Below are 225894 nucleotides of genomic sequence, written 5' to 3' on the forward strand. Positions count from 1 at the left end.
GCGGGCAGAAAAGATCCAAGAGGTGAGGGCTTCGAGCTGCGCACGGACGCCCATGGCGTGCTCAGGGCGCAGGACGGCATGCTCATCACCACCGAAGCAAGGGGCAACGCTGCGAACCACGCCAAGGACATGGGGGAGACAACCCAGCGGTTGAAGGCGGCTCAGGACCAGCACGACGCGCTGGCCGAAGCCTCGCAGGTGCACAAGGCGCAAGAGCAAGGCACCGATCAAGACATCGTGCAGAAGGCCTTGAAAGCGCAGAACGATGCCATCCAGGGCAAGGAGGGACAGGACGAGGATGGTCGCTTCCCTGAACTGAACGAACCACACCTCGTGCTCGCCAGCCCCGCGGGCATCGAGGCCAGCACGCCCGGCAGCATCCACCTGCACACCGGAGAGCACGCGGCCTTCACAAGCCAGGGGCACACCTCCATCAGCACAGCCAAGCGCTGGCTGGCCAGTGCAGCCGAGGGCATCCGCGCGTTCACGCACAAGAAGGGCATCAAGCTCATCGCGAGCGAAGACCCGATCGAGATCCAGGCGCATCGCGACGAGCTGATTCTTGTTGTCCACAAGGATGTCGTCATCAAGAGCGTGGAGGGTGAGCTGCACATCACCGCCAAGAAGAAGGTCGTGATCATCGGCGGGGGCAGCTACTCGGAGTGGAGCGAGAGCGGCATCAAGCACGGCACGGCCGGTACCTGGCAGGAGCATGCGGCGCTGCATGCGCAGGTCGGCCCCATGAGCCGGCCCGTTGAGATTCCCACATTCGATCAACCGCTGTGGCAATCGCAGGACACCAAGGAGCGCGAACTCCTCTTCGCCTATCACGACGAAGAGCCGGTGCAAGGGGCCAATTTCAAGATCGAATACGCGAACGGCAAGGCCTTCGAAGGCACCTTCGACGACCAAGGCAAGGCCGACCTCATGCAGGCACCAATCGGCAAAGGCCGAATTCATTTAGGCGAAGACACTCGCCCCTATGAATTCAAGGCGCGCGAAAACAACCCGGCCTACAAGGAAGGTTGGACCGATGCCGACATGCAGGCGTCCATGACCAAAGTACGCGGAGACAACCAATGACTGCTGCAGAAGCCAAGCAAGCGGCACTGGAGGTCGGCGATCTTGTTTGGCAGCACGCCAAATCTTCCCTCAGGGCGACTGCCGATCTCAACTGGCACGCCATGAAGTGGAATGCCGAAATGCTGGGCGGAGAGTTCACCCAGAAGCGAACGATAGGGCAGATCGTGGCCGACGCCGTCATCAGCATGTTCCCCGTCGCAGGGGAAATCACTGCAGCACGCGATTCCATTGCAATCACGCCGCGCCTGTGCCATGACCCCAAGGCACGCGACAACAAGTGGGAGTGGGTTTCACTGCTGCTGTGCCTTCTGGCGGTGGTGCCTGTTCTTGGCGGTCTTCTCAAGGGCGTGGGAAAGCTGCTCATTCGGGCCGTCGACCGATCGGAAGATCTGGCCAAGCTTGCACGGGGAATTCTGGCTTTCGTGCGAAAGATGGGTTACGGCGATCCGATGGCGTGGCTCAAGGCGCTCGACTTCTCCAAGTACCTGGGCGTAGTGAACCAAGCCTTCCACGAGTTGCTCACGCGCATCGGCAATGCCGTCCAGTTCATCGTCAAACACATGAGCGCCGTGCTCCCTGCACCGCTGCTTGCGCACTTGAATGCACTTCCCTCCAAGCTCGAAATCCTCCGACCGCTGGGCGTGCACAAGTTCTTGCAAGCCACCAAGGAGCTGAACGATTTGCTCAATCGGTTGCGCCAGCACCTGATCGAGGGAACATGGACCGACATCACGGTCAGCGCTAGCAGCGGCCGGTTGATGACCGAGGAAGCGCGGTTGACAGAACTGGCTCGGGATATGGGAACTAGCCTGGACCACAAGGCGGCGGCGCCAAGTCACTTCATCGCAAAACCTGGCTGGACAAATCTGGCAACGGATCCGCAGCTCCAAAGCAGCATCGCGACGTTCAGTGTCAAGGCGCCCATCGAGGCAGTCACTCGCAAGCCTGGTGCTGCCATGGTCCGCATCGTGGACACCGCCGAACTAGGAAATCCGTGGGCCATTCCGGGACGCTTTTGGACCACGCATCTCCCTCCCAATGGCACGGTGTGGCGCACTGAATTCGCGGTAAACACAAGTGGAACAAGAACGGGAGCTACGTCGAAATGAAAGTTCCTACTGCAGAGGCGATGCGTCACATCGGAATCTCGGTACCTGCAGACTGGGAAGGTATGCGCCTGTGGCAAGGGCGAATCGCCGAACAATTGGACAACGAGGGAGGCGCCACGGAGGCCACCATGCGTCTATTGATCGGTGGTGAAACGCAGTTTCTTGTGGACTTCAGCCACCCCTACAACGCACCCGTTCTTGAGTGGATTAGAAGAGAGGTCTCTGCATTGCGAACTCACTGGCCGGACGCGCGACTCCCCGGCCAAAAAGAAGCAGGAACCTTGATGCTCTCAGCTCGCGAGCTCTCAGCCAAGATCAGAAAAGAAGGCTATGTCCTGCGCGGCGGCGCTGTGATCGACAAGCAAGCGACAGAGAAGGCGCAATGACCATACTCAAGCCAATGACCATGACGCCCGAACGGGAAGAAATCTCACGCGCCAGAGTTTTTCATCTCTTGGAAAAATATACCAGCCTGACATTTCTCAACTACGCCGTTGATTTGTATAGAAGTTTCTTAAACGCCTACGAGCGACAGCTCAATATCCCGAGTCCCAACCAGAAGTGGCTGGAGGACACCTACCGGGATTGCTTCTTGCAAAGACTGATTGAATTCGAGCAAGGACTCGACTCCCTCCAAAGAGAAGTCAACAAGAAACCCGCGTATAGCAAACTCATCAAGGGAGGTGGCTTTTCCGACTATCTATGGGGGATGGCAAGTGATCATTGGGGCATCGTTGGAGATCCTTTTTTTCAGAAGCTGGGCCTCCATCACGTGGGATGGGGACAAACGCAAGGCGATGCCTACCGCGGTTTCGTCAAATCGATTCTGCTGACGCGCGACAGCTTGGAGGCACTCAAATGCACCGTCGGCTTTGCGTTCTACTGTCCTCTCAGTCTTGGCAAACGCGCAGATGGCGGTGATCGCTTTTTTTCCCACTGGACTTACGAGTCTCTTTTTCAAGAACGTCCGTCTCCGCTATGGCCCCACTGGCCACCCTTCCGTGTCTACCCCGCAGGTTTGTCCTCTTGTCCGGAGAAAAATGAATCCAGCGAAGGACAAGTTATCAGCGGCGAGGCCATCGTTCTCGACGGTATCTACGAGCCTTGGTTTTTCACCGGCGGCGTCGGTTGCCCCAACTACCTCCTCAAAGGCCAAACAGCCCATCAATACCAGCCCGAGGGCTCCGACGACCTCGTGCCGGTGCGCTGGCGATTGCTATGGGAAGACCGCCGTTACGTCGACGGAACGGTACCAGCAGAAGAAGCGCACTACATTGACGTCGCTGCCGAGATTTCGCCTTCTGGACACGGCGTCCTTTCCGGTGACCTCTGCCCACAGACTGGCAACTGGCGGGCTCCTCGCCTGAACAATCGCCAAGAGCACGTCGAACGCAGTCAGCCTATGCCAGGGCCCGCTTCCACTCCGACGGGTTCAGTCGTCTGGTATTTGCAGAACGACTGATACGAGAACAGGCTGGCGAGTCCGGGCCTGCAATCACGCCGGCACGCTGTCGATGTTGAGCCGGTCCCAATGCCGATGCTTCGCAATCGCTGCAATGAAGTCGTGCGCGATCTGCGTCGCCGCCGTGGCGTCGCCCAGGTTCGTGACGGGCGTTTCGGCCACCACCACGCCGGCCGGTGCCTCGCCCTCGACCGTGACGCCCAGCGTCGCCAGCAACTGCACGCCCTCGCCCACCGCGCAGATCGCCTTGCAATGCTTGTAGGCCTCGAGCACGAAGTGCACGGCATCGCCCTGCGCCGCGAGCGCGGCGGCGCCCTCGGCACCGGCGGGCACGAGCACGGCGTCGAACAGCACCGAGGCGGTGTTGGTGAAGGTCATGTCGATGTCGATCTGGCGCTTCGATGCGCTGGCCACGGTGCCGAGCTTCGGGCCCACCACCTTGCACAGCACGCCCACCTGCTCGAGCGCGTCGCGGATCGGCTTCAGCGAGGCCGAGTCGACGCCGTCGGCCACGAGAATCGCGACCTTGCGCGTGCGCACCACGCCGTCGGCGCTGCCGTCGCTCATGCGCAGTGCAGGCGATTCGTCGATGGGCATTTCGATGCGGTATTCGCGAAAGCCCGCGTACCCTGCGGCCGCTTTCGCGTCCGGCTCGCCGATGCCCAGCGGCTCGGCCACGCGGCGTGCGAGTTTTTCATCGACGTGCGCGAGGTTGTCGACCATGCGCTGGCGGATGGCGGGCACTTCGAGCTTCGAGAGTTCGAAGCGGAAGGCCGCGACGATGTGTTCTTTCTCGGCCGTGCTCTGGCTGTTGAAGAACAGGCGCGCCTGCGTGAAGTGGTCGTCGAACGACGGGCTGCGGCGCCGCACCTTGGGCGACTCGATCTCGTCGGGGAAGGACTGGAAGCCGTGGCTGCCGCCGTCGACACGGAACTCGGTGCCGCTGCCCAGCGTGTTGGGCTCGTAGGCGACCTGGCCGCGCGCGATGGTCTGGCGGTGCATGCCGTCGCGCTGCATGTTGTGGAACGGGCACACGGCCTTGTTGATCGGCAGCTCGTGAAAGTTGGCGCCGCCCAGCCGCGAGATCTGCGTGTCGGTGTAGCTGAACAGGCGCCCCTGCAGCAGCGGGTCGTTGCTGAAGTCGATGCCGGGCACGACGTGGCCCGGGTGAAAGGCCACCTGCTCGGTCTCGGCAAAGAAGTTGTCGGGGTTGCGGTTGAGCACCAGCTTGCCGATGCGCTGCACGGGCACCATCTCTTCGGGGATCAGCTTGGTGGGGTCGAGCAGGTCGAAGCCCAGCGACTCGGCCTTGTCGGGCGCGATGAGCTGCACGCCGAGTTCCCACTCGGGGAAGTGGCCCTGCTCGATAGCCTCCCAGAGGTCGCGGCGGTGGAAGTCGGGGTCCTTGCCGGCGATCTTCTGTGCCTCGTCCCACACGAGGCCATGCACGCCGAGCTTGGGCTTCCAGTGGAACTTCACGAAGTGGCTCTCGCCGCGCGCGTTGACGAAGCGGAAGGTATGAACGCCGAAGCCTTCCATCATGCGCAGGCTGCGCGGAATGGCGCGGTCGCTCATGGCCCACATGAGCATGTGGGTACTCTCTGGCATGAGCGAGGCGAAGTCCCAGAAGGTGTCGTGCGCGCTCGCGGCCTGCGGCATCTCGTGGTGCGGCTCGGGCTTCACGGCGTGGATGAGGTCGGGGAACTTCATCGCGTCCTGGATGAAGAACACGGGGATGTTGTTGCCCACGAGGTCGTAGTTACCCTCGCGCGTGTAGAACTTGACGGCGAAGCCGCGCACGTCGCGCACGGTGTCGGCCGAGCCGCGCGAGCCGGCCACGGTCGAAAAGCGCACGAACACGGGCGTCTTGGCATCGGGGTCCTGCAGGAAGTCGGCGCAGGTGTACTGCGACATCGACTGGTAGACTTGGAAGTAGCCATGCGCCGCCGAGCCGCGCGCATGCACGGCGCGCTCGGGAATGCGCTCGTGGTCGAAGTGCGTGATCTTCTCGCGCAGGATGAAGTCTTCGAGCAGCGTCGGCCCGCGCACGCCCGCCTTGAGCGAGTTGTGGTTGTCGGGAACCTGCAGGCCCTGGTTGGTCGTCAGGTGCGTGGGGTGCTCGGTGGTGAAACCCTCGAGCTGCAGCTGCTTGGCGTTGGCGCCGTCACCGGTCTTGGCGGTGCTGGCACGGCGGCCTGCGGCGGCCTTGTTCTGGGGGGACATGGGGGTTCGGGGCATCGAGGCGGGGCGGACTCAGCCGGCCTCGTTGCTGCTGCCACTGCCGCTGATGAAGATGTCGAGCACGTTCACCACGGCGATCAGGCCGATGCAGCCGGCGACGGCGGCCACCGCCCAGATCAGGATGTCGTCGCCCCAGGTGCCCATGAGCGAGTCGAACAGTGCTGAGATTTCCATGGTGTTGTTTCCCTCCGAGAAAAGCGGGGCCGCATGCCGGCAAATCCGCAAAGGGAAAGCTTAGGCGGGGCCTCTCTCGCAAGCCGTAGTGGCCGCCCCTCCCCGCCTGTGGGAGAAGGCGTGCGTCACCGGTAGGAGGGCGCCGACAGGCGCGAACCTCAGACGGTCGGGTCGAGCACGCGCTCGCTGGGCCGCGCGAAGTAGAACCACTCGGCGCCCGGCAGCGCCATGGCGTTGGGAAACACGATGAAGCCGTCATCGGGCGCGCTGACCAGCGTGCCGTCGTGCCGCATGCCCACGGGTTCGCCGCGCTGCACGGGGTCGAAGGTGGCCCAGTCGCGCACGAAGCTGTCGTCTTCGTGCAGGCGGTCGGTCACGCTCGCCAGGCGCAGCAGCTGGGGCGGCTGGGGGGGCGCGGCCGACAGGCCCGGCGGCAGCGCCGCCATGCCCAGCAGCGCGAGCGTGCGCCGGATGGCCGCCCACGCCACCTCGGGCGCCTGCGGGTCCTGGTGCTGGCCGCATTCGAGGGTGACGCCGTAGCCACCGCAGCTGCGGATGTATTCGTTGGTGCCGCGGCCGAAGTCGATGGCGGCCTCGTCGACCGCCGCGCCGCGCTGCGCAAGGCCGGCGGCGTAGATGTCGAGCCAGCCCTCGACGACGATGGGCGTGCCGATGTGCAGCGCGAGCCGGCCTTCTTCCTGCGCGCGCGCAAAGGGTTCGAGACTGCCGCTGTTGTCGCGCGGACCGATCATGGCGAAGGCCTCGCCCTCGCTCTGGAAGGAATGCAGGTCGAGCAGCACGTCGTGGCGCGCGATGACGGGCGCCAGCCGGTTGGTGATGCGGGCCTCGTAGTCGGCCGGTGTCTCGCTCGGCCGGAACAGGCGGTTGAGGTTGCGCTGGCCCTCGCGCTGCAGGCGGCGCCGCGCGAGCGGGTTGGCCACGGGCACGAGCGTGAGTTCGCCGCGCAGCAGGCGCAAGTCGCCGGCATCGAACTCGGCCAGCACGCGCGCGATGCCCTCGGTGCCGCAGGTCTCGTCGCCGTGCACCCCGCCGATCACGAGCAGGCGCGGGCCGGGGTTCAGCGACGCGAAGGCATGCAGGCGCAGGCTGTCGGTGGCGGTCGCGGCGTCGTCGAAAAGCGGGGTGGACATGCGGGCGATTATGCGGAGGCGACTGTGGCCACGCAAAAGGCAAGACCCTGTGGCTTGGCGGGCGCGCAGCGCGAACCTACAGCCGCGCCCTGGCCTGTCCTACCGCCCCGTGGCGAGGCGCCGCGCAAGCTGGCGCCAGACCCGGACTTTGAAGGAGCACACGATGGCCCAGCAACCGCGCAAGGACAAGAAGGACACCACCCGCGTCGAAAAGGACGGCGAATCGGCGCCGCGCCTGCCGCACGAGCGCGACCAGTCGTCGGACAGCCAGGTGATGCAGGACGGCCAGCCGCCCGAGAAGGGCCGGCGCGGCTACGAGGACGTGGAACGCGGCGTGGTCGACACCGACCGCGGGCTCACGCCCGAGCGCACCGCCGACGGCAAGGTCAGGCCTTGACGGTGGCCAGCTGCTGGCGCATGTCGCCGATCACCGCGCCGTAGTCCTTGGCGTTGAAGATCGCGCTGCCCGCCACGAAGGTGTCGGCGCCGGCCGAGGCCACGCGGGCGATGTTGTCGGCCTTGATGCCGCCGTCCACCTCGAGGCGGATGTCGCGCCCGCTCTGCTCGATGCGCTTGCGCGCCTGCTCGATCTTGCGCAGCGCCGAGTCGATGAAGCTCTGGCCGCCGAAGCCGGGGTTGACGCTCATGATGAGGATGAGGTCGATGTCGTCGATGGCCCAGTCCAGCGCCTCGAGGCCGGCGCCCGGGTTGAACACCAGGCCGGGCTTGCAGCCGGCGGCCTTGATGGCCTGGATGCTGCGGTGCACATGGGTCGAGGCGTCGGGGTGGAAGCTGATGTAGTCAGCGCCCGCTTGCGCAAAAGATGCGGCCAGCGCGTCGACCGGCTGGATCATCAGGTGCACGTCGATGGGCACGGGCGTGCCGTCGGCGGTCTTGGCGTAGGGCTTGAGGGCCTGGCAGATCATGGGGCCGAAGGTCAGGTTCGGCACGTAATGGTTGTCCATCACGTCGAAGTGGATCCAGTCGGCGCCGGCCGCGATCACGTCGGTCAGTTCCTGGCCGAGGTGCGCGAAGTCGGCGGAAAGAATGGAGGGCGCAATGCGGAACGGGGTGCTGCTCATAACCCCGGATTCTCGCAGCCGACGGAAGTCCGAGGAAAGGCCTCCGTTACCATGCGCCCCATGTCACACAGCCCCTTCAGCGTACAGGTCGAACCGCGTTACCTGGCCGACCAGTCCTCGCCCAAGGACAACGTCTACACCTTCTCCTACACGATCACCGTCACCAATGTGGGCACGGTGGGCGCGCAATTGATCGCGCGCCACTGGCTCATCAACGACGCCTCGGGCCATCCGCAGGAGGTCAAGGGCCTCGGCGTGATCGGCCAGCAGCCGCTGCTGGCGCCCGGCGAGTCGTTCCGCTACACCAGCGGCTGCCGCCTGCAGGCGCCCAGCGGCACGATGCACGGCAGCTTCTTCGTGGTGACCGAAGAAGGCGAGCGCTTCGACGTGCCGGTTCCCATGTTCGTGCTCGAAGCCGACTTCGGCGGCGCCCCCGTCTCGCGCGTGCTTCACTAGGTACTCCCCAGGCTTCGCGCACGTCGTGTCGCTTCTCCGTCCCCCTCGCCGGGGGCAACACCAGCGGCCCGGCTGAGCCGGTTCCGCAGTGTTCCCCGCACTGATCCGTTACGAATTCATCATGGCTGCTGCATCTCGCGACTTGCAGGGGCTGCTTGCCGGCCTCGACCCCACGGCCGATGTGGCGCAGCGCCACATCTGGCTCATCAACCTCTTCGACTGGCTGCGCGGCGACCGCGCCTCGCCGCAGGCCGCCATCGGCCGCGTGCAACTGCTGCTCGACGCCGTCGAGGCGCGCCCCGAGCTGTGCGAGCGGCTGCGCGCCTGGTGGCGCGCCTTCACGCAGTCGGTCGACCTCACGGCGCTGCTGGCCGACTACGGCTTTGCGCCGCGCACCGCCTTCCTGAGCGAATTCGGCGAGCGCATGCGCCGCAAGATCCTGCCCGGCACGCCCGAGACCACTGACGCCTCGGACCTGTTCCGGCTGGTGCTGCCGGGCGTGTTCGACGCCGGCTGGATCGCGCTGCTCGACGACACCCAGCTCGCGCGCATCGGCGCGCTGCTGGCCGACGCCGCGCCCATGCCCGACGGCTCGGCGCGCTGGCGCCACACGGTGATGGACGCCGTCACCTACTGCTGCAGCCAGGTGGTGGCGACGGGCTTTTCGCCCGAGCTGCGGCTGCGCATCAGCCCCGAAGCGGGCGAGGCGCGCCCTTTCCACGCCCTCATGGCCGACCTGGACGCGCTGCGCGAGCAGATGTTCGCCCTGCCGCGCGACGAGGAGTCCCTGCAGGCCGCCTTCGTGGCCTTCCGCGACCGGCTCGACGCCTGCCGTTCCAGCGCCTCGTCGGTCTACACGCACCTGGAAGACAACGGCATCTCGGTCGGCCTGGTGTTCCGGCTGCGCCAGCTGCGCGAGCGCGTGCTGCGCATCCGCGAGCTGCTCGACTGCCTGATGTCGCCCGTGCCGGGGCCGAGCATGGCGCGGCTGGTCGGCAAGCTGGTGCTGGCGGGCGGCGAACGCAACAGCATCCGCGCGCTGATCGCCTCCAACTCGTCGATGCTCGCGGCCAAGGTGACCGAGCGCAGCGCCGAGACGGGCGAGCACTACATCACCCGCGACCGCCGCAGCTACCTGCAGATGGTGAAGAAGGCCGCCGGTGGCGGCGCCTTCACGGCGCTGACGGTGCTGGCCAAGTTCGGCATCTACGCGCTGGCCCTGTCGGCCTTCTGGAGCGGGCTGGCCGCGGGCCTCATGTACGCGGCCAGTTTCGTGGCGATCCAGCTGCTGCACCTCACGCTGGCCACCAAGCAGCCGGCCATGACCGCGCCCGCCATGGCGGCGCGGCTGCGCGACATCAAGTCGGACGAGGCCGTGGACCAGTTCGTCGACGAGGTGGCCAACCTCGTGCGTTCGCAGGTGGCGGCCGTGCTGGGCAACGTGCTGCTGGTGGTGCCGGCGGTGGGACTGCTGGTGCTGGGCTGGCAGGCCGCGCTGGGCCGGCCGCTGCTGGACGCGGCGCATGCGGCCTCGACGCTGCATTCGCTGTCGCTGCTCGGCCCTACCGCGCTTTTTGCGGCATTCACCGGCATCCTGCTGTTTTCGTCCAGCATCATCGCCGGATGGACAGAAAACGCCTTTGTCCTGCATCGCCTGGACTCCGCCATGCGTTACAACCCTCGCATCGGCGCCTTTCTCGGTGCCGCCCGGGCCCGTCGTTGGGCCGCCTTCATGCGCACACACATCTCAGGCTTCGCCTCCAACATCTCGCTGGGACTCATGCTCGGACTGCTGCCTGCGTTCGCGGGCTTCTTCGGGCTCGGGCTGGATGTGCGCCATGTCACGCTGTCGGCCGGCCAGATCGCGGCCGCGGCGGCATCCATCGGCCTGCCGGCACTGCACCAGCCGGCCCTGTGGTGGGCGGTTGCGGCGATCCCGGTGATCGGCGCGCTCAATGTGAGCGTGAGTTTCTACTTCGCTTTCCGGCTGGCGCTGCGCGCGCACAGCGTGAGCCTCGGTGACCGCGCCCGCATCCGCAGCGCGATCTGGGCCCGCTGGCGCAGCCGGCCGGTGAGCTTCTTCCTGCCTACATGAACCTGACCACCTTCCTCGCCGAACTCCAGGGCTTCTGGGCCGAATGGGCGCGCCCCTCGGCCGGCCTGCCCACCGTGCTCTGGGCCCTTCTGGTGGCCGTCGCCGCGGCCTCCGGCCACCTGGTGCAGCGCTACCTGGGGATGCCGAAGGTCATCGGCTATTCGGTGGTGGGCGCGGTGGTGGGTTTTGCGGGCTTCGAGGGCGCGATCTGGCCGCTGCGCGGCATCAGCCTGTTCCTGCTGGAGCTGGGCGCGGCCGTGGTGCTGTTCGAGGCGGGCGGGCGACTGCCGCTGCGCTGGTTCCGCCACAACCCGATGGTGCTGGTGCAAAGCCTGCTCGAAGCGACGCTGACCTACTTCGGCGTGTACTGGGTCTTGATTCTTCTGGGCCTGCCCGACCCGGTGGCCAACCCCATCGCGCTGATGGCGATCGTCGCCTCGCCGGCCGTGCTCAGCCGCGTGATCATGGACACCCGCGCCGCCGGCCCGGTGACCGAGCGCGCCATGACGCTGGCCACGCTCAACACCTTCTACGCGCTCACGCTGGGCTACGCGCAGGCCGGCCTGATCGAGCGCGCGCCGCAGTCGCTGATGCTCAAGCTCTACCCGGTGGCCGTGGTGCTGGGCATGTCGTTCGTGGTCGGCGCGATCATGGCGCTGGCGCTGCGCTCGGCGCTGCGCGTGATGAGCCCGAACAGCGAGAACACCTCAATCCTGCTGCTGGCGATCATCGCGGCGGGCGCGGCGCTCACGGCCCACATCGGCGGCTCGGCACCGCTGGCGGCGCTCATCGGCGGCGTGCTGCTCAAGACGCTCAACCCCAAGCCCTGGGCCTGGCAGCGTCAGCTCGGCACCGCCTCGTCACTGCTGACCATGCTGATGTTCGTGCTGGTGTCGATGGTGGCGGCGCAGGCCGACTGGACCCTGCCCGTGGCCAGCGTGGTGCTGGCCGTGATCGGCGTGCGCCTGGTCACCAAGATCTCGGGCGTGGCCATTGCCAACCCGGGCAGCGGCGCCAGCTGGAAGCAGGCCTTCTGGGTCGGCTGCGCGATGACGCCGCTGTCGTCCATCGCCCTGCTGATCGCCTCCAATTTCGCCTCGGCCTCGCCGCTTCTGGGCACCATGATCACGCAGGTCGCCCTGCCCTCGATTTTGCTGATGGAAGTGATGGGCGCCGTGCTCGCCACCGTGGCGATCCACGCCGTGGGCGAGAGTTCGGTCCCCTGGACGCCACAGGCCTTCAGCACCACGGAAGATACGCAGCGATGAGCAGCAGCAACAGCAACCCCACCTCCGTCCTCCCGATCGACCCGGACAGCGACGACGTGCGCTCCGCGCCGCTGCCCGCCGATCCGGCCAGCCGCGCCGTCAAGCTCGAGCCCTTCAACAAGTCGGAGGCGCTGTCGCTCGGCGTGGAGCTCGAGCTGCAGCTCGTGAACACGCACGACTACGACCTCGCGCCGTACGCCGAGGACATGCTGCGCCTGATGGCCCAGACGCCGCTGCCCGGCAGCGTGGTGCCCGAGATGACCTCGAGCATGATCGAGATTTCGACCGACATCTGCCATTCGGCGCAGGACGTGATCACGCAGCTGTCGCCGATCCGCGAGGCGCTGATCAAGAACGCCGACAAGCTCAACATCGCCGTGGTCGGCGGCGGCACGCATGCGTTCCAGCAGTGGCACGAGCGACGCATCTACGACAAGCCACGCTTTCGCGAGCTGTCGGAGCTGTACGGCTACCTGAGCAAGCAGTTCACCATCTTCGGCCAGCACGTGCACATCGGCTGCCCCGACGCCGACTCGGCGCTGCTCATGCTGCACCGCATGTCGCGCTACATCCCGCACTTCATCGCGCTGTCGGCCTCGTCGCCGTTCGTGCAGGGGCAGGACACGCAGTTCGACTCGGCACGGCTGAACTCGGTGTTCGCGTTCCCGCTCTCGGGCCGCGCGCCCTTCACCACGAGCTGGAAGGAATTCGAGGCCTACTTCGAGCGCATGACCCGCACCGGTGTCGTGCGCAGCATGAAAGACTTTTATTGGGACATCCGTCCCAAGCCCGAGTTCGGCACCATCGAGATCCGCGTGTTCGACACGCCGCTCACCATCGAGCGCGCCGCCGCGCTCGCGGGCTACGTGCAGTCGCTGGCCGCATGGTTCCTGCAGGAGCAGCCCTTCGAGCCGTGCGAGGACGACTACCTCGTCTACACCTACAACCGCTTCCAGGCCTGCCGCTTCGGCCTGGACGCCGTGTACGTTGACCCGGCCACCGGCCAGCACATGCCGCTGCGCGACCACATCCTGATGACCATGACCCAGCTCGAATGGCACAGCGAGGCGCTCAACGCCACGCAGGCACTGGGCGAGCTGCGCACCAGCGTCGAGGCCAACCGCAACGACGCACGCTGGCTGCGCGAGAAGCAGGGCAAGGAGCGGCTGCTGGCGGAAGTCGTGCGGCAGGCCTCGCTGCGTTTTCGCGGCGCGGCCTGAGTTCGGCGGCGCCGGCGGGCGCCTCTCCCGAAAAAGAATCGTCGGCCTAGGACTTTGGTCCCATGCGCCGCGGGCGGGTGCTGCCTAGGATCGCGGCTTTTCCCCTGCTGCTGCCCGACCATGAACCCGAAGCTTCGCCGCGACCTGAACGGCCGCCTGTGCACTGCGCTGTTGATCCTGCTGTCCGCCGCCGGATGCGGAGGGGGTGGCGGCGGAGGCGGGTCGGCGCCGGCGTTCGTGCCTGCCGGAAACACAGCGCCCACCGCGCCGGTCGCCCCTGAACCGCCGGTGCCCGAGACGCCCACGCCCGAGGTACCCGAAACGCCCGGCCTCACGCCGACCCCGGGCGCCGCGCTGGCGCCCGACTGCGTGGGCCCGAACTGCGGCGCCGCCAACGGCGACACCTTCAGCGGCCACGGCGTCGGCCTCTGGCACTACGCCAACACCGGGACCGAGGTGGTGAACCTGCCGGTGTCGATCCAGGGTGTCGATGGCCGCCAAATTTCGCTGATCTACACGAATGCCCACGACGCACCGGTCGCCATGCCGGACCTGCCTTTGCTCCAGCCCGTGCAACCCGCGGTCGCAGCCCGCCTCAAGCCGGCGACCCGGCAGGCGGCGGCGAACCGCCCGGACCGGACGAACACGCTGCCCCGCATGATCCGCGACTTCGCCCCCCGAACGCACCTGTCGTCGCCGCCCTCGACCGCCCGCCGCGCGCAACGCGCAGTCGCGCCGCCGCGCAAGTTCGCACAGGGCGCCACCCGCGACTGGTTCATCTCCGAGCCCGACAACAGCACCACCGTGCGCAGCGCCACGCTGCGGCGCAAGGCGGGTGCGCCCGACGGACGCACGATCAACTTCTGGGTGGAAGACAGCGAGTACGGCGACGGCAAGTTCAGTGCCGCGCACGCCAAGCAGTTCGCACAGCGCTTCGCGAGCGGCGACGCCTCGGTCTACGCGATGGTGACCGGCATCGCGGGCGCGCCGTGGGGAGCGCATCCCTACGGCGACGCCCTGATCGCGCCCGACCAGGAGATGGACATCGTGTTCGTCAACTTCGACCACGACCGACGCCCCTTCGGGACGGTCGGCTACTTCTGGTCGCTCAACAATTTCCCGCGCAACCCGAACGACGACGACCTGAAGCACAGCAACGAGTCGCTCGCGTTCTTCGTCGACACCGAGTCCCTGTATCTGCCCGAGGGCGGAGAAGGCATGCAGGTGCTGCTCAACACGCTGGCCCACGAGCTGACGCACATGATCAACTTCTACCAGCGGGGCGTGCGGATGACCGGCCTGGAACCTGGCGTGTACTACGACTTCGAGGTCTTCCTCGAGGAAATGAGCGCGCTGATGATGGAAGACATCATCGGCCTGAGCCTCGACCCCCTCTTTCACACGCTGCGCGACAACGGCTTCCCCGGCTGGTTGCACCAGGGCATGGACAACTGCTCACTGATCGACTGGAACAATGCGCCCGGCACCTCGTGCTTCAGCTACTACGTCGCGCCCAGCTTCGGCGGCTATCTGCTGCGCCAGTACGGCCTCGACTTCTACAAGGGGCTGCTGCGCAATGGCGCCTCCACCGCGTCGCTGCCGGTGCTGGACGACGCGATCCGTCAGGCCGGCGGCCCGGGTTATGCCGAGGCGCTGCGTCGTTGGAGCACGATGGCCGCACTGCTGCCTTCCGCCGGCTCGCCACAAGGCTTCGGGATGCCGCTGCGCCGCGAAGGCGGGTTCACGCTGCCCGCCATCGAAGGGCCCGACTACGCGTATGCGATGACCTGGCCTGCCGCCGTGCCCGCCACGCTGTCGGGCCATGCGTTCTTTCCGGTGCTGCGCCTGCCGGCCAGCAAGGTCTACCGCGAGGTGGTGCCGGTGCCGCCGGGCACCACGCTGTCGGTCGTGGTGCAGTAGCGGGCGGCGCCGGCTCAGGCGGCCACGGCCTCCTGCGAGAACTGCCGGCGGTACACCGTCGGCGACACCTTGAACGCCGTGGCGAAGTGCTTGCGCAGCAGCACCGCCGAGCCGAAGCCCGCATCGGCCGCCACGCGCTCCACGGAGCGGTCGGTCGTTTCGAGCAGCCGCTGCGCCAGCGCCAGCCGCTGGTTCTGCAGCCACTGGCCGACCGTCGTGCCCGTCGATTCGCGAAAGCGCCGCGTGAAGGTGCGCCGGCTCATGAGCGCGCGCTTGGCAAGGTCGTCGAGTTCGTGCGGCACCTGCAGATGCCGCCCCAGCCATTCGAGCAGCGGCGTGAGCCGGTCGCGTTCCGCCGCCGCCGGCACGGGCTGCTGGATGTACTGCGCCTGACCGCCCTGCCGGTGCGGCGCGACGACCATGCGCCGCGCGGCGCGGTTGGCGGTGTCGGCGCCGTAGCGCACGCGCAGCAGGTGCAAGCAGCAGTCGATGCCCGCGGCCGTGCCCGCCGAGGTGAGCACATTGCCGTCGTCCACGTACAGCACCTCGGGCTGCAGCACGACCTGCGGGTACTGCTTGGCAAAAGCTGCGGCGAGGTGCCAGTGCGTGGTGGCGGGCCGCCCGTCGAGCAGGCCGGCCTCGGCCAGCACGAAGGCGCCCAGGCACAGCCCGACCACGGTCGCGCCGCGCCGGTGCGCCGCCTGCAGCGCACGGATCAACGCGGGCGGCGCGGGCCGGCCGTCGTCGCGCCATGACGGCACCACCACGATCTGCGCGCGGCGGATCGCCTCCAGGCCGTGCGGCACCACGAGCGTGAAACCCGCGTTGGTGGCGAGCGGCCCGGGCTCGGGCGCGCAGACCTGCACGCGAAAACGCGGCGCGCCGGTGTCGGTGCGGTCTTCGCCGAACACCATGCAGGGCACGGAGAGGTGGAAGGGGCTGATGCCGTCGAAGGCCACGACGGCGATGGTTTCAACGGCAGGTGAGCGCATGGCCCGATCTTATCGATGAATGGCTTTCGGGCCACTGTCGCAAAACCCGCGGTGCGCGAAGAATCGAGCCATTCCAGACACAACCACCGAAGGAGATACCCATGAGCCAGTCCGCACCGCGCCGCGCCCTCGTCGTCATCGACGTGCAGAACGAATACTTCGAAGGCGGCGGCCTGCCCATCGAATACCCGCCGGTCGAGAGCTCGCTGCCGAAGATCGCGCAGGCCATGGACGCCGCCCGCGCAGCCGGCGTGCCGGTGGTGGTGGTGCAGCACCACGCGCCGAAGGGCGCACCGGTCTTCCAGGCCGACAACTTCCACGGCCAGCTGCACCCCGAGATCGCCCAGCGCCCGCGCGACCACCTCATCACCAAGGCGTTCCCGAGCGTCTTCACCGGCACCGACTTCGCCGACTGGCTCGCGCGCCACGAGATCGACACGCTGAGCGTGACCGGCTACATGACGCAGAACTGCGACGCCTCCACCGTGTTCGAAGCCATGCACCGCGGGCTGAACGTGGAGTTCCTGTCGGACGCCACCGGCGCGCTGCCTTACGAGAATGCGGCCGGCCGCGTGAGCGCCGAAGAAATCCACCGCGTCTTCAGCGTCGTGTTCCACAGCAACTTCGCCGCCGTGGCGACGACCGATGCGTGGATTGCTGCGCTGAAGAGCGGCGCGGCGATCGAGAAGGACAACGTGGTCATGTCCAACCGCCGCGCGCGCGGCGTCTGACCTTCTCGCTCAGGCCAGGTTCAGCGGCTGCAGCAACGGCTTCCAGCGCTGCACCGCGATCTTCTCGAAGCCGCGGCCATTGGGGTGCAGCTCGTTGGCCCAGTCGGTCGGGCCCAGCGTGCCGCGGCTGTCCACCACGTGCAGGTGCTGCGGGTCGCCCGCGGCGATGTTCTGCAGCATGCCGTGGAAGCCGTCGATGAGGTGGTCGACGCAGGGCTTGAACAGCTCCGGTGCCACGCCCGCGTCGACCAGCGCCGGGCGCAGCCAGCCTTCCCGCCCGAACAGCGCCTTGCCCGTGGGCGGCGCGTAGTCGTAGCTGTGCATGACGATGTGGCAATCGACGCTGGTGCGGGTGTAGATGAGGCCGATGAGCGCGCGGTACTGCTCGTCCATGTCGACGAGGAACTGGTCGAAGCCGCCCTTGCCGTTGCGAAAGCACTGCGCGGCCTGGGTCTCGCCCGTGCAATCGGACTTGAGCAGCGGGCGCAGGTCGTTGAAGCCCGCGAAGTCGTTGCCGCCTCCGCTGATGAACACCGCCGACAGCGTCGGCCCGTACAGGCGCAGCGACTCGCGCACGGCGTTGCGGTACTTGCCGTCGACGTAGTCGTGCGTTTCGGCGCCGTTCATGCCCTTGGCCAGGATCACATGGCCGCGCGCGCCGACCACATCGCCCAGGTAGTTCAGCAGGCAGCCGCCCGGCAGCGGGTACCAGAACCACGAATCGCCGAACGCGAGGATGGTCGCGGTGCCGTGCGGGCCCATCTGCATCTTGGTCTCGTCCCAGTAGACAGCCATGGCGAACTCCTCGTTGTCGTTGTATCGGGCGCCATGGTTCTCGCAAGCGCCGCGCGGCGCCATCCCCCGTTCGCGGTAGAACCTTTCTCAGTCCCGCAGCGACTGCACCAGCAGCACCAGCTCGGCCTGCCGGTGGCAGTCGGTCTTGCGCATCACGTTGCGCAGGTGGCTGCGCGCCGTGTGTTCGGAGCAGGGCTGCGCGGCGGCGAAGTCCTTGACGGTCTTGCCGCTGGCGATGAGCAGCGCGAGCCGCGCCTCGGTCGGGCTCAGGCCGAGCAGGCTTTCCAGCTGCCGCGGCTCCACGGGCGCCGCCTCGGCCGGATTGGCGAAGACCACGAGCGCGCGATGGCGCTGGCGCAGCACGGCCAGCGGGTGCGAGGGTTTGAGCGGCAGCACCGTGATGCGGACCACGCCGCCGGCCACCGGCAGGTGCAGCACGCCGGCACGCGCGCCGCCAGCCGGGGCGCAGGCCTCGCGCACCCGCTGCTCGAAGGCCGATTGCAGCGCGGACGACGCGAGCCGCAACCGCCCCTGCGCGCCGTCGAACAGGCCGCCGCGGCCCGCGCAGGCCGCCGCGCGCGCGTTCAGGTGGTCGATGCGGCAGGCCTCATCGACCACGGCGATGCCCTGCGGCAACGCGTCGAGCGCTGACAGCCCGGTGGCCGCGTGCTCGCCCAGCTGCGCCATGCGGGCGCGCAGTTCGCTGGCGCGCACCAGGTGCGGCGACAGGCGCCGGCAGAAGGCCTCGCTTTCGGGGCCGTAAGGCGCCTCGGCCCGGGGGCGGATGAAGCCGAGCACTTCACGCGTGTCGTCGTCGGTGCGCAGCCCCATCGCCAGCGTGTGGCGCAGGCCGAGCGGCGCGAGCCAGTCGACGTAGATCGGGCTGCGCGACAGCGTGCGCGCGCCGAAGTAGGCATGGTCGGTCACCGGCGTGCCCAGCGGGGTGTTCACCGGCATCTGCATGCGGATGTCGTCGCGCGCCAGGTGCTGCTCGTACTCGCGCACCTTGTCGGGCGGGCTCTCCAGGTTGGCGAGCCCCGCGCCCACCACCGAGCAGTCGGTGCGGCGCACCGTGAGCGTGTGGAAGCAGGCGGCGCCGAGCACCTCGCGCATGGCATCGAGCGCGTCATACCAGTCGCCGGGACAGGTGATCCCGTCGTACAGCAAGGCAACGATCCGGTCGGTGTCGGCCTCGGCGGACACGCCTCCCTGCACGATGGCTGTCATGGCGGCCTCCTCCTGTTTGGACTTTCGGTGTATCCGCTTGCATGACGGTATTACAAAATGCTTCCAGTGTCAGCCCCCATTTCCCGCGGGCGCCGCGGCAAGCGGCCCCGCGCCAGGTCGTTATGCTCTCGCACCCATGGGTGAATTCGACCTGATCACACGCTATTTCAAACGTCCCGCCACGCGCTCGCCGCTGGGCGTGGGCGACGACTGCGCATTGCTCGCGCCGGCCGCGGGCATGCAGCTCGCCGTGTCCTCCGACATGCTGGTGGAGGGGCGGCACTTTCTCTCGACCGTGGAGCCGGCCCGGCTCGGCCACAAGGCGCTGGCCGTGAACCTCAGCGACCTGGCCGCCTGCGGCGCGAAGCCGCTGGCCTTCACGCTGGCGCTGGCGCTGCCGGGCGTGGACGAGCCCTGGCTCGAAGGTTTTTCGCGCGGCCTGTTCGCGCTGGCCGACGCCCACGGCTGCGAGCTGGTGGGCGGCGACACCACGCGCGGCCCGCTCAACATCTGCATCACCGTGTTCGGCGAAGTGCCGGCCGGCGCCGCGCTGCTGCGCTCGGGCGCGCGCGCGGGCGACGACCTGTGGGTGAGCGGCTCGCTGGGCGATGCGCGGCTGGCGCTCGAGGTGTTCCGTGGCACGCTGAGCCTGCCCGCCGAGGCCTTCGCACAGGCCCGCGCACGCATGGAACAACCCACGCCGCGCGTGGCGCTGGGCCAGGCGCTGCGCGGCATCGCCACCTCGGCGGTGGACGTGAGCGACGGCCTGATCGGTGACCTGGGCCACATCCTCGCGGCCAGCCGCGTGGGCGCCACGCTCGATGCCGATGTGGCCACCGCACTCATCGCGGTCGACACGGCCGGCCTGGCCACCGAGGCGCTGCGCACCTGCGCGCTCTCGGGCGGCGACGACTACGAACTGGTGTTCACCGCGCCGGCCTCGGCGCGTGCGGCAGTGGAGCAGGCGGGGCAGGCGAGCGCCACGCGCGTGACGCGCATCGGCCGCATCGAGGCCGACGCGGGGCTGCGCATCGTGGACGCGAGCGGCGCGCCGGTGCCGCAGCGCTTCGGCTCGTTCGACCACTTCGTCTGATCAAGACGCCGCGCAGCATCGCGCGCAAGAACGACTGGCCCGCCCTCGCGGCTGCTACTGCTGCAGGCTCTGCTTCAGCGCCTCGATGAACGCCCGCGCCGCCGCCGACAGCGAATGGCCGCGCTTGGTGACGATGGAGATGTCGCGCGCCACGCGCGGCGCGCTGAGCACCTTCACCACCAGCACCGGGTTCTTCTCGGCACGCGCAAAGGCCGACGGCATGATCGACGCGCCCATGCCGGCCGCCGTCATCCACAGCGCGGTGGACAGGAAGGACACCTCGTTCACCACGTCGAGCGTCACGCCGGCCTCCGCCGCCGTGCCGTCGATCAGCGGACGCACGCCGTAGCCGGGGCGCACGGTGATGACGGGGTGACGACCCAGGTCCGACCAGCGCACCACGCGCGCCCGGGCCAAGGGATGGTCGGTGCGGCACACCACGGCGAGGTGGTCGCGCAGGAGGCGCTGCACCTCGACCTCGGGGCCGGGCCGCTCGGGCGTGCCGATGCCGAAGTCGACGTGCTCGCCGAGGATGCGCGACAGGAACTGGTCGGGCGCACAGTCGTTCACCAGCACGCGAACTTTCGGGTGCTGCTCGCCGAAGGCGCGCAGCGCATCGGGCAATAAAAACCCGGCCAGCGTGGGCGTGATGGCCAGCGTCACGCGACCGCGTTCCAGCGTGGCGAGTTCGCGGAAATCGGCCGAGAGCGAATCGACGTCGCGCAGCACGCGCTCGACAGTGGAAATCATCTGCTCAGCTGCGGCCGTGGGCTTGAGCGCGCGCGTGGTGCGGTCGAACAGGCGCGTGCCCAGTCCTTCCTCGAGCTGGCGGATCAGCATGCTCACGGCCGACTGTGTGACGAACAGCCGCGTGGCCGCCGCGCCGAGCTTGCGCAGCTGGTAGACCGCGAGGAACGCACGCAGCTGGCGCATCGTAGGACTGAAGTTCGTATTCATCAGAAAATTTGAAAAATCATTCGGAATTTCTTGATTTACGAATGAATCCTGCCATCGTTCAATCTCCGATCAAAGCACCGAATTCAAGGAGAGGCCCGAATGACAGCACCCATCGCCCGCGGCATGCGCGCATTTCGTGAGCGACGCAGGCGACTGCTGTGGGCCGCGGCCGGTGCGCTTGTGGCGGGCAATGCCCTGGCCCAAGCCCCCGCGGGCGACTTCCCCACCAAGCCGATCCGCATGGTCGTGACCTTCCCGCCCGGCGGCAGCGCCGACGGCGTGGTGCGCATGCTGGTGCCGCGCCTGAACGAGAAGCTGGGCCAGCAGGTGGTGGTCGACAACCGCCCCGGCGCGGGCGGCAACGTGGGGCTGACGCTGGTGGCCAAGGCGCCGGGCGACGGCTACACGCTGGGCGTGGGCGCGGCGGGCGCGCTGGCGGCCAACGTGAGCCTGTACCCGCAGATGCCCTTCGATCCGCAGAAAGACCTCAAGCCCGTGGGCATGCTGGCGGCCATTCCCTTCGTGCTGGTCGGCCATCCCTCGGTGGCCGCGAAGACGCAGCGCGAACTCATCGCGCTGGCCAAGGCGAAGCCGGCCACGCTGTCGATCGGCCATGGCGGCAACGGCACGGCCATGCACCTGTCGGCGGCGCTGTTCAACCAGATGGCGGGCACGCGGCTGGTCGAGGTGCCCTACCGCGGCTCGGGCCCGGCGGCGCTCGACGTGCTGGGCGGACAGATTCCGCTGGCGGTGGTCGACCTGCCCTCGTCGCTGCAGCAGATCCGCGCCGGCAAGCTGATCGCCTTCGCCGTGACCAGCCCGCAGCGCCTGCCGATGCTGCCCGAAGTGCCGACGGTGGCCGAGGCCGGCCTGCCGGGCTACGACTCGACCGGCTGGTTCGGCGTGGTCGCGCCGGCCGGCACGCCCGCGCCCGTGGTGGCGCGGCTCAATGCCGAGCTCAACGCCGCGCTCGGCGACGAGCAGGTGAAGACCGCGATGCGCGCGCTCGGCGTGGAGCCGGCGCCGGGCTCGGTCGAATCCTTCGACAGCTACATCCGCGCCGAGACGAAGAAGTGGGCCCAGGTGATCCAGGACGCCCACATCAAGCTCGACTGAACGACAAGCCCACAGAGAGATATGACGAAGACCGCCGACACCTCGATGCAAGCCGACGTGCTGATCGTCGGCGCCGGCCCCGTGGGCCTCACGCTGGCGATGGACCTGGCCTCGCGCGGCGTCTCGGTGATCCTGTGCGAGACGCGCCGCTTCGCCGAGCCGCCGAACGTGAAGTGCAACCACGTGGCCTCGCGCACCATGGAGCAGTTCCGCCGCCTGGGCGTGGCGCAGCAGCTGCGCGATGCCGGGCTGCCGGCCGACCACCCGAACGACGTGGTGTTTCGCACCACGGTGACGGGCACCGAGCTCACGCGCATTCCCATTCCGTGCCGGCGCGACCGCTACACCGAGACCGAGGGCCCCGACGCATGGTGGCCCACGCCGGAGCCGCCGCACCGCATCAACCAGATCTACCTCGAGCCGATTCTGCTGAAGCACACGGCCGCGCTGCAGGGCGTGACGCTGCTCAACCGCACGCGCTTCGAGCGCTTCACGCAGGACGCCGAGGGCGTGAGCGCCGTCGCCACCGACATGGACAGCGGCGCCACGCGCAGCATCCGCTGCCGCTACATGGTCGGCTGCGACGGCGGCAGCTCGCCGGTGCGCAAGCAGATCGGCGCCAAGCTCGAAGGCACGGCCGTCATCCAGCGCGTGCAGTCGACCTTCATCCGCGCGCCGCAGCTGCGCGCGCTGATTCCGGGCAAGCCCGCGTGGTCGTACTACGCGATGAACCCGCGCCGCTGCGGCACGATGTTCGCCATCGACGGCCACGAGACCTGGCTGGTGCACAACCACCTGAACGCCGAAGAGCCCGAGTTCGATTCGGTCGACCGCGACACCTCGATCCGCGAGATCCTGGGCGTGGGGCCCGACTTCCACTACGACATCATCAGCAAGGAAGACTGGATCGGCCGGCGCCTCGTGGCCACGCGCTTCCGTGAAGGCCGCGTGTTCCTCGCGGGCGACGCCGCGCACCTGTGGGTGCCCTATGCGGGCTACGGCATGAACGCCGGCATCGCCGACGCACTCAACCTCTCGTGGCTGCTGGGCGCCTGCGTGCAGGGCTGGGGCGACGAGGCCATCCTCGACGCCTACGAGGCCGAGCGGTTGCCGATCACCGAGCAGGTGTCGCAGTTCGCGATGGACCATGCGCAGAAGATGATCCGCGCGCGCCGCGCCGTGCCGCCCGACATCGAGGCGCCCGGCCCGGCGGGCGACGCGCAGCGTGCCGAGATCGGCCGCGAGGCCTATGCGCTCAACGTGCAGCAGTTCTGCTGCGGCGGGCTCAACTTCGGCTACTTCTACACCGGCTCGCCGATCATCGTGCCCGACGGCGAGCACCGCGCGCCGCCGTACTCGATGGGTGAGTTCACGCCCTCCACCGTGCCCGGCTGCCGCGCACCGCACTTCTGGCTGGCCGACGGGCGCTCGCTGTACGACGCCTTCGGCCCGGGCTACACGCTGCTGCGCTTCGACCGCAGCGTGGACGTGCGCCCGCTGGAGCGCGCGGCCGCCGCGTACCGCATGCCGCTCACGGTGCTCGACATCGAGACCGCGAGCCTGCCCAAGGCCTATGCGCACCGGCTCGTGATGTGCCGCACCGACCAGCACATCGCGTGGCGCGGCGCGCACCTGCCGGCCGACGTGTACGGCCTGGTGGCGACGCTGCGCGGCGAATCGCTGCGCGAGCGTGGACGTCGCCGCGCCCTGGCCTGGGAAGGCGTGCTCGCTTAACGGGGGCGCCGCGCCACCGCGCGCCACGCCAGCCATGCGGCGACGGCAGGCGCCAGCGCGAAGACCGTGAACAGCCAGATCGCGGCCGAACGCGCACCGTCCACACCGCCGGGCACCGTGAGCCCCGCCGCATTCGCCACCAGCCCGGCCACGGCCGCGCCGACGGCCATGCCGTAGAGCTGCACGGTGGTGATCGACGCGGAAGCCAATCCTTCTTCACCACGAGGCGCCAGCGCCATCACGCGCGTCAGCAGGTGCGGCCAGCCGATGCCCACGCCGAAGCCAACGGCGGCAAGCGCCACGGCCACGAACGCGGTCTCGACGCTGGCCCCGAGCGCGCCCGGCGACGGCAGCAGCCACGCAAGCGCCAGCAGGCCTGCGGTGCAGACCACCGGCCCGGCGCGCAGCATGCGGTCGGCGCCCGCGCCATTGCGGCCCGACGAGGTCAGCGAGCCGATGCTCCAGCCGCCCGCCATCGCCGCCGTGAGGTAGCCCGCCATGAGCGGCGTGTGGCCGTGCAGCAACTGCAAGAAGTAGGGCACGAAGATTTCGGTGGTGGTGCCGATCAGCAGCAGCGCCACGCTCGCGTAGATCGCGCCCAGCGGCGTGCCAAGCGCATAGGCGCCGGTCGGCAGCAGGCGCACGGCGCCGGCGCGGCGGTCGATGCGGGTGGCGGCGAAGCCGATGGCCAGTCCCAGCGCCACGCCCACGGCCTGCCCTGCGAGGCCGGGCCAGAAGCCGCTGGCGGCGATCACCAGCACCGACAGCGCCAGCAACGCGATCTGCGGCGCCGGCACGCGCGGCATCTGCGCCGGCCGGTCATGCCGGATGCCGGCCGCGGGCCGCAGCTGCACCGCCACCAGCAGGGCCTGCGCCGCCGCCACCGGCAGCAGCGCCCAGAAGGCCCAGCGCCAGTGGCCGGCCTGCGCGAACAGCCCGCCCACGGCCGGCCCGCACAGCGTGGCCACGCCCCACATGCCCGACACCAGCGCCACCGCGCGCGGCCAGAGCCGGGGTTCGAACACGCGCTGGATCAGCCCGTAGCTCAGCGCCGCCAGCAACCCGCCGCCCAGGCCCTGCACCGTGCGCCCCGTGAGCAGCCACGGCATGGCCGGCGCCAGCGCGCAGCCGACCGAGCCGGCGGTGAACACGGCCAGCGCCGTGAGGCAGGCGCCGCGCGGCCCGCGCGCGGCCAGCAGCCGCACCGAGAGCGTGGCGCCGAGGATCGAGCCGACCACGAACAGGGTCGTGCTCCAGGCGTACCAGTCGAGCCCGCCGATCTCGCGCACCACCGAGGGCAGCACGGTGGTCACGATGTGGACGTTGACCGCGTGCAGCGCGACGCCGCCGGTCAGCGCCAGCGCACGCCAGCCGTTGCGTCCGCTGAACAGCTCGCGCCAGGCGGCGGTGGGCGGCGGCGCGCCAACGGCGGCAGCGTCGAGAGAAGAAGTGGAGGAGGACATGGGACAGAGGAGAACGCCAAAGGAGCCTGGATACTAGGCGCCGCCCCTCAATTAAACAAGCTATTGCTTTGATAAATAGAAACTTCGGCGCGCAGTCGCCAGGCGGGATGCGCGACACTTCACGACCGATGCAAGCCGCTTCTTCTTCCTCTTCTTCGATGGATTCCTCTTCCGCCACCACCGGCGCCCTGCCCCGTCCCCCGATGCGTCGCCCCACCCTGCGTTTCCTGCTTTCGCACCCCGCGCACTTCATCGCGCTGGGCTTCGGCTCGGGGCTGTCGCCCTTCGCGCCCGGCACCGTGGGCACGCTGTGGGCCTGGGCCGCCTTCGTGGTGATGCAGCTGTGGTTCACGCCCGCGACCATCGGCTGGATCATCCTGGCCGGCCTGCCGATCGGCTGGTGGGCCTGTACGGTGGCCGCACGGAACATGAACGTGTCCGACCCCGGCGCCGTCGTGTGGGACGAAATCGTCGCCTTCTGGCTCGTGCTCTGGTTGGTGACGCCGGCCGGCCTGTGGGCGCAGGTCGTGGCCTTTGCGCTGTTCCGATATTTCGACGCCGCCAAGCCCGGCCCGGTGGGCTGGGCCGACGCCGTCTTCAAGCCGGGCGATCCCGCGCGCGTGCAGTGGTGGCGCGCCGGCTTCGGCATTCTTCTGGACGATCTGGTGGCGGCCTTCTGCACGCTGCTGGTCATTGCGCTGTGGCGCGCATGGTGAACCCGATGCAACCTTCTGCTTCCCCCGCCTTGGCCGAACAGGACGTCCCCGCGCTCGTCGCGACGCTGGCCGAACGGCTGCAGGCCCGGGGCTGGATGATGGCCACCGCCGAAAGCTGCACCGGCGGCCTGATCGCCGGCGCCTGCACCGACCTCGCGGGTTCCAGCGTGTGGTTCGAGCGCGGCTTCGTCACTTACTCGAACGCCGCCAAGACCGAGATGCTGGGCGTGGACGCCGCGCTCATCGAGGCCCACGGCGCCGTCAGCGAGCCGGTAGCGCGCGCGATGGCCGAGGGCGCCATTGCCCGTGGCGCACCGGCGCGTGCATCCGTCGCTGTGACCGGCGTGGCCGGCCCCTCGGGCGGCTCGCCCGACAAGCCGGTGGGCACCGTGTGGTTCGGCTGGTCGGTCGACGGGCAGGTGCGCACCGAGCGCCGTCGCTTCGACGGCGACCGCGCCACGGTGCGCGCGGCCACGGTGCACTACGCGCTGCAGACGCTGATCCAGCTGCTGCCACGCTGATCGCGCATCACCCGCCGCGCGGGCGCTTCAGGCCTGCATGAAATCGCCGACCGGCCGGCGCGGCGCGGGCGGCACCGGCGCTGTCGGAAAGCCCAGGCGGCACATCATCTGCACGGTCGGGCTGCGCGCATGGCGCGAGGGCGCGGCGCCGATCAGCATGTCGTGCGCCGCCGCGTGGTGCGGCGCCATCTCCGCAAACTCCTCGAGCGGCTGGCTCATCGGCTGCATGCCCAGGCCCAGGTCGGTCGCGCGCAGCTGCTGGCGCACGTAGGCGCGGCCCGCGGCGATCTGCTCGCTGCGGCTGTTGCCGCCGGTGCTGATCCAGACGAAGCCCATCGCCGTGTGGGCCTGGTCCTCGAACATCCGCAGCGTCTGGCGGAACGACAGGCTGTCTTCGGCGGCCGGCACCTCGCGGTCGAAGCGACCCAGCGCGACCGCCATGCGCAGCGCCGGGTCGTTGAGCGAGAAGCCGTCGCGGTGCGCCAGGATTTCCTGCGGCCCGATGCGCAGCAGGCGCAGGTTCTCGCGCGCGGTGTGGGGCGTGACCAGTTCCACGCGCGCCGCCGCCGCGCACAGCTTGCGCAGCGGCAGCACGCGGGCCATGTCGACCGTGCCGGCCGATTGCACGCCCCCGCCCGCCCCCGAAGCCACGGCTGCGGTGAGCCCCTGCAGCATGTCGGCCGACACCGCGCGGCCGGTGTCGAAGCGCTGCTTGGGCGTGCGCCGGCGCAGCACCTGTGCGAACAGCGGATCGGGCGTGCCGCCGCGCGACAGCGTGAGGCGCGCCACCGGCAGGTCGGGCCACTGTTGCGGCGCATCGCCCACCAGCTCGCCCTGTGGCCACAGCCGCACGCGCGCCTGCACGCCCTGCTGGGCCAGCGCCATCACCAGCAGCTCGATGAACGCGCCGTGGCCGATCATCAGCTGGCGGCCGAAGGGGTCGGTGGCGGGCTGCCCGCGGGCGCGGTCGGTGTGCAGCACGATGGCGTCGGGCTCGCGCAGGTCGACCCGCCACGGCTGGCCGTTGTAGGCCGTGGGCGCGGTGACGGCATAGGCGACGGCGCGCTTGCGCACGTCGGGCTCGTCGCCCGGGCCGTTCCAGATCTCGAAGGCGGCGGCCGGCACGTCGGCGTGCAGCCACCAGGTGGCCAGAGCCGTGGCGCCCGCCGCCACCGCGAGGCCGCCGCCCAGCAGGCGCACGAAATTTCTGCGTTCTCTCATGGGCTCGATCGGTTGAAGCATCGGGCGCGTGACACACGGCCTGCCCGTGGCCGATTGCAGCACCGCGCCGCGCGGCGCCACGCGGCCCCCCTGTCGTTTCCGACAGGGGTGGGTCGGCTCAGGGCGTGAGCAGGCCCAGCGCCAGGGCCCGCGCGCAGGTGGCGGTGCGGCCCTGCGTGTCGAGCTTGCGGGCAGCGCCCACGAGGTGGAAGTACACGGTGCGCTCGCTGATGTGCAGGATCTCGGAGATTTCCCAGGTCGACTTGCCGACGGCCACCCAGTGCAGCACCTCGCGCTGGCGCGCGCTCAGCACCGGCACCTTCGCGTCGCCCTGCAGCCGGCGCACGGTCGAATGCAGGCAGGAGGCGAAGTAGTTCATCGGCGCCAAGGTTGCACGCAGTTCGCGCAGGTCGGCGGTGGCGTCGGTGGTCAGGGTCATGAAAGCCCAGTCGATGCCGGGCGTCCACAGCGGCACGGTCAGCCCCGCCTTCAGCCCGTGCTCACCCGCGCTGCGCAGCAGGCCGCGGGCGCGCTGCCCGATGTCGGCGCGCGTGTGGCTCACCTGCCCGAGCCAGCTCCAGGCGGTGGCCGGCATGCCGGCGCGCACATGCTGCACGCGGGCGTCGGCCTGTTCGCCGGCGCTGCTGCGCAGCGACTCGTAGCGGCTGCGGGCCCACTCGGGGGGCAGCTCGTGGAAGAACAGCAGCGCGTCCTGCGCGGGCGCATCGGCACGGGGCGCGGGCACCGGGCGCTTGAGCACGTAGGCCCCGTGGTTGAAACCCATCGCCCGCATCGCGCGGCGGTTGACCTGCGCGACCTCCTCGAGCGTGCGGGCGGCCATGACGGCCTCGACGAACTGCCAGTCGTTGATCACCTCGGCCATGGATGCGTCCCCTTGGGTTGCGTGCGACGGGCGGAGCGACTGTGGTTCTATTTTTTGACCCCGCCAGGGCGCCGGCCCTCCGAGGACCGGCATCGGGGCGCATGTTAATGCGGGACGCCCCGAATCACCCATGCGCTTCCTTGCGCGCCGCATCCCGGCGATGATCTGACACCACCACCGCGAGGCCCCATGACCGCAGCCACCCACGCCCCGACCATCGAGCGCTTCTACAGCGCGTTCTCCAAGCTCGACGCCGCCACCATGGCCGCCTGCTACGCGCCCGACGCGGTGTTCGACGACGAGGCCTTTTCGCTGCGCGGCCGGCGCGAGATCGGCGGCATGTGGCGCATGCTCTGCGAGGCCACCAAGGCCAAGGGCGCCGACGCGTGGCGCCTGAGCTGGCGCGACGTGCAGGCCGATGGCCGCACGGGCAGCGCGCACTGGGACGCGCACTACCGCTTCAGTGCCACCGGCCGGCTGGTCGACAACAGCATCGACGCACGCTTCACCTTCACGCCCGACGGCCTGATCGCCACGCACCGCGACAGCTTTCCGTTCTGGACCTGGTCGCGGCAGGCGCTGGGCACGCCGGGCCTGCTGCTGGGCTGGACGCCGATGCTGCGCAACAAGGTGCGCGCCACCGCCGCCGCCAACCTCGCCACTTTTCTTGCACGCCAACCCTCATGACCACTTCTTCTTCGACCGCCCTCACCTTCACGAACAACGAAGCTCAGCACCGCTACGAAGCCGCGCTCGACGGCAAGCTCGCGGCCTATGCCGAGTACAACCTGCTGACCGACGCGATCATGTTCACGCACACCGAGGTGCTGCCCGAGCATGAAGGCAAGGGCGTGGGCTCGGGCATCGCGAGGCACGTGCTCGACGAGGCGCGCGCCGCCGGGCGGCATGTGATTCCGGTATGCCAGTTCATCGCGGGCTACATCCGCAAGCATCGCGAGTACGCCGACCTGGTGCGCCCGGACATCCAGCGCGCCTTCAAGATCTAGAACCAGGCTCGCCCCCAGGCTGCGCGCACTTCGTGTCGCTTCGCCAACCCCCTACCGGGGGCAACACCAGAGGCCCGGCAAAGCCGGTTCCTCGGTGTTCCACGATCAGGCAGCGGTAGATTTGGGAGCGGGCAGCCACGCGAAGGCGGCGATGCCGATCACCAGCAGCGCGGCAATGACCGCCAGCACGGCGGTCAGCGGATCTCCGCCGTGCGCCGCGGCCACCGAGGCCGCCACGCCCGTGCCCCACTGCATGAACGCGACGCCCAGGAACATCGCCATGGTGAAGACGGCCATCGCGCGGCCCGTGAGCGCGGCCGGGTAGGCCACGCGCACGTCGGCGTACTGCCAGACGATGAAGCCCGAGAGCACGCCGATGAGCACCATGCCCGCGATGTCCAGCCAGGCGGAATGCGCCACGGCGATGAGCGCGAACAGGCCGGCGTAGAGAAGGCCGCAGGCCACGATCCAGCGGCGGCGCGCGGCGCCGTCGCGGTCGAAGCGGCCGAACAGCGGCGAGCCGAACAGCGCGATCACCGACACCACGAGCGCGACGTTGCCGCTTTGCACCAGCGAGTAGCCGTGGCGCTCCATCATCAGCGGGCCCAGCCACAGTCCGCGCAGCGAGATGAAGGCCGCATAGGTCACCGCGCCCAGCACCATGATGCCCAGCGTGTGCGGCATGGCGAACAGCGCGCCGAACTGGCGCACGGCTTCGGGAATCGACTCTTTCTTCTGCGGCACGGCCGATGCGGGCTCGTGCACCCAGCGCCAGATCGCGAGCCAAGCCAGTGCCGATGCCAAGGCGAGCACCAGGAAGCCCGCGCGCCACGAATACGCCTGCACCAGCCACGCGAGCGGCGTGCCGGTGGCCAGCATGCCCAAGCCGCCGATGGCCAGCACCAGGCCCGACACGGTGGCGAAACGCGCCGCCGGGAAGTGCCGCGCGATGAACACGGTGCACACCAGGAAGGCCGGTGCGCAGCCGACGCCGATCAGCGCCTGCCCGGCCACCAGCACGAGGTAGTTCGGCGACACGGCCGACAGCAGCGCGCCCGCGATCGCGACCGGAAAGGCCACCAGCACGGTGCGGCGCACGCCGTGCAGGTCGATGCCGATGCCCATGAAGAGCTGCATCGCGCCGAACGCAAAGTGAAAAGCCCCCGAGAAGATCCCGAGGGCCTGGGCGGAGAGATGAAAGTCCGCTTGCAGCGGGCTGGCCATGATGGCGCCGACGGTGCGGAACGCCTGGCTGAGCGCAACCCCGGCGCAGAGCGCGAGGACCATGACCCATGCCGCCTGCGGCGTCAGGGGTTGCGCGGCAGGGCACTGCGCCGGCGCGAGGGCACTCATGCCGGGACTACCGCGGACAAACGTGTGCTCATGCCCCGTGGCACTTCTTGTACTTCTTTCCACTGCCGCAAGGGCACGGATCGTTGCGGCCGGGTTCGGCTTCCTTGCGGATCGTCTCGACCTTCGGGCCCAGGCTCTTCCAGAGCTGGCGCAGGTCGTACACCGCCCAGATCGCGGCGCCGAAGTCGTCCAGGCGCTGCTGGCTCACGCTGGGCGGGCCGTTCTCGTCGTACATCGACAGCGTGGGCTTGGCGGTGTCGTCCTCGGTCAGCGCGACGAGGTTGTCGAGCGCGTCGTCGAGCATCTGCGCGGCTTCCTTGTCGCGCGGGGCGGCCCAGTCTTCGGGCCAGTTCTCGACCGCGTACATGAAGCCCAGCGCCCAGACCTGGGCGAAGGAGGGAATCTCTTCGGCGGCCATCTCGGCGCGCTCTTCCTCGGGCAGCGAGGCGATGGCGCCGCGGGTGTCGAGCACCTCGGGTTGCCAGCTGCGCTCGTCCTCGAGCGATTCGACGGGGGCGTCGAGGCCCTCCTCGATCTCGCGCCAGCGGCGCTTCCAGTTCCAGACGAACTCCATGTGCTGGGCCGGCACGAAGTGGTCGCCCAGCAGCACGGGCCAGTATTCGGTGGGGTCGATGGGGCGGCGCGTGCAGATCAGCGCGGCCATGAAGCCTTCGCAGAACTCCCACTGGGGAATTTCTTCGTCGTGCTCGCGCATGGCGTCGAGCGCGGTGTCGAGGGCGTCGAAATCGTCGGGGCCCAGGGCTTGCGAGGAGGCGGCCAGGGCGGTGTCAGGGGTATCGGGGGTGTCGGGTGTGGTCGTCATGGCAGCAGTCATGGCAGGTTGGGGGCAGCCCTCTATGATGCAGCAGGCTCCAGCCGACATCTGATGACTATGCCCACGATTATTCCGTTTCCCGCACGCTACAGCGCGTTCGCCCTGTGTGTGCTGGGTCTGGTCGCCTGCCTGGCGCTGGTTCTGGCCTCGCCGCACCTGTGGCTCGCGTGGATCGGCGTGGCCGCTTTCGCGGTGCTCACGGGCACCGGCGTGCACGACCTGCGCCAGGCGCGCCACGCCATCCTGCGCAACTACCCGGTCATCGGGCACCTGCGCTTTCTGCTCGAATTCATCCGCCCCGAGATCCGCCAGTACTTCATCGAGAGCGACGCCGAGGCCGCGCCGTTCTCGCGCGCCCAGCGCTCGCTGGTGTACCAGCGCGCCAAGGGCGAGCCCGACAATCGGCCCTTCGGCACGCAGCTGAACGTGTCGGCCGCGGGCTACGAGTGGATCAACCACTCGATGCAGCCCACCAAGCTGGCGAACCACGATTTCCGCATCGTGATCGGCGGCACGCCGCAGCCGGCCGATGCGAATCCGGCGCAGGTCTGCACGCAGCCGTACAGCGCGAGCGTGTTCAACATCTCGGCGATGAGCTTCGGCGCGCTGTCGGCCAACGCCATCCTCGCGCTCAACCAGGGCGCCCAGATGGGCGGCTTTGCGCACGACACCGGCGAGGGCTCGATCTCGCAGCACCACCGCGTGCACGGCGGCGACCTGATCTGGGAAATCGGTTCGGGCTACTTCGGCTGCCGCAACGACGACGGCACCTTCAACGCCGAACGCTTCACCGCCAACGCGCGCGACCCGCAGGTGAAGATGATCGAGATCAAGCTGAGCCAAGGCGCCAAGCCGGGGCACGGCGGCGTGCTGCCAGCGGCCAAGGTCACGCCCGAGATCGCGGCGGCGCGCGGCGTGCCGGTGGGCGTGGACTGCGTCTCGCCCTCGTCGCACAGCGCGTTCTCCACGCCGACCGAGATGATGCATTTCGTCGCGAAGCTGCGCGAGCTGTCGGGCGGCAAGCCGACCGGCTTCAAGTTCTGCCTGGGCCACCCGTGGGAATGGTTCGGCATCGTCAAGGCGATGCAGGCCACCGGCATCACGCCCGACTTCATCGTGGTCGACGGCGCCGAGGGCGGCACGGGCGCGGCGCCGGTCGAGTTCAGCGACCACGTGGGCGCACCGCTGCAGGAAGGCCTGCTGCTGGTGCACAACACGCTGATCGGCGTGAACCTGCGCCACCGCATCAAGATCGGCTGCGCCGCCAAGGTGATCACCGCCTTCGACGTGGCCCGCATGATGGCGCTGGGCGCCGACTGGTGCAACGCGGCGCGCGGTTTCATGATGGCGCTGGGCTGCATCCAGGCGCAGAGCTGCCACACCGGCCACTGCCCCACCGGCGTGACCACGCAGGACCCGGTGCGCCAGCAGGCGCTGGTGGTGCCGACCAAGGCCGACCGCGTGCGCAACTTCCACCGCAGCACGCTGCATGCGCTGCAGGAGCTGGTGCAGGCCGCGGGCCTGGACCACCCGCAGCAGATCACCGCGCACCACATCGTGCGCCGCATCTCCGACACCGAGGTGCGCCTGCTGAGCAACCTGGTGATGCAGGTGCAGCCCGGCGCGCTGCTCGGGCCGCTGGACAACCAGCACACCGTTTTCCGCACCTACTGGCCGCTGGCCAGTGCACAGAGTTTCCAGCCCGTGACGCAGGGCCCGCACGGGCTGCTGGCGCCGGGCTTCGCCATGGCCGCATGAATCCACTGAGACGAGGAGGCGCCGCGACGCGCCTGCACAGCCAACGGGGCGCCGCATCGGCGCCCGCGCCGCTCGACGACGCCCCGGGCTCGGCGCCCGGCGACTACGCCGAGTTCCTGCGTGTCACCCTGCCCAGGCAGGCCAAGAACGTGGCCAGCCACCGCTTCGGCAGCGAACGCGTCTGGCTCAAGAAGGCCGGCCCGCGCCACGGCAAATGGGGCTATCGCGTGATGGCACTGGCCGCGCGGCTGGCCGGCCTCGACGTGATCAAGCCCGTGCCCAATCCGGGCGGCGAAGCCGCCATCGCCACCGAGGCACGGCGCCTGAAGCAACTGGCCGCCGCAGGTCTGCGCGTGCCGATCGTGCTGGCGCAGCAGGCCGACGGGCTGCTGATTTCCGACCTCGGCGAAAGCGGCCGTGCCACCGTGGTGCTGCAGGAGCGCATCGACCAGGCCGCCGCCGCCGGCCCCGCCGCCCTGCTCGCCGTGTGGCGCGAGGGCCTGGCCGCCATTGCCGCCGTGCACCTGTGCGGCCAGCACCTGAGCCAGGCCTTCGACCGCAACCTCGTGCAGTGCCCCGACGGCGTGATCGGCTACATCGATTTCGAGGACGACCCCTCCGAGGTCATGACCCTGGCCGAATGCCAGGCCCGCGACTGGCTGAGCTACCTGCACTCCACGGCCATGATGCTCGAGGCCGCCGCGCCGCAGGCGGCGGGCCAGCACTGGCACGCGGCGCTGGCGGAGGTGGACGAGGAAGTGCGCGAGCGCATCGCGAACGCGGCGCGGCGCATGAAGTGGGCGCAGAAGCTGCCGGGCAGCCGGCGCTGGGGGCGGGATACGCAGCGCGTGCGGGCCGTCGCGCGCCTGCTGGGGCAGTGGTACGAGCTGAACAAGGCCTGAGACGGACCGGCGTGGCCTAGGCCAGCGCCGAGCGCACCGCCACCCCGCGCAGCGCCAGCCGCTTCTTCATCGACAGCACCGCCTTGTCCTTGCTGAACAGCTGCGCCCCGTGCGCCACGGACAGGTCGATGAACACCTGGTCGTCCGGGTCGCTGCACACGCAGGGCGCGCGCGCCGGCACCTCGGTCACCAGCTGCACGCGCGCATCGAAATCCGCGAGCACCACCGGAATCGTCAGCTCGCGCTGCGCCATGCGCCGAGCGATCAGCGGATAGCCGAGCACACGTTCCAGTTCGCTGCGCATCGCGGGCGTGGCCAGCCAGCGCAGCGCGCCGCGTGCGAGGTCGTCGACCAGCGGCGCCCAGGCCGGGTCTTCGAAGACCAGCAGATCGAGGGCGATGTTGGTGTCGATGACGACGAGGTCGGAGGCAGGCAAGGTCATGGGTGGCGTGAAAACGGTCGAGCGCCGATGTTGCACCATGCGGCGCCCGGGCTTCTAGCGGGCCGCCGGCCGCCCCGAAGGCATCGCCAGCACCTTCGCGTCCGCGACGAGCCGCGCGTAGGCGAAGTCGGTGAAGGCCTTGATCCGCGCCACCTCTTTCAGGTCGGGATGCGTCAGCACCCAGACCTGCGTGTCGAGCGCCTCCCTCGGCGGCTCGACCTGCACCAGCTCGTCTTCCGCGTCGGCCAGCATGCACAGGAGCATGCCCAGGCCCAGGCCGCGCTTCACGAGCTGCGTCATGCCGACGAGGCTGTCGACGCGCGCCGCGATCCGCGCCGGCGGCACCTGTTCACGCAGCCACTTGGCCTGCAGCAGGTGCGACAGGCCTTCGTCGGGCGCGACCCAGTCGTGCGCAGCCAGCGGTGTCGTCGCCGGGTGCTTCGCGAGGTAGGCCTTCGATGCGTACACCGCCGTCTGCAGGCGCCCCGCGCGGCGCCCGACCAGGTGGTCCGGCGGGGCGTTGGTCGGGCGGATCGCCACGTCGGCCTCGCGCTTGGTCAGGCTCAGGAAGAGGTTGTTCATCACCACCTGCAGCTCGATGCCCGGGTGCAGTGCCCGGAAGTCCGCCAGGATCGGCCCGAGCAGCCCGGCCATGAAGGTGTCGGTGCTGGTGATGCGGATGACGCCGGTCAGCCGCAGGTCGAGCCCCATGAGGTGGCGCTGCGCGGCGTCGATCTGCTCGCCCACGCCCTGCAGGCGCTCGCGCAGCGCCTCGCCGGCCAGCGTCATCGCATAGCCGGCGGGCAGGCGGTCGAACAGGCGCACCGCCATGCGCGCCTCGAGCGCGCCCAGGCGCCGCAGCACGGTGGAGTGGTTCACGCCCAGTTGCCGCGCCGCGCCGGAGAGCGAGCCGGCCTGACCGACGGCCAGGAACACGCGAAAGTCGTCCCAGTCTGTGTCCTGCATTTATGCATACCCCGGATGCGATTTTTTCGAATGGCTTTGCAAATGTGCCGATCCTACAGTCGTCCGCAAGGGGCCGCGATTCGCCCGCCCCGCATCCACACCACACGGAGGTCGCCCCCCCATGGACGCGTTTTTCATTCCCGCCTCGCTCGTCGCCGGAGGCCTGCTCGCGGTGCAGGCCGGCGCCAACGCCCAGCTCTCCAAGGCCACGGGCAGCCCTTTCACCGCCACGACCTTGCAGCTGTCGGTCGGCACGCTGGCCCTGCTGGCGGTGGCGCTCGCCACGGGCACGCTGACGGCGCTGGCCGGCCTGCCGGGCGTGCCGTGGTGGCATGTGATCGGTGGCACGGCCAGCGCCTTCTACGTGGTCTCGACCATCCTGCTGTTCCCGCGCCTGGGCGCGGTGGTGGCGGTCGGCCTGTTCATCGCGGGGCAGATGCTGGCCTCGTTCGCGCTCGACACCTTCGGCCTGCTCGGCGTGGCCCCGAAGGCGCTGACGCCGGCCATGGCCGGCGGCACGCTGGCGGTGCTGCTCGGGGCCGGGGCCATCGTCGCCGGGCAGGCCGACAGCCTGCGCCAGGCGCTCGCGGGCAAGGCGGGCTGGATCGTGCTGGCGCTGCTGGCGGGCGCAGTGCTGCCGGTGCAGGGCGTGGTCAACGGCCTGTTGCGGCAGGACCTGGGCGCACCCTTCGCGGTGGGCGCGGTGAGCTTCTTCGTGGCGACGCTGGCGATGGCCCTGGCGCTGCTGCTGGTCACGCTGTTCCGGCGGGCGCCCGCGGCCACTGCACCACAAGGCACCGCGCTGCGCAGCATGCCGTGGTGGGGCTGGCTCGGCGGTTTTGCGGGCGCGGCCTATGTGACGACGGTGTTCACGGCGATCCCGGCCATCGGCGCCGCGGCCGCGGTCGGGCTGACGGTGGCGGGGCAGCAGGTGGCGTCGGTGTTCGTCGACCTCTACGGCTGGTTCCGGCTGCCGCAGCGCCCGGTGTCGGGCCTGCGCATGGCGGGCGTGGCCGTGCTGCTGCTCGGCGTGGCCATCATCAAGCTGCTGTGAAGGGAGCGAACGCCATGGCCTGGTTTCTTCTGCTTGCCGCCGGACTGGTGGAGATCGTGATGGCCCTCGCGCTGAAGGCCGCGGCGGGCTGGGAGCGCCCCGGCGCCGGCGCGCTGGGCCTGGGCGCCGCGCTGGCGAGCATCGTGCTGCTCACCGCCGCGATGAAGACGCTGCCGGTCGGGACGGCCTACGCGATCTGGACCGGCATCGGCGCCATCGGCGTCACGCTGATCGGCATCTTCTTTTTCCAGGAAAGCGCCGCGCCGCTGCGGCTGGTGTGCATCGCGCTGATCTTCCTGGGCATTGCAGGCCTGAAGCTGCAGTCCTAGGCGTCTGGCGGCGCCGCCCGGTTCGAGCCCCGCACCATGTCGAAGCGGAACAGCCGGCATTCGATGGGGCCGTTCCACATCGGCACGCGGCGCGACTCCTTCAGGCGCATCTGCTTGGGCAGCTTCAGGTCGGGCGTGAGCACCCAGGCGGTCCAGCCCGCGTAGTTTTTCTTCCAGTGGGTGGCGAGCTGCGGAAAGAAGTCGCCGCCGTCGCCGCCTTCGCCATCGCCCGGGGTCTGGGCGGCTTCGCGGGCGCCGAAGCGGGCCACGCCGCCGACCTCGATGCGCTCGCCGTACGGCGGGTTGAGCATGATCACGCCGCCCTCGGCCGGCGGCATGCGCTGCAGGGCGTCGCCGCCGCGGAACTCGATGGCGCCGGCCACGCCCGCGCGTTCGGCGTTGCGCTCGGCAAAGTCGACCATGCGGTGCGACACGTCGGAGCCGAAGACGGCGACGTCGCTCGCATGCTGCGCGTTGGCCGCTTCATTCTTGATGGCCGCCCAGACGTGCGCCTGGAACGGCAGCAGCTTCTCGAAGCCGAAGCGCCGCAGCGAGCCCGCCGCGATGCCGCTGGCGATCTGCGCGGCCTCGATGGCGATGGTGCCGCTGCCGCAGCAGGGGTCGTACAGCGGGGCCTTGGCGACCTCACCGGTCTCGGGGTTCCACCAGCCGCTGGCGGCCAGCATGGCGGCGGCCAGGGTTTCCTTCAGCGGGGCGTCGCCCTTGTCCTGGCGCCAGCCGCGCTTGAACAGCGGCTCGCCCGAGGTGTCGATGTACAGCGTGCAGCTGTCGGTGGTCAGGTGCGCAAAGATGCGGCAGTCGGGCCACTGGGTCTCGATGCTCGGGCGCACGCCGTTCGCCTTGGCGCGGAAGCGGTCGGCCACGGCGTCCTTGATGCGCAGGGTGGCGAAGTTCAGGCTCTGCAGCGGGCTGTGCTGGGCCGTGGTCTCGATCTTGAAGGTCTGCTTGGGCGTGAACCAGATCTCCCAGGCCACGCCGTTGGCGATGGCGTACAGGTCGTTCTCGTTGCGGTAGGGCCCGTGGGCCAGTTCGACCAGCACGCGCTGCGCGAGCCGGCTGTGCAGGTTGAGCTTGAGGCCGTCACGCCAGTCGGCGCGCACGCGCACGCCGCCGCGCAGGGTGAGCAGGTCCTGCCCGGCACGGCCGGTCAGGGCATGCACCTCCTGGGCAAGGAATTCCTCGACGCCGGCGGCGCAAGGCAGGAAAAATGAGAGATCGTTCACGGAAAGTCGGCCATCGGGAAGCCCGCTAAGGGCCCCCATTGTCGCCGGGGCTGGGGCCTTCTCTATATAGTCGATTTGCCCATGACGCCCACCCCCGCCCCCGCGGCCCCCCCGGCAGACGCCCGCGACGGCGACCACCGCTTCGCGATCCAGTGCGAAGTGCTGCGGTTGTCGATCCGCCCGCTCGGGCCGGTGCTGCTGGTGCAGTACCTGCTCAACTGCGGCGTGGCAGCGCTCTTCGCCTGGCAGTTCTCGCCGCTGCGCGCGCTGGTCTGGCTGGCGCTGGTCACCGGCGTCACGGTGATGCGCGGCTTCTTTCCCCAGCGCCTGCCCGAGCCCTTCACCCCCGCCACCCTGCGCGCCGCGCAGCGCCAGCACACGCTGCGCACGGCCATCTGGGAGCTGGCGCACGGCCTGGCGGGCGTGCTGCTGTTCAACCCCGAGCGGCCCGACCTGCAACTGCTGCTGGGCCTCATCCTCATGGGCATGACGCTGTCGTCGGCGTTCTCGGTGTCGTTCTACACGCCGGCCACGCAGCTGGCCATCACGCTGCTGCTGGCGCCGGTGATCGTCACGGGCCTGTGGCTCGGGGCGCCGGTGATGATGGCGGTCGCGGTGATCGGCATCGGCCTGACCGCGATGATGTGGAAGCTGGTGGCCGACCATTCGCGCCAGCTCGAGGAGAACATCGGCCTGCGCCTGAACGAGCGCACGCTGCGCGAGCAGGCGCTGGCCGGCCTGCGCGCCTCCGAGCAGGCCCAGGCCGAGCGGCTGCGCTTCTTCTCGGCGGCCAACCACGACCTGCGCCAGCCGGTGATGGCCATCGGGCTGCAGGCCGAGGTGCTGCGCCAGCAGCTGCAGCACGGCACCGACAGCGCGGCGGTGCAGCACACGGTGGCCTCGCTCTCGCGCGCGCAGCAGGCGCTCGAGGGCCTGACCAACCAGCTGCTCGAGATCGGCCGCATCGAGGCCGCGGTCGATCCGCTGCGCCCGGCGGCGGTGGCGCTCGCGCCGCTGCTGAACGAGCTGGCGCGCCAGGCCGGCGAAGGCCGCGTCGCGGTGCGCTGCCCGACCGATGCGGTGGCCTGGACCGATGCCGTGGCGCTGCGCCGCGTGCTCTCCAACCTGCTGGACAACGCCCTCAAGTTCACGCCGCGCGGGCGCGTGCTGCTGGCCGTGCGGGCACGCCGCCGGCCCGGCACGGACACCGGGCGCGCCTGGCGCGTCGAGGTGCGCGACAGCGGCATCGGCATCGCGGCCGAATCGCAGACGCGCGTGTTCGACGACTTCGAGCAGGTCGGCAACGTGGAGCGCAACCTGCAGCACGGCCACGGCCTGGGGCTGGCGATCGTGCGGCGGCTGGCGGGGCAGCTGGGCATCGAGGTCGCGCTGCGCTCGGCGCCGGGCAAGGGCTCGGTCTTCAGCTTCGAGCTGCCGGCGGCCCGCCCCGGTGCGGCGGCCGTGCCGGCGCCTGCGCCCGCGGTGGCGCTGGACGAGCCCGACGCTGTGCTGCGCCCCGGCCTGGCCGTGCTGGTGGTCGAGGACAACATCGTGGTGGCCGACAGCCTCTCGGCGCTGCTGCGGCACTGGCACGTGGCGCCGCGCATCTACGCCAGCGCCGCCGAGGCGCTCGCGCTGGCCGACCTGGACGCACTCGACGCGGCGCTGTGCGACATCCGCCTGCCCGGCGCGTTCAACGGCATCGCGCTGGCCGAGCGGCTGGCGCAGCGCAAGCCCGCGCTGACGATCGCGCTGATCTCGGCCGACATCACCGAAGCCACGCAGCAGCTGGCCGCCGCGCGCGGCTGGCACGCGCTGCGCAAGCCGGTGCAGCCGGACGCGCTGCGGCGCGTGCTGCTGCGAGCCCAGCAGCAGCAGCAGCAGCAACAACCGCCGTCGCCGTCGTAGCGCTCGGCGCGGGCCGGCCCCGCTGCGGTGTCATCGCTTCCGAGCTATGCTCCGCGCACAGGCCGCCGCCGCCCCTGCCCCGATGCCCGTCGAACCCCTTCCCGCTCCTGCCGTTGGCGCCGCCGCCCTGCGCGAGCCCCGCTACGGGCGGGTCGCGATGGCCCTGCATTGGCTGCTCGCGGCGATGATCGTCGGCTCGCTCGGCGTCGGGCTCTACATGACGGGCCTGCCCTTCTCGCCGCAGCGCCTGAAGCTCTACAGCTGGCACAAGTGGGCCGGCATCACCATCCTCCTGCTGTCGGCGCTGCGGTTGCTGTGGCGCCTCACGCACCGCCCGCCGCCGCTGTCGGCGCGGGTGCTGGCGGCCATGCCGGCCTGGCAGCGGGCCGCGCACCGCATCAGCCATGCGCTGATGTACCTGCTGTTCTTCGCGGTCCCGCTGTTCGGCTGGGCCTACAGCTCGGGCATGGGCGTGCCGGTCGTGTGGTTCGGCCTGCTGCCGCTGCCCGACCTGGTGACGGTCGACAAGGACTTCGCCGAAGCCGTGCTCAAGCCGCTGCACCAGCGCAGCGCCTTCCTGCTGGCCGGCGTCACGCTGCTGCACGTGGCGGCGGCGCTCAAGCACCACTGGATCGACCACGACGGTCTGTTGCAACGCATGTGGCCCGCGCCACGCAAGGAATCCGCCGGATGACGACCCGTCTTTTGTGGGGCACCGCCGCCCTCTTCGGCCTCGCGCTGCACGCCGCGGCCGAGCCCATGCCGGCCACCACCGCGAAGCTGGTGCCCGAGAAGAGCCAGATCGCCTTCGTCAGCAAGCAGATGGGCGTGCCGGTGGAAGGCAGCTTCAAGCGCTTCGACGCGCAGGTCGCCTTCGACCCGAAGAAGCCCGAGGGCGGCTCGGTCGTGCTGCAGATCGACACCGCCAGCGCCGGCTTCGGCGTGCCCATGAGCGATGCCGAACTGCCCAAGCCGACCTGGTTCGACACCGCGCATTTCCCGCAGGCCAGCTTCCGCTCCAGCGCCATCAAGGCGCTGGGCGAGGGCCGCTTCGAGATGGCCGGCAAGCTCACCATCAAGGGCGTCAGCAAGTACGTGACGGTGCCCGTGAGCATCGTGTCGTCGGGCGGCGCCTATTCGGTCGCCACGGGCACGCTCACGATCCAGCGGCTCGACTACAAGGTGGGCGACGGCGAATGGACCGACACCTCGGTGGTCGGCAACGAGGTGCAAGTGCGCTTCAAGCTGACGCTCGCGGGCCTCGGGCCGCTGTGACGACGATTTCATTTCCCATGCATCTCTCTTCCCTTGCCATGAACAAGCTCTTCTTCGCCGCGGCCCTGTGCGCGGGCGCGGCCCTGCCCCTGGCCGCCACGGCCCAGGAATACACGGCGCCGCCGCTGGCAGCCAAGCCCGCGGGCGGGCCGGCCAAGAACGCCAGCTACGTGATCGACCCGACCCACACCTTCGTCATGTACGAGATGGGCCACTACGGCACCACCACCAACCGCGGCCGCTTCAGCACCAAGGACGGCTCGGTGCAGATCGACGGCACCGGCGCCAGCGGCAAGGTCGACATCACGATGGACATCAGCTCCATCAACACCGGCGTCGACCTGCTCAACCGCCACGTGCAGAGCAAGGACTTCTTCAACGTGGCCGAATTCCCCACCGGCCGCTTCGTGGCCGAGCGCATCGACTTCAGCGGCGACAAGGTGACCGACGTGCCCGGCACGCTCACGCTCATGGGCCAGACCAAGCCGGTGACGCTGAAGGCCGTGCGCTTCAACTGCTACCTGAACCCGCTCATCAACCGCCAGGTCTGCGGCGGCGACTTCGAGGCCACCGTGCAGCGCAGCGACTGGGGCATCACCTGGGGCCTGAACTTCGGCTTCGAGAACAAGGTGAAGCTGCTGGTGCAGGTCGAAGCCGTGAACGTGCAGCAATGACGACGACGCAAGGAGCCACGCGATGATGGACACCACCCTTTCCCTGCTCGGCATCGCCGGCGCCATGGCCGTCGGCGCGATGAGCCCCGGCCCAAGCTTCGTGATGGTGGCGCGCACCGCCGTGGCCTCGCGCAGCGACGGGCTGGCGGCGGCCCTGGGCATGGGCGCCGGCGGGCTGGCGTTCTCCATCGCGGCGCTGGCCGGGCTGCAGGCTGCGTTCCTCGCGGTGCCGGGCCTGTACCTCGCGATCAAGGCCTTCGGCGGCGCGTACCTGATCTACCTGGGCTTTCGCATCTGGCGCGGCGCGCGCCAGCCGCTCGCGATCACGCCCGACACGGACGCCTCGCCCCGCAGCCAAGGCCGCAGCGGACGCACCTTCCTGCTCGGCCTGGCCACGCAGGTCAGCAACCCCAAGACGGCGGTGGTGTACGCGAGCATCTTCGCGGCCTTCCTGCCGCGCGAGGTGCCACTGGTGCTGGCGCTCGCGGTGCCGGCCGTGATCTTCTGCATCGAGACGGGCTGGTACGCGATCGTCGCGCTGGCGCTGTCCTCGGCCGCGCCGCGCGCGGCCTACCTGCGCTACAAGACCTGGATCGACCGCGCCGCCGGCGGCGTGATGGGCCTGCTGGGCCTGCGGCTGGTGTGGTCGGCGGTGCGCGGCACCTGAGCCGCTACAGCAGGCTCTCGGGCGTGAGCGGCGCCAGCAGCTCGAGCATCGTGCGGTCCCAGAAGCCCGAGTCGGGTTCTTCGTGCAGCACGGTGGTCTTGCCACCTTCCTCGCTGACCCACTCGATGCGCCGCGAGCCGCTGGCTCCCGCATCGGCGCCTTCGGCAAAGCGCAGCCGGTAGGCGCCCTGCTGCTTGAGCACGTCGAGCAGCTTCAGGGTCTGCTGCGCCATCTCGGGGCTGCGGATGAACAGGCCGATCTCGGTGTTGTGGATCTCGGAGCGCGGATCGAAATTCATCGAGCCGACGAACAGGATGCGCTGGTCGATCACCGCCGACTTGGCGTGCAGCCGCCCCACCGACGTGCCGAACAAACCGAGCCGCACGCTGCGCCGCGTGCGCGCGGAACTCAGCTCGTGCAGCTCGGCGCCCAGCGCCAGCATGTCGGCGCGGTAGCGGCGGTAGGCGGTGTGGACCAGCGGCTCGTCGGTGGCGGCGAGCGAGTTGGTGACCACGCTGATCTTCACGTTGCGCCCGCGGATCTCGCGCATCACCTCCAGCCCCGACGCGCCCGGGATCAGGTAGGGCGAGACCAGCGTCACCTCGCTGCGCGCGCGGCGCATCTGCTCGACCACGTTGTAGCGCACGCTGTCGACGTCGAGCAGCGGCACGCCGCCGTACGACGCGGTCTTGCCGATCACGCGGTCGGGCGAATCGGCATACGCCTCGGCGGTGGTCCAGATCAGGCCGAGCTTGCCGGCGTCGAGGTCGTCGGCCACCGGGCTGTAGCCGAGCAGGTCGTTGGGCGCAGGTTTGGGCGGCGGCGGCGTGGTGTCGGGGCCGGTGGCGGCGTCGAAGCGGCGCTGCAGTTCTTCGCGCGGCAGGTCGGTGTGCACGACCGCGCCGATCGGGCGCACGTGCGGGCTGTTCCAGTACTGGTCGAACAGCACGCCCAGGCGCGGGATCAGCGCGCCCGTGACGAAGGTGTCGAGGTCGATGAAGTTCGGGCCGGTGGTGCGGCGGAAGTACTGGTTGCCGATGTTGCGCCCGCCCGCCACCGCCATCGCGCCGTCGGCGATGAAGAGCTTGTTGTGCATGCGGCGGTTGACGCGGCTGAAGTCGAACAGCGACGCGGTGAAGCGCTTGAGCAGGCTGCCGCGCCCGGCCGGGAACGGGTTGAACAGGCGCAGCTCGACGTTCGGCGTGGCGGCCAGGCCGAGCAGCAGCTCGTCTTCGCCCGAGGTGTACAGGTCGTCCATCAACAGGCGCACGCGCACGCCGCGCTGGGCGGCATCGCGCAGGGTGCGCAGCAGGTAGCGGCCGGTCTCGTCGTTCTCGATCTGGTAGTACTGCACGTCGAGCGTGCGCTGCGCGCGGCGCGCCAGCTGCAGCCGCGTGTCGAAGGCGAAGTCGCCGCCGGGCATCAGGCGAAAGCCGCTGAGGTCGGGGTCGGGCTGCGAGGCCAGCGCGATCTTGCCGAGCGCGGTGTCGGCCGAGACGGCGATGGCCTTGGTGGGCGGGCGCGGGGCCTCGTCGGGCAGCGTGGCGCAGCCGGCAAACAGCAGCGCCGCCGCGATGACGACCACCCCATGCCCACAGCGCGACAGCAGGCGGCTCGTCATCGTCGGTCTTCTACAGGGCCTTGCGCAGGTTGGCCGGCGCGATGCGCAGCGCTTCGCGGTACTTGGCGACGGTGCGGCGCGCGCACTCGATGCCCTGCTCTTTCAGCATCTCGGAGATCTGGCTGTCGGACAGCGGCTTCTTGATGCTCTCGGAACTCACGAACTGCTTGATGAGCGCGCGCACCGCAGTGCTCGACGCGTTGCCGCCGGTCTCGGTGCCCAGCGCCGAACCGAAGAAGTACTTGAGCTCGACCGTGCCGAAGGGCGTCGACATGTACTTGGCGGTGGTCACGCGCGAGATGGTCGATTCGTGCAGGCCGAGTTCGTCGGCGATCTCGCGCAGCACCAGCGGGCGCATGGCCAGCTCGCCGTGCACGAAGTAGCTCTTCTGCCGCTCGACGATGGCGTTGCTCACGCGCAGGATGGTGTCGAAGCGCTGCTGGATGTTCTTGATGAACCAGCGCGCCTCCTGCAGCCGCTGCGACAGCGCCTGGCTGCCCTCGCCCTTGTGCGACTTGAGCGCACCGGCGTAGATGTCGTGCACGCGCAGGCGCGGCATGACCTCGGGGTTCAGCATGACGCGGAACTTGATGTTGGTGCCGCGGCCGGTCTTCGTGACGATCACGTCGGGAATGACGATGTTGCGCTCGACGTCCACGAAGCGGCGGCCCGGCTTGGGCTCCAGGCGCGCAATGATCTGCAGCGCCGAACGCACCAGCTCTTCGTTCGTGCGCGTGAGCGTGGCCAGGCGCTTGAAGTCGCGCCGCGCGAGCAGCTCCATCGGCTGCTTGCAGATCGCGATGGCGGTCTTGCGGATGAGCGCTTCGGCCTCGGTCTCGTCTTCGCTGGCGAGCGCCTTCAGCTGGATGCTCAGGCATTCGCCGAGGTCGCGCGCGCCGACACCGGCGGGCTCCAGGCTCTGCAGCAGGCCCAGCGCCACCTGGAAGTGGTGCACGAGGTCGTCGAACTGGTCGTTGTCGTCGCCCGCCAGGCCCGAGGCCAGCGCGGGCAGCGAGTCTTCGAGGTAGCCGTCGTCGTTGAGCGATTCGATCAAAAAGCGCAGCGCGGCGCAATCGTTCTCGTTCAGCCGCAGGCTCAACGCCTGGCGGTGCAGGAAGGACTGCAGCGACTCCTGGCTGCGCGCGAGTTCGGTGGCGTCGGCACGTTCGTCGTCGCCCAGGTTGTTCTGGCGTGCGGGTGCATCGCTGCCCCACTCGCTGTCGTCGGGTGCCATCTCGACGGTGCCGTCGCCTTCCCAGTCGGGCTCGCGCTCGGTGATCTCGGCGGCGGGGCCGTCGGAGTCGGGCGTGGACGTGGTTTCGCTGGCGGTGGTCGTCGCGCTGCTGGTCGGCGCCGGGGCGAAATCGCCTTCGCCGGTTTCACCCCCATCGTCGCGCGGCACGGGCGTGTCGACAGCATCGAGCCCGAACTCCTCGCGCGCCGCTTCTTCCGCGGTGCGTTCGAGGAACGGGTTCTCATCCAGCATCTGCTCCACCTCCTGGCTCAGTTCGAGCGTGGAGAGCTGAAGCAGGCGAATGGACTGCTGCAGCTGTGGCGTCAGCGCCAGATGCTGCGAGACGCGAAGGGACAGCCCTTGCTTCATGGAGACCCGCCCCTCCCTTACATGCGGAAGTGCTCGCCCAGGTACACCCTGCGTACCTCGGCGTTGTCGACGATCTCCGAGGGTGTGCCTTGTGCCAGCACGTGCCCGTCGCTGATGATGAACGCGTGATCGCAGATGCCCAGCGTTTCACGCACGTTGTGGTCGGTGATGAGCACGCCGATGCCGCGCTCTTTCAGGAAGCTGATGATCCGCTGGATCTCGATCACCGCGATCGGGTCGATGCCGGCGAAGGGCTCGTCCAGCAGGATGAAGCGCGGCTGGGTGGCCAGCGCGCGCGCGATTTCGACGCGACGGCGCTCGCCGCCCGACAGTGCGAGCGCAGGCGAATCGCGCAGGTGGTCGACGCGCAGGTCGGCCAGCAGGTCGGTCAGGCGCTCGTCGATGTGCTGCTTCGACAGCGCCACCAGACGACCATTGGCGTCGGGCTCGCGCTGCAGCTCGAGCACGGCACGCACGTTTTCCTCGACCGTGAGCTTGCGGAAGATCGACGCTTCCTGCGGCAGGTAGCTCAGGCCCATGCGCGCGCGGCGGTGGATCGGCATGTGGGCGATGGGCTCGCCGTCGATGGTGATCTCGCCGGCGTCGGCGCGTACCAGCCCGACGATCATGTAGAACGAGGTGGTCTTGCCCGCGCCGTTGGGGCCGAGCAGTCCGACGACTTCGCCCTTCTGCACATCGAGCGAGACGTCTTTGACGACCGTGCGGCTGCCGTAGCTCTTCTTGAGGCCGCGCGCCACGAGGCGGCTGCCCGGGACGCCGTCGGCGGGCGGGGTTCCTGCGGTTTCGATCACTTGCGCCCTTCCCCTTCGGTGCCGCCCAGCGTGGTGCTGGGGCGCAGCCCGGCGCCGGGCGCGGGGGTAGGCGCCGGGGCCGCGGGCTTCTTGCCGCCCGCTGCCGGTGCGGCGCCCCCTGCCGCCGGGGCCGGCGTGGCCTTCGGCGTGAGGATGGCCTTCACGCGGCCACCGCCGCCCGCCGAGACGCCGGCGTTCGGCGGCACGAGGGAGCCGTTGACGGTGTAGGTGTCGTTGCTCTGGTCGTAGACGATCAGCGCGCCGCTGCTCTCGTCGTTGGCCGTGGCACCGATCAGCCGGCGCATGACGGCGCGGCGGATGAACTTGACGTTGTCGGCGCGGCTGTCGTACTCGATGACTTCCGACTCGCCCTCGATCCACTCGTCGCCGGCGTTGCGCTTCTGCTTGTAATAGGCCAGCTTGCCGGGCGCCGCCGTGACCACGCCGTACTGGTAGCCCTCGGCGTCCTGGCGCACGTCCAGCCGCGCACCGCGGATGATGATCGTGCCCTTCGTGACCAGCACGTTGCCGGTGAACACGCTGGTCTGTTTCAGGTCGTCGTAGCGCATCGAGTCGGACTCGATGTTCATCGGCTTGGTGCGGTCGGCGGTTTCAGCCAGGGCGCCGGAGGCGGCTCCGGCCAGCAACAGCGCGCCGAAGGCCAGGCGGCCGAGGCGACGAAGGGTGGGGAATGTGGGGATGGAGGGCAATGTCATAAAGGCACGAAACTTGCTCTGAAACATTGTATGCGTGGGACGGTGATTGACCACCGCCGCCAATGAAAAAGCCCGCCGAAGCGGGCCTTGCATTCGACCCAAAAACCAGGTCGACAGGTCGCCGGGTCGGTCAGCCCTTCTTGGCTTCGCCGATCAGGAAAGTCGCAACCTGCAGCACCTTGGCCATGCTGCCGGCGGTTTCGCCGTCGACATACCAGCGGCCTGCCACGGCCAGGGCCGGCACGCCGGCGACCTTGTAGGCCTCGGTCTGCTGCGACGCGCGACGGGCCTTGCTGGCCACGCCGAAGGACGCAAATGTTTCCTTGAACTTGGCGCCGTCGAGGCCGGCACGCTCGGCCCAGGCCTGGATGTTGGCTTCGCCGTTCAGGTTCTGACGCTGCGCGTGGATCGCGGCGAACACCTTCGGGTGGTATTCCTCCAGCTTGCCCATGGCTTCGAGCGTGAAGTACAGGCGCTGCTTGGCTTCGACGTCGTTGCCCACGAAAGGCACCGGGATGCGGCGGAACGCCACTTCCTTCGGGGCTGCCTTGACCCAGGCTTCGAGCGAGGGTTCGAAGTCGTTGCAATGCGGGCAGTTGTACGAGAAGAACTCGACCACCTCGACCTTGCCGGCGGATGCATCGACGGGCACGCGCTTGTCGAGCACGAGGAAATCGGTGCCGGCCTTGGGGGCGCGCTGGGCGTGTGCCGGAACGGCAGCCAGCGAAAGCAGCCCGATCGAAGTGGCGGCCAGCGAAAAGTCACGACGTTTCATGGAAAAGGTTCTCCTGTGGGTACCGCAGTACAGAGCCGGCGCGCCGCCGGGAGTTCCCCGTGGGCGGCGCGACCGAGGCGCTGGAATTGACAAACGAGTGCGGCAGATGCCGCGCGGGCGAGAGCTTAAAGGCTGTTCAAGAAAAGCGTCGGTCAGCGCTGCACGCGCACCAACGCCGATTCGAGACCGCCGCCGTCGAGCCGTTCCTTGAGCCGGTCGGCGTCGTCCTTCTTGTTGAACGGGCCGGCGCGCACGCGGTAGACCGTGCGACCGGCCTGCTCGCGCTCGGTGACCTTGGCCTCGACGCCCATCAGCGACAGCTTGGCGCGTTGCGCCTCGGCGTCGTCGGTGGTGCGGAAGGCGCCGGCCTGCACGAAGTACATGAAGGGATCGGCACCCGACGGCGACGGTGCGGCGGCCGTGTGGCTTGGCGCAGCGGACGCGGTGGTCGTGCTGCCGCCTGCGCGGGCCCGGGCGAGGTCGCCCAGCGGATCGTTCGACGGCGGCAGCGCGTTGGCTTCGGCCGGCACCGGTGCGGGACGCGCCGGCTTGGGCGCCACCACCACGGGGGCGGGGGCAGTGACCGGCGGGGTGACGGTGGTGGGCGCCGTGCCCGGTGCCGCGGTGACGGGGGCGCCGGTGATCGGGTTCACCGGACCGGTGGCCGTGGCGGCCGGTGGCGTGGCCGCCGGCTTGGGCGCGCCGGCCTTGCCGGCCAGCGGTGCGTTCGGGTCCCAGTCGCGGTTCTTGCGGGCTTCGGCTTCGTCCTGCTCGGCACCGCCGCGTTGCGTCTTGTTGACGAACGGGATCGGCACCTTGGTGACGTAGACCGCGATGCCCAGGGCGACGCCCAGACCGAGCACCAGGCCGATGATCAGCCCGATGACGATGTTGCCGCGTTGTCTGCTTGTCTTCTTCATGTTCAGAGGGTGATTCACATCTTGTTCGGCGCACTGACGCCGAGGATCGCGAGGCCATTGTGCAGCACCTGCGCGGCCGCTGCGACGAGTGCGAGACGCGCCAGCTTGACCGGCTCTTCGTCCACCAGGATGCGCTCGGCATCGTAGTAGCTGTGGTAGCTGGCCGCGAGTTCCCGCAGGTAGAAAGTCACGTCGTGCGGGGCGAAATCCTTCGCCGCCGCCGTCAGCATGGCCGGGTACTTGGCCAGCAGCAGCATCAGCGCCTGGGCCGCCGGGCTGTCCAGCGGCGACAGGTCGACCGCCTTGAGCGCCGCCACGTCGCCGCCCCAGGCCGCGAGCACCGAGCAGATGCGCGCGTGGGCGTACTGCACGTAGTACACGGGGTTGTCGTTGTTCTTGGTGACCGCCAGGTCGACGTCGAAGGTGTATTCGGTGTCGGGCTTGCGGCTGAGCAGGAAGAAGCGCACGGCATCGGTGCTGGTCCACTCGATCAGGTCGCGCAGCGTGACGTAGCTGCCGGCGCGCTTGCTGATCTTGACCTCTTCGCCGCCCTTCATGACGCGCACCATGGTGTGCAGCACGTAGTCGGGGTAGCCCTCGGGAATGCCTTCGCCCGCGGCCTGCAGGCCGGCGCGCACGCGCGCGATGGTGCCGTGGTGGTCGGTGCCCTGGATGTTCACGACCTTGTGGAAACCGCGCTCCCATTTGGCGATGTGGTACGCGACGTCGGGCACGAAGTACGTGTACGTGCCGTCCTGCTTCTTCATCACGCGGTCTTTGTCGTCGCCGTAGTCGGTCGACTTCAGCCACAGCGCGCCGTCTTGTTCGTAGGTCTTGCCGGCGGCCACGAGCTTGGCCACGGCCGCCTCGACGCGGCCGCTGGTGTAGAGGCTGGACTCGAGGTAGTAGTTGTCGAAGCGCACGCGGAAGGCCTGCAGATCGAGGTCCTGCTCGCGGCGCAGGTAGGCCACGGCGAATTCGCGGATGCTGTCCAGGTCGTCGATGTCGCCGCTGGCGGTGTACTCGCGGTCGTCCGACTTGACGGTCTTCTTCGCCTTGAAGTCCTCGGCGATGTCGGCGATGTAGTCGCCGTTGTAGGCCGGGGCCTTTTCGCCGCTGGGCCACTCGGGGTCGCCGGGCTTGAAGCCCTTGGCGCGCAGCTGCGTGCTGTGGGCCAGCGTCTGGATCTGCACGCCGGCGTCGTTGTAATAGAACTCGCGCCACACGCTCTGGCCCTGCGAGGCCTGCAGGTTGCAGATGGCGTCGCCCAGCGCGGCCTGGCGGCCGTGGCCGACGTGCAGCGGACCGGTCGGGTTGGCCGACACGAACTCGACCAGCACCTTTTCGCCGGTGGCGGGCTGGCGGCCGAAGGTTTCGCCCGCGGCCAGCACCTCGCGCACGATCTGCTGCTTGGCGGCGGCCTTCAGGCGGATGTTGAGGAAGCCGGGGCCGGCGATCTCGATCGCCTCGACCCATTGGCCGAAAGCGGGGGTGGCGAGCAGCGCAGCGCTCAGTTCCTCGGCCAGTTCGCGGGGCTTGCGCCCCAGCGGCTTGGCGAGCTGCATGGCAGCGGTGCTGGCGAAATCGCCGTGCGCCGCCACCTTGGGCGACTCGAACGCGGCTTTGGCGCCGGCGCCGGGAGAGAGGGTTTCGAGCGTGTTCGCGAGCGCCGCGAGCAGCTCCTGTTTGACCAATAGCATCTGTGAATTTTACCGGGGGCAAACCCGGACCCAGTTAACGATCGTCATCCGATGGGCGATGTCGCCCGTTAGGATGGTCGGCCCCGAGGCGGGGCGTCTGTCACAACCCAACCTTGCAAGGACATATCCACCATGAAGAAGCTCCTTTCCCTGGTCGCCTCCACCGTCGCGCTCGGCGCCTGCCTGTCGTTCAGCGCCTACGCGCAGGACAAGGCACCCGCACCGGTCGTGGCTCCTGCCGCCGCCGCCGCACCTGCGGCAGCCCCTGCCGCCGCGGCCGCACCCGCCGGTGGCGCCAGCTGCGATGCCAAGGCCATCGACAAGAACGGCAAGCCCCTGGCCGGCGCCGCCAAGAACAGCTTCATGAAGAAGTGCAACAAGGCCGCCGCCGGACCCGCCTGCGCCGCCAAGGCCCTCGACAAGAACGGCAAGGCCCTGGCCGGTGCCGCCAAGAACAGCTTCATGAAGAAGTGCGAAGCCGACGCGGCCAAGGCCTGATCCGGCGCGGCGCCGCCCTGCGGCGCTGACATTTGTTACTCCCGAAGGGGCCCGCTCATGCGGGCCTTTTCTTTTTGTCTTTGTATTGATTACTTGCCGAAGCCGCGCGCCAGGAACACCGCCACCAGCGGGATCAGCGCGATCAGGTGCGCCTGGATCATCACCAGCTTGCGCGTCTTCAGGATGTCGGCCTCCGCCGGCAGCTTGCCCGTGGCGCGCAGCGTCTTGCGCCAGCGGAAGTAGGTCAGCGTCGGGAAGATCGACAGCACGCCCACGATGATGAACAGCGTGAGCTTCACGTGCAGCAGCGGGTTGGTCCAGTACCAGGCCGTGCCCTTCACGCCCCACCAGGTGCGCGCGATGCCGGTGGCCAGCACCGCGATGGCGGCGATGCCATAGACCATGTCGACCTTGGCCAGCCGCTCGACCACGGCGGCATTGAGCCATTGCACGCGGCACAGCGCGGCTTCACTGGAGATGAACACGACCATCGTGAGGATGGCCAACAGATGCAGGTAGGCGAGGATGGCTTCGAGGGTCATCGGAAACTTTCTTCATCGGGGTTGCAAGCAAATGCAAAAAGCATTGTGCCGCCCGGTCACGCTTTCAGGACCGCCCGCCCCAGAATTCCGGCTGCCCGTACTGCGCTTTGAGGAAATCAAGCCACAGTCGCACGCGCAGCGGCAGGTGCTTGGTGCCTGTGAACACCGCATAGATGCCGTTGGGCGGCGCGGCGAAGTCGTCAAGCAGGGGAACGAGCAGGCCGGCGTCGATCTCGGCCTCGACCTCCCAGGTGCTGCGCCAGGCGATGCCGTGGCCGGCCAGGCACCAGTCGTGCAGCACCTGGCCGTCGGAACAATCGAGCGGACCGCTGGGGCGCAGGTGGATGAGCTCCTGCACGCCCTCCTCGCTGGTAATGCGAAAGGCCCAGCCGCGCGTCTGCGAGGCGTCGCTCGACAGCGTGAGGCAGGCAAAGCGCGACAGCTCGCCGGGGTGCCTGGGCGCGCCGTGGCGGCGCAGGAACTCGGGCGTGGCGACGCAGCGGCGGCGGTTGTCGGCCAGGCGCACGCTCACCAGCGACGAGTCGGGCAGGTCGCCCACGCGCACGGCGCAGTCGAAGCTCTCGCCCGTGACGTCGACCACGCGGTCGCTGAGGTTCAGCGAAATCGTCACCTCAGGATGCAGCGCATGAAAGCGCGGCACCAGCGGCGCGACGTGGCGGCGGCCGAAGCCGGCCGGCGCGGTCACGCGCAGGTGGCCGCTGGCCTTCACGCCGCCGGCGCTCACGCTGGCCTCGGCGTTCGCGAACTCGGTCAGGAGGCGCTGGCAGTCTTCGAGAAACGCGCTGCCTTCGTGCGTGAGCGCGATGCGGCGCGTGGTGCGCACCAGCAGCTTGACACCCAGGCGCTCTTCGAGCGCGTCGATGCGACGGCCCATGATCGCGGGCGCCACGCCTTCCGCCTTGGCCGCCGCGGTGAGGCTGCCGCGGGTCGCGACCGAGACAAAGGATTCGAGCTGCTTGAGGCGGTCCATGGCGCGGGAACTATATCGCCCGCCACCGAAGATCAGTCGCCGGCCGTGACGCCCTGCGCCCGCAGCGCGGCGATGTCGCCGTCGCTGTAGCCCACTTCCTTCAGCAGCGCCGCGCTGTGCTCGCCGATGTGCGGCGGCTGCAGGCGGATGCCGGGGCGTTCGCCGCCCAGCGTGAACGGCGCGAGCGGCACCTTGGCCATGTGGCCGTCGTTCATGCGCACGGGCGCGAGGCCGCCGGTGGCGTTCAGGTGCGGATCGTCGAACAGCTCCTGCGGCTTGGTGATGGGAGCGAAGGGCAGCTCGTTCTGCTCGAACACCGCGCTGAGTTCGGCCGCGCTGTGGTTGGCGAGGTGCGAGCGCAGGATCGGCATCATCCACTCGCGTGCGCGCACGCGGTCGTTGTTGGTCTTCAGGCGCGGGTCGGCCAGCATCTCCTCGAGGCCGAAGGCCTTGCAGAAGATGGCCCACTGCTTGTCGCTCACGGCCGCCAGGAAGATCTGCTCGCCGTCCTTCACCGTGAACACGTCGTACACGGCCCAGGCCGAGATGCGGCTGGGCATCGGGTCGGCGGCCTTGCCGGTGGCGGCGAACTGCATCATGTGCTGCGCGACGAGGAACACGTTGTTCTCGAACAGCGCCGACTGCACCTCGCAGCCCTTGCCGGTGAGCTCGCGCTGACGCAGCGCGGCCATCGCGCCGATGGCGCCGAACATGCCGCCCATGATGTCGTTCACGCTGGTGCCCGCGCGCAGCGGATCGCCTGCGCGCCCGGTCATGTAGGCCAGGCCGCCCATCATCTGCACCACCTCGTCGAGCGCGGTGCGGTGGTCGTACGGGCCGGGCAGGAAGCCCTTGTGGCTCACGTAGATGAGGCGCGGGTTGAGCTTGCTGAGCGTGTCGTGGTCGAGCCCCAGCTTCTTCATCGTGCCGGGCTTGAAGTTCTCGCTCACGATGTCGGCGGTGGCGATGAGGCGCAGCGCGGCCTCCACGCCTTCGGGCTTCTTCAGGTCGAGCGCGATGCTCTTCTTGTTGCGGTTGAAGGTCGGGAAGAAGCCCGCGCCCGAGCCCAGCAGGCGGCGCGTGTTGTCGCCTTCGATGGGCTCGACCTTGATGACCTCGGCACCCAGGTCGGCCAGCAGCAGGCCGCAGGTCGGGCCCATGACCATGTGGGTGAACTCGACGACGCGCACGCCCGCGTAGGGCAAGGGATTGGCTTCAGACATGAGAGGTGTTTTCCTGGACAAAGCCCTTGGGCAGGCCGGCTTCGGGCGTCATGCCGTAGACCGGTTCGCCGGGCAGGCCGGCCTTGAGCGGCGCGCGCGCCGCGATGAGTGTGTCGATGTCGATGCCGGTGCGCACGCCCATGGCCTCGAACATGAAGACGAGGTCTTCGGTGACCGCATTGCCCGACGCACCCGGCGCATACGGGCAGCCGCCGAGGCCGCCGAGCGAGGCGTCGAAGGTGCGCACGCCCTCGTCCCACGCGGCCAGGCAATTGGCAATGCCCAGGCCGCGCGTGTTGTGCATGTGGGCCGCGCCCGCGTGCACGCCGAGTTCGGCACGCAGCCGCTTGAAGAGGCGGCGCACCTGCGCGGGGTTGGCATAGCCCACGGTGTCCGACAGGCCGACCTCCTGCGCGCCGGCCTCGACGCACTGCACGGCCAGGCGGATCACGTCGTCTTCCGGCACCAGCCCCTGCAGCGTGCAGCCGAAGGCGGTGGAGATGCCGGCTTCGAGCTTCACCTGCGGCGCGAGGGCACCGCGCAGTTCGGCGATGGCGCGCACCTCCTCGACCATCTCGGTCGGCGTCTTGCGCACGTTGGCCAGCGAATGCGCGACGCTGGCCGACACCGGCATCGTGAGCTTGTGCACGCCCGCCTCGAGCGCGGCCTGCGCGCCCTTGCGGTTGGGCACCAGCGCCATCACCACGAGGCCGGGCAGCGTGACGGCATGACGCACCACCTCGGCGGCGTCGGCCATCTGCGGCAACAGCTTCGCGGGCACGAACGAGGCGACCTCGATCTCGCGCAGGCCGGCGGCATGCAGCGCATCGATCCAGCGCAGCTTGTCGGCCGTGGGCATGGTGGCCTTCACGGACTGCAGGCCGTCGCGCGGACCGACCTCGCTGATGAGAACGTCGGGGGAGGTCATCGGGTGCTTTCTTGACTGTTCTATCTTGCAGAACTATATTCTGTTAAACAGAATTAAATCGGCAAGCCCGCCGACTGTCAAGCCACGCCATGCCCCGCAAAGCCCAGACCGAATCGGTGTCCGACCTCAACGCCGCCCCCGGCGGCGCCGCCGCGGTCGACCGCGCGCTGAGCCTGCTGTCGGCCTTCCGGCCCGGCGACGAGGCGCTGTCGCTGGCGCAGTTCGCCGAGCGCACGCAGCTCTACAAGAGCACGGTGCTGCGGCTGCTGGCTTCGCTCGAACATGCGCGGCTGATCCGCCGGCAGGACGACGGGCGCTATGCGCTGGGGCTGGAGATCGCGCGGCTGCACGGGCTGTACGCCGCGTCGCAGTCGCTCGACCGCCTCGTGCTGCCGGTGTTGCGCACGCTCGCCGCCGCCACCGGCGAGAGCGCGGCGTACCACGTGCGGCAGGACCAGGGCGACAGCTGGGTGCGGCTGTGCCAGTTCCGCGTCGACTCCTCGCACGTCGTGCGCGACCACGTGCGCGCGGGCGACCTGCTGCCCAACGACCGGGGCGCGGGCGCGCGCGTGCTGATCGCCTTCGGACCCGAGGCCGAGCGGCCGCGCGGCGCCAAGGAGCGCAAGCTGTACGACGCGATCCGTGCACAAGGCTATTGCGCGCTGGTGGGCGACCGCACGGCCGAGCTGGCGGGCATCTCGGCGCCGGTGTTCCATGCGGATGGCGGCCTGGCCGCGGCGGTCACGCTGACGATGCCGACGCACCGCTACGACGCGGGCTACATCGAGCCCGTGCGCGCGGCGGCGAAGGCGCTCAGCGGGCAGGTCTGAGGATCAGGATTCCGCCTTGAAGCCGGAATTTTTGATCGGCAGTTCCCACCGCTTCAGGTGCGTCGCCTGGATGGTCGCCAGCTCCGCCGGCCCCGCATGCGCCGGCACGAGGCCCAGCGCGTAGATCTTTTCCTGCACATCGGGCATGCGCAGCGCGTCGGCCACGGCCTTGTCGATGCGCGCGACCAGCTCGGGCGACATGCCCGGCGGGCCATACAGCCCGAAGAAGGCATCGGCCGTCACGTTGATGCCCGCTTCCTTCAGCGTCGGCACATCGGGCAGCGCGCGGCTGCGCTTTTCGCCCGTCACCGCGAGGATGCGGACCTTGCCCGCGCGGTGGTGCTCGATGGTTTCCGAGGCGGTGTCCACCATCAGCGGCACCTGTCCGCCGATGAGGTCCTGCGCGGCCGGCGCGCCGCCGCGGTAGGCGACGTGCGTCATCGGCACGCCCGAGGCCTGCGCCAGCAGCTGGCCCGCGAAGTGCGGCACCGTGCCGGCGCCCGAGGTCGCGTAGTTGGCCTTGCCCGGGTTGGCCTTCATCCAGGCCAGCACCGTCTTCAGGTCGCCCGCCGGCGCACCCGGCCCGGCCGTGACCGCGAAGTCGAAGGTGCTGCCGAGCGCGATCGGCGTGAAGTCCTTCACCGTGTCGTAGCCGAGGTTCGAATACAGCCACGGGTGGATCACCATCGCGCCACTGGGCGAGAAGATGAGCACGCTGCCGTCCGGCGGCGAGCGCTTGAGCTCGGCCAGCGCCAGCCGGCCGGCCGCGCCGGGCTTGTTGTCGACGATGACGTTCTGTCCGAGCGACACGCGCATCTTGTCGGCCAGGATCCGCGCGACCACATCGGCCGACCCGCCCGGCGGAAAGCCGATCAGGATGCGCACCGTGCGCTCCTGCGCGAACGCCATCGGCGCGAAGGCCGTGGCGGTGATGACGGCAGCGGCCTGCGCTGCGAACTGGCGGCGTTGCATGGGGCGGTCTCCTCGGGGTGGTTGTTCTTCGGTGTGCTCTGTGCGTGTAGCCGTCAGCGCAGCGCGGCCAGCAGCGCCTCGTTCTGCGCCGGCAGGCCGACACTCACGCGCAGCCACTGCGGCAAGCCGTAGGGGCCGAGCAGCGAGACCTCGATGCCGGCGGCCAGCAGGCGCGCGTGCACGGCCGGCGCATCGCCGACCTGCACCATCACGAAGTTGCCCGACGACGGCACGTGCGTCAGGCCCAGCGCGGCGAAGCCCGCGGCGAGCTGTTCGCGCCCGGCGGTGTTGAGTTCGTAGGTGCGCGCCAGGAAGTCTGCGTCGCCCAGCGCCGCCACGGCCGCGGCCTGGGCCGGCGTCGTCACGTTGAAGCGCGGACGGTGCGCGTTCATGCGCGCCGTGAGCGCCGGCTGCGACACGCCGTAGCCGATGCGCAGCCCCGCCAGGCCGAAGGCCTTGGAGAAGGTGCGCGCCACGATCAGGTTGGGCAGGCGGCGCACCCATTCGACGCTGTCGTAGCGCTGCGCGGGCGACAGGTACTCGGTGTAGGCCTCGTCGAGCAGCACCGTCACGTGCGCGGGCACCGATTGCAGAAACTCGCGCAGCGGCGCAGCATCGATGAAGGTGCCAGTCGGGTTGTTCGGGTTGGCCACGAAGACCAGCTTCGTGTCGTCGCCGATCGCGGCGCGCATCGCGTCCAGGTCGTGGCCGAAGTCGCGCGAAGGCACGACGGTGGCGCGCGCGTGGGCGTGCGCCGTGGCCGCCGCATAGACGATGAAGCCGTACTGCGAATAGACGACGTTCTCGCCCGGCTTGAGGCTGACCTGCGCCGCGAGCTCGAGGATTTCGCTCGACCCGCTGCCCAGCGTGAGCCACTCGGGCGGCACGTCGAGCCGCGCGGCCAGCGCCTGCTTGAGCGCGGTGCCGTTGCTGTCGGGGTAGTTGCCCGCGCCTTCGAGGGCGGCGGCGGCGGCGCGGCGGGCCGACTCGGGCATGCCGAGCGGGTTTTCGTTGGAAGCCAGGAGGATCATTGCGGCGGGAGCTGATTATTTAAGAAGTTAAATATATACAGCTGCCACCGGGCCGGCCTCAGGGCCTACCCTTTGAAGCGGCGCTGGGGCCCTGGTCGATTACCCTCATTTTTGTCACAGATAAATCTCACTTTCGGCTCTTACTGGCCCGCAAAGTATCGAATACAGTTCTCCCATGGCTTCACCTGGGGCAAGTGCGCCCCACTGCTGCGCCGCCCCCCCCGATTTCCTGTTTTTTGCATTGCGTTCCCCAAGGAGAAACACATGACCGACCGCACCACCGCCCACCGACTCCAGGTCGCGACCGAACTGCACCGCTTCGTCGAAGAGAAGGTCCTGCCCGCCAGCGGCGTGGCCAGCGACGTGTTCTGGAAGGGCTTCGACGCCATCGTCCATGACCTGGCGCCCAAGAACGTCGCCCTGCTGGCCGAGCGCGACCGCCTGCAAAGCGAACTCGACGCCTGGCACAAGAAGAACCCCGGCCCGATCGCCGACATGCCGGCCTACCGCGCCTTCCTGGAAAAGATCGGCTATCTGCTGCCGCAGCCCAAGGGCGTGAAGGCCACCACGGCCAACGTCGACTCCGAACTCGCGCTGCAGGCCGGCCCGCAGCTGGTGGTGCCGATCCTGAACGCGCGCTACGCCCTGAACGCCGCCAACGCGCGCTGGGGTTCGCTGTACGACGCGCTGTACGGCACCGACGCCATCCCCGAAACCGGCGGCGCCGAAAAGGGCAAGGGCTACAACCCCGTGCGCGGCGCCAAGGTCATCGAGTTCGCGCGCAACGTGCTCGACCAGGCCGCCCCGCTGGCCAACGGTTCGCACAAGAACGCCACCGGCTACAGCGTGAAGGACGGCCAGCTGGTCGTCGCGCTGCAGGGCAGCACCACCGGCCTGGCCGATGCGTCGCAGTTCGTCGGCTACCAGGGCGACGCCACCGCGCCGTCGTCGGTGCTGCTCAAGCACAACGGCATCCACCTGGACATCCGCATCGACCGCAGCACCGCCATCGGCAAGAGCGATGCGGCCGGCGTGAGCGACCTGGTGCTCGAAGCCGCGCTCTCCACCATCCTCGACCTGGAAGACTCGGTGGCCGTGGTCGACGCGGCCGACAAGGTCGTCGCGTACGCGAACTGGCTGGGCATCGTGCAGGGCACGCTGACCGAAGAAGTCGCCAAGGGCGGCAAGACCTTCACGCGCGGCCTGAATGCCGACCGCGAGTACACGGGCGCCAACGGCCAGCCGCTGAAGCTGCACGGCCGCTCGCTCATGTTCCTGCGCAACGTGGGCCACCTGATGACCAACCCGGCCATCCTGTACGAAGGCGGCAAGGAAATCCCCGAAGGCATCCTGGACGCCGTGGTCACCACCACCATCGCCATGATCGACCTCAAGCGCAAGGGCAACTCGCGCACCGGCAGCATCTACATCGTCAAGCCCAAGATGCACGGCCCGGCCGAAGTGGCCTTCGCCAGCGAGCTGTTCGGCCGCGTCGAGCAGCTGCTCGGCCTGCCCGCCAACACCGTCAAGCTCGGCATCATGGACGAGGAGCGCCGCACCAGCGTGAACCTGCAGGCCTGCATCGCCGAGGCCGCCGCGCGCGTGGCCTTCATCAACACCGGCTTCCTGGACCGCACCGGCGACGAGATGCACACCGCCATGCAGGGCGGCCCGATGATCCGCAAGGGCGACATGAAGTCCAGCGCCTGGATCGGCGCCTATGAGAAGAACAACGTGCTCGTCGGCCTGAACTGCGGCCTGCGCGGCAAGGCGCAGATCGGCAAGGGCATGTGGGCCATGCCCGACCTGATGGCCGCCATGCTCGAGCAGAAGATCGCCCACCCCAAGGCCGGCGCCAACACCGCCTGGGTGCCCTCCCCCACCGCCGCCACGCTGCACGCGCTGCACTACCACCAGGTCAGCGTGACCGCCGTGCAGCAAGAGCTCGAGAAGATCGACGCCGACGGCGAGCGCGAGAACATCCTGAACGCGCTGCTGCAGGTGCCGATCGCTGCGCAGGCCAAGTGGACCGACGCCGAGAAGCAGCAGGAGATCGACAACAACGTGCAGGGCATCCTGGGCTACGTGGTGCGCTGGGTCGACCAGGGCGTGGGCTGCTCGAAGGTGCCCGATATCCACAACGTCGGCCTCATGGAAGACCGCGCCACGCTGCGCATCTCGAGCCAGCACATCGCCAACTGGCTGCTGCATGGCGTGGTCACGAAGGCGCAGGTCGACGAGGCCTTCCAGCGCATGGCCAAGGTGGTCGACGAGCAGAACGCCGGCGACGCGCTGTACCAGCCGATGGCCGGCCACTTCGACACCTCCCCCGCCTACAAGGCCGCGCAAGACCTCGTGTTCAAGGGCATCGAGCAGCCCAGCGGCTACACCGAGCCGCTGCTGCACGCCTGGCGCCTGAAGGTCAAGGCCGCGGCCTGACGCGCGCCTTGCGCAGTGCCGGCCACCGCCGGCGCTGACGCCTCGGAGACACGCAACGAACGGCGCCCTCGGGCGCCGTTCTGCATGGGGCGCGACATGCCGGTAGCATCGACGCCGCCCTCTTCTCTCTCCGGTCTCCGTTTCTTTCGATGAACAAGCACGCGGCTTCGCCGCCCCCGACCCGCGGGTCGACCTCGGCCGCGGCCATGCTGGTCGCACTGGCCACCGCCTTCGCGCTGAGCCAGGCCTTTCGCACCGTCGGCGCCATGATGGCCACGCCGCTCACGCAGCACTTCGGCCTCACGCCGCAGGCGCTGGGCACCTGGGCCGGCACCTTCCATTTCACCTTCGGCATCATGCAGCTCGCGATGGGCGTGTCGATCGACCACTTCGGCGTGCGCCGCACCGTGCTCACCGCCTTTCCGCTCGCCATCGCGGGCGCCGCGCTGTGCACCGTGGCGCCGGGCTTCGGTGCGCTGCTGCTGGGGCAGGCGCTGATCGGCGTGGGCTGCGCGCCGGCCTTCCTGGCCTGCACCGTGTTCATCGCGCGGCACTTCGACGCCGCGCGCTTCACCGCCATGTCGGGGCTGGTGATGAGCCTCGCGGGCATGGGCATCCTGTTCACCGGCACGCCACTGGCGCTGCTGATCGAAGCCGCCTCGTGGCGCGCCGGCTATGCCGCGCTGACCGCCTTCGCCGTGCTCTCGTGGATCGTCATCTTCTGGCGCGTGCACGAGCCCGCGCGCACGACGACAACAACGATCGCATCGGACGACCCCGCGCCCGAACGCCAGTCGCTGCGCCAGGCCGTGCGCGACCTGCTGCCGCTGTTCGCCATGCCGCACACGCTCGGGCTGCTGTGCTTCGCCTGCGTGTCGTATGCCGCCTTCATCACGCTGCGCGGCCTGTGGCTGGGCCCCGTGCTGCACGACCGCCACGGCCTCTCGCTCGTGGCCAGCGGGAACGTGGCGCTGGTGATGACCGTCGCCGGCATGGCCAGCCCCATGCTGTTCGGCCGCCTCGACCCCGGCGGCGCGCGCCGCACGCGCTGGATGATGCGCTGCGCCTTCGCCGGCGCGGCGATGTTCGCCGCCATGGCCCTCACCCAATCGCGCGCCATCGACATCGGCCTGCCGATCGTCTACGGCATGCTGTCGGGCTACAGCGTGCTGCTGTACGCGTACACCAAGAACGCCTACCCGGCGGCAGTGACCGGCCGCGCGATGGCGCTGCTCAACATGGCGATGTTCCTGGGCGTCTCGCTGATGCAATGGACCACCGGCGTCGCCGCCTCCTGGGCCGTGGCCCAGGGCAGCGAGCCGTTTCGCGCGGTGTTCCTTACGGTGAGCGGGATGCTGGCGGCGGGGACGCTGGCGTTCTGGGTGTTGCCAAGAGCCAAGGCGCTGGTGCGCCCGACGGCGCCGCCTAGCGCTTGATCGCCAGCATCAACACCCCGCCCGCGATCATCGCCACGCCGCCCCACTCGCGCACGGACGGGCGCTCGCCGAGGAACATCACGGCGAACAGCACCACGAGCACCACGCTGAGCTTGTCGACCGGCGCGACCTGCGAGGCATTCCCCATCTTGAGCGCGCGGAAGTAGCAGACCCACGACGCGCCGGTTGCCAGCCCCGACAGCACGAGAAAGGCCCAGGTGCGCGGCGACAGTTCGAAGGGATTGCTCCACTTGCCCGTGGCCTTCACGAAGGCCGCGAGCACGACGAGGATCACCACGGTGCGCACCAGCGTCGCCATGTCGGCATCGACGCCGGCCAGGCCCAGCTTGGCGAGGATGGCCGTCATCGCGGCGAAGACGGCCGACAGGATCGCCCAGACGAACCAGTTCGATGATGCAGCGAGGGTCATGGCGCGCTCCTTCAGGGGCAGGTGATGTCAGTGCGCCCGATCATCGCGCGAATGGCCGCCCACGCGATGCTCAGGCTGCATTGCCCAACCGCGCCCTCACCTCGCGCCGGCTCAGCTGGCGCTTGGCGACGGCATACACGTCATGACGCCCGTACATGTCGAAGTGCGTGGGCAGGCCCGGCGCTGAACGTCGCGCCGCACCGCAGCGCGTGACCATGCAGCGGCGCAACACGTCGTAGCACCTGGGCTCCGGCTGTGCCGTGCCTGCGCGCTCGGGAAACTTCGCCAGCACGACCTCGAACCAGCAGCCCTCGACGCAGTGCCACTGCGTCGTCTCGTCGATCACGTGGTAGACCGCATGCGGCGTGTCGCCGCGCCGCGCGGCCCGGTCCACACGACGCGCCGCGCGCGCTTCGCGCAGGCGCCGGTTCGGCAGCAGGATGCCGGTGACCGGATGCACGAACAGCTCGACGCCCGGCGCTTCGTGCAGCGGCACGCCGTCGCGGGTTCCCCAGCGGTGAGGCCGCACCCGCACCTCGCCGTCGCACAGCACCGCGTCGCGCGCCACGAAGTCGTCGACGTGCAGGAAGATGTGCGCCTGCACCGTGCTGCGGCGATCGATGCCCGCGCACAGCTCGGCGTACACCTTGTCCCACGGCCGGTGCACCTGCTTGTGCAGCCAGCGCTTGAGCGGCTGGAGGTTTTCGCTCAGCCACTTCGGATGCTGCAGGCCGCGCTTCATGCCCAGGTGCGAACCGCGCTCGGGGCTGTTGCGCCACGGGCGGCCATCGCCCTGCACGCGCCAGCCGCCGCGCGGACGCTCGACGATCACCTTGTCCATGTCGTCACGCATCGTCGGCCCTCCGTCCGATGTCGCGCGCGGCCTTCTGCAGCGCCACCTTCTGCGCGCGCCGCTCGGCGCGGTGGGTGCGCAGGTGGCGGCCCGCGCCCTGGCTGGATTCGCGGTGGGCCATCGCGGCCACCACGGGATTGCGCGGTGCCGACGCGGGCACCGCAAAGTAGAACCGGCCCAGACGCTTGTCGTCGTCACGGGCCTTACGTTGAGCACTCATGTGCACACACTCCGAAAAAACAAAAAGGCCCCGGCGAATGCAGTTGCGCGCGGGGCCCTTGTCGATTCGGCCGCGGCGGATGCGAAGGTGCACATCCGGCCGGGGCGGTCGGTGTGCGTCAGGTGTTCAGTGAACGGTTCATTGAATGGTGTTCTCGCCCGGGAGGTTGATCGTCGCCGGGCGTGGTGTCGGAAAAAACTGTCGCTGAAAAAGGAAGGGCGGATTCTGGCGAGGGCTCGCGCCGCGCGCAAGCGGGGCACGCAGCGCTGTGGCGCAAAGCTGACAGGGCACATCGGTTGAATCCGCTTCGCGCATCGCGCCGTATGGCATCTCAAGCGCATCGCGCCTCCGAGCTGTTGGCGGTTTCCACAGAACCTTTTCTTCCAGGAGACATCCATGAAAAAACTCGTGATCGCCCTCGGCGTGTCGGTCCTGCTCGGCGCGTGCGCCGGCAGTGGCATGAGCAACGCCAGCAACAGTGCCGCCACGCCCATGGTCGGCGGCGCGCCGATGTACCCGACGAAGGACATCGTCGACAACGCGGTGAATTCGAAGGACCACACGACGCTGGTCGCCGCGGTGAAGGCGGCCGACCTCGTGGCCACGCTCAAGAGCCCGGGCCCGTTCACGGTGTTCGCGCCCACCAACGCCTCGTTCGCGGCGCTGCCGGCCGGCACGGTCGACACGCTGCTCAAGCCCGAGAACAAGGCCACGCTCACCAAGGTGCTGACCTACCACGTGGTGCCCGGTCGCATGGACAGCGCAGCACTGATGAGCGCCATCAACGCGGGCGGCGGCAAGGCGCTGCTCAAGACCGCCAGCGGCGGCACGCTCACGGCGACGATGAGCGGCGGCACGGTGTGGGTGACCGACGCCAAGGGCGGCACGGCGGCGGTGACGATCGCCAACGTCTACCAGTCGAACGGCGTGATCCACGTCGTCAACAAGGTGCTGCTGCCCGGTTGAGTCAGGCCCGTTGCGCGGCCTCCGCTTCGTCGCGCAGCCATTGCGCGAAGTCCTGCGCGTCGCGGTTGCCCGCGGCGCGTCGCGACGTCTCGATGAAGTAGCCGCGGTGCGATGCCGCGCCCTCGCCGAGCGGCGCCACGAGCCGGCCGTCGCGCACCAGTTCGCGCAGCAGCGGCAGGCGCCCGATGACCACGCCCTGCCCCGCCACCGCGGCGGCCACCGCATCGGCGTACTGCGAGAAGCGCAGCGTGCTCTTCATGCGCAGGTCTTCCAGCCCCATCACCTTGAGCCACGGCTCCCAGTCGGTGGTCGGGGCTTCGCTGTGGTCCGGGTATTCGATGGTCAGCAGCGTGAGCTTGGAAAAATCGGACAGCTCGCGCAGCGACGCGGCCACCTGCGGCGCGCACAGCGGGATCACCGACTCCTCGAACAGCGCCGGGCCCACGCCGCGGCCGATGGGCACGAAGCGCACCGCGAGGTCGAGCCGGCTCACGTCCAGGTCGAGCACGTCGAGCGTGGCCGACACGCGCACGTCGACCTGCGGATGGGTGCCGGTGAAGCGCGCCAGTTTCGGAATGAGCCACAGCGACGCAAAGCCCGGCGTGGTGGTGATCGACACCTGCCGCGGCGCGGCGCTGGCGCGCACGCGGGCGGTGGCGTCGCGCAGGCGCTCCAGGCTGTCGGTGACGGCGCGCTGCAGCACGCCGCCGGCCTCGGTGAGCACGAGCGCGCGGTGGCGGCGCTCGAACAGCAGCACGCCCAGGCTGGCTTCGAGCTGCTGGATCTGCCGGCTCACGGCCGACTGCGTGAGGTGCAGCTCGCCCGCCGCCAAGGTGAAGCTGAGCCGGCGCGCGGCGGCCTCGAAGCTGCGCAGCAGCTCGAGCGGCGGGAGCTCGCCGGCAGGGGTTTTCGCATTCTCTGGATGCATGCAACGAGTTCCGAATGACCGCGTGTAAGAGAGGGTTCGGCTCACTATATTCATTCGTATCACGAATGCAATGGAGGTTCCCATGAGCACCACCGACCGGTCCCCTTCCACCTTTTTCTCCTCGTCGAGCTCGCGCTTCCACGTGAGCCTGCCCAGCCGCGCCGTCTTCGCCGTGCCCGACGGCGCGGGTGTGGGCATCGAATGCCGCAGCGGCGCGGTGTGGATCACGCTCGACCGCGACCCGCGCGACATCGTGCTCGGGCCGGGCGAGCGCTTCGAAAGCACCGAGCACCGGCGCGTGCTGGTGTCGGCGCTGGAGTCGTCGTGCATCTCGGTGTCGGACGCGCAGCCTGCCGCGCTGCCGAACCCGGCCTCGCGCGCACAGGCTCGCGTGCGGTCGCCTTGGCGACTGGCGCTGCACGGGTTGTCCCCGGCTTGACCGCGGGCGCCATGGCATCGAACCTCGATGCCATGGACCGCCCCCGCAGGGAGCAGCACCGCGCGCCGCCGTGACGACAGGCGGCTTTTTGCTTTGGGCGTCCGTTTTCCTTCTTGGCCTTGAAAGGGACACGCCCATGACCACCACTTCTGGCGCAGCGCTCGCATGACCGCGCCGCAACAACCCCAGCCCTGCATCCTGTGCGAGCAGGCCGACGGCATCGCCACGCTCACGCTGAACCTGCCGCACAAGCTGAACCCGATCGCGAAAGACCTGCAGGTCGAACTGCGCGACGCGCTCGAGCGCATCCGCGACGACCGCACGGTGCGCGCCGTGATCCTCACGGGCGCCGGCAAGGCCTTCTGCGTGGGCGCCGACCTGAGCGCGATGGCGCCGCCCGGCGAGCCCGGCCAGACGCTCGGCGACCAGACCGCCGAGTGGATGCAGAAGCTCAGCAACCCGCTCATCGAGACGCTGCGCACGCTGCCGGTGCCGGTGGTGGCCGCCGTCAACGGCCCGGCGGCCGGTGCGGGCGTGGGCCTGGCGCTCGCGGCCGACGTGACCATCGCGGCGCGCAGCGCCTACTTCTACCTGCCCTTCCTGCCCAAGCTCGGCATCGTGCCGGACCTGGGTTGCACCTGGACCATCCCGCGCCGTGCCGGCCGGGCACGCGCGATGGGCATGGCGCTGCTCGACGAGCGCCTGAGCGCCGGGCGTGCCGTGCAGTGGGGCCTGATCTGGGCCTGCGCCGACGACGAGCAACTGATGGAGGAGGCCCGCGCCATCGCGCAGCGCCTGGCGCGCCTGCCGGCGCACGCGGTGCTCGAAGCGCGCGAGGCCTTCGACGCCTCGGAGCACCACACGCTGAAGGAACAACTGCACTACGAGAGCGAGCGCCAGCGCGCGCTCATCGACCGCCCCAGCTTCCGTGAAGGCGTGAGCGCCTTCCTGCAAAAGCGCCCCCCTGTCTTCGAAACCCGCTGATCAACCATGACCATCGAACGCACCCTCTTCACCGCCGACCACGAGGCCTTCCGCGACAGCTTCCGCCGCTTCATGGACAAGGAGATCGCGCCCTTCCACGACGCATGGGAAGAGCAAGGCTATGTGGACCGCGCCGTCTGGTCCAAGGCCGGCGAGAACGGCTTCCTGTGCATGGCGCTGCCCGACACCTACGGCGGCGCGGGCGCCGACCTGCTGTATTCGGTGATCCAGTTCGAGGAGCTGTGGGCGCGCGGCTTCACGGGCATCGGCTTCGGCCTGCACAACGAGATCGTGGCGCCGTACATCCTGCGCTACGGCACCGAGGCGCAGAAGCAGCACTACCTGCCGAAGCTCGCCAGCGGCGAGATGGTCGGCGCCATCGCCATGAGCGAGCCCGGTGCGGGCAGCGACCTGCAGGCCGTGAAGACCAGCGCCATCCGCCAGGCCGACGGCAGCTACCTGCTCAACGGCAGCAAGACCTTCATCACCAACGGCTGGCACGCCGACCTGGTGATCGTCGTCGCCAAGACCGACCCGGCCGCCGGCGCGAAGGGCACGAGCCTGTTCCTCGTCGAGCGCGGCATGCCGGGCTTCGAAAAAGGCAAGCGCCTCAAGAAGCTGGGCCTGAAGGCACAAGACACCTCCGAGCTGTTCTTCAACGACGTGCGCCTGCCGGCCGAGGCGCTGCTGGGCGAGGTCAACCGCGGCTTCGTCTGCCTGATGGAGCAGCTGCCCTGGGAGCGGCTGCAGATCGCGATCAGCGCGGTGGCCGCGTCGCAGGCCGCCATCGACCACACCGTGGCCTACGTGAAGGAACGCAAGGTGTTCGGCCAGCCGGTGGGCAACTACCAGAACACGCGCTACACGCTGGCCGAGCTGCAGACCGAAGTGCAGGTGGCGCAGGTGTTCGTCGACAAGTGCATCGAGCTGCTCATGGCCGAGAAGCTCGACACCGCCACCGCGAGCATGGCCAAGTACTGGACCAGCGACCTGCAGTGCAAGGTGATGGACGAGTGCGTGCAGCTGCACGGCGGCTACGGCTTCATGTGGGAGTACCCGATCACCCGCGCCTACGCCGACGCGCGCGTGCAGCGCATCTACGGCGGCACCAACGAGATCATGAAAGAGGTGATCACGCGCGCGATGGGCCTCGGCGGGCGCTGAAGCGCCCCGCATTTGGCACCACTGGCGCCATGGAAAGGGCTGCGGGAGAATGCCGCGCATGCCCATCCTCAACGCCTTCTACGCCCAGTCGGGCGGCGTCACCTCGGTCATCAACGCCTCGGCCTGCGGCGTGATCGAGACGGCGCGCCAGCACCCGGACCGCATCGGCACGCTCTATGCCGGTCGCAACGGCATCCTCGGCGCGCTCACCGAGGACCTGATCGACACCAGTGCCGAGCCGGCCGAAGCGATTGCGGCGCTGCGCAGCACGCCCTCGGGCGCGTTCGGCTCGTGCCGCTACAAGCTCAAGTCACTCGAGAAGAACCGTCGTGAATACGAGCGCCTGATCGAGGTGTTCAAGGCGCACGGCATCGGCTACTTCTTCTACAACGGCGGTGGCGACTCGGCCGACACCTGCTTCAAGGTGAGCCAGCTGTCGCAGTCGATGGGCTACCCGCTGCAGGCCATCCACGTGCCCAAGACCATCGACAACGACCTGCCGCTGACCGACTGCTGCCCCGGCTTCGGCTCGGTGGCGAAGTACGTGGCGGTGTCCACGCTGGAGGCCTCGTTCGACGTGCGCTCGATGGCCGCCACCTCCACCAAGGTGTTCGTGCTCGAGGTGATGGGCCGCCACGCCGGCTGGATCGCCGCCGCCGGCGGGCTGGTGGCCGACCATGGCATTCCGGTGGTGGTGCTGTTCCCCGAGATCGAGTTCGATGCGGCCCGCTTCCTGGCGCGCGTCGATGCGCTGGTGCAGCAGCACGGCTACTGCTCGGTGGTGGTGTCCGAAGGCTGCCACCACCCCGACGGCACCTTCCTGGCCGAGCAGGGCGCGCGCGATGCCTTCGGCCATGCGCAACTCGGCGGCGCGGCGCCGGTGGTGGCTCAGATGGTGAAGGAGGCGCTGGGCCACAAGTTCCACTGGGCTGTGGCCGACTACCTGCAACGCGCGGCGCGGCACATCGCCTCGGCCACCGACGTGAAGCAGGCCTACGAGCTGGGCCAGCGCGCGGTCGAGCTGGCGCTCGAAGGCCGCAACGCGGTGATGCCGACCATCGAGCGCACGAGCGACGTGCCCTATGCCTACACGCTGAGCGCGGCGCCGCTCGACGCGGTGGCCAATGTCGAGAAGCCGATGCCGCGCGATTTCATTTCGGACGACGGCTACGGCATCACCGAGAAGTGCCGCCGCTACCTGCTGCCGCTGATCGCGGGCGAGGACTACCCCGCCTACCGCGACGGCCTGCCGGTGTACGCGACGCTGCGCAACGTGGCGGTGCCGAAGAAGCTGCCGGCCTTCGCGCTCGCATGACGGTGGTCATCGACACCGCGCACTGTCCGCTGTGCGGCGAGGCGAACCGCTGCGCGATGGAGGTCGAGCGCGAGACCGGGCAGGCGCAGCCGCCCTGCTGGTGCATGGCCGCCGATTTCTCGCTGGCGCCGCTCGACACGCTGCCGCCGGCGTTGCGCGGCCAGGCCTGCATCTGCGCGCGCTGCGCGGCAGGAAAGCCGCCGCTTCAGGACTGAGCGACGTCGCCCTGCGACTGGGACTGCGACTACGACTGCCCCTGTGCAGGCTCGGCAGCTTCCGTCGCGGCCTCCGCCACATCCCCCGCCGTCACCATCGTCGGCGCCGTGCCGCTGCGCTGTGCGGTGACCACGCCGTGGATGAACTGCAGCTTGCCCACCGCCGCGCGCGGCAGCACGAAGGGGTAGTAGTCGGGCTGACCCATGCTGCGCGACAGTTCGTTGAGCATGCTGGTCAGCAGCACCCAGCCGTTGATGAAGTCCAGGAATTTCGCGGCGTCGGGATGCTCCGGCTGCCACAGGTCGGCGGCGGTGAAGAGGTCGCTCGTGAGCTCCACGTTGCTCGCGTCGATGCCGAAGCTCATCGCCGTGTCGGCCGTGTCGGCCATGTGCAGGTAGTGGGCCCAGGTCTCGGCCCAGTCTTCCCACGGATGCATGCTCGCGTAGCTGCTGACGAAGCGCTGCGCCCAGTCGGACGGCGGGCCCTGCTCGTAGTGCTGCTGCAGCGCGGCGCCGTAGTCGGCGCGCTCGTCGCCGAAGAGCGCGCGGTAGTCGTCGATCCAGCGCGTGGGCAGCACCAGCAGGTCCCAGTAGTAGTGGCCGATCTCGTGGCGAAAGTGCCCCAGCAGCGTGCGGTAGGGCTCGTGCATCTCGGCGCGGATGCGCTCGCGCACGGCGTCTTCGGCCTCCTCGGCGTTGAGGGTGATGAGGCCATGCTCGTGGCCCGTCATCACGTGCGGGGCGCCCGGCATGTTGCTGAGGAAATCGAAGGCCAGCCCGTGCACCGGGTCGGCATGGCGGCTCACCACCGGCAGGCCGAGCGCGAGCAGCTGCGAGATCAGGCGGCGCTTGGGCATGTCGAGCTTGCGCCAGAGTTCGCCGTTGGCCTCCACCGACAGGTCGGGGATGGTGCGCGTGACGCTGCAGGCCAGGCAGTAGCCGGGCGCCAGGCCCTGCGTGTCGGCGGGAATCGTCTCGCCCTCGCGCGGCTGCGCCACCATCCAGTTGCAGGCGGCCGGCGTCATGAGGTTGGCGCAGCGGCGGTAGGTGGCGCCGTGCGGATCGCCGAAGACAGTGAAGGTGTCGGGCAGCGCGCCCTCGCCTTCGGCCGGTGCCAGCGGCACCACGCCGAGCCGCTCGATCACGTAGCCCAGCGGCGTGTGGCAGGCCAGGCACTCGCTGTTGCGCAGGAACACGGGGCGCCCGCACTGGCAGCGGTAGGCGCGGCTGACGGTGGGGGCGGCGAGTTCGGCCGCGAGCGTGGGGGTGGCGTCGGGCACGGCCGGGTCGTGGACGGAGTCGGGGGTCGATGGATGCATGGCTTGTTCTTTGGAGGCTTGACGCACAGGGGACAGCCGCCGCATTGTGCGACCGGCCCGCGCGCGGTCGACGCCGCAAACACCGATATGCTTGTAGGACGACGGACCCGCGACCGTCCCTGCGCCGCCCCATGACCTCCCCCCAAACCCCTGACACGCCGCCCTCCATGGGCGCCCTGCGCGCCCGCTACGGCGAGCGCTACCGCTGGTACCTGCTGCTGTCGGTCATGGTGGGGACGATGGCGTCCATCATGTCCTCGACCATCGTCAACGTGGCGATCCCCGACATGAGCCACCACTTCGCGCTGGGCCAGGAGCGCGCGCAGTGGGTCAGCTCGGGCTTCATGGTGGCGATGACGGTGTCGATGCTCACCACGCCCTGGCTGCTGTCGCGCTACGGCTACCGGCGCACCTACGTGGGCACCATGCTCCTGCTGCTGGCCGGCGGCGTCGTGGGCGGCGTGGCCAACCACTACCCGCTGGTGCTGCTGGCGCGCGTGGCCGAGGGGCTGGCCGCGGGCGTGGTGCAGCCCATTCCGGCCATCATCATCCTGCGCGCCTTCGAGCCGCACGAGCAGGGGCGCGCCAGCGGCATCTTCGGCATGGGCGTGGTGCTGGCGCCGGCCATCGGGCCGAGCATCGGCGGCGTGCTGGTCGACCTGTTCGGCTGGCGCTCGATCTTCTTCATGGTGGTGCCCTTCTGCCTGGCCTCGATCTGGCTGGCCTACAGGTTCGTGCCCAAGACCGCGCCCGGCGGCGTGGCCGCGACGCGCGGCAGCGGGCTCGATGCGCGCGGCCTGGCGCTGGGCACCGTGGGCACGCTGTGCCTGCTGAACGGGCTGGTCGAGCTGCGCGGCGATTCGCCGCTGCAGGCCGCGCTGCTGCTGGCCGGCGCGCTCGTGGCCTTTGCCGCCTTCGTGTGGTGGCAGCGCCGGCTCATGGCCTCGGGCGGCGCGCCGCTCATGAACCTCGCGCTCTTTCGCTACCGCCAGTTCGCCATGGGCAGCCTGGTCGCCTTCATCTACGGCACCGCGCTGTTCGGCTCGACCTACCTGCTGCCGGTGTACATGCAGGTGGGGCTGCACCTGTCGGCCTCGCACGTGGGCACCACCCTGCTGCCGGCCGGCATCGTGCTGGCCTTCACCATCGCGGGCGTGGGCCGGCTGGCCGACAAGCAACCGACCTGGCTCCTGGTGAGCATCGGCCTGGCGCTGCTGGCGGTGTCGTTCGCGCTCATGGCCGTGCTGCGGCTGGACAGCCCGCTGTGGCTGCTGGTGGTGTTCGCGATCGTCGGGCGCATCGGGCTGGGCTTCATCCTGCCTTCGCTCAACCTCGGGTCGATGCGCCCGCTGGCCAAGCCGCTCATTCCGCAGGGCGCGAGCGCGATCAGCTTCGTGCGCATGCTCGGCGGCGCTGTGGGCGTGAGCCTGTGCGCCATCATTCTCGAATGGCGCCTGGCGGCGCACGGCGACTCGCTCGCCAACCCGGTGAGCACGCCGGCGCGGCTGGCCGCCTTCGACGAGGTGTTCCTGATGCTGGCCGGCCTGTGCGCGCTGGCCGTCTGCGCGGCCTGGCAGCTGCGCGAGCCGCCCGGCGAGGACACGGCGCAACACAGGGGGTAAACCCCGGCGGCGCGGGGACTCGCTTTCGCTTTCAATTGTTATCAGTTGTATCTAAAAGCGGAATCGGTTCCATGCATCGCAGACGTTTTCTCGCCGCCTCGGCCGCGGCGACGGCCGGACTCGGCCCCCTCCTTTCCTTGCCTTCCACCGCCCTGGCCGCCGAGAACGGCGTCAGCGACGGCGAGATCGTGCTCGGCCACACCGGCATCCTGAGCGGCCCGCTGGGCGTGCCGATCAAGGTCGTGATGGCCGGCGCCGGGCTGGCCTTCGACGCGGTCAATGCGCAGGGCGGGCTCGCGGGCCGCAAGCTCAAGCTGGTCTCGCTCGACGACGAGCTCAAGCCCGAGAAGGCCGTCGCCAACTACGAGAAGCTGCTCGCCGAACACCGCGCCTTCGCCTTCTTCGGCTGCGTGGGCTCGGGCACCACGGCCGCCGCGGCCAAGGTGCTGGGCCAGAGCGGCGCGCCGATGGTGGGCGGCTATGCGGTGTCGGACTCGGCGCGCGAAAAGGTTGCCGGCGCGGGCTACTTCGTGCGCGCCACCTTCGCGCGCGAGGCGCAGGCGCTGGTGCAGCACCTGAGCACCATCGGCGTCTCGCGCATCGCCGTGGCCTACCTGGACAACCCCGGTGGCGCCGAAGTGGCGCGGCTGGTCGAGGCGGCGCTCGACACGCTCAAGCTCAAGCCCGTGGCCGCGGTGCCCGTGAAGGGCGACGGCACCACCAACGAGTCCGCCGGCAAGGCGCTGGCCGAAAGCAAGGCCCAGGCCGTGCTCATGTATTTGGGCGGCGGCATCGGCGGCGAGGTCATGAAGAGCGCCTGGGCCGCCGGCGGGCGCCAGATGTTCTACGGCATGTCGATCGTGCCGGGCGACGTCACCGCCAAGCTCGTCGGCGACAAGACCAGCGGCCTGGCCATCTCGCAGATCGTGCCCTACCCCTGGAGCGAGGTCGACGCCACCGCGCGCGAATTCCGCCAGCTGGCCGAGCGCGCCAAGGTCGACATCGGCTACCTCAGCTACGAAGGCTACGTGAATGCGCTCGTGATGATCGAGGCCCTGCGCCGCACCGGCCGCGACCTCACGCGCGCAAAGCTGCACGCCACGCTGAAGGCGATGAAGCTGCGCATCGGCAACATGGAGATCGACTTCACGGGCGCGAGCAACACGGGCTCGCGCTTCATCGAGATGGTGCGGGTGACGAAGGAAGGGCGGTTCCTGCGATAGGGTCTGCCTCTGAGCAGGTGCCCGCGTCACGCACCAACAGCAATCCCAAACTAGACCTGTGCTCGAACCAGTTCCGGCCGACCTGCCCGAGGCAAGACCCGAAGACTCCCCCTTTGGCCAGCCCGGATGCAATCGTACGCACGCTGACGCCGGGAGCAGCGGCTCTACCAGCCAACCACAACGGCGCGAACGAGCTAGACCGCAACGCTGCACGCAGCGTTCTTTGATGCGCACACCCAACCGAAGAGGGCCAACGGGTAATAACTTCGGTGCGGTGGCCGAAGTGCTTCTTCATTGGATGTTGATGGCGAGGGATGCTGTGACGGATTCGGCTGAGTAGCATCTCGGCCATAGCTGAGCATGATTTAGAAGCCGAAGCCACCACCGCTCAGTGCGCGTGGCGATCAACATGTCTTCTTGGCTTGTAAAGGACGTGCACAGTACCGCCGTGCGGCGGCGGTACTGTGACCCTTGGCCTTGCTGGTGCGGCTCCAGCGGAGTTGACCAGCCCCAGGCCTCACGATACCGGCAGTTCAAACCAGCTCGGGTTCCCGGACCTGTAAGTCCACGCGCAGGCCTGCGGCCGTTGCGATATTGATGAGCGCATCCAGGGAGAACTTCGAGATCTTTCCGTGGAGCAAATCATTCATGCGAGGCTGAGTTATCTGACAAAACTTTGCCGCCTCTGCTTGAGTCAGATCCCGAGAATTGATATAGGACCGAATGCTCATCATCAAAGCCGAACGAACTTTCATGTTCTCGGCTTCGGCAGTAGTGTCCGAGAGCGCGTCCCAGACGTTGGTGAAAACCTGCCTTTTCTCTTTTGCAGATTTATTAATTTCCTTGGTGTTCATGGCAAGTCTTTCGTCTTGAACGAAGACTGATAATTCGTTTATTAAGTAAATTCGTAAAGTTGAGGGCCAATCAAAGGTGATTGGTTACTCAATGAGAGTAAAGGAGGCCCAATTTGGGCCTCCTAGTTCATCGCTCGTCTATCTGTTTGAACCTGGCCCTCACCAGTTCGAGATGAGCGTCTGTCGTTTTTTGCGTAGTCTTTTTGAAAGCAGCCAGTACATAGACTGCTTCTTTCAAATTGGCCACATATATCGTCCCAGAGCCTGATTTCCCGTACGCCGCGCCCAACGCCCTTCATTGATTTCCAATCAGAAGGAGTTTCCCCGTTCTGAATTAAATTCAAATTGAATTCCGCATCCTTCTTAATATCAGTTGGGAAGCTTTTGATCTCATCAAGAGATCGGCCAATAAATATTAATGGCCTTGGATACTCATCGATTTCTTCCATTTTGATTCATTCCTAAGTAAGTCTCTACTCATGGCTTGGTCCTTTCGATTGATTAACCGTCACATGACGATCAAACCGTCGCTATGACGGCACAGAAAATATATCAGAACAAATATAGACCTGTCAAGCTTGCCGGACCGCGGAGACGAAGTCGGCATGGCGCATGCTTCCTGCAACTAGGTCACCCGACACTTCCGAGCCTCAGCCCTGGCGTACTGACGCGACAGCTGGAGGGAAGCGGAAAGGCTGACGCCGTGCTCGGCGTCCGTGCTCTGACCCGTCTTTCAACTCTCGATCTGGCTGCTGACCCTGTTGTCGGCGATAGCTGGCTGCACTGACCGCTGCGCCAGCGTGCAGCCGACTGCACCGTCATCCCACACCGCAACGACCTCCCGCCCTTCCGGAGTGCGTTGAAGTCGGACCTATGCATCAACGCGCAAGAAGAGATAGAGATCGGCTTCCTCGACTTCGCGGCCACGCGCGAAAGCGCGCCTGCCACGGCGCACTACCTGACGCACTTCGACTTCGATGGGAAGACCAGGCTGGCCGACGTGATCGACATCGACAGCTTCGAGCAACTCGGCACCAGCGACTTCTACAGGGACCGGTCTCACATCTACCAGCACTACGCCATGCTCTACGGCGGCAGGCTGTCCGTGTTCGACGAACTGGAGCCGCAGGTCGATCGCGAATCCTTCGTCGTCCTCAACGACTTCTACGCGCGCGACAAACATCGAATCTACGGCCACCGCAGGGGATGGATGCAGGACGCCGACCCCGCGAGCTTCGCCACGGTCGGCGACTCGGCCCTGGCCCGGGACCGGCATCGCCACTACCTGCACGGCGAAGCCGCGACACCGGAGGCCGCGGCCGACTACCTGAAGGAAATTTGCACGCAGGCGGCAACCCCGCGCCAGAGGCCGGACACCTCTTGCGGGAATGATTGACGCTCGACGGCCGCTTGTCTCCAATGGGCCGAAGCACGGGGCCACACGACGGCCCCTGCATCAACCCAGGAGCCCCTCACCATGGGAATGCACCCGCAGCAGCCGGAAGGCACCATCCTTCTGCGCAACACGATGGCGTACGACCGCGCGCACGCCGATGAATTCAAGGAGGCGATCCACAACGCCGTGCGCTTCGCGCAAGAGCACGCGCCGCAGCTGATGGTCCAGGTCTTCCTAGATGCCGACCAGGGCCTGTGCTACAGCTTCCAGCTCTACACGGACTCCGACGCGATCCTGCGCCACTGGCAGGTGTCGGACCCGCACATCGCCGCCGTCATGAAGCACTGCGAGGTGCAAAGCATGGAGGTGTACGGCAGCCCGAGCGAGGCCGTGCGCGCGGGCATCCTCGGCTCCGTGGGAAGCGCGAAAGTCACGTTCACACCCGGGCTCGTCGGCTACCACCACCTCGCCTGAGGCGGTCGCCGCTCACAGCCCCAGCTGCGTGAGCGCCCAGGCCACCGTGCCCAGCTGCATCACGTTGAGCACCATGCCCGCGATGTGGAGCTTGCGGAACTGCACGATCGACGTGACCGTCGCCGGGATCGTGTGGCGCAGCAGGTCCATGCGCGGAATGATGAGCCAGCGGCGCAGCGCGAACGCCAGGCCGGCGATGAGGGCCATGCCGACAGCGAAGAAAGGCTTGCCGCACCACGCGTAGCTGAGCGCCGCCGCGCTCGCGGTGAACACCACGGCCACGTAGTAGACGTTGAACAGGCCGCGGATGAAGCGCGAATCCAGCGGGGTGTCGTGCGAGAGCACGAGCAAGGGCAGCGAGCCCATCATGAAGAACCCCATCCAGACCAGCAGGATGACGGTCGCCATGAGCGCAACGACGATGGGAAGCATCTTTGAAAACCCTCCGCGGCGCGCAAGCATACGCCCGGCCGGGCGCGGCGTCTCTCGGCGCTTACACGGCGCGCGCGGCCGCCGGCACCCGTGCCCCGCCGTCGGCCACCAGCGCCGCGCCGGTCACGAACGAGGCTTCGTCGCTGGCCAGGAACAGGCACACGGCGGCCATCTCCTCGGGCGAGGCCATGCGGCCGAGCGCGATGCGCGCCACCGTTTGCGCACGCGCGGCGTCCTCGCCGATGCCGCGTTCGGCGGCCAGGTCGCGCATCTCCTGGCGGCTCATCGGCGTGTCGACCCAGCCGGGGCACAGCGCGTTCACGCGCACGCCCTTCGGCCCATAGGCCTGCGCGGCCGAGCGCGTGAGCGCGACCACGCCGGCCTTGCTGGACGCATAGCTGGCCATGCCGGCACCGGCGTTGAAGGCCGCGACCGAGGCGATGTTGACGATGGCGCCGCCGCCCTGCGCCACCATGCCGGGCAGCACGGCGCGCTGGCAGCGCATGGTGCCGCCGAGGTTGACCTCGTGCAGGCGGTGCCAGTCGCCGTCGTCGATGTCGGCCGCGTCGTCATTGCGCACGATGCCGGCGCAGTTCACCAGCACGTCGATGCGCCCGAACGCGGCCTGCACCGCGGCTACCGTGGCGCGCACGGCGGCGTCGTCGGTCACGTCGCAATCGAAGGCCGGGCCGTCGCCCACCGGCTGCGGGCGCGGCCAGCCGGCCACGGCGACGCGCGCGCCCTCGGCCGCGAAACGCGCGGCCACGGCGGCGCCGATGCCAGTCGCAGCGCCGACCACGAGGCAGGCCTTGCCGTGCAGGCGCGCGCTCATGTCGGTTGCTCCGCGAAGAAGGGGCTTTCAGGCAGCGTCGAGCCGCCATCGACCACGATCGTCTGCCCCGTGATGTAGCGCGCCGCCGGGCTCGCCAGGAAGCGCATCGCGTAGGCGATGTCTTCGGGCCGCCCCAGTTCGCCGGCCGGGATGTGGCGCGCGATGCGCGCGGCCTTCGCGGGGTCGGACAGCAGCGAGCCGCCCTGCTTGGCGATGTAGCCCGGCTCCACGCCGTTCACGGTGATGCCCTCGCGCGCGTACTCCAGCGCCGCGGTGCGGATGAAGCCGTTCACGCCGGCCTTGCTCGCCGCGTAGTGCGCGCTGCCCGGCATGGCCACGCGCGGGCCGGTCACCGACGAGGTGACGAGCAATCGCCCGCCGCCGCGCGCGCGCAGGTGCGGCACAGCGGCCTGCGTGAGCCAGAAGCAGGCCTTGAGGTTGACGGCCAGCGTGTGCTCGAGCTGCTCGTCGGTCATCGCGTCGATGGCGGCCCAGGGGTTCACGGCCGCGTTGTGGACCACGATGTCGAGCGCGCCGAACGCGCGCACCGCCTCGGCCACCGCGCGCTCGGCCTCGTCGCGCCGGCCGATGTCGCAGGCCATCGCCTGCGCCGCGAAGCCGCGCGCACGCAGTTCCGCCGCCACCGCCTCGCCCGCACTGCCGGTGCGGTTGGCGATGAGCACCGAGGCGCCGGCTTCGGCGAACACCTGCGCGATGGCCGCGCCGATGCCGCGCCCGCCGCCGGTGATCAGCGCGACCTTGCCCTGCAGGCCGAAGAGATCGGGCGTGCTCATCCCTTGCACTCCCGCACGAACTCGGCGAAGGCCGCGTTGTGCTCGTCCACCTCGCGCTCGGTGGTGCCGGGGCAGCACAGCATCATGTTGTGGAAGGGCGTGATGAGCACGCCGCGGTTCATCATGAAAAGGTGCAGCAGCGCCTCGAGCTCGCCGTCGCGCGTGCGGCGCACGTCGCTCGCGTTGCGCGGCGCGTCGGCGCAAAAGAGCGTCTCCACGCGCGCACCGACCTGCGTCGCGTGCCACGGCAATCCCGCCGCGGCGATGCTGGCGTTGACGCCCTCGGCCAGGTGCTGCGCGAGCACCAGCATGCGATCGAAGGCCTCGGGCGTGAGCACCTGCGAGAGCACCGCGCGCATCACGGCCACGGTGAGCGCGTTGCCCGCCAGCGTGCCGCCGAAGCCGGCGTGCGCCGACTGGCGCTTGGTCGGGTGCAGCTTGGGCAGCACCTGCCAGACGCGCTCGGCGGTCTCGGCGCTGAGGCCGAAGGCGGCGGCGGGAATGCCGCCGGCAATGGCCTTGCCGATCACGAACATGTCGGGCTCGAGCCCATGCTCGCGCGTGTAGCCGCCGGGGCCGCTGGAGATGGTGTGCGTTTCGTCGATGACCAGCAGCGTGCCGGTCTCGCGCGTGAGGCGGCGCAGCGCATCGTGAAAGCCGGGCGCGGGCGCGATCATTCCGTAGTTGGTCATGGCCGGCTCGGCCAGCACGCAGGCCACGTCGCCGGCGCGCAGCGCGCGCTCCAGCGCGGGCACGTCGTTGAACTCGACCACGGCCGACAGCTGGTCGTGCGGAAAGCCGTTGGGGTGGATGTCGTTGCGCATCGCGACGGCGCCGTCGCGCAGCTCCACGTGCGCCTCTTCCACCGAGCCGTGGTAGCAGCCCGAGAACACCAGCACGCGCGGCCGGCCGGTGACCATGCGCGCCAGGCGGATGCAGGCGCGGTTGGCGTCCGAGGCCGAGGTCGTGAGGTTCCAGTACGGCAGGCCGAAGCGGCGCGACAGCTCTTCGCCGACCCAGGCCGCATCGTCGGTGGGCAGCATCAGCGAGCTGCCCACGCGCGCCTGCCGCGTCAGCGCCTCGACCACCGCCGGATGGCCGTGGCCGCACATGCCGCCGGTGTCGCCCAGGCAGAAGTCGGCATAGCCGTTGCCGTCCACGTCGACGAAGCGCGCGCCGTAGGGCAGCTGCGCGTCCTGCACGTACAGCGGCCAGCCGCCGATCCAGCGGCGCATCCAGTGCGAGGGCGCGCCGTAGAGCCAGGCCTGCTGGCCCTGCGCAAAGCGTTCGCCGCTGCGCGCGTGGGTGCGTGCGTAGCGGTCTTGTTCGGCCTGCATCAGGGCCTGCACGCGCTCGCGCGGCACGGTGGGTTCGAAGGTCGGGGTCATCGCAAACTCGGTCAAAGGGAAGAAGAAGGAGAAACGCCCAGCATCGACAGCGCCTGCGCATAGCTCGCGCCCGGATGCATCACATCGAAGTGCACGGTGCGCAGGCCCACGCGCTGCGCGCCGGCGATGTTGCGCAGCTGGTCGTCGACGAACACGCAGGCGTCGGCGGGCAGGCCGAGCTGGTCCAGGCACTGCTGGTAGGCGCGCGCATCGGGCTTGAGGATGCCGGTGTGCGTGGCGTCCACCACGACGTCGAAGGCGCTCATGAAGGGCAGGCGCTGGCGAAAGCCCGCGCCGTAGAACAGGTCGAGCTCGTTCGACAGGATGGCGAGCCTGCAGCCGGCGCGGCGCGCCGCCTCGATGGCCGCGAGCGCCTCGGGGCGGATGGCGGCCTCGGGATCGGCGCCACGCGCGCGCTGCACGAAGGTCTCCATGCGGTCCCAGCGTTCGCCGACCAGCGCGCCCACTTCGCGCGTGCGCGCCATCCAGTAGTCGCGCTCCGAGAGCTTGTCGGCCTGCATGTCGCGCCACAGCGGATCGCTCGCGAGGTCGAAGGGGCCGCGCCAGGTGAGCGTGCCGCGCGGCAGCGACAGCGCCTCTTCGGTCAGTGCGTGGGTCTCGAAGAGCGTGCGGCTGATGACGCCGCCGAAGTCGAGCACGAGGGCTTGCGTACCGGGGCTCATGCGCGGCTCCCTGCAGGCACGGTGCCGTCGGCCACCCAGGCGTCGAACACGCGCAATGCGGCGTCGCAGAAGGCGCTGTCGTTGATGTGCGCGTCGAGCTCGACGAGCCGCGCCGGGTCCACGCTGCCGCGCAGCGCTTCGGTGAAGGCCGCGAGGCCTTCGGGGTCGTGCAGCGGCTCGCCCGGGCGGTCCCAGCCTTCGATGCCCTGCAGCGGCATCAGCAGGCAGGTGGCCCCCTCGGCGCGCGCAAGGCGACGCGCGATCTCAGTGGCCACGCCACGGCGGAACGCGGGCGCGCTCAGTGTCGAGGCCAGCAGCCGGTTGTGGATGTGCGTGGGCCGCCCTTCCAGGCCTTCGGGTGTGGACTGCCAGGCCGGGTAGTCGAGCATGTCGATGGCGCCGGGCGCGACGATCTGCGGTGTGCCCGCGCGGCCGGCGCCAAGCAGGCGATCGGGCCCGGCCGTCACGCACGAGCCGCCGAGCTGGTTGGCCAGCTCCTGCAGGCTGAAGTCCATCACCGCGCAGAAGCGGCCTTCGGCGGCCAGTGCCTCGAAAGCGCGTCCGCCCATGCCGGTGGTGTGGAACACGGCGACCTCGTAGCCGCGCGCCTCGAGCGCGGGCTTGAGCGTCTTCATGTAGGTGAGCGCGCTGGAGCCCAGCGAGGTCATGCCCACCAGCGGTTTCTCGAAGGCCGGCACGCAGGCCTGGCGGCAGGCGCCGAGCACCGCGCCCGCGGCCTGGCTCAAGGCCGAGCGGCACAGGCTGTTGAGGCCGTAGAGCCCACCGGCCCACAGCACCATGATGAGGTCGGGCGGAATGCGCTCGGGCGGCAGCAGGTGCGAGTAGGCGATGGTCGACACCAGCACCTTCGGCACGCCCAGCGGCAGCGCCTGCGCCACGTCGAGCGCGAGGTCGGTGCCCATGGTGCCGCCCAGCGCGAGCAGGCCGTCGATGCGGCCCTGGGCCTGCCAGCGCGCGGCGAGCTTGGCGGCGCCGCGCGCCATCAGCGTCATGGCGCTGTTCTCGTCGCCACTGGCCGCCACTTCGGCGACCGTCTTGCCCGCGGCTGCAGCCACCTCGGTGTTGGGAATGTCGGGCGTGAAGGGCGCGCCGTCGAGCACGCCCACGTCCATCACGACGACGCGGCCGCCGCCGGCCTCGATGCACTCGCGCATGAACAGCAGCTCGGCGCTCTTGGTGTCGGCGGTGCCGATCAGCAGGATCGTGGGCGATGCACTCACAGCGTCGCTTCCACGTCGGCGAACGCACCTTCGAGCGCATCGACCATGAAGTCCACCTCCTCGCGCGTGATGACCAGCGGCGGCGAGAGGATGAGGTTCGGCCCCGAGATACGCACCATCAGCCCGCGCTGGTAGGCCGCCTGCGCCACCTTCGCGGCGATCGGGTTGCCGCGCGGCAGCGTGGTGCGCGTGGCCTTGTCGGCCACCATCTCGATGCCCAGCATGAGCCCCATGCCGCGCACGTCGCCGACGAAGCTGAACTTGTCGACGAAGGGCCGCACGCGCGCCTGGAAATGCGCGCCCACGCGCGCCGCGTTGCCGGGCACGTCGAGCGCCTCGATCTGGTCCAGCGTGGCGAGTGCGGCGGCTGCCGCCACCGGGTGCGCGCTGTAGGTGTAGCCGTGGCCCACCGCGGCCTGGCCCGTGGGGTCGTTGAGGAAGACCTCGGCCACCTTGTTGCCGATGGCGGTGGCACCCAGCGGCACGTAGCCCGACGAGATGCCCTTGGCCAGGCACCACAGGTCGGCCTTCACGTTCCACAGCCGCGTGCCGAACATCGCGCCGCCGCGGCCGAAGCCGGTGACGACCTCGTCGGCGATGAGCAGCACGCCGTACTTGTCGCAGATTTCGCGCACGCGCGGCCAGTAGTTGGGCGGCGGCACGATCACGCCGCCCGCGCCCTGGATCGGCTCGGCGATGAAGGCGGCCACGGTGTCGGGGCCCTGGAACTGGATCTCGCGCTCCAGCTGCGTGGCGCAGATCTCGCCGAGTTCTTCCGGGTCCTGCGTGTAGGGGTTGCGGTACAGCCACGGCGTGTCGACGTGAAAGCAGCCCGGCAGCAGCGGCTCGTAAGCACGGCGGAAGTTCAGGTTGCCGTTCACGCTCATGCCGCCGAAGTGCACGCCGTGGTAGCCCTGGCGCAGCGCAATGAACTTGAAGCGGTCGGCCTGGCCCTTGAGCTTCCAGTACTGGCGCGCGAGCTTGAGCGCGCCCTCCACCGCATCGGAGCCGCCGTTGCTGAAGAACACCGCAGCCACGCCGTCGGGTTCCATGGTCTTGACCAGGCGCGCCGACAGCTCGATGGCGCGCGGGTGCGTGGTGCCGCGGAACACGTTGTAGAAGGGCAGCTCGTCCAGCTGCGCGACGATGGCGTCGCGCACGGGCTTGTTGCTGTGGCCCAGGTTCGCGGCCCACAGGCCACCGACGCCGTCGAGCATCTTGTGGCCATCGACGTCCCAGATCCAGCAGCCCTGGCCGCGCGCAATGATGTCGGGCTTGCTCTTGAGCATGGCCTGCGGATGCGCCATGGGGTGCCACAGGTACTGGGCGTTGTCTTGCTTGAGCGCCGCCACGGCGGCGGCTTCGGTCGTTGTCATGCAGGTCTCCGGAAGTGTTCGATGGGTGTGCTCAGGACGGCACGCCGACGGTGAGGGTCTTGACCTCGGTGTAGTGCAGCAGGCCCTCAGCGCCCATCTCCTGGCCGATGCCGCTTTCCTTCCAGCCGCCGAAGGGCATCTCGGGCTGCGAGACACCGAAGTGGTTGATGCCGACCATGCCGGCCTCGAGCGCGTCGCCCAGGCGGTGCGCGGTGTGCAGGTCGCGCGTGAAGGCGTAGGCGCCCAGGCCGTAGGGCAAGGCGTTGGCCTGCGCGATGGCTTCGTCCAGCGTGTCGTACGGTTGCAGCACGGCGATGGGGCCGAAGGGCTCCTGGCGCATCACGCGGCTGTCGGCCGGTGCGTTGGCGATCACGGTGGGCTCGAAGAAGAAGCCGGGGCGCTGCACGCGGTGGCCGCCGCACAGCAGCTGCGCGCCGCGCTCCACGGCGTCGTCGACGAAGCGCTGCATGTCCTCGATGCGGCGTGCGTGCGCGAGCGGGCCCATCTGCGTGGCGGGGTCGGTGCCATCGCCCAGGCGCAGTGCGCGCGCGGCCTGCACGAAGGCCTCGCTCCATTCGCCGAAGCGGGCGCGCGGCACATAGAAGCGGATCGGCGACGCGCACACCTGGCCCGCGTTGCGGAACTTGGCGGCCAGCGATTGCTTGAGCGCGAACGGAAAGTCGGCGTCGTCGCAGACGATCACCGGCGCGTGGCCGCCGAGCTCGCCGGTGAAGCGCTTCACATGCCGCGCCGCCTGCTCGCCCAGCAGCTTGCCCACGGCCACCGAGCCGGTGAACGACACCTTGGCGATCGCCGGATGGTCGATAAGGAAGGACGACACCTCGGCCGGGTCGCCGCACACCATGTTCAGCGCGTCGGGCGGCACGCCCGCGTCGAGAAAGGCGCGCACCAGCAGCATGCAGGTGCCCGGCGTTTCTTCCGCCGGCTTGATGACCACGCTGCAGCCCGCGGCCAGTGCGCTCGCGAGCTTGCGCGCCGGCAGGTTGGCCGGAAAGTTCCACGGCGTGAAGGCCGCCACCGGCCCCACCGGCTGGCGCATCACCGACTGCGAGAGGATGCCCTCGACGCGCGGCGGCACGAGGCGGCCGTACAGGCGCTTGGCCTCCTCGGCCTGGAAGTCGATGATGTCGGCCGACAGCGTGACCTCGCGCAGCGACTCGGCCAGCGGCTTGCCTTGCTCGAGGGTGAGCACGTGCGCGATGGCCTTGGCTTGCTCGCGGATGTTCTGCGCGGCAGTGCGCAGGATGTTGCAGCGCTCGAGCGCGCTCTTGCCGCGCCACTGCACGAAGCCGCGGCGCGCGGACGCGGACGCTTCGGCGAGTTCGTCGCGGCCGGCCAGCGGCAGCTGCGCGATGGTGGCTTCGGTGGCGGGATTGACGACCGCGCGGCGGCCGCCGGCGGTCTGCGTGCGCCATTGGCCGGCGATGTGCAGTGCGAGTTCGGGGTAGTCCATGCCCTGCACGATAGGGAGCGAGCCCCTTGCCGCGTTATCGAAAACTGGCAAACCTCGCGCAGCCTCGTGCGTCGCGCGCAAAGGGCTTCCTATACTGTCCGCGCCGATCTTCTTTCACGACGCCTCCACGCCACGACCTCACCGTGCCCCGTTCACGCACCCCTTCCCGGCCCAGCGCCAAGCCCCTGCCCAAGGCACGCAGCAGCGCCGCGAGCGCCCCGGCCTTCGACCTCGAGACCTTCCTGCCCTTTCAACTCTCGGTGGTCGCCAACCGCGTGAGCCAGACGGTGGGCCAGTCGATCGCCAGCCGCTTCTCGCTGCAGATTCCGGAGTGGCGCATCGTCGTGGTGCTGGGCAAGTACGGTGCGCTGTCGGCGCTCGAGATCGCACAGAAGACGAGCATGGACAAGGCCCGCGTGAGCCGCGCGCAGCATCGGCTGGTGGACCTGGGGCTGGCCAACATGCACCCCTCGGCCGACGACCGCCGCAAGGTCATCGTGTCGCTCGAGGAAGAAGGCCTGGCGCTGTACCGCGACATGGTGCCGCTGGCGCACGACACCGCGCAGCGCCTGTTTTCGCAGCTCACGGCCGACGAGCGCCAGGTGCTGCAGACCATCGTGCAGAAGCTGTTCGACAGCACCACCGGCTTCGAGCCCAGCGGCGAGCTCGAATAGGCCACGGTCGGGTGGCTTAGGGGTTTGCCCTGTCACTTTAAGATCGTTGTCAACGAAACAATCTGGTCTGGAGATTGCTTCCGGCACGGGTCTTCGCACCCCTGCCACCGCTTCGCCGGACCGCCATGACCAGCCAGACCGCCTCCGTTCTTCCTGCCCCCGCCCCCACCGTCGCGACGCGCTGGACCCTGTCCACGCACGACATCGACGCCTATGCCAGCGGCCAGAACGGCTGGCACCTGGCGTGCGACATGCTCTCGGGCGGCAGCTTCGCCGGCTTTCTCGACCACGTGCAACTGCCCGGCCTGCGGCTGGTGCGCGAGACCACCAACCGCGCGCTGCGCCAGCACGGCGAGATGAACCCCGACTGCTGCGGCTTCGCCCTCACCTGCCGCCAGGACGGCGAGGCGCGCTTCTCGGGCCAGCGGCTGGACACCGAGTCGGTGATGGTCGGGCGCTGCGACGAGCTCGACCTGTGCAGCCCGCCGGGCTTCGAGCTGACGGGCATCGTGGTCGACAACGCGCTGCTGCAGTCGCTCACCGAACGCCTGAACGACCGCGCGCCGCCGGCCTGGCTCGAACGGCGCGTGGTGCTGCACTTCGATGACCCCACCATGCAGTCGCTGCGCGGCACCTTGCGCGGCGCCTTCAGCGCACTCGACGCGATGCCCGGCCTGCTCGACGACCCCGTCGCCACGGTGCAGCTGCGCGACGACGTGCTGCTGGCCTGGCTCAACGCCCTGCCCGAAGACGTCGACCTGCGCGAGCTGCGCTCCACCGAGGCGCACCGCCGCGTGGTGCGCCGCGCCTGCGAGCTGATGATGTCGCGGCCCGACGAGCCGCTGTCGATGCTGCAGGTGTGCAGCCGCATCGGCGCGAGCCAGCGCAAGCTGAACTACTGCTTCCAGGAAACGCTGGGCCTGAGCCCCGCGCGCTACCTGCGGGCGCTGCGCCTGAACGGCGTGCGCCGCGCACTGAAGCGGCCCGAGTCGCGCTCGGTGCAGGACATCGCGGCGCACTGGGGCTTCTGGCACCTGAGCCAGTTCGCGACGGACTACCGGCGCCAGTTCGGCGAGCTGCCCTCGCAGACGCTGCGCGGCGCGGCGCTCACGAGGCACTGATCCGGTGCACGGGCCGAGGGGAATCCCTCGGTTTTCGGGGCGCCAGTTTTGCCGTTTTTTGATACCTGCTTGCGGAGGCGGTCGCTATCGTTGACCGCCATATGTCCGCCACGCTGCCACCCCTTCCCAGCGCCCGTTCGCTCGCCGCCGCCCTGCAACGCCGCGAGCTCTCGTGCCGCGACCTGATGCAGACCTGCCTCGCGCGCATCGAGCGCCTCAACCCGCAGGTCAACGCGCTGGTGTCGCTGCAAGCGCCCGAGGAGATGCTGCGCCAGGCCGACGCCTGCGATGCGCAACGCGCGCGCGGCGACGCGGTGGGCCGGCTGCACGGCTTCCCGATGGCGCCGAAGGATTTCGTCGCCACCGCCGGGCTGCCGACGACGATGGGCAGCCCGGTGTTCGCGAAGCAGGTCACGCCGCACGACGCGATCATGGTCGAGCGCCTGCGCCGCGCCGGCGCGCTCTTCGTGGGCCGCAGCAACACGCCCGAGTTCGGCCTGGGCTCGCACACCTACAACACGGTGTTCGGCACCACGCGCAACGCATGGAACCTCGACCATGCGGCCGGCGGCAGCAGCGGCGGTGCCGCGGTGGCGCTCGCGCTGCACATGCTGCCGGTGGCCGACGGCAGCGACATGATGGGTTCGCTGCGCAACCCCGCGGCCTGGAACCACGTCTACGGCCTGCGTCCCTCGCTGGGCCGCGTGCCCACCGGGCCGGGGCCGGAGCTGTTCTTCCAGCAGCTGGGCTGCGAAGGACCGATGGGCCGCACGCCCGAGGACGTGGCCTGGCTGCTCTCGGTGCAGGCGGGCTACGACGCGCGCTCGCCGCTGAGCCTGGCCGGTGACGGCGAGGCCTTCGCGCAACCGCTCGATGCGGAGCTGCGCGGCCAGCGCATCGCGTGGCTCGGCGACCTCGGCGGCCACCTGCCGATGGACCCGGGCGTGATGGCGCTGTGCGAATCGGCGCTGCGGCATTTCGACACGCTGGGCTGCAGCGTCGCGCCCGCCGTGCCCGTCTTCGATTTCAACGCCCTGTGGACCGCCTGGCTGCGCCTGCGCGGCTTCATCGTCGCCGGCGCGCTGCGCGGGCTGCATGCCGACCCGGCCACGCGCGCGCAGCTCAAGCCCGAGGCCTGCTGGGAGATCGAGCAGGGCGAGCGCCTGAGCGCTGCCGCGCTGCACGAGGCGGCCGTCACGCGCACGCAGTGGCATGCCGCGCTGCTGCAGCTCTTCGAACGCTTCGACTTCCTGGTGCTGCCGGCCGCGCAGGTGTTCCCGCTGCCGGTGGACGTGCACTGGCCGCGCGAGGTCGGCGGTCGCGCCATGGACACCTACCACCGCTGGATGGAAGTGACCATCGGCCCCTCGCTCGCCGGCCTGCCCGCGATGGCGATCCCGGCCGGCTTCTCGCAGGCCGAGGGCACGCGCGGCCTGCCGATGGGCCTGCAGCTCATCGGCCGCCCCGGCGCCGACCTCGACGTGCTGCGCATGGCGCACGGCTGGCACCAGGCCGTGCCCTTCGCGAACGTGCAGCCGCCGCTGCTGCAGCCGTAGCAACAACAAGCCCCCGTTTCCCGTACTCCGACACATCACACACAACCCGAGGAGAGAACCCATGCGCAGACGTTCGCTGATTGCTGCCGGCCTGGCCGCCGGCCTGTCCCCCATCGCCCTGCCCGCCCTGGCGCAGGGCCTGGGGGGCAAGACCCTGAACCTGATCGTGCCCTACCCCGCGGGCGGCGGCTCCGACATCAACGCGCGCCTGGCCGCGCCCGAGCTGTCGCGGCTGCTGGGCCAGCCGGCCATCGTCGACAACGTGCCCGGCGCCAGCGGCTCGCTCGGCGTGATGAAGGCGGCCAACGCGCCGGCCGACGGCTCGGCGCTGCTCGTGGGTTCGCCGATGGAGCTGATGCTCACGCCGCTCACGCTCAGCAGCGCGCGCTACAAGGCCGAGGACTTCCGCCCCATCGGCGTGATGGCCGTCACCTCGATGGTGCTGCTGGCGCGCAAGGACCTGGGCGCGGGTAGCGTCGACGAACTCATTGCACTGCTGCGCCGCCCCGACACCAAGGAGCTGAGCTACGGCAGCATCGGCCCCGGCTCGCTCTACCATCTGCTGGGCGAGCGCTTCATGCAGCAGACGGGCACCAAGATGCTGCACGTGCCCTACAAGGGCTTCGCGCCGCTGGTGAACGACCTGCTGGGCGGGCAGATCGACCTGGTGTTTGCGCCGCTGGCCGGCAACGTGCCCGACCTGCTGGACGCCGGCAAGGTCAAGGCGCTGGGCATCGCGGCCTCGGCGCCGCACGAGCGCTTCACGGCCATTCCACTGATCCGCAACAGCAAGGGGCTGGACGACTTCGTCTACAGCCTGTGGGCGGGCATCCAGGTGTCGCACCGCGTGCCCGAGGAGGCGCAGCAGCGGCTGCACACGGCCTTCAACCAGATGATGCTCAAGCCCGAGCTGCGCCGCGCACTGGAACTCGGCGGCAGCAAGGTGGCACCCGAACAGACGCTGGCCGAGCTGCGCCGCGGCTACCAGGCCGACATGGAGCGCTACCGCGCCATCGCCAAGTCGGTGAACCTGCGGCCCGAATGACATCCGCGGGCACAGGCCCGCGTTTTGCCAGTTTTCGATAACGCCGCGGCGGCGCGCAGAGAGAGGATGCGGACCTGTCCATCCTTCATCCGCCAAGGAGAACCTCCATGTCCGCCGACCTTTTCCCCGCAGCCTCCGGCGCCCTCACGCGCCGCCAACTCGTCATCGGCGGCGGCGCGGCCGCGCTGGCCGGCGTGCCTGCACTGGCGCATGCGCAATCGAAGACCATCAAGATCGGCTACCTCACCACGCTGTCGGGCGTTCGCGCCAACTTCGGCGAGGCCGACCCGTGGAGCCTGGAGCGCGTGCGCGCCGCGCTGAAGGACGGCCTGACCATCGGCGGCACAACGTACAAGGTCGAGATCGTGGTGCGCGACACGCAGTCCGACGCCAACCGCGGCGCGACCATGTCCAGCGAACTGCTGCTGCGCGAGAAGGTCGACCTGCTGCTGGTGCAGGACAGCGACGCCGCGTTGGCCGCCGGCCAGCTGTGCGACGTCAACGGCGTGCCGATGGTGTCGACCATGGGGCCGTGGCAGGCCATCACCTTCGGTCGCGGCTCCACGCCGCAGAAGGGCTTTCCGTTCTCGTTCCATTTCTTCTGGGGCGCCGACGACGTGCTGAAGAACTTCTTCGGCATGTGGGAGCCGCTGAAGGTGGAGCGCACGCTGGGCACGCTGTACATCGACAACGGCCCGGGCCACGCCTTCGCCGATCCGGCCACGGGCATCCCGGGCGGCGCGAAACAGCGCGGCTACAAGGAGACCAACGGCGGCTTCTTCAAGATCGCGACCGACGACTTCAGCAACCAGGTGTCCAGCTTCAAGGCGGCGCGCGCGAACATCGTCTCGGGCTTTGCCTACGCCAACCACTTCGCCACCTTCTGGAAGCAGGCGCAGCAGGCGGGCTACCGGCCCGAGGTGGTGACGATGGCCGCGTCGTTCCTGTTCCCGAGCGCGGTGGAGTCGCTGGGCGCGGCGGGCAACGGCATGTCGACCGAGGTCTGGTGGACGCCCAACTTCCCGTTCAAGTCCTCGCTCACGGGCCAGAGCGCCAAGGCGCTCGCGGCCGACTGGGAGGCCACCACCGGCAAGCAGTGGACGCAACCCATCGGCTACGGCCACGCGCTGTTCGAGGTCGGCATCGCCGCGCTGAAGAACGCCACCAACCCGAAGGACAAGAAGGCCGTGCGCGACGCGCTGGCCAACCTGCAGCTCGATTCGGTGGTGGGGCGCATCGACTTCAAGGGCAGCCCGATCAAGAGCGTCGCCGTCACGCCGATGGTGGCGGGCCAGTGGCGCAAGACCAAGGCGGGCAGCAAGTTCCCATACGAGCTGGTCATCACGCACAACAGCACCGCGAAGCAGATTCCGGTGGAAGACGAGCTCAAGCTGCTGTCGCAGCTGAAAGCTGCATGACCGACTGCCTCGTCATCGACGGCCTGTGCAAGCGCTACGGCGAGATCGTCGTGGCCGACCAGGTGGCGCTCTCGCTCGCACGCGGCGAGTGCCTGGGCGTGGTCGGGCCGAACGGCGCGGGCAAGAGCTCGCTGTTCAACCTGATCACCGGCGTGGCCGTGCCCGACGCGGGCAGCATCCGCCTCGAAGGCCGCGAGCTGGTCGGGCTGCGCGCCGATGCGCGGGCGCGGCTGGGCGTGGCGCGCGCCTTCCAGATCCCGCAGCCCTTCGCGCACCTGAGCGCCTACGAGAACGCCCTGGCCGCCGCCACCTTCGCCGCGCGGCTGCCGCGCGCCCAGGCCGCGCGCCAGGCCTGGGCCGTGCTGGAGCGCACCGGGCTGGCCGACCGCGCCGACGTGCCGGCCGGCCGCCTGCCGCTGCTGGACCGCAAGCGCCTCGAACTGGCCAAGGGCCTGGCGGCGCGGCCGCACCTGCTGCTGCTCGACGAGATCGCCGGCGGCCTCACCGAGGCCGAGGTGCAGGTGCTGGTGGCGCTGGTGCTCGAGCTGAAGCAGGACGTGGCGATGATCTGGATCGAACACATCGCGCAAGCGCTGATGGCCGTGGCCGACCGCATCATGGTGCTGAACTTCGGCCGCAAGCTGCTGGAAGACACACCCGCCGCCGCCATGGCCAGCCGCGAGGTGCGCGAGGTCTACATGGGCGTGGGCGACGAAGACACTTTGCAGGAGAGCACGCATGCCGCTGCTTGAAGTGCGCGACCTGTGCAGCCACTACGGCGACCTGCAGGCGCTGTTCGACCTGTCGCTCGACGTGGCGGAAGGCGAAGCCACCGCGCTCATCGGCGCCAACGGCGCGGGCAAGTCGACGCTGATCCGCGCCATTGCCGGGCTGGGCTCGCGCAGCCGCGGCGGCATCCGCTTCGACGGCCAGGCCATCGAGGCCGAGCCGGCCGAGCGCATCGCGCGCCGTGGCATCGCGCTGGTGCCCGAGGGGCGGATGCTGTTTCCTTCGCTCACCGTGGAAGAGAACCTGCGCATGGGCGCGCTGTGCGGCCGCACGGGCCACTGGACGCTGCCCACCGTGTACGCGCTGTTCCCGATCCTGCAGGAGTTTCGCCACCGGCCGGCCACGCAGCTGTCGGGCGGACAGCAGCAGATGGTGAGCATCGGCCGCGCACTCATGGCCAATCCGCGCCTGATGCTGTGCGACGAGATCTCGCTGGGCCTGGCGCCGGTGGTCATCGAGCAGATCTACCGCGCCTTCGGCGACATCCGCGCGCAGGGCACGGCGCTGCTGGTGGTGGAGCAGGACGTGACGCGCGCCTGCCGCATCGCGCAGCGCGTGTACTGCCTGCTCAAGGGCCGCGTCACGCTGGCGGGCCGCGCGAGCGACTTCAGCGCCGCGCAGATCGCCAACGCCTATTTCGGACACTGAACACCTCCCCACCATGGCCTGGCTCGAAACCCTCATCAACGGCGTGCTGCTCGGCGGCCTCTATGCGCTCTTCGGCCTCGGGCTGGCGCTGGTCTTCGGCGTGATGCGCATGGTCAACCTCGCGCACGGCGAGTTCGTGGTGCTGGCGGCGTACTTCGCGGTCTTCCTGGCCACGCAGTTTCCCGGCGTGTCGCCGCTGCTCTTCATCGTGCCGGTGGCGCTGGCGGCCTTCGGCATGGGCTACCTGCTGCAGCGGTTGCTACTGAACCGCGCGGTGGCCACCGACGATCCGCTCACGCCGGTGCTGGTCACCTTCGGCATCGCGGTGGTGCTGCGCAACCTGATGGTCGAGCTGTTCGGCGCCGACCCGCGCGCGCTGGACGGCGGCGCGCTGGCCACGGCGGGCTTCGAGATCGGCGGGCTGCGCATCGGCTGGTACCCGGTGCTGGTGCTGGTGCTCGCGGTGCTGGCCTTCGGCGCGCTGCAGTGGCTGCTGCAGCACTCGCGCTTCGGGCTGGTGGTGCGCGCCACCTCGGACCACCGCGAGATCGTGCGCACGATGGGCGTGCGCCCGCGCCATGTGTATGCGGTGGTGATGGGGCTGTCGCTGGCCTTCGCGTCGGTGGCGGGGCTGCTGCTGGCGCTGCGCACCTCGTTCACGCCGTTCTCTGGCGTGGAGCGGCTGCTGGGCGCGTTCGAGGTCGTGATCATCGGCGGCCTGGGCTCGTTCCGCTGGGCGCTGGTCGGCGGCATCGCGCTGGGCGTGGCACAGCTCGTGGGCCAGCGGCTCGATTCCAACGCGGGCGCGCTGTACGCCCACCTGCTGTTCTTCGCGGTCCTGATGGTGCGCCCCAACGGCATCGCTGGCGCACGTACCTGAGATGACTTCGATGCGCCCACCATCCCTCGCCCCCTGGATCGGCTTCACCGCCGCGGCCCTTGCCATCGCCTTCGCGCCCACGGTGGCCGACGGCGGCCTGCTGCGCCTGCTCAGCGAGGTGCTGATCACGCTGGCCATGGCCCAGATGTGGAACCTGCTGGCCGGCTACACCGGCCTGGTGTCGATGGGTCACCAGGCCTTTGCCGGCATCGGCGCCTACCTTCTGTTCGTGGCCTCCGACCGGCTGGGCATCTCGCCCTACTGGATGGTGCCCGTGGCGGGCCTGGGCGGCGCGCTGCTGGCCGCCGTGGTGGCGCCGCTGATGTTCCGTCTGCGCGATGCCTACTTCTCGATCGGCATGTGGGTGCTGGCCGAGATCGTGCGGCTGCTGGTCGCCAAGTTCCCGCTGTTCGGCGGCGAGTCGGGCGTGCCGCTGCAGGCCGTGCGCTTGGTGGAGGCCGAGACCTTCCAGCAGAACGCGTTCTGGATCTCGGGCGCCATCGGCCTGGCCGCAGTGGCCGGCGTGTACCTGCTGATGCGCTCGCCCTTCGGCCTGGGCCTGATGGCGGTGCGCGACAACGAGCTGGCCGCCACCAGCATCGGCGTGAACGTGTGGCGCAACCGCTTCATCGCCTTCGTGCTGTCGGGGCTGGGCTTCGGGCTGGCCGGCGGGGCGCACTTCATGGGGACGATGTTCGTCTCGCCCGACTCGGCCTTCGACATCAACTGGGTGGTGACGGCGATGTTCATCGTGATCATCGGCGGCATCGGCACCATCGAGGGGCCGCTGATCGGCACCGTCATCTACTTCGGGCTGCGCGAGCTGTTCAACACCTGGTTCGCGATGTCGGGCGGCTGGTACCTGATCGCGATGGGCTGCATCGCCATCGCTGTCATGCTGCTGGCACCGCGCGGCCTGTGGGGCCTGGCGCGCGAACGCTGGGGCTGGCGCGGCCTGAGCGTGCAGCGCCATCCGCCGCCGCGCGACGAAACCTCGCTTTCCGCACCTCTTCCTCCCTCCACGCAAGGACGCACCGCATGAAGACCACCGCCTTCTTTCACGACGAACGCACCTTCTGGCACGTGCCCGGCGGGCTGCATGCCCTGTTCCTGCCGGTGGGCGGCTGGGTGCAGCCCATGGCCGGCAGCGGCATGGCCGAGTCGCCCGACTCCAAGCGGCGCATCAAGTCGCTGATGGACGTGTCGGGCCTGAGCGCGCAGCTCGATGTGCTGAGCGCGCCGATGGCCAGCGAAGAAGACCTGCAGCGCGTGCACCCCGCCAGCTACCTGCAGAAGTTCAAGGCCGCCAGCGACGCCGGCGGCGGCGACCTGGGCGAAGTGGCGCCCTTCGGCCCGGGCAGCTACGAGATCGCGAAGCTCTCGACTGGCCTGGCCATTGCCGCGATGGACAGCGTGCTGCAGGGCCGCCATCGCAACGCCTTCGCGCTCACGCGCCCGCCGGGCCACCACTGCCTGCGCGAGCACAGCATGGGTTTCTGTCTGTTCAACAACATCGCGGTGGCCATCGAGACCATGAAGGCGCGCCACGGCCTGGGCCGCGTGGCCGTGATCGACTGGGACGTGCACCACGGCAACGGCACGCAGGAAATCTTCTACGACCGGCCTGACGTGCTCACGCTGTCGCTGCACCAGGAGAACTGCTTCCCGCCCGGCTACAGCGGCGCCGAAGACCGGGGCACGGGCGCGGGGCTGGGCTTCAACGTCAACATTCCGCTGCAGCCCGGCGGCGGGCACGCGGCCTACATGCATGCCTTCGAGCGCATCGTGACGCCGGTGATCGACCGCTATCGCCCCGAGCTGATCGTGGTGGCGAGCGGGCTGGACGCCAACGGCGTCGACCCGCTGGCGCGCATGCAGCTGCACCCCGAGTCGTTCCGCCAGATGATGCGGCAGGTCAACGCGCTGGCCGCGAAGCATTGCGACGAGCGCGTGGTGGTGGTGCACGAAGGCGGCTACTCGGAAGCCTGCGTGCCCTTCTGCGGGCTGGCGGTGGTGGAAGAACTGTCGGGCCACCGCACCGAGGTGGAAGACCCGTTCAGCGACTTCTTCGGGCTGCAGCAGCCGTCGGCGCGCTTCGATGCGTTCCAGCGTGAATTGATGGGCGAGATGGCGGCGTTGCACGGGCTCTGAGACGTTCGCATGGACTAAGCTCGTCGCTGCCGGCCCGTGGCCGCGCGTCCTGCTTCACCGTCCATGCCCCGTTTCATCACTCGCCGCACCGTCGTCGTTCTCTCCACCCTCGTCCTCGTCGCCCTGCTCGGCCTGTGGGGCGCGAGCCGCTTCAACGTCAACCCGGCGCACGCGCCCGGCGAGGTGATCGACCAGTTCGAGGGCGTGCCGGTGTACTACAACGGCGCCATCAACCACGTCGACGGGCGCAGCGTGACGCCCGACGGCTACAACATCGGCCTGCGCTGGCAGTGCGTGGAGTTCGTCAAGCGCTACTACTACGAGCGCCACCAGCACCGCATGCCCGAGGCGCGCGGCCATGCCAAGGCCTTCTTCGACGCGGCCGTGGCCGACGGCGCGCTGAACACGGCGCGCAACCTGGTGCAGCACCGCAACGGCGGCGCGAGTGCGCCGGCGGTGGGCGACATCGTGGTGTTCGCGCCGTGGCTCTTCAATCCCTACGGCCACGTGGCGATCGTGTCGCGCGTGGACGCCGACGCGGTCGAGATCGTGCAGCAGAACCCCGGGCCCTTCGGCACCTCGCGCGAGCGCCTGCCGCTGGCGCTCGCTGACGGACGCACGCAGCTGGGCACCGCGCGCGTGCTCGGGTGGCTGCGGCTGCCCGCCTCCTCCTCCAAATCCTGAATCGCGGTCTAATCACAGCCATGTGCCAATTGCTAGGGATGAACTGCAACACGCCGACCGACGTGACCTTCAGCTTCACGGGGTTCGCGCAGCGCGGTGGCCGCACCGACCACCATGCCGACGGCTGGGGCATCGCGTTCTTCGAGGACCGCGGGCTGCGCCACTTCGTCGACCACCAGCCGGCCTGCGAGTCGCCGGTGGCGGAGTTGATCCGGCGCTACCCGATTCAAAGCCGCAACGTCATCGCGCACATCCGCAAGGCGACGCAGGGCGAGGTCAACCTGCAGAACTGCCACCCCTTCGTGCGCGAGCTGTGGGGCCGCTACTGGGTGTTCGCCCACAACGGCGACCTGAAGGACTTCCGCCCGCGCCTGCACGGCAACTTCCACCCGGTGGGCAACACCGACAGCGAGCACGCCTTCTGCTGGATCATGCAGGAGCTGGCCAAGTCGCACGCGGGCGTGCCCAGCGTCGAGGAGCTCACGCTCACGCTGCGCGAACTGGCGCCGCAGCTGGCGGCGCATGGCACCTTCAACTTCATGCTGTCCAACGGGCAGGCGCTGTGGGCGCATGCCTCCACCCACCTCTGGTACGTGGAGCGCCGCCACCCCTTCGTGACGGCGCAGCTCTCGGACGAAGACCTGGCCATCGACTTCGCCCAGCACACCACGCCCACCGACCGCGTGGCCGTGGTGGTGACGGCGCCGCTCACCACCAACGAGACCTGGACGCCCTTCACCTCGGGCGAGTTGCATGTGTTCGTGGACGGCCAACGGATGCCGCGCTGAGGCCTGACATTCAGCCTTTTGGCTGACACTTTTTTGCAACAGCACAAGAAAGTATCGATGAGTGAGTGCAAACAATGAACAATAACTGTTCTCATTTGCATTCGGTCGATCTTTCATGCCTGCCCCCCATTTCTTTCTCCGTCCGACCGTGGCCGCCTCGCTGCTGGCCCTTCACGCCCTGACGGCCCTGGCGCAGACGCCGCCGGCTGAACCTGCCAGCGGCACGCTGAGCACCGTCACCGTCGAAGCCAGCGCCGACGCCTCGGCCGAAGGCCTGACCAAGCCCTTCGCGGGCGGGCAGGTGGCGCGCGGCGGGCGCGTGGGCATCCTGGGCAACCAGGACATGATGGATTCGCCCTTCTCCAGCACCAGCTACACGCACGAGCTGATCCAGAACCAGCAGGCCAAGAGCGTGGCCGACGTGTTGCAGAACGACCCGTCGGTGCGCGTGGCGCGCGGCTTCGGCAACTTCCAGGAGTCGTACTTCATCCGCGGCTTCGTGGTGAATTCGGACGACATCGCCTACAACGGCCTGTACGGCCTGCTGCCGCGCCAGTACATCTCGTCGGAGCTGTTCGAGCGCGTCGAGGTGCTGCGCGGCGCGAGCGCCTTCCTGAACGGCGCCACGCCCACGGGCGGCGGCATCGGCGGCAACATCAACCTGCTGCCCAAGCGCGCGCCGAACGACCCGCTGACGCAGGTCACGCTGGGCACGGCCAGCGGCTCGCAGAGCTATGTGTCGACCGACATCGCACGCCGCTTCGGGCCCGACCAGAGCCTGGGCGTGCGCCTGAACGCGGCCCACCGCGACGGCGGCACCGGCGTGAACGCCGAGCAGGTGAAGCTCGACGTGGCCTCGGTCGGCTTCGACTGGCGCAGCCGCAACGCGCGCATCTCGGCCGACATCGGCCACCAGGAACATCGCCTGACGCGCACGCGCCCGAACGTGACGCTCGGCGCCGGCGTGACGCGCGTGCCGTCCGCGCCCGACAACCAGCTGAACTACGCGCAGCCCTGGACCTACTCCAACGAGCGCGACACCTTCGGCTCGCTGCGCGGCGAGTACGACCTCACCGACAACGTGACGGCGTGGATCGCCGGCGGCGCGCGCAAGAGCCACGAGGGCAATTCGCTCGCCGGCCTCACGCTCACGAACAACCTCGGCATGGGCAACATGTCGCGCTTCGAGAACCAGCGCCAGGACAGCACCCGCACGGCCGAAGCCGGCGTGCGCGGCAAGTTCGCGACCGGCCCGGTGAACCACACGGTGGTGGCCTCGTACTCGTACTACCAGCTCAAGGAGAAGAACGCCTACAAGTGGGACTTCTTCAACCCCCTGAAGACCCACCTGTACGCGCCCATCGGCTACCCGATCCCGGCCTACACGGCGAGCGCGTTCCGTGGCAACGACATGGACAACCCCGCGCTGCTGACGCAGACGCGCCTGAGCAGCCTGGCGATCGGCGACACGCTGTCCTTCCTGGACGACCGTGCGCAGCTCACGCTCGGCGTGCGGCGCCAGAAGCTGGAGAGCACCGACTTCGCCTACGACACCGGCAAGCCCACCGCGTACGAGAAGAGCCGCACCAGCCCGATGGCCGGCTTCGTGTTCAAGCTGCAGCCGCAGGTGTCGCTGTACGCGAACTACATCGAGGGCCTGAGCAAGGGCGACACCGCGCCCACGGTGTCGACCGGCGGCGCCGTGCGCAACGCGGGCACGCAGCTCTCGCCCTATGTGTCCAAGCAGAAGGAGATCGGCATCAAGTTCGACGGCGGCCGCATCGGCGGCGGCCTGGCCTTCTTCACGACCGACAAGCCGCGCGCCCTCGTCAACAGCGCCGGCTACTACGTGGCCGAAGGCCGCGACCGCCACCAGGGCCTGGAGCTGACCGCGTTCGGCGAAGCGGCCAAGGGCGTGCGCCTGATGGGCGGCATCACCTTCCTGGACGCCAAGCAGCGCGCCACGGGCGACGCCACGACCGACGGCCGCCGCGTCATCGGCATCGCCAAGACGCAGGGCACCCTGGGCGTGGAATGGGACGTGCCGGGCGTGCGCGGCCTGTCGCTGGACGGCCGCGTGGTGGCCACGGGCCCGAGCTACGCCGACGCCGCCAACACGCTGCGCGTGCCCGGCTGGACGCGCTTCGACGTCGGCGCGCGCTACCTCACCGAGGTGGCCGGCAAGCTGGTGACGCTGCGCGCGCGCATCGACAACCTGACCAACCGCAACTACTGGGCCTCGGTGGGCGGCTACCCGAACAACGGCTACCTGGTGCTCGGCGCGCCGCGCACCTTCACGCTGTCGGCGTCGGTCGACTTCTGATCAGGCCGAAGCCAGGTGCGCCTCGAGCGCATCGATGAACATCTTCGGCACGTCGAAGCCGGTCTGTTCGGTGATCTCCTGAAAGCACGTGGGGCTGGTCACGTTGATCTCGGTGACCGAGTCGCCGATCACGTCGAGCCCGATCAAGAGCAGCCCGCGCGGCGCCAGCACCTTGCCGATGGCTTCGGCGATCTCGCGGTTGCGCGCCGTGAGCGGCTGGGCCACGCCCTTGCCGCCGGCCGCGAGGTTGCCGCGCACCTCGGTGCCCTGCGGAATGCGTGCCAGCACGAAGGGCGCCGGCTCGCCCGCGATGATCAGGATGCGCTTGTCGCCCTGCGTCACCTCGGGCACGAAGCGCTGCACCATGATGGTTTCGGCGCCGTCCTTGTTGAGCGTCTCGACGATGGAGCCGAGGTTCAGCGCATCCTGCTTGACGCGGAAGATGCCCATGCCGCCCATGCCGTCGAGCGGCTTGAGGATGATGTCGCCGTGCTCGGCATGGAAGTCGCGCACGGCCTGCGCGCTGCGCGTGACCAGCGTGGGCGTGACGAACTGCGGAAACTCCATGATCGCGAGCTTCTCGGGGTGGTCGCGCAGCGCGCGCGGCGAGTTGACCACCTTCGCGCCCTCGCGCTCGGCCTGCTGCAGCAGGTGCGTCGAGTAGATGTACTCGGCGTCGAAGGGCGGGTCCTTGCGCATCAGCACGGCATCGAAGTCCTTCAGCGCCTTCGATTCGAGGATGTCGACGCGGTACCAGTCCTTCGGGTCACCCGTCAGCGTGATCTGCTGCACCACCGCCGAGACGCGCCCGCCGGATTTCCACTGGATGTCCTGCGGCAGGCAGGCCGCGATGCGGTGGCCGCGGCGCTGGGCCTCGCGCATCATCGAGAAGGTCGTGTCCTTGTAGATCTTGAAGTGATCGAGCGGGTCGGCGACGAAGAGGATGTTTTTCATCAGGCGTTCTTTCCGGCGCCGGGAGCGGCGGCTGTGGAGGGGGTTTCTGGCGGCATGTTGCCGGAAGCGGCGATGTCCTTGCCGGCGGGGGCTTTTTCAACGGGCACCTGCACCCGTGCGCGGCCGACCTGCTGCACCGCCAGCGCGACCGCGCCGGCCACCACGCCCCAGAAGGCGGAGCCGATGCCGGCCAGCGTCACGCCCGAGAGCGTGACCAGGAAGGTGATGAGCGCGGCCTCGCGGTGCGCCTCGTCGCGCACCGCCGCCGCCAGCCCGCCGCCGATGGTGCCCAGCAGCGCCAGCCCGGCGATGGCCGCGACCAGCTCTTTGGGGAAAGCCGTGAGCAGGCCAGTGACAGCCGCGCCGAACAGGCCGATCACCACGTAGATGGCGCCGCAGCTCACCGCCGCCGTGTAGCGTCGCGCCGGGTCTTCGTGCGCCTCGCGGCCCATGCACATGGCGGCCGTGATGGCGCTCAGGTTGAGCGCAAAGGCGCCGAAGGGCGCGAGCACCAGCGTGGCCAGGCCGCTGATCGTGATGAGCTTGCTGACCGGCAGGTCGCTGTAGCCGCTGGCGCGGATCGCCGCCACGCCGGGCAGGTTCTGCGAGGCCATGGTCACGACGAACAGCGGCAGCGCCAGGCTCACGATGGCCTGCCAGGTGAACACCGGCATTGTGAACACCGGCCAGGTGAGCGAGAAGTGCACAGCCGACCATGCCAGCTCGCCGCGCGCGGCCGTGAAGGCGATGGCCACCAGCAGCGTGAGCGGCACCGCGTAGCGCGGCAGCAGGCGCTTGCCCACGAGGTAGGTGGCGAGCATCAGCAGCACCAGCGGCAGCGCGGTCTGCGCCGCCGTGAAGGCCGCAAGGCCGAAGCGCGCGAGCACGCCGGCCAGCAGCGCCGAGGCGATGGCCATCGGGATCTTGTTCATCACACGCTCGAACCAGCCGGTGGCGCCCGCGAGCACGATCAGCACCGCGCAGACGATGAAGGCGCCCACTGCCTCGCCCATGCCGTAGCCCGCGCCGGCCACGGCCAGCACGGCCGCACCGGGGGTGCTCCAGGCAATCATGACGGGCTTGCGCCACCACAGCGAAGGCAGCGCCGAGGCCAGCCCCATGCCGATGCCCAGCGCCCACATCCACGAAGCCGCCATTTCGGGCGTGGCCCCGAAGGCCTGGGCGGCCTGGAACACGATGGCCACCGAACTCGTGAAACCCACGAGCACGGCGACGAAGCCCGCGGTGAAGGCCGAAAGGCTCAGGTCCTTGAAGAATCGCATGCCGCGATTCTGCCGGGGCGCGCGGCCTGGCGCTGCGCGCCTCAGATCTCGATCTTCGAACCCAGCTCGACCACGGCGTTGTTGGGCAGCCCGAGGAAGGCCGCCGCGCCGCTCGCGTTGTGGTGCATCTGCGCGAACAGCTTCTCGCGCCACGGCGCCATGCCGCTGCCCAGGGTGGGGATCACGACGTCACGCGAGAGGAAGTAGCTGGTCGTCATCGGCTCGAGCTGGCAGCCGCGCATGCGCGCGTTGTCGAGCGCGCGCGGCAGGTCGATGTCGTTCTTGAAGCCGTAGTGCACGATGATCTGCCAGCAGTGGTTGCCCAGCGCCTCGATCTCGATGCGCTTGTCCATCGGAATCCAGGGCACCTCGTGGTTGCGCACGGTGACGAACATGTTCTGCTCGTGCAGCACCTTGTTGTGCTTGAGGTTGTGCAGCAGCGCGTTGGGCACCACGCCCGGTTCGGCCGTGAGGAACACGGCCGTGCCGTCGACACGCGCAGGCGGGCTCATGAACACCGAGCCGAGGAAGGACTTGAGGTCGATCGCGTCCGCGTGCTGCGCCTCGCCCATGAGGCGGCGGCCTTCCTTCCAGGTGACCATCAGCGTGAACACCGCGCCGCCGATCAAGAGCGGGAACCAGCCGCCTTCGAACAGCTTGAGCAGGTTCGAGGCGAAGAACAGGAAGTCGACCACGAAGAAGATCGCGGTCGAGGCGATGCACAGCGCCAGCGGCAGCTTCCACGCGTAGCGGATCACGAAGAAGGTCAGGATCGTGGTGATCAGCATGTCGGTGGTCACGGCAATGCCGTAGGCCGCCGCCAGGCTGCTCGAGGTGCGGAACATCACGACCGCCATCACGATGGCCACGAACAGGCCCCAGTTGACCAGCGGGATGTAGATCTGGCCTGCCGTGCGCACGCTGGTGTGCTCGATGTTCAGGCGCGGCAGGTAGCCCAGCTGGATCACCTGGCGCGTGACGCTGAAGGCGCCGGTGATGAGCGCCTGCGAGGCGATCACCGTCGAGAGCGTGGCCAGCAGCACCAGCGGAATGAGGGCCCATTCAGGCGCCATCATGAAGAACGGGTTCTTCACGGCCTCGGGGTTCTCCAAGAGCAGCGCGCCCTGGCCCAGGTAGTTGAGCGTGAGCGCCGGCATGACGACCGAGAACCACGCGATGCGGATCGGCTTCTTGCCGAAGTGGCCCAGGTCGGCGTACAGGGCCTCGGCACCGGTCACGCACAGCACCATGGCGCCCAGCAGGATGAAGCTGGTGCCCGGGTTGTCCCAGATGAACTTCAGCGCATACCAGGGGTTCAGCGCCTTGATGATCTCGGGGTGGTGCCCGATCTGCCACACGCCCAGCACGGCGATGGCCGCGAACCACGCCAGCGTGACCGGGCCGAAGAACTTGCCGATGCCCGCCGTGCCGCGCTTTTGCACCGCGAACAGGCAGAACAGCACGACCAGCGTGATCGGGATCACGTAGTGCTTGAAGTGCGGCGACACCACCTCCAGGCCTTCGACCGCCGAGAGCACCGAGATGGCCGGGGTGATGACACCGTCGCCATAGAAGAGCGAGGTGCCGAAGATGCCGACGATCAGGAGCAGCTGGCGCAGCCTCGGTTTGTCGGCCACGGCCTGGGAGGCCAGCGCGAGCATCGCGACGAGGCCGCCCTCGCCTTCGTTGTCGGCGCGCAGCACGAGCACGACGTACTTGATGGAGACGATGACCGTGAGGGTCCAGAAGAACATCGACAGGATGCCGTAGACGTTCTCCACGGTGAACGGCACATGGCCGTGACCGAAGACTTCCTTGACCGCATAGAGAACGCTGGTGCCGATGTCGCCGTAGACGACGCCGATGGCGCCGACGATGAGGCCGGCAGAGATATTTTTGGGGGCTGACACGAGGTCGATGGGAAAAGGTTGGCTCGCAATGATCGACGCGTCAGTCACGCCGGGGTGCCGCGGCCGCGCCGCGCATCCCTCCGCCCTTTTGGTTCCGTTGCTGTGGGGCCGCTATTTTGCCGTTGCCCGCTGACGCCGCAACCCGCCCCCGTCGCTCATTCGTAGATTTCGGCGTCCGGATCGGTCGCTTCCATCTCGTAACTGGCCGCGACCATGGCCAGGCGGCCCACCACGCCATACATGTAAAAACGGTTGGGGGCGCTGGCACCGGGCTTGGCACCCGGCTGCGGCAACTGCGCGCTTTCCGAGAAGGCCAGCGGCACGTAGCTGGCGCCCGGCTGCTTGAGGTTCTCGTCGGCGGCGCGCTCGGCATGCACGCGGTAGAAGCCGCCCACCACGTAGCGGTCCATCATGTAGACCACCGGCTCGGCCACGCCGTTGTGCACGCGCTCGTTGGTGAGCACGCCTTCCTGCACGATCAGCTCGGTGGGTTCGCGCAGGTCACGCCCGGCGCTGGTCTTGGCGGGCGACGAGGTGGCGGTGCGCGACTTGCCGATCAGCGCCTCGACCTCCTTGGCGTCGCGCACGGTCACGACGCCGGGGCTGCCGCTGCCGCTGTGGCCGCCCTTGACGACCACGAAGGGCTTCTCGTTGATGCCGTATTCCTTGTACTTGCGGCGCACCTTGGTGAGCACCGCGTCGACATGGCTGGTGAGCACGTCGATGCCGCGGCCCTCGGCCACGTCGACGCCTTCGGCGCGCGCGTAGATCGGGTTGATCAGCCAGGGGTCGATACCCAGCAGCTTGCCGAAGCGCTTGCACAGCTCTTCGTAGCTGTGCAGGTGGTTGCTCTTGCGGCGCACCGACCAGCCCGCGTGCAGCGGCGGCAGCAGGTACTGCTCGTGCAGGTCTTCGAGGATGCCGGGCGTTCCTGCAGAAAGCTCGTTGTTGAGCAAAATTGTGCAGGGATCGAAGTTCTTCAGACCCAGGCGGCGCTTGGAGCGCACCACCGGCTCGAGCGTCACGGTCTCGCCGTTGGGCAGCTCGATCTTCTTGGGCGACTTGATGGCCGGGTCGATCGAGCCGATGCGCACATTGAGGCCCGCCATGTGGAAGATGCGCACGAGTTGCGCGACGTTGGCGAGATAAAAGGTGTTTTTCGAGTGGTTTTCAGGAATGACGAGCAGGTTGCGCGCCTCCGGACAGATCTTCTCGATGGCCGCCTGCGCGGCCTGCACCGCCAGCGGCAGCATTTCCTTGGTGAGGTTGTTCCAGCCACCGGGGAACAGGTTGGTGTCGACCGGAGCCAGCTTGAAGCCCGCGTTGCGGATGTCGACGGCGCTGTAGAACGGCGGCGTGTGCTCCATCCACTCGAGGCGGAACCAGCGCTCGATGGCGGGCATCGAGTCGAGCACCCGCTGCTCCAGTTCGTTGATCGGGCCGGTCAGGGCAGTGACGAGATGCGGAACCATGCAGCGGCCTTGTTGGTTTTGTGCTTAAAGGTGGAGTGGAATTGTAGGATTTGGGGATGGCGCGCCCGATGACAAGCAGTCAAAGAGAACAAAGCACCCCAATCCACAACACACGTTGCAAGAACACCGCGGCACGGGCCTCGCCGCGCCGCCGGCCCGATGGCCCCGGCCCTTCGGACCCGATTAACCGCGGACTTCGCCCTGCCCCAGCACCACGTACTTGAGCGAGGTCAGGCCTTCGATGCCGACCGGGCCACGCGCATGGAACTTGTCGGTGCTGATGCCGATTTCGGCGCCCAGCCCGTACTCGAAACCGTCTGCGAAGCGCGTGCTCGCATTCACCATCACGCTGGCCGAATCGACCTCGCGCAGGAAACGCTGGGCGTTGATGTGGTCGCGCGTGACGATGGCGTCGGTGTGGTGGCTCGAGTAGCGGTTGATGTGCGCAATGGCCTCGTCCAGCCCCGCCACCACCTTGATGCTGATGACGGCGGCCAGGTACTCCTCGGACCAGTCGGACTCGACCGCATCGATCACCTTCGCCTGCGGATGGTGCGCCTCGCTGGCGCGCAGGATCGCGGCGGCGGCCGGGTCGCAGCGCATCTCGACGCCCTTGGCGGCGAAGATGGCAGCGATCTCGGGCAGGAAGTGGTCGGCCACCGAGGCCGCCACCAGCAGGCCTTCGGCGGCGTTGCAGGGGCTGTACTTCTGGGTCTTGGCGTTGTCGACGATGCGCAGCGCCATGTCGAACTCGGCCGTGTCGTCCACGTAGACATGGCAGTTGCCGTCCAGGTGCTTGATGACAGGCACCTTGGCGTCGCGGCTGATGCGCTCGATCAGGCCCTTGCCGCCGCGCGGAATGATCACGTCGACGAACTCGGGCATGGCGATGAGCTGGCCCACGGCCTCGCGGTCGGTGGTCTGCACCAGCTGCACCGCATCGACCGGCAGGCCGGCTTCGGCCAGCGCCTCGGACACCAGGAGCGCCAGCGCCTTGTTGGAGTCGATGGCTTCCGAGCCGCCGCGCAGGATGGCTGCGTTGCCGCTCTTGATCGCCAGGCTCGCGGCCTCGATGGTCACGTTGGGACGGCTCTCGTAGATCATGCCGAAGACGCCGATCGGCACGCGCATCTGGCCCACGCGGATGCCGCTGGGCTGCTGCTTCATGCCGATGATCTCGCCGATCACGTCGGCCATGCCGGCCAACTGCTCGCAGCCCTCGGCCACGGTGTCGAGGACCTTGGGCGTGAGCTTGAGCCGGTCGACCATCGGGGCCGACAGGCCGGCGGCCGTGGCGCGGGCCAGGTCTTTCTCGTTGGCGATGGCCAGCGCGGGGCCGGCTTCGCGCAGGCGCCGGGCCAGCGCTTTCAGTGCTCTGTTTTTGGTAGCTGCATCCGCACGGGCCATGAGGAATGCAGCGGCTTTGGCTTGCAGACCGAGGGTCTGCATGTGCTCGCTGACGTTGAACGCGTTCATGACCGGCATTTTCCCACGCGGACCTTCGGCCCGGCTGACGCGGGCCTTTTGATGGCGATCGACGGCGGAAGCGTCAGGCCCGGCGTGGCGCCGCAGCCGTGCTGCAGGCGCGGCACAGCATCAGCGCCAGCCGCTGCAGCGCCTGCCAGCCGCTGGCGGGCCAGTCGGGCTGCTTCAGGCCCTTGCAGATGCCGTCGACCAGGTGGGCTGCGCGCAGCAGCCGGGTCAGCATGCGGTCGTCCAGGCGCGGCAGCACGCGCTCGAAGGCACGCTCGCGCGGGCCCCAGATGCGGTTCTCGCGCAGCGCCATCGGCAGCGGGCGGCCGGCGGCCATGGCGTCCTTCACGCGCTTGAGGGCGCGGATGTCCTCGGCGATCGTGTAGTGCACCAGCACCTCGGCCTCGCCTTCGGCCTGCAGGCCGTCGAGCATGCGCGCCACGCGCTGCGGGTTGCCGGCCAGCACGGCCTCGGAGAGCTTGAACACGTCGTAGCGCGCCACGTTGTTGACGGCGCCCTCGACCTGCTCCCAGCTCAGCTCGCCCGCCGGGTGCAGCAGCGCGAGCTTCTGGATTTCCTGATGCGCGGCGAGCAGGTTGCCTTCGACGCGATCGGCAAAGAACTGCAGCGTGCGCTGGCCTTCGTCGCCGGGCATCACGCGCTGGTTCTGCAGCCCCAGGCGCTGGGCGATCCATTGCGGCAGCGCGGCGCGCTCGATCGGGTCGACCTGGATGCTCACGCCGTTGTTCTCCAGCGCCGAGAACCACGCGCCGGTGCGCGTGGCCTTGTCCAGGCGCGGCAGCATCACCAGCGTGAGCGTGCTGTCGTTGCCGGGCGCGCCCTCGGCCAGCTGCTGCAGCGCGACGCTGCCGTCCTTGCCGGGCTTGCCCGAGGGGATGCGGATCTCGACGATCTGCTTGTCGGCGAACAGCGAGAGCGAGCCCCCGGCCGCGAGCACCGCGCTCCAGTCGAAGTGCGCGCCGGCCACGGTGTACGAGCTGCGCTCGGTGTGGCCCTGGGCGCGCGCGGCGGCGCGGATGGCGTCGGCCGCCTCCTGCGCGAGCAGCGGCTCGTCGCCGTGGATCGTGTAAAGCGGCTTCAGGCCCTTTTGCAGGTGGGCGCCGAGCTGGGCACTGGCAAGTTGCATTGAACGAACGGAAGCGACGCTTACAGGGACTGCACCGCGGCCAGCCGGCGCATCAGCTGCTGCGCGATGTCGGCCTGCATGTCGCGGAACAGCAGGTCGGCCTCGCCTTCCTTGGCCAGCGCGTTGGTTTCGTTGAAGCTCAGGTCGCGCGTCTGCGAGACCTCCGACGCGGGCAGCAATTCCTTGCCGCCCGGCGTGCGCAGGCTGAAGCGCACGCGCAGGCGCAGCTGCAGCTCGCGCAGCAGGCCGGCGGAGTTGGTCGAGATCACGAAGCGGTCGCGGTCCTCGCCCAGCACCACGAGCACGGCGTCGGCGGTGCTGGCCTCTTCCTTGGGCACCAGCGTCACGTTGCCGGCCGCGCGCAGCTCGCGCCGCAGCTGGTTGATGAGCGCCGTATTGCCTTCGAGCGACAGCGTCTTGAACGCGAAGTTCGGCGCCTTGCGCAGCGCGAAGCCGCAGCCGGACAGGGCCAGCGAAGCGCCTGCCACGCCGAGGCCCAGGAGAAAGCCGCGGCGCGGCTGCGAGGCATTGCGAATGTTCATGCGTCTGTCGTTTCCGTCGTTCTGCAGTGTCGGGTTCAGATGACCACGTTGACCAGGCGCCCGGGCACCACGATCACGCGCTTGGGCGGCGCGCCTTCGGCGAAGTTGACGAAGTCGTCGCAGGCAAGCGCCAGCCGCTCGATCTCGTCCTTGGACGCACCGGCGGGCACCAGCAGCTTGCCGCGCAGCTTGCCGTTGACCTGCAGCATGAGCTCGACCTCGTCCTGCGCCAGCGCGGCCACGTCGACCACGGGCCAGGGGGCGTCGAGCAGGTCGCCCGATGCCTTGTCGTAGCCGAGCTGCTGCCACAGCTGGTGCGCGATGTGCGGCGTGGCCGGGTACAGGCAGCGCAGCAGGATGCCGAAGCCCTCGCGCGCGGCGGCCGCGTCGCCCGCGCTGCCGTCGGACTTGAAGCCCTCGAGCGCGTTGAGCAGCTTCATCGCGCCCGACACCACCGTGTTGTATTGCATGCGCTGGTAGTCGTAGTCGATCTGGCGCAGCACGGTGTGCACCTCGCGGCGCAGCGCCTGGGCGGGCTTGCCGAAGCTCTGGCCGGCGAGCGCCACGGGCGCCACGTCGGCCTGGGCCACGCCGTAGTTCCACACGCGGCGCAGGAAGCGGTAGCTGCCCTCGACAGCCGCGTCGTTCCACTCGAGCGTGGCTTCGGGCGGCGCGGTGAACATGGTGTACAGGCGCGCGGTGTCGGCGCCGTACTTCTCGATCAGGTCCTGCGGGTCGACGCCGTTGCGTTCGCTCTTGCCCATCTTGCCCACGCCGCCGTACTCGACCTTGGTGCCGTCGGCCAGCGTACCGCCGGTGATGCGGCCCTGTGCGTCGAGCACCGCCGTGACTTCGAGCGGCGGGAAGTAGTCCTTGCCGCCCTTCTCGTTGCGCTTGTAGAAGATGTGGTTGAGCACCATGCCCTGCGTGAGCAGCTTGGCGAAGGGCTCGTCGGCCTTCACGAGGCCCAGGTCGCGCATGACCTTGGTCCAGAAGCGCGCGTACAGCAGGTGAAGAATCGCGTGCTCGATGCCGCCGATGTACTGGTCCATCGGCATCCAGTAGTCGGCGCCCTCGGCGACCATGGCCTTGTCGTTGGTCGGGTCGCAGTAGCGCATGAAGTACCACGACGAATCCACGAAGGTGTCCATCGTGTCGGTCTCGCGCCGCGCAGCCTTGCCGCACACCGGGCACACCACGCCGGCGTGGAAGCCTTCGTGCTTGTGCAGCGGGTTGCCCGAGCCGTCGGGCACGCAGTCGGTGGGCAGCACCACGGGCAGGTCCTTCTCGGGGACCGGCACCGCGCCGTGTTCTTCGCAATGGATGATCGGGATCGGCGTGCCCCAGTAGCGCTGGCGGCTCACGCCCCAGTCGCGCAGGCGCCAGGTGGTCTGCAGCTCGCCCAGGTCCTTCTGGCCCAGCGCATGCGCCACGGCGGCCACGGCCTCCTTGTAGGTCATGCCGCTGAAGTTGTCGGAGTTGATGGTCACGCCGCGCTGCTTGTCGCCGTACCAGTCCTGCCACTTGTGATAGTCGAAGTGCGGCTCGTCGTCGACCAGCACGACCTGGATGATCTCGATGCCGTACTTGTTGGCGAAGGCGAAGTCGCGCTCGTCGTGCGCGGGCACGCCCATCACGGCGCCGTCGCCGTAGCCGATAAGCACGTAGTTGCCCACCCACACCGGCACCTGCTCCTCGGTGATCGGGTGCTTCACGGTCAGGCCCGTGGGCACGCCCTTCTTCTCTTGCGTGGCCAGCTCGGCTTCGGTCGTGCCGCCGCCCTTGCATTCCTCGATGAAGGCCGCGACCTTCGGATCGAGCGTGGCGGCGTGCGCGGCGAGCGGGTGCTCGGGCGCGACGGCGCAGAAGGTGACGCCCATGATGGTGTCGGCACGCGTGGTGAACACGTACATGCGGCCGTCCTGAATCAGCTTGCCGCCCGCGTCCCGGATGTCATGCGTGAACGCGAAGCGCAGGCCTTCGCTCTTGCCGATCCAGTTTTCCTGCATCAGCTTGACGCGCTCGGGCCAGCCCGGCAGCTTGTGCTGCGTGTGCTCGAGCAGTTCTTCGGCGTAGTCGCTGATCTTCAGGTAGTAGCCGGGGATCTCGCGGCGCTCGACGGTGGCGCCGGTGCGCCAGCCCTTGCCGTCGATCACCTGTTCGTTGGCCAGCACGGTCTGGTCGACCGGGTCCCAGTTGACGACCTGGGTCTTGCGGTAGGCAATGCCCTTTTCGAGCATCTTGAGGAACAGCCACTGGTTCCACTTGTAGTAGCTCGGATCGCAGGTGGCGATCTCGCGGCTCCAGTCGATGGCCAGGCCCATGGCCTGGAGCTGGCCCTTCATGTAGGCGATGTTCTCGTAGGTCCACTTGGCCGGTGGCACGCCGTTCTTCAGCGCCGCGTTCTCGGCCGGCAGGCCGAAGGCGTCCCAGCCCATGGGCATCAGCACGTTGTAGCCGCTCATGCGCAGGTAGCGCGTGAGCATGTCGTTGATCGTGTAGTTGCGCACGTGGCCCATGTGCAGCTTGCCGCTCGGGTACGGCAGCATCGAGCAGGCGTAGTACTTCTTGCGGCTCGCGTCCTCGGTGACACGGTAGACATCGGCGGCGCGCCATTGCGCCTGGGCAGCGGACTCGACGTCGCTGGGTTTGTAGCTGGGGTTCATGACATCTCGGCAGGGCCCGGCTCGACGGCGGCCGGGAAGGCGGATTATCGCGCCGTGCGTGATCGTCCCCCGGGCTCCATGCCGGAATCAGGCCCTTTCCTGCGGCGGCGGGGCGGGCGTCCACTCGTCGCCGAACAGTTCCGGCTCGCTGTAGGCCTCCAGATTCGCCCAGTGGTGGGCCGCGTCTTCCCGATAGAACAGGCTGGCGAGCCCCGCCGCCAGGCGCCGCGCGCCGTCGCTGATGGCCGGAATGTCACCCGACACCGTGCCGTGGGACAGCGCCGCCGGGTAGCAGAAGCAGTGGATGCGATCCAGCCCCGGGCAGGCGCCGGGCGCGTTTTCCTGGAATTCGAAGGCCGGGCCGAGGTCGGGCGAATCGGCCAGTTCGCGGTCTTCGTCGCCGGGCGCGGGCGTGAAACGGTCTTTCCAGGTGCGGATGTGCGCGGCAATGCCCGCGAATTCGGGGCGAGCGGCCCAGTCGACCTGGAAACCGGTCGACACAATTAAAAAGTCGAACGCGAAGTCGCCCTTGGGCGTGGTGACACGCAGCACCTCGCCCTGCGGCGCCACGGCCAGGATGGGGCAGCCGAAGTTGAAGAAGGCATTGGCGTGCCGCGACACCCGCAGCGTGCTGCCGTGCGGCGGCGGCACGTTCAACACGTTGATGTAGTGGCGGATGCGCCATTTCAGCGCGTCGGGCAGGTCGTAGTGCCCCTGCGTGAGCCCCGGCACGCCGGCGCCCTTGCCCTTGTTGACGCGCGGCAGGTCGGGCCGTCGGATCAGCAGCTCGACGCTGTGCGCGCCCGCTTCGAGCGCGGTGGCGGCGCTGTCCATGGCCGAGGAGCCCGCGCCGACCACGCCCACGCGCAGGCCTTTCAGGCGCGCGTAGTCCATCTCGTCGGAGGAATGCGCCCACTTGGCACGCGGCAGGCCGTCCACGAACGCCGGCACGGCCGGGCCGCCCAGGCCGTCGCGGCCGGTGGCCAGCACGACGCGGCGCGCCAGCACGCGGCGCTCGCCCTCGGGCGTGCGCAGGTCCAGGCGCACGGCGCTGGCGTCGGGCAGCGGTTGCAAGGCAGTCACAGCGGTGTCGTTGCGCACGTCCACGCCCATCACGCGCCGGTACCAGACCAGGTAGTCCATCCATTGCAAGCGCGGGATCTTGTCCATCGCGGCCCAGGCCTCTGTGCCGAACTGGGCCTCGAACCAGGCGCGGAAGGTCAGCGAGGGCAGCCCCAGCGCCGGGCCCGTGAGTTCCTTGGGCGAGCGCAGGGTTTCCATGCGCGCGGTGGTGGCCCAGGGGCCTTCGCGCCCGGCCGGCGCGCGGTCGAAGACCACCGCGCGGATGCCCTGCTGCGCCAGCGCACCCGCCGCGGCCAGCCCGGCCTGGCCGCCGCCGATGATGGCCACGTCGAGCACGGGTTCGCCGTCGACCTGGCGCGGCGGCACCCAGGCGCGGGCGGGCCAGCCGAGGTAGTCGAGGTCCTGGGCGAGCCGGCGTTCGAGCGCGGCAAGGCCGATGGGTGGGGCAGAGGGGGAGAAAGCGGTGTCGTCGGTGGTCATCGGTCGGGGGTCGGGGCGGCAGCGCCCCGCCCTGCTGAATTTACCCACTTCCGCGCGGCGCCCGCTTGCAACAGCGTACCGCTGGCCCGGATTTCGCATGCCACAATGAATTTCGACCACAGGGGCAGGCATGAGCGGCAGCAACGGCGAATGGTGGCGGGGCGCGGTGATCTACCAGATCTACCCGCGCAGCTTCATGGACAGCAACGGCGACGGCGTCGGCGACCTGCCCGGCATCACGTCGAAGCTCGACCACGTCGCCCGTCTGGGCGTCGACGCGGTCTGGGTCTCGCCCTTCTTCCGCTCCCCCATGAAGGACTTCGGCTACGACGTGGCCGACTACCGCGCGGTCGATCCGCTGTTCGGCACGCTGGCCGACTTCGACGCCATGCGCGTGCGCATGCATGCGCTGGGCCTGAAGCTCATCATCGACCAGGTGCTCTCGCACACCTCCGACCAGCACGCCTGGTTCGCCGAAAGCCGCAGTTCGCGCGACAACCCCAAGGCCGACTGGTACGTCTGGGCCGACCCCAGGCCCGACGGCACGCCGCCCACCAACTGGCTCTCGGTCTTCGGCGGCTCGGCCTGGCAGTGGGACTCGCGCCGGCGGCAGTACTACCTGCACAGCTTCCTGGCCGAGCAGCCCGATCTCAACTTCCATTGCCCCGCCGTGCAGGACGCGCTGCTCGGCGAGGTGCGCTTCTGGTGCGAACGCGGCGTGGACGGCTTCCGCTTCGACGCCTGCAACCACCAGTTCCACGACGCGCTGCTGCGCGACAACCCGCCCGCCACGGTCGAATCGATGGGCGAGGTCAGCACCGTGCGCGCCGACAACCCCTACGCGATGCAGCAGCACCTGTACGACAAGAGCCAGCCCGAGAACCTCGTGTTCCTCGAGCGCCTGCGCCGGCTGCTCGACGGCTACGGCGCGGTCGCGCTGGGCGAGGTCGGCGACGAGAACGCGCCGCCGGTCATGGCCCAGTACACCGAACGCGGCAAGCGCCTGCACCTGGCCTACAGCTTCAGCCTGCTGACGGCCGACCACAGCCCGAAGCACCTGCGCCACCAGGTCGAATCGCTCGACACCGCATTGGCTGTGACGGGCGGCTGGGGCTGCTGGGCGGTGTCGAACCACGACGTGCCGCGCGTCGCCACGCGCTGGAGCGATGGACAGGCGCCCGACACGCGCCGCGACCGGCTCTGGCTCGCGCTGCTGCTCGCGCTGCGCGGCAGCGCCAGCCTCTACCAGGGCGAAGAGCTGGGCCTGCCCGAGGCCGACGTGCCCTTCGAATTGCTGCAAGACCCTTACGGCCGCGCCTTCTGGCCCGAGTTCAAGGGCCGCGACGGCTGCCGCACGCCGATGCCCTGGACCGCCGATGCGCCCAACGCCGGCTTCAGCACCGGCACGCCCTGGCTGCCGGTGGACGGCGCGCACCTGCCGCTGGCCGTCGACCAGCAGGAGGCCGACCCCGGCTCGATGCTCGCCTTCAGCCGCGCGCTGCTGCACTGGCGGCGCACCCAGCCGCTGCTGCGCACGGGCACGCTGGCGTTCGTCGATGCGCCCGCGCCGCTGCTGCACATCGTGCGAAGCGACGGCGACGCGGTGCTGCATGCGATCTTCAATACAGGAATCGAACCTGTCGCGGTTCCCTTGCCCGAGCCGCTGGTGCCGCTGGCCGGCCACCCGCTCGCGCCGACCGCGACCCTCACCGCCGGTCCAAAGCCCCTGCTGACGTTGGCGCCTTATGGCGTGTGCTTCGGCACACCCGCCGAAGCAGGAGGACGCTGAACCCCATGCCCCCTTCTCCTTTTCTCCAAGCTGCCGACATCCACGCACTGATGCGCGCCGAGCACGGCGACCCGTTCGCCGTGCTCGGCCCCCACGAGACCGCCGACGGCCTCGAGGTGCGCGCGCTGATGCCCGGCGCGCGGCAGGTGGCGGTGGTGCATTCGCGCACCGGCTGGCCGCTGTCGATCCTTGCCCGGCACGAGGGCTCCGACCTGTTCAGCGGCCTCGTGCCCGCGGCCGAGGCGCGCATGGGCTACTCGTTCCAGGTCGACTGGGAGACCGGGCACGCCTCGCGGCTCGAAGACCCCTACCGCTTTCCGTTCGTGCTCGGCGAGACCGACGTGTGGCTGCTGGCCGAGGGCACGCACCTGCGGCCGTGGGAGCGGCTGGGCGCGCACCTGCGCGAGATCGACGGTGTGAAGGGCGTGGCCTTTGCCGTGTGGGCGCCGAATGCGCTGCGCGTGTCGGTGGTCGGCGACTTCAACAACTGGGACGGCCGGCGCCACATGATGCGGCTGCGCCGCGAGTGCGGCGTGTGGGAGATCTTCGCGCCGCACGTGGCGACCGGCGACAGCTACGAGTTCGAGATCCTGTCGTCGCGCGGCGAGGTGCTGCGCAAGGCCGACCCCTTCGCGTTCTCATCGCAGCTGCGCCCCGGCACCGCCTGCGTCGTGGCGCCGCTGCCCGCGCCCGTGCCGATGCCCGCCGGGCGTGCCGAGGCCAACGCGCACCAGGCGCCGATCAGCATCTATGAAGTGCACCTGGGTTCGTGGCGCCGCAAGCACCACGGCCAGGAATGGCTGGACTACCGCGAGCTGGCCGACACGCTCGTGCCCTATGTGCGCGACATGGGTTTCACGCACATCGAGCTGCTGCCCATCACCGAGCACCCCTTCGACGGCTCGTGGGGCTACCAGCCCATCGGCCTGTATGCGCCGACCTCGCGCTTCGGCACGCCCGGCGACTTCCGCCATTTCGTCGAAGCCGCGCATGCCGCGGGGCTGGGCGTGATCCTCGACTGGGTGCCCGCGCACTTCCCGACCGACGCGCACGGCCTGGGCAACTTCGACGGCACCGCGCTGTACGAGTACGCCGATCCGCGCGAGGGTTTCCACAACGACTGGCAGACGCTGATCTTCAACTACGCGCGCACGGAGGTGCGCAACTACCTCGTCGGCAACGCGCTGTACTGGCTGGAGCGCTATGGCGTGGACGGCCTGCGCGTGGATGCGGTGGCCTCGATGCTGTACCGCGACTACAGCCGCAAGGCTGGCGAGTGGGTGCCGAATGCGCAGGGCGGGCGCGAGAACCTGGAGGCCATCGACTTTCTTCGCCGCATGAACCGCGTGGTGGGCGTGGAGCGTCCGGGGGCTGTGACCATTGCGGAAGAGTCGACGAGCTTTCCGGGCGTGACGCGACCGCCGGAAGACGGCGGGCTGGGGTTTCACTACAAGTGGAACATGGGGTGGATGAACGACACGCTGGCGTATGCCGGGACCGATCCGGTCTACCGCAAGCACCATCACCAGCAGATCACCTTCGGACTGATGTACGCGCACAGCGAGAACTTCGTGTTGCCGCTGTCACATGACGAAGTGGTGCACGGCAAGGGGTCGATGATCGGGCGTATGCCCGGCGATGAATGGCAGAAGTTTGCGGGGTTGCGCAACCTGTATGGGTACCTCTGGGCTTATCCGGGGAAGAAGCTGCTGTTCATGGGGGGGGAGTTTGCGCAGTACGCGGAGTGGAATGCGGATCGCGGGTTGGACTGGCATTTGCTCGAGCACGCGGCGCATCAAGGGGTGCGGCGGTTGGTGCGTGATCTGAACAACGTGTATCGGCACTTTCCTGCTTTGCATGAGCTGGACCATGAGGGGGCTGGGTTCGAGTGGTTGGTGCATGACGATGTGGCGCAGTCGGTGTTTGCGTTTGTTCGGCGGGCTCGGGATGGGACGTTTGTGGTGGTGGCCTGCAACTTCACGCCGTTGCCTCGGCATGCGTATCGGCTTGGCGTTCCTGTCGCGGGGGCTTATCGCGAAATCATCAACACCGATGGTTCGGTGTATGGCGGCAGCGGCGTGGGAAACGGGATTGTCGAGAGCGCTCCCACCGCCTGGCATGGGAAAGCGGATTCGATTTCGGTCAGCGTGCCGCCACTCGCTACCGTGATGTGGGTGTTGGCTTGATAGGCCTGGAATCGTCTTTTTTCCCGAGGCCGGGTCTCGCCCCGGCAGGCGACCTACTTTTCTTTGCTTCGCCAAAGAAACGTAGGCAAAAGAAAGGCGACCCTGCTGTCTGCGTCCCTCCGCTTCGCTGCGGGCAACCTGCGGTGCTCGCATTTCGCGGGGTCTCGCCCAAACTCGCTTCGCTCAAACAAGGGCGAGCCCTGATCCGCGAAACGCTGCGCTCCTCGGCGCATACAGAAGGGATTGGGATACCAGCGGGCCATCGCTTCGCTCGGCCAGTGGGCCGCAGCAGGCGCTTCGCGCCTGCTGCGGCTGAGACTGGTCGCGACGTTGGTTGGAACTTGAACGGAGGCGCGCGCGCGAGTGCAGACGTGCCTACGTGCACGAGCACCAACACGAGCACGGACACAGGATTTGGCTGTTGGCAACTCCCGGGCCGAGCGAAGCGACGGCCCGCCCGGTATCCAAGCCCCTCTGGCTGCGCCGAGGAGCGCAGCGTTTCGCGGATCAGGGCTCGCAGCTGTTTGAGCGAAGCGAGTTCTGCGAGACCCCGCGAAACGCGAGCACCGCAGGTTGCCCGTAGCGAAGCGGAGGGTCGCAGACAGTGGGGTCGCCTTTCTTTTGCCTACTTTTCTTTGGCGAAGCAAAGAAAAGTAGGTCGCCTGCCGGGGCGAGTCCCGGCCTCGGGAAGCAAACGCCCAGGAGCACAAGCAACATGCTGAGCCCAGGCACCCCCCTCCCCTTAGGCGCAACCCCGTCACAGCAAGGCGTCAACTTCGCCATCGCAGCGCCAACAGCCAGCAAAGTAGAACTCTGCCTCTTCGACAGCACAGGCAAGAGCGAACAACAGCGCCTACCGCTCCCAGATTGCACAGACGGCATCTGGCACGGCCTGCTTCCCAACGCAAGAGCCGGCCTGATCTACGGCTACCGAGTCCACGGCCCGTGGGCACCCCATGAGGGAAAACGCTTCAACCCCGCCAAGCTCCTCCTCGACCCCTACGCCCGAGAAATCCTCGGCCACTACAACGGCAGCGATCTCTTCCTAGGCCACGCCCCCACAGACCCGACCCAACGCGACCACAGAGACAACGCCCCCATCGCCCTCAAGGCCCGCGTCACAGCACCCAGCAACGCACCCCAAACAACAGGCCGCGCCCACATTCCTCCCACAGACCGCGTCCTCTACGAACTCCACATCCGCAGCCTCACCCACCAGCACCCCGGCGTTCCCGAACCGCTAAGAGGCACCTACGCAGGACTCGCAGAACCCGCCCTCCTCGACCACCTGCAACGCCTGGGCATCACCACCCTCAGCCTCATGCCCGTGCAGCACCGTGCCGACGAACAGCGCCTGCTCGCCAAGGGCCTGACCAACCACTGGGGCTACAACACCATCGGCTGGTTCGCCCCCGAGGCGCGCTTCTGGAGCGGCCGCCCCGGCACCACGCCCGCCAGCGAGTTCCGCGCCATGGCCGATGCGGTGCATGCGCGCGGCATGGAGCTGGTGATCGACGTGGTCTACAACCACAGCGCCGAAAGCGACGAGCTCGGCCCCACGCTCTCGCTGCGCGGCATCGACAACGCCCTGTACTACCACCTGCGCCCCGACGACCGCGCCCTGTACGAGAACTGGGCCGGCACCGGCAACTGCCTGAACCTCGGCGAGCCGCGCGTGCTGCAGCTCGTGATGGACAGCCTGCGCTTCTGGGCCTGCGAGATGGGCGTCGACGGCTTCCGCTTCGACCTCGCCCCAGTGCTCGGCCGCGACGCGCAGCGCGGCTTCGAGGTTCGCGCGCCCTTCTTCGCGGCGATGGCGCAAGACCCGTTGCTGTCGCGCACGCTGCGCATCGCCGAGCCCTGGGACCTCGGCCCCGGCGGCTACCGGCTCGGCGAGTTCCCGCCCGGCTGGCTCGAATGGAACGACCGCTTTCGCGACACGCAACGCGGCTTCTGGCTGCGCCAGGGGCGCGAGGGCGCCGCCGGCCTGGGCGACTTCGCGCACCGCTTCACCGCGTCCAGCGCGAGCTTCGCGCACGATGGCCGGGCACCGACGGCAAGCGTCAACTTCATCACCGCGCACGACGGCTTCACGCTGCGCGACCTCGTGAGCTACGAACAGCGCCACAACCTCGCCAACGGCGAAGACAACCGCGACGGCCATGCGCACAACCTGAGCACCCACTGCGGCGTCGAAGGCCCGAGCGACGACCCCGCCGTGCGCACGATGCGCGCGCGCCTGCAACGCACGCTGCTCGCCACGCTGCTGCTGTCCCAGGGCACACCGATGCTGCTGGCCGGCGACGAACTCGGCCACAGCCAGGGCGGCAACAACAACGCCTACTGCCAGGACAACGAGACCACCTGGCTCGGCTGGATCGGCCTGTCTGACCCGTCCAGCGAACGCGCCCGGCTGACTGCGTTCGTCGCGCGGCTCACCGCCCTGCGGCGCGAGGCGCCGACGCTGCGCAGCGCGCATTGGTGGCCGGCCGAACCGCCGGTCGACGCCTCACCAGGCCTGCGCTGGCTGCGCCCCGACGGCCAACCGATGGCGCCGGCCGACTGGCACGCGGGCACGGCACTTGCGATCCTGTTCGGACATGCCGAAGGCGCCTGGCTGGTGCTGGTGAATGCGGGCCCGAGCCCCGTCGCCTTCACGTTGCCGCAGGGCGACTGGCGCTGCTGCCTGGCCACCGATGCCGAAGACCCCGACGACCTGCGCGCCGCGCCCCGCCCGCTGGGCCGCACGGCGCAGGTGCCGGTTTCGAGCCTCTGGCTTGCAAGAACGTAGGAGCCAAGCCCACGGCGCAGTGCCAGACTCGGTGCGGACACTCTGACGACGACGAACTCAACAAGCGAACGAACGGAGACACAGATGGACAAGCTCAACACCCAGGGCGCACAAGCCCCGCAGGCGCCCCTGCAGGCCCATCAACTGGTCCGCCGCACCATCGCGCTGGTGCTGGCCGGCGGCCGGGGCTCCCGCCTCAAGCAGCTCACCGACCGGCGCGCCAAGCCGGCCGTGTACTTCGGCGGCAAGTTCCGCATCATCGACTTCGCGCTGTCCAACTGCCTGAACTCCGGCATCCGGCGCATGGCGGTGGTCACGCAGTACAAGTCGCACTCGCTCATGCGCCACCTGCAGCGCGGCTGGAGCTTCCTGCGCGCCGAGCTCAACGAGATGGTCGACGTGCTGCCCGCGCAGCAGCGCATGGGCGACGAGCACTGGTACCGCGGCACGGCCGACGCGGTGTACCAGAACCTGGACATCATCAGCACCCGCTCCACGCCGCACGACTACGTGGTGGTGCTGGCCGGCGACCACATCTACAAGATGGACTACTCCATCATGCTCAAGGACCACGCCGAGCGCGGCCTGGGCTGCACGGTCGGCTGCATCGAGGTGCCGCGCCACGAGGCCACGGCCTTCGGCGTGATGGCAGTGGACGACGGCCGGCAGATCACCAGCTTCCTGGAGAAGCCGGCCGATCCGCCCGCCATGCCCGGCCACCCCGACCTGGCGCTGGCCAGCATGGGCATCTACATCTTCGACTCGGCCTACCTGTACCGGCTGCTCGAGGAAGACAACGCCAACCCCGACTCGAGCCACGACTTCGGCAAGGACATCATCCCGCGCGCCGTGGCCGAGGGCCGCGCGCTGGCGCATCCGTTCAGCATGTCCTGCGTCACGCGCGCCTCGCGCGGGCCCGACGCCAAGGCCTACTGGCGCGACGTGGGCACGATTGATGCATTCTGGGCAGCCAACCTCGACCTGGCCTCGATCACCCCGGAGCTCGACATCTATGACACGGACTGGCCCATCTGGACCTACCAGCGGCAGCTGCCGCCGGCCAAGTTCGTGCTCGACCGCGAGGGCAAGCACGGCATGACGGTCAACACCATCGTCTCGGGCGGCTGCATCGTTTCGGGCTCGAAGATCAGCAGCGCGGTGCTGTTCTCGGGCGTGCGCATCCACTCCTTCTGCGAGATCAACGAGGCCGTGCTGCTGCCCGACGTGGAAGTGGGCCGCGGCTGCCGGCTGAACCGCGTGGTGATCGACCGCGGCTGCGTGATCCCCGACGACACGGTCATCGGCGAAGACGCCGAGGCCGATGCCGCGCGCTTCGAGCGCACGGAAACGGGCGTGGTGCTGGTCACGCGCGAAATGCTGCGCCGGCTGGCGCCCGACCCTGTTCCCACGGCCGCTTCCTGATCCACACCATGCGCATCCTCCAGGTCAGCGCCGAGCTGTTTCCCCTCCTGAAGACCGGCGGCCTGGCGGACATCGCCGGCGCCCTGCCCCTGGCGCTCATGGCCGCGGGGCAGGAGGCGCGCGCGCTGCTGCCGGGCTTTCCCGCCATCGTGGCCGGCGTGCGCGACCTGGTGCCGGTGGCCGAGTTCACCGCGCCCTGGGGCGAGCGCTTCGGCCTGCGTGCCGGGCACGTCGCCATCGCCGGCGCGCCGCCGATTCCCACCTACGTGATCGACGCGCCCGCGCTCTACGACCGGCCCGGCAACCCCTACGAAGACACGACGCGCCAGCCTTACAGCGACAACCACCGGCGCTTCGCGCTGCTGGGCTGGGCGGCGGCGCAGCTCGCGCAGGGGCTCGACCCCGGCTGGCGGCCCGACATCGTGCACGCGCACGACTGGCACGCGGCGCTCGCGCCCGCCTACCTGGCCTTCGCACGGCGCGCGGGCGGCCCGCGCACGGGCAGCGTGTTCACGGTGCACAACCTGGCCTACCAGGGCGTGTTCGCGCCCTGGCACTTCGCCGAACTCGGCCTGCCGGCGCCGGCCTTCCACATGAACGGGCTGGAGTACCACGGCCAGATCTCCTTCATGAAGGGCGGCCTCTACTTCGCCGACCAGCTCACCACCGTGAGTCCGACCTACGCGCTCGAGATCCAGACACCCGAGCAGGGCTGCGGCCTCGACGGCCTGCTGCGCCAGCGCAGCAACGTGCTCAGCGGCATCCTCAACGCGGTCGACGACCAGGTCTGGAATCCGTCCACCGACGCCGCGCTGGTGCAGGGCTACCAGGCGCCCGAAGGCCGCCACATGGCCGGCAAGGCGCGCTGCAAGTCGGTGCTGCAGCGCCAGCTGGGGCTGGCCGAGCGCCCCGACGCGCCGCTGTTCATCGTGGTGAGCCGGCTCACCGAGCAGAAGGGCCTGCACCTCGTGCTCGGCGGCCTCGACACGCTGCTGGCGCAGGGCGGCCAGCTGGCGCTGCTGGGCAGCGGCGAAGGCTGGCTCGAAGAGGCCTTCCGCCAGCGCGCGGCGGCGGCGCCCGCCTCGGTGAGCGTCACCATCGGCTACGACGAGACGCTGGCGCACCAGCTCTTCGGCGCGGGCGACGTGACGATCGTGCCTTCGCTGTTCGAGCCCTGCGGCCTCACGCAGATGTACGGCCTGAAGTACGGCAGCCTGCCGCTGGTGCGCCGCGTCGGCGGGCTGGCCGACACCGTCGTCGACTGCACGCTGGAAGACATGGCCAGCGGCGCCGCCACCGGCTTCGTGTTCGACCGCTTCGAGGACGCCGACTACGACCGCGCCCTGCGCCGCGCCTTCGCGCTGTACGAGCGCGCCCCCGACTGGCGCCGCGTGCGCGGCAACGCCATGCGGCGCCCGGCCGACTGGGGCACGGCAGCGGCGCAGTACATCGATGTGTACCAACGGGCGCTGGCCTGAAGCCCCCGCCCCACACCCCACCACCCACTCCGGGAACGCCCCCATGACGATCAAGGACTTCGCCTACGACCACCCCGACCGCGACGTTGCCGCCTTCAAGCGCGCGGTGGCCAACAAGCTGATCTACGCCGTCGGCAAGGACCCCGTGGCCGCCAGCCCCGACGACTGGCTGCACGCCACCGCGCTGGCCGTGCGCGACCAGCTCGTCGAGCGCTGGATGACGACCACGCGCGCCAACTACGCGCAGGACCTCAAGCGCGTGTATTACCTCTCGATGGAGTTCCTCATCGGCCGCACTTTTACCAACGCGCTGCTCGCCGTCGACCTGTACGGCACCGTGCGCGAGGCGCTGGCCGACTTCGGCGTCGACATGGCGGCGCTGGCCGAGCGCGAGCCCGATGCGGCGCTCGGCAACGGCGGCCTGGGCCGGCTCGCGGCCTGCTTCCTCGATTCGATGGCCACACTCGGCGTGCCCGGCATGGGCTACGGCATCCGCTACGAGTACGGCATGTTCCGCCAGCGCATCGTCGACGGCCAGCAGGTCGAAACGCCCGACTACTGGCTCACGCGCGGCAACCCGTGGGAGTTCCAGCGGCCCGAGGTGAACTACCGCGTGCGCTTCGGCGGCCATGTGCAAAAGCGCGAAGGCAAGAACGCGCCCTACGGCGCGGCCGACTGGGTCGACACGCACGACGTGCTCGCCGTGGCCTACGACACCATCATTCCCGGCTACGGCACGCAGGCCACCAACACCTTGCGGCTGTGGTCGGCGCGCGCCACCGAGGAGATCGACCTGTCGGCCTTCAACCGCGGCAACTACATGGCGGCGGTGGAGAGCAAGAACCACTCCGAGAACGTCTCGCGGGTGCTCTACCCCGACGACTCCACGCCCTCGGGCCGCGAGCTGCGGCTGCACCAGGAGTACTTCTTCTGCAGCGCCAGCGTGCAGGACCTGCTGCGCCGCTACCTGCGCAACCACACGAGCTTCGACCAGCTGTCGGAAAAAGTCAGCATCCACCTGAACGACACGCACCCGGTGCTGGCCGTGCCCGAGCTCATGCGCCTGCTGCTCGACGAGCACGGCCTGGCGTGGGACGTGGCCTGGGCGCACACGCAGAAGGTGTTCAGCTACACCAACCACACGCTGATGCACGAGGCCCTGGAAACCTGGCCGGTCGAGATGCTGGGCCGCATCCTGCCGCGCCACCTGCAGATCCTGTACGACATCAACGCGAAGTTCCTGGCCGCCGTGACGCAGACGCACGGCCAGGACGTCGAGCTGGTGCGCCGCCTCTCGCTGATCGACGAGACCGGCGAGCGCCGCGTGCGCATGGCCTACGTGGCGGTGCTCGCGAGCCATTCGGTGAACGGCGTGTCGGGGCTGCACTCGGAGCTGATGAAGCAGTCGATCTTTGCCGACTTTGCCAAGATCTTTCCCGAACGCTTCAACAACAAGACCAACGGCGTCACGCCGCGCCGCTGGCTCGCGCAGGCCAACCCGCCGCTGGCCGCGCTGCTCGACCAGCGCATCGGCAAGGGCTGGCGGCGCGACCTGTCGCAGCTCGAAGCGCTGCGCCCGATGGTCGCGCAGCCCGCCTTCGTGCGCGCCTTTCGCCATGCCAAGCGCGAGAACAAGCTGCGGCTGGCCAACTGGGTCGGCGAGCACCTGAAGCTCGACCTGGACACCAACGCGATGTTCGACGTGCAGGTCAAGCGCATCCACGAGTACAAGCGGCAGCTGCTCAACGTGCTGCACGTGATCGCGCGGTATCACCGCATCCTCGATGCGCAGGCCAGCGGCACGCCGCTCGACATCGTGCCGCGCGTGGTCGTGTTCGCGGGCAAGGCGGCCTCGGCCTATGCGATGGCCAAACAGGTGATCCGCCTCATCAACGACGTGGCGGCCACCGTGAACGCCGATGCGCGCGTGGGCAAGCTGCTGAAGGTGGTGTTCCTGCCGAACTACAGCGTGAGCCTGGCCGAGATCATCATGCCGGCGGCCGACCTGTCGGAGCAGATCTCCACCGCGGGCACGGAAGCGTCAGGCACCGGCAACATGAAGTTCGCGCTCAATGGCGCGCTCACCATCGGCACGCTCGATGGCGCCAATGTCGAGATGCGCGAGAACGTCGGCCCCGAGAACATCTTCATCTTCGGCCACACCACGCCCGAGGTGGCCGACATCCGCGCCCGCGGCTACCAGCCGCGCGAGATCTACGAGGAGAACGCCGAACTGAAACGCGTGCTCGACGCCCTGCGCGACGGCGCCTTCTCGCCGGGCGAGCCGGCGCGCTACCAGGGTATCTACGACGCGCTCGTGAACTGGGGCGACCACTACCTGCTGCTGGCCGACTACGCGAGCTATGTCGCGAAGCAGGCCGAGGTCGATGCGCTGTACCGCGATGCGGAGGCGTGGACGCGCATGGCGATCCTCAACGTGGCGGGGATGGGGGCGTTCTCGTCGGACCGGACGATCGCGGAGTACGCGCATGAAATCTGGCACACGAAGCCGGTTGTGCTGAGCTGAGCCGGACTTTCGGTATTTCTTCCTCCCCTTCCGGGGGAGGGTTGGGGTGGGGGCACGACGGCTCTCAATGAAGCACTGCGGTGAATCGGAGGCCGCTGTGCCCCCATCCCAACCTTCCCCCAGCGGGGGAAGGAGCAAAACCACTCAGCGCGGTTTGGCGGGGGCCGCTTCGGCCTCGGTCACGAACCCGATGCGACTCAACCCCGCCTTGTTCGCAATCCCCATCAGCGCCACCACCTTGCCGTAGGGCACGGTCTGGTCGGCGCGCAATTGCACCTCGGTGTCCTTGCTGTCGGCGGCGGCCTTTTCGAGCTGGGCGGTCAGCTCGTCGTCGGTCACAGGCTTGTCGTTCAGGAAGACCTTGCCCGAGGCATCGACCGACAGGCTCACGAACTTCGGCGTGTCGTTGGGCTGACCCGCGTCGGTCTGCGGCAGGTCGAGCTTGATCGAGCTCGCCATCAGCGGCGCGGTGATGATGAAGATCACCAGCAGCACCAGCATCACGTCGATCAGCGGCGTGACGTTGATGTCGGACAGCGGACGTTGCCCGCCCGCGCCCATGGCCCGCCCGCCGCCTGCGGCGCTGCTGCCCAGTGAGGTGCGTCCGAAGGCCATGGTGTGCGTTGCGCGTTAAACAGGCATCGCCCGCGCGGGCGGCGGTGCGGCGGGTGCCGGCGCTTCGCCGAAGCTGCCGAGCAGGTCGTGCGCGAAGCCTTCGAGCTCGGCCTCGACACGGCCCACGACGCGGCCGAACACGTTGTAGGCCAGCACGGCCGGAATGGCGACGGCGAGGCCGAAGGCCGTCATGACGAGCGCCTCGCCGACCGGCCCGGCCACCTTGTCGATGGTGAAGCCGCCGGCCTGGCCCGCGATGCCCGCCAGGGCGCCATAGATGCCCCAGACGGTGCCGAGCAGGCCGACGAAGGGCGCGGTGGCGCCCACGGTGGCCAGCAGGATCTGCCCGGCCTGCAGGCGCCGCAGCGCGCCGTGCAGCGCGCCGCGCAGCACGCGCGTGAGGCGCTGGTTGCGGTCGACCGTGGCACCCAGCGTGTCGCTAGGCGCTTCGGTGGCGGCCTGGCGCAATGCGGCCACGGCGGGGCGCACGAGTTCGGCGCGGTCGAAGGCCTGCAGCTTCTGCTCAGCCTCGGCCAGGGTGGCCGACTGCCAGAAGGCGGCGATGCTGCGCAGCACGTCGCGCGTGCCGCCACGCAGCAGCCAGGCTTTCCAGAGGATCACGACCCAGCTGGCGATCGACATCGCGAGCAGCAGCGCGGCCACCGAACGGCTGACGCCGTCACCGTGGGTCAGCAGTTCGAGCACGCTCATTCGCGTCCTTGGTTGTGGTCCGCGTGCTTAGCGCAGACCCAGCACGTCGAACATGTCGAACAGGCCGTTGCGCTGGCCGCTCAGGAAGCGCACCGCACGCAGCGCGCCCTGCGCGTAGGTCACGCGGCTGGACGACTTGTGGGAGATCTCGATGCGCTCGCCGATGCCAGCGAACAGCACGGTGTGGTCGCCCACGATGTCGCCGCCGCGGATGGTGGCGAAGCCGATGGTCGACGGGTCGCGCTCGCCCGTGATGCCTTCGCGGCCGTAGACGGCGCAGTCCTTGAGGTCGCGGCCCAGCGCGTCGGCGATCACTTCGCCCATCTTGAGCGCGGTGCCCGAGGGTGCGTCGACCTTGAAGCGGTGGTGGGCCTCGACGATCTCGATGTCGTAGCCGGTGGCCATCGCGCGGGCGGCCATGTCGAGCAGCTTGAGCGTGACGTTGACGCCCACGCTCATGTTGGGCGCCATCATGATGGCGACGTCTTTCGCGATCTCGGCGATCTCGGCCTTCTGCGCATCGCTGAAGCCGGTGGTGCCGATCACGGCCTGCACGCCCAGCTCGCGGCACACGGCCAGGTGCGCCATCGTGCCTTCGGGGCGGGTGAAGTCGATCATCACCTGGGCGTCCTGCAGGCCGGTACGCAGGTCGGCCACGATGGGCACGCCGCTGGTGAAGCCCAGGAAGGCCGCGGCATCGGCGCCGAGGGCGGCGCTGCCGGCGATGTCGAGCGCGCCGGCCAGGCGGCAGTCGGGCGCGTTGCGCACGGCTTCGATGAGCATGTGGCCCATGCGGCCGGAAGCGCCGGCGATCGCCACCCGGCGCAGCGCGGGAGCGGAGGAGGAAGAATCGGAAGTGGGGGTGGTGGTCGGTTCAGTCACGGGGATTCGGTCGTTGAAAAGTCCCTACGGGGGCCATGGACACCGACGAAAGCCACCCCACCGGCCCGGCGGGCACCGCCCGCAGGAGGGGTGGCCGCCGCCGGAGCCCTGCCGCGCACGCTCAGCGCGCGGCTTCGAGCGGGGGGTAGGCGGCCGGCAGCGCGGGCATGGGGGCTGCCGGGGTGCCGGTGGTGTCGGCTTTCTTGTCGGCTTTGGGCGCGAATTTCTTGAGCTCGTCTTCGGTGGCCTCGAGCTGCGGCACCTTGCCGCTCTTGCGGCGGGTGTCGAGCGTGGCGACGAATTCTTCTTCGCTGGGCATTTCGTCGCCCTCGAAGCGGTCCATGAGTTCGCCGTTGAAGAACACGGTCAGGCGGCGCTCCTGCGGATCGACGCCCTGGCGGCGGATCGTGAAGACGTAGTCCCAGCGGTTGGCGTGGAAGACGTCGTTCAGCAGCGAGGTGCCGAGGATCTCGCGCACCTGTTGGCGCGACATGCCGGGCTTGAGTGCCGCGACCTGTTCCTTCGACACGAAATTGCCTTGCACCACTTCGACTTTGTAGGGGGTGACGGCAGACAGCGCGCCACGCGTGCGTTCGCTGAAACCGCTGCAGGCACCGAGGGCGAGCGTCGCCGCAATGGCAGCAACCAGCAACCAGGGCCGGCGTTGGAGGATGGCAGGCATGGGAGAAGAGGGGGTAGCGATATGATCGAACATTGTAGCGGTCGAGCCTGAAGGCCCGGCCTCAGCCCAGGGCGCAGGAACCATCATGGCCAACATCGACGAACTCAAGAACACCGGCCTCAAGGCCACCTTGCCGCGGCTGAAGATCCTCGAGATCTTCCAGACCGGCAGCCAGCGGCACATGACCGCGGAAGACGTCTTCCGCGTGCTGCTCAACGAACACTCCGACATCGGCCTGGCCACCGTGTACCGCGTGCTGACGCAGTTCGAGCAGGCCGGCATCCTGGAGCGCAGCCACTTCGAAAGCGGCAAGGCGGTCTACGAACTGAACGAAGGCACGCACCACGACCACCTGATCTGCACCTCGTGCGGCAAGGTCGAGGAGTTCTACGACGCCGAGATCGAACGCCGCCAGCAGATGATTGCCAAGGACAAGGGCTGGATCCTGCAGGACCACGCCATGTCGCTGTACGGTCTGTGCGGCGATTGCGTCAAGAAGCGCTGACGCTGAAGACCTGCTGAAGCAGAAAGCGGCCCTTCACTTTGAAGGGCTTTTTTCTTTGCTCAGTCCGGATCGCGCCCGCTCTCCATCGCCTTGTGGTGGCGCGCCACGAAATCGGCATAGGTGTCGATGCCGCGCAGCTGCAGGATCGAATTGCGCACCGCGGCTTCCACCAGCACGGCGATGTTGCGCCCCGCCACCACCTGGATGATGACCTTGCGCACCGGAATGCCCAGCACGTCCTGCGTGAGCGGCGCCGAGGGCATGCGCTCGTAGTCGCGCTCGAAGCTGTCGCGCCGCACGAGGTGCACGATGAGCTTCAGGCGCATCTTCCGACGCACCGCCGTCTCGCCGAAGATCGCGCGGATGTCCAGCAGGCCAATGCCGCGCACCTCCAGCAGGTTCAGCAGCAGGTCGGGGCAGCGGCCCTCGATGGTGTTCTGGTTGATGCGGTACAGGTCGACCGCGTCGTCGGCCACGAGGCCGTTGCCGCGCGAGATCAGCTCCAGGCCGAGCTCGCTCTTGCCCAGGCCCGACTCGCCCGTGATCATCACGCCCATGCCCAGGATGTCCATGAACACGCCGTGCATCGAGGTGCGCTCGGCGAAGTGCTTGGACAGGTAGGCACGCAGCAGGTCGATCACGAAGGCCGACGATTCGCGCGTGGCAAACAGCGGCAGCTGGGCGCGCTCGCAGATCGACAGCAGCTCGTCGGGCGCGGCCTGGCCGTCGGCCAGCACCAGCATCGGCGGCTCCAGCGTGACGATGCGCCCGATGCGGCGCACGCAGTCTTCCTTGCTGCCGCGCGTGAGGTAGGCCACCTCGCGCGCGCCGAGGATCTGCACGCGGTACGGGTGGATGTAGTTCAGGTAGCCGACCAGGTCGGCGGCCGACTGTGCGCGGCTGATGACGTCGGGGTCGAACTGGCGCTCCGAGGCGCCCAGACCCGCGAGCCATTCCCAGCGGAGCGACCCGCGGAACTCCTCGAACATGGCATCGGCGCTGATGACGGTCGGCTTCATGCGTGCGGCGGCCGGCGCGGGACGCCGGCATTCTGGTCAGGATGGAGGGAGAGAAAAGCGTCGCCGCAGCTTATCAGCAGCGGCCGGCCCGGCGCGTGCGCTCAGGCGACCTGGGTCGATTGCCAGCCGGCGATGAGGCCGTGCAGTGCGGCGGCGTCGGTGCTGGACTTGATCTGCTCGCGCAGGCCGGCGTCGCTCAGCAGCTCGGCAATTTCAGACAGGATTTCGAGGTGCTTCTGCGTGGCCGCTTCGGGCACCAGCAGGAAGATCAGCAGCGCCACGGGCTGCTCGTCGGGAGCGTCGAAGCCGATGGGGTTCGCCAGCTGGAACACCGCGGCCATCGGCGCCTTGAGGCCCTTGATGCGGCCATGGGGAATGGCGACGCCATGGCCCAGACCGGTGGAGCCGAGGCGCTCGCGCGCGAACAGGCTGTCGGTGATGAGGGCACGGCCCAGGCCGTGAAGGCTCTCGAACAGCAAGCCGGCTTCTTCGAAAGCACGTTTCTTGCTGGTGGCGTCAACGCTCACGAGCACTTGAGCGGGCGGCAGGATGGACGCGAGGCGATTCATGGTGGGGTCAGAGCGGGGGCGATTATGCACCTCATCGGTAAAAACCCCCAGTCCCTCTAATTACTTTCGTCTACATGTGTTGCCGAGAGGCGTCGCTTCCTCTGGGGGCCTTGCAAAGCCCCACCAATGTGGTCGGACAAACAAAAGGCCGCCCGAAGGCGGCCTGGGATGCGGGGCGCGGGGCCCGGCGTTTACATCACGCGCTTGGGCGCCACGTGATGGTGGTCCTGCAGGCGATCCTTGTGGCGGACCACCTGGCGGTCGAGCTTGTCGACCAGCTCATCAACCGCGGCGTACAGATCAGCGTGGCTCGATTCCGCGAACATGTCATTGCCCTTGACGTGAATGTTGCACTCCGCCCTTTGGCGGCGTTCCTTTTCCTTCTGCTTTTCCACCGTGAGGATCACCTTGACATCGACCACCTGGTCGAAATGTCGCGTGATCCGGTCCAGCTTGCTCGTGACGTAGGTGCGCAAGGCAGGTGTGACGTCGAGGTGATGACCGCTGATCGTCAAATTCATGAATGACCTCCTGAGAATTGACGGTTGGGGAAATGACCGCGCTCCGGGATGAAGCGTGGCCGGCGAAACAGGTTTGGGGGAGAACGGGAGAAGAGGAAGAGAGAGGTGAGAAAGGGGGCGGTCGGATTCACTATGCCCAAGCTGTCACGGTATTGCAATACCGGGGCTTGCCCGAGTGACGGGCCGGTGTATTGCATGCCCTAATCCGCTATTGATTCCATAGCTGCCCCCGTGCAGTGGCATGCCCTTGCGGCACATTGGAAGCAAGTGTTTCCACGCGCCGCGCGCAGTGACCCTCCCGCCCGAAGGGCCGGCCCGTTCAGCGCCAGGCGGCGCGCATGCGGTTGCGCAGGTCGATCACCGCGGCCGGCGGCGGCACGGCGGGCGGCAGCACCGGCGGCGGTGGCCAGGTCTGCAGCTCGAAGCCCGCCAGGTCGGCCTCCGTGATGAAGCGGGTGCGGTTGGCGTACAGGTGCCGGTCGCCACGCGCCGCCTGCTGCGTGATGTGGAAGCGCTGCGGCATCACCAGGTGCAGGTGGTCGCGGGCCCGCGTCATCGCCACGTAGAGCAGGCGCCGTTCTTCTTCCAGCTCGTGCGCGCCCTGCGCCACGTCGGCCGGCATGCAGCCGTCGACCACGTTGATGACGTGCACCGAATTCCACTCCTGCCCCTTGGCCGAATGGATGGTCGACAGGATCAGGTAGTCCTCGTCGAGCGAGGGCGGGCCGGGCCGGTCGCTCGTGGCTTCGGGCGGGTCGAGCGTGAGCTCGGTGAGAAAGCGCTCGCGCGAGCCATAGCCGGCCGCCAGCCGCGCCAGCTGTTCGACGTCGGCGCGTCGCACGCCCGAGGTGTCTTCGTACAGCCGCTCCAGGTGCGGCTGGTACCACTGCATGGCCACCTCGACGTCGGCCGGCCACTGCAGCGACGGCGCGCGCAAGGCGGCGTAGGCCTGGGCGAAGTCGGCCCACTGTTCGCGCGCGGCCGACGGCGGCACGAAGTCCCGCACGGCCGCGGCCGGGTCGGCCGCCTGGTCCATCGCGTCGAGCAGGCGCGTGCCGGTGGCCGGGCCCACGCCGGGAATGAGCTGCGTGACCCGGAAGCCCGCCATGCGCCCGCGCGGGTTCTGCGCGAAACGCAGCACCGCGAGCAGGTCCTTCACATGCGAGGCCTCGAGGAACTTGAGCCCGCCGAACTTCACGAACGGGATGTTGCGCCGCGCCAGCTCCAGTTCGAGCGCCGCGCTGTGCGACGAGGTGCGAAACAGCACCGCCTGCGACTTCAGCGCCAGCCCGCCTTCGCGGTGCGCCAGGATCTTGTCGGCCACCCAGCGCGCCTGCCCGGCCTCGTCGGGCACGAGCACCAGCACCGGCTTGCCGGCCGAGGGCTTGTCGGTCCACAGCGTCTTGGCATGCCGCTCGGCGGCCTGCGCGATGACGCGGTTCGACACGTCGAGGATCGGCTGCGTCGAGCGGTAGTTGCGCTCCAGCGTGACGATGCGCGCCTCTTGCGAGAACTGCGACGGAAAGTCGAGGATGTTGCGCACCGTGGCGCCGCGGAACGAGTAGATCGACTGCGCGTCGTCGCCCACCACCGTCACGCCGCGCCCGTCGGGCTTCATCGCACGCAGGATCTCGGCCTGCAGCAGGTTGGTGTCCTGGTACTCGTCGACCAGCACATGGTCGAAGCGCGCGCCGACGTGCGCGGCCAGCGCGGGCTCGGCGACCATCTCGGCCCAGTAGAGCAAGAGGTCGTCGTAGTCGAGCACGTTCTGCTGCTGCTTGGCCTCGACGTAGGCGCCGAACAGCGTCTTGAGCTGCGCCTCCCACTCGGCGCACCAGGGAAAGCTGTCTTTCAGCACAACGGCCAGCGGCGCGCGCGTGTTCACGCAACGCGAGTAGATCGACAGGCAGGTGCCCTTGCGCGGGAAACGATTGACCGTGGACGACAGGCCCAGCTCGTGCCGCACCAACCCCATCAGGTCTTCGGCGTCGCCGCGGTCGTGGATGGTGAAGTTCTCGTCCAGCCCGATCTGCGCGGCGTACTCGCGCAGCAGCCGCGCGCCGATGCCGTGGAAGGTGCCGGCCCACGGCAGCGCCGGCGGGCGCTCCGACTTCAGGCCCAGCACGCGCGCCAGCACCTGGCCCGCGCGGCGCTCCATTTCCTGCGCGGCGCGGCGCGAGAAGGTGAGCAGCAGCAGGCGCTGCGGATCGACCCCGCCCGCAATCAGGTGCGCCACCCGGTGCGCGAGCGTGCTGGTCTTGCCCGAGCCGGCACCGGCGATCACGAGCAGCGGCCGGTGGTCGGCGCCGACCGCCGCGCCCACGCCATGCTCGACCGCCGCGCGCTGGTCGTCGTTGAGCGCGGCGAGCGCCGCGGCCAGGCGCTCGGCTTGCGTCTTCGGCGGGGTGGAAAGAACGGGGGACGCAGGGGTCTGCATGGGCACGACTTTACTGTATGTCCGTCCAGTCCACGCGCCTTGTGCCCCAGTGGCCGGTGACATAATCGCGCCTCGCTGCAACCGGAGACTCCCCATGGAAACCGCCCCGTCTCGGCAGCTTTCAACTCCCATCCGACGCCGCGCATGATGTACTGACGCCGGGTCTGCGGGAATTGAAAGCGCCCCTCCCTCGCCCATCGTTCAGTCATCCCCGGGAGTGAGCCCATGCTCAACATCTTTACGCTCGCCAACGGCCGCCTCGTCCAGGAAGAGATCGAGTCGCTCGAAGAGCTCTCCAAGTTCCAGCCGATCTGGGTCGACCTCGAGTCGCCCACGCTCGAGGAAAAGCGCTGGATCAAGCAGTACTACGGCCTCTCGATTCCCGAAGACGCGATGGACGAGGACATCGAGGAGTCGGCCCGCTTCTACGAGGAAGACAACGGCGAGCTGCACATCCGCTCCGACTTCTTGATCGACGACGACGAAGACCCGCGCACGGTGCGCGTCGCCTTCATCCTGAACCAGCACAACACCGACCTGCGCAGCCGCGGCGTGCTGTTCTCGATCCACGACGAAGACGTGCCCGTGTTCCGCCTGCTGCGCATGCGCGCACGCCGCGCGCCGGGGCTGATCGAAGACGCCAAGGAAGTGATGCTCAAGCTCTTCGACGCCGACGCCGAATACTCGGCCGACACGCTGGAGAACATCTACGACGAGCTCGAAGTGGCGGGCAAGAAGGTGCTGTCGGGCAACGTCAGCGACGAGCTGGCCGGCGAAGTGCTCGGCGCCATCGCGCGCCAGGAAGACTTGAACGGCCGCATCCGCCGCAACGTGATGGACACGCGCCGCGCCGTGAGCTTCATGATGCGCAGCAAGATGCTCAACGCCGAGCAGTTCGAAGAGGCGCGGCAGATCCTGCGCGACATCGAATCGCTGGACAACCACACGGCCTTCCTGTTCGACAAGATCAACTTCCTGATGGATGCGACCGTCGGTTTCATCAACATCAACCAGAACAAGACCATCAAGATCTTCTCGGTGGCCAGCGTCGCGCTGCTGCCACCCACGCTGATCGCGAGCATCTACGGCATGAACTTCAAGTTCATGCCCGAGCTCGACTGGGCCATGGGCTACCCCTACGCCATCGCGCTGATGGCCGCGAGCGCGCTGGTGCCGATGTGGTACTTCCGCCGACGCGGCTGGCTCAAGTAACGCCGCGCAGCGGGTGCTAGAGTGGCTGCCGGCAGGCAGCTGACCTGGAGAGCCCCGTGCGCAGACTTCGTTTCCTCACCAACCGCCACCGCGCGCCGTCGACGAACACCGCGCTCGGACTGCTGCTGGCCTTCAACGCCGGCGCCATCAATGCGGGCGGCTTCCTCGTGCTGCACATGTACACCTCGCACATGACCGGCTTCGCCTCGCAGCTGGCGGACGGTATGGTGCTGGGCAACCTCACGCTGCTGCTGAACGCGCTGGGCGCGATCCTGGCGTTCGTGAGCGGTGCCGCGGTCTGCGCGGTGTTGGTGAATTGGGCGCGGCAGCACCGGCTGCATGGCGTGTATGCGCTGCCGCTGCTGCTGGAGGCCGCGCTGATGTTCCCGTTCGGGCTCGCCGGCGCCATCACGCTGACCTGGGCCACGCCGTTCGCGGTGCCGCTCACGGTGCTGCTGCTGTCGTTCATCATGGGCCTGCAGAACGCCGTGGCGTCGAAGACCTCGGGCGGCAGCACGCGCACCACCCACATGACCGGCAACATCACCGACGTGGGGATCGAGCTGGGCAAGATGCTCTACTGGAACCGGCGCGCACCGTCCACGCCGCTGCCGGTGCGCCACGACCGCAGCCGGCTGCGCCGCTGCGGCGGGCTGGTCGGCATGTTCGTGCTCGGTGGCGCCGTGGGCGCGCTGGGCTTCAAGCACGTGGGCTTCATTTGCGTCGTACCACTGGCCGCGCTGCTGCTGGCGCTGTCGATCCCGCCGCTGCTGCGCGACCTGCCGCAGCTGCGCCGGCTCGCGCCGTAGGCGGGTGCTTCAGGCCGCGTCGCGCGGCAGGGAGGCGAGCCAGGCGTCAACGAGCGCAAGGCTGTAGCGGCTCGCCACCTCGGCCACGAAGCGCGTGAAGTCGCCGTGCGCGGCATCGTCGGCGCGGTCCGAGATGGTCCGCAGCGCCGCGAAGGGCACGCCGTAGTCGTGGCAGGCCTGCGCCATCGCAGCGCCTTCCATCTCGACGGCGAGTGCGTCGGGCAGCGAACGCTGCAGGGCCCCGCACTCCGTGGTGGTCGACACGAAACGGTCGCCGCTGATCAGCAGACCGCGATGCACCTTCGGCGACCGCAGATGGAACTCATCGACCGCCTTCTGCCCCACCAGGCCCACCGGATCGCGCAGCGTGCCTTCGGCCACCGCTGCCAGCGCATCGCCGATGGCCGCATCGGCCGCGAAACGCGAACGCCCCATCAGCGGCACCTCGTACTTCGGAAAGATCGGCGAGGCGTCCATGTCGTGCTGCAGCAGCTCGGTCGCCACGACCACGTCGCCGACATTCACGCCCGGCGCCAGCCCGCCCGCCACGCCCGTGAACACGATCGCCCGCACGCCGAAGCGCTCGAGCAGCACCGTGGCCGTGACCGCCGCCGCGACCTTGCCGATGCGCGACAGCACTGCGACCACGGGCTGGCCCTGCAAGTGGCCGACCCAGAAGTCGCGGCCGGCCACGCGCACGCGCTGCTCGTCGGGCATGCGCGCGAGGAGCGCGCTCAGCTCCTCATGCATGGCCGCGACGATGGCGATGGGCGCAGCGGCCATGGTTTACTTGATATCCACGCCGTAGAAGGTGTGGCGGCCGAAAGGACTCAATTTGAAGTCGACGACTTCCTTGCGCACCGGCTTCAGCTGCACCGCGTGCGCGATGGTGAACCACGGCGCCTGCTCCTTGAAGATGACCTGTGCCTTCTTGTAGAGCGCGTCGCGCTCCGACTGCTTGGTCGCGCTCTTGGCCTTCACCACGAGGTCTTCATACGGCTGGTAGCAGAACTTCGAGATGTTGCTGCCGCTGGCCGACTTGGCCGAGGCACAGCCCAGCAGGGTGTACATGAAGTTGTCCGGGTCGCCGTTGTCGCCGGTCCAGCCCAGCATGCCCATCTGGTGCTCGCCGGCCTGCAGGCGCTTGCGGTACTCGCCCCATTCGAAACTCTTGATCTCGGCCTTGACGTTGATCTTGGCCAGGTCGGCCTGCATCAGTTCGGCGATGCGCTTGGCGTTCGGGTTGTACGGGCGCTGCACCGGCATGGCCCACAGGTCGGTGCTGAAGCCGTCGGGGAAGCCGGCCTGCGCCAGCAGCTTCTTGGCGGCCTCGGGGTCGTACGGGTCGTCCTTCACGGCATCGTTGTAGGACCACAGCGTGGGCGGAATCGGGTTCTTCGCGGCCACGCCGGTCGTGAGGTACACGCCGTCGATGATGGCCTTCTTGTTGATCGCCATGTTGATGGCCTTGCGCACGCGCACGTCGTCGAAGGGCTTCTTCGTCGTGTTGTACGAGAGGTAGCCCACGTTCAGGCCCGGCTGCTCCAGCACCTGCACGTTCGGGTCCTTGCGGATCGCATCGAGGTCGGCCGGGTTCGGGTACGGCATGACATGGCACTCGCCCTTTTGCAGCTTGGCCCAGCGCACCGAGGCATCGGGCGTGATGGCGAACACGAGGTCGTCGATCTTGGCCTTGCCGCCCCAGTACTGCGGGAAGGCCTTGAAGCGGATGATCGCGTCCTTCTGGTACTGCACGAGGTAGAACGGGCCGGTGCCGACCGGGTCCTGGTCGACCTTCTCGGGCGTGCCGGCCTTCAGCATGGCGATGGCGTATTCCTTCGACTGGATGCCGGCGTACTGCATCGCCAGGTTGGCCAGGAACGGCGCCTCGGCCTGGTTGAGCGTGATCTTCACCGTGTGGTCGTCGATGCGGTCCACCGACTTCAGCAGCTTGGGCATGCCCATGTCGTTGAAGTAGGAGTGGTTCTGGCTCGTGACCTTGAAGAAGGGGTCGCTCTCCTTCCACTGCCGCTCGAGCATGAAGATGAAGTCGTCGGCGTTGAAGTCGCGCGTGGGCTTGAAGCTCTTGCTCGTGGTGTGCCACTTCACGCCCTTGCGCAGGTGGAAGGTATACACGGTGCCATCGGCCGAGATGTCCCATTTTTCGGCCAGACCCGGCATGACCTTGGTGCCGCCGCGCTCGAACTCGACGATGGTGTTGTAGACCTGCGTGGTCACGTCGAACGACGTGCCGGTGGTGTTCATGCCCGGATAGAAATTTTCCGGGCTTCCTTCGGAGCAGTACACCAACGTCTTGGCTGACACGGCGCCGCAGGCCAGGGTAAGGGCCGTGAGCGCTGCCGGTGCCAGAAGCGCCAGCTTTTGTGAGCGGCGCGAAACGGAGGGCTGGGTCTTCATGGGGACTCCTCGAGACAGGGTTGAAAAAATCGCCACTCCACTCTTCTTCAGGAAGCGGCGAGCACGGGACCATCGGCGCGCACGGCCGGCGCGCCATCGAGAAACTGCTCGGCGTAGTGGCAGGCCACCAGCCGTTCGTCGAGCGCGCGCAGCGCGGGGCGCTCTTCGCGGCAGCGCGGCTGCACATGCGGGCAACGCGTGCTGAAGACGCAGCCCGAAGGCGGGTCCAGCGGCGACGGCAGCTCGCCCTTGAGCACGATGCGCTGGCTGCTCAGGCCCGGCGTCGAGGCCAGCAAGGCCTGCGTGTACGGATGCAATGGCCGCGCGAAGATGCGCGACTTCGGGCCCTGCTCCACCGCATGGCCGAGGTACATCACGAGCACGTCGTGCGCGATGTGGCGCACCACGCCGAGGTCGTGCGAGATGAAGAGGTAGGCCAGGCCCAGCTCGGCCTGCAGGTCGGCCAGCAGGTTCAGCACCTGCGCCTGGATCGACACGTCGAGCGCCGACACCGGCTCGTCGGCCACCAGCAGGCGCGGCGACAGCATGAGCGCGCGCGCGATGGCGATGCGCTGGCGCTGGCCGCCGGAGAACATGTGCGGGTAGCGGTTGGCGTACTCGGGACGCAAGCCGACGCGGGCCAGCATCTCGCGCGCTTTCTCGGCACGCTCCGGCTTGCTCAGCGTGGTGTTGATGGCCAGCGGGTCTTCGAGCACCGCCGAAATTTTCTTGCGCGGGTTGAGCGAGCCGTACGGGTTCTGGAACACCAGCTGCACCGCCTGGCGCAGTTCGCGCCTGCGTTCATGCGGCGGGCTCACGGCATCGGCGCCGATGAGCGTCAGCTGCCCGGCGGTGGGCTTCTCGATCAGCGCGACCATGCGCGCGAGCGTCGACTTGCCACAGCCCGATTCGCCCACCACCGCGAGCGTGCGCCCGCGTTCGAGGCGGAACGAGATGTCGCCCACGGCGCGCAGCTGCGCCGGCGCGCGGAACAGCCCGCGCCGCACGGCGTAGGTGCGCTGCAGGTTGCGCGCCTCGGCGACGATCTCCAGGGGCGCTGCGTCGCTCATGGCAGCGCCTCCGCGATGACAGCGCGCGGCGGGTCGTGCGCAATGGCGTCTGCGCGCCCCGGCTCGCCGAGCGGGAAGTGGCAGCGCACCTCGGCGCCCTGCCACGCACGCAGCGCCGGGCGCACCTGGCAGGCGCGCTCGGTGACGTAGCCGCAGCGCGGCGCGAACAGGCAGCCCGCGGGCCGGTCGTGCACGCCGGGCACCACGCCGCTGATGGTGGCGAGCCGGCCTTCGGGCGCGGCGCGCTCGGGCAGCGCCGCGAGCAGCGCCTCGGTGTAGGGATGCTGCGGCGATGCGAACAAACGGTCGACGCGCTGGTGCTCCATCACCTGCCCCGCGTACATCACGGCGATGCGCTGTGCCATCTCGCTGACCACGCCCATGTTGTGCGTGATGAGCACCAGCGCCATGCCGCGCTCCTTCTGCAGGTCGCGCAGCAGGTCGAGGATCTGCGCCTGGATGGTCACGTCGAGCGCGGTGGTCGGCTCGTCGGCGATCAGCAGGCGCGGGTTGCAGGCGATGGCCATCGCGATCATCACGCGTTGGTTCATGCCGCCCGAGAGCTGGTGCGGGTAGCTGCCCAGGCGCGACGACGCGGCGGGGATGCCGACCTGCTCGAGCAGCTCGGTGGCGCGTTTCTTCGCTTCGCGCTTGTCGAGCTTCAGGTGCAGGCGCAGCGTTTCCATCAGCTGGAAACCGATGGTGAAGCAGGGGTTGAGGCTGGTGGTCGGCTCCTGGAAGATCATCGCGACCTCCTTGCCGACCAGCGCTCGGCGGGCCTTGTCGGAGATGCCGAGCAGATCCTTGCCCGCAAAGCGCATGTGGTCCGCGCGCACGCGGCCCGGGAAGCCGACGAGGCCCATGAGTGCCATCATCGTGACGCTCTTGCCCGAGCCCGACTCGCCGACGATGCCGAGCACCTCGCCTTCTTCGAGCGTGAGGCTCACGCCGTCAACCGCATGCAGCACGCCGCCCTGTGTAGGGAATTCGACGTGCAAGTCCTTGATATCGAGCAAAGGCATCTGTTCTTTCCTTTGCGTCAGCGCTTGAGCTTCGGGTCGAGCGCATCGCGCAGCCCGTCGCCCAGCAGGTTGAAGGCCAGCACGGCCGCAAGGATGGCGAGCCCCGGGAAGGTCACGACCCACCACGCGCGCAGCACGAACTCGCGCGCATCGGCCAGCATCGTGCCCCACTCGGGCGACGGCGGCTGTGCACCCAGGCCCAGGAAACCGAGCGCGGCGGCGTCGAGGATGGCGGTCGAGATGCCCAGCGAGGCCTGCACGATCAGCGGCGCGGCGCAGTTGGGCAGCACCTCGCGGAACATGAGGCGCAAGGTGCCGGCGCCGCTCACGCGCGCGGCGGTCACATAGTCGCGCGACACTTCTGCGATGACGGCGGCGCGCGTGATGCGCACGTAGTGCGGCAGCACCACGATGGCCACCGCGAGCATCGCATTGACCAGCCCCGGCCCGAGGATGGCGACGATCACGATGGCGAGCAGCAGGCTCGGCAGCGTGAGCACGATGTCCATCAGCCGCATGATCGCGATCTCGAGCGCGCCGCGGAAAAAACCCGCAATGAGCCCGAGCACCACGCCCACCACCACCGACAGCGCCACCACCGCGACGCCGATCGACAGCGACAGCCGCGCGCCGTGCATGAGGCGCGACAGGATGTCGCGCCCGATGGCGTCGGTGCCGAGCAGGTAGCTGAACGAACCACCTTCCTGCCAGGCCGGCGGCTTCAGGAACGCGGCGCTGTTGGTTTCGTTCGGCGCGTGCGGTGCGATCCACGGCGCGAACAGCGCGACGAGCAGCAGCACCACGATGGTGACGAGGCCGATGACGGCGCCACGGTTGGCCGAGAAGGCGGTCCAGAACTCGCGCCAGGGACCGGGTGGGGCCGAGGCCTTGGCGCCTGCGGGCACGGTGTGTGTCGTTGCCATGGGGTCAGCGCCGGATGCGCGGGTTGATGACGCCATACGCCACGTCGACCAGCAGGTTCACCAGCATCACGATGCCGCCCAGCAGCAGCATGCCGCCCTGCAGCACCGGGTAGTCGCGCCGGCCGATGGCCTCGATGAGCCACTTGCCGACGCCGGGCCAGGAGAAGATGGTCTCGGTCAGGATCGCGCCGGTGAAGAGCACGCCGACCTGCAGGCCGATCACCGTGACGACCGGGATCAGCGCGTTGCGCAGCGCATGCAGGCCCACCACGCGAAAACGCGACAGGCCCTTGGCGCGCGCGGTGCGGATGTAGTCCTCGCCCAGCACCTCGAGCATGGCCGAGCGCGTCATGCGCGCAATGACGGCCAGCGGCACGGTGCCCAGCACGATGGCCGGAAGAATGAGGTGGTGCAGCGCCGACCAGAAAGCCTCGGTCTCGCCGGCGCGCAGCGCGTCGATCAACAGGAAGCCGGTCTGTGGCTCGACGAAGTACTGCACCGAGATGCGGCCCGACACCGGCGTCCAGCCCAGCTGCACCGAGAAGAACAGGATCAGCAGCAGGCCCCACCAGAAGATCGGCATCGAGTAGCCGGTGAGCGACGTGGCCATCACGCCGTGATCGAAGATGGAGTTGCGCCGCACCGCCGCGAGGATGCCGGCCGGCAGCCCGAGCAGCAGCGCGAAAAGAATCGCACACACGCCGAGTTCGACAGTGGCCGGAAAGAGCGCGAGGAACTCGCTCATCACGGTGTCCTGCGTGATGAGCGACTTGCCCAGGTCGCCGTGCAGCACGCGGCCGATGTAGATGCCGTATTGCACGAGCAGGGGCTTGTCCAGGCCCATGGCGGTGCGCAGCTCGGCGTGGCGCGCGGGGTCGATCCCGCGCTCGCCGGCCATCGTCTCGATGGGATCACCCGGCACCAGCCGGATGAGAAAGAAGGCCAGCAGCGTCATGCCGATGAAAGTCGGCACGAGCAAACCTAAACGAACGTAAATGAATCTGAGCATCGACCCGCGAATATGCAAGATCGATGCCCCGGCCCCACCCGGGCGGAACCCTTACTACTTCTTGCTATCCCGCAGTTCGCGCCGCAGGATCTTGCCCACCGGGGTCTTGGGCATGTCGGTACGGAACTCGATCACGCGCGGCTGCTTGTAGCCCGTGAGGTTGGCGCGGCAGTACTCGCGCACCTGCGCTTCGGTGAGTGCCGGGTCCTTCTTGACGATGACGAGCTTGACGGCCTCGCCGGTCTTCTCGTCGGGCACGCCCACCGCGGCGCATTCGAGCACGCCGGGCAGCATCGCCACCACGTCCTCGATCTCGTTCGGGTACACGTTGAAGCCCGACACCAGGATCATGTCCTTCTTGCGGTCGACCACCTTGAAGTAGCCGCGCTCGTCGACCACGCCGATGTCGCCGCTCTTGAAGTAGCCGTCGGGCGTCATGACCTTGGCGGTCTCGTCGGGGCGCTGCCAGTAGCCGGCCATGACCTGCGGACCCTTGATGGCGATCTCGCCGCGCTCGCCGGTGGGCACTTCGTTGCCGTCGTCGTCGAGCAGCTTGAGCCAGGTGCTCGGCAGCGGCAGGCCGATGGTGCCGGTGTAGGCCGTGCTATTGGTCGGGTTGCAGGTGGTCGAGGGCGAGGTTTCCGAGAGGCCGTAGCCTTCGCAGATGGGGCAGCCGGTCTTCTCGAGCCAGAGCTTGGCCACCGCGGCCTGCACCGCCATGCCGCCGCCGACCGAGACCTTCAGGTTCTTCCAGTTGACGGTGTTGAAGTCGGGGTGGTTCGCCAGCCCGTTGAACAGCGTGTTGACGGCCGGGAAGCTGTGGATGGTGTGCTTGGACAGTTCCTTGAGCACGCCCGGAATGTCGCGCGGGTTCGGGATCAGGATCAGCTTGCCGCCCGTGCGCATGCTCAGCATCATGCCGACCGTGAACGCGAAGATGTGATACAGCGGCAGCGCGCACACGCTGGTGGGCTGCTCGTTGGCCGGCACCTTGGCCATGACGGGCTCGTTCCAGGCTTCGGACTGCAGCACGTTGGCGATCACGTTGCGATGCAGCAGCACCGCGCCCTTGGACACGCCGGTGGTGCCGCCGGTGTACTGCAGCACGGCCACGTCGTCGGGACCGGTGGCCACGGGCTTGAGCTTGCCGCTCGCGCCCTTGTCGAGCGCGTCGTTGAAGCGCACGGCGCCCGGCAGGCTGAAGTGCGGCACCAGCTTCTTGACGTTGCGCACCACGTAGTTGACCAGCGCGCCCTTCAGGAAGCCGAGCCGGTCGCCCATGGAGGCCAGCACGACGTGCTTGATCGGCGTGGCCGCGATGCACTGCTGCAGCGTGGTGCCGAAGTTCTCCATGATGATGATCGCCTTGGCGCCCGAGTCCTTGAGCTGGTGCTCGAGTTCGCGCGGCGTGTACAGCGGGTTCACGTTCACCAGGATCAGGCCGGCGCGCAGGATGGCCGCCACCGCGATCGGGTACTGCGGGCAGTTGGGCATCATCGCGGCGACACGGTCGCCCTTCACGAGGCCCAGCCCCTGCAGGTAGGCCGCGAAGGCCTTGCTGAGCTTGTCGGTCTCGCCGTAGCTCACGTCCTTGCCCATGAAGCTGTAGGCCGTGCGGTCGGCGTACTTGGTGAAGCTCTCCTCCATGAGCGCCACCAGCGACGGGTACTGCGAAGCGTCGATGTCGGCGGGCACGCCTTGCGGGTAGCTGCTGAGCCAGGGGCGTTCGGTCATGGATGTGTCTCCTCGGAGTCGGATGAGTTTTTAAAACGAAAACGGCGCACGTGAGGCGCCGCGACGATCAGGCCCGCATCGCGGGCACGGACCTTCGGCCTATTCGATGGCCTTGCCCATATCTTCCACTACTTTTTTCGCATCGCCAAAGACCATCATGGTCTTGTCCATGTAGAAGAGCTCGTTGTCCAGGCCGGCATAACCCGCGGCCATGGAGCGCTTGTTCACGATGACGGTCTTGGCCTTGTAGGCCTCCAGGATCGGCATGCCGTAGATCGGCGTGCCCTTGGTGAGCGCGGCCGGGTTCACCACGTCGTTGGCACCCAGGATGATCGCCACGTCGGCCTGCGCGAACTCGCCATTGATGTCTTCCATCTCGAACACCTGGTCGTAGGGCACCTCGGCCTCGGCCAGCAGCACGTTCATGTGGCCCGGCATGCGGCCGGCCACGGGGTGAATGGCGTACTTCACCTTGACGCCCTTGTGCGTGAGCTTCTCGGCCAGTTCGTTCACGGCGTGCTGGGCGCGGGCCACCGCCAGGCCGTAGCCCGGCACGATGATCACCGTCTCGGCGTTGGACAGCATGTAGGCCGCGTCGTCGGCGCTGCCGCTCTTCACGGGGCGCTGTTCCTTCGCGCCGTCGGTGGCCGCAGCCGCCTCGCCGCCGAAGCCGCCCAGGATCACGTTGAAGAACGAGCGGTTCATGGCCTTGCACATGATGTAGCTCAGGATCGCGCCCGACGAGCCCACCAGCGAACCGGCCACGATCAGCATCGCGTTGTTCAGGCTGAAGCCGATGCCGGCCGCCGCCCAGCCCGAGTAGCTGTTGAGCATCGACACCACCACCGGCATGTCGGCGCCGCCGATCGGGATGATGATGAGCACGCCCATCACGAAGGCCAGCGCCAGCATCGCGAAGAACGCCGGCCAGCTTTCGGTGGCCACGAACACCAGGCCCAGGGCGATGGTCGCCAGGCCCAGCACCAGGTTCAGCATGTGCTGGCCCGAGAACTGCACCGGCGCGCCCTGGAACAGACGGAACTTGTACTTGCCCGAGAGCTTGCCGAAGGCGATGACCGAGCCGCTGAAGGTGATGGCGCCGATGGCCGCCCCCAGGAACAGCTCGAGTCGGTTGCCGTACGGAATGGCGTAGCGCACGAAGCCTTCGAAGAGCACCGCGCCGTCGGGCGTGCGCGCACCGACGACCGCCGCCACGGGCGCGGCGGTGATGCCGAAGGCCCAGGGCTCGGCCACCGCGGCCACGCCGATGAACACCGCGGCCAGGCCGATCATGCTGTGCATGAAGGCGACCAGCTCGGGCATCTTGGTCATCTCGACCTTGTTGGCCATGAAGGCGCCCAGGCCGCCACCGACCACGACGGCGGCCAGCACCCAAGCGATGCCGGTGGTGAAGTCGACGTTGAGGGCGCGCGCCTGCGCGTGGACCAGCGCGATGGTGGTCAGCACAGCGATCGCCATGCCGGTCATGCCGAAGACGTTGCCGCGGATCGAGGTGGTGGGATGCGAGAGGCCCTTCAGGGCCTGGATGAAGCAGACGCTGGCAACGAGGTACAGCAGCGTGACGAGGTTCATGCTCACTTGGCGGCTCCCTCTGCAGCCTTGGGGGCGGCCTTCTTGTCTTTCTTCTTGAACATCTCGAGCATCCGGCGCGTGACCAGGAAGCCGCCGAAGACGTTCACCGCGGCCAGCGCCACGGCGAGCACGCCCATGGTCTTGCCCAGCGGGGTGGTGGTGAGCGCGGCGGCCAGCATGGCGCCCACGATCACGATGGCCGAGATGGCGTTGGTCACGGCCATGAGCGGCGTGTGCAGCGCGGGCGTGACGGTCCAGACCACGTGGTAGCCGACGTAGATGGCCAGCACGAAGATGGTCAGGTTGATGACGGTGTGCGAAACGATTTCCATGGTGTTGTGTTCTCCTCGTTCGGTCTCTGGGTCCAGGGCTCTGTCAGAGCTTCTTGACTTCCTTGATGCGGTTGGCATCGCCAAGCAGCACCACCTTCGGCTTGTAGTCGGCGGCTTCGGCCTCGGTCATGGGGGCGTAGGTGCAGATGATGAGCAGGTCGCCCACATGCGCCTTGCGCGCCGCCGCGCCGTTGAGCGAGATGGCGCCCGAACCGCGCGCCGCCTTGATGATGTAGGTCGAGAAGCGCTCGCCGTTGTTGACGTTGTACAGCTCGATCTTTTCGTACTCGCGCATGTCGGCCGCGTCGAGCAGATCCTCGTCGATGCCGCACGAGCCTTCGTAGTGCAGGTCGGCTTCGGTCACGGTGGCGCGATGCAGCTTCGCGCGGAGCATGGTGCGGTTCATGGAAGGCAGCCTGCTCTTCTTACTTGCGCGTGACCTGGCCGTCCTGCGTGACGCGGCAGGCGGCGACGATGTCGTCCTCGAGGTCGATCTTCAGCGCGCCTTCCTTCGTGACGACGAGCTTGAGGAAGTCGAGCACGTTGCGCGCATAGAGCGCCGACGCGTCGGCCGCCACCAGCGCCGCGAGGTTGGTTTCGCCGACGATGGTCACGCCATGCTTGACCACGGTCTTGTCGGCCTCCGACAGCGGGCAGTTGCCGCCCACGCCGTCGGCACCCTTGCCGGCCGCGATATCGACGATGACCGAGCCCGCCTTCATCGACTTGACCATGTCCTCGGTGATGAGGGTGGGCGCGGCGCGGCCCGGAATGAGCGCGGTGCTGATGACCACGTCGGCCAGCGCCACGCGCTTGGCGACCTCGATCTGCTGGCGCGCGAGCCAGCTCGGGGGCATCGGCTTGGCGTAGCCGCCGACACCGACCGCGGCCTCTTTCTCTTCATCGGTGTCGTAGGACACCTCGATGAACTTGCCGCCCAGCGACTCGATCTGTTCCTTGACGCTCGGACGCACGTCCGAGGCCTCGATCACGGCGCCCAGGCGCTTGGCCGTGGCGATGGCCTGCAGGCCGGCCACGCCGACGCCCAGGATGACGACGCGCGCGGCCTTCACGGTGCCCGCGGCGGTCATGAGCATGGGGAAGAAGCGCTGGTACCTGTCCGCCGCGATCATCACGGCCTTGTAGCCGGCGATGTTGGCCTGTGAGCTGAGTACGTCCATGCTCTGGGCGCGCGTGGTGCGCGGCGCGGCTTCGAGCGCGAAGCCCGTGACGCCCGCGGCGGCCAGGCGCTGCAGGCCGGCCGCGTCGAAAGGATTGAGCATGCCGATGACGACCGCGCCGGCCTTCAACTGCGCCGCCTCGGCGTCGCTGGGCGTGCGCACCTTGAGCACCATGTCGGCGGACAACGCCCCGGCCGCATCAGTGATCTCGGCGCCTGCCGTCTGGTACGCCGCGTCGGTGACGCTGGCTGCAATGCCGGCACCAGCCTGCACACGCACGGTATGCCCGGAGGCCACCAGTTTCTTCACCGTTTCGGGTGTAACGGCCACTCGGGTTTCGCCAGCCGCTGTCTCGGCAGGCACGCCTATCAACATAGAGTTCTCCTCAGGGGGAAGGGGCAGCACGGATTGCGGGCAGAGCTTACAGCAAGATTACAAGCGTTCACTGTCGCCAAGATGCTGCATGCACATTGCCTTCCAGCGCCCATCCGCATTGATTCTTTCGCTATTCAATTGATAGCAAACTGCACGTCGATGCGATTCCCCAGGGCGCACGGACGCCATGGGTTGAAACCCTCATGCCACCCGAACGAGCCGCAGGATCGAAATGCAATCAATTGAGTTCAATTGCCATCAATTAGCGATTGAATCACATGGATCAAATCAATTTAAGTGAATTAATGGCAATTCGCATCAAAAATCCCTGACGCAGATAGATACACTTCGATTCATATTGCGGACACATAGAGGTCCGCACAGGGCGGAACAAGGGAATGGAATGCGAATCGCAGTACTCGACACTGAGCCGGACCAACTTCAGTTGATCCACCAAACCATGGCGAGCCTCGGCCACGAGTGCCATACCTACGGCGGCGGCAAGGCGTTGCTCCATGCCATGCGCCGAGAGACCTTCGACCTGCTGGTGCTGGACTGGCGCCTGCCAGACATGAAGGGGCCCGACGTGGTCCGCACGATCCGCCAGGACTACAAGAGCCGCATGCCGATCCTGTTCGTGACCGAACACCACGACGACAGCGACATGGTCGAAGGCCTCAACGTCGGCGCCGACGACTTCATGGCCAAGCCGCTGCGTCCGATCGAGTTCGAGGCCCGCATCAACGCCCTGCTGCGTCGCTCCTACCCCGCGCGGCACGAGCCCGAGCTGGTGTTCGGCCCGTACCACTTCTTTCCGCCCTCGCGCACCATCCGGGTCCACGGCAAGCTGGTCGAGCTGAAGAACCGCGAATACGAACTCGCGCTCTTCCTGTTCCAGAACCTGGGGCGCCTGCTCTCGCGCGAGCACCTGCACGAGGCGGTCTGGGGGCTGGGGGTCGAGGCGCTGTCGCGTTCGCTCGACACCCACGTGTCGCGCCTGCGCACCAAGCTCGAGCTGCGCCCGTCGAACGGTTTCCTGCTGCTGGCGGTCTACGGCCTCGGCTACCGGCTGGAAACCATCGAAGTGGACACGCGGGCAGTCACGCCGCTGCGCTGAAGCGCCCTGGCCGCGGCGCCTGTCGTGCAACGATCGGCTGTTAGCCGATAGACTCGCGCCCACGATGCCCACACGCTGGAAACCCAATGTCACCGTGGCCGCGGTGATCGAGCAAGACGGCCGCTTCCTGCTCGTCGAAGAGCAGACCGACGACGGCCTGAAGCTCAACAACCCCGCCGGCCACCTCGACCCCGGCGAGTCGCCCGAGGACGGCTGCATCCGCGAGACGCTCGAGGAAACGGCCCACGCCTTCGCGCCGACCGCGCTGCTCGGCGTGTACATGGCGCGCTCGGCCGAGCAGCCCGACGTGACCTACATGCGCTTTGCCTTCACCGGCGAACTGGGCGCGCGCGAAGAAGGCCGTGCGCTCGACGAGGGCATCGTGCGCACGCTCTGGATGACCGTGGACGAGATCCGCGCCAGCGTGGCGCGCCATCGCAGCCCGCTGCTGCTGCGCTGCATCGAGGACTACCTCGCCGGCAAGCGCCACCCGCTCTCGCTGATCCACACCGAAGACGGCGTGCGGCAGCCCCGCTAGAGCCTGTTCAGACGATGACGCCGCCCCCGAGGCAGCGCTCGCCGTCGTACAGCACGGCCGACTGCCCCGGCGTGACCGCCCATTGCGGCGCACCGAAGCGCAGGCTGAAGGCACCGTTGGCGCCCTCGGCCATCTCGCAGGCCGCATCGGCCTGCCGGTAGCGCGCCTTCGAACCGTAGGCGCCCGCGCCGGGCGCCTCGCCGGCAACCCAGCTCGCGTCGTCCGCCTTCAGTTCGGACGACAGCAGCCACGGATGGTCGTGCCCCTGCACCACCCACAGCGTGTTCTTCTCGACGTCCTTGCGCGCGACGAACCAGGGCGAATGGTCGCCCGCGCCGCGCTGTGCGCCCTTTTCCTTCACACCGCCGATGCCCAGCCCCTGGCGCTGGCCCAGCGTGTAGAAGCTCAGGCCCTGGTGCTCGCCGAGCTTGCGGCCGCGGTCGTCCTTGATCGGGCCCGGCTCCTTGGAGATGTAGCGGTTCAGGAAGTCGCGGAATGGCCGCTCGCCGATGAAGCAGATGCCGGTCGAGTCCTTCTTCTTCGCGTTGGGCAGGCCGATCTCTTCCGCGATGCGGCGCACCTCGGTCTTGTGCAGCTCGCCGACCGGGAACAGCGTCTTCGACAGCTGCGCCTGGTTCAGGCGGTGCAGGAAGTAGCTCTGGTCCTTCGAGTTGTCGAGCCCCTTGAGCAGCTCGTGCCGGCCCGTGGCCTCGTTCAGGCGCACGCGCGCGTAGTGGCCGGTGGCGATCTTCTCGGCGCCCAGCCGCATGGCGTGGTCGAGAAAGGCCTTGAACTTGATCTCGGCGTTGCACAGCACGTCGGGGTTGGGCGTACGGCCGGCCTTGTACTCGCGCAGGAACTCGGCGAACACGCGGTCCTTGTAGTCGGCGGCGAAGTTGACGTGCTCGATCTCGATGCCCAGTACGTCGGCCACGCTGGCGGCGTCAATGAAGTCGATGTTCGACGAGCAGTACTCGCTGTCGTCGTCGTCTTCCCAGTTCTTCATGAAGATGCCGACCACCTCGTGCCCCTGCTGCTTGAGCAGGTGCGCGGTGACCGCGGAGTCCACCCCGCCGCTCAGCCCGACCACGATCCGTTGTTTTGCCATAAGCCCGCCATTGTCCCAGCCCGGCGACAGGGGCATCCGGCGTGTGGGAAATCGGGAAAACCCGTGTCGCCGGCTTGTCAGCCGCCACTCCACGATGCGAAAGGCCGGCGCTACAGTGCCCCGAAACACAGCGGAGACAACACGCATGGCGACCCCTTCCCTCTCTGGCGACCCCACCCCCTGGACGCGCAACTACCCGCCCGGCATGCGCTGGGACGCCGACCTGCCGGTCAAGCCGGTGCAGCAGATGCTCGACGAAGCGGTCGCGCGCTGGCCCGGCCACTCGGCCGTGGAGTTCATGGGCCAGGTCCTCACCTACGCCCAGCTCGGCGCAGCGGTCGACCGCGCCGCCAAGGGCCTGCAGGACCTGGGCGTGAAGCCGGGCGTGCATGTCGGCCTGTACCTGCCGAACACGCCGCACTACCCGATCGCCTTCTTCGCCGTGCTCAAGGCCGGCGGCACGGTGGTGAACTACTCGCCGCTGGACGCCGAGCGCGTGCTGGCCCACAAGATCGAGGACAGCCGCACCGACATCCTCGTCACGCTCGATCTCGTGAACCTCTATCCGCTGATGGCGCGCCTGCTCGACAGCTCGCGCCTGAAGACGCTGGTGGTCGGCAGCCTCGGCGACTACGGCGCGGCGGGCGACAAGGTGCAGGCGCAGCTGCAGGCCGCCGGCCAGATCGCACCGGTGCCCACCGACGACCGGCACGTGCGCTTCACCGATCTGCTCAAGAGCGAAGGCACGCACCAGACCTACCCGCTGGGCGACCTGACCGAAGAGATCGTCGTGCTGCAGTACACCGGCGGCACCACCGGCCTGCCCAAAGGCGCGATGCTCACGCACGCCAACCTCACGTCGGCCTCGGCGCAGTACTACGAATCGACGCGCGGCGAGCCGCCGATCCTCGACGAGGGCAAGGAGCGCTTCCTGGTCGTGCTGCCGCTGTTCCACATCTTCGCGCTCAGCGCCGCGATGCTGCTGGGCGTGCGCCTGGGCGCGGCGCTGGTGCTGCACACGCGCTTCGATGTCGACGCGGTGATGAACGAACTCGCGGCCAGCAAGATCAGCGTGTTCCCCGGCGTGCCGACCATGTACACCGCCATCCTTGCGCACCCCAAGGCGAAAGAGATGGACCTGCGCTCGCTGAAGTTCTGCGGCTCGGGCGGCGCGCCGCTGCCGGTGGAGGTGGAGCAGCGCTTCTTCGAACTCACCGGCTGCCACCTCAACGAAGGCTGGGGCATGACCGAGACCTCGCCCGTGGGCACCTTCACGCCCGCGCGCGGCGTGCGCAAGGCCGGCTCGTGCGGCATGCCGCTGCCGCGCGTGCGCATCAAGCTCGTGAGCCTGGACGACCCGACGAAGGACGTGACCGCGTTCGGCGAGCCCGGCGAGCTGTGCGTGCAGGGCCCGAACGTCATGAAGGGCTACTGGAACAACCCGAAGGCCACCGCCGAGTCGATGACGGCCGACGGCTACTTCCGCAGCGGCGACGTCGCGAAGATGGACGCCGACGGCTACCTGTACATCGTCGACCGCACCAAGGACATGCTGCTGTGCGGCGGCTACAACGTGTACCCGCGCGTGCTCGAGGAGGCGGTGTACGAACACCCGTCGGTGGCCGAGGTCTGCGTGATCGGCGTGCCCGACGCGTACCGCGGCCAGTCGCCCAAGGCCTTCGTGAAACTGAAGGACGGCGCGGACGACCTCACGCTCGACGCGCTCAAGGCCTTCCTGAAAAACCGCCTGGGCAAGCACGAGATGATCGGCGCGCTCGAGATCCGCGCCGAGCTGCCCAAGACCGCCGTGGGCAAGCTCTCGAAGAAAGACCTCGTGGACGAGGAAGCCCGCAAGCGGGCCTAGGCTTTACGACTTCTTCTGACCGAAGGCCTCGGCGAGCAGCTCGTAGGAGCGCAGCCGGGCGGCGTGGTCGAACACCTGCGAGGTGATCATGAGTTCGTCGGCGCCGGTGCGCGCCACGAACGCTTCCACGCCCTGCTTCACGGTCTCGACCGAACCCACCGCCGAGCACGACAGCACCGAATCGAGCAACGCGTTCTCGGCCGGCCCGACCTTCTGGCGGTAGTTCTCCACCGGCGGCGGCAGGCGACCCGGACGGCCGCTGCGCAGGTTCACGAAGGCCTGCTGCCACGAGGTGGCGCGGAACTCGGCCTCGGCGTCGGTGTCGGCCGCGAACACGTTGAAGCCCAGCATCACGTACGGTTTCTTCAGCTGCGCCGAGGGCTTGAAGGTCTCGCGGTAGATCTGGATGGCCTGCATGATCTGCTGCGGCGCGAAGTGCGAGGCAAAGGCATACGGCAGGCCCAGGTGCGCCGCCAGCTGCGCGCCGAAGGTGCTCGAGCCGAGGATCCACACCGGCACCTCGAGCCCCGCGCCGGGCACGGCGCGCACGGCCTGCTGCGGGTTCTTCGACATGAAGTCCATGAGCTCCATCACGTCCTGCGGAAACTGGTCGGCGTCCGACTCCAGGTTGCGCCGCAGGGCGCGCGCGGTGCGCTGGTCGGAGCCGGGCGCGCGGCCCAGGCCGAGGTCGACGCGCCCCGGGTACAGCGACTCCAGCGTGCCGAACTGCTCGGCGATCACCAGCGGCGAGTGGTTGGGCAGCATCACGCCGCCGGCGCCGATGCGGATGGTGGAAGTGCCCGCGCCCACGTGCGACAGCAGCACGGCCGTGGCCGCGCTCGCGATGCCCGGCATGCCGTGGTGCTCGGCCAGCCAGTAGCGCGTGTAGCCCAGCTTCTCGCCGTGCTGCGCCAGCGACAGCGAGTTACGGAACGACTGCGCGGCATCGCTGCCTTCGGTGATCGGGGAAAGGTCGAGAATCGAAAGCGGAATCATGGCGCGATCATGGCGCGAACCGCCCGATGCCGTCACGCGCGGGGCTATTCGGTTTGGTATAGCGTCGCGACGCTCGCGAAATCGCGCCCGTGCTGCGTCACGTGGACCTGGAAGGGCACGCTCTCGCCCGGCGCGATGGCCGGCAGGTTCTCGATCAGCTTGAAGCCGGTCAGCTGGTCGTTGCGGTCGCGCAGGCTCACCCACAGGCGCACCTTGGCCGCGATGGCCGTGCCGGGGTTCTTCACCGTGCCCGTGACCTCCACGCTCTTGTAGGTGAAGCGCTGGCTGAAGTTGAGCAGCACGCTGCCGGTGCCGGCCTGGGTGCCCGTCACCTGCACCTCCAGCGGCTTGCGCGGACCGGGCAGTGCGGCGCGGCGCATCGGCTTCCACTCGACGCGGGTCTGCGTGATGCGGTCCACGACCTTGGGCTCCAGCAGGACCGGAAAGCGCTCGCCCGGGTACAGATAGGCCAGCGCGTCGAGGCGCGTGGTGCCGTCGGCCGTGCTGCCGCCGAAGCGCGAGATCACGGCGCCGGGCGCGATGGCGATGGCGTCGGTGCTGCGGTTCACCAGCTCGGTCATGAACAGCGGCCGCTGGATCGTGCTGCGCCCCGCCACCAGCGGCAGCAGTTCGAGCTGCCGCGGGTCGAAGCGCTCGCTGTCGTCGGCCAGCAGGTCTTCGGTGCCCAGCCGCAGGTCGGGGTGGAAGGCCTCCGGCCCGCCGGTCGTGCGGATCACGCGGTCGGCGCTCAGCACCGTCGTGCGCGCGCCCGAGGGTGTGACCGTGCGGTAGCCGATGCGGTAGTCCCACGCCGCGATGGCGGCGCCGCGGCCGAAGCGGCTGAGGTCGACATCGATCGCCGTGCGTGCGCCGGGCGCCAGCTCGGACCCCGGCGCATGGCCGCGCCCGACGCCGATCACCTGGCCCGCGTCGTCGTACAGCGTGACCAGCGCCTCGATGCTGCCGAACGCCGGTGCGCCCGCGGCGCCCGCATGCACGAGGCGCCCGACCAGGCGCACGCGCTCGCCCTGCTGCACCAGCCGCACGCGCGAGAACGCCAGGCGCGGCCCCTCGGCGGCGCTGCGCGGTTCGGACAGCTTCTCGACCGTCACCTCCTGCCGCGTGACGTTCTGGCCCGAGGGCAGGTCGACCAGCACGGGCGCGGACTCGCCGGGCATCAGCACGTCGATCGGCAGGGATTCGCTGCGCTCGTTCAGCCGCGTGTCGCCGTCGTGGAACACCACCTTCAGGCCGGGGCGTTCGAGCGGCCGGCCGGTCTCGTTGCGCGCCAGCACCAACAGCTTCGGCCGCTCGCCGACCAGCACCTGGCGCGGCTCGGACAGCTTCAGGCCGTCGGTCGCGATGGTGCGCTCGACCATCGCGCGCGCCACCGAAGGCGTATCGCTGCGCTGGCCAGAACCGAACAGCAGCATCGCGACCTGGACGGCCACCGCCACGCCGAGAAAGCCGATCACGACGAAGCCGATCGTGCGCACCATCTGCTTCTGGCGCAGCGCCTGTTCGGCCGCGATCTGCTGGCCGGCGTGGTGCTTGACCTGCTGCAGCACACGCTCGAGGCGGTCGGACACGTCGTCTTCCACCAGCGACATCGAGCCGCAGTGCGCGCAGGTGTATTCGTTCAGGCCGGTGCGGCGCAGCGCGCTGCTGCCGCACTCGCCGCATTTGAGGGTCTGCAGGTCGATGCTCATGTGTCTTCTTTTTTGTCTTACCAGCCGAACGCGTCGACGATGCCTTCGGCCGCCGCAGCACTGCCCAGCAGCGGCACGAGGCGCTCGACCAGGCGCGCACGATGCACCGGGTCGACCTCGCAGTCGTCCTCGTCGGTGAAGATGGCGTCGCCCGCTTCGTCCCACACCTGGCCGATGGTGCCCAGGCAGGCGGCCATCTCGAAGATGTCGGCGAAGAGCGGTTCGTCTTCCTCCCAGGCGCCGGTGCCGTGCATCGCGAACTGGATCGCGCCGGTGCGCAGGTCGAAGATGAACGGATCGGCGCCCTGGTCGGCCACCACCAGCCAATGGTCGGGCCAGTCGGCGATGCGCTCGCCGGTGATGCCATGCCAGCGGTAGCCCGCCTGCAGCTGCCACAGGCGCGAGAGCGCGGGAATGCTGAACGGGTTGCCGGTGGTCGGCACCGTGAGGCCCGCGTAGCCCACGCGCTCGTTGACCCACTCGCCGAGCGGGCCGACCTGTTCGTAGAAGGTGGCGAGGGCGGCGGGCAAGGCCAGCTCGCCATGCCAGTGCTCTGCGGCGGATTGCGGCGCCAGCGCGCCATGGGAAGCCAGGGCCGCGCGGGCCTGTTCGATCGATGCCACGGGGGTTGTTCTCCGTTCAGGTCAGGCGGACGGCCTGCTGCAATGCGGTGCGCAGTGCGTCGATGTCGCCGGGTGCGACCTCGTGCACGCCCGGCACGCCGGCCAGGCCGCAGGCCGTCGATGCCACCACGGGCACGCCGGCCGCCACGGCGCGCAGCAGTGCGCGCGGGGCGTGCTCGACGTGCGCGGGCAGCACGACGACGCTCGCACCGGCCAGCCCGTCGCCTTGCCAGTTCATGTGTTGAGGGGGTTCGATGCCTTGCCAGAGCCGCGCGTCGTCCGACGGCGCGCCCAGCACGCGCAGGCGGCACGGCCAGCCTTGCAGTGCGGCGGCGAGCTCGCGCGCGCCCTTGCGCGCCAGCGCGCTCGCGGCGAACACGACGAGTGGTGGTTCTCTGCGCTCGCCGTGCACGGCCTTCACCTGCGGCAGCGCCCAGTCGAGCCGCTGTAGTGCGGCCTGCGGCGCGTACTGCGCCATGGCCTGTGTCACCGCGGCATGCGGCGTGACGACGACCGCCGCGCGCGCGAGCGCCAGGGCCTCGTCGCGCACCAGCAATGCATCGGCGCGGAAGTCGCGCAAGGTGGCGTCGCCGGACCAGCGCTGCGATGCGGCATCGAGCTTCTTCTCAATGTCGGCCATCGGCAAGGCGCTGGCCAGCACGGTGACGCGGCGTCCGTCGAGCGCGCCGAGGCGCTGCAGGTGCGGCAGCAGCGACTGCTCGACCACCAGGTGCGTGTGCGCAGGTACCAGTCGCGCGGCAAAGGCCTGCGCGAGCCAGCGCTGGCCGTCGATCAGGCTGGCCTGGCGCCGGCCCGCCTGCCGCGCCCAGAGCCGCTGCCAGACGGCACGGCGCAGGCTCGCGGCCCACGCGGTGGTCACCGCTGCGTTCGTCGCGGGCTCGCGATGCCAACCGGTGGAAGGCACGCGCCAGAACGCGAACCGCAGTGGCACGGGCTGCATGCGTTGCGCCTGCGGATGCGCCTCGCGCAGGTGGCGTGCGAACTCCGGCGTCCAGCCATCGACGAGCACGGCGGTGCGCCCTTCGGTGCCGACATCGACCGGCGGACGGTGGCGAAAGCACGCCGTCTGGTCACAGCTCAGGCAGCCGCGCGCCACCGGCAGCGCGGTGGGTGTGTCGTCGTTCGTGCGCCGCAGCGTGACGGGCTCGGCCGGCACCGCCAGCGGCGTGCGCGCGCGGATGCGCACCACGAGCTCGGTGTCGGTCAATGCCACTTCAAGCCGCCAGGCGTGGCGGGCGCGCAGCTTGACGTCGACGTAGTTCCAGAACACCGTCGCATCGACGGCATCGCTGTCCGGCGCATCGGCCTGCTCGATGCGCGCCGTGTGGCCGTGGCGCTCGACCAGCTCGAAGCCCGCGCGCACCGCCACGGTGGCCAGTGCGTTCGACAGCTGGCACAGCCCGCCGGCCAGCGTCGGCACCACGCAACCGCCGCGCACCTCGCGCCCGACCACGAAGCCGCGCCCGGCGCCCGGTCGCCCCAGCTGGCGCCAGAAGCTCAGCACCTCGCCGGCCGGCACCTCGATGGCGTCGAAGGCCGGCCGCGCCACGCGCAGGTTGTGCACCTTGCCGGCGACCAGCGGGAATTCATCGGCCCGGCCGTCGGACCACAAGGGAGTTCGGTACTGCGCAAGCACCGGCGCATCGGCCAGTGCGTGTTGGCCTGTGGGCCAGCGCCGGGCCGAGGGCCGCAGGGTTTCGCGCAGGGCGTGGGCCGTGGCGAGCAGCCGCGAGCGCAGCCAGAAGTCGATCGCGTCGATGCGGCGCGGCGGCTGCCAGGCCTGCGCACTCACGCGGCGGGGCCTCGCTTGCGCCATTGGCCGAGGTCGGCTTCGATGCGCTCGTTGATGTTGCCGCTCCATTGCGCGCCGAAGCCGGCGTCGCGCAGCAGCTCGACGATGCGGCGGCCGACCACGACGGTGTTGGCTTCGCGCTGCGCGATCTCGGGAATCATGCCGCCGCTGAAGGCGAGGAACAGGCGGCCGTTGCGCACGGCGCCGTCCAGGTCCTGTGCGTGATAGAAGCAGCAGCCGCGGATGCCCGACTCGAGCCGGCCCGCCGCACGCCACTGCTCGCGCACGTCGTCGTGCCCGTCGGACAGCGTGTTGCCCGCGCGGTGCAGGGCAATGATCTTTTCGCTGCGCAGCTGCGCGAACACGGCCTCGAGCCGGTCGTACTCGGTCTGCGCGGGCCACTGCGCCTCGGCGGCGCGCTTGGCGGCGCAGGCGCGCGTGGTTTCGGCCTTGATCCAGGCGCGGTCCTCGGGCGTGAGCTCATCGGGATCGAGGTACTCGTCGGTGATCATCCAGCCGATGTCGGCATCGGCGTGGAAGCCGCTCCACACCAGGTCGTGGATGCGTCCGCGCGTGTCTTCGGGGTCGAGAGTGAGGGCCATGCGTAGTGGGTCGTCGCTTGGTCGGCGACGGATGTGCTTTCATTTTTTCGCGGTCGGAACGACGCTCGATTCTCGCGTGTCCGCACCACGGCGATGCGTTAATGCGAAAGCATGCGCTCTGGCGGCCGTCCCTCCCGCGCCCAAATCATGAGGGATGCGCAAGGCCAAGGCAATGTGACTTTCGGCCAAGAATTCACGGTCATGGTCCATGAAAAAAGCCGGCCCTGCGTTGGCAGGGCCGGCTTTCATGAAGACCTGGAACCTTCGCCGATCCCGTCGGCGAAGCGTTCGGACCGCTTACAGCGGCAGTGCGTCGCCGTGGGCGGCAGCGCGGGCGGCGGCGCGAACCGCAGCGCGGTCGACGGTGCTGGCGACGATCGGGGCCACGCCCGACGAAGCGCCTTCGGCGTACGGGTCGGCGCTGTGTGCGGCGGCGACAGCGTCGGCACGCACGGCGGCGCGGCTGGCGGTCGACACGATCACTTGCGCGGGGCCTGCATTGGCGCCGGTGGCGTAGGGGTTGGCGCTGTGCGCGGCCACGACGGCTTGGGCGGCGACGTCGGCGCGGCTGGCGGCCGAGGTCAGTTGATGCACGCCTTCATAGCTTTCGGCATGGGCGGCGCCGGCAACGGCCATCAGGGCAACAGCAACGGCGGAGAGGATCTTCGAGGCGGTCATTTGGATTTCTTCCTTCTTCAATTCAGTTCAAGTTCTTGCTTCGGATGTCGAACCGGTCTTGGGTGGGTCACCGCCCCTCTGTTCTTTTTCGGAGGGCGGCCACCTCGCTCGGGGCCCTGTTCACCCAGATCAGCTTTGAGGGCTGGTCCGTGAGATGAATTGTGCGCCTCGATCTAGGTAAAAACCCGTAGCAAAACGAACCGCGGTGTTCACGGATTCGAAACAATTGAAGGGCAGTGAACGAGCTTCAGGCGTTCGCCACCGCACTGCCAAAGAGCGCCAACGCCGGGGCGATCCGCTCGGCGGGCGTGTTGCCGAAGCCGAAGACGAAGCCCGTGCGGACCTGCTCGCTCAGGCAATAGGCGGAGATCGCGGGCACATCGATGCGGTGCGCCAGCAGCGCCTGGGACACCGCCGCATCGTCGATCGGCGTGCGCGAGATGGCCGACAGGTGCAGCCCCGAGCCGGTGGTCGACAGCTCGAAATCGCGCCCCACCAGCGTCCTGAAGCAATGCTCCATGAGCTGCGCGCGTTCGCGATAGCGCACGCCCATGCGCCGGATGTGGGCCGCCAGCTGCCCGCTCGCCATGAAGTCGGCCACCACGCCCTGGGTCGGCATGGAGGCCTTGAACGAGAAGATCTGCGTGGCGCAGGCAAAAGCGTCCGCCAGGTCGGGCGGGACCACCAGGTAGGCCAGGTTGAGCGCGGGCGAGATGGAACGGTTGAAGTTCCCGATGTAGATGACCCGCCCCCCGTGGTCCAGCGCCGCCAGCGGAGGCAGCGGCCTGCCGCGGAAATGGAAGGCGTTGTTGAAGTCGTACTCGATCACCCAGGCATTGCGCTCGTGCGCCCACTGCAGGAGCGAGAGGCGCCGCTCCAGCGGCATCGTGCTGCCGAAGGGGAACTGGTTGGTGGGCGACGCCACGATCAGCCGCGCGTCGGGCGCATGGCTGTCGAACCGGCTGCTGTCCAGGCCCTGCAGGTCGATGGGCACGGGCACCAGGTCCGCGCCGAAGCCCATCAAGGCGGCAAGCCGGGTGATGTAGCCCGGGTCTTCCACGATGATGCGATCGCCGTGGTCGGTCAGCACCTGGCCTGCCAGCACGAAGCCCTGCGTCGTCCCGTCGACCACGAGCACCTGGTCCGGCAGGCAGGAAATGCCGTGTGCCTCGCCCACATAGTCCGCGATCTGCTGTCGCAGTTCGGGCAGCCCCATCGGCGAGCCGTAGCCCAGCTCCGCAGCCGGCGCCGAGCGCCAGTACTGCGACGAGACCTTGGCGAACTGCTCGAACGGCAGCTGGTCGAGCGCGGGCACGGTCGGGCTGAGGTCGAACGTGGCATTGCGCTCGGGCGGCAGCGCCAGTTCGGACATCGCCAGCGCGCGCCGCGAGATGTGCCGGGGCGCCGGCGCGGCGACAGGGGCGTTCGACGGCGCCCCGGCCGGCGCGCTGCGCTCCTCGGGCAGCACGGCGGCAATGTAGGTGCCCGCCCCGACGCGGCCGCTGACATAGCCCTCGGCCAAGAGCCGTTCGTAGACCAGGACCACGGTGTTGCGTGACACGCCGAGTTCCGCGGCCAGCTGGCGGGTGGGCGGCAGCCGCGCGTTCTTGGAGATCCGCCCCTGCACGATGGCCTGGCGGATCTGCTCGAACACCTGGACGTGCAGCGGATCGGAGCCGCTGCGGTCCAGCGAGAGCGAACTCCAGGTCGGGTAGTTGAAGTGCCGCGGCATACGAGATCTCCATGCCGCCCATGCCGGACAGGGCTGCGGCGGCCTTCGAATATACGGCCCGGTCGCCCGCGCTACGCGCCCGCAAGCATGCGCAGGACCTCCTCGTGGCGGCGGGGGTTGCCCGACGCGACCAGCCGGTTGCCGGAATGGATCGTGAGCGGACGCCCCTCCCAATCGGTGATGACGCCGCCGGCGCCCTCGATCACCGGCACCAGCGCGCAGTAGTCGACCTCGCGGTGGCGGCCGCAGTCGATGCCGATGTCGATCGTTCCGTTGGCGATGCAGCCGTACGCATAGCAGCTCGATCCGTACACGCACCATTTGGCGGCGCTGCGCAGCGTCTCGAACGCCTCGCGCTCGCGCGGCCCGAAGGGCTCCGGGTTGCTGCACGACACCAGCGCGTCGGCCAGCGACGGGCACTCGCGGCTGCGGATGCGCTGGCCGTTGAAGGTGGACGGCTGGCCCTGCGCCCCGGCCCATCGGTCGTTGGTGATGGGGTGGTCGATCACGCCGATGATCGGCGTGCCGTGGCGCGCCAGCGAAATCAGCGTCCCGTAGATGGGAATGCCCGTGATGAAGGCCTTGGTGCCGTCGATCGGGTCGAGCACCCAGACGTACTCGGCATCGAGGTCCTGGCCCTCGAACTCCTCGCCGAGGATGCCGTGCGAGGGATAGCGGTGGCGGATCAGCGTGCGCAGCGTCTGCTCGACATGCTTGTCCACGACGGTGACGGGGCTGTCGTCCTCCTTGGACTCGAAGCCCCTGCGGCTGTACAGGTTCTCGCGCAGGATGGCGCCGCTGGCGTCGGCCAGCCCATGGGCGAAGGCGAGGAATTCGGCCATCGCCGACTCTGGAACGGAAGAAGTGGACACGCGGTCTCCTGGATCAAGTGGGCATGGGCCCGGCGCCGTGCTGCGCCGGCAAGTGGCGAAGATGGCGAGACATGCGGTGCTCCAGCCGCCGCACCAGGTGGTTGGCGGCGAACGCGAAGGCAAGGTAGATCAACCCGGCCGCAATGAAGATCTCGTAGGGGGCGAAGGTGCGCGCCACCAGGGTGTTGGCCACGCCCGTCAGCTCCGAGAGCGTGATGGCGCTGGCCAGCGAGGTGCGCTTGATCGTCTTGATCACCTCGTTGCCGTAGGCCGGCAGCGCCAGCAGCATCGCCCGCGGCAGGATGACGTGGCGGTACAGCGCACCGAACGACAGCCCGAAGGCCTGCCCGGCCTCGACCTCCCCGTGCGGCACCGCCTGGATCGCCCCGCGGAAGATGTGCACGGCGTAGGCCGTCGTGTTCAGCACGAAGGTGATGACGGCGCACCAGTACGGCTTGCGCAGGTAGGGCCAGGCCCAGCTGTCGCGCACCGCATCGATCTGGGCAATGCCGTAGTACACGATGAAGATCTGCACCAGCAGCGGCGTTCCCCGGAAGACCTGCGAGAACACCTCGACGGGCCAGCGCAGCCACCAGGCCTTCTGGACGCGCACGATGGCCAGCGGCACCGCCAGCAGCGTCGCGAGCACCATCGTGATCGCGAAGAGCTCCAGCGTGAGCAGCGCGCCCTGCCAGAGCACCGGAAGGCTCTCGACAATGAGTTCGACATCCATGGTCAGGCCGTCCTTTCACCGCGGGCACCGCGGCGCTCGAGCTGATGCAGCACGAGCGAACTCAGCACGGTCAGCGTGAGGTAGATGGCGCCGGCACTGAGGTAGAAGAACAGGGCGCGGCGCGTGTCGCTGGTGGCCAGTTCGGAGGCCTTCATCAGCTCGCTCAGCCCCACGATGGAGATCAGCGAGGTGTCCTTGAGCGTCGAGATCCAGATGTTGCCCAGGCCCGGCAGCGCCAGCCGCAGCATCTGCGGGCACTGGATCACGAAGAAGATCTGCAGGGTGCCCATGCCCACGGCCATGCCGGCCTCCACCTGCCCGCGGGGAATGGCCGTGAGCGCGCCGCGGAACACCTCCGAGGCGTAGCCGCCGAAGATCAGCGCCAGTGCAAACACACCCGCCGGATACGGCGGGATCTCGACCATGCCCGCGTCGGGCCTGACCAGCGCGAGCAGCCGGCTCAAGACCACCGTGCTGCCGAAGTACACCATCAGGATCAGCAGCAGTTGCGGGATGCCCCGTATCGCCGTGATGTAGGCCTCGGCCAGCCAGCGCACCGCCTTGAAGCGGGACAGGCAGGCCGCCGCGCCCAGCAACCCCAGCGCGATGCCGAACACCGACGACACCAGCGCCACCTCCACGGTGGTCCAGGCGCCCTGCGCGATGGTCGGCCCCCAGCCGTTGAACATGTCCATGGTGTCGTCAGAAATCGATGAACGGATTCGGCAGAGCGACGGCGTCAGTGCCAGACCGTGGGCAGCACACTGAAGCTCCAGTACTTCTGGTTGATCGCCTTGAAGGTCCCGTCGGCAAACATGCCCTTGAGCGCCGCGTTGATCTCGTCGCGCAGCGCCGTGGCCCCCTTGGGCAAGCCGACGGCCACGCCTTCGCCCAGGTACTTGGGCGCCTCGATCTCGGGGCTGACGAACTCGTAGTTGCGCCCTTCCGGTTTCTCCAGGAAGTCGGTGCGAACCTTCATGGGACTCACGAGCATGAGGTCGATGCGGCCGGCCACGAGGTCCAGCAGCATGTTCTCGGCCGAGTCGTAGCGCGTGATCTCGACGCCGGAGAACTCGCCCGCAAGGTAGCTGTCGTTCGTGGTGGCCCGCTGTACGCCCACCACCTTGCCCTTGAGCGCGCCGGCGTTGGGCGTGTTGTCGGGCTTCATCGGGAGCAGCCCCCCGTTCTTGCGGCCCACGAAGCGCGCCGTGGAGGCCCGGTACGGAACGGAAAAGTCGATGCTCTTCTTGCGCGCCTCGGTGATCGACAGGCTCGACGTGACGACGTCGATTTTCCTGGAAAGCAGCGCGGGAATCAGGCCGTCGAACCCCAGGCAGACGAACTGCACGTTGGCGTTCATCCGCCGCCCGATCTCGCGGGCGATGTCGATCTCGAAACCCTTCAGCTCGCCCGACGCATCGCGGTAGTTGAAGGGCGGATAGGTGCACTGCACCCCGGCCTTGATCTCGCGGCCCATGGCGGCGACGGAGCACGCGGCCAGCAGGCCTGCGAACAACCATTTCTTCATTTCGTCTCCAGTTCTTGGTTCGTGATGTCGTGGCTACAGAACGCTGTCGAGGAACTTGCGGCAACGCTCGCTGCGCGGGTTGCCGAACACGTCGGCAGGCGCCCCGCGTTCCTCGATCTTTCCCTTGTGCAGGAAGGCGACCTCGGTCGAGACCTCGCGTGCGAACGCCATCTCGTGGGTGACCATCACCATGGTGCGCCCCTCCTCGGCCAGCAGGCGGATCACCTTCAGCACCTCGCCCACGAGCTCGGGGTCGAGGGCGGACGTGGGCTCGTCGAACAGCAGCAGCTTGGGCTCCATGGCCAGCGCGCGGGCGATCGCGCAGCGCTGCTGCTGGCCGCCCGAGATGTGGGCCGGATAGTGCCGCAGCCGGTCGCCGAGCCCGACCTTCGCGAGCAGTGCCTCGGCCCGTTCCGTCGCTTCGCGGCGCGACAGCCCCAGCACCTTCATGGGCGGCATGGCCACGTTCTCCAGCACGGTCATGTGGCTCCACAGGTTGAAGTTCTGGAACACCATGCCGATGCCCGCGCGCAAGCGGTTCACCTGGCTCTTGCTGGCGGGGCTCGACTGCCCTGCCGACGACCGGCGCATGCGGATCTCCTCGCCATCGATGGCGACGGTGCCGGCGTCGGGCACCTCGAGCAGGTTGAGGCAGCGCAGGAAGGTGCTCTTGCCCGAGCCGCTGGCACCGATCAGCGTGACCACGTCGTGCTCATGCGCGCACAGGTCGATGCCGCGCAGCACGTCCAGCGCGCCGAAGCGTTTTTCGATGCCGGTGGCAGACACGATCTGCCTGCCCTGTTGTCGTTGGGGGTCGCTCAAGTGAGTTCCTTTTGAACGGTGCTGGCGCTTCGCCTAGAAGGTCCCGGGATAGGCCCCGCCGTCGAGCAGCAGATTCTGTGCGTTGATGTAGCCCGCATGGGCGCTGCACAGGAAGGCGCAGGCACGGCCGAACTCCATCGGATCGCCGAAGCGCGCGGCCGGGCTGCGGCCCTGCCATTCGATCTGCTCCGCCTCGAACGAGCGACCCGACCCGGCCGCGGCAGCCTCCACCGTGGCACGCAGGCGGTCGGTGGCGAACGAGCCGGGCAGCAGGTTGTTGATGGTGACGTTGCGATGCGCCGTGCGCCGCGCCAGGCCCGCCACGAAGCCGGTGAGCCCGCTGCGCGCGCCGTTGGACAGGCCCAGGATGTCGATGGGCGCCTTTACCGAGGACGAGGTGATGTTGATGATGCGGCCGAAGCCGCGATCCATCATGCCGTCCACCGTCGCCTTGATCAGCTCGATGGGCGTCAGCATGTTGGCGTTGAGCGCCACCATCCAGTCGTCGCACGTCCATTGGCGGAAGTCGCCCGGCTTGGGACCTGCGGCATTGGTCACCAGGATGTCCGGCGCGGGGCAGGCCTCGAGGACGAGCGCGCGCCCCTGCACCGTCGTGACGTCGGCGGCCACCGTGCGCACGTGCACGCCGGTGGCCTCGCGGATGTCGTTGGCGGTGGCCTCGAGCGCCTGTGCGCCGCGCGCCACGATGGTGAGCGATGCGCCGTCTTCGGCCAGTGCGAACGCGCACGCCCGGCCCAGCCCCTTGCTCGCGGCGCACACCAGCGCCGTCTTGCCCTTGATTCCCAGATCCATGGAGACCCCTTGCCTCAGATGAAGTTCGCGGCGACCGTGCCGAAGCGGTCGAACGAGGATTGCACCCGCATGCCCTGCGAGGCGCGGTACTGCCGCGTGAAGGAGCCGGACATCACCTGCATCCCCGCCTCGAGGGCCAGCCCGAATTCGGCCAGCTTGTTCGCCAGCCACAGCACCGAGAGCAGCCCGCCGCCCTGCATGACCGCCGAGCCGGAGGCCGTCTCGCTGACGGTGCCGTCGACCTGCACCGTCACGTTGGCGCCGGCCAGGTCGCGGTTGTCGGCCGTCAGCGGCACGGCCGCCCCCGTCACATAGGCCTTTTGCTGCGCGTTGTCCGCCATGGCCAGCGCCAGGTTGCCGGCAAACGGACCGCGGACCTCCACGATCTCCAGGGCAGGTGCGGCGTGCGTCACGGCGGCTGCGACTTCCTCCAGGCTCACGCCGGGTCCGCGCAGCGTCTTGCCGATGGTCAGGCACAGCTCGTTCTCGAAGCCGGGCGCGATCAGATCGGAAAAACGGTAGGCCTGGCCGCTCGCATGCCGGCCGCTTTCCAGCAGATAGCCGAAACAGGGCTCGTGCACCTGCTGCTGCACGCGCATGGCCTCGGCGGTGAGGCCGACCTTCCAGCCCGTCTGCCGCTCGCCCCTGGCCAGACGCTTGTGCAACAGGGCCAGCTGCACTTCGTAGCCCTGCTGCAGGGAGAACTTCCCGGCCCATTCCGACGGCATGTGGCGTCCGTCCTCCATGGCTTGCCAAAGGGCGCCCGCAATGTCTTGGGTGTTCATCGCATCCTCATCGAGTGGCTGGGTGGTGTTCCAGGTAGGCGGCCAGGCGGCGAACGCCGTCGTCCAGGCGCGGCGTGCCGCTCGCGTAGCACCAGCGCAGGTAGCCTTCGCCCTCGGGGCCGAAGGCCACGCCGGGCGCCAGCCCCAGCCCGGCCTCGGCCACGAGCTGCTTGCAGAACGCGAGGCTGTCCGTCACGCCTTCGACACGGAAGAAGGTGTACATCGCGCCGCGGGCGGGCGCGGCGAGCTCGACCCCCGGCACGCTCCCCAGGCGCGCCGCCAGGTGGTCCCTGCCCTGGCGCAGCCGCTCGACGGTGCGGGCAATGGTGTCCTCCCCGCGCGCCAGGGCGACCACCCCCGCCGCCTGGACGAAGGGCGGCGCGCAGGTGCTGCTGTACTCGATCAGCTTGCCGATGTCGCCCAGCATCGCCGGCGGCACGACGATCCAGCCCAGGCGCCATCCGGTCATGCGCCAGGCCTTGGAGAAGGAGTTGCAGCTGATGACCCGGTCCTCGGGCGTCGCGATGTCCAGGAAGGACGGCGCGCACGGCGCATCGAAGCTGATGCGCTGGTAGACGTCGTCGCTGACGATCCAGATGCCCAGGCGCCGGCAGTGCGCGAGGATGGTTTCCTGCGCCTCGCGCGAGAGCGTCCAACCCGTCGGGTTGTTGGGCGCGTTCAGCAGGAGCGCGCGGGTGCCCGGCCGAAGCGCCTCCAGAAGGCGCTGCTCGTCGAGCACCCACCCCGCCGCGGTGAACTGCAATGCGACGGTCTCCACGTGCGCGCCCAGCACCTTGGGCATCTCGACCAGGTTGGGCCACAGCGGCGTCACGGCCACGACGCGGTCGCCGGGGTTCAGCAGCGCCTGCAGGGCCAGCATCAGCGCATGCGTGCCCGAACTCGTCACCGCCACCCGTTCGACGCCGATCGGGCCATGCCAGCGCGACAGGTAGCGGGCGATCTCCTCGCGCAACGCGGGCTCGCCCAGCGTCTGGACGTAGAAGGTGCGCCTGTTCTCGAGGGCGGCGATCGCAGCGCCGCAGATCTCGTCCGGCGTCTCCTCGTCGGGCTCGCCGAACCAGAAAGGCAGGATGTCCTTGCGGTCCATGCCCGCATTGGCGACCTCGCGGATCTTCGAGGACCGCAGGGCCTGGACTTCGGCGCGTGCGACGGTCGATGGCGGGCAGTGGGAGGCGGCGCTCTGCATGTCGTGCTTGTCTCGGTGTTCTATGGCCTGCATGCTCCGACGCCGCACGGTGCGGGACAAGGACCAATTCCGCGCGCCGAAGCGGACCAATCGCGGCGAACCGGCCGGCAGCGATGCGCTGCTGAACGACGCTATTCAGCAGAACGGCCGGAACCAATGGGTTGATTGCCGCCGGGAATTGCCCCTCTGAACACAGTCATTGCCGTCGAAAAGGGGCTCACGTCAAACGCTTTCCCTGCGCTCAACGGCCAGACGAACAAGGAGGCTGCATTTCCTTGGCAAAACAGCACTTTCCCGGGCACGACCGCCCATGGAGTGAATTCGAAATAAAAAGGGCAAAAAAAAGGCCTGCCTTCGAAAAGGCAGGCCTTCATTGAAAAGCTCGAGGAGCCGGTTTCAGAACGGAATGTCGTCGTCCATGTCGTCGAAGCCCGACGACGACTTGGCCGGCGCCTGGCGCGGCGCCGGTGCCGGGGCACGCGGTGCGGCTGCGGGCGCACGCGGGGCGTAACCGCCACCGCCGCCACCACCACCACCTTGCGAGTAACCACCGCCGCCGCCCCCGCCTTGCGAGTAGCCGCCGTCGTCGTCGCTCGGACCCGACGGGCCGCCCTGGCCCTGGCGGCTGCCCAGCATTTGCATCTGGTCGGCGCGGATTTCGGTGGTGTATTTTTCGATGCCGTCCTTGTCGGTCCACTTGCGCGTGCGCAGCGAACCTTCAACGTACACCTGCGAGCCCTTGCGCAGGTACTGGCCGGCGATTTCGGCCAGGCGGCCGTTGAACACGATGCGGTGCCATTCGGTGGCTTCGCGCATCTCACCGCTTTGCTTGTCTTTCCAGCGATCGGTGGTGGCCACGGTGACGTTTGCGACCTGATCGCCGCTCGGGAATGTCCGCATTTCGGGGTCGCGCCCCAGGTTGCCGACGACGATGACCTTATTGACCGATGCCATATGCACTGCCCCTGATAAGTAGATGAAGGAGGAGGTTGAGAGGAACCCTCCATTCTGCCTGAGCCGAAATCGGGCTGGTCCCGGCCGGCCCGGGCGGGGGCGTCCGCCGCCGTCCATCCCCTGGTCATGACAGGCGGGGCCGGCCCCTCTATCATGTCCGGTTGCCCTCGGACGACCGCACCCCTTGAATTCACCCACCATTGAAGACTCCCCGGAACGCGACGCCTACCTTGGCGCGCTGCTCGCCCAGCAACGCATCAGCATCCGCGGCGCGCGCACCCACAACCTGAAGAACGTCGATCTCGACATCCCGCGCAACAAGCTGGTGGTGATCACCGGCCTGTCGGGCTCGGGCAAGTCGAGCCTGGCGTTCGACACGCTGTATGCCGAGGGGCAGCGGCGCTACGTGGAAAGCCTCTCGGCCTATGCGCGGCAGTTCCTGCAGCTCATGGACAAGCCCGACGTCGACGTGATCGAGGGCCTGTCGCCCGCCATCAGCATCGAGCAGAAGGCCACCAGCCACAACCCGCGCTCGACCGTGGGCACGGTGACCGAGATCCACGACTACCTGCGCCTCTTGTACGCCCGCGCCGGCACGCCCTTCTGCCCCGACCACCACCTGCCGCTGCAGGCGCAGACGGTGTCGCAGATGGTCGACGCCACGCTGGCGCTGCCCGACGAGCCCCGCCTGATGATCCTGGCGCCCGTGGCGCGCGAGAAGAAAGGCGAGTTCCTCGAGCTCTTCACCGAGATGCAGGCGGCCGGCTACGTGCGCTTCCGCGTCGACGGGCAGACCTACGAATACAACGACCTGCCCAAGCTCAAGAAGACCGAGAAGCACGACATCGACGTGGTCATCGACCGCCTGCGCGCGCGCCCCGACATGCAGCAGCGCCTGGCCGAGAGCTTCGAGGCCGCGCTGCGCCTGGCGGAGGGCCGCGCCATTGCGCTGGAGCTGGGCGCAAGGCCGGAAGGCAGCGCCGATGGCGCTGCGGGGGCGCCCGACAAGGAGCACCTGTTCAACGCCAAGTTCGCCTGCCCGATCTGCCACTACTCGCTGTCGGAGCTCGAGCCGCGCCTGTTCTCGTTCAACTCGCCCGTGGGCGCCTGCCCGAGCTGCGACGGCCTGGGCCACCGCGAGGTGTTCGACCCGGTGCGCGTGGTGGCGTTTCCGTCGCTGTCGATCGCCAGCGGCGCCATCAAGGGCTGGGACCGCCGCAACGGCTACTACTTCAGCATGGTCGAGAGCGTGGCCAAGCACTACAAGTTCGACGTCGACGCGCCCTTCGAGTCGCTGCCGGCCTCGGTGCAGCAGACGCTGCTGCACGGCTCGGGAGGCGAAGAGATCAAGTTCAACTACACCATGGAGTCGGGCAACTTCGCGGGCAAGAAGCTCACGAAGAAGCACCCCTTCGAGGGGATCATCCCGAACATGACGCGGCGCTACCGCGAGACCGATTCGGTGATGGTGCGCGAAGACCTCGCGCGCTTTCGCAACCAGCAGCCCTGCCCCGACTGCGGCGGCTCGCGGTTGCGGCGCGAAGCGCGCAACGTGTTCCTGGTGGACGACGCCGGGCACGTGGCTGCTGCGAACGGCGGCGAGCCCCCGCGCATGGCCATCTTCGAGCTGAGCCACCTCACGCTGCGCGACGCCTACGCCTGGTTCAGCACGCTCAAGCTGCGCGGCGCCAAGGCCGACATCGCCGACAAGGTGGTACGCGAGATCGGCCTGCGTCTCAAGTTCCTGAACGACGTGGGCCTGAACTACCTGAGCCTGGACCGCAGCGCCGAAACGCTCTCGGGCGGCGAGGCGCAGCGCATCCGCCTCGCGTCGCAGATCGGCTCGGGCCTCACGGGCGTGATGTACGTGCTCGACGAGCCCAGCATCGGCCTGCACCAGCGCGACAACGACCGCCTCATCGGCACGCTCAAACACCTGCGCGACATCGGCAACAGCGTGATCGTGGTCGAGCACGACGAGGACATGATCCACGCCGCCGACCACGTGATCGACATGGGCCCGGGTGCCGGTGTGCACGGCGGGCGCGTGATGGCCCAGGGCACGTATGCCCAGGTGTCGGCCAACCCCGAGTCGCTCACCGGCCAGTACCTCTCTGGCGTGAAGAAGATCGAGGTGCCCAAGCACCGCACCGCGTGGCTGCCGGCCGTGAAGAAGCCGGCCTTCAACGAAGGCAAGAAGCCCTCGCGCTTTCCGCAGAGCCCCGCGGCCGAACGCCGCGCCGCGCGCGAAGCGGCGCACCTGGCCTCGCAGACCGACCTGCAGGAGATCCGCGTCGTCGGCGCCACCGGCAACAACCTGAAGAACGTGAGCGTCGCCTTCCCCGTGGGCCTGTTGACCTGCGTGACCGGCGTCTCGGGCTCGGGCAAGTCGACGCTGGTGAACGACACGCTCTACACCGCCGTGGCCCGCACGCTGTACCGCGCGCACGAAGAGCCGGCCGCGCACGAGTCGGTGGAAGGCATCGAGTATTTCGACAAGGTCATCAACGTCGACCAGTCGCCCATCGGCCGCACGCCGCGCAGCAACCCGGCCACCTACACGGGCCTGTTCACGCCCATCCGCGAGCTGATGGCCGAGACCAACACCGCGCGCGAGCGCGGCTACGGCCCGGGCCGCTTCAGCTTCAACGTGGCGGGCGGCCGCTGCGAGGCCTGCCAGGGCGACGGCGTGGTGAAGGTCGAGATGCACTTCCTGCCCGACGTGTACGTACCCTGCGAGGTCTGCCACGGCCAGCGCTACAACCGCGAGACGCTCGAGGTCCAGTACAAGGGCCGGAACATCGCGCAGATCCTCGAGATGACGGTCGAGGTGGCGCACGAGTTCCTCAAAGCCGTGCCGACCATCGAGCGCAAGCTGCGCACGCTGCTGGACGTGGGCCTCAGCTACATCAAGCTCGGGCAGTCGGCCACCACGCTGTCGGGCGGCGAAGCGCAGCGCGTGAAGCTCGCGCTCGAGCTGAGCAAGCGCGACACGGGCCGCACGCTCTACATCCTCGACGAGCCGACCACCGGCCTGCACTTCGCGGACATCGAACTGCTGCTCAAGGTGCTGCACCAGCTGCGCGACGCGGGCAACACCATCGTCGTGATCGAGCACAACCTGGACGTCATCAAGACCGCCGACTGGCTCATCGACATGGGCCCCGAAGGCGGTGCCGGCGGCGGCACGGTGGTGGGCGAAGGCACGCCGGAAGACATCGCGGCGAACGAGGCGAGCCACACGGGGCGCTACCTCAAGCGCCTGCTGTAGCCGCACCGCCAGCACGAATGCGCGGGCCGCGCCACAATCGCGGCCCATGCCTTCCTTCACGCCGCGCCAGTTCGTTCTGCTCGTCCTCCTCACCCTCGCGTGGGGCTTCAACTGGCCGGTGATGAAACTCGGCGTGGCCGACTACCCGCCGCTGGCCTTCCGCGCGATTTCGATCTGGCTGGGCGTGCCTGTGCTGGCGATCGCGCTGGTGGTGATGAAGGTGCCGTTCCGCGTACCGCGCAGCGCGTGGCCCGAGCTGGTGTGGCTGGGCGCGACCAACATGTTCGTCTGGCACGCCTGCATCATCCTGGCGGTGAAGGCGCTGTCGGGCGGGCGCGCCGCGATCCTGGGCTACACGATGCCGGTGTTCTCCGCGGTCATCGGCGCGCTGCTGTTCTCGGCCGTGCTCACGCGCCGCGCATGGACCGGCGTGGGCGCCTGCGCCATCGGCGTCGGGCTGCTGCTGTGGCACGAGCTCACCGACTTCGCGGGCCGCCCCGGCTACGTGGCACTGGCGCTGGTGGCCGCCGCCACCTGGGCGCTGGGCACGCAGCTGCTGCGTCACACGCGCATCGGCCTGCCCACGCTCACGCTCTCGTTCTGGATGACGGCCATGACGGCCGTGGTGATGACGGTGCTGTCGCTGCTGTTCGAGCGCGACCAGTGGCGCTCGCCGGGCGCCGTGACCTGGGGGTCGATCGCCTACAACGCGGTGCTGATCTTCGGCTTCGCGCACGCGGCCTGGTTCTACCTGGCGCGCGGCCTGCCGCCGGTGGCCTCGACCCTGAGCGTGATGTTCATCCCCGTGCTCGGCGTGTTCAGCGGCGCCGTGTGGCTCGGCGAGGTCGTGCACTGGCAGGACTGGGTGGCGGTGGCGCTGATGATGGTCGCCATCGCCTCGGTGCTCTTGCCTTCGCGCAGCAGCAGCAGCGCGAAGGCCTGAACTCAGGTCGTCGTCTGCACGTGCAGGCGGCTGGTCTTGCAGCGGTGCAGCGCGCGGTAGTGCTCCAGCGGCCGGCCGTTGGCGCCGTAGGCGATCGATTCGATGCGCAGCAGCGGCTCGGGCTGCGGCAGGTCGAGGAGGCGGCAGGTCTCGGCGTCGGGCAGCACGGCGTCGATCCAGCGTTCGGCGCGCACCAGCCGCACGCCGTACTGGCGGCGCAGCACGTCGTACAGCGAGCGGTCGTCCAGCCGCGTGCGGTGCAGGCCCGGTGCCAGATCGGCCGGCACGGCCGTCTCGACCAGCAGGCGCAGTTCGCCGTCGACACTGCGCAGGCGCTTGAGGCCGACCACCTGCGCGTCTTCGGTGAGGCCGAGCGCGGCGGCCTCCTGCGCGGTGGCGGCGCGCAATTCCTGCACGAGGATCTGCGTGCGCACCGAGCGACCCTTGCGTTCCATCTCGTCGGAAAAGCCCAGCACGGTGGAGACGAAGTCTTCGTCGCGCTCGCGCGCCGACACGAAGGCGCCGCGGCCCTTGATCTTGTAGATGAGGTTGTTGCGCACCAGGTCGGCCAGCGCCTCGCGCACCACGATGCGCGAGATGCCGAACTGCTCGCCCAGCTCGGCCTCGGACGGCAGCTTGGCGCCGATGGGCAGCACGCCCTGCAGGATCTGCAGCCGGATGGCGTCGCGGAACTGCGCCCACAGCGGCGATTCGGAGTTGCGGTCGAGCGAAGTCGTCGACACGGTGTCGGGGGCGGTGGAAAGGGTCACGTTAGGTCGGGCCGAGGACGGGGCTGGCCATCAATGATGCATCGAAAGCGGAAGGCGCCGGCTCGTGGGCCGCCACCGGCTGCAGGCGCACGCCGTGCCGCTCGCGCAGGGCGGCGGCGCAGGCGCTGAGTTCCTGGTGCGCGCGGGCCGCGTCCCATCCGAGGGCTTCGGTGGCCACGCCGGCGATCTCGGCGAGCGCGTCGTCGGTGACCAGCCCGCGGATGGCCAGCAGCGTGCGGCGGATCACGAGGTCGTCCAGGTGCACGACGCCGGTCTCCATGCACAAGTACGAGAGTTCGGCCGCCGAGTACTCGGGCGCGTGGCGCAGCGGCGTGTCGCCCGAGGCCGCGAGGCGCTGCGCCAGCGGCAGCGCCTTGGAGCCGTAGCGGCGCAGCAGGCCCAGCGCGCGCGCGCGGCCCAGGCCCGAGCCGGCCGTCATCTTGTCGATGAAGCGTTCGATGGCGGCCGCGTCGGCCGGCAGCTCGGCGCCGCCGCCGATGGGCAGCGACTCGGTCGAGGCGGTGCGCGAGCGACCCAGGTGGCGCAGCACGTGGTCGGTGGCTTCTTCGGCCAGCGCGCGGAAGGTGGTCCACTTGCCGCCCACGAGGCCGACGATGGGCACGTCGCGCGTGGCGCTCGGCGGGTCGACCACCACCGAGTGGTCGCGCGAGATCTGGCCCGGCTTGTCGGCGTCGGAGCGCGCCAGCGGGCGCACGCCGACGTAGGTGTAGATCACATGGTTGCGATCGAAGGCCATGTTCGGGAACACCTCGCGCAGCACGTCGATCAGGTAGTCGATCTCGGCCGGCTCGGTGACGATCTGGTCGGGGTCTTCCACCGGGATGTCGGTGGAGCCCACCAGCACGCGGTCGAGAAACGGATAGACGATGCACACGCGCCCGTCCACCGCCTCGAAGTAGGCCATGCGTCCTTCGAGCGCGTCGCGCAGCGCCGGGTGGTCGAGCACGAGGTGCGAGCCCTTGGTGCCCATCACGCGCGGACCGGCGCCGCCGAGCACGGCCGCGCTGCGGTCGAGCCAGGCGCCGGTGGCGTTCACCACGGTGTCGGCCGTGACGCGCACCAGCGCGCCGGTGATCTCGTCGCGCAGCGTGAGGATGTTGCCCGCGCAGCCCGTCACGCGGCAGTAGTTGGCCGCGGCCGAACGCGGCTGGTCGCGGCAGGCGTCGCCGATGAGCTCGAGGATCAGCCATTCGGGATGGCTGATCCAGGCGTCGAAGAAGGTGGCGGTCCAGCGGATGGCGGCGCGGAACAGGCGGCGGTCGTTGGTGGGCACGCGGCTGATGCGGTGGCCCGGCATCACGCGCTGGCGGCGGCCCAGCAGGTCGTACAGGCGCAGGCCCGCGGCCACGGCCAGCAGGCCGCGCGTGCGCTGCGGCGGCGTGCGTCCGAAAAACTTGAGCGCGCTGCTCAGCAGCCCGCCGAAGAAGCTCGACAGCGGCACCACGGTCTTCAGCGGCTGCACCAGGTGCGGCGCGTTGCGCAGCAGCAGGTTGCGCTCGCGCGTGGCCTCGGCCACCAGCGAGAAGCTGCCGTTTTCCAGGTAGCGCAGGCCGCCGTGGATCATGCGCGAGGGCGCGCTGCTGGCACCGGCGCCGAAGTCGCCCTTGTCGACGATGAGGCAATCGACGCGCTGCAGCGACAGGTCGCGGAACACGCCCACGCCGTTGATGCCGGCGCCGACGATCACCGTCGAGAAATGGCGGCCTTCCAGCGAGGCCGGACGGACGAAAGGCAGTTGCCACGCGCTCATGACGCACCGCCCGACAGATGGTTGAAGACAGGAGACATGCGATCGATCAGTTCGTTGAATTCGGCGTTGAAATCGGCATGGGCCCGCGCGTCGCGCGCGTCGGGTTCGATGAGTTCGCAGGGCGCGCGCAGCGGGCTGGCGGGGCCCGCGTCGTCGAGGTCCTGCGACATCGCGGCATAGAGGGCGGCGCCGCGCGCGCCGGTTTCGTCATCAGCGCAGCGCTCGACCGGGTGACCTAGCAGCGCCGCGAGCAGGCGCACCAGGCGCGCATCGCTGGCGCCGCCGCCCAACACGCTGGAGGCCGACACCGGCAGGCCCTGCGACGCCAGGCGCGCGGTGTGGCGCGCATGCAGCGCGGCCACGGCATCGACCACGGCGCGCGCCATGTCGGCGGGCGTGTGGTGGCTCTTGAGCCCGACGAAGCCGGCCGTGATGCCGCCTCCGCCGTTGATGAAGGGCAGGAAGCGCAGCCCGTTCGCACCGAGCGGCACGCCCATCGCCAGGTCGACCACGGCGCGCGCATCGGGCAGGCCGAGCGCGCCGGCCAGCCACGCGATGTTGGCCATCGACGAGGGGCTGTTCTCCATGTACAGGCGCTCGCGCGTGCGGCCGAAGTTGACGAGCGCGGCGACCTCGGGCTGCGGCGCGATCACCGGGCCGATGACGGCGTTGACGCACCACGTGCCCAGCACCGACACGGCACGGCCCCGGTCTTCGGCGCCGATGGCGGTCATCGAGGCGAGCAGGTCGATCGCGCCCATCGCCACCGGAATGCCGGCGGGCAGGCCGCACAGCGCCGCCTCGGCGGCGCGCAGCCGGCCCATGGTCTGGCCGCTGGGCACCAGCGGACCGAAGGCGCGCGGCTCAAGGCCGTCGATGCCGGCGACCTCGAACGCGAGGGGCGACCAGTCGCCGGAGGCCAGCGAGAGCAGGCCGGCGGTGCTGGCGTCGCTCGCGTCGGTGGCAATCTCGCCGGTCAGCAGGAAGCCGAGGTAGTCCTTGGCGAACAGCAGGCGGTGCAACTCGCCGCGCTGCACGGCGTCGGCGCCCAGCAGCTCGGCCGCGATCACCGTGGGCTGGCCGGGCCACGGGCGGCAGCCCACGTCGGCGAACAGCCGGTCGCCGTGGCGTGCCGAGAGGGCGAGCGCGCGCGCATCGGCGCGCTGGTCGGTGGAGGCGACGGCGCGGCCGCCGACGAGTTCGTTGTGCGCATCGAGGGCGTACAGGCCCGCGCCGTGGCCGGTGCAGCCGATGGCGCACACGTCCGCGGCGCGCGGGCCGAGCTGGCGCGCCACGTCGCCGAGCACGTGGGTCAGCCCCGCGCGGATCGCCGCCGCGCCCACCTCGCACCCGCCGCCGGGCAGCCGCGCATGCCGCAGGGGCAGGCGCGACACGGCCAGGCTGCGCCCGCTCCCCGCGTCCAGGGCCAGCGCCTTCAGGCTGCTCGAGCCCATGTCGATGCCGATCAGTATTTTGGTCTTCATGTCATAACAGCTTCGGCGGAAAAAAAGACTGTCACCAGTAGCGTTTCCCCTAGTTATCGGGTGAAACGGCCCGCCATTACATTCTAGCCTGTCATAACAACTGTCGTGACACCACGGTCCACAGGTCTGCCACGCAATGGCAGGCCGAAAGCTCTGCCAGTCAACGTGAGGAGACAAAGAATGAGGCGTAATTTCCTGAAGTCCGCAGCCGCCGCCGGTATCGGCCTGGCCGGTGCGAGCGCATTTGCGCAGCAGCAGTCCGCAGCCCCTGCGGCAGGTGCCGGCCTGCGCGGCAATGCCAGCGACGTCTACGTGATGAACGTGATGGTCTCGGGCGTCGAGTACTGGTTCCCGGTCTACGAAATGATGAAGCAGCTCGGCCGCACGCTGGGCGTTCGCACCCGCTACACCGGCACGCCGGAGTACGACGTGAACAAGCAGCTCGCATCGTTCGAGCAGGAACTGGCGCGCAAGCCCGCCGGCATCCTGCTGCACCCGATGAACCCCGATCCGTTCATCGAACCCATCAACCGCGCCGCCGCGATGGGCATCCCGGTCGTGACCTTCGCGGCCGACTCGCCCAACTCCAAGCGCACCTCGTTCATCACCTCCGACAACGACCGCGAAGGCAACCAGGCCGCCGACGCCATCGCCGCGTCGCTGAACGGCAAGGGCGAGTACGCCGTGCTCGAGAACCCGGGCCAGGACAACCACGACCGCCGCATCGCCGCCTTCATCAACCGCATGAAGGCCAAGCACCCGGGCATGAAGCTGGTCGGCCGCGCCGCCAGCAACCAGGACCCGAACAAGGCCTACCAGGCCGTGCTGAGCCTGGCGCAGGCCAACCCGAACCTGGGTGCGCTGTTCATGCCCGAGGCCAACTCGGCGCTCGGCGCGGCGCAGGCCAAGGTCGAGACCAAGAAGAACATCAAGGTGATGTGCTGCGACGTCAACGCCAAGATCCTGGACATGATCAAGTCGGGCGACGTGTTCGGCGCCATCAACCCGAACCAGGGCATGCAGGGCTACATGGGCATGATGATGCTGTTCCTGGCCAAGAACCCGGGCCTCATCGACCCGATGAACGACGCCAAGCGCAACGGCACCAACCCGATGTCGGTGCCCTTCCTGGACAACGGCCTGGCCGTGGTCAGCAAGGCCAACGCCGACGACTTCTACTGGGACAAGTACCTCGCCCGCCGCGGCACCAAGGGAATCGGCGAGTGAGCACCCCTGCCGCATTGCTTGAACTGCGCGGCATCGCGAAGCGCTTCGGCGCTTCGCGCGCGCTCTCGGGCGTGGACTTCTCGCTGCAGGCCGGCGAGATCCACGCCCTGTGCGGCGAGAACGGCGCGGGGAAGTCGACGCTGATGAACATCATCGACGGCATCCACCAGCCCGACGAAGGCGAGATCGTGCTGTGCGGCCAGAAGGTCGTCATCGACGGCCCCGCCCACGCCATGCGCCTGGGCATCGGCCTGGTGCACCAGGAAATCGCCCTGTGCGCCGACGCCACCGTGGCCGAGAACATCTTCATGCCGGAAATCAACGCCGGCAAGCAGGCGTGGATGAACTTCTCCGCGCTGAACACGCGCGCCGCGACAGTGCTGGCGCGCCTGGGCCAGGACATCGACCCGGCCGCGCTGGTGCGCGACCTGAGCATTTCGAGCCAGCAGCTGGTGGAGATCGCCAAGGCGCTCACGCTCGACTGCAAGGTGCTCATCCTCGACGAGCCCACCGCCGCCCTCACCGACAACGAATCGGCCGCGCTCTTCCGCGTGCTGCACGACCTCAAGGCGCAGGGCATCGGCATCATCTACATCAGCCATCGCATGGCCGAGATCTTCACGCACTGCGACCGCGCCACCGTGCTGCGCGACGGGCGCAACGTGCACAGCGGCCCGCTCGAAGGCATGACGCCCGACGAGCTGGTGCGCCGCATGGTCGGGCGCGACCTGGGCAACTACTACCCGCCCAAGCAAGCCGGCGCTGCCGCCGATGCGAACGCCGGCCCCGTGCTCGAAGTCGACGGCATCGCCGACGACGAGCGCGTGCACGGCATCTCCTTCACGCTGAAGCGCGGCGAGATCCTCGGCATCGCCGGCCTCATGGGCGCCGGGCGCAGCGAGCTCGCCGAGACCGTGTGCGGCCTGCGCCCCGCGCGGCGCGGCGCCGTGCGCCTGAACGGCAAGACGCTCGCCATCCGCAAGTACAGCGACGCGCTGCGCGAAGGCATCGCCTACTTGAGCGAAGACCGCAAGGCGGCCGGCGTGTTCCTGGACCTGCCGATTGCGCAGAACATCTCGTCGATGGCGCTGCGCCGCGTCAGCTCGGCCCTGGGCCTGCTGCAGCGCGCCAGCGAACACCGGCTCGCGGTGCAGCTGGGCGCCAAGCTCAACCTGAAGTCGGACGGCGTGGCGATCGAGGTGTCGAGCCTGTCGGGCGGCAACCAGCAGAAGGTGGCGATCGCCAAGCTGCTGGCCACGCAGCCCGCGGTGCTGCTGATGGACGAGCCCACGCGCGGCGTGGACGTGGGCGCGAAATCCGAGATTCATCACATCCTGCGCGACCTGGCCGACCAGGGCGTGGGCGTGGTGGTGATCTCTTCCGAACTGCCCGAGATCATCGGCCTGTGCGACCGCGCACTGGTGATCCGCGAAGGGCGATTGGCGGGCGAACTGGCCCATGACGAGATGACGGAGGAAGCTCTGCTGCGGCTGGCCTCCGGACTTTGCGAACCCGAAGAGGCAATGGCATGAACTTTCCGACCAGAATCGATGCAGGCGCCGCGGCCACGGCCACAGCCGGCTCCCTGCAACCCCGCCGAACAGGAGACCCCGTGAAGCAGGCCAACAAGCTCACGAGCATGCGCGAGGCCGGGCTGGTGCTGATCATCGTGGCGCTGTGCGTCGCGATGAGCTTCGCATCGCCCTACTTCCTCACCTGGGACAACGTGCGCGCGATGCTGCTGTCCTTCTCCATCGAAGGCATCGTGGTGGTGGGCATGACCATCCTGCTCATCGTCGGCGGCATCGACCTGTCGGTGGGCTCGGTGGTGTGCTTCGCGATGGTGGTGACCGGCAAGCTCTTTCTCATGGGCATGGACCCGTGGCTCGCAAGCCTGGTGGCCATCGGCGCCAGCGGCCTCATCGGCGCCATGATCGGCGGCTGCGTCACGCGCATCGGGCTGAACCACTTCATCGCCTCGCTGGCCTTCATGGTGATCGTGCGCGGCCTGTGCCTGGCGCTCACGCAGGGCACGCCGCAGTCGCTGTTCTCGCTGCCGGCCGAGTTCAAATTCATCGGCCAGGGCACGCTGTTCGGCGTGCCGGCCGTGATCCTGATCTTCCTGGCCATCGTGATCGTGAGCGACTTCGTGCTGCGCCGCTCCAGCCTGCTGCGCCGCGTGTTCTACACCGGCAGCAACGAGAAGGCCGCGCTGTACGCCGGCATCCGCGTGGGCCGCGTGAAGTTCTGGGTCACGGTGCTGTGCTCCGCCTCGGCGGGCCTGGCCGGCGTGATCTACACGGCGCGCTTCGGCGCCGCCACGCCGACCTTCGGCATGGGCATGGAACTCAACGTGATTGCCGCGGCCGTGATCGGCGGCGCCAGCCTCAAGGGCGGCTCGGGCACCGTGCTCGGCGCCGTGCTCGGCCTGGCCCTGCTGTCGGTGGTGACCAGCTCGCTGATCCTGCTCGACGTGTCGCCTTACTGGCAGGACGTGATCAAGGGCCTGATCCTGCTCGCGGCCGTGACCATCGACCACATCCTGAACACGAGAAAGACCAAGCGATGAGCAGCGCAACCCCAATGAAGAAAACCACCCTCGGCCCCTCGGGCATCGAATGCTCGGCCATCGGCCTGGGCACCTGGGCCATGGGCGGATGGATGTGGGGCGGCGGTGACAACGCCGCTGCCGTGATCGCCATCCAGGCCTCGCTCGATGCGGGCGTGACCCTGATCGACACCGCGCCGGCCTACGGCCTGGGCCGCTCCGAGAGCATCGTCGGCACCGCGCTCAAGGGCCGCCGCCAGGAGGCCGTGATCGCCACCAAGTGCGGCCTGGTGTGGCACACGCAGCAGGGCACGCACTTCTTCGAGGAAGACGGCCACCCCGTGTACCGCTACCTCGGGCGCGATTCGATCTTCCATGAATGCGAAGAGAGCCTGAAGCGTTTGCAGACCGACTACATCGACCTGTACATCACGCACTGGCAGGACCACACGACGCCCGTGGCCGAGACCATGGACGCGCTGCTGGCCCTCAAGAAACAGGGAAAGATCCGCGCCATCGGCGTGAGCAACGCGACGCCCGAGATTCTTTCGGAGTACCTGAAGCACGGCCCGGTCGATGCGGCGCAGGAGCTCTACAGCCTCATCGACCGCGGCATCGAGACCACGCTGGCGCCGCTGTGCGCCGAGCACAACGTGGCGGTGCTGGGCTACTCGTCGCTGGCGCTGGGCCTGCTGGCCGGCCCCATCGATCCCGCGCGCGAGTTCAAGGGCGACGACCAGCGCGCCACCAACCCGCGTTTCAGCGAGGCCAACCGCGCGAAGCTCAAGGCCTTCTTCGACACGCTGGAGCCGCTGCGCACGCACCTGGGCTGCTCGTTCGGCCAGATGATGATCGCGTGGACCGTGGCCCGCGGCACCGTCTCGGTGGCGCTGTGCGGCGCGCGCGTGCGCCAGCAGGCGATCGAGAACGCCGGCGCCGGCGCGGTCGTGCTCGACGGCGAAGCGCTGCAGCTCATCGACGCCGCGGCCAAGCGCCACCTGGACGCGCTCGCCTGAGCGCGCGCATTTCTTCCCTTCCTTTTTCCTCAACACGGAGTTCTTCCTTCATGTCGAAAGACAAGACCGCGCGGCTCAACCGCCTGCTGCACAACGGCCGCTGCCTGGACATCGCCCTGGACCACGGCGTGTGCAACGAACCCACCTTCCTGGACGGCCTGGAGGACATGCCCGGCGTGATCGACAAGCTCGTGGCTGCGAAGCCCGATGCGATCCAGCTCAACTACGGGCAGTCCGACCTGCTGCAGGACCGGCCCGGGCGCGATCGCCCCGCGCTGGTGATGCGCCTGGACATGGGCAACCCCTACAACGCCGTGCACCACCGCGTGATGTGGGCCGTGCTGCAGAACCAGGACGACCCGGTGCTGCCCGCCGTGCAGCGGGACGCGGCCTGCGTGGTCGTCAACCTGTTCATGCTGCCCGACGAGCCCGACCTGTTCCGCCAGTGCGTGCAGAACATCGCCCGCGTGCGCGCCGACTGCGACCGCTACGGCATGCCGCTGATGATCGAGCCGCTCGTGATGCAGGCGCCCACCGCCACCAGCCGCTACATGGTGGACGGCGACGCCGAAAAAATCGTCACGCTCACGCGCCTGGCGCGCGAGATGGGCGCCGACATCGTCAAGGCCGACCCCACCACCGACGCCACCGACTTCCACCGCGTGGTGCAGGCCGCGCGCTGCCCCGTGCTCGTGCGCGGCGGCGGACGCGAAGACCTGCAGCAGGTGTTCGCGCGCTCGCGCGTGCTCCTGGACCAGGGCGCCGTCGGCATGGTGTACGGCCGCAACGTCTACCAGCACGCCAACCCCTCGGCGGTGGTGAGCGCACTGATGGCCATGATCCACGACGGTGCCAGCGCCGAAGCGGCCTGGAACCTCTACGAATCGGGCGGCGTGAAGTAACAGCGCCCCGGCGCTGACGCCTTCCACGCGGAAGGCGCCGGCGCCAACCAGCGGGAGAGCAAGACAGAAGAAGAAGTGGACGGCGGACAACGCATGCGTTGCCCGCCGGGGGCGCGCCTGCGCGTGCGCTTTCCCAGCAAGCGACCGAGTGACTCGAGAGAACCAAGGACAAGAGGGTTCCCTGCGAACTTCAAACAACCTGGAGGCGACGATGAAGATCCGGTATTTCCTGATGGCGTTCCTGGTGCCGTGCGTCACATTGCTGACGCATGCGGCAATCACCGGGGTCAGTCCGATGACGACCCTCAACAACATGGCCACGGCGGCTGCCGCTGTCGTGGCCGACCCGCTCCCGCTGCAGGGGCCGGGCCTGGGCAACCTCACCTACACCTCGGCGGAACTGTTCAAGCCGGTGTCGATGATCACCAGCGCCGCGCACCCGCTCGACCCGGCGCACAGCAGTGCCTACGAGTCGCGCGAGGTGCCCGCCACGTACCCGGGCCGCAAGGACTACGGCATGAACGCCGGCATCATGGTCAACGGCTACTTCCTCACCTCTTTCGCGCCGGACAGCGGCCTCGGCCCCGGCGGCTTCCTGCTGTACGACGTGTCGAACCCGCGCCAGATCAAGCTCGTCAAGAAGATCTACGAGCCCGATGACGCCACCGGCGGCCGCACCAAGGAGTTCCGCGAGACCCATTCCTTCGGCACCGCGAAGATCGGCGGCAAGACCTATGTGGTGCTGCCCAGCATCAACGGCGTGGAGTTCTGGGACTTCACCGACATCAACGACATCAAGCAGGTGAAGAAGCTGGCGCTGCCCGGCGTGAGCGGCGGCGACTACGAGAACGTGGCCTGGCAGCTGTGGTGGCAGGCCCCCTACCTGTACGTGGCCTCGGCCGGCCGCGGCATCTTCATCGTCGACGCGACGGACCCCGCGAACGCGGTGGTCGCCAACCGCGGCGCCGGCAAGCCCAACCCGGTGCCCACGGGCGAACTGGGCGGTTTCCGCATCGGCCCGATCTTCACCATGGGCAACCACATGGTGCTGACCGCGATGGAAAGCAACGGCGGTTTCGCGAGCCTGGACATCTCCGACCCGCTCAACCCCAAGGTGCTCGATTCGATCGCCGGCGCCACGCCGTTCTACTACGCGACCTGCTTCGACGGCCGCAACGTGCACGCGTCGGCGCGCGGCAGCGGCGCCAAGATGTACAGCTACGACCTGAGCGACCGCTCGCGCTTCGTGGCCGAGGACAACCGGCTCGTCATCGACGAGCAGCTGTACTGCGCCACGCAGGACAACTACGTGATCCAGGGTGCGCAGACGCGCATCCACAAGGTCGACGTGAGCAACCCGCTCAACCACGTGGAGGTGGGCCGCGGCAGCATCCTGCGCGAGGACGACCCGAACTTCTCGCATTCGGACAACGGCCAGGTCGCCATGTTCGGCAACCTCGTCTTCGTGGGCAACGACCACGGCTCGGGCAGCGGCTTCGTCGTGCACTCGGTCGAGCCCGACACCACCAAGCCCGAAGTGAAGCAGGTCTCGCCCGCCAACGGTGCGAAGCAGCAGGCCCTCAGCTCGCGCATCGGCCTGGGCATGACCGACAACATCCTGCCGGAGAGCGTGAACAGCAACACCTTCATCGTGCGCCCGGTGGGCGGCAACACGCTGGCGGGCACCTACAGCGTGCAGCTGGGCATCGTCAACTTCCATCCCGCGCAGCCGCTGCTGCCGGGCACCAGCTATGAGGTGTTCCTGCCGGCCAACGGCGTGAAGGACTATGCGGGCAACGCCATCGGCGCCGACTACCGCTCCACCTTCAACACCGGCAACGCCAGCGACATCAACCTGATGCACCACTGGCCGCTGACGGGCAACCTGGGCGACCAGATCGGCGCCAACAACGGCACCCCCGCCACCGGCGACGCGTTCGAGAGCATCGGCCTGAACTTCGCGAACCGCACCGCGGGGGTGCCGCTGAAGAACGACACCGTGGCCAGCGCGCTGGGCGGCACCGCCACGCTGAGCTTCTACATGAAGACCACGCAGGCCGGCGGCGCCAACTCCTGGACCGCGCCCGGCATCTTCGGTCGCGACCAGTCGGGCGGCACCGACGACGTGTTCTGGGGCTGGCTGGACACCGGCGGGCGCATCAAGCTCTCGGTGGGCAATGACGGCGGCACCACCTCCACCGCGGCCGTGAACGACGGCAACTGGCACCACGTGGTGCTCACGCGCGACGCGGCCTCGGGCGCGCAGGCGGTGTACGTCGACGGCGTGAAGACCACCTCGACCGGGCCGACCGGCACCAAGGGCCTGTCGACCAAGTTCCAGGTCATGGGGCAGATCCAGGGCAACACCGCGCTCTTCAAGGGCACGCTGGCCGAGGTGCGCGTGTACGGCCGCGTGCTCGGCCAGGCCGAGGTGGACACGCTGCGCGGCCAGGCCATCATCGGCGACCCGGGCCTGGGCGGCGGGCCCAAGCTGGTCAACGGCCAGCTGAGCTTCAACCCCGCGACGCTCGGCGCCAGCGGCGTGCAGTTCCGCTGGAACTTCGGCAACGGCACGCAGACGGCGTTCTCGAACCAGCCCAACGCCAGCTACACCTACACCACCCCCGGCCACTACACGGTGACCCTGACGGTGAAGGACAGCAGCGGCCGCGAGACCTACTACACCTACAACGTGACCGTCATCGCGCCGGTCACCGCGACCGCGCCCACGCACACGACCAACATCGCGGGCGATGCAAGCCGGGTGTACTCGGTGAACCCCGACAGCGGCACGGTGGCCGCCATCGACGCGCAGACCCTCGCCAAGCTGTGGGAAGTGCGCGTCGGCGACGAGGCCAAGACGCTGGCCGTGGGCCCCGACGGCCGCATCTGGGTCGCGGTGCAGGGCGAGGACAAGCTGGTGGCGCTCAACGCCGCCGACGGCTCGCAGTCGGTGTCGGTGCCGCTGGCCTACGGCAGCGGCCCCTACGGCGTGGCCTTCACGCCCAACGGCGCCAAGGGCCTGCTCACGCTGGAAAGCAAGTCGGTGCTCATGAGCTTCGACCCCAGCAACGGCGCCACCACCGGTGCGCTGGCGCTCGAGGGCGGCGTGCGCGGCATCGCCGTGAGCGCCGACTCGCAGGTGGCCTACGTCACGCGCTTCAAGTCGAAGATGACGGGCGGCCAGCTGCACAAGGTGAACCTGCAGTCGCTGACCGCGCTGCAGACCATCCCGCTGCCGGTGGACACCACGACCGTCGACACCGAGAGCCGTGCGCGCGGCGTGGCCAACTACCTGAGCCAGGTGGTGATCTCGCCCGACGGTTCGCGCGCCGTGCTGCCTTCGAAGAAGGACAACATCGTGCGCGGCCGTTTCCGCGACGGCAAGGACCTGCCGCACGACCAGACGGTGCGCTCCATCCTGTCGCAGGTGAACCTGCAAAGCGCCGCCGAGGTGTTCTCCGAGCAGATCGACTTCGACGACCGCGCCCCCGCGCGCGCCGCGCTGTATTCGCCCGCCGGCGACTACCTGTTCGTGGCGCAGATGGAAGGCAACCGCGTCGCCATCGTCGACAGCTACACCCGCGCGATTCGCGGCGAGATCAACGCCAGCAGCGCCCCGCACGGCCTGTACCTCGACGCGGCGCGCAAGCGGTTGTTCGTGAACAACTTCCTGGCGCGCTCGGTCTCGGTGCACGACGTGGCGCAGGTGCTGTCGGCCGAGACCAGCGCGGCGATCTTCCTGCAGAACGTGGCCACCGTGGCGCAGGAGCCGATGGCCGCCGCGGCGCTGCGCGGCAAGCAGGTGTTCTACAACGCGGCCGACCGGCGCATGAGCAAGGACAACTACATGTCTTGTGCCAGCTGCCACGCGGACGGCGGCGACGACGGCATGGTGTGGGACTTCACCCAGCGCGGCGAAGGCCTGCGCCGCACCATCAGCCTGCAGGGGCGGCGCGGCACCAGCCACGGCAAGCTGCACTGGACGGCCAACTTCGACGAGGTGCAGGACTTCGAGAACGACATCCGCAACGAGTTCGGCGGCACCGGCTTCCTGAGCAACGCCGACTGGGCCGCCACGCAGGCCCCGCTGGGTGCGCCCAAGGCCGGCAAGAACGCGCAGCTGGACGACCTGGCCGCGTACCTGGGCTCGCTCAACAAGTACATGCGCAGCCCGGCGCGCGCCGCGGACGGCAGCCTGAGCGTGGACGCGGTGCGCGGACAGACCGTGTTCAACACGGCCCAGTGCGCCACCTGCCACACGGGCGCCACCTTCCGCGACGGGTTGCGGCACGACGTGGGCACGATCCAGGCCTCGTCGGGCAAGGGCAGCAACCAGCCGCTGGCGGGCGTGGGCTTCGACACGCCGACGCTGTCGGGCACCTGGAACACCACCGCGTTCTTCCACAACGGCCAGGCGGCCACGCTGCAGGACCTGCTCGCGGGCGGCCACGGCAACGCCTCCAGCCTGCCGGCGAACGACGTGGTGGCGCTGCGCGAGTACGTGCGCTCGCAGGACACCGCCCCGGCGGTGGTCACGCGGCTGCGCTCCGACCTCAACCCGACGATGTGCGTGAACATCAAGGGCGCCTCGACCACCAGCGGCGCGACGGCGGTGCAATGGCCGTGCGGCAACGCGGGCAACGAGAAGTTCACGATGACGCCCGTCACCGGCGGCTACGTGCAGTTCATCGCCGAGCACAGCGGCCTGTGCCTGGCGCAGAACGGCACGGCGACCACGAACGCGGCCGTAGTGCAGGTGGCCTGCTCGTCGGGCAACACGGCGCAGTGGAGCCTGGTGGGCGGCACGGTGCGCAACCGCGCCTCGGGCTCCTGCCTGGACGTGCCGAACGGCTCGACCACGCAGGACACGGCACTGATCACCTGGACTTGCAACGGCGGCAACAACCAGAACTGGACACAGCTGCCCTGAGGCGGAATGCTTCAGGAGAAAGGCGCGCTCTCGGGCGCGCCTTTTTTTGAATGGGTGCGCAGGGAAAGCGAGCGATCGAAGGTCGGATTTTGGTAACGTGTGCGGCCCGCGCGTCCCGGCTCGGACAACAATCCTGCCCAGCCACCATGCATCGACAGTTCCACATCACTTCGGTCGGAGACCCACAGATCCTCGGCGAGATCGTCGAAGGCTTTCGCCTCGGGCTGTGTGAGCTGGGGTGCGACATCACGTCGTCCTTTGCGCAGTTGGCACCGAACCGGGTCAACATCGTCATGTTCGCGTCCGCTTCCCTGCAATGGAAGGACCTGGCCCACCTCGGTCCCGATTGCATCGTCGTCAACTTCGAACAGCTCATGGAAGGCGGCGGCGCCTTCAACCCGGTCTACCTGGAGATTCTTCGCAACAGCTACGTCTGGGAATACAGCCAGCGAAACCTGGCGCGCTACGCACAGCTGCAGATTCCCAATGCCTCGCTGGTCCCGTACGGCCACCAGCCCGGCGCCATCCATCTTCCGATGGCGGACGTGAATGCGACAACGCCGAACGAGGACATCGACGTGCTCTTCTTCGGCCACCTCAGCGCGCGCCGCCTTCACTTGCTGGAGGACATGCGGGGTCGTGGCTTGCACGTTGCGGCGCACCAATACCTTTCTCTCGAGGAGCGCAGTGCGTTGCTCGCGCGTTCGAAGCTGCTGTTGAACGTCTCGACGCACGAGAACTCGCGCATCTCCGAGATCATGCGCATGGCCGTCGGCTTCGCGGCCCGCAAGCCGGTGCTGACCGAGCTCTACGACGACAGCGAGATTCACCCGGACCTTCGCCCTGCCGTCTTCGGCGCGCCCTACGCGCAGCTGGCCGAAACCGCCGAACGACTGATCGCCGCGCCCGAAGAACGCCACGTGCGCGCCGAACTCGGGCACCAGCGCTTCGCCGCCACGTCGCAGGCAGCGCTTCTGCGGCCGGCGCTCGCCGACTACCTCGCCTGGCGCGACCTGCAGGACGCGCGCTGAGGAACGCTGGCTGGCGCTTCGTTGCGGGGCCGCGGCTGAACCATCACCTCCGAGGTCATCGACCCGCTGCGCCCATGACGCGACAGTAGGGCCATCGATCAACCACCTGGAGAAAAAACCATGACCGGCTTCAACATCCTCCCGCTCGCCGTCGCCCTGCTGATCGGCATTGCCGCACTGGGTTCGTGCATCGGCATCGCGCTGGTGGGCCAGAAGTTCCTCGAAGGGACGACGCGCCAGCCCGAGCTGGTCGACACGCTGCAGACCAAGTTCTTCCTGGTCGCGGGCGTGACCGACGGGGCCTTCATCATCGCAACCGGCATCGGCCTCTGGTTCGCCACCGCAAGTCCGTTCGGTTGACGTTTGCGTAACCTTTCGCGAGCGTCCGGCGCGGCGAAGGCGACACGGTTCACTGGCACCATTCGTGCTAGTACCGTTGACACCGAATTGTTTACGGCTAAAGTATTTAACTATCAACAGTTCAGTTGTCTCAACCCTTCCCTAGCCGGAGAACCCGATGCGCCCCACGTTCCTGAAATCGCCCGCGCTGCCGCGCACCCTGATCTCGCTGCTGCTGTGCGGCGCCGCCCTCGGGGCCTCGGTGTCGGCCATCGCCGCGCCGGTCAAGGTCGGTTTGGCCCTGGACATTTCAGGGCCTTTCGCGGCGTTGGGTGCCGAGGCGCGTGACGGCTTCGCGCTCGGCATCAAGCAGCTGAACGGCAAGCTCGGCGGGCAGGACGTGGAGTTCGTGCAGGCCGACATGGCCGGCAGCCCCGACCAGGCCAAGCAGCTGGTCGACCGCATGATCCAGCGCGACAAGATCGACATCTTCAGCGGCCCCATCGGCTCCAACGTGGCGCTGGCCGTGGGCCCGACGCTGTTCAACGCCAAGGTGCCCTACCTGTCGGCCAACGCCGGCCCGAGCCAGTTCGCCGGTGCGCAGTGCAGCCCCTACTTCTTCGGCACCGCCTACCAGAACGACCAGTTCCACGAGGCCGCCGGCAAGTTCGCACAAGACCGCGCGTTCAAGAAGATCGTGCTGATCGCCCCCAACTACCCGGCCGGCAAGGATGCGCTCGGCGGCTTCAAGCGCCAGTTCAAGGGCCAGGTGGCCGACGAGCTGTACACCAAGCTGGGCCAGATCGACTACGCCGCCGAGCTCGCGCAGCTGCGCGCGGCCAAGCCCGACTCGATCTACTTCTTCCTGCCCGGCGCGATGGGCATCAACTTCATCAAGCAGTTCGTGGGCGCGGGCCTGTCGAAGGACATCACGCTGGTCACCAGCGGCTTCTCGGCCGACGAGGACGTGATCGGCGCCGTGGGCGAGCCCATGCTCGGCCTGTTCAACACCTCGCACTGGGCGCACGACCTGGACAACGCCGCCAACAAGGCCTTCGTGGCGGCCTTCCGCAAGGAATACAACGGCCGCTACCCGTCGGTGTACGCCGCGCAGGCCTATGACGCGATCCTCGCGATGGACGCCGCCGTGAAGCAATCGGGTGGCAATGCGCAGAACCGCGAGGCCGTGGTCGCTGCCCTGAAGAAGGCCAACTACGCCTCGACGCGCGGCACCTTCAAGTACGCGAACAACCACTTCCCCATCGAGAACTTCTACCTGCGCGTGATCGGCAAGGACGCGCAAGGCAAGGTGACGAACAAGCTGATCAACACCGTGCTGACAAGCTACGGCGACAGCTACGCCAGCAAGTGCGCAATGAAATAAATAGGCTCTCCCCCAGCCTTCGCGCACTTCGTGTCGCTTCGCCAACCCCCGACCGGGGGCAACACCTGAGGCCCGGCAAAGCCGGTTCCTCGGTGTTTCCCGAAATGAATACGGGCACTCCTTGGATGCTATGAGCGGAATTCTTGTCCTCGAGCAATTGCTCAACGGCATCGGCTACGGCCTGATGCTCTTTCTTCTGGCGGCGGGCCTCACGCTGGTGTTCGGCATCATGGACGTGCTGAACCTGGCGCACGGCTCGCTGTTCATGGCCGGCGCCTACGTGGCGGCCGAAGCGCACACGCGCACCGGCTCGTTCGCCGCCGCCATCGTGGTGGCGGTGCTCGTCACCGTGGTGGTGGCACTGCTGATCGAGGTGCTGCTGATGCGTCGCCTCTACAAGCGCGACCACCTGGCGCAGGTGCTCGCCACCTTCGGCGTGATCCTGGTGGCCGACGACATCGTCAAGATGATCTGGGGCCCCTCGCCCGTGATGGCGCCCACGCCGGCCGCGCTCTCGGGCCCGGTCGAGCTGATGGACGGCCTGCCCTATCCCTCGTACCGCCTCGTGATCCTCGCGGGCGGCGTGCTGATGGCGCTGGCGCTGTACGTGCTCGTGAACCACACGCGCATCGGCATGCGGGTGCGCGCAGGCGCGTCCGACCGGCCGATGGCCGAGCTGATGGGCGTGCGCGTGGGCCGCATCTTCAACGGCGTGTTCCTGCTCGGCGCGGCGCTGGCCGCACTGGCCGGCGCGCTCATGGGCCCGATCGTCGCGGTGCAGGTGGGCATGGGCGAGGCCATCCTGATCCCGGCGCTGGTGGTGCTGGTGATCGGCGGCATCGGCTCGGTGCGCGGTGCCTTCGTGGCCGCGCTGCTGGTCGGCGTGGTCGACACCATCGGTCGCGCCTTCGTGCCGATGCTGCTGCGCGCCACGCTGCCGCCCGCCACGGCGGCCGACCTGGGGCCGCTGTTCGCCGAGGTGGCGATGTACGCGCTCATGGTCGTCGTCCTGATCTTCCGGCCCTCGGGCCTTTTCTCCGCCCGCGCATGAAACCCTCGTCACGCACCTTCGGCCTCGGGCTGCTCCTCGTGGCGCTCGCGGCCTTTCCGCTGGTCGCGCCGCTGTTCGGGCTCGACTTCTACATCGGCTTCGTGCGGCGCGTGCTCATCGTCGCGCTGGCCGCCGCAAGCCTGAACTTCATCCTCGGCTTCGGCGGCATGGTGGCGCTCGGGCACGCGGGCTTCATCGGCATGGGCGCCTACACGGTGGTCGCGCTCAGCGACGCCGGCGTGATGTCGGCCTGGATCCTGTGGCCGCTGGCCGCGCTGGTGGCCGGCGTGGTCGCCGCGCTGATCGGCACGGTGGCGCTGCGCACGCGCGGCGTGTACTTCATCATGACCACGCTGGCTTTTGCGCAGATGCTGTACTTCGTCGTCGTGTCGCTGCGCAAGTACGGCGGCGACGACGGCTACACGCTGATGTCGCGCCCCACGCTGCTGCCGGGCCTGGACCTGGGCAACGAATCGACCTTCTACTGGGTGGTGCTCGTGGTGGTGGCGCTCGCGCTGTGGTGGCTGCACCGCGCCACGCAGGCGCGCTTCGGCCATGCGCTGATGGGCATCCGCGACAACGAGACGCGCATGCGCGCGCTGGGCTACCCGGTGTTCCGGCTGCAGCTCGTCGCCTTCGCCATCGCGGGCGCGATCGCCGGGCTGGCCGGTGCGCTGCTGGCCGGCGGCAACGGCTTCGTGAGCCCCGCGACCATGCACTGGACGCAGTCGGCCACGCTGGTGGTGATGGTCGTCATCGGCGGCCTCGGCCGCAGCTGGGGCGGGCCGGTGGGCGCCGTGGTCTGGCTGGTGCTCGAGGAAGCGCTCAAGCAGCACACCGAGCACTGGCACATGCCGCTGGGCCTGCTGCTGATCGCCGTCGCCCTCTGGGCTCCGCGCGGCCTGGCCGCGCTGTCGACGAAGCGCCGCACGGTCGCAGCAGCAGCGGCTTCCGCTGCAACGGCCGCAGGGAGCGCCAAGCCATGAGCCTGTTCAGAATCGAAGGGTTGGTCAAGCGCTTCGGCGGCCTGCTGGCGACCGACCATGTGAACCTCACGGTGGAGCGCGGCGAGGTGCACGCGCTCATCGGTCCCAACGGCGCGGGCAAGACCACGCTGGTGAACCTCATCACCGGCCTGCTGGAGGCCGACGCGGGCCGGCTGATGCTCGACGGACAGGACATCACGGCCTACAAGGACCACCAGCGCGTGGCCGCCGGCATGTCGCGCTGCTTCCAGGTGACGCGCGTGTTCGCGAAAGAAACCGTTCACGACAACCTGATGCTCGCGGCACAGGCCCATGCGGGAAGCAGCCTGCGTTTCCTCGCGCCGCGCGCCAACGAACGCGACCTCGTCGACCGCGCCCACGCGTTGGCCGACCGCGTGGGCCTGGGCAGCGAGCGCCACCGCATCGCGGGCACGCTGCCGCACGGCGCGCAGCGCGCGCTCGACGTGGCACTGGCGCTGGCCGCCGAACCCAAGCTGCTGCTGCTCGACGAACCGATGGCCGGCATGGGCCCCGACGAGTCGGCGCGCATGGTCGACCTCATCGAATCGCTGCGCGAATCGATGGCCATCCTGCTCATCGAGCACGACATGGACGCCGTGTTCCGCCTCGCCAACCGCCTCACGGTGCTGGTGCAGGGCAAGGTGCTGATGAGCGGCACGGCCGACGAAGTGCGGGGCCACCCGGACGTACAAGCCGTGTACCTCGGCACCGAAGCGGAAGGACACGCATGAGCACGACGACCACGACATCCACCCTGCTCGAGGCCACCGCCATCGAAGCCGGCTACGGCGCCAGCCAGGTGCTGTTCGGCATCGACGTGCGCGTCGGTGCGGGCGAAGTGATGGCGCTGCTGGGCCGCAACGGCATGGGCAAGAGCACGCTGCTGAAGGTGCTGACCGGCACGATCGCACCGATGCGCGGCGGCGTGCAGTTCTGCGGCGCGGCCATCGGCGGCCACCGGCCCGACGCCATCGCGCGGCGCGGCATGGCCATCGTGCCCGAGGGGCGCCACGTGTTCCCCAACCTCAGCGTGGACGAGCACCTGCGCGCCTTCGCACGCCCCCGCCCCGGCAGCGCGCCGCGCTGGACCGTGGAGGCGCTCTACAAGCTCTTTCCGCGCCTGTCGGAGCGCAAGGCCAACGCGGGCAACCAGCTCTCGGGCGGCGAGCAGCAGATGCTGGCCATTGCCCGTGCGCTGTCGACGCACCCGCGCCTGCTGATCCTGGACGAAGCCACCGAAGGCCTGGCGCCGGTGATCCGCGAGGAGATCTGGCACTGCATCGCCACGCTCAAGTCCGAGGGCGAGGCGATCCTGGTGGTCGACAAGTACGTGCAGCGCCTGCTGCCGCTGGCCGACCGCCACGTGATCCTCGAACGCGGGCGCGTGGTGTGGCAGGGCGACTCGGCCGCGCTCGACGCCGACCGGTCGCTGTGGACGCGCTACCTGGGCGTGTGAGCCGGCGTTCGTCCGCTCGCTGCTAGCGCGGACGGCACGCCAGGAAGTTGGCCCAGGTCACGTTGTCGCGGCCGATCCACTGGCTGTCCCATTGCAGGTCAAGGCCCGCCGCTGCCAGCGCGTCGGCGAACGCGTCCTTCGGCCAGTACACGGTCTGGTAGTCGCCGAGGGTCTCGCCTTCGCCGATGCGCATGGCTGCGAGAAAAACCCCGCCGGGCGCGAGCGCATCGAACACCTTGCGCAGCACCGGCGCGATGTGCGCGCGATCGACATGGATCAGCACACACATCGCAAGGACCGCGTCGTAGGGACCGCCCAGCGCATCCGTGACGACGTTGAGCAGCTCGCCCTTCTTGCCGCGCTCGGCCTGCAGGTCGAGAAACGCCTGGACCGCATCGGTGCGTCTCACGACCCCGCCCAGGGATTCGACGAAGTCGGCGTCCTGCCCCGACCCGGAGCCGATCTCGAGCACGGTGCCGCCGGCGGGCACGCGCTGCATCATGCGGCGCACCGCCTCCTCGATCTCGGGTGGCCGGTGGCCCGCGACGATCGCGTTGTAGTCGCGCGCGGACGCTTCGTAGGACGCAAGGGTGCGGTCCATGTGCTGGCGCACCGGGGTGGGGGCGGTCATGGGCGCCTTTGCCGGGTTCAGACCGAGCGCGTGATGCCGCCGTCCACGCGCAGGTTCTGCCCCGTGATGTAGCCCGCGCCCTCGGAAGCCAGGAAGCCGATGGTGGCGGCGATCTCGGCGCTGCGGCCGTAGCGGCCCATCGGGATGCGTTCGCGGAACACGTCCTTCTCGGGCAGGCTGTCGATGAAGCCGGGCAGCACGTTGTTCATGCGCACGTTGTGCTTGGCGTACTGGTCGGCGAAGAGCTTGGTGAAGGCCGCGAGGCCGGCGCGGAACACGCCCGAGGTCGGGAACACCGGGTCGGGCTCGAAGGCGGCGAAGGTCGAGATGTTGATGATCGCGCCGCCGCCCTGCTTCACCATGTGCGGTGCCACGAGGCGCGCGGGGCGCACGGCGCTCAAAAAGTAGACGTCCATGCCGCGATGCCAGTCGTCGTCGCTGATCTCCAGGATCGGCGCGCGCGGGCCGTGGCCGGCGCTGTTCACGAGCACGTCGATGCGGCCCCATTCGGCCATGACCTTGTCCACGAGGCGCTGGATGTCGTCGTTCGACTGGTTGGAGCCGGTGACGCCGAGGCCGCCGAGTTCCTGCGCCAGCGCCTCGCCCTTGCCCGACGAGGACAGGATGGCCACGCGAAAGCCGTCGTCCGCGAGCTTGCGCGCCGCGGCGGCGCCCATGCCGCTGCCGCCGGCGGTGACGATGGCTACTTTTTGGGGGGTGTCTGAAGGCATGCGGGCTCCTTGGGTTCGTTCAATCGAAACCCGCATTGTGGCGAGGGCGCCATGGGTTGGGGCGCGTTCGGGGAAGTGCTTTGTGGGGGTTGCTTTGGGGGCGCGATTGTTCAGGGCGCGTGCACAGGCCACCGGGTACTTCCCTCCGCGAATGTCCCCCGGGCTTCGCCCTCCTCCTTGATTTCGCTGCGGGAAGCACCCAGTGTCCTGCGCCCGCTGAGCGCTGTCGTGGTGCCGGCCGATCAACGACCGCACTGATGACGCTCACGTCGATGCGGTGCCTTGCGCAGCGAAATCAAGGAGGAGGGGCGAAGCCCCGGGGGACATTCGCGGAGCAAGGTACCGCGTCGGCGGGAGCGTCGCCCTGAACAACAGCAGCAACAGCGAATCAGGCCGTCGGCAACGTGGCCTGCATCGACGGCCGGTGGTTGAACACGGCGAACCACTTCGCGCTGTTCGGCGCCTGGGCGCGCCAGTCCACCGAGGGAAAGCGGAAGTCCATGTAGCCCAGCGCGCAGCCGAAGGCGATGGTGCCGATGTCGACGCGATCGCCGAACGACGACGCCGCCGCTTCCAGCCATTCGAGGCCGGTGCGCACCTTGTCGAGCTGGCCGTCGGTCCAGTCGCTCCAGCGCAGCGCCTCGGGGCGCAGCATGGTCTCGTAGCGCGCGAGCAGCGCGGCGCCGGTCATGCCGTCGGCCAATGACAGCTCGGTCAGGCGCGCCCAGCGCGCGGGCCCGCTGGCCGGGAACAGGCCGCCGGCGTGCACGGTGTCGAGGTACTCGCAGATCACGCGGCTGTCGAACAGCGCCTGGCCGTCGTCGGTGAGGAAGGTCGGCACCTGGCCCAGCGGGTTGGTCGGCAGGATGCGGGCGTCGCGCTTCACCGGGCCGGCGGCGCTGGGCAGCTTCTCGATGCGGTCGGCCACGCCCAGCTCGTGGGCCACGACCATGCACTTGCGCACGAAAGGAGACGCGGGAGAGAAGAAGATCTTCATGGCCGGAGCGATCGAGTGAGTGTTGAAGAAAAAGAGGCGGACCGTTCAGCCCGTGATCGGCGTGCGCGGCGATCCCGGCTTGCGGATGCGCAGCATGCCCTCTTGCGCCGCCGAGGCCACGAGGCGGCCGTCGCGCGTGTAGAGGCTGCCGCGGCACAGGCCGCGCGCGCCGCCCGCGCTGGGCGAGTCGACCACGTAGAGCAGCCAGTCGTCGAAACGGAAATCGCGGTGGAACCACATCGCGTGGTCCAGGCTGGCGGGGCGCACCTGGCCGCTCATGAAGCTCAGGCCGTGCGGCAGCATCGCGGCGCGCAGCAGGCCGTGGTCGGAGGCGTAGGCCAGCAGCGCGCGGTGCACCGTCGGGTCGTCGGGCAGCGGCGCGATGGCGCGCATCCAGATGGCGCTCTGGTTCTCGGTGGGGCGCACCTCGGGCCGCAGCAGGTCTTCGGGGTCGACGCGCCGGTACTCGATGCCGTGCGGCTGGATGGCCTTGGAGCGCCAGGGCTCGGGCAGGCGGTCGCCGAGCGCGATGCGCTGGTCGAGTTCGCTGGTCAGGCCCTCGGGGCCTTCGACCGCGGGCATGGGGAACTGGTGCTCGACCCCCTCGTCCACGGTCTGGAACGAGGCCGACATCTCGAAAATGATGCGGTCCTGCTGGCGCGCCACCACATGGCGCGTGGTGAAGCTGCGGCCATCGCGCACGCGGTCGACGCTGTACTCGATGGGCGCGTGCTCGCCGGGCAGCAGGAAGTAGGCGTGCATCGAATGCACCGGGCGCTCGGCGCCCACCGTGAGGCTGGCGGCCCTGAGCGACTGGCCGAGCACCTGGCCGCCGAAGACGGCGGGGGTGCCGATGTCCTCGCTCTGGGCCAGGAAGCGGTCGCCGCCCAGCGGTTCGAGCTGCATGAGGGCGACGAGGTCGGCAACGAGGCGGGCGGCAAGGACGGGTTCGGGGGTCATCGGGGGAAGGGATTCAGCGCAGAAAAGCAATCCACGACGATAGCAAAGGCCGGGCCCGCGCGCTGTCGCGGCCCGGTCAGCGGCCCCCGGCGGGCCTACTTGAAGAAGCAGATGTCCAGCATCAGGCGCAGGCTGCAGCCGTAGTCGGTGCCGCCGTCCACGACGCGCACCGGCACACCGCCCAGCAGCGTCGAACCGTCGGCGGCATACGCCAGCGGCGAGGGCGCCGCCTTGGTGAACGGGCCGCTCAGCGTTTCCTGCTCGACGTACGGAAGGTACTGGCGGCGGGAAAAGTCGATCTTGTCGGCCGACTTCAGCGCCACCGCCGCGTAGCGCGTGCCGTAGACCGTGCCGAAGTAGCGCAGCATCGGCCCGGTGCGGTCGCCGTACTTCACATCGGCCTTCGCGAAGCCGGTCTGGATGAGAAAGCTGCGGTCCTCGGGCGTGAGGTCGGCGTCCAGGGCTAGCAGCACGTACTGGCCTTCGAAGCTCTGGTTGCGCGCCACCTTCAGTTCGCCGATGAGCGCGGGCGTGACCTTGGTGCGGCCTTCCCAGCGCAGCAGCGCGGCCACGGACGGGTCGCCGTCGAACACGTAGTGGTAGTTCTCGCCGACGATGGCGACCTTGCGGCCGTCCTTGGCCGCCACGAAGCTCAGCACGCGGTCCTTGCCGTGGACGGGGTCGCCCTCGGGGGTGCTGGCGCAGCCCACCTGCAGCAGGCCGACGGCGGCGCAGGCCAGCGCCAGGAAGAAGCGACGCGCGGGGGTCGACAGCGAAGAAAAGAGAGGCACGGTGTGTCCGGGGTTCGAGTTCATCCAGCCCCGGACTCTAGCGCCGCGCCGCGCTCAGAAGGTGTGAATGAATCCGGCGTGGCCGAGCAGCCTGCCCAGGCGCGCCCCCTCAAGGCGCAAAGCGCAGCCATAGCCGGGCTATGGCGAGCATTTGCAACGCAGAGGGGGCGTGTCTGGGCGGGATGAGCGGGCATGGCGGATTCGTTCACACCTTCTCAAGGGTCCAGGTCGACGCCGTCGGCCGCCAGCTTTTTCTGCAGCGCCGCCACGTCGATCGCCGCGAAGCGCCCGCTGCCCAGCGAGGCCGCCGCGGTGCCCGCCGCCTGCCCCATGACGAAGCAGCCGCCGCTGGCGCGCGCGGCCGACTGGCCCTCGTGCGTCATCGAGGCGCAGCGCCCGGCCACCAGCAGGTTGTCGAGCGTCTGCGGCACCAGCATGCGCCACGGCAGGTGGTTGTAGGCGTTGGCTTCGTCGCGCGGGAAGGCCCACTCGATGCGGCCGTCGGCGTGCATTTCCATCGGCCAGGCATTCAGGCCGATGGTGTCGTCGAAGGTGGCCGAGCCGAGGATGTCCTCGCGGCCCAGCGCATACAGGCCCTGGATGCGCCGCGTCTCGCGGATGCCGACCTGCGGCGCGATCTCCACGATGGCCGACGGCGCGAAGCCCGGCACCTCGGCCTGCAGGAACTTGAAGTACGCCGCGATCTGGCGCCGGCCTTCGAGCTCGCCGTCGCTGAGTTCGCGCGCATCGACGCCGTTCATCGCACGGCCTTCGGCGTTGCGGATCTGCGTGACGTTGGCGCGCCACTCGCGCGGGTCCTTGTTGGGCCGCAGGATCGCGCCTTCGCGCGGAAAGCTGTACTTGCCCGGGTGCTGCTGCTCGGCGCGCGCCATGAAGCCGTTGATGGCTGAGAACTCGCCCACCGCTTCCAGCGCGGCCGGCGCGTCGACCTGGCCGATGCGGAACATGGTGGTCGGGAACAGCCCGCTGCCGTGGCCGTCGCCCACTTCGAAGGGCACGCCCGCGAAGGCCGCCACGTCGGCGTCGCCGCTGGCGTCGATGAAGGCATTGGCGCGGATTGCCTGGCGGCCCGATTTCGTTTCGACCACCAGCGCAGCAATGCGTGCGCCGTCGTGCAGCACGGCCGCGGCATACGCGTGGAACAGCATCTGCACGCCGGCCGCTTCGAGCAGCTGGTCGGCGGCCAGCTTGTAGGCCGAGGTGTCGTACGAGCGCACGCAGATGCGCCCGCCCATGCCGTTCTGCGGCGCGTTCATGCCGTTGAAGCCGGCGATGCGCTCGATGAGGTCGTCGACCACGCCGCGCACCAGCTGCGTCATCTCGCCGCGGCGCTTGCCGTACAGGCCCGCGAAGTTGGTCACGCCGCCCGCGGTGCCCATGCCGCCGAGAAAACCGTAGCGCTCCACCAGCAGCGTGCGCGCGCCGTGGCGCGCGGCGCTCACGGCGGCGGCAATGCCGGCGGGGCCGCCCCCGACCACGACCACGTCGAAGTCGCCGAACACCGGCAGCGCGCGCGCCGGTTCGGTCAGGGTGTGTGGTTGCTGCGTCGTCGCCGTCATCACTGCAGTTTGATCCCGCGCGTGGAAATGATCTTGCTCATGATCGCCGCCTCTTCCTTCACGCGCGTGCGCATGCCGTCGGGCGAGGTGCCCACGGCCTGCCAGCCTTGCTCGAAGAGCTTGCGGCGCACGTCGGGGTCTTTCATGACGATCTCGATCTCGCGGCTGATGCGCGCCTGCGCGGGCTTCGACAGGCTGGCCGGGCCGAGCAGCGCCACCCACACCTCGAGGTTGAAGTCTTTCACGCCGGCGTCGGCCAGCGGGGCGATCTCGGGCACCAGCGCGCTGCGCCCGCCCGTGAGGCCCACGGCCTTGAGCTTGCCGGCGCGGATCTGCGGCATGGCCACGCCCGGCGGGATCAGGCCCATCTGCACCTGGTCGCCCAGCATGCCGGTGACGACTTGCGGGTTGCCCTGGTAGGGCACGTGCTCGGGCTTGAAGCCGTTCACGCGGCTCTTGAGCAGCTCCATGCCCAGGTGGCCGACCGAGCCCACGCCCACCGAGCCGTAGTTCCACTTGTCGCCGGCCTGGCGCGCGGCGTCGAAGAAGGCGGTGCCCGAGGGCAGGCTGTTCTGCGCCACGAGCACCAGCGGCGCGGTGGCGATCAGCGACAGGTACGTGAAGTCTTTCGCCGGGTCGTACGGCAGCTTGGGGTACAGCATCTTCGACGACGTGAGGTTGCCGTTGATGACGATGCCCAGCGTGTGGTCGTCGGTGGCCTTGGCCACCTGGTCGGCCGCGATGTTGCCCGAGGCGCCGGCCTTGTTGTCCACCACGACCGGCTGGCCCAGCGCGCGGGACAGCGGCTCGGCGATGGTGCGCGCCGCGATGTCGGGCGTGGAGCCGCCCGGGAAACCCACCAGCAGGCGGATCGGCTTGGTCGGCCACGCGGGGGTGTCGGCGCTGGCGGACAGCGGCAGCGCCGCGGTGGCGGCCAGGCCGCAGGCGATCAGGAGGGCTCTCTTGGTGGCTTGCATGGAAAAAGACAGTTAAAAGGTAAACAAAAATGCAAAGAGAGCCAGCTTAACTGGCGCGCCGAGCCCTGGGCAAGGCGCACCCTCGTCAGTCGAGGCTGATGTTGCCCCGGCGCACCAGCTCCCCATACACCTTCGACTTGGCCTCGGCGTTGCGCTCGATTTCCTCGGGCGACCAGGCCAGCGGCTCGAAGGCGAAGGTGTCGAAGCGGGCGCGGATGTCGGGGTCGGCGATGACCTTGGCCACGTCGGCGTTGATCTTGGCCTTCACGGCCGCCGACACGCCCTTGGGTGCCAGCAGCGACACGAAGGAGTTGACCTCCAGCGAAGCCGGGCCGCCGGCCTCGGCCATGGTGGGCACGTCGGGCATCTGCGGGATGCGCTTGGGCGCGGCCACGGCGATGTAGCGCAGCTTGCCGGCCTTGTAGATGCCCTGGCTCGACGGGATGCTCGCGAAGGCCCACGGCACCTCGCCGGTGCCCACGTTGGAATACAGCTGCGACACCTCGCGGTACGGCGCGTGCCGCATGCGGATGCCCGTGAGCGCCTCGAGCTGCTGCGCGCCCAGGTGGCCCGGGCTGCCGACGCCCCACGAGCCGTAGACGATGCCTTCGGGGTTGGCCTTGGCGGCGGCGATCAGGTCGCCCATGGTCTTCCACTTCGACTCGGTGGCCACCGCCACGAAGAAGGGCGTGCGGAACAGCGAGGCGACGGGGTCGAAGTGCTGCAAGGTCACGAAGTTGCGCGACTTGTACAGGTGCGGGAGCGCGGCGATGTGCTCGCTGTCCAGCTGCAGCAGCGTGTAGCCGTCGGGCGCGGCGCGGCGCGCCTGGTCGATGGCGATGAAGCCGCCGCCACCGGGCCGGTTGTCGACCAGCACGCGCTGATTCCACAGCCGCGAGAGCTTGTCGGACACGAGCCGCAGCACCGCGTCGGGGCCGCTGCCGGCCGCGAACGGGGTGATCAGCGTCACCGGCTTGCTCGGGTAGTCGCTGCCCTGCGCCCAGGCGCCGGAAGCGGCGGTCAGGGCCAGGACGGCGGTCGTCAGCAATGCGCGCGGAAAGTTCATGAGGTGTCTCCTGGGCCTTCGGCCTCGTTGGTAGGGATCGGGTGAAAAAACCGTGTCAGCGCGGCGCGGGCGCCTCGCCCAGGCAGTGCTCGGGCCGCCAGGCATAGAGCCATTCGACCGCATCGTAGAAGCGTTCAGGCGTGCGCCCGGTCCACAGGCTGTTGCGCACCAGGCGCTCCACGCCCTGGGCGTGGTACAGGCGCCCCATCTCGCGCACCGACAGCACGACGCGCGCGCAGCGTGCGATGCGGGCCTGTTCGTAGCGCTGGAAAGCGGCGGCCATGTCGAAGTCGCAGGCCTTCACGGCCTCGCCGAGCGTCACGGCGTCTTCGAGCGCCATGCAGGCGCCCTGCGCAAGGTACTGCATCATGGGATGCGCCGCGTCGCCCAGCAGCGTGGCCGGGCCGTCGCTCCAGCGCTCGACGGGGTCGCGGTCGGCAGTGCTCCAGCGGCGCCACGAGGTCGGGCGGTCGAGCAGCTGGCGCGGGCGCGCATGCACGCCCTCGAAGTACGACAGCACCTCTTCTTTGCTGCCGTCGGTGACGCCCCACTCTTCTTCTTCACGGCTGTGGAAGGTGACGACCAGGTTGTATTGCTCGCCGTGACGCAGCGGGTAGTGCACGAGGTGGCAGTTGGGGCCGGCCCAGACCACGGGCGCGTTCCATTGCAGGTCGGCGGGCATGTCGGCCGCGGGCACCACGGCGCGGTAGACCACGTGGCCCGACACGCGCGGCGCGTCGCCGATCAGCTTGGCGCGCACCACCGACTTCACGCCGTCGCAGCCGACGATGGCGTCAGCCTGGAAACGGCGGCCGTCGCGCGTGATAGCCGTGACGCCGTGCGCGCCGGTGTCGATCGCCTCGACCTGCGCCGAGGTGTGGAAGCGGATCAGCGGATGCTGCTTCACGGCCTCGTGGATCGCGCCGTGCAGGTCGGCGCGGTGGCTCACGGCATACGGATTGCCGAAGCGCGCGCGGAAGGCCTCGCCGACGGGCACCGAGGCCACTTCGCTGCAATCGACCGCGTCCATCATCACGAGCCGGTCGGTGAACACCGCGCTGCGGCGCACGGCCTCGCCCACGCCGAGTGCGTCGAGCGCCGCGAAGGCGTTCGGGCCGAGCTGCAGGCCGGCGCCGATCTCGCCGATGACGGCGCTCTGTTCGAGCAGGTCGATGGCCACGCCCAGGCGCGCGAGCGCGAGCGCGGCGGCCATGCCGCCGATGCCGCCGCCGACGAGCAGCACGGAGGGAGGATGCTTCGAGAGGGTCATGCGCGGGCCGGGGAACTCAGTCGATGCGCACGGTGAGGGACGGCAGGCGCTCGATGCTGACCTTGATCGTCTGGCCCGGCTTCACCGCGCCCACGCCTTCGGGCGTGCCGGTGAAGATCAGGTCGCCGGGCTGCAGCGCGAACAGCGTCGAGAGGTTGGCGATGACTTCGTTCACCGACCAGATCAGGTGCGTGATGTCGCTGTTCTGGCGCACCTGGCCGTCGACCTCGAGCGTGATGGCGCCGGCGTTGATCTCGCCCACGTCGGCCAGCGTGCGCAGCGGCGCGATGGGGGCCGAGAAGTCGAAGGCCTTGCCGATCTCCCAGGGGCGGCCGGCTTCGCGCATCTTCATCTGCAGGTCGCGGCGCGTCATGTCCAGGCCCACGGCGTAGCTGTGGATGTGGCTGGCGGCCTGGTCGACCGGGATGTCCTTGCCGCCCTTGCCGATGGCGACGACCAGTTCGGCTTCGTAGTGGTAGTTGCTCGTGAGCGGCGGGTACGGCACGGCACCGGTGGTGCCTTCGGCCACGGGCACGACCGAGGCGTCGTCGTTGGGCTTGCAGAAGAAGAACGGCGGTTCGCGGTCGGGGTCGAAGCCCATCTCGCGCGCATGCGCCGCATAGTTGCGGCCCACGCAGTAGACGCGGCGCACGGGGAACTGCTGGTCGGAGCCCACGATGGGCAGGCCGACGATGGAAGGGGGCGTGAAGACGAAGGACATGGAAGCTCCTGCCGCGTGGGACGGCACATCAGACAAACAAGAAAAAAGAAGGAAAGAAGGTCGCCGCGCTTTCAGGCGCCTTCGAGAAAGGCTTCGCGCAGGATGCCCATGGCCTGCTGCACGGGGCGGTCGGAAAAACTGAAGAGCACGGTGTCTTCGGCCGGCGACAACAGGCGCAGCGGCGCCCACGAGGGCACGACGAAGGTGTCGCGCGGGCCGAAGTCGAAGCGTTGGCCGGCGATCTCGGCCGTGCCGTGGCCTTCGACCACGCTGTAGACGGTGCCGTCGGTGGCGCGGTGCGCCTGGCCCGCGAAGCCCTGGGGCAGCAGTTGCAGCTGGGTCGAGATGGTCGGCATCGGCGAGCCGCCCGTCAGCGGGTTGATGTAGCGCAGCTTGTGGCCGAGCCAGGCATCGGGCGCCTCCTGCTTCTGCAACTGGGCCAGCGCCTCGCGGCTGCGCAGGTAGGGGTAGTTGAAGATCGGCGAGGTGGCCGAGGTGTGGTCGTGCCGCACCGGCACCATGTTGTGGCCGAAGCGCGCCAGGCTGTGGCCTTCGGGGCGCGCCACGTGCTGCACCTTGGCGTCGTCGTTCTCGGCGAAGCCGGCGTCGAAGAAGCGCAGCATGGGAATGTCGAGGCCGTCGAGCCAGACCACCGGCTCGGTCACGCCTTCGATGCCTTCGTTGCCGTGGTCGTGCCAGGCCCACGAGGGCGTGATGATGAAATCGCCGGGGTGCATCGTCGTGCGCTCGCCGCCCACGGTGGTGTAGGCGCCCTTGCCGTCCACGATGAAGCGCAGCGCCGACTGCACATGGCGGTGCGACGGTGCCACCTCGCCCGGCATGATGAGCTGCAGGCCGGCGTAGATCGACTGCGTGATCGACGCGTTGCCGGGCAGCGCCGGGTTCTCGAGCACGAGCACGCGGCGCACGGCCTCTTCGGCGGTGATGAGGTCGGCCGATTCCATGAGCAGCGGGCGGATCTCGTCGTAGCGCCACAGCGCGGGCACGCACGGGCTCTTGGGCTCGCGCGGCACCAGCACGTGCAGCGACTCCCACAGCGGCGAGAGGTTCAGCGGGCGGATGCGGGCGTAGTAGTCGCGGCGCTCGGCGACGTTGGCCGGTGCGCCGGCGGCATGGGAAGAAGCGGGGTTCATGGGGTCGGTGTCTCCGTTGGCGGCATTGTTGACCCGCACCACTATTTCCTCAAGACCGCGTACCAATACACGGAATTCGAAATTTCGATAATGGTGTCTTTCGCCTTCAGGGCTCCGTCCCGCCTCACCCCACCTCACCCCATGTCCAAGCTCGATCTCGAATGGCTCGCCGTGTTCGACGAGGTCTACAAGACCGGCAACGTCACCAAGGCGGCCGAGCGCCTGGGCATGGCGCAGGCGGCGGCCAGCACGGCGCTGAACAAGCTGCGCGCGCACTTCGACGACCGCCTGTTCACCCGCACCGCGCAGGGCATGCAGCCCACGCCCCACGCCGAACGCATCTACCCGAACCTGCGCGAGGCGCTGGCGCAGCTGGCCCAGGCGCAGGGCAACCGCAGCAGCTTCGAGCCGGCGCGCGCGCAGCGGCGCTTTCGCATCTGCATGACCGACATCAGCGAGGTGGTGCTGCTGCCCGGCCTGCTCGACCACCTGCGGCATGCGGCGCCGGGCGTGCACATCGAGACCGAGATCATCTCCACCCACAGCGGCCGCCGGCTGCAGGACGGCGACGTCGACCTGGCCGTGGGCTTCATGCCGCAGCTGGACGCGGGCTTCTACCAGCAGGTGCTGTTCATGCAGAACTTCGTCTGCCTGGCGGCGCAGAACCATCCGCGCATCGGCGCCAAGCTCACGCGCAAGCGCTTCGAGGAAGAGGCGCACGCGGTGGTGTCCAGCTCGGGCACGGGGCACGCCATCGTCGACACCACCATCGCGCGCCTGAGCCTCAAGCGCAACGTGGTGGTGCGGCTGTCGAGCTTTTTGAGCGTGGCGCGCATCGTGGCCCACACCGAGCTGATCGTGGTGGTGCCGCGCATCCTGGGCAACGTGCTGGCCACGCAGGAGCCGGTGAAGGTGCTGGCGCCGCCCTTCACGCTGCCGGCCTACGCGGTCAAGCAGCACTGGCACGAGCGCTTTCATGCCGACCCGGGCAACGCCTGGCTGCGCCGCACGCTGGCGCAGCTGTTCAGCGGCAGCTGAACGGCGCCGGGCAGACGCCAAAGGGCGCCCGGGCGCTCGCATAATCGCGGCTCCCCACCCACAGCCCACAGAAAAAAGGCGCCCCATGTCTTCCATCACCCTCCGATTCCTGGCCGAACCCAGCACCGTCAACTTCGGCGGCAAGGTCCACGGCGGCACGGTCATGAAGTGGATCGACGAGGCCGGCTACGCCTGCGCCACCAGCTGGGCCAAGCGCTACTGCGTCACCGCCTTCATCGGCAGCATCCGCTTTCACCGGCCGATCATGATCGGCGACCTGGTCGAGGTCGAGGCCCGCCTGGCCTACACCGGCAAGACCAGCATGAACATCTCGGTCGAGGTGCGCAGCGGCGACATGAAGGGCGGCGTGATGGAAAAGACCACCGAATGCCTGATCGTGTTCGTCTCGGTCGACTCGCACGGCCGGCCGCTGCCGGTGGAGGCCTTCGTGCCCGGCACGCCCGGCGAAATGGCGCTGGCCGAGCGCGCCAAGGCGCACCTGGACGCCAGCCGCGCCGCTGGCGGCACGCCCTGATCACGGGCGCGGGGATAGGCGGCGCGCCCTAACCACGGGGCGCCCGGGCGGCTAGAGTCGTGCGATTGCATCCCAAGGAACACATCGCATGGCCACCTCCCGAGACGACGACAGCAACGACAAGACCGACCGCATCAAGGACTCGGCCCAGCAGATCTGGCTGGCCGGCCTCGGCGCCTTCGCCAAGATGCAGCAGGAAGGCAGCAAGGCCTTCGAGGCGCTGGTCAAGGACGGCGCCGGCATGCAGAAGAAGACCCAGCAGGCCGCCGAGGAAACCCTGGCCCAGGCCCAGCAGCGCATGGCCGGCTTCGCCAGCGAGTTCGGCACCAAGGCCGCCGGCCAGTGGGGCAAGCTCGAGAACATCTTCGAAGACCGCGTGGCGCGCGCGCTCGAAAAGCTCGGCGTGCCCTCGGCCGCCGACGTGGCCGCGCTGCAGGCGCGCATCGAGGCGCTCGAAGCCCAGCTCAAGCAGCGCGATGCCAAGACCTCGCCCGTGCGCGCCTCGCGCAAGGCCGCGCCGGCCCCCGCCGCCAAGAAGACCCTGCGCCGCACCAAGGCCGGCTGACATCGTTCTGTAATTGCGGCACTGCACAAAAAATCAGCGCCGCAAAACATGCCCCGCACCGTTCATGGTGCAGCGCACATGCGCTAGAGTGCCCCCAGAGACCAAGAGAAACCACGGGGGCACCGACATGGCAAAGAAGGCGCCACGCCGCACTGCGCAACGCATCCTCGAAGCTGCATTGGATTTGTTCAACCGCTTCGGGGAACCGAACGTGTCGACCACGCTGGTGGCCGGCGAACTGAACATCAGCCCCGGCAATCTCTACTACCACTACCCCGCCAAGGAAGAGCTGATCAACAAGCTCTACGAAGGCTACGAAGCCGAGCTCAACGAGCTGCTGCACGCCAGCGAAGGCGTGCACGACGTGGAGGACGCCTGGTTCTTCATGCACAGCCTGTTCGAGCTGATCTGGCGCTACCGCTTCCTGTACCGCGACCTCAACGACCTGTTGAGCAAGAACCGGCACCTGGAGACCCAGTTCCAGCTCGTGCTCAAGAACAAGGCGCGCGCCATCCGCCAGCTGATCGCCGGCCTGAGCCGCGCCGGCCACCTGGACATCGACGCGCACGAGGTCGACACGCTGGCCCAGAGCATGGTCGTGGTGCTGACCTACTGGCTCAGCTACGAGTACGTGCGCAACCCGCGCCAGGCGCTGGAGCCCGCGCACGCGCAGGGCGCGCTGATGCGCGGCGGCCACCACACGCTGCACCTGCTCGCGCCCTACCTCGCACGCGACCAGCGCCGCCACCTGCTGGCGCTGAGCAATGCCTACAACGGCGAGAACGCCGCCAGCAACCCCAGCCACGTGCCACCGACGGTCGATATGGCGGCCTAGAACATCCATGCCCCACTCCGATTTCAAACCGCTCTCGCTGCTGTCCGCCGGCCCTGCCGCGGCCACGGCCACCGCCGGCACCGAACCCTGGACGCCCCTTCCCTACCCCGACGTGCCCCGCTACGACGCGCGCAGCCTGCTTACGCACTGGCCGCGCCTGCACGCCGGCCACGCGCTGCCGCCGCCTTCAGCCGACGCGCCGCTGGCCGAAGGCTGGGCGCTGTACCACAGCGGCGAGTTCGAACGCGCCGCCGTCCTCGGCCTGCGCCACGGCCCTGACGGCCTGGCGCTCGCCAACCAGGCGACCGCGATCTACGCCAACTACCTGGAACCGCGCGAGGCCGTGCGGCTTTCGCTGTTCCGCCAGGTGATCGAGCGCGCCGGCGCACAGGTCGCGGCCGAGCCCGACAACTGCCAGGCGCTGTACTGGCAGGCCTACGCGCTGGGCCGCTACAGCCAGGGCATCAGCGTGGCACGCGCCCTGGCGCAGGGCCTGGGCACCAAGCTCAAGGGCGCGCTGGAGCACGTGATCGAACTGCAGCCGGAGCACGGCGACGCACACCTCGCGCTTGCCGCCTTCCACGCCGAGGTGATCGACAAGGTCGGCGCACTGGTTGGGCGCATGACGTACGGCGTGCGCGCCGAAACCTCGATCGAGCTGTTCGAGCGCGGGTTGACGCTGCACCCGCAGTCGGCGGCCGGGATGATGGAGTACGCGCGTGCGCTGCTGATGCTGCACGGCGAGTCGCGCCTTGGCGAGGCGAACGGGCTGTACGAGAAGGCGGCGGCGCTGACACCGGCGGATGCGCGGGAGCGGTTGGATGTGGAGTTGGCGCGCGCCGGCCTGACGGACTGAAGGGCCTGGATGCTCGCGATTGGTACCACTTGGTACCAATCCATTTAAGATGCGCGGTTTCTGACCTTCTTCCCGACCGCCATGTCCGACCTCAACGCCCAATTCGAAGCCGCCCAGGCCAACTCCAAGCTGCTGGCCGAGCGCCCCGACAACCCGACGCTGCTGAAGATCTACGCCCTGTTCAAGCAGGCGACCGAAGGCGACAACACCGCCAAGAAGCCCAGCTTCAGCGACATCGTCGCGCGCGCCAAGTGGGACGCGTGGACCGCCCAGAAGGGCGCCACGGCCGACGAAGCCAAGCAGAAGTACATCGACCTGATCGAGTCCCTCCGAGGCTGACCGATCAGCCGACGATCCCGCGTTCCTGCAGCGCGGCGATCTGCTCGGCGCTCAAGCCGATCTCCTCCAGCACCGCCTGCGTGTCCGCCCCCAGCGCCGGCGCATTGCGCCGGTGGCCGGCCGGCGTGAGCGACAGCTTGGGCACGAAGCCGGGCACCGCGAGCGCGCTGCCGTCGGGCATCTTCACCTCCTGCAGCATGCCGCGCGCGGCGTAGTGCGGGTCGGCCGCGATGTCGGCGATGGTGTAGATGCGCCCGGCCGGCACGTGCGCCGCATCGAGCGCGGCCAGCACCTCGGTCACCGTGCGCTGCGCGGCCCAGTCGCCGATGGCGGCGTCGAGCATCCCGACCTGCGCCACGCGCCCGGTGTTGCCGGCCAGCGCCGGGTCGGCCGCGAGGTCCGGCCGGCCGATGCAGGCCATGAGCCGCTTGAAGATGCTGTCGCCGTTGCCCGCGACGATGGCGTAGCCGCCGTCCGCGCAGCGATACGCGTTGGTGGGCGCAATGCCCGGCAGCGCGCTGCCGGCGGCCTCGCGCACCGCGCCGAATTCGGCGTACTCGGGCAGCAGGCTTTCCATGCAGTTGAAGACCGCCTCGTACAGCGCGACGTCGACCACCTGGCCCCGGCCCTTCGGGAATTCGGCGCTCACGGTGGCGTGGCGGTGCTGCATGGCCATCAGCACGCCGATCACGCCGTGCAGCGAGGCCAGCGTGTCGCCGATCGACACGCCCACGCGCACCGGCACGCGGCCCGGCTCGCCCGTGAGGTGGCGCAGCCCGCCCATGGCCTCGGCCACCACGCCGAAGCCGGGGCGGTCGCGGTAGGGGCCGGTCTGGCCGTAGCCGCTGATGCGCAGCATCACGAGCGCGGGGTTGGCCGCCAGCAGCGCGTCGGGCCCGAGGCCCCAGCCTTCCATCGCGCCGGGACGGAAGTTCTCGACCAGCACGTCGGCCTCGGCCGCGAGCTGGCGCACGATGGCCTGCGCCTCTGGCTGGCGCAGGTCCAGCGCCAGCGAGCGCTTGTTGCGCGACTGCACCTGCCACCAGACGGAAGTGCCGTCCTTCAGCAACCGCCAGGTGCGCAGCGGGTCGCCCGCGCCGGGCGGCTCGATCTTGACCACGTCGGCGCCGAAGTCCGCCAGCGTGCGCGCCGCGAACGGGCCAGCGATCAGTTGCCCGAGTTCGACGACCTTGAGGCCGGCCAGCGGACCCGCGGCCAGAGGGGAAAGAGAGCTTTGCGTCATGGTTTCCGAGTGTGCCGTGCCGCCCGGAGTACCGCGTCGGGCCGGGAAAACACCTATGAAATCTTGACACGGCGCGACGCGGCTCTTTTGCACTGCAGCAATTGCACTCCCGCAAGCGCCACGCCCCGAGGAGAAAGGGGTTTGCTGCAGCGCAGCGCGTCGCCGCACCCTTCGCCACCGGGCAGGACCGAGACTCAAAAAAGTATCAGTTGTGAGCGCCAACGCTGGTTGTTGGCGTCCGGAGCGATTCGTACAGTCCGCCTCACCCCACCCGGGCCACCACCACAGAGGAAAGACCACCGGCCATGCAACCCGATCTGGAAATCGTCGAAGTCCAAGGTGACGAATCGTTCACCGCCTGGGCGCACGGCTATCCGTATCGCACGGTGCGCTGGCACTTCCATCCCGAGTACGAGATCCAGCTGATCGTCGAGACCCAGGGCGTGTACTTCGTGGGCGACCACGTCGGCCACTTCGAGCCGGGCAACCTCGTGTTCATGGGCCCCGACCTGCCGCACAACTGGATCAGCGACGTGCCCGCCGGCCAGAGCGTCGAGCGCCGCGGCATCGTGATCCAGTTCCCGGCCGCGCTGGTGCGCAACATGGCGGCCACCTTCCCCGAGTTCCGCCGCATCGAGCCGCTGCTGGCCGAGTCGGCCTCGGGCCTGCTCTTCTCGGCCGCCACCGCCGCCGCGGCCAAGCCGATCATGGAAGCGCTGCTCGAGGCGCGCGGGCTGCGCCGCGTGGTGCTGCTGCTGTCGCTGTTCGAGCTGCTGGTGGCCAGCGACGACCGCCAGCGGCTGGCCAGCCCCGCGTTCACGCCCGACCCCAAGGCCTTCATGTCGCACGCGATCAACAACGTGCTGGCCCACATCGCCGCCAACCTGGGCGACGAGCTGCGCGAGCCGATGCTGGCCGAGCTGGTGGGCCAGAGCCCGAGCGCGTTCTCGCGCTCGTTTCGCAAGCACACGGGCCAGTCGTTCGTGCGCTACGTGAACCGGCTGCGCATCGGCCGCGCCTGCGAACTGCTCGCCAACAGCGACAAGCCCGTGCTCGACGTCTGCATGGACGTGGGCTTCAACAACGTGTCGAACTTCAACCGGCAGTTCCTGCTGCACAAGCGCATGCCGCCGACCAAGTTCCGCCATTTCCATCGCATGCAGCTCGCTGCATCGCGCGCCGCCAACCCGCCGTAGCGCGCCGCTCCCGTGTTCCCCGCGTCGTTCCTGGCGCGGCGCCTTGCGCGCCGCGCGGGGCGACCCTTTGCCCGCGTTTTTTTGCCGACCGTCACACCACCGACCTCAAGGAGACAACCCCATGAAGCGCCTTCTCAAAGCCACCGCCCTCGTCGCCGCTCTCGCCTGCGGCACCACCGCCGCACTGGCACAGGCGCCCAAGCAGCCGCTGCGCATCGGCATGACCTTCCAGGAATTGAACAACCCCTACTTCGTGACGATGAAGCAGGCCCTGGAAGAAGCCGCCGCCAGCATCGGCGCCACCGTGGTCACCACCGACGCGCGCCACGACGTGGCCAAGCAGATCGGCGACGTGGAAGACATGGTCCAGAAGAAGATCGACATCCTGCTGCTGAACCCGACCGACTCGGCCGGCGTGCAGTCGGCGGTGCGCTCGGCCAAGAAGGCCGGCGTGATCGTGGTGGCGGTCGACGCCAACGCGCAAGGTCCGGTCGATTCCTTCGTGGGCTCCAAGAACCTCGACGCCGGCCGCCTGGCCTGCGAGTACCTGGCGAAGAACATCGGCGAGAAGGGTGACGTGGCCATCCTCGACGGCATCCCGGTCGTGCCGATCCTGGAGCGCGTGAAGGGCTGCCGCGAAGCGCTGGCCAAGTACCCCGGCATCAAGGTCGTGAGCACGCAGAACGGCAAGCAGGAACGCGCCACCGCGCTCACCGTGACCGAGAACATCCTGCAGGCCAACAAGAACCTCAAGGGCGTGTTCAGCGTGAACGACGGCGGCTCGATGGGCGCGCTCGCGGCCATCGAGGCCAGCGGCAAGGACGTGAAGCTCACCAGCGTGGACGGCGCGCCCGAAGCCATCAAGGCGATGCAGAAGGCGGGCTCGAAGTTCATCGCCACCACCGCGCAGTACCCACGCGACCAGATCCGCCTGGCCATCGGCATCGCGCTGGCCAAGAAGTGGGGCGCCAACGTGCCCGCGGCCGTGCCGGTCGACGTGAAGCTCATCGACGCCGAAGGCGCCAAGACCTTCAGCTGGTAAGCCACCGCAGGCACCGCCCGTGACGCTCACGTACGAACCACCCCGGGAGATGCTGCGGCTGGAGGGCGTGTCCAAGCGCTTCCCGGGCGTGAAGGCCCTGTCGAACATCGACCTCTCGGTGCGCCAGGGCGAGGTGCACGCGCTGCTCGGCGAGAACGGCGCGGGCAAGTCGACGCTGATGAAGATCCTCGGCGGCATCCACCAGGCCGACGAGGGCCGCATCGTCATCGACGGCACCGAGTGCCACTTCGCCGGCTACGGCGACGCCATCGCGGCGGGCATCGGCATCATCTTCCAGGAGTTCAGCCTGGTGCCGTACCTGAACGCGGTGGAGAACATCTTCCTGGGCCGCTACCTCACGAACCGCTTCGGCCTCATGGACACAGCCGCCATGCAGCGCGAGGCCCGCGCGGTGTTCGACGAGCTGGGCGTGCAGATCGACCTCGGCGTGCCGATCTGCCAGCTCTCGGTGGCGCAGCAGCAGTTCGTCGAGATCGGCAAGGCGCTGTCGCTGAAGGCGCGGCTGCTGGTGCTCGACGAACCCACCGCCACGCTCACGCCCAACGAAGCGGAGCACCTGTTCAAGGTGATGCGCGCGCTGCGTGCCAAGGGCGTGGCGATGATCTTCATCTCGCACCACCTCGATGAAATCTTCGAGGTCTGCGACCGCATCAGCGTGCTGCGCGACGGTGCCAACGCCGGGCATGCCGAGGTGGCCGCCACGACCGTGGACGCGCTGGTCGAGATGATGGTGGGCCGGCGCATCGAACAGAGCTTTCCACCCAAGCCGCAGCCCGCGCCGAACGGCCGCAAGGTGCTCGAGGTGCCCGAGATCCAGCTCGTGAAGGACGGCCCGGTCAACCGCTTCGACCTGCACGCGGGCGAGATCCTCGGCTTCGCGGGGCTGGTGGGCTCGGGGCGCACCGAACTCGCGCTGGGCATGATGGGCGCCGACCGCGCGCACCGCAAGACGGTGCTGCGCAACGGCCAGCGCGTGCGCCTGGACGACCCGACGCAGGCGCTCGCGCACGGCATCGGCCTGCTGCCCGAAAGCCGCAAGGTCGAAGGGCTGATCACCGACTTCACGATCCGCTTCAACATCTCGCTGAACAACCTCGGGCGGCACCGCCGCGCGGGCGTGGTCGACACGGCATCGGAGAAACGCGCAGCCGACGAACTCTCGCGCCGCGTGGGCGTGAAGGCGCCGGGCATCGACACCCGCGTGGCCACGCTGTCGGGCGGCAACCAGCAGAAGGTGGTGATCGCGCGCTGGCTCGGCCACGACTGCGAGGTGCTGATCTTCGACGAGCCCACGCGCGGCATCGACGTGGGCGCCAAGGCCGAGATCTACCAGCTGATGCGCGAACTCACGCGCCAGGGCAAGTCGATCCTGATGATCTCCAGCGAGCTGCCCGAGATCGTCGGCCTGTGCGACCGCGTCGCCGTGTTCTCGGGCGGTGCCATCGTGGCCACGCTCACGGGCGACGCGATCAACGCGGGCGAAATCATGCGCCACGCGACGTCGTCCTCTCCCTCCCTTCCCTCTTCCTCCGGGAGCCCCTCATGACTGCCACCGCCACCCATCCCACGCCGCCCGTGCCCGCGGGCGGGTTCTTCACGCAGCTGCGCCGCTCGACAGCCTTCCTGCCGCTGGTCGGCCTGGTCGCGATCTCGGTCTTCATGATCGTGGCGACCGACAACTTCCTTTCGGTGAGCAACCTGCAGAACATCGCACTGCAGTCGTCCATCAACGCGATCATCGCGGTGGGCATGACGGCCGCGATCCTCACCGGCGGCATCGACCTCTCGGTGGGCGCGGTGGTGGCGCTGTCGGGCACGCTGGCCTCGGGGCTGATGGTGAACTTCGGCCTGCCGCCCGTGCTCGCCGTGCCGCTCGGGCTGGGCGTGGGCGCGGTGATCGGCCTGTTCAACGGCTACTGCGTGGCCTACCTGCGCATGCCGCCGATCATCGTGACGCTGGCCACCATGGGCATCGCGCGCGGCATCGCCCTGATCTACACCGGCGGCTACCCGATCGACGGGCTGCCCGAATCGTTCGCCTTCCTGGGCAGCGGCACGCTCGCGGGCCTGAAGGTGCCGATCCTCATCATGCTGACCACCTACCTCGTGGCCTACGTGCTGCTCAACATGGCACCTTTCGGCCGATACGTATACGCCATCGGCGGCAACGAGGAAGCCACGCGGCTGTCGGGCGTGCGCGTGTCGCGCTACAAGCTGCTGGTGTATGTGCTCAGTGGCCTCACGGCCGCTGTCGCAGGCATCGTGCAGGCCGCGCGCGTCACCAGCGGCCAGCCCGGCGTGGGCGTGGGCTTCGAGCTCGACGCCATCGCGGCGGTGGTGATGGGCGGCACGTCCATCGCTGGCGGCCGCGGCGCCATCGTGGGCACGCTGGTCGGCGCGCTGCTGCTGGCCGTGCTCAACAACGGTCTCAACATGATCGGCGTGTCGCCGTACCTGCAATTGATCATCAAGGGCGGCATCGTCTTGCTCGCCATCTTCATCAGCCGGGAAGCGAAACGCTGACCCTCTCTTGTCTTGCTCCTTCCCCCTCTGGGGGAAGGTTGGGATGGGGGCAGGCAGAGCGTGCCCAGCGGTGACGCCGCTTGCCCCCACCCCTGCCCTCCCCCAGAGGGGGAGGGAGAAAAACCAAGCCCCAACCCCAACACCCTCTCTGAACACAAGGAACCCATGTCTTATCAAAAGCTGCAACCAGGCACATCGGGCCTCGCCGCCATGCAGGCCGTCGTGTGCCACGGCCCCAAGGACTACCGCCTCGAAACCGTCGCGATGCCCGTCATCGGCCCGAACGAACTGCTCATTTCCATCGCGGCCTGCGGCATCTGCGCGTCCGACTGCAAGTGCCACTCGGGCGCGAAGATGTTCTGGGGTGGCGACGGCCAGCCCTCGTGGGTCAAGGCGCCGGTCATTCCCGGCCACGAGTTCTTCGGCTACGTCGAGGCGCTGGGCGAAGGCGCGGCCGAGCACTTCGGCGTGGAGAAAGGCGACCGCGTGATCGCCGAGCAGATCGTGCCCTGCGGCAAGTGCCGCTTCTGCACCAGCGGCAAATATTGGATGTGCGAGGTCCACAACATCTTCGGCTTCCAGCGCATCGTGGCCGACGGCGGCATGGCCGATTACATGCGCCTGCCGCCGACCTCGCGCGTGCACAAGATCCCCGACGGCATCTCGCTGGAAGACGCGGCCATCATCGAACCGCTCTCGTGCGCGATCCACACGGTGAACCGCGGCGAGCTCCAGCTCGACGACGTGGTGGTGATCGCCGGCGCCGGCCCGCTCGGGCTGATGATGACGCAGGTGGCGGCGCTCAAGACACCGAAGAAGCTGATCGTGATCGACCCCGTGCCCGAGCGCCTCGCACTCGCGAAACAGTACGGCGCCGACGTGGTCATCAACCCGAAGACAGAGAACGCCGATGCGCTGGTCAAGGGCCTCACCGAAGGCTACGGCTGCGACGTGTACATCGAGACCACCGGCGCACCCATCGGCGTGACGCAGGGCCTGGACATGATCCGCAAGCTCGGCCGCTTCGTCGAGTTCAGCGTGTTCGGTTCGGAGACCAGTGCCGACTGGTCGATCATCGGCGACCGCAAGGAACTCGACGTGCGCGGCGCGCACCTGGGCCCGTATTGCTACCCGGTCGCCATCGACCTGCTGGCGCGTGGGCTTGTCACCTCGAAGGGCATCGTGACGCACGACTTTCCGCTGACCGAGTGGGAGCACGCCTTCGCGCTGGCCAACTCGCTCGACTCGATCAAGGTGCTGCTCAAACCGCAGCCCCGCGCAGTGTCATGAAGTACGTCGTCGGCGTCGACATCGGCACGCAGAGCACCAAGTGCCTGCTGGTCGGCATCGACGGCAAGGTCCACGCGCAGGCGAGCGTGGCCTACCAGCCCGAGACGCCGAAGCCGCTGTGGGCGCAGCAGGACTGCGAGGTCTGGTTCGACGCCGTGTGCGAGAGCGTGCGTGCCTGCGTGGCACAAGGCGGCATCGCCGCGGCAGACATCGCCGCGATGTGCGTGAGCAGCCTCTACGGCGGCGCGGGCATCCCGGTCGACGAGGCCATGCGTCCGCTGCACCCCTGCCTGATCTGGATGGACCGCCGCGCCACCGCCGAGGTCGATGCAGTGAACGCAAAGGTCGACGTGGCACGGCTGCAGGCCATCACCGGCAACGGCGTCGACAGCTACTACGGCTTCACCAAGATGCTGTGGCTGCGCGAGCACCGGCCCGAGGTGTGGGCGAAGACGCACCACTTCCTGCCGCCCAACAGCTACATCAACTGGCGGCTGACGGGCCAGCTCGCGGTCGACCACAGCTCGGCCGGCAACATCGGTGGCGTGTACGACGCGGCGCGGCGGCGCTGGTCGGCGCAGGCGCTCGACATGCTCGGCATCCCGGCGCGCATGATGCCTCCGCGGCTCGTCGAATCGAGCGAGGTGGTGGGCCACCTGAGCGCCGAGTGGGCCGCGCAGCTGGGCCTGCGCGAAGGCATGCCGCTGATGGCCGGCGGCGTCGATGCGGCGGTGGCCACCTTCTGCGCGGGCGTCACCGGCAGCGGCGACCATGTCGCGATGATCGGCACCAGCATGTGTTGGGGCTTCGTGAGCCCGACGGTGGATGCGCGCCACCAGCTCATCACGATGCCGCACGTCTACCGCGGCGCGGACCGCAGCTACGTGTTCGGCGGCGCGATCACGGCCGGCGCGGCCGTCACCTGGTTCCGCGAAGCCTTCTGCCAGGCCGAAGTGGCCGAGGCCGCGCGCACCGGCGAAGACGCGCACGCCCTCATCGAACGCCGCGCGGTCGACGTGCCGCCCGGCGCCGACGGCCTGGTCTTCCTGCCCTACCTGATGGGCGAGCGCAGCCCGATCTGGGACGCGCAGGCCAAGGGCGCCTTCCTCGGCCTCTCGCTCGCCCACAGCCGCGCCCACCTGTACCGCGCCGTGCTCGAAGGCGTGAGCTTCGCACTGCAGCACAACATCGAGGCCGGCCGGCGCAGCGGCCAGCCGCTGGACGACCGCCTGATCGTGGTCGGCGGCGCCGCGCATTCCGACCTGTGGATGCAGATCGTGGCCGACGTCACGGGCTACCGCGTGTTCACGATCGAGGAAGAGGTCGAGGCCGCCCTCGGCGCGGCGATGCTCGCGGCGCTCGGTGCCGGGCTGGTCGATGCGGCCACCGCCGAGCGCGGCTGGGTCACGCTGGTGGAACGCGCGCGGCCCGAGCCTGCGGCGCAGGCGGTCTACCGGGAGCGCTTCGAGATCTACACCTCGCTGTACCCGGCGTTGCGTGATGCGATGCATCGGTTGGGATGACGCATCTGTCCGGGGCGCGATCACGCCGACGGGGCACCTTGCTCCGCGAATGTCCCCCGGGGCTTCGCCCCTCCTCCTTGATTTCGCTGCGCAAGGCACCCCGCCAGCGTGATCGTTATTCAGTGCAGTCGTTGATCGGCCGCAAACGCAGAGCGTGCCCTCGTGCGCAGGGCACTGGGTGCTCCCCGCAGCGAAATCAAGGAGGAGCGAAGCGGGGGACATTCGCGGAGGGGAGTACCCGGTGTCCTGTGCACACGCCCTGAACCCACAACACCCGATAGAGCAACCAACATGACCCCCACTTTCGACTTCTCAGGCAAGCGCGCCCTCGTGACCGGCGCCAGCAGCGGCATCGGCCGCACAGTCGCAGCGCAGCTCGCGGGCTCAGGCGCACAGGTCACCGCCGTGGGCCGCAACGCCGACGCGCTGGAAGCATTACAGGCCGAATCCGGTTGCCTGCCCTTGGCCCTGGACGTGGCCGACGTCGCCGCATTGGAAGAGGCACTCGCCCCTTTGCCCGCCTTCGACCTCGTCGTGAACTGCGCCGGCACCACGCGCATCGAGCGCGCCACCGATCTGCAGGCCGGGAGCTTCGACGCCGTGATGGCCGTCAACGCACGCGCCGCCGCGCTCGTGGCCGCGCGCTGCGGCCGGGCCATGATCGCGGCCGGCGTGCGCGGCAGCATCGTCAACGTGTCGAGCCAGGCCTCGCTGGTCGCGCTCGACGCCCACCTTTGCTACAGCGCCTCGAAGGCGGCCATGGACGCCGTCACACGCGCGCTGTGCCTCGAATTCGGGCCGCACGGCATCCGCGTGAACAGCGTGAACCCGACCGTCACGCTCACGCCGATGGCCGAGCAGGCGTGGTCCGATCCGGCCAAAAGCGCGGCAGCGCTCAAGAGCATTCCGTTGGGACGTTTCGCGCAGGTCGAGGAAGTGGTCGCGCCGATCCTGTTCCTGCTGTCCGACGGCGCGGCGATGGTCAGCGGCGTGGCGCTGCCGGTCGATGGCGGCTACACCATCGCCTGAAGAAAAACCTCCGCCTCAGGCGAAGCGGGTGCCGCCCTGCGGCGCGTCGAGCAGCGCATCGAGGTTGCGCGAGATCTTCTGCTCGATCTGGTCGCTGAAGCTGCTGAACAGGAAACCCAGCGTCGCTTCGAGCCGGAAGGTGTCGGCCGTGACCTCCACCGTGCCGTCGATGCCCGCGCGGCTGAACTGGGCCCGGTCGCAGTCGGTGCCCTCGGTGTAGGTGCATTCGAGACCGTAGTCCTGCTCGACCTGATGCACCCATTGGCGCGCGACTTCGCGGGCGCCGGCAATGCCCAGCGTGTGGTTGCGTTCGATTTGGATGTCAGGCACCGTGGTCTCCGTTGTCTTCGTGTGTGCGGCCTTGGCGCGCGTGGGTGTGCAGGATACCCGTGGCGGCTTGCAGGGCGCTGCGGCGCTCTTCCGTCGTGGGCAGCGCGGCAATGCGCCGCACCGCAGTGTAAAAGCGCGGCCAGTCGCGGCCCTCGCGTTCGAACAGGGCCTCGAAGCCCGGCACCAGGTCGTCATACGCGCCTTGCGCACCGAAGGCCGCGTTGTTGGCGCGCGCCACCCAGCCGTCGTAGGCGTTCTGGCGCGGGCCGGTCCATGCGGCCTTCAGCGCGGCATAGCGCGCGCGGAAGTCGGCCATGGCGGCCTGCTTCTGCGCTTCGACCTTCGTCCAGTCTTTCGCCTTGGCTTCGGGCGACTCGTACACCTGCGTGAGCGCGCGGCGCGTGTTGAGCGCCAGCGCACGGAAGTCCTGCCGCTGCGCATTGAACTGCGCGTACTCGGCACGCGCCGCCTCACCGGCCTCGCGCTGCAGCCACATCGCGCCGCCGATGCGCTCCACGGCCGTGGCGTACGACTCGTTGAACACCGTGTCGCCCGGCACATAGAGCACCTGGTGCGCCAGCTCGTGGAACACGAGGCGCGCCAGCTCGCCCTCGGGGTAGCCGATGAAGGTGGACAGCAACGGATCGCCGCCGGCCCAGTTCATCCAGCCCAGCGTGGAGTAGGCCGGCACGGGGTACACGGCCACTTCGAGGCCGTGGGTCTTCTGCGCCTCGGCTTCGGTTTTCGCGGCGGCCTCGTCGTAGTAACCGCGGTAACCCACGCAGCCCGCGACCGGGAAGCACCAGCTCTTGAGCGTGAGCGAGTACGGCGGCGCGGCCACCACGTTCCACACGGCGGCGGGGCGGTGCAGATCGGCGTACGAGGTGTAGCTCGCGTTGTCGGGCAGGCCGAGTTCGCTCGACGCGAAACGGCGGATGCGCTGCGCGAGTTCGAGCTTGGCCTTGAGCGGCGCCCCCACGGCCGGATCGGCCAGCCATTCGGGCACGGGCTTGGCCGCGCGCAGGATGTCGAGGTGGCCGTTGGCCGATTGCCAGTAGTAGCCGAGGTCGGCGCAGCCCGTCAGGAAAAGCGCGCCGGCCACTGCCAGCGCGGGCGTGCGCAGCCGCCGCATCACGCCTTTTCGACCTGCACCAGGCAGTCGTAGAAGGTCGGGCCGCGGCCGATGTCGGTCAGGCGCTGGCTGGTCAGCTCGTTGACGTTGGTGCCGTCCATGCCGAGCTTGCGCCACCAGATGCCCATGCCGTGCACCACGCCCTGGCGCGCGCGGCGCGACACCTCGGCGCGGCAGCGGTGCTCGCCGCGCTGGTTGAACACGCGCACCGTCGCGCCGTCCTCGATGCCGCGCGCGGCGGCGTCGTCGGCGTGGATCTCGAGCAGCGGCTCGACCTCGATGGCGCGCAGGCTGGTCACGTTGACGAAGGTCGAATTGAGGAAGTTGCGCGCCGGCGGCGAGATCATGGCCAGCGGGAACTCGGTCGAGCTGCCGGCCGGCTCCCAGTTGGGCACGTGGTCGGGCAGGCCGTCCATGCCCATGGCCTGCAGGCGCTCGCTGAAGAACTCGCAGCGGCCCGAAGGCGTGGGGAACGTGCCTTCGGCGAACGGCGCCTCGGCCAGCTTCAGGCTGGTGAAGCCTTGGGCGCGCAGCTGCTCGAAGTCGATCGTTTTCTCGGCGAAGGCGGTGCGGCACAGCGACTCGTCGCTCTCCGAGAAGCAGGGCTCGTCGAAGCCCAGGCGGCGCGCCAGTTCGCGGAACACCCAGGCGTTGCTGCGGGCCTCGCCGCGCGGCGCCACGGCCGGGCGGTTCAGCAGCACGTCGGTGTGGCCGTAGCTGCAGTGGATGTCCCAGTGCTCGAGCTGCGTGGTGGCGGGCAGCAGGTAGTCGGCGTAGTCGGCGGTGTCGGTGCGGAACTGCTCCAGCACCACGGTGAAGAGGTCTTCGCGCGCGAAGCCCGCCACCACCTTGGCCGACTCGGGCGCCACCGCCACCGGGTTGCTGTTGTAGACCACGACGGCCTTCACGGGCTTCGCGGTATCGAGCAGCGCATCGCCGATGGTGCTCATGTTGATGGTGCGCGGCTTGCGCCCGGCCAGCAGGTCGGGGCGCTGCAGCGCGGCGCGGTCGACCGGGTAGTGGCCCGAGCTGCTCAGCAGCAGGCCGCCCGCGCGGTCGCGCCAGGCGCCCACCAGCGCCGGCAGGCAGGCGATGGCGCGCGCCGCGTTGCCGCCGCCGCGCACGCGCTGCATGCCGTAGTTCAGGCGGATCGCGGCCGGCTTCGTGGTGCCGTAGGCCTGGGCCAGCGCCACGATCTGTGCTTCGGGAATGCCGCAGACCTCGGCCGCGCGCGACGGCGGCCATTGCAGCGCGCGCTCGCGCAGCTGCTCCCAGCCCAGCGTGTGGTTCGCGATGTAGTCGTGGTCGAGCCAGTCGTGCACGATGAGTTCGTGCATGAGCGCCAAGGCCAGGGCGGCGTCGGTGCCGGGCAGCAGCGCGATGTGCTCGTCGCACTTGTCGGCGGTTTCGGTCTTGCGCGGGTCGATGCACACCAGCCGTGCGCCGGCGCGCTTGGCGGCCTGGGCGTGGCGCCAGAAGTGCAGGTTGCTGGCGATGGAGTTGCTGCCCCAGATGAGGATCAGCTTGGCCTCGGCGAAGAACTCGATGCGCATGCCGACCTTGGCGCCCAGCGTGTAGACCATGGCCTCGCCGCCCGCCATCGAGCAGATGGTGCGGTCCAGCAGCGAAGCGCCCAGCTTGTGGAAGAAGCGCCGGTCCATCGATTCGCCCTGCACCAGGCCCATGGTGCCCGCATAGCTGTAGGGGAGAATTGCTTCCGGTTCGGTCTGCAATCCCCGAAGATGCGCGGCGATATCGTCCAATGCCGTCTCCCACGAGACGGGCTCGAAGCGGCCGCTGCCCTTGGGACCGACGCGTTTCAGGGGCTGCACGAGCCGCTCGGCATGGTCATTGCGTTCGATGTACCGGGACACCTTGGTGCACAGCACGCCGCCGGTGTGCGAGTGGGCGGGGTTGCCTTGCAGCTTCACCGCCACACCGTCCTTGACGGTGGTGACGAGCGCACAGGTGTCGGGGCAATCGTGCGGGCAGGCGCCCAGCACCGTGGAGGGTGCGGTGGCGTCGGGCGTGTCGAGGAGGGAATCCGTTGCGTGGGCCATCGGACAAGTCTAATTTGAGTATCAACACACAGGGCAGAGGGAGGATTTCACCATGACGATGCATCTGAATCGCAGGCATTTTTCGATCGCCACGGCGGCCGCCGCCACCCTGGGCGGCTTCGGCATCGTCCGGGCGCAGGGCGACACGCCGCTGGTGCTGGGCCAGTCGGCGCCGTTCACGGGGCCGGCCGCGCAGCTGGGCATCCAGTTCCACCAGGGCGCCAAGCTGTTCCTGGACCAGCACAACGCCCAGCCGGGCCAGCGCGACGTGGTCATCAAGAACCTGGACGACGGCTACGAGCCCGACCGCTGCGCGGCCAACACGCAAAAGCTGATCGGCGAGGACGTGTTCGCGCTGTTCGGCTACATCGGCACGCCGACCAGCCTGGCCGCGCTGCCGCTGGCGGTGAAGGACAAGGTGCCGTTCATCGCGCCGTTCACGGGCGCGATGTCGCTGCGCGAGCCTTTTCACCGCAACGTGTTCCATCTGCGCGCTTCGTACAACGACGAGACGGCATTGATGGTGAAACAGCTCACCCACCTGGGCATGAAGAAGATCGCGGTCTTCTACCAGAACGACGCCTACGGCAAGGCCGGCCTCGACGGCGTGACGCTGGCGCTGGCCCAGCAGGAACTCAAGCCGGTGGCGCTGGCCACGGTGGAGCGCAACTCGGCCGACGTGGCCGCCGCTGTGAAGACGATCATGGCGAGCCAGCCGGCGGCGGTGGTGCAGGTCGGTGCCTACAAGGCCTGCGCGGCGTTCATCCGCGAGATGCGCAAGGCGGGTTACGGCGGCGTGTTCTTCAACCTCTCGTTCGTGGGCACGCAGGCGCTGGCGGACGAACTGGGCAAGGAAGCGGCGGGCGTGATGGTCACGCAGGTGGTGCCCTCGCCCTACAACCAGGCGAATGCACTGGCGCGCGAGTTCACCGAGGCGGTGCGCAAGGCGGGCGGCGGCGCGAGCGCCAATTTCTCGAGCATGGAAGGCTACCTGGCCGCCAAGGTGCTGACCGAGGGCCTGCGCCGCGCGCCGGGCGGCAAGGGCACGCGCGACGGGCTGATCGCGGGACTGGAAAGCATCGAGCGGCAGCAGTTCGGCGGCTTCGAGGTGTCGTTCTCTTCGAAGAGCCATGTGGCTTCGAAGTTTGTCGAGCTGTCGATGCTGACGGCGGACGGGCGGGTGCGGACCTAGTTTTCCGGGGTGCGGTCAGGCCGAAAGGCCGTCCACCGCCTGGAACATCGCCTGCCGCGCCTGGCTCACGATCTGGCCGCGCCAGGCGTCGCTGTCCGTGTAGAACGCCTCCACCATGCGCGCGCGAATGCCATCGGCCAGGTCGGCCGGTGCGTCCGGGTGCTTGTGCAGCCAGTGGTCGGCGCGCAGGGCGCCGGTCACTTCGAGCATCGGCAGCGTGCCGTATTCGAGCGCGATGCCGGTGTACTCGGCCTGCGGGCATTCTTCGTACACGGCGTCCCACATCAGGCCGCGCAGCAGCGCCGAGGTCGAGGAGCCGTCGTAGATCGAGGTGACGGGCGCCGCCGGCGTGCCCCACCAGGCGTTGGCGCGGGCGTAGGCGACCTTGTCGTCGCGGCAGGCAAAGATGCGCTCGCCCAGGCCGTTGGGGCCGAGGCCCGTGTGCAGGTCGATCCAGGCCAGGCGCTTCGCGCTGCCTGCATGGCGGCGCAGCACGCTGCGGATGGTCTTGTTGCTCCAGGTCGGCGCCTTGCCGCCGAAGAAGAGGCCGTCGTCGAATTGGTACTGGCCACTCGTCACCGCCGCCTGGTAGGCCGTGGCGCCGTGCTTCTCGATCCACTTCTCGATCGCGGCCTGGTTGTCCGGCGTCGGCGGCCAGGTGTCGGGCAGCAGCAGCGGATGCAGCTTGGCGTAAGGCTCGTTCACCGGCACGGGCTTCGAGAAGTCGAGGAAGTTGCGGTTCAGGTCGACGTTCTCGTGCGTCACGCGGCGGCCGTACGAAAAGCCGTGCGGGTTCAGCGCATGCACGTACAGCACGGCCACGCCCTGCGCCTTGGCCTTCTCGCGCCATTCGGCGTCGTGCAGTGCGAACACCTGCACGCCGCTGCCGCAGTGGCCTTCGACGCCGTGGCAGGCGCTGGTGACGACGAGCAGCCGCTCGGCGTTGGCGTCGCCGTCGAGCGCCACGTCCATCGACAGCTCCTCGTCGTCGCGGCCCTTGAGCGGGTGCGCGTGCGGCTCGACCGTGAGGCCGGCGCTGACGCAGCCCTGCAGGAACTTCTGGCGCGCCTGGGCGTAGCGCGGCGAAAAGGCCTCGCCGATGCCGATCATGGGGCGGTGCCGCCGGGCTGGAGGAACTGCTCGGCGATCTGCACCCAGCAGGTGGCGCCCAGCGGAATGAGGTCGTCGTTGAAGTCGTAGCTGGCGTTGTGCAGCGTGCACGGGCCTTCGCCGTGGTGCACGTCGCGGTGCGAGCCGTCGCCGTTGCCGATGAAGGCGTAGGCGCCGGGCTTGGCCTGCAGCATGAAGGCGAAGTCTTCCGAGGTCATGGCGGCCTCCTGCTTGAGCACGTTCTCGGGGCCGACGATCCCGCCCATCACGCGGCGCGCGAAGTCGGCCTCGGCTTCGGTGTTGATGGTCGGCGGGTAGTAGCGCTCGAAGCGGAACTCGCAGGTGGCGTCGTGCGCGGCGCAGATGTGCTCGCTGACCTGCTTCATCTTGGCCTCGATCATGTCGAGCACCTCGAGCGAGAAGGTGCGCACGGTGCCCGACAGCTCGCAGTTGTCGGGGATCACGTTGTTGGTCTCGCCGGCGTGGATGGTGGTGACCGAGATCACCGCCGAATCGGTCGGCTTCATCTTGCGCGTGAGGATGGTCTGGAAGGCCTGCACGATCTCGCAGGCGATCGGCACCGGGTCGATGCCGGTCTGCGGCAGCGCGGCATGGCCGCCCTTGCCGACCACGTTCACATGGAACTTGTTGCCCGAGGCCATCACCGGGCCGGGGCTCACGGCGAACTGGCCGGCCTTCATGCCGGGCCAGTTGTGCATGCCGAACACGGCGTCCATGAGGAACTGCTCGAACAGGCCTTCCTTGATCATCTCGCGCGCGCCGCCGCCGCCCTCTTCGGCCGGCTGGAAGATCAGGTAGACGGTGCCGTCGAAGTTGCGGTGCTTGGCCAGGTGCTGGGCCGCCGCGAGCAGCATCGCCGTGTGGCCGTCGTGGCCGCAGGCGTGCATCTTGCCGTGGTGCTGGCTGGCGTGGGCGAAGGTGTTGAGCTCGGTGACGGGCAGCGCGTCCATGTCGGCGCGCAGGCCGACGGCGCGGTTGCTGGTGCCGTTCTTGACGATGCCGACCACGCCGGTGGTGCCCAGGCCGCGGTGGATGGGGATGCCCCATTCGGTGAGCTTGCCTGCCACCACGTCGGCGGTGCGGACTTCTTCGAAACAGAGTTCAGGGTGGGCATGAAGGTCACGCCGGACGGCCGCGATGCCGGCCGCCTGCGTGACGAGCGAGTCGATGAGTTTCATAGGACACAGTCTAGGCTTTGCGCCCAGCGCCGCAAAGACCGTGCCGGGTAATTACGCACGCCCCCAGACTGCGCGCACTTCGTGTCGCTTCGCCAACCCCCTCGCCGGGGGCAACACCTGCGGCCCGGCAAAGCCGGTTCCGCGGTGTTCCACGAACAGACTCAGCGGCCGATGCTCTTCAGGTACTCGGCGCGCGCGGCCAGCGCGGTGTCGGTGAAGTCGGTGAACACGCCGTCGACGCCGAGCTTGTAATAGACCGCGTATTCGTTCTTGCCGTCCTTGTTGTAGTCGGACGCGAGCCGGCGCGACTCGTTACGGAACGTGAAGGGGTGCACGAACAGGCCCGCCTTGTGGGCGTCGGCGATCAGCGTGGTGGGGGCCATCGAGGTGGCGTCGGCGTCGTTGATCTTGCCGTCCTTGTTGACGTCCACCACCTTGCCGTCGGCGCCCACGGTGCCCTTGACGCTCACGATGTAGCGCTTCCAGGGGCCGATGCCGTCGGCGTAGGTCTTGATCTCGGCCAGCCCGGCGGGCGTGACCATGACGTCGAAGTTGCGCTTGTCGCCGGCCTTGGTCCACTCGTAGGGGCGGTCGACCGGCACGGCGTAGGTCATGGCGCCGGTCTTCATGTCGATGCCGTCGCCGTCGATCAGCTGGATGAGCTTGGTGTTCAGGCCCTTGCTCTTCATGTACTTGAGGCTGCCGGGCTCGAACGACTGCACGTAGATGGGCGCGGTCTTGCTGTTCCAGCCGGCGGCGTTGATGGCGGCGATGACCTTGTCTTCCATGGGCATGCCCAGGTCGCGGAAGTAGGTCGGGTTCTTGGTCTCCGGGTAGATCGCGATGGTGCGGCCGGTTTCCTTCGACTTGGCCTTGGCGAAATCGATGATCTCCTGGAAGGTCACGACCTTGAACTTGCCGTTGAATTCCTGCGGACGCTCGGCGTCGGTCGAGATGCCGCCCAGGGTCTTGATCTCGGCCAGCGTGAAGTCGTTGCTGAACCAGCCGGTCTGGGTCTCGCCGTCGACCTGGATGGTCTTCTTGCGCGAGGCAAAACGGGGGTGCTTGGCCACGTCGGTGCTGATGCCCAGGTTGGGGTCGTGGCGGGCGATGAGCACGCCGTCCTTGGTGGAGACCAGGTCCATCTCGATGACGTCGGCGCCCAGCTCGATGGCGCGGGCATAGGCCTCCAGCGTCTGTTCCGGCAGGTAGCCCGAGGCGCCGCGGTGGGCGATGACCAGCGGCGGGTTGCCGTCCAGCGTGAGCAGCTTGCCCGCCGACGGGCCGGTGGTGCCGCAGGCGGCCAGGCTCAGGGCGGCCGCGGCGGTCAGGGTGATCTGCAGGGACATGCGCATGTTGTCTTCTCCATCCAAACAAAGAAAAAAGAGGAGGCAGGCTACCCGCTGCGCGTGACAACGCCGATACCCATCTGCGCGGGCGTTCAACTTCCCGGACAATCTGTTGCATGCAGCACACGCTTTCTCCCCAGAGCCTCTTGATGGCGCAAACCTTGGTTCGCATGAACACGGTGAGCGCAAACAGCAACCTCGAGCTGATCGACTTCGCCCAGGCGCACCTCGCGGCCCTGGGCGTGAAGAGCCGCATCACCTACAACGCCGAGCGCACCAAGGCGAACCTGTTCGCCACGCTGGGCGAGGGCAAGCCGGCCGGCGTGATCCTCTCGGGCCACACCGACACGGTGCCCTGGGACGGCCAGGCCTGGAGCGTCGATCCGCTGTCGGCCGTGGTGCAGAACGAGCGCCTGTACGGGCGCGGCTCGGCCGACATGAAGAGCTACATCGCGATCGCGCTGGCCAATGCCCAGCGCTTCCTCGAGGGCGACGCGCCCTTCGCCGTGCACTTCGCCTTCACCTACGAAGAAGAGATCGGCTGCTTCGGCGTGCGCGAACTCATTGCCGACATGCGCGACGCCGGCATCAAGCCGCTGGCCTGCATCGTGGGCGAGCCCACCAGCATGGTGCCGGCCATCGCGCACAAGGGCGTGTACCGCTACAAGTGCTGCGTGCGCGGCAAGGAGGCGCACTCGTCGCTCACGCCGAAGTCGGTCAACGCCATCGAGATGGCCGCGCGCGTGATCGGCAAGGTGCGCGACATGGCCGAAGACTTCGAGCGCAGCGAGCCGCGCTACGACGGCTTCGACGTGCCCTTCAGCACCGCCAGCGTGGGCCAGTTCCACGGCGGCATCGCCGACAACGTGGTGCCGCGCGACGCCGAGTTCCGCTACGAATTCCGCGACCTGCCCACGGCCGACGCCAAGCGCATGCAGTCCGACGTGCTGGCGTACGCCGCGAGCATCGAGCCCGCCATGAAGAAGGTGGCACCCGACGCGGGCTTCAAGTTCGAAACGATCTGCGAGATTCCGAGCTTCCTGGGCGCGGCCGGCGATCCGGTCACGCTGCTCGCGCAGCGCCTGGCCAGCGAAGACCGCACCACGCTGGTGGCCTTCGGCACAGAAGCGGGCCTGTTCAAGAACGCCGGCATCCCCACCGTGGTGTGCGGCCCCGGCAGCATCGAGCAAGCGCACCAGCCCGACGAGTTCGTGAGTCTCGAGCAGCTCGCGCGCTGCGAGCTGTTCATGGAGCGCCTCGCGACCTCGCACACCATTGGCTGAAGACCCCGGCAGCGGCG

205 protein-coding genes and 1 pseudogene are annotated in these 225894 nt (G+C 68.9%); 96 read left to right on the forward strand and 110 right to left on the reverse strand.

Going from position 1 to position 225894, the window contains the following annotated elements; genetic code table 11:
- The 4 genes from AC07Q9_RS21705 to AC07Q9_RS21720 all read left to right on the forward strand — a co-directional run.
- On the forward strand, nt 1-1083 hold a 1083-nt coding region (locus AC07Q9_RS21705), incomplete at its 5' end, for a DUF2345 domain-containing protein (RefSeq protein WP_495311751.1).
- The gene (locus AC07Q9_RS21710; RefSeq protein WP_495311752.1) at nt 1080-2192 is read left to right on the forward strand and encodes a hypothetical protein; all 1113 of its coding nucleotides are present in this window, start codon (nt 1080-1082) and stop codon (nt 2190-2192) included. The genes AC07Q9_RS21705 and AC07Q9_RS21710, both read left to right, overlap by 4 nt.
- Nucleotides 2189-2578, forward strand: coding sequence for a hypothetical protein (locus AC07Q9_RS21715; protein WP_495311753.1), 390 nt, complete (start codon nt 2189-2191; stop codon nt 2576-2578). Before AC07Q9_RS21710 ends, AC07Q9_RS21715 begins: the two co-directional genes overlap by 4 nt.
- Nucleotides 2575-3654 (forward strand): Imm71 family immunity protein, encoded by a 1080-nt coding sequence (locus AC07Q9_RS21720; RefSeq protein ID WP_495311754.1) that lies wholly within the window; start codon nt 2575-2577, stop codon nt 3652-3654. The genes AC07Q9_RS21715 and AC07Q9_RS21720 overlap by 4 nt, the downstream gene beginning before the upstream one ends.
- A gap of 33 nt (nt 3655-3687) precedes the next feature.
- On the opposite strand, the gene AC07Q9_RS21725 is transcribed toward AC07Q9_RS21720, so the two are convergent.
- The 3 genes from AC07Q9_RS21725 to AC07Q9_RS21735 form a co-directional block, all read right to left on the reverse strand.
- The gene (locus tag AC07Q9_RS21725) at nt 3688-5877 is read right to left on the reverse strand and encodes a catalase (protein WP_495311755.1); all 2190 of its coding nucleotides are present in this window, start codon (nt 5875-5877) and stop codon (nt 3688-3690) included.
- Between the two features lie 30 nt (nt 5878-5907).
- Nucleotides 5908-6069 (reverse strand): hypothetical protein, encoded by a 162-nt coding sequence (locus AC07Q9_RS21730; RefSeq protein ID WP_489062674.1) that lies wholly within the window; start codon nt 6067-6069, stop codon nt 5908-5910.
- 158 nt (nt 6070-6227) lie between these two features.
- The gene (locus tag AC07Q9_RS21735) at nt 6228-7220 is read right to left on the reverse strand and encodes a succinylglutamate desuccinylase/aspartoacylase family protein (protein WP_495311756.1); all 993 of its coding nucleotides are present in this window, start codon (nt 7218-7220) and stop codon (nt 6228-6230) included.
- Between the two features lie 163 nt (nt 7221-7383).
- Between AC07Q9_RS21735 and AC07Q9_RS21740 the strand changes: the two genes are divergently transcribed.
- The gene (locus AC07Q9_RS21740) at nt 7384-7617 is read left to right on the forward strand and encodes a hypothetical protein (protein WP_062481001.1); all 234 of its coding nucleotides are present in this window, start codon (nt 7384-7386) and stop codon (nt 7615-7617) included.
- On the opposite strand, the gene rpe is transcribed toward AC07Q9_RS21740, so the two are convergent.
- Nucleotides 7607-8302, reverse strand: coding sequence for a ribulose-phosphate 3-epimerase (gene rpe, locus AC07Q9_RS21745; RefSeq protein WP_062480999.1), 696 nt, complete (start codon nt 8300-8302; stop codon nt 7607-7609). The two genes, AC07Q9_RS21740 and rpe, sit on opposite strands and share 11 nt — an antisense overlap.
- Before the next feature lie 60 nt (nt 8303-8362).
- Between rpe and apaG the strand changes: the two genes are divergently transcribed.
- From apaG to AC07Q9_RS21770, 5 genes are all read left to right on the forward strand, one after another.
- Nucleotides 8363-8758: a Co2+/Mg2+ efflux facilitator ApaG/CorD gene (gene apaG, locus AC07Q9_RS21750; protein ID WP_495311757.1), complete on the forward strand. Its 396-nt coding sequence runs from the start codon at nt 8363-8365 to the stop codon at nt 8756-8758.
- A 121-nt stretch (nt 8759-8879) separates the two neighbouring features.
- On the forward strand, nt 8880-10853 hold the full coding sequence (gene tlpB / locus AC07Q9_RS21755) for a transporter-like protein TlpB (RefSeq protein WP_495311758.1): 1974 nt from the start codon (nt 8880-8882) through the stop codon (nt 10851-10853).
- Complete coding sequence (locus AC07Q9_RS21760) at nt 10850-12121, forward strand: cation:proton antiporter (RefSeq protein ID WP_489062667.1); 1272 nt, start codon at nt 10850-10852, stop codon at nt 12119-12121. The genes tlpB and AC07Q9_RS21760 overlap by 4 nt, the downstream gene beginning before the upstream one ends.
- The gene (locus tag AC07Q9_RS21765; protein WP_489062665.1) at nt 12118-13341 is read left to right on the forward strand and encodes a YbdK family carboxylate-amine ligase; all 1224 of its coding nucleotides are present in this window, start codon (nt 12118-12120) and stop codon (nt 13339-13341) included. Before AC07Q9_RS21760 ends, AC07Q9_RS21765 begins: the two co-directional genes overlap by 4 nt.
- A gap of 120 nt (nt 13342-13461) precedes the next feature.
- Nucleotides 13462-15261, forward strand: a complete 1800-nt coding sequence (locus tag AC07Q9_RS21770) for a M30 family zinc metallopeptidase (RefSeq protein ID WP_495311759.1) — start codon at nt 13462-13464, stop codon at nt 15259-15261.
- Between the two features lie 14 nt (nt 15262-15275).
- Here the strand turns inward: AC07Q9_RS21770 and AC07Q9_RS21775 are convergent, their stop codons facing one another.
- Nucleotides 15276-16253, reverse strand: a complete 978-nt coding sequence (locus AC07Q9_RS21775; RefSeq protein ID WP_495311760.1) for a GlxA family transcriptional regulator — start codon at nt 16251-16253, stop codon at nt 15276-15278.
- A gap of 101 nt (nt 16254-16354) precedes the next feature.
- Here AC07Q9_RS21775 and AC07Q9_RS21780 point away from each other — a divergent pair, with 101 nt between their 5' ends.
- Nucleotides 16355-16984 carry an isochorismatase family protein gene (locus AC07Q9_RS21780; protein WP_495311761.1) on the forward strand — a complete coding sequence of 210 codons (630 nt, stop codon included), beginning with the start codon at nt 16355-16357 and terminating at the stop codon, nt 16982-16984.
- Nucleotides 16985-16993: 9 nt separating this feature from the next.
- Here the strand turns inward: AC07Q9_RS21780 and AC07Q9_RS21785 are convergent, their stop codons facing one another.
- Entirely contained in the window at nt 16994-17779 is a 786-nt protein-coding gene (locus AC07Q9_RS21785; protein ID WP_489062658.1) for an SGNH/GDSL hydrolase family protein, read from the reverse strand.
- Nucleotides 17780-17866: 87 nt separating this feature from the next.
- A complete protein-coding gene (locus AC07Q9_RS21790; RefSeq protein ID WP_495311762.1) occupies nt 17867-19006 on the reverse strand; it encodes a helix-turn-helix transcriptional regulator in 1140 nt (379 codons plus the stop codon).
- A gap of 136 nt (nt 19007-19142) precedes the next feature.
- On the opposite strand from AC07Q9_RS21790, the gene thiL reads away from it, so the two are divergent.
- Nucleotides 19143-20099 carry a thiamine-phosphate kinase gene (gene thiL, locus AC07Q9_RS21795; RefSeq protein ID WP_495311763.1) on the forward strand — a complete coding sequence of 319 codons (957 nt, stop codon included), beginning with the start codon at nt 19143-19145 and terminating at the stop codon, nt 20097-20099.
- A gap of 54 nt (nt 20100-20153) precedes the next feature.
- Here the strand turns inward: thiL and AC07Q9_RS21800 are convergent, their stop codons facing one another.
- A complete protein-coding gene (locus AC07Q9_RS21800; RefSeq protein ID WP_489062653.1) occupies nt 20154-21056 on the reverse strand; it encodes a LysR family transcriptional regulator in 903 nt (300 codons plus the stop codon).
- A gap of 99 nt (nt 21057-21155) precedes the next feature.
- On the opposite strand from AC07Q9_RS21800, the gene AC07Q9_RS21805 reads away from it, so the two are divergent.
- Together AC07Q9_RS21805 and AC07Q9_RS21810 are read left to right on the forward strand one after the other, a co-directional pair.
- Nucleotides 21156-22172: a Bug family tripartite tricarboxylate transporter substrate binding protein gene (locus AC07Q9_RS21805; RefSeq protein WP_495311764.1), complete on the forward strand. Its 1017-nt coding sequence runs from the start codon at nt 21156-21158 to the stop codon at nt 22170-22172.
- A 21-nt stretch (nt 22173-22193) separates the two neighbouring features.
- Nucleotides 22194-23906 (forward strand): FAD-dependent oxidoreductase, encoded by a 1713-nt coding sequence (locus AC07Q9_RS21810; RefSeq protein ID WP_495311765.1) that lies wholly within the window; start codon nt 22194-22196, stop codon nt 23904-23906.
- On the opposite strand, the gene AC07Q9_RS21815 is transcribed toward AC07Q9_RS21810, so the two are convergent.
- Nucleotides 23903-25369 carry an MFS transporter gene (locus AC07Q9_RS21815; protein WP_495311766.1) on the reverse strand — a complete coding sequence of 489 codons (1467 nt, stop codon included), beginning with the start codon at nt 25367-25369 and terminating at the stop codon, nt 23903-23905. The genes AC07Q9_RS21810 and AC07Q9_RS21815 overlap by 4 nt on opposite strands.
- Before the next feature lie 158 nt (nt 25370-25527).
- On the opposite strand from AC07Q9_RS21815, the gene AC07Q9_RS21820 reads away from it, so the two are divergent.
- Nucleotides 25528-26085, forward strand: coding sequence for a phosphatidylglycerophosphatase A family protein (locus AC07Q9_RS21820; RefSeq protein WP_495311767.1), 558 nt, complete (start codon nt 25528-25530; stop codon nt 26083-26085).
- The gene (locus AC07Q9_RS21825; RefSeq protein WP_495311768.1) at nt 26079-26606 is read left to right on the forward strand and encodes a CinA family protein; all 528 of its coding nucleotides are present in this window, start codon (nt 26079-26081) and stop codon (nt 26604-26606) included. Before AC07Q9_RS21820 ends, AC07Q9_RS21825 begins: the two co-directional genes overlap by 7 nt.
- 27 nt (nt 26607-26633) lie before the next feature.
- On the opposite strand, the gene AC07Q9_RS21830 is transcribed toward AC07Q9_RS21825, so the two are convergent.
- Complete coding sequence (locus AC07Q9_RS21830) at nt 26634-27827, reverse strand: Acg family FMN-binding oxidoreductase (protein ID WP_495311769.1); 1194 nt, start codon at nt 27825-27827, stop codon at nt 26634-26636.
- Between the two features lie 118 nt (nt 27828-27945).
- Nucleotides 27946-28710, reverse strand: a complete 765-nt coding sequence (locus AC07Q9_RS21835) for a helix-turn-helix transcriptional regulator (RefSeq protein ID WP_495311770.1) — start codon at nt 28708-28710, stop codon at nt 27946-27948.
- A gap of 189 nt (nt 28711-28899) precedes the next feature.
- Between AC07Q9_RS21835 and AC07Q9_RS21840 the strand changes: the two genes are divergently transcribed.
- Nucleotides 28900-29397, forward strand: coding sequence for a nuclear transport factor 2 family protein (locus AC07Q9_RS21840; protein ID WP_495311771.1), 498 nt, complete (start codon nt 28900-28902; stop codon nt 29395-29397).
- Complete coding sequence (locus AC07Q9_RS21845; protein ID WP_070063748.1) at nt 29394-29717, forward strand: GNAT family N-acetyltransferase; 324 nt, start codon at nt 29394-29396, stop codon at nt 29715-29717. The genes AC07Q9_RS21840 and AC07Q9_RS21845 overlap by 4 nt, the downstream gene beginning before the upstream one ends.
- A gap of 105 nt (nt 29718-29822) precedes the next feature.
- On the opposite strand, the gene AC07Q9_RS21850 is transcribed toward AC07Q9_RS21845, so the two are convergent.
- Nucleotides 29823-31004, reverse strand: coding sequence for an MFS transporter (locus tag AC07Q9_RS21850; protein WP_495311772.1), 1182 nt, complete (start codon nt 31002-31004; stop codon nt 29823-29825).
- 94 nt (nt 31005-31098) lie between these two features.
- Complete coding sequence (locus tag AC07Q9_RS21855; RefSeq protein WP_492683587.1) at nt 31099-31893, reverse strand: UPF0149 family protein; 795 nt, start codon at nt 31891-31893, stop codon at nt 31099-31101.
- A 69-nt stretch (nt 31894-31962) separates the two neighbouring features.
- Here AC07Q9_RS21855 and AC07Q9_RS21860 point away from each other — a divergent pair, with 69 nt between their 5' ends.
- Entirely contained in the window at nt 31963-33663 is a 1701-nt protein-coding gene (locus tag AC07Q9_RS21860; RefSeq protein ID WP_492683596.1) for an FMN-binding glutamate synthase family protein, read from the forward strand.
- Nucleotides 33660-34565, forward strand: coding sequence for a BUD32 family EKC/KEOPS complex subunit (locus AC07Q9_RS21865; RefSeq protein ID WP_495311773.1), 906 nt, complete (start codon nt 33660-33662; stop codon nt 34563-34565). The genes AC07Q9_RS21860 and AC07Q9_RS21865 overlap by 4 nt, the downstream gene beginning before the upstream one ends.
- A gap of 16 nt (nt 34566-34581) precedes the next feature.
- Here AC07Q9_RS21865 and AC07Q9_RS21870 read toward each other — a convergent pair whose 3' ends face one another.
- Together AC07Q9_RS21870 and AC07Q9_RS21875 are read right to left on the reverse strand one after the other, a co-directional pair.
- Nucleotides 34582-35007, reverse strand: a complete 426-nt coding sequence (locus tag AC07Q9_RS21870) for a PIN domain-containing protein (RefSeq protein WP_139702167.1) — start codon at nt 35005-35007, stop codon at nt 34582-34584.
- A 54-nt stretch (nt 35008-35061) separates the two neighbouring features.
- A complete protein-coding gene (locus tag AC07Q9_RS21875; RefSeq protein WP_495311774.1) occupies nt 35062-35973 on the reverse strand; it encodes a LysR family transcriptional regulator in 912 nt (303 codons plus the stop codon).
- A 121-nt stretch (nt 35974-36094) separates the two neighbouring features.
- On the opposite strand from AC07Q9_RS21875, the gene AC07Q9_RS21880 reads away from it, so the two are divergent.
- Nucleotides 36095-37027 (forward strand): DMT family transporter, encoded by a 933-nt coding sequence (locus tag AC07Q9_RS21880; RefSeq protein WP_495311775.1) that lies wholly within the window; start codon nt 36095-36097, stop codon nt 37025-37027.
- 14 nt (nt 37028-37041) lie between these two features.
- The gene (locus tag AC07Q9_RS21885; RefSeq protein WP_062480310.1) at nt 37042-37356 is read left to right on the forward strand and encodes a DMT family transporter; all 315 of its coding nucleotides are present in this window, start codon (nt 37042-37044) and stop codon (nt 37354-37356) included.
- Here the strand turns inward: AC07Q9_RS21885 and AC07Q9_RS21890 are convergent.
- Entirely contained in the window at nt 37353-38600 is a 1248-nt protein-coding gene (locus AC07Q9_RS21890) for a THUMP domain-containing class I SAM-dependent RNA methyltransferase (protein ID WP_495311776.1), read from the reverse strand. The two genes, AC07Q9_RS21885 and AC07Q9_RS21890, sit on opposite strands and share 4 nt — an antisense overlap.
- A gap of 81 nt (nt 38601-38681) precedes the next feature.
- Between AC07Q9_RS21890 and AC07Q9_RS21895 the strand changes: the two genes are divergently transcribed.
- The 5 genes from AC07Q9_RS21895 (at nt 38682) to AC07Q9_RS21915 (ending at nt 43124) form a co-directional block, all read left to right on the forward strand.
- The gene (locus AC07Q9_RS21895) at nt 38682-40508 is read left to right on the forward strand and encodes a sensor histidine kinase (RefSeq protein WP_495311777.1); all 1827 of its coding nucleotides are present in this window, start codon (nt 38682-38684) and stop codon (nt 40506-40508) included.
- 82 nt (nt 40509-40590) lie between these two features.
- Entirely contained in the window at nt 40591-41202 is a 612-nt protein-coding gene (locus AC07Q9_RS21900; RefSeq protein ID WP_495302244.1) for a cytochrome b, read from the forward strand.
- On the forward strand, nt 41199-41783 hold the full coding sequence (locus AC07Q9_RS21905) for a YceI family protein (protein WP_495311778.1): 585 nt from the start codon (nt 41199-41201) through the stop codon (nt 41781-41783). The genes AC07Q9_RS21900 and AC07Q9_RS21905 overlap by 4 nt, the downstream gene beginning before the upstream one ends.
- A 38-nt stretch (nt 41784-41821) precedes the next feature.
- A complete protein-coding gene (locus tag AC07Q9_RS21910) occupies nt 41822-42457 on the forward strand; it encodes a YceI family protein (RefSeq protein ID WP_489060380.1) in 636 nt (211 codons plus the stop codon).
- Nucleotides 42458-42479: 22 nt separating this feature from the next.
- A complete protein-coding gene (locus AC07Q9_RS21915) occupies nt 42480-43124 on the forward strand; it encodes a LysE family translocator (RefSeq protein WP_489059956.1) in 645 nt (214 codons plus the stop codon).
- A 4-nt stretch (nt 43125-43128) separates the two neighbouring features.
- Here the strand turns inward: AC07Q9_RS21915 and AC07Q9_RS21920 are convergent, their stop codons facing one another.
- From AC07Q9_RS21920 to argS, 7 genes are all read right to left on the reverse strand, one after another.
- Nucleotides 43129-44745, reverse strand: coding sequence for a phospholipase D family protein (locus AC07Q9_RS21920; protein ID WP_495311779.1), 1617 nt, complete (start codon nt 44743-44745; stop codon nt 43129-43131).
- Nucleotides 44746-44755: 10 nt separating this feature from the next.
- A complete protein-coding gene (rpoN, locus tag AC07Q9_RS21925; RefSeq protein ID WP_489059960.1) occupies nt 44756-46348 on the reverse strand; it encodes an RNA polymerase factor sigma-54 in 1593 nt (530 codons plus the stop codon).
- Nucleotides 46349-46365: 17 nt separating this feature from the next.
- Nucleotides 46366-47160: an LPS export ABC transporter ATP-binding protein gene (lptB, locus tag AC07Q9_RS21930; RefSeq protein ID WP_099794768.1), complete on the reverse strand. Its 795-nt coding sequence runs from the start codon at nt 47158-47160 to the stop codon at nt 46366-46368.
- Nucleotides 47157-47876 carry a lipopolysaccharide transport periplasmic protein LptA gene (lptA, locus tag AC07Q9_RS21935; protein WP_307697036.1) on the reverse strand — a complete coding sequence of 240 codons (720 nt, stop codon included), beginning with the start codon at nt 47874-47876 and terminating at the stop codon, nt 47157-47159. The genes lptB and lptA overlap by 4 nt, the downstream gene beginning before the upstream one ends.
- A gap of 130 nt (nt 47877-48006) precedes the next feature.
- Nucleotides 48007-48651 (reverse strand): thiol:disulfide interchange protein DsbA/DsbL, encoded by a 645-nt coding sequence (locus AC07Q9_RS21940; protein ID WP_489059965.1) that lies wholly within the window; start codon nt 48649-48651, stop codon nt 48007-48009.
- A 152-nt stretch (nt 48652-48803) separates the two neighbouring features.
- Complete coding sequence (locus AC07Q9_RS21945) at nt 48804-49571, reverse strand: SPOR domain-containing protein (RefSeq protein ID WP_159278746.1); 768 nt, start codon at nt 49569-49571, stop codon at nt 48804-48806.
- 14 nt (nt 49572-49585) lie between these two features.
- The gene (gene argS, locus AC07Q9_RS21950; RefSeq protein ID WP_495311780.1) at nt 49586-51271 is read right to left on the reverse strand and encodes an arginine--tRNA ligase; all 1686 of its coding nucleotides are present in this window, start codon (nt 51269-51271) and stop codon (nt 49586-49588) included.
- A gap of 132 nt (nt 51272-51403) precedes the next feature.
- Between argS and AC07Q9_RS21955 the strand changes: the two genes are divergently transcribed.
- Nucleotides 51404-51769: a hypothetical protein gene (locus AC07Q9_RS21955; RefSeq protein WP_139702177.1), complete on the forward strand. Its 366-nt coding sequence runs from the start codon at nt 51404-51406 to the stop codon at nt 51767-51769.
- Between the two features lie 89 nt (nt 51770-51858).
- Here the strand turns inward: AC07Q9_RS21955 and AC07Q9_RS21960 are convergent, their stop codons facing one another.
- The 4 genes from AC07Q9_RS21960 to AC07Q9_RS21975 all read right to left on the reverse strand — a co-directional run bounded on the left by AC07Q9_RS21960 (nt 51859) and on the right by AC07Q9_RS21975 (nt 55453).
- Nucleotides 51859-52311 carry a DUF2214 family protein gene (locus tag AC07Q9_RS21960; RefSeq protein WP_056584391.1) on the reverse strand — a complete coding sequence of 151 codons (453 nt, stop codon included), beginning with the start codon at nt 52309-52311 and terminating at the stop codon, nt 51859-51861.
- A 64-nt stretch (nt 52312-52375) separates the two neighbouring features.
- Nucleotides 52376-53302 carry a LysR family transcriptional regulator gene (locus AC07Q9_RS21965; protein WP_489059970.1) on the reverse strand — a complete coding sequence of 309 codons (927 nt, stop codon included), beginning with the start codon at nt 53300-53302 and terminating at the stop codon, nt 52376-52378.
- A gap of 32 nt (nt 53303-53334) precedes the next feature.
- A complete protein-coding gene (locus AC07Q9_RS21970; RefSeq protein ID WP_495311781.1) occupies nt 53335-54525 on the reverse strand; it encodes a CaiB/BaiF CoA transferase family protein in 1191 nt (396 codons plus the stop codon).
- On the reverse strand, nt 54518-55453 hold the full coding sequence (locus AC07Q9_RS21975; RefSeq protein WP_495311782.1) for a hydroxymethylglutaryl-CoA lyase: 936 nt from the start codon (nt 55451-55453) through the stop codon (nt 54518-54520). Before AC07Q9_RS21975 ends, AC07Q9_RS21970 begins: the two co-directional genes overlap by 8 nt.
- Nucleotides 55454-55542: 89 nt before the next feature.
- On the opposite strand from AC07Q9_RS21975, the gene AC07Q9_RS21980 reads away from it, so the two are divergent.
- Nucleotides 55543-56283: an IclR family transcriptional regulator gene (locus AC07Q9_RS21980; protein WP_495311783.1), complete on the forward strand. Its 741-nt coding sequence runs from the start codon at nt 55543-55545 to the stop codon at nt 56281-56283.
- Between the two features lie 3 nt (nt 56284-56286).
- On the opposite strand, the gene AC07Q9_RS21985 is transcribed toward AC07Q9_RS21980, so the two are convergent.
- The gene (locus tag AC07Q9_RS21985) at nt 56287-57255 is read right to left on the reverse strand and encodes a Bug family tripartite tricarboxylate transporter substrate binding protein (protein WP_495311784.1); all 969 of its coding nucleotides are present in this window, start codon (nt 57253-57255) and stop codon (nt 56287-56289) included.
- Between the two features lie 53 nt (nt 57256-57308).
- Nucleotides 57309-58292, reverse strand: a pseudogene (gene hisC / locus AC07Q9_RS21990) (histidinol-phosphate transaminase); the annotation flags it as partial.
- 258 nt (nt 58293-58550) lie between these two features.
- On the opposite strand from hisC, the gene AC07Q9_RS21995 reads away from it, so the two are divergent.
- The gene (locus AC07Q9_RS21995) at nt 58551-60725 is read left to right on the forward strand and encodes a malate synthase G (protein ID WP_495311785.1); all 2175 of its coding nucleotides are present in this window, start codon (nt 58551-58553) and stop codon (nt 60723-60725) included.
- Nucleotides 60726-60874: 149 nt separating this feature from the next.
- Entirely contained in the window at nt 60875-62161 is a 1287-nt protein-coding gene (locus AC07Q9_RS22000) for an MFS transporter (protein WP_495311786.1), read from the forward strand.
- Here the strand turns inward: AC07Q9_RS22000 and AC07Q9_RS22005 are convergent.
- The 3 genes from AC07Q9_RS22005 to AC07Q9_RS22015 all read right to left on the reverse strand — a co-directional run bounded on the left by AC07Q9_RS22005 (nt 62151) and on the right by AC07Q9_RS22015 (nt 63664).
- Nucleotides 62151-62591: an EamA family transporter gene (locus AC07Q9_RS22005; RefSeq protein ID WP_489059982.1), complete on the reverse strand. Its 441-nt coding sequence runs from the start codon at nt 62589-62591 to the stop codon at nt 62151-62153. The genes AC07Q9_RS22000 and AC07Q9_RS22005 overlap by 11 nt on opposite strands.
- A gap of 70 nt (nt 62592-62661) precedes the next feature.
- Nucleotides 62662-63444 (reverse strand): hypothetical protein, encoded by a 783-nt coding sequence (locus AC07Q9_RS22010; RefSeq protein ID WP_495311787.1) that lies wholly within the window; start codon nt 63442-63444, stop codon nt 62662-62664.
- Entirely contained in the window at nt 63437-63664 is a 228-nt protein-coding gene (locus tag AC07Q9_RS22015; protein WP_495311788.1) for a hypothetical protein, read from the reverse strand. The genes AC07Q9_RS22010 and AC07Q9_RS22015 overlap by 8 nt, the downstream gene beginning before the upstream one ends.
- A gap of 396 nt (nt 63665-64060) precedes the next feature.
- Between AC07Q9_RS22015 and AC07Q9_RS22020 the strand changes: the two genes are divergently transcribed.
- The gene (locus AC07Q9_RS22020) at nt 64061-64630 is read left to right on the forward strand and encodes a fasciclin domain-containing protein (RefSeq protein WP_489059986.1); all 570 of its coding nucleotides are present in this window, start codon (nt 64061-64063) and stop codon (nt 64628-64630) included.
- A gap of 1 nt (nt 64631) precedes the next feature.
- Here the strand turns inward: AC07Q9_RS22020 and AC07Q9_RS22025 are convergent, their stop codons facing one another.
- The gene (locus tag AC07Q9_RS22025; RefSeq protein WP_495311789.1) at nt 64632-65558 is read right to left on the reverse strand and encodes a LysR substrate-binding domain-containing protein; all 927 of its coding nucleotides are present in this window, start codon (nt 65556-65558) and stop codon (nt 64632-64634) included.
- An 82-nt stretch (nt 65559-65640) separates the two neighbouring features.
- On the opposite strand from AC07Q9_RS22025, the gene AC07Q9_RS22030 reads away from it, so the two are divergent.
- From AC07Q9_RS22030 to AC07Q9_RS22050, 5 genes are all read left to right on the forward strand, one after another.
- The gene (locus AC07Q9_RS22030; protein WP_062479754.1) at nt 65641-65997 is read left to right on the forward strand and encodes a DUF2917 domain-containing protein; all 357 of its coding nucleotides are present in this window, start codon (nt 65641-65643) and stop codon (nt 65995-65997) included.
- 165 nt (nt 65998-66162) lie between these two features.
- A complete protein-coding gene (locus AC07Q9_RS22035; protein ID WP_495311790.1) occupies nt 66163-66981 on the forward strand; it encodes an enoyl-CoA hydratase-related protein in 819 nt (272 codons plus the stop codon).
- Nucleotides 66982-66987: 6 nt separating this feature from the next.
- Nucleotides 66988-68145 (forward strand): acyl-CoA dehydrogenase family protein, encoded by a 1158-nt coding sequence (locus AC07Q9_RS22040; RefSeq protein WP_095743339.1) that lies wholly within the window; start codon nt 66988-66990, stop codon nt 68143-68145.
- 58 nt (nt 68146-68203) lie between these two features.
- Nucleotides 68204-69460, forward strand: a complete 1257-nt coding sequence (locus AC07Q9_RS22045; RefSeq protein WP_495311791.1) for a 6-phosphofructokinase — start codon at nt 68204-68206, stop codon at nt 69458-69460.
- The gene (locus tag AC07Q9_RS22050) at nt 69457-69675 is read left to right on the forward strand and encodes a cysteine-rich CWC family protein (protein WP_495311792.1); all 219 of its coding nucleotides are present in this window, start codon (nt 69457-69459) and stop codon (nt 69673-69675) included. The genes AC07Q9_RS22045 and AC07Q9_RS22050 overlap by 4 nt, the downstream gene beginning before the upstream one ends.
- A 29-nt stretch (nt 69676-69704) precedes the next feature.
- Here AC07Q9_RS22050 and AC07Q9_RS22055 read toward each other — a convergent pair whose 3' ends face one another.
- On the reverse strand, nt 69705-70994 hold the full coding sequence (locus AC07Q9_RS22055; RefSeq protein ID WP_495311793.1) for a zinc-binding metallopeptidase family protein: 1290 nt from the start codon (nt 70992-70994) through the stop codon (nt 69705-69707).
- Between the two features lie 131 nt (nt 70995-71125).
- On the opposite strand from AC07Q9_RS22055, the gene AC07Q9_RS22060 reads away from it, so the two are divergent.
- Entirely contained in the window at nt 71126-72616 is a 1491-nt protein-coding gene (locus tag AC07Q9_RS22060; RefSeq protein ID WP_492683464.1) for a DHA2 family efflux MFS transporter permease subunit, read from the forward strand.
- A gap of 137 nt (nt 72617-72753) precedes the next feature.
- Nucleotides 72754-73839 carry an ABC transporter substrate-binding protein gene (locus tag AC07Q9_RS22065; RefSeq protein ID WP_495311794.1) on the forward strand — a complete coding sequence of 362 codons (1086 nt, stop codon included), beginning with the start codon at nt 72754-72756 and terminating at the stop codon, nt 73837-73839.
- A gap of 533 nt (nt 73840-74372) precedes the next feature.
- On the opposite strand, the gene AC07Q9_RS22070 is transcribed toward AC07Q9_RS22065, so the two are convergent.
- Entirely contained in the window at nt 74373-74693 is a 321-nt protein-coding gene (locus tag AC07Q9_RS22070) for a helix-turn-helix domain-containing protein (protein WP_495311795.1), read from the reverse strand.
- Between the two features lie 122 nt (nt 74694-74815).
- On the reverse strand, nt 74816-75142 hold the full coding sequence (locus AC07Q9_RS22075) for a type II toxin-antitoxin system RelE/ParE family toxin (protein WP_495311796.1): 327 nt from the start codon (nt 75140-75142) through the stop codon (nt 74816-74818).
- 410 nt (nt 75143-75552) lie between these two features.
- On the opposite strand from AC07Q9_RS22075, the gene AC07Q9_RS22080 reads away from it, so the two are divergent.
- Both AC07Q9_RS22080 and AC07Q9_RS22085 read left to right on the forward strand, forming a co-directional pair.
- Entirely contained in the window at nt 75553-76089 is a 537-nt protein-coding gene (locus AC07Q9_RS22080) for a DKNYY domain-containing protein (protein WP_495311797.1), read from the forward strand.
- 81 nt (nt 76090-76170) lie between these two features.
- The gene (locus AC07Q9_RS22085) at nt 76171-76563 is read left to right on the forward strand and encodes a hypothetical protein (protein ID WP_495311798.1); all 393 of its coding nucleotides are present in this window, start codon (nt 76171-76173) and stop codon (nt 76561-76563) included.
- A gap of 12 nt (nt 76564-76575) precedes the next feature.
- Here the strand turns inward: AC07Q9_RS22085 and AC07Q9_RS22090 are convergent, their stop codons facing one another.
- The 8 genes from AC07Q9_RS22090 to AC07Q9_RS22125 form a co-directional block, all read right to left on the reverse strand.
- Complete coding sequence (locus tag AC07Q9_RS22090; RefSeq protein WP_492683466.1) at nt 76576-76995, reverse strand: hypothetical protein; 420 nt, start codon at nt 76993-76995, stop codon at nt 76576-76578.
- 61 nt (nt 76996-77056) lie between these two features.
- A complete protein-coding gene (locus AC07Q9_RS22095; RefSeq protein ID WP_495311799.1) occupies nt 77057-77827 on the reverse strand; it encodes an SDR family NAD(P)-dependent oxidoreductase in 771 nt (256 codons plus the stop codon).
- Nucleotides 77824-78621, reverse strand: coding sequence for an SDR family oxidoreductase (locus tag AC07Q9_RS22100; RefSeq protein WP_495311800.1), 798 nt, complete (start codon nt 78619-78621; stop codon nt 77824-77826). The genes AC07Q9_RS22095 and AC07Q9_RS22100 overlap by 4 nt, the downstream gene beginning before the upstream one ends.
- Nucleotides 78618-80009 carry a transaminase gene (locus tag AC07Q9_RS22105; protein ID WP_495311801.1) on the reverse strand — a complete coding sequence of 464 codons (1392 nt, stop codon included), beginning with the start codon at nt 80007-80009 and terminating at the stop codon, nt 78618-78620. The genes AC07Q9_RS22100 and AC07Q9_RS22105 overlap by 4 nt, the downstream gene beginning before the upstream one ends.
- A gap of 11 nt (nt 80010-80020) precedes the next feature.
- On the reverse strand, nt 80021-80692 hold the full coding sequence (locus AC07Q9_RS22110) for an HAD-IA family hydrolase (protein WP_495311802.1): 672 nt from the start codon (nt 80690-80692) through the stop codon (nt 80021-80023).
- Nucleotides 80689-81933 (reverse strand): Tm-1-like ATP-binding domain-containing protein, encoded by a 1245-nt coding sequence (locus AC07Q9_RS22115; protein ID WP_495311803.1) that lies wholly within the window; start codon nt 81931-81933, stop codon nt 80689-80691. The genes AC07Q9_RS22110 and AC07Q9_RS22115 overlap by 4 nt, the downstream gene beginning before the upstream one ends.
- Nucleotides 81930-83309, reverse strand: coding sequence for an aminotransferase class III-fold pyridoxal phosphate-dependent enzyme (locus tag AC07Q9_RS22120; protein WP_495311804.1), 1380 nt, complete (start codon nt 83307-83309; stop codon nt 81930-81932). Before AC07Q9_RS22120 ends, AC07Q9_RS22115 begins: the two co-directional genes overlap by 4 nt.
- 31 nt (nt 83310-83340) lie before the next feature.
- Nucleotides 83341-84783, reverse strand: a complete 1443-nt coding sequence (locus AC07Q9_RS22125; RefSeq protein ID WP_495311805.1) for an NAD-dependent succinate-semialdehyde dehydrogenase — start codon at nt 84781-84783, stop codon at nt 83341-83343.
- Nucleotides 84784-84926: 143 nt separating this feature from the next.
- On the opposite strand from AC07Q9_RS22125, the gene AC07Q9_RS22130 reads away from it, so the two are divergent.
- From AC07Q9_RS22130 to AC07Q9_RS22190, 13 genes are all read left to right on the forward strand, one after another.
- Nucleotides 84927-85457 carry a MarR family winged helix-turn-helix transcriptional regulator gene (locus AC07Q9_RS22130; RefSeq protein WP_070063702.1) on the forward strand — a complete coding sequence of 177 codons (531 nt, stop codon included), beginning with the start codon at nt 84927-84929 and terminating at the stop codon, nt 85455-85457.
- A gap of 125 nt (nt 85458-85582) precedes the next feature.
- A complete protein-coding gene (locus AC07Q9_RS22135; protein ID WP_159273608.1) occupies nt 85583-86578 on the forward strand; it encodes a helix-turn-helix domain-containing protein in 996 nt (331 codons plus the stop codon).
- Nucleotides 86579-86679: 101 nt separating this feature from the next.
- Entirely contained in the window at nt 86680-88134 is a 1455-nt protein-coding gene (locus AC07Q9_RS22140) for an amidase (RefSeq protein ID WP_495311806.1), read from the forward strand.
- A gap of 61 nt (nt 88135-88195) precedes the next feature.
- Nucleotides 88196-89179 (forward strand): Bug family tripartite tricarboxylate transporter substrate binding protein, encoded by a 984-nt coding sequence (locus tag AC07Q9_RS22145; RefSeq protein ID WP_159273606.1) that lies wholly within the window; start codon nt 88196-88198, stop codon nt 89177-89179.
- Nucleotides 89180-89286: 107 nt separating this feature from the next.
- A complete protein-coding gene (locus tag AC07Q9_RS22150; protein ID WP_307636095.1) occupies nt 89287-90597 on the forward strand; it encodes an ABC transporter substrate-binding protein in 1311 nt (436 codons plus the stop codon).
- Nucleotides 90594-91349, forward strand: coding sequence for an ABC transporter ATP-binding protein (locus AC07Q9_RS22155; RefSeq protein WP_495311807.1), 756 nt, complete (start codon nt 90594-90596; stop codon nt 91347-91349). Before AC07Q9_RS22150 ends, AC07Q9_RS22155 begins: the two co-directional genes overlap by 4 nt.
- Nucleotides 91336-92034, forward strand: coding sequence for an ABC transporter ATP-binding protein (locus AC07Q9_RS22160; RefSeq protein ID WP_139702206.1), 699 nt, complete (start codon nt 91336-91338; stop codon nt 92032-92034). Before AC07Q9_RS22155 ends, AC07Q9_RS22160 begins: the two co-directional genes overlap by 14 nt.
- A 13-nt stretch (nt 92035-92047) precedes the next feature.
- Nucleotides 92048-92914 (forward strand): branched-chain amino acid ABC transporter permease, encoded by an 867-nt coding sequence (locus AC07Q9_RS22165; protein ID WP_307697067.1) that lies wholly within the window; start codon nt 92048-92050, stop codon nt 92912-92914.
- A 10-nt stretch (nt 92915-92924) separates the two neighbouring features.
- A complete protein-coding gene (locus tag AC07Q9_RS22170; protein WP_495311808.1) occupies nt 92925-93956 on the forward strand; it encodes a branched-chain amino acid ABC transporter permease in 1032 nt (343 codons plus the stop codon).
- The gene (locus AC07Q9_RS22175; protein ID WP_495311809.1) at nt 93953-95065 is read left to right on the forward strand and encodes a class II histone deacetylase; all 1113 of its coding nucleotides are present in this window, start codon (nt 93953-93955) and stop codon (nt 95063-95065) included. Before AC07Q9_RS22170 ends, AC07Q9_RS22175 begins: the two co-directional genes overlap by 4 nt.
- Before the next feature lie 63 nt (nt 95066-95128).
- Nucleotides 95129-95749: a CHAP domain-containing protein gene (locus AC07Q9_RS22180; protein ID WP_495311810.1), complete on the forward strand. Its 621-nt coding sequence runs from the start codon at nt 95129-95131 to the stop codon at nt 95747-95749.
- Between the two features lie 20 nt (nt 95750-95769).
- Nucleotides 95770-96537: a class II glutamine amidotransferase gene (locus tag AC07Q9_RS22185; protein WP_492683477.1), complete on the forward strand. Its 768-nt coding sequence runs from the start codon at nt 95770-95772 to the stop codon at nt 96535-96537.
- A gap of 115 nt (nt 96538-96652) precedes the next feature.
- Nucleotides 96653-98860, forward strand: coding sequence for a TonB-dependent receptor (locus tag AC07Q9_RS22190; protein WP_495311811.1), 2208 nt, complete (start codon nt 96653-96655; stop codon nt 98858-98860).
- Here the strand turns inward: AC07Q9_RS22190 and gshB are convergent, their stop codons facing one another.
- The 9 genes from gshB to AC07Q9_RS22235 all read right to left on the reverse strand — a co-directional run bounded on the left by gshB (nt 98861) and on the right by AC07Q9_RS22235 (nt 111870).
- A complete protein-coding gene (gene gshB / locus AC07Q9_RS22195) occupies nt 98861-99814 on the reverse strand; it encodes a glutathione synthase (protein ID WP_495311812.1) in 954 nt (317 codons plus the stop codon).
- Nucleotides 99814-101097 (reverse strand): benzoate/H(+) symporter BenE family transporter, encoded by a 1284-nt coding sequence (locus tag AC07Q9_RS22200; protein WP_495311813.1) that lies wholly within the window; start codon nt 101095-101097, stop codon nt 99814-99816. The genes gshB and AC07Q9_RS22200 overlap by 1 nt, the downstream gene beginning before the upstream one ends.
- A 41-nt stretch (nt 101098-101138) precedes the next feature.
- Nucleotides 101139-103007: a potassium transporter Kup gene (locus AC07Q9_RS22205; RefSeq protein WP_489060034.1), complete on the reverse strand. Its 1869-nt coding sequence runs from the start codon at nt 103005-103007 to the stop codon at nt 101139-101141.
- 155 nt (nt 103008-103162) lie between these two features.
- Entirely contained in the window at nt 103163-104479 is a 1317-nt protein-coding gene (gshA, locus tag AC07Q9_RS22210) for a glutamate--cysteine ligase (RefSeq protein WP_062477724.1), read from the reverse strand.
- A gap of 183 nt (nt 104480-104662) precedes the next feature.
- Nucleotides 104663-105955, reverse strand: coding sequence for a glutamate-5-semialdehyde dehydrogenase (locus AC07Q9_RS22215; protein WP_495311814.1), 1293 nt, complete (start codon nt 105953-105955; stop codon nt 104663-104665).
- A 73-nt stretch (nt 105956-106028) separates the two neighbouring features.
- A complete protein-coding gene (holA, locus tag AC07Q9_RS22220; protein WP_062477727.1) occupies nt 106029-107099 on the reverse strand; it encodes a DNA polymerase III subunit delta in 1071 nt (356 codons plus the stop codon).
- 20 nt (nt 107100-107119) lie between these two features.
- A complete protein-coding gene (locus tag AC07Q9_RS22225) occupies nt 107120-107641 on the reverse strand; it encodes an LPS-assembly lipoprotein LptE (protein ID WP_062477729.1) in 522 nt (173 codons plus the stop codon).
- Nucleotides 107642-107676: 35 nt separating this feature from the next.
- Nucleotides 107677-110307 (reverse strand): leucine--tRNA ligase, encoded by a 2631-nt coding sequence (leuS, locus tag AC07Q9_RS22230; protein WP_495311815.1) that lies wholly within the window; start codon nt 110305-110307, stop codon nt 107677-107679.
- Between the two features lie 87 nt (nt 110308-110394).
- Nucleotides 110395-111870 (reverse strand): FAD-dependent oxidoreductase, encoded by a 1476-nt coding sequence (locus AC07Q9_RS22235; RefSeq protein ID WP_495311816.1) that lies wholly within the window; start codon nt 111868-111870, stop codon nt 110395-110397.
- A 130-nt stretch (nt 111871-112000) separates the two neighbouring features.
- On the opposite strand from AC07Q9_RS22235, the gene AC07Q9_RS22240 reads away from it, so the two are divergent.
- From AC07Q9_RS22240 to AC07Q9_RS22265, 6 genes are all read left to right on the forward strand, one after another.
- Nucleotides 112001-113659 (forward strand): alpha-amylase family glycosyl hydrolase, encoded by a 1659-nt coding sequence (locus tag AC07Q9_RS22240; RefSeq protein ID WP_495311817.1) that lies wholly within the window; start codon nt 112001-112003, stop codon nt 113657-113659.
- A 5-nt stretch (nt 113660-113664) separates the two neighbouring features.
- Nucleotides 113665-115845, forward strand: a complete 2181-nt coding sequence (gene glgB, locus AC07Q9_RS22245; protein ID WP_495311818.1) for a 1,4-alpha-glucan branching protein GlgB — start codon at nt 113665-113667, stop codon at nt 115843-115845.
- Nucleotides 115846-116560: 715 nt separating this feature from the next.
- Nucleotides 116561-118636 (forward strand): glycogen debranching protein GlgX, encoded by a 2076-nt coding sequence (gene glgX / locus AC07Q9_RS22250; protein WP_495311819.1) that lies wholly within the window; start codon nt 116561-116563, stop codon nt 118634-118636.
- Between the two features lie 84 nt (nt 118637-118720).
- Nucleotides 118721-120058, forward strand: coding sequence for a glucose-1-phosphate adenylyltransferase (gene glgC / locus AC07Q9_RS22255; protein ID WP_495311820.1), 1338 nt, complete (start codon nt 118721-118723; stop codon nt 120056-120058).
- 8 nt (nt 120059-120066) lie between these two features.
- Nucleotides 120067-121536, forward strand: coding sequence for a glycogen synthase GlgA (glgA, locus tag AC07Q9_RS22260; protein WP_495311821.1), 1470 nt, complete (start codon nt 120067-120069; stop codon nt 121534-121536).
- A 43-nt stretch (nt 121537-121579) separates the two neighbouring features.
- On the forward strand, nt 121580-124063 hold the full coding sequence (locus AC07Q9_RS22265; RefSeq protein WP_495311822.1) for a glycogen/starch/alpha-glucan phosphorylase: 2484 nt from the start codon (nt 121580-121582) through the stop codon (nt 124061-124063).
- A 144-nt stretch (nt 124064-124207) separates the two neighbouring features.
- Here AC07Q9_RS22265 and AC07Q9_RS22270 read toward each other — a convergent pair whose 3' ends face one another.
- The 4 genes from AC07Q9_RS22270 to AC07Q9_RS22285 all read right to left on the reverse strand — a co-directional run bounded on the left by AC07Q9_RS22270 (nt 124208) and on the right by AC07Q9_RS22285 (nt 126953).
- A complete protein-coding gene (locus tag AC07Q9_RS22270; protein WP_495311823.1) occupies nt 124208-124678 on the reverse strand; it encodes an ExbD/TolR family protein in 471 nt (156 codons plus the stop codon).
- A gap of 15 nt (nt 124679-124693) precedes the next feature.
- On the reverse strand, nt 124694-125389 hold the full coding sequence (locus AC07Q9_RS22275; protein WP_495311824.1) for a MotA/TolQ/ExbB proton channel family protein: 696 nt from the start codon (nt 125387-125389) through the stop codon (nt 124694-124696).
- A gap of 27 nt (nt 125390-125416) precedes the next feature.
- Complete coding sequence (gene dapB / locus AC07Q9_RS22280) at nt 125417-126217, reverse strand: 4-hydroxy-tetrahydrodipicolinate reductase (protein WP_301179184.1); 801 nt, start codon at nt 126215-126217, stop codon at nt 125417-125419.
- 175 nt (nt 126218-126392) lie between these two features.
- Nucleotides 126393-126953: an outer membrane protein assembly factor BamE gene (locus AC07Q9_RS22285; protein ID WP_354345456.1), complete on the reverse strand. Its 561-nt coding sequence runs from the start codon at nt 126951-126953 to the stop codon at nt 126393-126395.
- Nucleotides 126954-127038: 85 nt separating this feature from the next.
- On the opposite strand from AC07Q9_RS22285, the gene fur reads away from it, so the two are divergent.
- Nucleotides 127039-127458 (forward strand): ferric iron uptake transcriptional regulator, encoded by a 420-nt coding sequence (gene fur, locus AC07Q9_RS22290; RefSeq protein WP_056584276.1) that lies wholly within the window; start codon nt 127039-127041, stop codon nt 127456-127458.
- Between the two features lie 59 nt (nt 127459-127517).
- Here the strand turns inward: fur and hprK are convergent, their stop codons facing one another.
- From hprK to AC07Q9_RS22310, 4 genes are all read right to left on the reverse strand, one after another.
- Nucleotides 127518-128477 carry an HPr(Ser) kinase/phosphatase gene (gene hprK, locus AC07Q9_RS22295; protein WP_062481041.1) on the reverse strand — a complete coding sequence of 320 codons (960 nt, stop codon included), beginning with the start codon at nt 128475-128477 and terminating at the stop codon, nt 127518-127520.
- Nucleotides 128478-128578: 101 nt separating this feature from the next.
- On the reverse strand, nt 128579-129046 hold the full coding sequence (locus AC07Q9_RS22300) for a PTS sugar transporter subunit IIA (protein WP_042581318.1): 468 nt from the start codon (nt 129044-129046) through the stop codon (nt 128579-128581).
- Nucleotides 129047-129237: 191 nt separating this feature from the next.
- Entirely contained in the window at nt 129238-129567 is a 330-nt protein-coding gene (hpf, locus tag AC07Q9_RS22305) for a ribosome hibernation-promoting factor, HPF/YfiA family (protein WP_013538898.1), read from the reverse strand.
- Nucleotides 129568-129886: 319 nt separating this feature from the next.
- Complete coding sequence (locus AC07Q9_RS22310; RefSeq protein WP_495311825.1) at nt 129887-132004, reverse strand: ATP-dependent helicase; 2118 nt, start codon at nt 132002-132004, stop codon at nt 129887-129889.
- Between the two features lie 225 nt (nt 132005-132229).
- Between AC07Q9_RS22310 and corA the strand changes: the two genes are divergently transcribed.
- Both corA and AC07Q9_RS22320 read left to right on the forward strand, forming a co-directional pair.
- Complete coding sequence (gene corA / locus AC07Q9_RS22315) at nt 132230-133216, forward strand: magnesium/cobalt transporter CorA (RefSeq protein WP_056584267.1); 987 nt, start codon at nt 132230-132232, stop codon at nt 133214-133216.
- Between the two features lie 56 nt (nt 133217-133272).
- Nucleotides 133273-134025 carry a YoaK family protein gene (locus AC07Q9_RS22320; protein ID WP_159273585.1) on the forward strand — a complete coding sequence of 251 codons (753 nt, stop codon included), beginning with the start codon at nt 133273-133275 and terminating at the stop codon, nt 134023-134025.
- 9 nt (nt 134026-134034) lie between these two features.
- Here AC07Q9_RS22320 and AC07Q9_RS22325 read toward each other — a convergent pair whose 3' ends face one another.
- The 11 genes from AC07Q9_RS22325 to AC07Q9_RS22375 form a co-directional block, all read right to left on the reverse strand.
- Nucleotides 134035-134808 (reverse strand): 5'-methylthioadenosine/adenosylhomocysteine nucleosidase, encoded by a 774-nt coding sequence (locus AC07Q9_RS22325; RefSeq protein WP_495311826.1) that lies wholly within the window; start codon nt 134806-134808, stop codon nt 134035-134037.
- Between the two features lie 3 nt (nt 134809-134811).
- Nucleotides 134812-136443 carry an ABC transporter substrate-binding protein gene (locus AC07Q9_RS22330; RefSeq protein WP_489060062.1) on the reverse strand — a complete coding sequence of 544 codons (1632 nt, stop codon included), beginning with the start codon at nt 136441-136443 and terminating at the stop codon, nt 134812-134814.
- A gap of 47 nt (nt 136444-136490) precedes the next feature.
- Nucleotides 136491-137513, reverse strand: coding sequence for a peptide ABC transporter ATP-binding protein (locus AC07Q9_RS22335; RefSeq protein ID WP_495311827.1), 1023 nt, complete (start codon nt 137511-137513; stop codon nt 136491-136493).
- Nucleotides 137510-138535 carry an ABC transporter ATP-binding protein gene (locus AC07Q9_RS22340; RefSeq protein ID WP_495311828.1) on the reverse strand — a complete coding sequence of 342 codons (1026 nt, stop codon included), beginning with the start codon at nt 138533-138535 and terminating at the stop codon, nt 137510-137512. The genes AC07Q9_RS22335 and AC07Q9_RS22340 overlap by 4 nt, the downstream gene beginning before the upstream one ends.
- 17 nt (nt 138536-138552) lie before the next feature.
- The gene (locus tag AC07Q9_RS22345) at nt 138553-139458 is read right to left on the reverse strand and encodes an ABC transporter permease subunit (RefSeq protein WP_495311829.1); all 906 of its coding nucleotides are present in this window, start codon (nt 139456-139458) and stop codon (nt 138553-138555) included.
- A gap of 4 nt (nt 139459-139462) precedes the next feature.
- Nucleotides 139463-140467, reverse strand: coding sequence for an ABC transporter permease subunit (locus tag AC07Q9_RS22350; RefSeq protein ID WP_492682619.1), 1005 nt, complete (start codon nt 140465-140467; stop codon nt 139463-139465).
- 54 nt (nt 140468-140521) lie between these two features.
- Nucleotides 140522-142201, reverse strand: coding sequence for a long-chain-fatty-acid--CoA ligase (locus AC07Q9_RS22355; protein ID WP_495311830.1), 1680 nt, complete (start codon nt 142199-142201; stop codon nt 140522-140524).
- Nucleotides 142202-142300: 99 nt separating this feature from the next.
- Nucleotides 142301-143800, reverse strand: a complete 1500-nt coding sequence (locus AC07Q9_RS22360; protein ID WP_495311831.1) for an NAD(P)(+) transhydrogenase (Re/Si-specific) subunit beta — start codon at nt 143798-143800, stop codon at nt 142301-142303.
- Complete coding sequence (locus tag AC07Q9_RS22365; RefSeq protein ID WP_062481510.1) at nt 143797-144126, reverse strand: NAD(P) transhydrogenase subunit alpha part 2; 330 nt, start codon at nt 144124-144126, stop codon at nt 143797-143799. The genes AC07Q9_RS22360 and AC07Q9_RS22365 overlap by 4 nt, the downstream gene beginning before the upstream one ends.
- Before the next feature lie 43 nt (nt 144127-144169).
- Nucleotides 144170-144532: an aspartate 1-decarboxylase gene (panD, locus tag AC07Q9_RS22370; protein ID WP_489060073.1), complete on the reverse strand. Its 363-nt coding sequence runs from the start codon at nt 144530-144532 to the stop codon at nt 144170-144172.
- A 19-nt stretch (nt 144533-144551) separates the two neighbouring features.
- The gene (locus AC07Q9_RS22375) at nt 144552-145682 is read right to left on the reverse strand and encodes a Re/Si-specific NAD(P)(+) transhydrogenase subunit alpha (protein WP_495311832.1); all 1131 of its coding nucleotides are present in this window, start codon (nt 145680-145682) and stop codon (nt 144552-144554) included.
- A 403-nt stretch (nt 145683-146085) separates the two neighbouring features.
- On the opposite strand from AC07Q9_RS22375, the gene AC07Q9_RS22380 reads away from it, so the two are divergent.
- Nucleotides 146086-146799 carry a response regulator transcription factor gene (locus AC07Q9_RS22380; RefSeq protein WP_489060077.1) on the forward strand — a complete coding sequence of 238 codons (714 nt, stop codon included), beginning with the start codon at nt 146086-146088 and terminating at the stop codon, nt 146797-146799.
- 64 nt (nt 146800-146863) lie between these two features.
- The gene (locus AC07Q9_RS22385; RefSeq protein ID WP_495311833.1) at nt 146864-147337 is read left to right on the forward strand and encodes an NUDIX hydrolase; all 474 of its coding nucleotides are present in this window, start codon (nt 146864-146866) and stop codon (nt 147335-147337) included.
- A 7-nt stretch (nt 147338-147344) separates the two neighbouring features.
- Here AC07Q9_RS22385 and mnmA read toward each other — a convergent pair whose 3' ends face one another.
- Nucleotides 147345-148445, reverse strand: a complete 1101-nt coding sequence (mnmA, locus tag AC07Q9_RS22390; protein WP_369630985.1) for a tRNA 2-thiouridine(34) synthase MnmA — start codon at nt 148443-148445, stop codon at nt 147345-147347.
- 145 nt (nt 148446-148590) lie between these two features.
- Here mnmA and AC07Q9_RS22395 point away from each other — a divergent pair, with 145 nt between their 5' ends.
- Nucleotides 148591-150309: a long-chain-fatty-acid--CoA ligase gene (locus tag AC07Q9_RS22395; protein ID WP_495311834.1), complete on the forward strand. Its 1719-nt coding sequence runs from the start codon at nt 148591-148593 to the stop codon at nt 150307-150309.
- 3 nt (nt 150310-150312) lie between these two features.
- On the opposite strand, the gene AC07Q9_RS22400 is transcribed toward AC07Q9_RS22395, so the two are convergent.
- From AC07Q9_RS22400 to ssb, 16 genes are all read right to left on the reverse strand, one after another.
- Entirely contained in the window at nt 150313-151305 is a 993-nt protein-coding gene (locus AC07Q9_RS22400; protein WP_495311835.1) for an LLM class flavin-dependent oxidoreductase, read from the reverse strand.
- A 44-nt stretch (nt 151306-151349) separates the two neighbouring features.
- The gene (locus AC07Q9_RS22405) at nt 151350-153014 is read right to left on the reverse strand and encodes an FxLYD domain-containing protein (protein WP_495311836.1); all 1665 of its coding nucleotides are present in this window, start codon (nt 153012-153014) and stop codon (nt 151350-151352) included.
- Between the two features lie 17 nt (nt 153015-153031).
- Nucleotides 153032-153637 (reverse strand): hypothetical protein, encoded by a 606-nt coding sequence (locus AC07Q9_RS22410; protein ID WP_495311837.1) that lies wholly within the window; start codon nt 153635-153637, stop codon nt 153032-153034.
- A 16-nt stretch (nt 153638-153653) separates the two neighbouring features.
- On the reverse strand, nt 153654-155450 hold the full coding sequence (locus AC07Q9_RS22415) for a VanW family protein (RefSeq protein WP_495311838.1): 1797 nt from the start codon (nt 155448-155450) through the stop codon (nt 153654-153656).
- Nucleotides 155447-156052, reverse strand: coding sequence for a DUF6891 domain-containing protein (locus tag AC07Q9_RS22420; RefSeq protein WP_495311839.1), 606 nt, complete (start codon nt 156050-156052; stop codon nt 155447-155449). Before AC07Q9_RS22420 ends, AC07Q9_RS22415 begins: the two co-directional genes overlap by 4 nt.
- Nucleotides 156053-156349: 297 nt before the next feature.
- The gene (locus tag AC07Q9_RS22425; RefSeq protein ID WP_062480474.1) at nt 156350-156730 is read right to left on the reverse strand and encodes a hypothetical protein; all 381 of its coding nucleotides are present in this window, start codon (nt 156728-156730) and stop codon (nt 156350-156352) included.
- Nucleotides 156731-156977: 247 nt separating this feature from the next.
- Entirely contained in the window at nt 156978-158462 is a 1485-nt protein-coding gene (pdxR, locus tag AC07Q9_RS22430; RefSeq protein WP_495311840.1) for a MocR-like pyridoxine biosynthesis transcription factor PdxR, read from the reverse strand.
- Between the two features lie 71 nt (nt 158463-158533).
- On the reverse strand, nt 158534-159334 hold the full coding sequence (locus AC07Q9_RS22435; protein WP_218005417.1) for an inositol monophosphatase family protein: 801 nt from the start codon (nt 159332-159334) through the stop codon (nt 158534-158536).
- A gap of 13 nt (nt 159335-159347) precedes the next feature.
- Complete coding sequence (locus AC07Q9_RS22440; protein WP_495311841.1) at nt 159348-160067, reverse strand: ABC transporter permease; 720 nt, start codon at nt 160065-160067, stop codon at nt 159348-159350.
- Between the two features lie 2 nt (nt 160068-160069).
- Nucleotides 160070-160762 (reverse strand): ABC transporter permease, encoded by a 693-nt coding sequence (locus AC07Q9_RS22445; protein WP_062480466.1) that lies wholly within the window; start codon nt 160760-160762, stop codon nt 160070-160072.
- A gap of 44 nt (nt 160763-160806) precedes the next feature.
- Nucleotides 160807-161595 carry a transporter substrate-binding domain-containing protein gene (locus AC07Q9_RS22450; protein ID WP_495311842.1) on the reverse strand — a complete coding sequence of 263 codons (789 nt, stop codon included), beginning with the start codon at nt 161593-161595 and terminating at the stop codon, nt 160807-160809.
- Nucleotides 161596-161628: 33 nt separating this feature from the next.
- Complete coding sequence (locus AC07Q9_RS22455) at nt 161629-162417, reverse strand: ABC transporter ATP-binding protein (RefSeq protein ID WP_062480462.1); 789 nt, start codon at nt 162415-162417, stop codon at nt 161629-161631.
- A 33-nt stretch (nt 162418-162450) separates the two neighbouring features.
- Nucleotides 162451-163230: an SDR family oxidoreductase gene (locus AC07Q9_RS22460; protein ID WP_495311843.1), complete on the reverse strand. Its 780-nt coding sequence runs from the start codon at nt 163228-163230 to the stop codon at nt 162451-162453.
- 14 nt (nt 163231-163244) lie between these two features.
- Nucleotides 163245-164015, reverse strand: coding sequence for a 2-keto-4-pentenoate hydratase (locus AC07Q9_RS22465; protein WP_495263892.1), 771 nt, complete (start codon nt 164013-164015; stop codon nt 163245-163247).
- A gap of 7 nt (nt 164016-164022) precedes the next feature.
- Nucleotides 164023-165222, reverse strand: a complete 1200-nt coding sequence (locus tag AC07Q9_RS22470) for a pyridoxal phosphate-dependent aminotransferase (protein ID WP_495311844.1) — start codon at nt 165220-165222, stop codon at nt 164023-164025.
- 396 nt (nt 165223-165618) lie between these two features.
- Complete coding sequence (gene ssb, locus AC07Q9_RS22475; RefSeq protein WP_354345410.1) at nt 165619-166176, reverse strand: single-stranded DNA-binding protein; 558 nt, start codon at nt 166174-166176, stop codon at nt 165619-165621.
- A 184-nt stretch (nt 166177-166360) separates the two neighbouring features.
- Here ssb and uvrA point away from each other — a divergent pair, with 184 nt between their 5' ends.
- Nucleotides 166361-169447: an excinuclease ABC subunit UvrA gene (uvrA, locus tag AC07Q9_RS22480; RefSeq protein WP_495311845.1), complete on the forward strand. Its 3087-nt coding sequence runs from the start codon at nt 166361-166363 to the stop codon at nt 169445-169447.
- A 46-nt stretch (nt 169448-169493) separates the two neighbouring features.
- On the forward strand, nt 169494-170390 hold the full coding sequence (locus AC07Q9_RS22485) for a DMT family transporter (protein ID WP_095743280.1): 897 nt from the start codon (nt 169494-169496) through the stop codon (nt 170388-170390).
- Nucleotides 170391-170392: 2 nt separating this feature from the next.
- On the opposite strand, the gene AC07Q9_RS22490 is transcribed toward AC07Q9_RS22485, so the two are convergent.
- From AC07Q9_RS22490 to AC07Q9_RS22500, 3 genes are read right to left on the reverse strand one after another with little or no spacing between them, the layout of a single operon-like run.
- A complete protein-coding gene (locus tag AC07Q9_RS22490; protein WP_172438465.1) occupies nt 170393-171160 on the reverse strand; it encodes a GntR family transcriptional regulator in 768 nt (255 codons plus the stop codon).
- 1 nt (nt 171161) lies between these two features.
- A complete protein-coding gene (locus tag AC07Q9_RS22495) occupies nt 171162-172931 on the reverse strand; it encodes a glycerol-3-phosphate dehydrogenase/oxidase (protein ID WP_495311846.1) in 1770 nt (589 codons plus the stop codon).
- Entirely contained in the window at nt 172928-174415 is a 1488-nt protein-coding gene (locus tag AC07Q9_RS22500; protein ID WP_495311847.1) for an FGGY family carbohydrate kinase, read from the reverse strand. The genes AC07Q9_RS22495 and AC07Q9_RS22500 overlap by 4 nt, the downstream gene beginning before the upstream one ends.
- Nucleotides 174416-174595: 180 nt before the next feature.
- Between AC07Q9_RS22500 and AC07Q9_RS22505 the strand changes: the two genes are divergently transcribed.
- From AC07Q9_RS22505 to AC07Q9_RS22565, 13 genes are all read left to right on the forward strand, one after another.
- Nucleotides 174596-175642 (forward strand): substrate-binding domain-containing protein, encoded by a 1047-nt coding sequence (locus AC07Q9_RS22505; protein ID WP_307696894.1) that lies wholly within the window; start codon nt 174596-174598, stop codon nt 175640-175642.
- Nucleotides 175639-177174, forward strand: coding sequence for a sugar ABC transporter ATP-binding protein (locus AC07Q9_RS22510; RefSeq protein ID WP_495311848.1), 1536 nt, complete (start codon nt 175639-175641; stop codon nt 177172-177174). Before AC07Q9_RS22505 ends, AC07Q9_RS22510 begins: the two co-directional genes overlap by 4 nt.
- Complete coding sequence (locus AC07Q9_RS22515; protein ID WP_495311849.1) at nt 177171-178211, forward strand: ABC transporter permease; 1041 nt, start codon at nt 177171-177173, stop codon at nt 178209-178211. The genes AC07Q9_RS22510 and AC07Q9_RS22515 overlap by 4 nt, the downstream gene beginning before the upstream one ends.
- A gap of 14 nt (nt 178212-178225) precedes the next feature.
- Complete coding sequence (locus tag AC07Q9_RS22520) at nt 178226-179206, forward strand: aldo/keto reductase (protein WP_495311850.1); 981 nt, start codon at nt 178226-178228, stop codon at nt 179204-179206.
- A 50-nt stretch (nt 179207-179256) separates the two neighbouring features.
- Nucleotides 179257-180108 (forward strand): class I fructose-bisphosphate aldolase, encoded by an 852-nt coding sequence (locus tag AC07Q9_RS22525; protein WP_070063426.1) that lies wholly within the window; start codon nt 179257-179259, stop codon nt 180106-180108.
- 211 nt (nt 180109-180319) lie between these two features.
- A complete protein-coding gene (locus tag AC07Q9_RS22530) occupies nt 180320-185041 on the forward strand; it encodes an Ig-like domain-containing protein (RefSeq protein WP_495311851.1) in 4722 nt (1573 codons plus the stop codon).
- A gap of 50 nt (nt 185042-185091) precedes the next feature.
- A complete protein-coding gene (locus AC07Q9_RS22535) occupies nt 185092-186072 on the forward strand; it encodes a CgeB family protein (RefSeq protein WP_495311852.1) in 981 nt (326 codons plus the stop codon).
- A gap of 120 nt (nt 186073-186192) precedes the next feature.
- On the forward strand, nt 186193-186432 hold the full coding sequence (gene atpE / locus AC07Q9_RS22540; RefSeq protein ID WP_062476044.1) for a F0F1 ATP synthase subunit C: 240 nt from the start codon (nt 186193-186195) through the stop codon (nt 186430-186432).
- A 157-nt stretch (nt 186433-186589) separates the two neighbouring features.
- On the forward strand, nt 186590-187795 hold the full coding sequence (locus AC07Q9_RS22545; protein WP_495311853.1) for an ABC transporter substrate-binding protein: 1206 nt from the start codon (nt 186590-186592) through the stop codon (nt 187793-187795).
- Nucleotides 187796-187925: 130 nt separating this feature from the next.
- The gene (locus AC07Q9_RS22550; RefSeq protein WP_139704271.1) at nt 187926-188846 is read left to right on the forward strand and encodes a branched-chain amino acid ABC transporter permease; all 921 of its coding nucleotides are present in this window, start codon (nt 187926-187928) and stop codon (nt 188844-188846) included.
- On the forward strand, nt 188843-189832 hold the full coding sequence (locus AC07Q9_RS22555) for a branched-chain amino acid ABC transporter permease (RefSeq protein ID WP_495311854.1): 990 nt from the start codon (nt 188843-188845) through the stop codon (nt 189830-189832). Before AC07Q9_RS22550 ends, AC07Q9_RS22555 begins: the two co-directional genes overlap by 4 nt.
- A complete protein-coding gene (locus tag AC07Q9_RS22560; protein ID WP_495311855.1) occupies nt 189829-190584 on the forward strand; it encodes an ABC transporter ATP-binding protein in 756 nt (251 codons plus the stop codon). The genes AC07Q9_RS22555 and AC07Q9_RS22560 overlap by 4 nt, the downstream gene beginning before the upstream one ends.
- Nucleotides 190581-191309 carry an ABC transporter ATP-binding protein gene (locus tag AC07Q9_RS22565; RefSeq protein WP_062476058.1) on the forward strand — a complete coding sequence of 243 codons (729 nt, stop codon included), beginning with the start codon at nt 190581-190583 and terminating at the stop codon, nt 191307-191309. Before AC07Q9_RS22560 ends, AC07Q9_RS22565 begins: the two co-directional genes overlap by 4 nt.
- A gap of 22 nt (nt 191310-191331) precedes the next feature.
- Here the strand turns inward: AC07Q9_RS22565 and AC07Q9_RS22570 are convergent, their stop codons facing one another.
- The 11 genes from AC07Q9_RS22570 to gtdA form a co-directional block, all read right to left on the reverse strand.
- Entirely contained in the window at nt 191332-191940 is a 609-nt protein-coding gene (locus tag AC07Q9_RS22570; RefSeq protein WP_495311856.1) for a class I SAM-dependent methyltransferase, read from the reverse strand.
- Between the two features lie 17 nt (nt 191941-191957).
- On the reverse strand, nt 191958-192671 hold the full coding sequence (locus AC07Q9_RS22575) for an SDR family oxidoreductase (protein WP_495311857.1): 714 nt from the start codon (nt 192669-192671) through the stop codon (nt 191958-191960).
- Nucleotides 192672-193059: 388 nt separating this feature from the next.
- Nucleotides 193060-193668, reverse strand: coding sequence for a glutathione S-transferase (locus tag AC07Q9_RS22580; RefSeq protein WP_495311858.1), 609 nt, complete (start codon nt 193666-193668; stop codon nt 193060-193062).
- Between the two features lie 45 nt (nt 193669-193713).
- Nucleotides 193714-194628, reverse strand: a complete 915-nt coding sequence (locus AC07Q9_RS22585; protein ID WP_489060131.1) for an acyl-CoA thioesterase — start codon at nt 194626-194628, stop codon at nt 193714-193716.
- Nucleotides 194629-194723: 95 nt separating this feature from the next.
- Nucleotides 194724-195419: a hypothetical protein gene (locus AC07Q9_RS22590; protein ID WP_495311859.1), complete on the reverse strand. Its 696-nt coding sequence runs from the start codon at nt 195417-195419 to the stop codon at nt 194724-194726.
- 215 nt (nt 195420-195634) lie between these two features.
- On the reverse strand, nt 195635-196999 hold the full coding sequence (locus tag AC07Q9_RS22595) for an FAD-dependent oxidoreductase (protein ID WP_495311860.1): 1365 nt from the start codon (nt 196997-196999) through the stop codon (nt 195635-195637).
- Nucleotides 196999-197976, reverse strand: a complete 978-nt coding sequence (locus tag AC07Q9_RS22600; protein WP_095950706.1) for a Bug family tripartite tricarboxylate transporter substrate binding protein — start codon at nt 197974-197976, stop codon at nt 196999-197001. Before AC07Q9_RS22600 ends, AC07Q9_RS22595 begins: the two co-directional genes overlap by 1 nt.
- A gap of 85 nt (nt 197977-198061) precedes the next feature.
- On the reverse strand, nt 198062-199042 hold the full coding sequence (locus tag AC07Q9_RS22605; RefSeq protein ID WP_495311861.1) for a Bug family tripartite tricarboxylate transporter substrate binding protein: 981 nt from the start codon (nt 199040-199042) through the stop codon (nt 198062-198064).
- Nucleotides 199043-199097: 55 nt separating this feature from the next.
- Nucleotides 199098-200312 (reverse strand): 3-hydroxybenzoate 6-monooxygenase, encoded by a 1215-nt coding sequence (locus AC07Q9_RS22610; RefSeq protein ID WP_495311862.1) that lies wholly within the window; start codon nt 200310-200312, stop codon nt 199098-199100.
- A gap of 16 nt (nt 200313-200328) precedes the next feature.
- Entirely contained in the window at nt 200329-201033 is a 705-nt protein-coding gene (locus AC07Q9_RS22615; RefSeq protein WP_495311863.1) for a fumarylacetoacetate hydrolase family protein, read from the reverse strand.
- A gap of 71 nt (nt 201034-201104) precedes the next feature.
- Nucleotides 201105-202187, reverse strand: coding sequence for a gentisate 1,2-dioxygenase (gene gtdA / locus AC07Q9_RS22620; protein ID WP_495311864.1), 1083 nt, complete (start codon nt 202185-202187; stop codon nt 201105-201107).
- 141 nt (nt 202188-202328) lie between these two features.
- Here gtdA and AC07Q9_RS22625 point away from each other — a divergent pair, with 141 nt between their 5' ends.
- The 6 genes from AC07Q9_RS22625 to AC07Q9_RS22650 all read left to right on the forward strand — a co-directional run bounded on the left by AC07Q9_RS22625 (nt 202329) and on the right by AC07Q9_RS22650 (nt 206355).
- Entirely contained in the window at nt 202329-203225 is an 897-nt protein-coding gene (locus AC07Q9_RS22625; protein WP_495311865.1) for a LysR family transcriptional regulator, read from the forward strand.
- 85 nt (nt 203226-203310) lie between these two features.
- The gene (locus tag AC07Q9_RS22630) at nt 203311-203760 is read left to right on the forward strand and encodes an acyl-CoA thioesterase (protein WP_062476095.1); all 450 of its coding nucleotides are present in this window, start codon (nt 203311-203313) and stop codon (nt 203758-203760) included.
- A gap of 88 nt (nt 203761-203848) precedes the next feature.
- Entirely contained in the window at nt 203849-204325 is a 477-nt protein-coding gene (locus AC07Q9_RS22635; RefSeq protein ID WP_495311866.1) for a phasin family protein, read from the forward strand.
- 127 nt (nt 204326-204452) lie between these two features.
- A complete protein-coding gene (locus AC07Q9_RS22640) occupies nt 204453-205160 on the forward strand; it encodes a TetR/AcrR family transcriptional regulator (protein ID WP_492682549.1) in 708 nt (235 codons plus the stop codon).
- Between the two features lie 7 nt (nt 205161-205167).
- Complete coding sequence (locus AC07Q9_RS22645; RefSeq protein ID WP_495311867.1) at nt 205168-206016, forward strand: hypothetical protein; 849 nt, start codon at nt 205168-205170, stop codon at nt 206014-206016.
- A gap of 81 nt (nt 206017-206097) precedes the next feature.
- A complete protein-coding gene (locus AC07Q9_RS22650; protein WP_062476104.1) occupies nt 206098-206355 on the forward strand; it encodes an acyl-CoA-binding protein in 258 nt (85 codons plus the stop codon).
- Nucleotides 206356-206359: 4 nt separating this feature from the next.
- On the opposite strand, the gene AC07Q9_RS22655 is transcribed toward AC07Q9_RS22650, so the two are convergent.
- Entirely contained in the window at nt 206360-207598 is a 1239-nt protein-coding gene (locus AC07Q9_RS22655) for a CaiB/BaiF CoA transferase family protein (RefSeq protein WP_495311868.1), read from the reverse strand.
- Nucleotides 207599-207903: 305 nt separating this feature from the next.
- Here AC07Q9_RS22655 and AC07Q9_RS22660 point away from each other — a divergent pair, with 305 nt between their 5' ends.
- From AC07Q9_RS22660 to AC07Q9_RS22690, 7 genes are all read left to right on the forward strand, one after another.
- Nucleotides 207904-208794 carry a helix-turn-helix domain-containing protein gene (locus AC07Q9_RS22660; protein ID WP_495311869.1) on the forward strand — a complete coding sequence of 297 codons (891 nt, stop codon included), beginning with the start codon at nt 207904-207906 and terminating at the stop codon, nt 208792-208794.
- Nucleotides 208795-208915: 121 nt separating this feature from the next.
- On the forward strand, nt 208916-209836 hold the full coding sequence (locus AC07Q9_RS22665; protein ID WP_489060149.1) for an ABC transporter substrate-binding protein: 921 nt from the start codon (nt 208916-208918) through the stop codon (nt 209834-209836).
- Nucleotides 209837-209885: 49 nt separating this feature from the next.
- Nucleotides 209886-211403, forward strand: a complete 1518-nt coding sequence (locus AC07Q9_RS22670) for a sugar ABC transporter ATP-binding protein (protein WP_495311939.1) — start codon at nt 209886-209888, stop codon at nt 211401-211403.
- A complete protein-coding gene (locus tag AC07Q9_RS22675; protein ID WP_495311870.1) occupies nt 211400-212380 on the forward strand; it encodes an ABC transporter permease in 981 nt (326 codons plus the stop codon). The genes AC07Q9_RS22670 and AC07Q9_RS22675 overlap by 4 nt, the downstream gene beginning before the upstream one ends.
- A 165-nt stretch (nt 212381-212545) precedes the next feature.
- A complete protein-coding gene (locus AC07Q9_RS22680) occupies nt 212546-213670 on the forward strand; it encodes an alcohol dehydrogenase catalytic domain-containing protein (RefSeq protein WP_495311871.1) in 1125 nt (374 codons plus the stop codon).
- A complete protein-coding gene (locus AC07Q9_RS22685; protein ID WP_495311872.1) occupies nt 213667-215193 on the forward strand; it encodes an FGGY-family carbohydrate kinase in 1527 nt (508 codons plus the stop codon). Before AC07Q9_RS22680 ends, AC07Q9_RS22685 begins: the two co-directional genes overlap by 4 nt.
- Nucleotides 215194-215484: 291 nt before the next feature.
- The gene (locus AC07Q9_RS22690) at nt 215485-216222 is read left to right on the forward strand and encodes an SDR family oxidoreductase (protein ID WP_495311873.1); all 738 of its coding nucleotides are present in this window, start codon (nt 215485-215487) and stop codon (nt 216220-216222) included.
- Nucleotides 216223-216237: 15 nt separating this feature from the next.
- On the opposite strand, the gene AC07Q9_RS22695 is transcribed toward AC07Q9_RS22690, so the two are convergent.
- Genes AC07Q9_RS22695 through AC07Q9_RS22705 form a run of 3 tightly spaced genes read right to left on the reverse strand, consistent with a single transcriptional unit; the run spans nt 216238 to nt 219744 of the window.
- Nucleotides 216238-216552: a polyhydroxyalkanoic acid system family protein gene (locus tag AC07Q9_RS22695; RefSeq protein ID WP_062476134.1), complete on the reverse strand. Its 315-nt coding sequence runs from the start codon at nt 216550-216552 to the stop codon at nt 216238-216240.
- Nucleotides 216545-217684 (reverse strand): aminopeptidase, encoded by a 1140-nt coding sequence (locus AC07Q9_RS22700; protein ID WP_495311874.1) that lies wholly within the window; start codon nt 217682-217684, stop codon nt 216545-216547. The genes AC07Q9_RS22695 and AC07Q9_RS22700 overlap by 8 nt, the downstream gene beginning before the upstream one ends.
- Nucleotides 217684-219744: a molybdopterin-containing oxidoreductase family protein gene (locus AC07Q9_RS22705; protein WP_495311875.1), complete on the reverse strand. Its 2061-nt coding sequence runs from the start codon at nt 219742-219744 to the stop codon at nt 217684-217686. Before AC07Q9_RS22705 ends, AC07Q9_RS22700 begins: the two co-directional genes overlap by 1 nt.
- Nucleotides 219745-219802: 58 nt before the next feature.
- Between AC07Q9_RS22705 and AC07Q9_RS22710 the strand changes: the two genes are divergently transcribed.
- Entirely contained in the window at nt 219803-220936 is a 1134-nt protein-coding gene (locus tag AC07Q9_RS22710; protein ID WP_495311940.1) for an ABC transporter substrate-binding protein, read from the forward strand.
- A gap of 15 nt (nt 220937-220951) precedes the next feature.
- On the opposite strand, the gene AC07Q9_RS22715 is transcribed toward AC07Q9_RS22710, so the two are convergent.
- The 3 genes from AC07Q9_RS22715 to AC07Q9_RS22725 form a co-directional block, all read right to left on the reverse strand.
- A complete protein-coding gene (locus tag AC07Q9_RS22715; protein WP_495311876.1) occupies nt 220952-222046 on the reverse strand; it encodes a M14 family metallopeptidase in 1095 nt (364 codons plus the stop codon).
- Nucleotides 222043-223245: a M20 aminoacylase family protein gene (locus AC07Q9_RS22720; protein WP_495311877.1), complete on the reverse strand. Its 1203-nt coding sequence runs from the start codon at nt 223243-223245 to the stop codon at nt 222043-222045. The genes AC07Q9_RS22715 and AC07Q9_RS22720 overlap by 4 nt, the downstream gene beginning before the upstream one ends.
- A gap of 161 nt (nt 223246-223406) precedes the next feature.
- Nucleotides 223407-224600 (reverse strand): glycerophosphodiester phosphodiesterase, encoded by a 1194-nt coding sequence (locus AC07Q9_RS22725; RefSeq protein ID WP_495311878.1) that lies wholly within the window; start codon nt 224598-224600, stop codon nt 223407-223409.
- 110 nt (nt 224601-224710) lie between these two features.
- Here AC07Q9_RS22725 and argE point away from each other — a divergent pair, with 110 nt between their 5' ends.
- Complete coding sequence (gene argE / locus AC07Q9_RS22730) at nt 224711-225877, forward strand: acetylornithine deacetylase (protein WP_095950723.1); 1167 nt, start codon at nt 224711-224713, stop codon at nt 225875-225877.
- The last annotated feature ends 17 nt before the right edge of the window (nt 225878-225894 follow it).

Source organism: Variovorax sp. GW821-FHT09A10 (assembly GCF_059418385.1).

Coding starts and splice junctions, on each gene's coding strand:
- AC07Q9_RS22300 (WP_042581318.1), bottom strand. CDS start 129,046: ATGAATCGCCTCGCGTCCATCCTGCCGCCCGCTCAAGTGCTCGTGAGC.
- AC07Q9_RS22615 (WP_495311863.1), bottom strand. CDS start 201,033: ATGTCCTTCGTCTTCACGCCCCCTTCCATCGTCGGCCTGCCCATCGTG.
- AC07Q9_RS22425 (WP_062480474.1), bottom strand. CDS start 156,730: ATGACCGCCTCGAAGATCCTCTCCGCCGTTGCTGTTGCCCTGATGGCC.
- AC07Q9_RS21765 (WP_489062665.1), top strand. CDS start 12,118: ATGAGCAGCAGCAACAGCAACCCCACCTCCGTCCTCCCGATCGACCCG.
- AC07Q9_RS21945 (WP_159278746.1), bottom strand. CDS start 49,571: ATGAAGAAGACAAGCAGACAACGCGGCAACATCGTCATCGGGCTGATC.
- AC07Q9_RS22010 (WP_495311787.1), bottom strand. CDS start 63,444: ATGCGTGACGACATGGACAAGGTGATCGTCGAGCGTCCGCGCGGCGGC.
- AC07Q9_RS21835 (WP_495311770.1), bottom strand. CDS start 28,710: ATGGCCGAGGTGATCAACGACTGGCAGTTCGTCGAGGCCGTCATGGCC.
- AC07Q9_RS21780 (WP_495311761.1), top strand. CDS start 16,355: ATGAGCCAGTCCGCACCGCGCCGCGCCCTCGTCGTCATCGACGTGCAG.
- AC07Q9_RS22150 (WP_307636095.1), top strand. CDS start 89,287: ATGTCCGCCGACCTTTTCCCCGCAGCCTCCGGCGCCCTCACGCGCCGC.
- AC07Q9_RS22565 (WP_062476058.1), top strand. CDS start 190,581: ATGAGCACGACGACCACGACATCCACCCTGCTCGAGGCCACCGCCATC.
- AC07Q9_RS22335 (WP_495311827.1), bottom strand. CDS start 137,513: ATGAGCGACGCAGCGCCCCTGGAGATCGTCGCCGAGGCGCGCAACCTG.
- AC07Q9_RS22720 (WP_495311877.1), bottom strand. CDS start 223,245: ATGAAACTCATCGACTCGCTCGTCACGCAGGCGGCCGGCATCGCGGCC.
- AC07Q9_RS22060 (WP_492683464.1), top strand. CDS start 71,126: ATGACCTCCCCCCAAACCCCTGACACGCCGCCCTCCATGGGCGCCCTG.
- AC07Q9_RS22465 (WP_495263892.1), bottom strand. CDS start 164,015: ATGAACACCCAAGACATTGCGGGCGCCCTTTGGCAAGCCATGGAGGAC.
- AC07Q9_RS22670 (WP_495311939.1), top strand. CDS start 209,886: ATGCTGCGGCTGGAGGGCGTGTCCAAGCGCTTCCCGGGCGTGAAGGCC.
- glgB (WP_495311818.1), top strand. CDS start 113,665: ATGCCCCCTTCTCCTTTTCTCCAAGCTGCCGACATCCACGCACTGATG.
- AC07Q9_RS21815 (WP_495311766.1), bottom strand. CDS start 25,369: ATGTCCTCCTCCACTTCTTCTCTCGACGCTGCCGCCGTTGGCGCGCCG.
- AC07Q9_RS22655 (WP_495311868.1), bottom strand. CDS start 207,598: ATGACGCAAAGCTCTCTTTCCCCTCTGGCCGCGGGTCCGCTGGCCGGC.
- AC07Q9_RS21805 (WP_495311764.1), top strand. CDS start 21,156: ATGACAGCACCCATCGCCCGCGGCATGCGCGCATTTCGTGAGCGACGC.
- rpoN (WP_489059960.1), bottom strand. CDS start 46,348: ATGAAGCAAGGGCTGTCCCTTCGCGTCTCGCAGCATCTGGCGCTGACG.
- AC07Q9_RS22610 (WP_495311862.1), bottom strand. CDS start 200,312: ATGACCCTCTCGAAGCATCCTCCCTCCGTGCTGCTCGTCGGCGGCGGC.
- fur (WP_056584276.1), top strand. CDS start 127,039: ATGGCCAACATCGACGAACTCAAGAACACCGGCCTCAAGGCCACCTTG.
- mnmA (WP_369630985.1), bottom strand. CDS start 148,445: ATGGCAAAACAACGGATCGTGGTCGGGCTGAGCGGCGGGGTGGACTCC.
- AC07Q9_RS22545 (WP_495311853.1), top strand. CDS start 186,590: ATGCGCCCCACGTTCCTGAAATCGCCCGCGCTGCCGCGCACCCTGATC.
- argS (WP_495311780.1), bottom strand. CDS start 51,271: ATGCTATTGGTCAAACAGGAGCTGCTCGCGGCGCTCGCGAACACGCTC.
- AC07Q9_RS21785 (WP_489062658.1), bottom strand. CDS start 17,779: ATGGCTGTCTACTGGGACGAGACCAAGATGCAGATGGGCCCGCACGGC.
- AC07Q9_RS22385 (WP_495311833.1), top strand. CDS start 146,864: ATGCCCACACGCTGGAAACCCAATGTCACCGTGGCCGCGGTGATCGAG.
- AC07Q9_RS22645 (WP_495311867.1), top strand. CDS start 205,168: ATGCCCCACTCCGATTTCAAACCGCTCTCGCTGCTGTCCGCCGGCCCT.
- AC07Q9_RS22690 (WP_495311873.1), top strand. CDS start 215,485: ATGACCCCCACTTTCGACTTCTCAGGCAAGCGCGCCCTCGTGACCGGC.
- AC07Q9_RS22685 (WP_495311872.1), top strand. CDS start 213,667: ATGAAGTACGTCGTCGGCGTCGACATCGGCACGCAGAGCACCAAGTGC.
- AC07Q9_RS21955 (WP_139702177.1), top strand. CDS start 51,404: ATGAAGAAGCTCCTTTCCCTGGTCGCCTCCACCGTCGCGCTCGGCGCC.
- glgC (WP_495311820.1), top strand. CDS start 118,721: ATGGACAAGCTCAACACCCAGGGCGCACAAGCCCCGCAGGCGCCCCTG.
- AC07Q9_RS22120 (WP_495311804.1), bottom strand. CDS start 83,309: ATGACAACGACCGAAGCCGCCGCCGTGGCGGCGCTCAAGCAAGACAAC.
- AC07Q9_RS22640 (WP_492682549.1), top strand. CDS start 204,453: ATGGCAAAGAAGGCGCCACGCCGCACTGCGCAACGCATCCTCGAAGCT.
- AC07Q9_RS22015 (WP_495311788.1), bottom strand. CDS start 63,664: ATGAGTGCTCAACGTAAGGCCCGTGACGACGACAAGCGTCTGGGCCGG.
- AC07Q9_RS21710 (WP_495311752.1), top strand. CDS start 1,080: ATGACTGCTGCAGAAGCCAAGCAAGCGGCACTGGAGGTCGGCGATCTT.
- AC07Q9_RS21915 (WP_489059956.1), top strand. CDS start 42,480: ATGATGGACACCACCCTTTCCCTGCTCGGCATCGCCGGCGCCATGGCC.
- hprK (WP_062481041.1), bottom strand. CDS start 128,477: ATGAAGCCGACCGTCATCAGCGCCGATGCCATGTTCGAGGAGTTCCGC.
- AC07Q9_RS22595 (WP_495311860.1), bottom strand. CDS start 196,999: ATGACGGCGACGACGCAGCAACCACACACCCTGACCGAACCGGCGCGC.
- AC07Q9_RS22275 (WP_495311824.1), bottom strand. CDS start 125,389: ATGAGCGTGCTCGAACTGCTGACCCACGGTGACGGCGTCAGCCGTTCG.
- AC07Q9_RS21880 (WP_495311775.1), top strand. CDS start 36,095: ATGGACGCGTTTTTCATTCCCGCCTCGCTCGTCGCCGGAGGCCTGCTC.
- pdxR (WP_495311840.1), bottom strand. CDS start 158,462: ATGCCGCGGCACTTCAACTACCCGACCTGGAGTTCGCTCTCGCTGGAC.
- AC07Q9_RS22025 (WP_495311789.1), bottom strand. CDS start 65,558: ATGCATCCAGAGAATGCGAAAACCCCTGCCGGCGAGCTCCCGCCGCTC.
- AC07Q9_RS22555 (WP_495311854.1), top strand. CDS start 188,843: ATGAAACCCTCGTCACGCACCTTCGGCCTCGGGCTGCTCCTCGTGGCG.
- AC07Q9_RS22030 (WP_062479754.1), top strand. CDS start 65,641: ATGAGCACCACCGACCGGTCCCCTTCCACCTTTTTCTCCTCGTCGAGC.
- AC07Q9_RS21820 (WP_495311767.1), top strand. CDS start 25,528: ATGGATTCCTCTTCCGCCACCACCGGCGCCCTGCCCCGTCCCCCGATG.
- atpE (WP_062476044.1), top strand. CDS start 186,193: ATGACCGGCTTCAACATCCTCCCGCTCGCCGTCGCCCTGCTGATCGGC.
- AC07Q9_RS22445 (WP_062480466.1), bottom strand. CDS start 160,762: ATGGACATGTTCAACGGCTGGGGGCCGACCATCGCGCAGGGCGCCTGG.
- panD (WP_489060073.1), bottom strand. CDS start 144,532: ATGAACCGCACCATGCTCCGCGCGAAGCTGCATCGCGCCACCGTGACC.
- argE (WP_095950723.1), top strand. CDS start 224,711: ATGCAGCACACGCTTTCTCCCCAGAGCCTCTTGATGGCGCAAACCTTG.
- gtdA (WP_495311864.1), bottom strand. CDS start 202,187: ATGAACCCCGCTTCTTCCCATGCCGCCGGCGCACCGGCCAACGTCGCC.
- AC07Q9_RS22470 (WP_495311844.1), bottom strand. CDS start 165,222: ATGCAGAGCGCCGCCTCCCACTGCCCGCCATCGACCGTCGCACGCGCC.
- AC07Q9_RS21770 (WP_495311759.1), top strand. CDS start 13,462: ATGAACCCGAAGCTTCGCCGCGACCTGAACGGCCGCCTGTGCACTGCG.
- AC07Q9_RS22125 (WP_495311805.1), bottom strand. CDS start 84,783: ATGGACTACCCCGAACTCGCACTGCACATCGCCGGCCAATGGCGCACG.
- AC07Q9_RS22345 (WP_495311829.1), bottom strand. CDS start 139,458: ATGGCAACGACACACACCGTGCCCGCAGGCGCCAAGGCCTCGGCCCCA.
- AC07Q9_RS22550 (WP_139704271.1), top strand. CDS start 187,926: ATGAGCGGAATTCTTGTCCTCGAGCAATTGCTCAACGGCATCGGCTAC.
- AC07Q9_RS21940 (WP_489059965.1), bottom strand. CDS start 48,651: ATGAAACGTCGTGACTTTTCGCTGGCCGCCACTTCGATCGGGCTGCTT.
- AC07Q9_RS22710 (WP_495311940.1), top strand. CDS start 219,803: ATGCATCTGAATCGCAGGCATTTTTCGATCGCCACGGCGGCCGCCGCC.
- AC07Q9_RS22145 (WP_159273606.1), top strand. CDS start 88,196: ATGCGCAGACGTTCGCTGATTGCTGCCGGCCTGGCCGCCGGCCTGTCC.
- AC07Q9_RS22505 (WP_307696894.1), top strand. CDS start 174,596: ATGAGGCGTAATTTCCTGAAGTCCGCAGCCGCCGCCGGTATCGGCCTG.
- AC07Q9_RS22605 (WP_495311861.1), bottom strand. CDS start 199,042: ATGAACTTTCCGCGCGCATTGCTGACGACCGCCGTCCTGGCCCTGACC.
- AC07Q9_RS22715 (WP_495311876.1), bottom strand. CDS start 222,046: ATGATCGGCATCGGCGAGGCCTTTTCGCCGCGCTACGCCCAGGCGCGC.
- AC07Q9_RS22265 (WP_495311822.1), top strand. CDS start 121,580: ATGACGATCAAGGACTTCGCCTACGACCACCCCGACCGCGACGTTGCC.
- AC07Q9_RS22665 (WP_489060149.1), top strand. CDS start 208,916: ATGAAGCGCCTTCTCAAAGCCACCGCCCTCGTCGCCGCTCTCGCCTGC.
- AC07Q9_RS22575 (WP_495311857.1), bottom strand. CDS start 192,671: ATGCCTTCAGACACCCCCCAAAAAGTAGCCATCGTCACCGCCGGCGGC.
- AC07Q9_RS21850 (WP_495311772.1), bottom strand. CDS start 31,004: ATGGTCCTCGCGCTCTGCGCCGGGGTTGCGCTCAGCCAGGCGTTCCGC.
- AC07Q9_RS22600 (WP_095950706.1), bottom strand. CDS start 197,976: ATGCAAGCCACCAAGAGAGCCCTCCTGATCGCCTGCGGCCTGGCCGCC.
- AC07Q9_RS22105 (WP_495311801.1), bottom strand. CDS start 80,009: ATGACCCCGACCTTCGAACCCACCGTGCCGCGCGAGCGCGTGCAGGCC.
- AC07Q9_RS22170 (WP_495311808.1), top strand. CDS start 92,925: ATGCGCCCACCATCCCTCGCCCCCTGGATCGGCTTCACCGCCGCGGCC.
- AC07Q9_RS21825 (WP_495311768.1), top strand. CDS start 26,079: ATGGTGAACCCGATGCAACCTTCTGCTTCCCCCGCCTTGGCCGAACAG.
- AC07Q9_RS21740 (WP_062481001.1), top strand. CDS start 7,384: ATGGCCCAGCAACCGCGCAAGGACAAGAAGGACACCACCCGCGTCGAA.
- AC07Q9_RS21715 (WP_495311753.1), top strand. CDS start 2,189: ATGAAAGTTCCTACTGCAGAGGCGATGCGTCACATCGGAATCTCGGTA.
- AC07Q9_RS22165 (WP_307697067.1), top strand. CDS start 92,048: ATGGCCTGGCTCGAAACCCTCATCAACGGCGTGCTGCTCGGCGGCCTC.
- AC07Q9_RS22240 (WP_495311817.1), top strand. CDS start 112,001: ATGAGCGGCAGCAACGGCGAATGGTGGCGGGGCGCGGTGATCTACCAG.
- AC07Q9_RS22705 (WP_495311875.1), bottom strand. CDS start 219,744: ATGGCCCACGCAACGGATTCCCTCCTCGACACGCCCGACGCCACCGCA.
- AC07Q9_RS21810 (WP_495311765.1), top strand. CDS start 22,194: ATGACGAAGACCGCCGACACCTCGATGCAAGCCGACGTGCTGATCGTC.
- AC07Q9_RS21885 (WP_062480310.1), top strand. CDS start 37,042: ATGGCCTGGTTTCTTCTGCTTGCCGCCGGACTGGTGGAGATCGTGATG.
- AC07Q9_RS22580 (WP_495311858.1), bottom strand. CDS start 193,668: ATGAAGATCTTCTTCTCTCCCGCGTCTCCTTTCGTGCGCAAGTGCATG.
- AC07Q9_RS22420 (WP_495311839.1), bottom strand. CDS start 156,052: ATGGCCCTCACTCTCGACCCCGAAGACACGCGCGGACGCATCCACGAC.
- AC07Q9_RS22190 (WP_495311811.1), top strand. CDS start 96,653: ATGCCTGCCCCCCATTTCTTTCTCCGTCCGACCGTGGCCGCCTCGCTG.
- AC07Q9_RS22310 (WP_495311825.1), bottom strand. CDS start 132,004: ATGCAGACCCCTGCGTCCCCCGTTCTTTCCACCCCGCCGAAGACGCAA.
- AC07Q9_RS22085 (WP_495311798.1), top strand. CDS start 76,171: ATGGGAATGCACCCGCAGCAGCCGGAAGGCACCATCCTTCTGCGCAAC.
- ssb (WP_354345410.1), bottom strand. CDS start 166,176: ATGGCATCGGTCAATAAGGTCATCGTCGTCGGCAACCTGGGGCGCGAC.
- AC07Q9_RS22135 (WP_159273608.1), top strand. CDS start 85,583: ATGACCAGCCAGACCGCCTCCGTTCTTCCTGCCCCCGCCCCCACCGTC.
- AC07Q9_RS22340 (WP_495311828.1), bottom strand. CDS start 138,535: ATGCCTTTGCTCGATATCAAGGACTTGCACGTCGAATTCCCTACACAG.
- AC07Q9_RS21960 (WP_056584391.1), bottom strand. CDS start 52,311: ATGACCCTCGAAGCCATCCTCGCCTACCTGCATCTGTTGGCCATCCTC.
- tlpB (WP_495311758.1), top strand. CDS start 8,880: ATGGCTGCTGCATCTCGCGACTTGCAGGGGCTGCTTGCCGGCCTCGAC.
- AC07Q9_RS22095 (WP_495311799.1), bottom strand. CDS start 77,827: ATGAGCGCGCGCCTGCACGGCAAGGCCTGCCTCGTGGTCGGCGCTGCG.
- leuS (WP_495311815.1), bottom strand. CDS start 110,307: ATGAACCCCAGCTACAAACCCAGCGACGTCGAGTCCGCTGCCCAGGCG.
- AC07Q9_RS22350 (WP_492682619.1), bottom strand. CDS start 140,467: ATGCTCAGATTCATTTACGTTCGTTTAGGTTTGCTCGTGCCGACTTTC.
- AC07Q9_RS22235 (WP_495311816.1), bottom strand. CDS start 111,870: ATGACCACCGACGACACCGCTTTCTCCCCCTCTGCCCCACCCATCGGC.
- AC07Q9_RS22180 (WP_495311810.1), top strand. CDS start 95,129: ATGCCCCGTTTCATCACTCGCCGCACCGTCGTCGTTCTCTCCACCCTC.
- corA (WP_056584267.1), top strand. CDS start 132,230: ATGCTCAACATCTTTACGCTCGCCAACGGCCGCCTCGTCCAGGAAGAG.
- AC07Q9_RS22020 (WP_489059986.1), top strand. CDS start 64,061: ATGAAAAAACTCGTGATCGCCCTCGGCGTGTCGGTCCTGCTCGGCGCG.
- AC07Q9_RS22485 (WP_095743280.1), top strand. CDS start 169,494: ATGCCTTCCTTCACGCCGCGCCAGTTCGTTCTGCTCGTCCTCCTCACC.
- AC07Q9_RS22200 (WP_495311813.1), bottom strand. CDS start 101,097: ATGCGATTCTTCAAGGACCTGAGCCTTTCGGCCTTCACCGCGGGCTTC.
- AC07Q9_RS21870 (WP_139702167.1), bottom strand. CDS start 35,007: ATGACCTTGCCTGCCTCCGACCTCGTCGTCATCGACACCAACATCGCC.
- AC07Q9_RS22185 (WP_492683477.1), top strand. CDS start 95,770: ATGTGCCAATTGCTAGGGATGAACTGCAACACGCCGACCGACGTGACC.
- hpf (WP_013538898.1), bottom strand. CDS start 129,567: ATGAATTTGACGATCAGCGGTCATCACCTCGACGTCACACCTGCCTTG.
- AC07Q9_RS22175 (WP_495311809.1), top strand. CDS start 93,953: ATGAAGACCACCGCCTTCTTTCACGACGAACGCACCTTCTGGCACGTG.
- AC07Q9_RS22005 (WP_489059982.1), bottom strand. CDS start 62,591: ATGACCCTCGCTGCATCATCGAACTGGTTCGTCTGGGCGATCCTGTCG.
- AC07Q9_RS21970 (WP_495311781.1), bottom strand. CDS start 54,525: ATGTCTGAAGCCAATCCCTTGCCCTACGCGGGCGTGCGCGTCGTCGAG.
- AC07Q9_RS22500 (WP_495311847.1), bottom strand. CDS start 174,415: ATGAAGACCAAAATACTGATCGGCATCGACATGGGCTCGAGCAGCCTG.
- AC07Q9_RS21725 (WP_495311755.1), bottom strand. CDS start 5,877: ATGTCCCCCCAGAACAAGGCCGCCGCAGGCCGCCGTGCCAGCACCGCC.
- AC07Q9_RS22395 (WP_495311834.1), top strand. CDS start 148,591: ATGGCGACCCCTTCCCTCTCTGGCGACCCCACCCCCTGGACGCGCAAC.
- AC07Q9_RS21840 (WP_495311771.1), top strand. CDS start 28,900: ATGACCGCAGCCACCCACGCCCCGACCATCGAGCGCTTCTACAGCGCG.
- AC07Q9_RS22035 (WP_495311790.1), top strand. CDS start 66,163: ATGACCGCGCCGCAACAACCCCAGCCCTGCATCCTGTGCGAGCAGGCC.
- AC07Q9_RS22160 (WP_139702206.1), top strand. CDS start 91,336: ATGCCGCTGCTTGAAGTGCGCGACCTGTGCAGCCACTACGGCGACCTG.
- AC07Q9_RS21720 (WP_495311754.1), top strand. CDS start 2,575: ATGACCATACTCAAGCCAATGACCATGACGCCCGAACGGGAAGAAATC.
- AC07Q9_RS22075 (WP_495311796.1), bottom strand. CDS start 75,142: ATGGAAGAAATCGATGAGTATCCAAGGCCATTAATATTTATTGGCCGA.
- AC07Q9_RS21975 (WP_495311782.1), bottom strand. CDS start 55,453: ATGACCTCCCCCGACGTTCTCATCAGCGAGGTCGGTCCGCGCGACGGC.
- AC07Q9_RS22440 (WP_495311841.1), bottom strand. CDS start 160,067: ATGGATGTCGAACTCATTGTCGAGAGCCTTCCGGTGCTCTGGCAGGGC.
- AC07Q9_RS21760 (WP_489062667.1), top strand. CDS start 10,850: ATGAACCTGACCACCTTCCTCGCCGAACTCCAGGGCTTCTGGGCCGAA.
- AC07Q9_RS22700 (WP_495311874.1), bottom strand. CDS start 217,684: ATGCGGCGGCTGCGCACGCCCGCGCTGGCAGTGGCCGGCGCGCTTTTC.
- AC07Q9_RS22660 (WP_495311869.1), top strand. CDS start 207,904: ATGCAACCCGATCTGGAAATCGTCGAAGTCCAAGGTGACGAATCGTTC.
- AC07Q9_RS21875 (WP_495311774.1), bottom strand. CDS start 35,973: ATGCAGGACACAGACTGGGACGACTTTCGCGTGTTCCTGGCCGTCGGT.
- AC07Q9_RS21920 (WP_495311779.1), bottom strand. CDS start 44,745: ATGACGAGCCGCCTGCTGTCGCGCTGTGGGCATGGGGTGGTCGTCATC.
- AC07Q9_RS22155 (WP_495311807.1), top strand. CDS start 90,594: ATGACCGACTGCCTCGTCATCGACGGCCTGTGCAAGCGCTACGGCGAG.
- AC07Q9_RS22070 (WP_495311795.1), bottom strand. CDS start 74,693: ATGAACACCAAGGAAATTAATAAATCTGCAAAAGAGAAAAGGCAGGTT.
- AC07Q9_RS21830 (WP_495311769.1), bottom strand. CDS start 27,827: ATGAGAGAACGCAGAAATTTCGTGCGCCTGCTGGGCGGCGGCCTCGCG.
- AC07Q9_RS22650 (WP_062476104.1), top strand. CDS start 206,098: ATGTCCGACCTCAACGCCCAATTCGAAGCCGCCCAGGCCAACTCCAAG.
- AC07Q9_RS22725 (WP_495311878.1), bottom strand. CDS start 224,600: ATGCGCATGTCCCTGCAGATCACCCTGACCGCCGCGGCCGCCCTGAGC.
- thiL (WP_495311763.1), top strand. CDS start 19,143: ATGGGTGAATTCGACCTGATCACACGCTATTTCAAACGTCCCGCCACG.
- AC07Q9_RS22285 (WP_354345456.1), bottom strand. CDS start 126,953: ATGCCTGCCATCCTCCAACGCCGGCCCTGGTTGCTGGTTGCTGCCATT.
- AC07Q9_RS21905 (WP_495311778.1), top strand. CDS start 41,199: ATGACGACCCGTCTTTTGTGGGGCACCGCCGCCCTCTTCGGCCTCGCG.
- AC07Q9_RS22515 (WP_495311849.1), top strand. CDS start 177,171: ATGAACTTTCCGACCAGAATCGATGCAGGCGCCGCGGCCACGGCCACA.
- AC07Q9_RS22375 (WP_495311832.1), bottom strand. CDS start 145,682: ATGTTGATAGGCGTGCCTGCCGAGACAGCGGCTGGCGAAACCCGAGTG.
- glgA (WP_495311821.1), top strand. CDS start 120,067: ATGCGCATCCTCCAGGTCAGCGCCGAGCTGTTTCCCCTCCTGAAGACC.
- gshA (WP_062477724.1), bottom strand. CDS start 104,479: ATGGTTCCGCATCTCGTCACTGCCCTGACCGGCCCGATCAACGAACTG.
- AC07Q9_RS22110 (WP_495311802.1), bottom strand. CDS start 80,692: ATGAGCCCCGGTACGCAAGCCCTCGTGCTCGACTTCGGCGGCGTCATC.
- AC07Q9_RS22585 (WP_489060131.1), bottom strand. CDS start 194,628: ATGACCCCCGAACCCGTCCTTGCCGCCCGCCTCGTTGCCGACCTCGTC.
- AC07Q9_RS22400 (WP_495311835.1), bottom strand. CDS start 151,305: ATGATTCCGCTTTCGATTCTCGACCTTTCCCCGATCACCGAAGGCAGC.
- AC07Q9_RS22040 (WP_095743339.1), top strand. CDS start 66,988: ATGACCATCGAACGCACCCTCTTCACCGCCGACCACGAGGCCTTCCGC.
- AC07Q9_RS21845 (WP_070063748.1), top strand. CDS start 29,394: ATGACCACTTCTTCTTCGACCGCCCTCACCTTCACGAACAACGAAGCT.
- AC07Q9_RS22560 (WP_495311855.1), top strand. CDS start 189,829: ATGAGCCTGTTCAGAATCGAAGGGTTGGTCAAGCGCTTCGGCGGCCTG.
- AC07Q9_RS21735 (WP_495311756.1), bottom strand. CDS start 7,220: ATGTCCACCCCGCTTTTCGACGACGCCGCGACCGCCACCGACAGCCTG.
- AC07Q9_RS21800 (WP_489062653.1), bottom strand. CDS start 21,056: ATGAATACGAACTTCAGTCCTACGATGCGCCAGCTGCGTGCGTTCCTC.
- AC07Q9_RS21995 (WP_495311785.1), top strand. CDS start 58,551: ATGACCGACCGCACCACCGCCCACCGACTCCAGGTCGCGACCGAACTG.
- AC07Q9_RS21855 (WP_492683587.1), bottom strand. CDS start 31,893: ATGACGACCACACCCGACACCCCCGATACCCCTGACACCGCCCTGGCC.
- AC07Q9_RS21895 (WP_495311777.1), top strand. CDS start 38,682: ATGACGCCCACCCCCGCCCCCGCGGCCCCCCCGGCAGACGCCCGCGAC.
- AC07Q9_RS22525 (WP_070063426.1), top strand. CDS start 179,257: ATGTCGAAAGACAAGACCGCGCGGCTCAACCGCCTGCTGCACAACGGC.
- AC07Q9_RS21775 (WP_495311760.1), bottom strand. CDS start 16,253: ATGCGCTCACCTGCCGTTGAAACCATCGCCGTCGTGGCCTTCGACGGC.
- AC07Q9_RS22215 (WP_495311814.1), bottom strand. CDS start 105,955: ATGAACGCGTTCAACGTCAGCGAGCACATGCAGACCCTCGGTCTGCAA.
- AC07Q9_RS22460 (WP_495311843.1), bottom strand. CDS start 163,230: ATGGATCTGGGAATCAAGGGCAAGACGGCGCTGGTGTGCGCCGCGAGC.
- AC07Q9_RS22630 (WP_062476095.1), top strand. CDS start 203,311: ATGTCTTCCATCACCCTCCGATTCCTGGCCGAACCCAGCACCGTCAAC.
- AC07Q9_RS21900 (WP_495302244.1), top strand. CDS start 40,591: ATGCCCGTCGAACCCCTTCCCGCTCCTGCCGTTGGCGCCGCCGCCCTG.
- AC07Q9_RS21790 (WP_495311762.1), bottom strand. CDS start 19,006: ATGACAGCCATCGTGCAGGGAGGCGTGTCCGCCGAGGCCGACACCGAC.
- AC07Q9_RS22055 (WP_495311793.1), bottom strand. CDS start 70,994: ATGCATCCATCGACCCCCGACTCCGTCCACGACCCGGCCGTGCCCGAC.
- apaG (WP_495311757.1), top strand. CDS start 8,363: ATGTCACACAGCCCCTTCAGCGTACAGGTCGAACCGCGTTACCTGGCC.
- AC07Q9_RS22100 (WP_495311800.1), bottom strand. CDS start 78,621: ATGAGCACGCCCGATCTCTTCGGCCTGCAGGGCAAGGTCGCGCTGATC.
- rpe (WP_062480999.1), bottom strand. CDS start 8,302: ATGAGCAGCACCCCGTTCCGCATTGCGCCCTCCATTCTTTCCGCCGAC.
- AC07Q9_RS22450 (WP_495311842.1), bottom strand. CDS start 161,595: ATGAAGAAATGGTTGTTCGCAGGCCTGCTGGCCGCGTGCTCCGTCGCC.
- AC07Q9_RS22225 (WP_062477729.1), bottom strand. CDS start 107,641: ATGAACATTCGCAATGCCTCGCAGCCGCGCCGCGGCTTTCTCCTGGGC.
- AC07Q9_RS22000 (WP_495311786.1), top strand. CDS start 60,875: ATGAACAAGCACGCGGCTTCGCCGCCCCCGACCCGCGGGTCGACCTCG.
- lptA (WP_307697036.1), bottom strand. CDS start 47,876: ATGACATTGCCCTCCATCCCCACATTCCCCACCCTTCGTCGCCTCGGC.
- AC07Q9_RS22365 (WP_062481510.1), bottom strand. CDS start 144,126: ATGGAAATCGTTTCGCACACCGTCATCAACCTGACCATCTTCGTGCTG.
- AC07Q9_RS22355 (WP_495311830.1), bottom strand. CDS start 142,201: ATGACCGAACGCCCCTGGCTCAGCAGCTACCCGCAAGGCGTGCCCGCC.
- glgX (WP_495311819.1), top strand. CDS start 116,561: ATGCTGAGCCCAGGCACCCCCCTCCCCTTAGGCGCAACCCCGTCACAG.
- AC07Q9_RS22270 (WP_495311823.1), bottom strand. CDS start 124,678: ATGGCCTTCGGACGCACCTCACTGGGCAGCAGCGCCGCAGGCGGCGGG.
- AC07Q9_RS21730 (WP_489062674.1), bottom strand. CDS start 6,069: ATGGAAATCTCAGCACTGTTCGACTCGCTCATGGGCACCTGGGGCGAC.
- AC07Q9_RS21865 (WP_495311773.1), top strand. CDS start 33,660: ATGAATCCACTGAGACGAGGAGGCGCCGCGACGCGCCTGCACAGCCAA.
- AC07Q9_RS21965 (WP_489059970.1), bottom strand. CDS start 53,302: ATGGACCGCCTCAAGCAGCTCGAATCCTTTGTCTCGGTCGCGACCCGC.
- AC07Q9_RS22050 (WP_495311792.1), top strand. CDS start 69,457: ATGACGGTGGTCATCGACACCGCGCACTGTCCGCTGTGCGGCGAGGCG.
- AC07Q9_RS22520 (WP_495311850.1), top strand. CDS start 178,226: ATGAAGAAAACCACCCTCGGCCCCTCGGGCATCGAATGCTCGGCCATC.
- AC07Q9_RS22405 (WP_495311836.1), bottom strand. CDS start 153,014: ATGAGCATCGACCTGCAGACCCTCAAATGCGGCGAGTGCGGCAGCAGC.
- AC07Q9_RS22380 (WP_489060077.1), top strand. CDS start 146,086: ATGCGAATCGCAGTACTCGACACTGAGCCGGACCAACTTCAGTTGATC.
- AC07Q9_RS22495 (WP_495311846.1), bottom strand. CDS start 172,931: ATGAGCGCGTGGCAACTGCCTTTCGTCCGTCCGGCCTCGCTGGAAGGC.
- AC07Q9_RS22045 (WP_495311791.1), top strand. CDS start 68,204: ATGCCCATCCTCAACGCCTTCTACGCCCAGTCGGGCGGCGTCACCTCG.
- AC07Q9_RS22675 (WP_495311870.1), top strand. CDS start 211,400: ATGACTGCCACCGCCACCCATCCCACGCCGCCCGTGCCCGCGGGCGGG.
- AC07Q9_RS22635 (WP_495311866.1), top strand. CDS start 203,849: ATGGCCACCTCCCGAGACGACGACAGCAACGACAAGACCGACCGCATC.
- AC07Q9_RS22680 (WP_495311871.1), top strand. CDS start 212,546: ATGTCTTATCAAAAGCTGCAACCAGGCACATCGGGCCTCGCCGCCATG.
- AC07Q9_RS21985 (WP_495311784.1), bottom strand. CDS start 57,255: ATGCAACGCCGCCAGTTCGCAGCGCAGGCCGCTGCCGTCATCACCGCC.
- gshB (WP_495311812.1), bottom strand. CDS start 99,814: ATGAAAAACATCCTCTTCGTCGCCGACCCGCTCGATCACTTCAAGATC.
- AC07Q9_RS22535 (WP_495311852.1), top strand. CDS start 185,092: ATGGGTGCGCAGGGAAAGCGAGCGATCGAAGGTCGGATTTTGGTAACG.
- AC07Q9_RS21860 (WP_492683596.1), top strand. CDS start 31,963: ATGCCCACGATTATTCCGTTTCCCGCACGCTACAGCGCGTTCGCCCTG.
- holA (WP_062477727.1), bottom strand. CDS start 107,099: ATGCAACTTGCCAGTGCCCAGCTCGGCGCCCACCTGCAAAAGGGCCTG.
- AC07Q9_RS22140 (WP_495311806.1), top strand. CDS start 86,680: ATGTCCGCCACGCTGCCACCCCTTCCCAGCGCCCGTTCGCTCGCCGCC.
- AC07Q9_RS22330 (WP_489060062.1), bottom strand. CDS start 136,443: ATGAAGACCCAGCCCTCCGTTTCGCGCCGCTCACAAAAGCTGGCGCTT.
- AC07Q9_RS22625 (WP_495311865.1), top strand. CDS start 202,329: ATGTCCAAGCTCGATCTCGAATGGCTCGCCGTGTTCGACGAGGTCTAC.
- AC07Q9_RS22325 (WP_495311826.1), bottom strand. CDS start 134,808: ATGGCCGCTGCGCCCATCGCCATCGTCGCGGCCATGCATGAGGAGCTG.
- AC07Q9_RS21910 (WP_489060380.1), top strand. CDS start 41,822: ATGAACAAGCTCTTCTTCGCCGCGGCCCTGTGCGCGGGCGCGGCCCTG.
- AC07Q9_RS21980 (WP_495311783.1), top strand. CDS start 55,543: ATGCCCCGCAAAGCCCAGACCGAATCGGTGTCCGACCTCAACGCCGCC.
- AC07Q9_RS22530 (WP_495311851.1), top strand. CDS start 180,320: ATGAAGATCCGGTATTTCCTGATGGCGTTCCTGGTGCCGTGCGTCACA.
- AC07Q9_RS22570 (WP_495311856.1), bottom strand. CDS start 191,940: ATGACCGCCCCCACCCCGGTGCGCCAGCACATGGACCGCACCCTTGCG.
- AC07Q9_RS22090 (WP_492683466.1), bottom strand. CDS start 76,995: ATGCTTCCCATCGTCGTTGCGCTCATGGCGACCGTCATCCTGCTGGTC.